This is a genomic window from Streptomyces sp. NPDC048111, assembly GCF_043202815.1.
GTDB lineage: Bacteria > Actinomycetota > Actinomycetes > Streptomycetales > Streptomycetaceae > Streptomyces.
In genome coordinates this window covers 56,818-231,254 of sequence record NZ_JBIDBD010000001.1, presented here as the reverse complement: position 1 = coordinate 231,254, position 174,437 = coordinate 56,818, and the positions used below count along the sequence as shown (strand labels likewise).

Below are 174,437 nucleotides of genomic sequence, written 5' to 3'. Positions count from 1 at the left end.
TTTGGCATGTGCCCCGGGCACCCCGCCCCCTGCCAAAACCACCGCGCCGCCGCCCGGGGGGGGGGCGCCCCGCCCCCCCCCCGGGGGGGGGGGGGGGGCCGGGCGGCCCCCGGCGGCCCACCACCTCGCGGGTCGAACGTCGCGGCGGACCGCGCTCACATACGGCGCCAGCGGGCCGAGGCGAAGGAGAACGCGCCGAACAGCGTCAGCCCGCAGGCGACCGCGACGAGCAGCCAGGGCCCGACGGGCGTGGCGGCGAAACTGCGCAACGTGGCGTCCACCCCCTTGGCCTGCTCCGGATCGAAGCGCAGGGCCGCGAACACGACGAAGACGCCGGCCGCCGCACCCACCGCGCCACGGGCCACCCCGCCGGCCACGCCGAGCGCGTTGACGACCTGACGGGTCCCGGTGGGAGTGGACGACAGATCGAGGCGGCGCAGGAAACGGCGCATCGCCGCACGGACGGCGAGCACCACTCCGACGACGGCCAGAACACACCCCGCGGCCCCCACCAGCTGCTGCCCGTAAGGGAGTTGGAGGGCGGAACGCGTCCAGTCGCGGGACTTGGCGTTGCTGCTGGACCCCCGGTCGGTGCCGGCCGCGAAGGTGGCCGTGCCCCAACAGACCGTGGCGTAGAAGACGGCCCGGCCGCCGTCGAGGATCCGCGAGCCGATCTTGCGGTCGCCGCCGCCGGGACGCGCCGCCCGCATCGCGCGCCACAGCGCCATGCACCCGAAGCCCACGGCCAGCGCCCACAGCACGGCCGCCCCGAATGGTTTGCCGGACACCTCGGCCAGCGCGCCCTCACGGTCCGCCTGGCCGCCGCCCGCTCCCAGCGCGATCCGGATCGCCAGGACACCGATCAGGACGTACACCACGCCCCGCGCCACGAAGCCCGCCCGGCCGGCGGCGCTCACCGTCTCCCGCTGCGTCGGACGGAGCCGCCCCGATCCACTGCGGCCCCGCTGTATGTGTGACGATGCCACGCCGCCCCCTCGCTCGTTCCGGGATCACGGACGCGAGAAGGCGTCCTGGTCGCCGGGTGCCCAGGACGGGCCGGGCCATGCGCCCGGCCCGTCCTGGCACACTCGACGCGACCGGAAGAGCGAGGGGGCTCGGCGGCGGCCGTGGATCAGGCCTTGTCCTGCATGTCCCGTCGCGCGGGGTTGCCCTGCTCGCCCGCCTTCGGGTCCTTCTCGTCCGCCTTGGCGCGCACACCGCGTTCGATGCGCTCGCCGATCGTCTTGTCGATGGCTGACCAGTACGCGAAGGCGCGTTGCAGCACCGGCTCGGTGACGCCGTTCAGGAGGTGCCCGACGACGTTGCCCACCAGCCGGTCGCGGGCCGCGTCGTCGAGTACCTCGCGCACCAGGGTGCCCGGCTGGCCCCAGTCGTCGTCCTCGGCGTGGGAGACGTACGCCGCCCGGGTGATCTCACCGTCGGCCGTCCAGCTGGGCGGGCTGCCGTAGCGCTCGGTGTCGGCGGCAGGGCCGCCCTTCGAGTTCGGGGCGTACACCGGGTCGCTGGTCTTGCGGTAGGCCATCGCCCCGTCCTTGGAGTACGTGTGCACCGGGACGACGGGGGCGTTGACGGGGAGCTGCTGGTAGTTCCCGCCGATGCGGTGGCGGTGGGCGTCCGCGTACGAGAACAGCCGGGCGAGCAGCATGCGGTCCGGGCTCGGGCCGATGCCGGGGACCAGGTTGTTGGGCTGGAAGGCGGCCTGCTCGATCTCGGCGTGGTGGTCGGTGGGGTTGCGGTCCAGCGTCATCCGGCCGACCTCGATCAGCGGGTAGTCGCCGTGCGGCCACACCTTGGTCAGGTCGAACGGGTTGAAGCGGTACTCCGCGGCGTCCTCGTACGGCATCACCTGCACGTGCAGCGTCCAGCTCGGGTAGTCGCCGTCCCGGATGTGCTCGAAGAGGTCGCGCGTGTGGTAGTCGGTGTCCGCCGAGGCCATCTGGTCGGCCTCGTCCTGGGTGAAGTACTCGATGCCCTGGTCGGTCTTGAAGTGGTACTTCACCCAGAAGCGCTGTCCCTGGGCGTTGATCCACATGTACGTGTGCGAGGTGTAGCCGTTCATGTGGCGCCAGGTGCGGGGGATGCCCCGGTCACCCATCAGCCACGCCACCTGGTGGGCGGACTCGGGCGAGAGCGTCCAGAAGTCCCACTGCATGTCGTGGTCGCGCAGGTTGTTGTCCGCGCGGCGCTTCTGGGAGCGGATGAAGTGCTGGAACTTCATCGGGTCCTTGACGAAGAACACGGGGGTGTTGTTGCCCACCATGTCGTAGTTGCCTTCGCTGGTGTAGAACTTCACCGCGAAGCCGCGCGGGTCGCGCCAGGTGTCCGGGCTGCCGCGCTCGCCCGCGACGGTGGAGAACCGGGCGACCAGATCGGTCCTGGTGCCGGGCTGGAACACCGCCGCCTTGGTGTAGCCGCTCACGTCGTTGGTCACCTCGAAGTGACCGAAGGCGCCGCTGCCCTTGGCGTGCGGCTGGCGCTCGGGGATCCGCTCCCGGTTGAACTGGGCCATCTGCTCGATCAGGTACGAGTCCTGGAGCAGGATCGGACCGCCGGGGCCGACGGTGAGGGAATGTTCGTCGCTTTCGACCGGGGCGCCGGAATCGGACGTGGTCGCCCTGCCTGGTGTGTCGGTCATCGCTCAGCCTCCGTCGTACGGTGCGCGTTGCAAACGCTGATCAGGCCGCGATCGCGAAGACGGAACGCGGCACTACGCGTGTAGCCGTCCGTGGGCATCGGCAAACCCGTGCATATCCGTCAGGACGAGCGCGAGCGCCCGGTCGGGCCGCCTTTGAGCGGCGCGACCGGGCGCACGGGGACCGTCCGGCCCCGGTGTTCTGCCGCGCTGCGGTACGGCCAGTGGGGCGGGAGGGGAGCGTCAGGAGGGGAGCGTCAGGAGGAGAGCGTCAGGAGGAGAGAGCGCCTTCCGGCGCCTCGACACCGCGGACGGTGATCAGCCGGGCCGTGCCGTCGACCAGGCGGTAGGAGAGGCCCACCACCGCGGTGGTGCCCGCGTCCACCGCGTCCGCCAGGACCCGGGAGCGGTCGAGCAGCAGGTCGACACTGAGCCTTATGTGCTCGGCGATGTACTCCTCGTCCTCCGTGTGGCCCGCGGCCTGCGAGGCCAGCACGCTCGGCGTGACCCGCTCGATGACGTCCCGCACATAACCGGCCGCGGTCGTGCCGTTCTCCACGGCGGACCGGGCGGCGGCGACCGCACCGCACGCGTCGTGGCCCAGCACCACGACCAGCGGGCAGCCGAGCACACTCACGCCGTACTCGACGCTGCCCAGCACCTCGGGGCCCATCACGTGCCCGGCGGTACGCACCACGAAGAGGTCACCGAGACCCCGGTCGAAGATGATCTCGGCGGCCAGCCGGGAATCGGAGCACCCGAAGAGCACGGCGAACGGATTCTGTCCCGGAGCGACCTCGGTACGGCGCGTGGCGTCCTGGTTCGGATGCTCGGGCGAACCCGTCACGAACCGCTGATTACCGGACAACAGCATCTCAAGGGCGGCGCGGGGTGTGGGCATCTGTGCATGGGTCATGGCCCGCAGATTACAACCCGCCCTGGTCATGGGGGTACGGGTGCTCACGCGGGCAGGGGCGCGACGGGGAATTTTCGTCCAAGACAACGGCGTCGAAGTCGGGGACCTTGGAGGCATGCGCAGTGAACGAAGCAAGGCGGCCTCCACCGGCCGGGGTGAGGACGGCGGCCGGGGTCAGGACGGCGGCCGGAGGGACGACAGCGGCTGGGAGGTCGCCCGGCCCGGGAACGGGGTTTCCGTTGCGGGAGTCCGGATGGCGGGGTTTCGCGACCGCGACGGCGCCGGGCTGGACAAGCGGGTGTACGCGCAGCCCTGTGTGGTCGTGGTCATCGGGCTCGGAGAGGACCCGTTCCTCGTGGAGGACGGTGCCGGACCGCACGCCCTGACCGGCTTCGCCGCGACCTTCTCGCCCGGACCGGCCCGCGTCCGGGGCCGGCACGTGGAGTGCGTCGAGATGCGCCTGTCGCCCTCCGCCGCGTACAGCCTGCTGGGCGTCTCGCCGGGCGAACTCGCCGCGCCCGTGGTGAGCCTCGAAGAACTCTGGGGGCGGTCCGCGCAACGCCTGCGCGGGCAGCTGTCCGAGAGCGCGAGCTGGCAGCAACGCCTCGCGCTGATGGACGAGTTCCTCGTCGCGCGGGCCGCTCGGGCCCCCTCCATGGCGCCCGAGGTCGCCGCCGCCTGGGACCACATCGTGGCCCGCCGAGGGCGCGTGCGGGTCGATGAACTCGCCGCGCCGTACGGATGGAGCCGAAAGCAGCTCTGGTCCCGGTTCAGCGCGCAGGTGGGCCTCACACCCAAGCGCGCCGCCATGCTGGTCCGCTTCGACCACGCCGCCCGGGCGCTCTGCGCCGGAGCGAGCGCCGTCGATGCGGCGACGGCCTGCGGATACGTGGACCAGCCGCACCTCCACCGGGACGTTCGGGCCTTCGCCGGGTGCACCCCCGGCGCCCTGGCGGCCCACGCGACGACACCCGATCCGCACGCCGAGCCTCCCGGGCGCTCACCGGCCCACGCCGACCTGCCCGGACGCTCCTCCGCGCGCGCCGATGCGCTCCCGCGCACCTCGCCCCGCACGCCCCGTAGCTCCAGCCCCACGAAAGGAAGATCCCTGTGACAAGCACCGCCACCCGTTCGAAGGACGACACCAACGACCGGGGCCTCATCGTCCGCACCGCCTTCGGCAGCATGGCCGCGCAGACCCTGCGCGCGGCGGTGCGGCTCAAGGTGGTCGAGCTGATCGGCGACACCTCGCGCCGGGCGGACGACATCGCCACGGCCGCCGGGACCGAACCCCGGGCCACGCTCCGGCTGTTACGCGCCCTGGCCGGCCTCGGCCTGCTGGAGGAGAGCGCCCCCGGATCGTTCGCCGTGACCTCGGCCGGCCGTCTCCTCGACGACTCCCGCCCCGGCTCGCTCGCCTCCTTCGTACGCGTCTTCACCGACCCGGTCGCCACGCGCGCCTGGGAACACCTGGACACGAGCGTGCGCACTGGTGACGTCGCCTTCGACCAGGTCTTCGCCACGGACTTCTTCAGCCACCTCGCCCAACACGCGGACCTGTCGGCCGAGTTCAACGCCGCCATGAGCCAGGCGACGAAAGAGGTCGCGGCCGTTCTGCCCCACGCCTTCGACTTCGGCCGGTTCACCTCGGTCACGGACGTCGGCGGGGGAGACGGCACCCTGCTGGCGGCCGTCCTCACCGCCCACCCGGCCCTCGCCGGCGTGGTCCTCGACTCGGCGCAGGGCCTGGCCCAGACGCCGGGCACACTGGAGCGGCACGGCCTGACGGACCGCTGCTCACCGGCGCCCGGGGACTTCTTCCGCTCCGTTCCCGGCGGCTCGGACCTCTACCTGATCAAGAGCGTCCTGCACGACTGGAACGACGACCAGGCGGTGACGATCCTCAGCCACTGCCGTGAGGTGCTGCCGCCCGCGGGCCGCGTCCTCGTCGTGGAACCGGTGCTTCCCGGCGCCGCCGTGACCGGCTCCACTGCTTCCGGGGACGTGACGTATCTGAGCGACCTCAACATGCTGGTGAACGTGGGCGGCCGGGAACGCACCCGCGAGGACTTCGCCGAGGTGTGCCACCGCGCGGGGCTGACCGTCCTGTCGGTCGCGCTCCTGGAGGGAGCCACCCCGTACTCCCTCATCGAGGCGGCGCGCGAGCGCTGACGCGCAGGGCTCCCGCGGCGCGGTGCGGGCCGCGCGACACGGAGCCCCGCCCGGCCCGCTGGCGCCGGGCGGAGCTCCGGACGGCCTCAGGCCTTGCGCAGGGTCTCGGCGAGGAGCGGCAGCAGGCGGTCCCAATGGCGTTGCAGCGCCGCGGAGTTGAACGCGCTGGTGTCGGGCATGGTGAAGCCGTGCACGGTGTCCGGGTAGACCTCACAGCTGTGCTCGACGCCCGCGGCGTCCAAGGCCTTCTCCAGATCGCCGATCGCCATGTGCGGGACGTCGCCCTCGGCGAAGCCCAGGTGCAGGCGGGCGGTGAGGTCACCGGCGAGCCGGTGCGGGCTGTCCGGAGCGTCCGTGACCAGGAGGCCCGGGTGGAATCCGGCCACGGCGGCGACCCGGTCCGGGTGGGCCGCGGCGGTGCGGAGGGCCAGACCCGCGCCCATGCAGTAGCCGATCGTGGCGACCGGCCCCGCGGCGACCTCGGGCTGGGCGGTGAGGAAGGCGACATAGGCCTCCGCGTCGCGCAGCGCCCGGTCGGGCGTGTGCTCGTCGACCAGCGGCATGAGCCGGCCGAAGAGCGCCTGCCGGGTCTCGGGCCCGATGTACTCGGGAAGCTCGACCACCGGGGCGGGGCCGTGCCGGTAGAAGACATTGGGGACCAGCACGTAGTACCCGTGGCCGGCCAGCTGGGCGGCCAGGTCCGTCAGCGCGGGCCGCAGGCCGATGGCGTCCATGTACAGCAGCACGCCGGGGTGGCGCTCGCCGTCGTCCGGGAACGCGGCGATCGCGTCGGCCCGGCCGTCCGCGGTGGTGATCTGGAACGTCTTGGTAGGTATGGCGGGTCTTCCTTCCTCGGACTGACGCCGATGCGCAGTCACTGTACGGAGCGGGGTCAGCCGGAGATCGACCCCGCGCGCACCCACGATTACGGCCCTGGCCTGCCGGGGTCAAGCGGGTGGCGAAATTTAGCTGCGCCGGGCATCCACTTCGCCCGTAGTGCCTCGCCTCCGGTCCGACGGTGGAGGCCCGTGCGCCGGCGCGCTGAGGTCGGCGGGCCGAACTCGCTTGATGTTGGGCGCAGTTGAGGTACCGAGCCCACCCGCCCCCGGCCGCGCCTGCCGCAGCCGTCCTCGACGCCCGATGGGGTGCTCGCTCCGATCCGTACGCACGGCCGAGGGGTCGTCGCCCCGGACGGATGGCATGGAAGCGCTCAGCGGGGTACTAGGGCGGTGGCCGGATGCCGCCGGTGCGGGCCCGCGTGGCTCGGGAGGGCCGCCGGGGCCGGGGAGGGCCAGGTGTCCGTGCCCGGCGTGCCACGGCCCGCTCGGGCGCTGCCGAGGTGCTGAACTCGACGGACGGCTCGCTCGGGCGGGCCGGAGACGGGCGGGGCCGGTAAGGGGTCGGCGCGCGGGGGCGGCCACAGGCCGTCCGCGCGGACGGCGGGTGTGAGAACAGGGATGGAACGTTGAGGGATCTGAGCCAGGCCGTCGTCCAGTGGAGGCAGTGGGCGACCTGGGAGTGCGCGGCGGTGGGCCGGTCGGCACGCCGTGCGCTGAGCGGGCCCGGGCCCGAGCGGGACACCGCCGTCCAGGCGCTGAAGGCAGCCGCGGCGGCACTGATCGCCTGGGCGCTCGCGGGCTGGTGGTGGAAGGCGCCGATGGCGCTGCTCGCCCCGTGGACCGCGATCTTCCTGGTGCAGAGCACCGTCTACAGATCGCTCAAGTCGGCGCTGCAGCAGTTCGTGCTCGTCGTCATGGGCACCCTGCTGGCCGCCGGGGCCGGTCTCGCGACCGGCAACGCCATGCTGGCGATGGTCATCGCGCTGCCGGTGGCCATGCTCTTCGGTTCGTACGCCCGCTTCGGGACCCAGGGTCTCAACGCACCGACCGCGGCCCTGTTCGTCCTGGTCTACGGCACCTACTCCGGCTTCGACATCCTGCACCGCTTCCTCGAGACGCTCCTGGGCGCGGCCATCGGGCTCGGGGTCAACGCCCTGGTGCTGCCTCCGGTGCACTCCCGCAGCGTGCGCCACCTGCGCAGCCATCTGCCCGAGGAGAGCGCCGCGCTGCTGCACGCCGTCGCCGACGGCATCGACGAGAACGGTCTCACCGCGGACGGGACGCAGGCCTGGCACGACAGGGCGGGACGGCTCACGGACCGGGTCACCGAGCTGCGGACCGCGCGCGGCTGGGCGGACGAGAGCTACCGCTTCAACCCCGGCCGCAAGCTCCGCCGCTCCGCCCCGCTGCCCCCGCCCGCCGACTGGGACTTCACCTGGGACCGGATCACCCATCACATCGAGGCGATCACCCGCAATCTGGCCGAGGCGGCCGCGTCGCAGCCGGAGGAGCCCGACAAGCCAGACAACCCGGACAAGGTCGCCGGGCCTTCCGATCGGGACGGCCACCCCTCGGCCCTGCCCGACTCCGCCCCGGCCGTCGTGGCCGAGCTGCTGCGTGCGGCCGGGGACGTATGTGAACGTGACGACACCCTGGAACACACCGGTGCCGTGGGCTCGCACCCGGACGGTTCACCCGAGGCGGACGAGGCGGACGAGGCGGACGACGCGGCCCTGGGGCGCAGCCGCGAGCGGCGGGCCGCACTGCGCAGGGCCTACACCGCGCAGAGCGAGCTGACCGCGCTGTTCCGGGAGCGCGGTGACGAGCGGCAGGGCGTCCTCGCCGCCGTCACCGCCGACACGATCCGCCTGCTGGGCGATCTGTCGTCGGTCGCGGGCAGCGTGCCGGACGACGGGGCGGACGACCAGGCGGACGACGGGGCGGACGGAGGAGGCCGGATGGCCTGAGCCGAGTGCGTGACCAGGAACGACACGGGTCTTGTGAAGACGGCGTGCGCTCTGTGAGGAGTCCGGGGCCGCTGTTCATGTGTGGGAACAACTTGAGACACTGAGGGATATGGATATCGTCCGCAGGAACAACGTCACCGTCACCGGTAACCCGCAGGGGCCGACGGTGGTGCTGGCGCACGGGTTCGGCTGCGACCAGAACATGTGGCGTCTGACCGTGCCCGCCCTCGCCGAGGACTACCGGGTGGTGCTGTTCGACTACGTGGGCTCCGGCCGCTCGGAGACCTCCGCCTTCTCCGCGGACCGCTACGCGTCGCTGCGCGGCTACGCCCAGGACGCGGTGGACGTGTGCGAAGCCCTCGACCTGCGCGACGCCGCGTTCGTGGGCCACTCGGTGAGCTCGATGGTGGGGGTGCTCGCGGCCGACATGGCTCCCGAGCGCGTGGGCTCGCTGGTGATGGTGGCCCCCTCGCCGCGCTACATCGACGAGGACGGGTACCGCGGAGGCTTCAGCGCCGCCGACATCGAGGAGCTCCTCGACTCGCTCGACTCCAATTACCTGGGCTGGTCGGCCGCGATGGCACCGGTGATCATGGGCAACGCGGACCGGCCGGAACTGGGTGACGAACTGAAGAACAGCTTCTGCGCCACCGACCCCGTGATGGCCCGCGTTTTCGCGCGCACCACGTTCCTCTCCGATTCGCGGGAGGACCTGAAGCGCGTCGAGGTGCCGACCCTGATCCTCGAATGCACCCAGGACGCCATCGCGCCCCGCGAGGTCGGCGCTTTCGTCCACGAGGCCATCGAGGGCTCGACCCTCGTCACCCTCGACGCGACCGGCCACTGCCCGCACCTGTCGGCACCCGAGGCCACCAACGAAGCGATCCTCACGTTCCTCGCGGGCCGCCGATGATGTGCCGGACCGACCAGCAGCCGGATCCTCGCGAGCCGGGCGAGCCGGGCAACGGGCAGACGCCGGACGCAGCGTTCGCCTCGCTCCTGGAGGACAGCGCCGAGGATCTGTACGAGAGCGCGCCGTGCGGCTACCTCTCCACGCTGATGGACGGCACCATCGCGAAGGTCAACGCGACACTGCTGGCCTGGCTCGGTCTGGAGCGCGAGGCGGTGGTGGGCCGCATGCGCTTCACCGACCTCCTGACCGTCGGCGGCAAGCTCTACCACGAGACGCACTTCGCGCCGCTGCTGCGCATGCAGGGCGAGATCAGCGGCATCGCCCTGGAGATCAAGCAGGCCGACGGCGGCCGGATGCCCGTCCTCGTCTCCTCCGTGGTCAAACACAGCGACGCCAAAGACCCGCTGCTCATCCGCACCACCCTCTTCGACGCGCGCGACCGGCGTGCCTATGAGGAGGAGTTGCTGCGCGGTCGCCGGGTCGCCGAAGAGGCCCGGCGCCAGGCAGAGGAGGCCCGCCGGCAGGCCGAGGAGGACCGGGCCCGACTGCAGGACGCGCTCGCCGTCCTCCAGCAGTCCCTGCTGCCGGACACCCTGCCGTCCGTACCCGGCGTGGAGACCTCCGCGTACTACCACACCGCCTCGCCCGACCGGCTCGGCGGCGACTTCTACGACGTCTTCCCGCTCGACGGCAAACGCTTCGCGTTCTTCCTCGGCGACGTCTGCGGCAAGGGCCCCCAGGCCGCCGCGCTCACCTCCCTGACCCGCTACACCCTGCGCGCCGCCGCCCTCCACGACCCCGATCCGGTCGCCACCCTGACCACCCTCAACCGCGTACTGCACGAGCGGTACGCGGCGAGCGGCGACCCGCGCTACTGCACCGCCGTCTTCGGCACCCTCGAAACCGACGCGGTGACGGGACAGGTCGCGGTCCACCTCGCCTCTGGCGGCCACCCGCCCGTCGTCGTCCTGCGCGCCGACGGCACCGCCGCCTATCTGCCCACCCCGGGCGGCCTCCTCGTCGGCATCCTGCCCTCCGCGCCGTTCGCCACCGCCTCCACGGTGCTGGCCCCGGGCGACACACTGCTCCTGTACACCGACGGCCTCACCGAGGCCCGCACCGGCAAGGACCGCACCAGCCTGTACGGGGACGAAGCGCTCCTGGCCTTCGCCGCCGAGCAGGCCGGCAAGGCGCCGCACGCCGTGATCCAGGCCCTCACCGGCCTCCTCGACAGCTTCGGGGACGGCCTCGACGACGACACCGCGCTGCTCGCCCTCGGTGTCCCCGCCACCGACTCCGGGATGAGAAGCACCGCATGAGCCCGCTGAAGATCACCGCCCGCGACGCCGAGACCGGTCCCGTCCTGGAGGTCTTCGGCGAGCTCGACTACGCGTACGCCGGCGAACTGCGCGAACGGATCGCCGCCACCCCCCTTGCGCCGGGCCAGTGCCTCGTCCTCGACCTGGGCGGCATGGACTTCTGCGACTCCAGCGGAATCACCGCCCTGATCGCCGCTCGCAACCATGCCCTCGCCGCCCAGGCCGACATCGCGCTCGTCGCCGTACCGGCCAACACCGTGCGCGTCCTGCGGATCGTCGGCCTCGACCAGATCTTCAACCTGCGCCCGGACGGCGAGGGCGGGAGCGTCCGCGACGCGAGCGCCTGAGGCGGTCAGGGCCGGGCGGCCCCGCGGACCCGCGGGCGGGCGCGCGGTACCGCGCGCATCAGGGTGTGCAGAACGGCGTCGATGGTGTCGCGGGGCGGCTCGTCGGCGACGTGGGTGAGCAGGCGGGCCAGCGTCCGCAGCAGGGGCGGCGAAGCCATCACCCGGGGGTGCAGCAGCGGCCGGTAGCCGTAGCGGCCGAGGACCAGGTCGCCCGCGAGGTTGCCGAGCCGGTAGTGGCGCCCCCAGCGCCGATGGATCTCCGACGGGTACTGGCGCAGCGCGTGCTCCCGGCCGGGCCCTGCCGGGCGGGCCAGCGCGAGGGCCACGGTCTCGGCCGCGACCTCGGCGGCCTCCATGGCCTGCGCGATGCCCTCGCCGCTCCAGGGACTGACCATGCCGGCGCTGTCCCCGACGAGCAGCAGCCCGCGATGGTACTGGGGATGACGGTTGAACCCCATCGGCAGGGCGGCGCTGTGCAGCGGGGACGCGGCACTGTCGTCCGTCACGCCCCATTCCCGTGGCAGCCGCGGCAGCCAGCGTTCCATGGTGGCCCGCAGGTCGACGTTGCCGCTGCCGCGGTGGGGCAGCGCGCCGAGGCCCACGTTGATCCGGCCGTCCCCGAGCGGAAAGACCCAACCGTACCCCGGCAGGTCCCGGCCCGTCCTGCTGCACAGCAGGTCGGCCCAGAGTTCCAGATACGGGTCGTGGGAGCGTTCCTCGCTGCGGTAGTAGCGGCGGGCGGCGGTGGCGACGGTGCGCCGCGGGTCGCGTTCGAGCCCCATCTGCACGGCGGTCCGGGCCGACGCGCCGTCCGCCGCGACCACCAGCGGGGCACGGAAGGTGACGGGCTCCTTGTCCGGCCCGGACAGCGCCGTCACCCCGGTGATGCGGCCGGCCCGGTCGGTCAGCGGAGCGGTGACCCTGACGCCGGTACGCAGCCGGGCTCCGGCCGCGACCGCGTGCGCGGCCAGGAGATCGTCGAAGTCACGCCGGCTGCGGGTCAGTCCGAAGTCGGGTCCGCTGCCGAGCCGGGGCCAGTCGATGTCGACCTGCCGCCCCTCGCACACCCACCGCATGCCCCGATTGCGCATCCAGCCGGGCGCGTTGACGTCGATGCCCATCCGCACCAGCTGATGCACGCCCCGCGGTGTCAGTCCGTCCCCGCACACCTTGTCGCGGGGGAAGCCGCTCTTCTCCAGCAGCAGCACCTCAACACCCGCCCGGGCCAGATGCAGCGCGGCCGCGGACCCCGCGGGTCCGGCCCCCACCACCAGGACCTGAGCCCCGTCGGCGCCCCGCCCGTCCTGCCCCGGGGCATCCTTCGATCCGTTGGACCCCGCACCATCGTTTCGTGTGATCACTCATCCACTATGGGGGATCTGTGGCGCCGGTACGGGTGAACTGCCGCACGCGGCACGGGTGTCGGTGGCTCGGGATGCGACGGGGCGCACGGCCACGCGCCCCGGCCCTCGGGGGGACGGCTATACGGACGGCACCCGGCCGGTGCCGGACAGGCGCTCGCCCCGCTGCTCCAGACGCTGGGCCTTGTCGTGCAGCCGCCGGCGCAGCACCGGGTCCACGGCGCGCTCGGCGGCGGCCCGGAGCGCGTGCACCTGGGCGCGCAGCTGCCGGGCGGCCCGCTCGCCCGCCTGGTCGGCCGTGGGAAGGGCGTTCATGGAGTTCATGGAGTTCGTGGCATTCAAGGGGGACCTCCAGGAGCGAGGGGGACAGGGGTGGGACGGGCTTGGTGTGGGGGAGGGGAGGGGCTTATGCGGCGGCGTATTCGGCGAGCGTCTGCTGGCGTACGCGCTTGCAGGCACGGGTGATCAAGCGCGAAATGTGCATCTGCGAAAGACCGAGCTCGTCGGCGATCTGATGCTGCGTCATCTCCTGGAAGAACCGCATGTACAGGATCTGCGACTCGCGTTCCGGGAGCGCCCGCAGCGCGGGCTTGACCGCTTCCCGGTCGATGACGTGGTCGAAGCCGGGTTCGGTGGCGCCGAGACTGTCGGCCAGCGACGCCCCTTCCCCTTCACCGTTCGCGCCGCCGCCGGACTCGGCCTCCAGGGACAGGCTCCGGAACGACTCGATGGCTTCGAGGCCGTCGCGCACCTGGTCCTCCTCAAGGCCGCACTGGGCGGCCAGTTCGGCGATGGTCGGTTCACCGGGCCGCCCCGTCTGGAGCTCACTGCGGGCGATGCGGACCCTGTTGCGCAGCTCCTGGACCCGGCGCGGCACGTGGACGGCCCACAGCGAATCCCGGAAGTGCCGCTTGATCTCGCCGTTGATGGTCGGGATCGCGTACGCCTCGAACGCGCCCCGCGCCGCCTCGTACCGGTCCACGGCCTTGATCAGACCCATCGCGGCGACCTGGTGGAGATCTTCGATCTCGGCACCGCGGTTGCGGTACTTGCCCGCCAGCCGGGCGGCCATCGGAAGCCACTGGGACACCAACGCGTCGCGCAGCGCGTCGTACTCGGGGCCGTGCTCAAGGGAGTTGAGGCGGACGAAGTCGGCTTCGGTGTCGGGGGCGTCGTCGTGGCTTCGCGGTCGCGAAACGGTGGTGGTCATGGGTGGGGGCTCCTGGACGTCTGGGCGCGGCAGTACAGAACGCCGCCGAACCCCACATGTCCAGGCCTCATCCGGAGATGACACGCCCAGGACACACGGGTCCCGCGGGCGTGCCTCCGGTCCGAAGCACAAGGTGCGCCTGCCCCCGCGTCCCCACCCCAAACGGTCGCGACCGCCCCGACTCTCGGATTGACCCGAACGGGTGAGGGCGGAGTCCGCGGGGCGGGGTCGCGGGGGCGTGCTCGGTGAGACGTGGCCGAGGAGCCCGCGTCACTCCTTCCCGTCGGCACGCGGCCGGGGAGCCCGCGCTACTCCTTCCAGTCGGCACGGACGAGCTCGTACTCGACCTCGCCGTGCTCGGAACCGGGGATCGCCTCCGGCCAGTCCCCGGTGAAGTGCCGGAGGAACGACAGGCCCGACTTCTCCATCACGCGCCGGGACCCGGTGTTCACCGCCATCGTGTTCGCGGTGACCCGCTCCACCCCGAGATCGGTGAACCCCTTGCGGATGAGGGCGCGCGACCCCTCGGTGGCGTACCCCTTGCCCCAGGCGGCCTTGTTGAGCCGGTAGCCGAGTTCGACGACGAGCGGGCTGACGTCGTCCAGGGGACGGAACTCGAACCATCCGAGGAAGGTCCCGGTCGCCTTTTCCTGGGCGGCCCAGAAGCCGCGCGTACCGAAACAGGGGTGGTCGTGGAGGAGGCGCGGCAGGGTGCGGGAGCGGATCGACTCGCGCTCGGCCGGGCGGCCACCGTTGATGAACCGCATGACGTCGGGGTCGTCGTCCAGCCTGAACAGGTGATCGGCGTCGGCATCGGTGTCGGCGAAGGGGCGCAGCACGAGGTGCTGGGTCTGAAGGAAGGCGTGCATGGCGTGATGGTGACGGACGGGTGATCGCCGTCGCCACCGGATATCGGGGCGCCACCGGATTTCGTGGCCGTCACCGGATATCGGGGCCGCCGCCGGGTGGCTCGTCCGCCCCGAACGGCGCGCCTGCCCCGAACGGCGCGTCCGCCCGGGACGGCGCGGAGGTGCCGGTCGCGCGGTGGGGTGACGACCGGCCCGGCCGCGCCGTGCGAGGCGGCCGGGCCGGCGCGGGACGAGTTCCGCGCCGGCCCGGGGTCATCCCTGCGTGCGCAGCAACTCCCCGGCGCGCCGCACCGCTTCCGCGTGCCCGAACAGGCCGGGGAGGCCGCCGGAGTGGAGCAGGACGGTCGGCTCGCCCGGGCGGATGTCGCCGTCGCGGACGGCGGCGACGAGACCGGCGGCCGTACGGCCGGTGTACACCGGGTCAAGGAGTACGCCCTCCGCGCGGGCGACGGTGGCGAGGGCGTCGAGAACGGGCTGGTGCAGCACCGCGTATGCCTCGCCGACCTGGTCCGAGCGCACCCGCAGCGCCGAGGCGGGCGTTGCGCGGCCGGTCAGTTCGCCGACGATCGAGGCGGCCGTGGCGGCGGGGTCGGGGAGGGCGCCGACGTCGACCCCCAGCACCCGCTCGGGGCCGAGCGCGGCGACCAGCCCCGCCATCGTGGCGCCGGATCCGAGCGCGGTGACGACGTGCCGCACGGCGGGCCGCTGCGTCAGGATCTCCGCCCCGGCCTCCACATAACCGCGGGCGCCGAGCGCGCTGGAGCCGCCGAAGGGGATCAGATAGGGGCGAGCGCCCCGCTCACGCAGCTGGACGCACTCCTCCTCCGCGGCCCGGGTCAACCCGGCGGGCCCGGACGCCCCCTCGGCCCACACGACGCGCGCGCCGAGCAGGGCGTCGAGCAGCAGGTTCCCCGCGATCGGCGGCGGCCCCTGCGGACCGGGCATCACCAGCACCGCCCCGAGACCGGCGCGGGCGGCCGCGGCGGCGGTGAGCCGCGCGTGGTTGCTCTGCGGTCCGCCGGTGGTGACCAGGGTGTCCGCGCCCTGCCGCAGCGCGTCGGCCACGAACCACTCCAGCTTGCGCACCTTGTTGCCCCCACCGCCGAGCCCCGTGAGATCGTCCCGCTTGATCCACAGATCACCGGCCCGCAGCCCGATGGCCTCGGCGAGCCGCGGCGCCGCCTCCATGGGCGTCGGCCACGCCCCCAACGCGAACTTCTCGACCACCGCGTCTCCCTCATCCACGCCACGTCACCCCCGCCCGCCAGGCCCGCACCGGGGCCCCCGGAACCGGGCCACCCTTTCACATCCGGCACTCGCACCTGGGCAAGCACCCCCAGCGGCTCTATTGAACGTGTTCAATAATCTGCATAGAGTCTCTTCCGAAGGCGCGAGGGGCGGACGGGACGGGGGAGAGGCATGGGGCTGCGCCCTGCGAACAATGGGGCCGACCCTCGCGGGGCGGCTCCGTCCTCGGTCTCCATGGCCGTGCTCACGGTCGTCCTGTCGGCCGTGCTGTTGATCTGCTCCTACCACGCGGACGGTCTTGCCACGGCAGTCATGCTGGTGCCGGTCGCGCTGGCCGTCGGTGTACCGCTGCTGATCGGCGTGAGCGCACTGCTGACCGCGGCCTACGTACTGCCCGCGGTGGCGCTGGGGCACTGGCTCGCAGGACGGCCGGGCCGGGCCGGCGGACGGCGGTGGGTCGTGGTCGGCTCGGTGCTGGGGTTGTTGCCCGTGGTGGGACTGCCGACCGCGGTGTGCATGCTGCGGAGCGGAACTCGGGCGTGGCCCCAACTTGCCCTGGACGGCGGCCTGCTCGCCGGATGTCTGTGGCTGCTCGGGGCGCCGGCCCTGTGTGCCGTCCATCTGACGGTGCGGCGCGAGGACGCCGGCCGGCCCGTCCGGCCGGTCGGACGCATCCTCGGGTGGGGGATCCTCGCGCTGACCCTCGGGCTCGTGGCGGGCCTGGTGTGCGGCTGAGGTGGAGGTGCCCCGGCAACAGCCGTAGGCGCGGGGGTTCGACGTAGGTGGGGTGGCTGCCGCGTGGACGCGGGAAGTGGGGGTACGTGGGCCGGGAGTGATCTTGGTCAGGTGTGCCGGTCCCGCAACGCCCGTGTCCCGCCCATGAGTTCTGAGGAGTGCTCCGATGACGGTACCCATCCGTAGTCATCCCGCCGTCCCGCGGCGTCGGCGCGAGGTGTTCAGTCTGCGGACCACCGCGCTCGGCTTCGGGCTCGTCGCGCTCATGGTCTGGGGGGTCGCCCTGACCTTCAAGGCGGCGGTCGGGTCCGGCGCGCATCCGTTCGGAGCCGTGCTCGTGCTGCTCGCCCTGCTCCTGCTGGGGACCGCCGCGATACGCAGCAACCGGCTCCGCCGCGCGGCGCGTACCGTCACGCTCGAAGCGACCGCCGCCCCGGCACCCGTCCTGCCGCCCACGATCGGCGTCCCGCAGGCCGAGGACTGCGCCGACCTCGACCCCCTCGCCTTCGAGGACGCCGTGTCCGACCTCTGCCGGCGTGACGGCTGCTCCGACGTCGCGGTCGTCGGCGGCGCGGGCGACCTCGGGGCGGACGTCATCGCCACGGCGCCCGACGGCCGGCGGCTCGTCATCCAGTGCAAGTGCTACGGGGCCGGGCACAAGGTGGGCTCCCAGGATCTGCAGCGCTTCGGCGGGACCTGCTTCGCCGTGCACGAGGCCGAGTTGGCCGTGGTGGTCACCACCAGCGAGTACACCGAACCCGCCCTGGACTACGCCGCCCAGTGCGCCATCCTGTGCTTCGACGGCGCGGCCCTGCGTGCGTGGGACGACGGGACCGGCCCCGCTCCCTGGGAACACTGGCCCGCCTGAGAGGGACGCCCACGCAACGCGCCCCTCTCGGACCGGATGTGACGGGCCGTTACAGGTCGAGCTGATAGGTGAGGACCGTGTGGGTGGGCGTGTAGCCGAGGTCGGTGTTGATGCTTCGCATGGGGGCGTTGCCGGCGGCGGTGTCGGTCAGCAGGCCCTTGAGGTCCGGATAGGTCTGCCGGGCCTGGCGGATGGACTCCGCCTTCATCCAGCGGCCGAGCCCGTGCCCGCGGTGCTCGGGCAGGACTCCGGTGCCGTAGTGCTGGGCATCGCCCTCTCCGTCACCCGGGACGACCAGTTCGGTGAAGCCCGCGACCGAGTCGTCCGCCGTGTCGATGGCCACGACGGTGTGCAGGACGTCGCCGCGGTCCGCCACGGCGCGGGCCGCGGCGACGACGCTCTCCACGTCCCAGGCCACCGTGCCGTAGTCGGCGTCGTCCATGGGCATGTCGTCCATGGCGCGGCGCGAGTCGGCGAAGGTCGTGGCCAGGTGTGCCGGGACGGTCCCACGCCAGGACTCCAGCCGGTAGCCGGGATGGGGCCGGGCGGCGGCCTCGTGCAGCGCCGCGGTGTCCGTGTCGGCCAGGGAGAGGCGGGTGTGGAGCATGGTCAGTACGGCGCGGAAGCCGCGGGCGGCCAGGAAGTGGTCGCCGGGGGAGTCTGCCTCGGCCTGAGCGAAGAGGCACCGCCGGCCGTCCTCGCGGGCGGCGGCCGTGGCCGAGTCGAGCAGCCGCGAGCCGACGCGGCCGCGCCGTTCGGACCGGTGGACACGGATGTCCACCTCGGCACGGTGCCGTTGCCCGGGTCGGCTCAGGAGGCGCAGGAACGCGGACCCGACCGGCAGTTCGTCGGCGTCGGCCGCGAGCCAGGCCAGCCTGCGGCCGGACGGTGCGAGGTGGGGGTCGGTCAGTGGGGTGATGCGGATCGACAAGGCTGCTCCGTCGTGGAGAAGGGGGAAAGGTCGGCACGTGCACGTGACATCGGGTGCGGGACACTGCTGCGCATGTGCTGCACACCTCCTCGAAGCCCAGGACGGATCCGCTGCGCGCAGCGGGACGGTCGGGGGAACGTAACCGTGGTGGCGGCCCCGCGGCAAACGATTTGCCGCGCGCCTTCCCGACCCGGACGGCCTTCCTCTCCGTGTCCGGCGGCGGACCGGATGCCGATGGGCAGCCCGTTGGCGGGTCACGTATAAAAGGAAGCCGTGCTCGGAGCCAGTCGGGCCTGCCGAACCACCTGCGAGGGGACGTTCTCCATGAAGCCACCTGTCACCGGCCGCCGCGTACTGGTCAGTGGGGCCTCACGGGGCCTCGGACGGGCCGTCTGCCGGGCGTTCGCGGCGAACGGGGACCGCGTCGCCGTGCACTACGGATCCCGCGAGGACGAGGCCCGGGTGACCCTGGAGTCCCTGGAGGGCGAGGGGCACGGGCTGGTCGGCGGTGATCTGGCCGACCCGGCCGGGGCCGCGGCCGTGGAGTCGGCGGCGGCCGAACTCCTGGGCGGGATCGACGTGTTGGTGAACAACGCGGCCGTGAACGTTGCGCACCCGCTCGCCGAGACCTCGTACGAGGAGTGGGTGGACGCGTGGCAGCGGCACGTCGCGGTCAATCTGCTCGGCACGTCGAACCTCAGCTATCTCGCCGCGCGCCGCATGATCGGGCAGGGCACGGGCGGGCGCATCGTCAACATCGGTTCGCGCGGCGCCTTCAAGGGGGAGCCGGACCATCCCGCGTACGGGGCGACCAAGGCGGCGGTGCACGCGCTCGGGCAGTCGCTCGCCGTCTCGCTCGCGCCGCACGGCATCGGGGTGGCCTCGGTCGCGCCCGGGTTCTTCGACACCGAGCGGGTGGCGCCCCGGCTCGGCGGGGCCGAGGGCGATGCGATCCGGGCGCAGAGCCCGTTCGGGCGGGTGGCCTCCGCGCAGGAGGTCGCCTCGGCGGTGCTGTGGCTCGCTTCGCCGGAGGCCGAGTGGGCGTCGGGCGCCGTACTCGACCTCAACGGTGCCTCCTACCTGCGTACCTGACGGCACACCAGGTAACGGTGGGTGCTCCGTCGGCTGTGAACGAGGACCGGGCGCCCCGTGTCGCCGGTGTTCGTGCGGCGGCACGGGGCGCCCGGCGTACGGGGCCCGGCTCAGGGGCCCGTCAAAGAGTGATCCACTCGGTGGAGGTCGTCACCTCCGCCAGCGCGTCGGGCAGGGGCTCGACGCCGAGGCCCGGGCCCGTCGGGACGTCCAGGTGACCGTCTTCGAGGACGAACGGAGGCGTGATGTCCGTGGCGAAGTAGCGGCTTGAGCCCGAGGTGTCACCGGGCAGGGTGAAGCCGGGGAGCGCCGCGAGGGCGACGTTCGCGGCGCGGCCGATGCCGGTCTCCAGCATCCCCCCGCACCAGACCGGGACGCCATGGGCGCGGGCGAGGTCGTGGATGCGGCGGGCTTCGAGATAGCCGCCCACCCGTGCCGGCTTGATGTTGATGACCGAGCACGCCCCCAGCGAGATGGCCGCCGCGGCATGGGCGGAGGACTCGATGGACTCGTCCAGGCAGATGGGTGTCCGCAGCAGCTTGGCGAGCTGCGCGTGCTGGACCATGTCGTCGTTGGCCAGGGGCTGTTCGATCAGCAGCAGGCCGAAGGCGTCCAGCTTGGCGAGGTGCTGCGCGTCGACCAGGGTGTAGGCCGCGTTCGCGTCCACCTGAAGCAGCAGGTCGTCCCCGAAGCGCTCCCGGACCGCACGGACCGGCTCGACGTCCCAGCCGGGCTCGATCTTCAGCTTGATGCGGACGTACCCCTCGGCCACGTATCCCTCGACGGCGCCGAGGAGTTCGGGGACGGAGTCCATGATGCCGACGGACACTCCGCACGGCACGCGGTCCCTCGCCGCGCCGAAGTACGAGGCGAAGGACTCGCCCGAGGCGCGCAACTGGGCGTCGAGGACGGCCGTCTCCAAGGCGGCCTTGGCCATGTGGTGACCGGTGTACGGCGCCAGGGCGCGGCCCACGCCGGCCGCGTCCACCCCGTCCGCGGGGAGCGCGGGGATCAGGAAGTCGCGCAGCACCTTCTGCGCTCCGTCCACGTACTCCGAGCAGTACCGGGGCTCCGACATCGCGGCGCACTCGGCCCAGCCCTCGCCCTCGGACGTGACGACGTGCACCAGCAGTACGTCGCGGCTCGTCTCCACGCCGAAAGAGGTACGGAACGGGGCGACGAGCGGCATCGCGATGCGGCGCAGTTCGATGCCGGAGATCTTCAACTTGTTCACAACTGGCTCCTGTTGGACGTACGGGGGGAAATCGACGGGGCGGACGGGGCCGGGGCGGGCCGGGGTGCGCGGCGTACGACGTAACCGGACCGGGCGTCGAAGCCGACGACGCGGGCGCCCTGGTCGAGCAGGTCGCCGAGGGTGTGGCGCACCGCGAGCCGCCAGGCGTGCGCGGCGGCGGAGTCCTTGCGGCGCAGGCCCTCGATGTCCTCGGGGAGACCGATGAGCACCACCGGGGCGTCCAGCGAGCCGAGTTCGGGACGGCCACGGCGGTCGCGGACACCGTGGACCGCGTCGGCCGGGACCGCCCGTGCGAAGCCCCCGCCGGGTGCGGCGGCGGGCGGTGGCACCGTCAGGTCCCAGGCGGCCAGGACCCGGTCCGACTCGTCGCCCCCGTTGATGGCGTCGTCCATCTCCCCGTAGAAGGACGGCAGGTACTCCTCGGGCAGCGCGCCGAGCTTCACCAGGTTGAAGTGGGCGTTGCGGCGGATCAGCGGGTCGTACGTCCAGGTGATCCGGGTCAGACCGCGGGCGAGGGCCCACCCCCGCTGATGGTGCTTGAGCGCCAGGCCGATGCCGCGCCCGGCGACGGCGCCGGTGATGTGCGAGTGCAGGGTGCTGCCGGCCGGGTCGGCGAAGAAGCCGACCGACGCACCGACCAGCCGACCGCCCTCGTACGCTCCGGCCACGTAGTTCCCCGCGTGCGAGAGGGCCCGCATGACCTCCGCCGAGATGGGTGCGTTGTCGGGCTCGGTGCCCCAAATGCCCGCGTACAGACGGCAGATGGCGTCGAGGTCCGCCATCGCGTGCAGTTCTCTGATGTCGAGCGGGCCGGCGTCGCTCATCGCACGGCCTCCACGAGGTGGGCCAGGAGCCGGGCGCGGACGGGCATCTCGGCGGTGATCACGTGCTCGTGGTCCGCGTGGGCGCCGTCCCCGACCGCGCCGAGGCCGTCGAGCGTCGGGCAGCCCGCTCCCGCGGTGTAGTTGCCGTCGGACGCGCCACCGACCGCCACCTGGCTCAGCGGTTCGAGTCCGAGCCGCGCGGCGATGTCGGCCGCCCGGGTGAACAGCTCGCGGGAGGCGGCGGCCTCCAGGGGCGGGCGGTTGGGGCCGCCGCTCACCTCGATGCGGGCGCCGGTGTGCTGCGGGAGCAGGGTCCTGATGTGGCGGTCGACCGCGTCCTGCGCCGCGGCGGTGGGGACCCGTACGTCGACGCTCAGGTCGGCCCGGGCCGGGACGGTGTTGCCGGCCGTGCCCGCCGAGAGCAGTGTGGGGGTGATGGTCGTACCCGGACCGGTCTCCGCCGCGACGGCCGCCGCGACGCGGTCCAACGCGCCTATCTGGTGGGCGAGTTCGACGGCGGCGTTGACGCCCTTCTCCGGTTCGAGCCCGGCGTGGGCGGCCCGGCCGTGGACGGTGATGTCGTAGTGGGAGACACCCTTGCGGGCCGTCTTGAGTGCGCCGCCACCGGCCGAGGCCTCCAGGACGAAGGTCGCCCGGCACTGTCGCGCGAGGTCCTCGATGAGGGGGCGTGAGGTGTCCGACCCCACCTCCTCGTCGCCGGTCACCAGGACGCAGAGGCCGTCCAGCGTGGGCAGCGAGGCCAGTGCGTGGAACATCTGCACCAGCCCGGCCTTCATGTCGAAGACGCCCGGGCCGCGGGCGACGCCCGCCTCCACCGACCAGGGACGGGTCCGCAGGCTCCCGATCGGCCACACCGTGTCGTGATGGCCGAGCAGCAGCACGCGCGGGGTGCCGAACGTCCACCGCACGTGGCTGACCCCGTCGATGACGAGCGTCGTGGCCCTGGCGCCGAGCAGCCGGTCGCCCTGCGCGGCGACGACCCGGGCGCTGCGGGCCACGGCCGCGTGGTCGGCGGAGTAGGACTCGCAGGTGACGAGTTCCTCCAGGTCGCCCAGCATGGCGTCGAGGTCCGCCGGCGGGCCCTCGGGCGCGCGGGTGATGTCGTGGTCTACGGGCACGGGTGAGTCCTCCTGGGTGGGGTGTCCGTCCGTCACGCTAGGCAGCGCCGGACGGGCCGGGTTGGTGGCGGCGGCAGAGCGTGGGCGCCGGATTCGTACCGGGATCCCAATCGCCTCAGTGCCGGACGCCCTCCTGCGGGGAGCTGTCGGTACCGGTCACCGGCTCACCCCATCCACTCGGCCATCAGGCGCCGGGTGTTGCCGCCGAGCACCTTCAGGACGTCCGCCTCGGTGAACCCGGCGTCCACGAGCGCCCGGGTCACCGACGGCATTCCGGCCGGCCCTTCAAGGCCCGGGAAGTCGAACATCGGGTCCTCGTCGTCCGGAGCCTCGCAGCACGGCGGCGTGACGTCGTTCATCACCTCGCGTACGAAGTCCGAACCGAGGCCCACGTGGTCGATCCCCGCGACGGACACGATGTGCTCGATGTGGTCGACGATCCGCTCGACACCCACCTTGTCCTGGGTGTCGGTGAGGAAGTCGGGCACGAAGTTGACGCAGACGACTCCGCCGGTGGCGGCCACGCCCCGGATCTGCTCGTCGGTGAGGTTGCGGTGGTGGTCGCGCAGGGCGCGGGCACAGGAGTGGGTGGCGATCAGCGGGCGGGTGGCCAGCTCCAGGACGTGGGCGACACCGGACGCGCTCAGGTGGGAGATGTCGAAGAGCATGCCCAGGCGTTCCATCTCCGCCAGCGCCTCGACACCGGGGGCGGTCAGGCGGCTGCCGGTGGCGTCCTCCCTGCTGCCGTCGGCCAGCGGGGTGCGCCCCCAGTGCGCGATCGACGCGATCCGTACGCCGAGGCGGAACAGGGTGGGAACGAGCTCGACGGACGCGTCGATGCCCGGCGCGCTCTCCAGGGCGAGCACCAGCGCGACCTTGCCCTCGGCGAGGGCCGCGTCGATGTCCGCGCCGTCGAGACAGAGCGCCACCTGATCGGCGTTGGCCTCGGCCAGGACATGGGCGCACTCGATCATCCGCAGGGTCTGGCGCAGTGCGCCCTCGGGGCGGTACTGGTCGTCGATGAAGACGGGCAGGACCTGGATGTCGATGCCGCCCGCGCGCAGCTGCGGCAGCCAGCGCTCGCGGAAGAAGGCGCCCCAGCGCCTGGGAGGACGGGCGGACACCGCCATGAGCAGATCGTTGTGGGCGTCCGCGACGACGGCGCGGCGGTGGAGTTCGGTGGACATGGGGGGCCTTTCACGGGACGGAACGGGGCGCGGCGCCCTTCGGGACGGCGCCGAACAGGGGTCAGGCGCGGGCGAGTTGCGGGACCGCGTTCAGGAGGGCGCGGGTGTAGGCGTGGCGCGGGTCGCCGAGCACGTCCTCGACCGGCCCGTGCTCCACGAGCCGGCCGTGCCGCATCACCGCGATGTCGTCGCAGACGTAGCGCACGACGGCCAGGTTGTGCGAGATGAACAGCATCGTCAGACCCAGCTCGGTGCGCAGCTCACGGATGAGGTTGAGCACCGCCCCCTGCACCGAGACGTCCAGCGCCGAGGTGATCTCGTCCGCGATGAGCACATCGGGCTCTGCGGCCAACGCCCGTGCCACGGCGACGCGTTGGCACTGGCCGCCGGACAGCTCGCGCGGATACTTGGCGGCGTACGAGGCGGGCAGGGCCACGAGTTCGAGGAGACGGGCCACCTCGGCGCGCCTCCCGGTGGCGGGCTTGCGCGAGCCCTCGGCGATGGCGTCGCCGACGCGCATGCGCGGGTCGAGCGAGGAGTACGGGTCCTGGAAGACCATCTGGATCCGGCCCGGCTGGACGTCGTGGACCGTGCCCTGACGGGCCGTCAGGCCGGCCACCGCACGCGCCAGAGTGGACTTGCCCGAACCGGACTCACCCACCAGACCGGTCACGGTGCCGTGCGGTACGTCCAGGCTGACCGCGTCGACGGCGGTGAACCGGCCGTAGTGGACGCTGAGTTCACGGATGCGCATCAGGCCTCCCAGCAGGCGACCGCGTGACCGGCGCCGCGTGCGGTGAGTTCGGGTCGTAGCGAGCACGAGCGCGTCGCCAGGGCACACCGGTCGGCGAAGGCGCAGCCGGACCCCACGTCGCCGGGGGAGGGCTGACGGCCGGGGATGGTCGCCAGGGGCAGAGCCCGGTCGGTGTCCATGTCGGGCAGGGACGCGATGAGCGCGCGGGTGTAGGGGTGGCGCGCGTGGCGCAGCGCGGCGGCGGGGAGTTCCTCGACCACCCGGCCCGCGTACATGACGGCGACGCGGTCGCACAGCTCACCGACGACGGCGATGTCGTGGGAGATGAACAGGGCGCCGGCCCGGGTGTCGTCCACCACCTCCCGCAACACCTTCAGGACTTCGCGCTGCACCGTCACGTCCAGGGCGGTGGTCGGCTCGTCCGCGATGATCAGACGCGGGGTGCCCATCAGCCCCATGGCGATGACGGCGCGCTGGCGCATGCCGCCGGACAGTTCGTGCGGGTACTGCCGGACGACCTGGGCGGGCCGCCGGATGTGGACGCGGTCGAGCCGCTCGACGGCACGGGCGCGCGCCTGCGCCGTGGTGGCGCCGTCGTGCAGGGTGGCCACCTCGGTGAGCTGGCCGCCCACGCGCAGCGCGGGGTTGAGCGAGGACGTGGGGTCCTGGAAGACCATGGCCAGCGACGAGCCCAGCAGCTTGTGCCGCTGCGCCGCCGTGAGGCCGTCCAGGTCGGTGCCGCACAGCAGCGTACGGGCGGCGGCGACCACCCCGGGGTGGGGCACGATGCGTCCGATGGCCGCCGCGGTCATGCTCTTGCCGCTGCCCGACTCCCCGACCAGGCCGAGGATCTCGCCCTCGCGGACGGTGAGGGACACCTGGCGCACCGGGGTGATGCCACCGGGGAACGCCACGGTGAGATCGCGCACTTCGAGGACCGCGCCCGTCTCCGGGGCGGCCTCCGACGCGGGCGGACGGGGCACGACGGCGGGGCCCGACGGCCCTTCGGGACCGGCCGCGGCCTTGGCGAACGTATCGCCGAGCAGCATGAAGCCGAGGCCGGCGAGGGCGACCGCGACCGCCGGGGCGATGACGACGGACGGCGTGACATAGACGTGCCCGAAGGCCTCGTTGAGGAGCCGGCCCCAGTCGTAGCCCGGCGCCTGCACGCCCATGCCGAGGAACGACATGGCGGACAGGCCGAGCAGCGCGGAGCCCATCGCCTGGGCGGTGTTGAGGATGAGGGGCTCGGCGATGTTGGGGAGGATGTGCCGGGTGAGGACGCGGCGCCTCGGTACGCGCAGCATGCGGGCCGCGGCGATGTAGTCGGCGCGGGCGATCGACGCGGTCAGGGTGTGGGTGAGCCGCGCGAAGGTGGGCGCGAGGGCCGCTCCGATGCCGAGCACCGCGCCCTTGGCCCCCAGCCCGGTGACCACGGCGGTGAACATCGCGAGGAGCAGTGCCGGGAAGGCGACGAGGATGTCGACGGCGGCCACCACCAGCCGTCCCGCCGCGCGCGGCAGGAGCGAGGGCAGCGTGCCGAGCAGGACACCGGCCAGGGTCCCGATCAGGGTGGCGAGGACCGAGAGGCCCAGCGTCAGGCGGGTGGCGACCAGTGTCCTGGCGAGCAGGTCGCGGCCCAGCGCGTCGGTGCCCAGCAGATGCGAGGCGCTCGCTCCCTGGCTGATCCGCTGTGCGTCGATCCGGCCGGCCGCGTCGCCCCACACCGGCGGCCCGACCAGGGCGAGCAGCACCAGGAGCGCGATCAGGACCGCACCGAACAGACCCGCGGGATGTCTCAACAGGCGGCGCATCAGGCCTCCTTGGAAGGGGAGCCGGAGAGGGAGGACTGGGGGTCGAGGACGCCCAGGAGCACGTCGACGAGGAAGTTGATGAGCAGGACCAGGGCGCCGTAGACGAGGATCATGGCCTGCGCGACGGGATAGTCCTTCTGCGTGATGGCCTCGACGGTGCGCTGTCCCAGCCCCGGCCACGCGAAGACGTTCTCCACGAGCACGCTCCCGGTGATCAGCCCGCCCAGGAGCAACCCGCCCATGGTCAGGGTCGCGGTGAGCGTGTTGGGCAGCAGGTGGACCGCGTACAGGCGCCAGGCGGGCAGCCGCTTGGCGTGCGCAAGCCGCATGTAGTCGGTGCCGAGCTCGCGCAGGGTCTCGACCCGGGCCAGCCGGGCGATCATCGCGGCGGGCGCTATGGCGAGCGCGGTGACGGGCAGCACGTAGGAGGCCGGGCCGGTGAGCCCGGCCGGTGGGAGCAGACCGAGCCCCAGGGCGAAGACGAGCAGCAGGGCCAGACCGTAGAGGTACTCGGGAATGGCGACCGCGGCGCCGGTCAGCGTGGTGAAGGCGGCCTCGGTCCGCCGGCCGCGGCCCTGGTGCGTGCGCACGGCGCCCCACATGCCGAGGGGGACCGCCACGGCGAGGGCCACGAAGGTGGCCGCGACGGCGAGCGCCACGGTGTTGGGCAGGCCCTGGCCGATGAGGGAGGCGACCGGCTGGGAGGAGAAGAACGAGGTGCCCAGGTCGCCGCTCGCCAGGTGCTGCACGTAGTGGAGGAACTGGGTGGGCAGCGGGTCGTCGAGGCCGAGGGCCGCGCGGCGCTGGTCGACCAGGGCCTTGGGGGCGGTCGGGCCGAGCATCTGGCGCAGCGGGTCGCCGGGGATCAGATGGATCATCGCGAACGAGGCGATGACGAGCACCGCGAGCGAGACGATCAGGCGCAGCAGATGGCGTGCCAGGGACGCGGGCGTCAACCGGCGTGCGCGGTGCGGTACTTGGGCGGCGTCGCTGGTGGGATCGGCGTCGGTCACGGGGGCGGTGTCGGTCACTTGGCGGCTCCCGTCATGCGGATCGACGTCGGGTCGAAGAGGCCCGCCGTGATGCGGTACGTGGCGTCGTGTGCGGCGCTGGTCAGGGTCTTGTCGACCACGGGGACCAGGTCGCCGTTGGTCAGCAGAGCGGCTTCCGACTCGTTCCACGCGGCGCACCCCGAGGTGCCCGGCTGCTTGCTCGCCGCCGCCGTGAGGGCCTCGTAGCGGTGGTTGGTGAGGTGGGCGAAGTTGCCGCCGTCCGGGGTGAAGGGACCGGAGAGCGAGCCGATCAGCTGGCTGGGCAGCGTGACACCGAGCGGCGCCCAGTCGACGTCCCAGTCCTGGGTGACCGCCTCGACCTCCCCGTAGGCGGCGTCGGACACGGCGCGCAGCCGCACGTCCGCGCCGGCCTTCTGCCACGCGTCGGCGAGGTACTCGGCGGCGGCGCTCATGGTCTCGCCGGCGGAGGTGCCGTAGATCATGCGGATGGTGAGCTTCTTCCCGTTCTTGCGGCGGACGCCGTCGGAGCCGCGCGACCAGCCCGCCGCGTCGAGATCCGCGTCCGCAGCCGACGCGTCGAACGCGGGGAGGTGCCCGGTGACGGTGTCGCCGGGACAGGGACGCGGCTGCATCACCAGGCCGGTGGGCCTGCGGCCGGTGCCGCCGGTGGCGATGGCGCCGAGATCCGTCAGGTCGACGGCCTTGAGCAGGGCTTTGCGCACGGCCGGGTCGCTCCCGGGGTGGCCGGCGCCCTCGTGGAAGAAGAACTCCTGGGTGCCGTTGGCCGCGGACGTGGTGGTGATGCCGGGGACGTGGGTGACGCGGGCCCGGTCGGGCCCGGCGAACTGGGCTCCGTTCAGGGCGTGGGAGAGCAGCAGGTTGGCCGCGGTGGACTCGCTGCCGACGACCTTGAGGACGACCGAGTCCGGCATGGCCGGATCCGACGCGGTCGCACCGCCGGGGCCCCAGCTGTATCCGGTGCGGCGGGTGAAGGTGTAGCTCTGGCCGGGGGAGGCGGAGGTGAGCTGGAAGGGACCGGAGCCGGAGGTGCCCTGCCGCAGCAGGGCGCGGTTCTTGAGACCGGCCCCGCAGACCACGAACAGGTACCGGGTGCTCTGCAGCAGGAACGCGAAGGGCTTGGGCGTCGACAGCGTCACGGTGCCGGCGCGCTCGTCCGCCCTGGCGGTCAGGCCCTCGGGCACGACCACGCCGTACGCGGGTGACTTGGTGGCCGGATCGGTCAGATGGGCCACGTTGTCGGCGACGGTCCGCGCGGTGACCGGGCTGCCGTCGGCGCAGGTGACGCCCCGGCGCAGCGAGAAGGTGACGGACGAGGGCCCGACCCGCCACGTGTCGGCGAGCCCGGAGACCACCGTCCCGTCGGGCGCGATGTTCACCAGAGTGTCGTAGGCCAGCGAGAGAGCTGTGTACGTGGTGGTGTTCTGCACCTGGGCGGGGTCGAGCAGACCGGGGTCGCTCTTGATGGCGAAGCTGAAGGCGTCACCGCCGGCCGACCCGGCTCGACCGGTGCCGCAGCCGGCCGCCAGCAGCGATGCCGCGAGACAGGCGGCGACCGCTTTGGCTCTCTTCATGGGGGGCTCCTTGGGGCGGAAGGTTGCCCTACATTCGCGAGTGCTGGCCTGAATTGATTCAGCCGGGACGACAAAGACGGCCGTCCCGGTTGGGGCCCGGGACCCAACCTCGGAGATCAGTGCCGGGTCGGGGCCGCGGGCGGACCGTCGGCGGCCGTACGCGAAAGCCCGCCCCGGGCCGGTTGAGCGGCGCGGGGCGGGCGGGGCGGAGGGCGCAGGGCGGTACGGGGTCAGAGGCCGGCCCGCAAGTGGTCGACGGCCGCTCGGGCGGCCTGCCCGATCGCGCGGTCGGCCGACGGCTGCCGGGTGGCCGCCGTGTGGGTGTGCAGGAACACGCCGATCGCGTACCGCTTGCCGTCGGGGTATTCGACGACCCCCGCCTCGTTGCGGACGGCGAACTCGGTGCCCGTCTTGCCGCTGATGCGGATGCCGGACTCGGGAAAGCCGGACACCAGCCGGTGCTGCCACACCTGTTGGCCCATGAGCGCGCGCACCTCCGCGCACGCGGGCGCGGGTCCGGCCTCGTCCCGCCACAGCGCGGTGAGCAGCGCGGTCACCTCGCGCGGGGTGCTCGACGGGCTGCGGGCGGGGTCGTTGGCCCCCAGCGCGAGCAGCCGCTCGGCGGGGACGCCGGCGAGCTGGTCGTCGATCGAGCGGTCCGCGTCGAGGCCGAGCTCGCGGCGGATGTCGTCGTCCAGGGAGGCGCACGACGCGAAACCGAACCCGTCTAGGCCGAGGGCGTCGAGGGTCGTGCGGACCCGGTCGGCGCCGACGATGTCGAGCAGCAGATCGGTGGCGGCGTTGTCGCTGATCGTCATCATCAGGAACGCCAGATCACGGACGCTGATGCCGACGTCGTGCAGGCAGCCGTCGGTGCCGCTGCCCCCGGCCCGGTAGCGGGCCGTCACGGTGTGCCGCTCCGCGCGGTCCAGCTCGCCCGCGGCGGCCCGGCGGGCGTAGGTGAGCGCGATGGGGATCTTGAAGACGGACGCCAGGACGACCCGCGCGTCGGCCCGGTACCCGAACTCCTCACCGGTGTCGATGTCGCGGACGTGGAGGAAGCCGTCGACGCCGGCCCGGGCGAACAGTTCTGAGAGCAGGGTGTCGAGCGGGCCGGTGGCGGTCTGGCGTGCGGACATGGTGTCTCCTACGGGGTGGGGGCGGGCAGCGCGCGCAGATGGTCGACCGCGGTGCGGGCGGCGCGGCCGATCGCCTCGTCGGCGGCGGGGTTGCGCCCGGACAGGGCGGGGGTGCGCAGGAACACGGCCACGGCGTAGCGCCCGCCGTCGGGGTATTCGAGGACGCCGGCCTCATTGAGGATCCCCCACAGGGCGCCGTTCTTGGCCGCGACCTTCACCCCGTCCTCGAAGCCGGCGACGAGCCGGTGCTGAGAGAGCTGACGGCCCATCAAGTCCCGTACCTCGGCGCAGGCTTCGGGGGGCCCGGCCCGGTCGCGCCAGATCGCGGTGAGCAGCGAGGTGATCTCGCGCGGGGTGGTGGCGGCGGAGCGGGCCGGGTCGAGCATCGCCAGGCCCCTGAGCCGCTCCTCGGACACCTCCGCCAGCTGTGCGTCGATGTCGCCGTCCGGGTCGATGCCGAGTTCCGCCCACACCGGGTCCCACAGGTCGCGGTAGCGGCCGACCGGGATGCGGGGGCAGCCGAGTTCCACCGCGAGCGCGCGCACCCGCGCCACCCCGAGCAGCTCCATGAGCTTGTCGGTGGCGGCGTTGTCGCTCATGGAGAGCATGAAGAACGCCAGGTCGCGGGCGCTGAGGGTGGCGTCGTGGAGGAAGCTGTCGCATCCCGCCCCGCCGCCCTCGCGGTTCTCGGCGCCGACGGTGTGCCGCCCGGCCGGGTCGAGTTCGCCGAGGGCCACCTGGCGGGCGTAGGCGAGGGCGATGGGGATCTTGCGGAGGGAGGCGACGATGACGGGAGCGTCGGGCCGCAGGCCGACCTCGCGGTCGCCGTCGATGTCGCGGGCGTGCAGGAACCCCTCGACTCCGGCCTCGTCGAAGATCGACCGCAGGGCGGCTTCGGCCCCGGCGCTGTGGGTGGCGGGCATCAACGGTTCCGATCGTGGCTGGTCCGGCGGACCTTGGGCGTGGCCCGGCCGCTGTGGTGGAGGTAGGCGGTGCCGTCGGGGCGGGTCTCGAACACCACCGCGTCCCCCGTCGGCCCGCTGTCGTCGACGCCGACGAACGTGGTGGCGTCCACGGCCGTGAGGTCGAGGGCGCGAGAGCGGGCGAGACCCGCCAGCAGGCCCGTGGGTTCGGTCCGCATGCGCAGCCGCCCCTCGTGCGCGGTCACTCGGATACGGCTTCCGGCGCGCTCGTAGAGACCGGTGAACGCCTCCAGGTCGGCGGCGTGGGCGACGGCGGGCGGCGCGAGGGGCGCCGGGACCCGGATGCCGTGCAGCTCGTCGAGGAGTCCGCCGATGAGGCGGTGCTGGAACTCGGCGCTGCGGCCCCCGTTGGTCAACACCGCGACCACGGTGGCGAGTTCGGGCAGTACCCACAGGGCGGCGTGCTGGCCGATGGTGTCGCCGGTGTGCGAGGCGACCTGGTGGCCGTCCCACTCGTCCAGGCACCAGCCGATGCCCCACTGCCGGCCGCCGTCATAGGGGTTCGGCAGATCGATGTGCGCCTGCCGCATCACGCCGGGGTCCTTCAGGAGCGCGCCGGGGGTGAGATGGGCGCGGCCGAAGGCGACGACATCGGCGGCGGACGCGCAGATGAGCCCCGCGGGGCCGATCGAGCGCGGCAGGCCCCAGGCGGCCGCGACCTCTCCCTCGTCGTCGTGGCCCATCGCGGCGCCGAAGCGCAGCACGTCCTCCGGGAGGGTGCAGGTGTCGGCCAGGCCGAGCGGCTCGCAGATCTGGCGGCGCAGCGCCCGGTCCCAGACCTCGCCGGTGAGCTGCTCGACCACCCGGCCGGCGATGACGAACCCGGAGTTGCAGTACGAGTGCGAGTCACCGACCGGGAAGGTCTGCTCCAGCTCCGCGCACGCGTGGACATAGCGCTCCAGGCAGTCGTCACCGCGGCCGGTGTCCAGGAACAGATCGCCGTCGATGCCCGAGGTGTGGGTGAGCAGATGGCGCAGGGTGATGGTGGACGTGGCCCGGGCGTCGGCGACCCGGAAGCCGGGGAGCACGTCCACGACGGGGGTGTCCAGAGCGACGCGGCCGCGCTCCACCAGGAGCATGATCTGGGTGGCCGTCCAGACCTTGGTGATCGATCCGATCTGGAAGAGGGATCCGGTGCGCACCGGCGCCCCGGTCCCGGCGTTCAGGACCCCGGCCGCGCAGGTGTGCACCTCGCCGCCGTGCCAGAACGCCAGGCTCGCGCCGGGCACACCGTGCGCCTCGGCGAGCGCCGCCAGACGCCCGGCCCACTGGTCGATGTCAGCCTTCACAAGGTTCCTCCCGGCAGCCGCGCTGAACTGGCCGAAAGGCTAGGGCCGGCGGTCGCCCGCCGGTTGGTGCCGGTGGACGAAGAGCGGCCCCGGGCCTTGGTCCGGCCGACGACTCCGTGTCCCCCCGCGGTTCCTAGGGTGGCCGCTACCCGGATCACCCGGCGCCCGGATCACCGAGGAGACGAAGAAATGCCGCTGATCGACCGAGACGACTGCGCCGTGGTCGTCATCGATGTGCAGAGCGACTTCTACCCGGCACGGCGGCTCGACGTGGACCGGCTGCGGTTCGACGAGATGGTGCGGCAGATCGCCTGGATCACCGCCGTGGCCGACCGCCTCGATGTGCCCGTCGTGGTCACCGAGGAGGATCCCGACCACAGCGGGCACACCGTGGTGCCGATCGCCGATGCGCTGCCGGCCAAGGCCGTGACCCTGCCGAAGAACGCCTTCGCGGTGTGGGACAACCCCGACATAGCCGCCGCGATCGAGGCGACGGGCCGCACCACCCTCGTCCTGGTCGGCATCGAGACGGACATCTGCGTCGCCCACTCCGCGATCCAGCTGCACCACGCGGGCAAGCGCGTCGTGGTGATCGACGACGCCACCTATTCACCCGGCCCGGCACACGAACGGGGGCTGCGACGCCTCGGGCAGCGGGGCATCGAGATGCTCTCCACCAAGGAGCTGTTCTACGACTGGATGCGCACCATCCAGGCGGCCGACACCTTCCACGACACCCACGCGGACCTGCCCCTGCCGCCCGGCGTACGCCTGTGACCCACCCCGGGTACGCCCGTGACCACCCGGCGGCCGAACGGCGTCAGCCGTTCGCCTCGGCGGTGGGGCCGCCCGCTCCGGAGGTCTCGCCGCCACGGCCCGTCAGGCTCATCAGGCGCAGTTGGAGCATGGCGGCGAACCGGGCCGACGGATCCTGGAGGTCCAGTTGGCCGACCTCGGCGACGCGCCGGATGCGGTAGCGGAAGGTGTTGGGGTGGACGAACACGCTCGCCGAGGCGGTGATCACATCCCCGAACGCGTCGAGCCACGCCCGCAGCGTCTCCACCAGATGGGCGTTGTGCTTGGCGTCGTAGGCCGTCAACCGGGCGAGCGGACCGGCGAGTTCGTCGCGGTGCGCGAGCGCCAGGTCGCCCAACTCGATCAGCAGCGCGTCCACGTACACGTCCGCGATGGAGGCGACCCGCCGCGCGGTGCCGCCGCTGAACAGGACCCGCAGCACCCGGTCCGCGTTCGCCCGTGACCGTACGAGCGCCGCGGGCTCCTGGGCGACGGAACCGATGCCGACGACCACGCCGGCCCGATCGCCCGTCCGGCGCAGGAAGTTGGCGGCCACGTCGAGGGCGCGCTCCCGGGCGTGCGCCGCGTCACCGGCCGCGGGGAACAGCGCGTACGCCACGTCCCCCAGCAGCGCCACCGCCGAACGCGGCTGCACGGCGGTGAGGTGCACCGCGAGCGCGCCCGCCAGGCGCTGGCGCTCGGCGGTCAGATGGGCGTGGTCCTCGTCAGGGCCGGGCTCGACGCCGAGGGCCATGACCAGGGTGGGCTCGTTGACCAGACCCAGGCGCGCCAGCGCGTCCACCGCGCCGGCGCCGCCCTCCAGGGCGGTCGTGACGAGGTCGGCGCGCAGCCGGTGCTCGGCGTCGGTGCCGGCCCGGAACCGGAGCATGTGCAGCGCAACCAGCTTGGCCGCCTCGCGGAACGCCTGTTCCCGCTCGGGAGTGAGGGGCTTGCGCAGCGCGGCCCACACCGAACCGAGGATCTCGTCCCCGGCGCGGACCGCGATCGCCATCCGGGGCAGCGCCACCTCGTCGTCGAGGGTGGGCGGCGGAATGTAGATGGGCCCCTCGCTGCGGTACAGCTCCTTGAACACGCCGTGTTCCTCGTGGATGCGCAGATAGCGTTCGGGCACCTGGCGGGCCAGGATGCTGGCGACGCGCGGCGGGTCGGCCTCGTCCTGGCGGCCGGAGAAGGCCAGGATGCGCGAACGGCGGTCCTCGATGGTGACCGGTGCGTCGAGCAGGGTGGCGATGGCGTTGGCCAGCGCGAACAGATCGCCCGAGGGCACTCCGCCGAGGGTGGGCCCGGCGGCCTCGCCGATGTCGCCCTCCGCCAGCAGGGTCCGCAGCATGGCCGCCAGCTGCGACCAGGAGGCACCGCGGGTCAGCGCGAGGAGGGCGATCCCCGTCTCCGCCACCACGGGTTCGAGCTCCTCGACACCGTCCACCGGCCCCCGCACCACGAGCGCCGCCACGCGGTACGGGGCGAGGCGGCGCAGCAGCGCGGCCGTGGGCTCCGCTCCCTGTACGCCCACGCCCAGCACGATGGCGTGCGGGGGATAGTGCTGCTCGTCGTGCGGATCGTGGATGCCGACGCCGCCGATCTCCCCGACGTCCGCGGCGCCGTGGACCAGGTCGAGGAGCGTGGAGCCGAAGTCCTCCAGGACCCGGCCCAGGCTTCTGGCGGGATGCGTCGACATGTGCCTGATCATCTCCGCAGATTAGGGCGGGCGCGGTCGTGCCCGTTGGTACCTCAGAACGAGCCTAGGCCACTCGTTTCGTTCCCGCCGACGACTGCGCCCGAGGCCTCCGCGCGCTGATCCGGCGCGGCGCGGCCGGGCCACGCCAGCCGTTCCAGTGCCGCGTCCACCAGGGCGTCGGTCGAGTCGATGAGCGGAAGGATCCTCGACGCGGCTCCGCTGACCAGCGGGATCTCCGTACAGGCGGCCACCACGACCTGGGCTCCCGCCTCGCGCAGCGCCTCGGTGGCCAGCGCGATCCATGCCTCCGGCGCCGCGCGGTCCGCGCCGCTCTTGACGGCGCCGATGGCGGCGTCCACGTACACCCGCTGCGCCTGCTCCGGCACCTGGACGACCTCCACGCCGAGAGCGGCGCCCGCGCGTTCGTAGAGCCGGGCCCGCCGGGTGCCCCGGGTCGCCAGCACCCCCACCCGCCCCCCGGGCAGCCTGCCCGACGCCGCCGTCAGAGCCGCCTCGATCATGTCGATGACCTCCACGCCGGTGGCCCGGGACAGCTGCTCGACATAGGCGTGCGCGGTGTTGCACGGCACGGCCATGCAGGTGACGCCCGCGCGTTGCAGCCAGCGCGCGCCCTCGACCAGCGCCGGCACCGGCGACGGGCCGCCGCCCAGAAGGGCCGCAGTTCGGTCCGGCACCGCCGGGTCGGCCCACATGACCACGGGGACGTGCCCCTGGTCGCAGGCGGCGGGCGTGCGTTCCACGAAGCGGCGGTAGAAGTCGGCGGTGGCCAGCGGGCCCATCCCGCCGAGGATGCCGAGCGCGGGTCTGCGGAGGCGCTCGGTCACGGGCGGGCTCCGCGCCCTCGAACGGGGTGTCCTTGGACGAGGTGCCCTTGGACGGGGCGTCCGGGAACGCGGTTGCCGGAATGGGGGTTGCCGGAATGGGGGTTGCCGGAATGGGGGTTGCCCGAATGGGGGCTGTCCGGAACGGTGCGGGGTCCCGGCGGGGGAGAGGCGGTAGGGCACACGGGGCTCGGCCTTCCGGGCTCGACGACGACGCCCCCGATCCTGCTGCGTCCCCCGGCGCGGCGGGTCGTCGCCGGGACCCGATCGTGCGGCGGGAAGTCGTACGGGAGCCCCGACGCGCCTGTGCCCGACGCGCCTGTGCCCGGCGCGCCTGTGCCCGGCAGCTCGGGCCGGACGTTCGGGCCTGGACGTTCGAGCCTGAACGCTCGGCCGCTCGGCCGCTCGGCCGGTCGGGCCTGCGGCCTTGCGCAGGCGGCGATCAGCGGCGGTGCACGCGCAGCGACGACACCTCGAAGGACAGCTCCGTCACGTTCGGCGGCGGCTGGGGATGGTAGCGACCCGCGCAGATGGACAGGTTCACGATGAGGTACGCCTGCCAGTCGCGACCCACCCCCCTGCGGTCCCGGAAGACGCGCTCGCCGTTCACCCACCAGGTGACCGACCGTGAACCGAAGCGGACGCGCAGATCGAGCTGCGCGCCGGGCGCGACCGCGTTGCCCCGGTAGTAGGACTGGCCGCCCCGGACGTGGTTGGTGAGTTCCAGGAGGTCCGGGTTGTCCGGGTGGTACTCGAAGACGTCGACCTCCTGGTTGCCGTCCCGCCAGGTCCAGATGGCGGGCCAGGCCCCCACCGCGGTGGGCAGCCGCACCCGTGCCTCCAGCACGTCGCCCGTGCGCACCAGGAACCCCTCGGCGCTGCCTTCCGTCGTCAGCAGACCGGTCTTCCACGTGCCGTCCGGGTTCGGCGTGGCCCGGAACACCCCGCCACGGCTGTACTGGGGGTCGTCGACCAGGTGGTCCAGCTTGTTGTCGCCCGGGTTGACCGGGCCGCCGTCCGGATACGCCGACGAACGTCCCGCCACCCACTGCGTGGGAGAGGCGAAGTCGGCGGTGAACACCACGGGGCCGTCGGCGGAGTCGGCGGAGGAGGACAGGACGCCGGAGCGCGGTCGACGCAGACGGTCGCGGCACCACGCGAGAACGTTGGAGAGCACGAGCGAACACTGCCCATGTATGGGCCCAATATCCCTCGGCGTCCCGCTGCGGTCCCTTTGTGGTGGGAATCGCCCTCGGCCGTCAGGTTCGGGCCGGGTGTCGCACGTCAACTACCCGCCCGGACAAGCGGGTTGACCACAGGCCTCTCGCCCTTGTTCTCCGTACGGCGCGGACGGCGCGCCCCCGCCCCGGTCGTGGAGGACCGGGGCAGGAGCACGCCGTCGTGTGACGCGGGTGGGGCAGGCGCGATCAGAATCCGCCGAAGCCGCGGTGACCGAACATGCTGTCCCACTCCGAGTGCAGGCAACCGCTGCCGTAGGAGGCGTGGCCCCCGCCGGCCGCCGCGAACGTGCCACAGGCGCCCAGCTTGCCGCCGGAGTGGTGGTCGTCGCCGTCGTGGGCCAGGGCCGTGCCGGCGCTGCCGAGGATCGCGGCGACGGCCAGCGCGCCGGCGGCAAGGGTCGTACGGATACGCATGATTGCTCCTGTCTGGGGGGTTGGAAACACCGTGATCAGTCCCCGGAGCCCGCCCGTGGCGAAACCTGTGTCACTCGACCGCCGACACGGCCCAGGGCGCTCCGGCGCGCGGAGCGGCGGGAAGGAGCCGCCCGCGTCCGGCGGGAGCGGCGATGAGTTTCGGGGGCGCGCCCGGTCTACGTGTGTGACGGTGGCCAGGACCCACCCGGGACAAGACCGCCCGCCCTCCCTACTCCGACCGACGCGTTCAAGGAGCACACCGTGACCGCCACCTATACCTTCGACGTGTTCTCCAGTCTCGACGGCTTCGGCAGCGCCAGCGCGAACTGGTCCGGCTACTGGGGCAAGCAGGGGCCCGAGCTGCTTGAGCGCCGCCTCGCCGTGTACGGCCCGGAGCAGCGCATGGTGTTCGGCGCCCGCACCTACCGGGACTTCGTCGAGATGCTGGCCTCCGACGCGCAGGACGTGCGCGACGCGTGGGTCACCCGCATGCGGCAGCTGCCGGCCACCGTGGTGTCGACCACCCTCGACGGCCCCCTCGACTGGCCGGACGCGACCCTGGTGAGCGCGGACGCCGTCGATGTCGTCGCCCGGCTCAAGAAGGAGTCCGACGTACCGCTGCGCTCGCACGGCAGCCTGTCCATGAACCGGGCGCTCCTGGCCGCGGGTCTCGTCGACTTCGTCCAGGTGACGCTCTTCCCCGTCATCACCGGCCGGACGGGGGTGCGCCCGATCTTCGAGGACTGCGCCGACTTCGATCTGGAGCTGGTCGAGACCCGGACGCTGGACGGCCGGACCCAGGAATTCATCTACCGCCCCACGCTGCACTGACCCGCCTGGCCGCACCGGCCGCCTCACCGCCCTGCCACGCGGTCGGGGGCCCGCCCCGTCGGAGTCGATATGCGCTTGCCCTGACCGGTTGAGCCGCGCTGCACTGGGGCGGGGCCGCACAACGGGTCGGTCCGGCATCCTCAGGAGGCGGCGCCAGTCATGCAGATACGCACCACGACCGACGAGGACCGGGACGTCTTCATCGACACGCTCCATGCCGCCTTCGGCCGCTTCCCCGAGACCCCGGCCGACGGCGGCGGGCTCTGGTGGTCGGCGACCGAGATGGACCGCAACGTGCTGGCCCTCACCGAGCAGGGCACGCCGATCGGCACCGCGGGTGCGTACTCCTTCGAGCTGACGCTGCCCGGCGGGGCCCTCGCCCCGGCCGCCGGGGTGACCTCCGTCGGGGTGCTGCCCTCGCACCGCCGGCAAGGCGTGCTGAGCGCGATGATGCGGCATCAGCTCGCCGAACTGCGGGCCCGCGGCGAGTTCCTGTCCGTGCTGCTCGCCTCCCAGGCGCCGATCTACGGCCGGTTCGGCTACGGCCCCGCGACCTACACGGCGCGCCTCACGGTCGCTCGGCACGCGGCCGGCCTCGCCGTGCCCAGGGCCGGGCACGCGGGCGGGACGCGTAGGGGCGACGACGAAGGCCACGGCTCGGTCGAGCTGCTGCGCAGCGCCGAGTGCGGCGACATCCTGGAGGCGGTCTACGACCGCTACCGCAGGGCCCAGCCCGGCGCCCTGTCCCGGCCGCACCGCTGGTGGGAACTGCGCGCGGGCCAGCCGCCGATCTCGCCCGCGCCGCGCTACATCGCACTGCACCGTGACGGCCACGGCGTCCCGGACGGATACGCGAGCTACTCGCTCGGGGACGACCGGACCCTCACGGTCGACGAGACGATCGCCGCCGACGACACCGCGTTCACGGCGCTCGCCCAGTACGTCCTCGGCCACGACCTGGTCTCCCAGGTGGTGTTCAAGCACCTGCCGGCCGACCACCCGCTGCGCTGGCGGCTCGCGGACTTCCGTGCCGGTGAGGTGAGCGGCGACACGGACTGGCTGTGGGTACGGCTTCTGGACGTGCCGAGGGCGCTGACCGCGCGCGGCTGGTTCGAGGACGGCGCGCTCGTCCTCGACGTCCACGATCCGTTCCTCGGGGAACACGGCCGCCACCTGCTGACCGTGCGCGACGGCAAGGCCGAGTGCGTCCCGACGGGCCGCGAGCCCGACCTGTCCCTCGACATACGCGACCTCGGCGCGCTCTACCTGGGTGGCACCACCCCGAGCACGCTCGTCCGCGCCGGACACGTCCGGGCCCACCACGCGGAGGCTTCCCGCCTCGCCGACGCCCTGTTCCGTCCGGAGCGCGCCCCGTACTGCCTGCACTGGTTCTGACGGCTCGTCACGACACAAGGGCAGCAGGCAAGTTGTGCCGGCCGGCGACCCGGATGCCCTAGGGTCACCGCATGCGACGCGGAACAGGCTTGGTGGTGGCGGCAGTTGGGGTGCTCGGCTGGGGAGAGTGGCTCAACTGGCGCTGGTCGCGCTCCCTGCTCGGGCGCGGCCAAGGGCCTTGCGAGGTGGTGGTCGTGCTCGGGTACCGCAACCCGCAGCCGACGGCGAACCTGATCAACCGGTGGCGGGTACGCGCGGGGATCCGTTCCGTCTCCGCCGGGCGCGCGGGGACCACACGTGTCGTTTTCAGCGGTGGCGCGGTCGGCGGCGGCGCCGCCGAGGCACGCCTGATGGCCGACCATGCGCGGACCGTGCTCCGCTTCGCGGGCCCGGTGGTCCTCGAGGACCGGTCCACGACGACTTGGGAGAACATCGCGAACATCGTGCCCCTGATCGAGGACGCCGACCGCATCAAGATCGTCTCCCAGCCGGCCCACGCGCTCAAGGCCCGGGCGTATCTCCGCCGTCGGCGCCCCGATCTCGCCCGGAGGCTGGTGCGTGCGGGGGACTACCGGCCCGGTGAGTGGATCCTCGCCAAACCCGTGCTCGCCCTTTACGGACTCTGGACGCTGCGCGGACTGGACCCCGCAGAACGCGGGGGGCCCGGATGGCCGGAGTTCTCGGGCGTCGAGGTCAGCGGTGCTCCGGCCGGGGCTCGCCCAGCCGGCGCCCGGCGCGGTCGCCCAGAGCGGTGACCCAGCCGGGCAGCCGGGAGTGCCGCGCCGCCTCGTCGCCCCGCACGTGGTGACGGGGGTGCGGGCCCGGACCCGGCAGCGCACGGGCCGTCGCGCCCAGCAGGCGCGCCGTGGTGGTGGGTGCGAGGCCCTGCATGCGTACGGCCACCTTGGCGGCCGGGGTGAGGACGAGTTCGGGACGGCGCCGCTCCGCCGCGCGGACGATGGCCCTCGACGCCCGCCGCGCGTCCATGGACAGCAGCGGCAGCGTGGCCGCCGTGGCGAACCAGCCGTACTCGGCGCCGGGACGGCCGTTGAACCGTGCCGCCGTGTGGGAGCCCGTCCGCATCAGGCCCGGGTAGACGGTCGTCACGCTCACGCCCGAACCGGAGAGTTCCGCCCGCAGGCCCTCCGAGAACCCGGCGTGGGCGAACTTCGCCGTGACGTACGGCAGTAGGTGCGGCGCGGCGATCCGGCCGCCGATCGAGGAGATGCTCACCAGCGTGCCCGCCTCACTGGCCCTGAGGTCCGCCAGCGCGGCGAAGGCCAGGCGCAGGGGAGAGAAGAACATGGTCTCCATCGCCTGACGGAAGTCCTCCTCCTCGAACGTGTCCACGGGGCCGACCTGGATGATGCCCGCGTTGTTGACCAGGATGTCCAGCCGGCCGAAACGGTCGTGCACCGCGTCGAGCAGCTGCCGGGGAGCCTCGGGATCGGAGATGTCACAGGCGTGCGCGGCGACGTCGGCGCCCTGCGCGCGCAGCTTGCCCTCCGCCGCGGCGAGCCCTTCGGCGCCGCGTGCGCAGAGCATGACCCGGCAGCCCCGCCCGGCGAGCTCGCGGGCGATGAGCAGACCGAGACCGCGGGACGACCCGGTGACCAGGGCGGTACGGCCTGCGAAGCGGTTCGGGCGTGAGGTCATCGCGCTGCTCCCGGTGAGGCAAGAGGTGGACCGGTTTCCGATGTTCCCTGTCCTGGTTTCCCCTGCTCCCATTCCTACACGGCCGGGGCCCGCCGACCACCGGGCGGCGTCCGGTGCTCGGGCAGGCGCGCTCGCGCGGGCCTCCCGCACGGTGATACACGAAACAAAATTCAGGTAATTCTTGACGCGAGTGAAAGCGGGCCGCATCCTGAGGTATCGAGGACCGGAAGCGCTGCAACCAGGGGAGTCATGTCGTGCCCGAGCAGAGATCCCTTGGCTGCCGGCCGCTGACGGAGCGGTCGCGGGCCGTCCAGCCGCCTGCGGGACCTGACCGTCTTGAGTGGCCCGAACTGCGGATCGCCTCGCACTCGTCGGGCGACCGGGTGACCGTGACGGTCCGCGGAGAGCTCGACGTCGACACCGCGCCCCAGCTGTACAACGCGGTCGGCGCGGCCCTGGCCCGCTCCCGGTGCGGGGTGGACCTCGATCTCGGCCGCGTCCCCTTCTGCGACTGCAGCGGGCTCGGCGCCCTGCTCAGGGCACGGCACGGCGCGCTCGTCCAGGGCAAGACCCTGACCCTGAGTGCGGCGGCCCCCTGCGTCGCCCAGCTCCTTGCCCTCACGCACACCCGCACCCTCTTCTCCGCCGCGTAGGCCAAGAGTCCGGCCGGCCGGGCGCCGCCCCCGTGCCGTAGCGGCCGTATGGTCGCCGGACGCCAGCCGCGGTCGCCGGACGCCGGGCCCCCGGCCGTCAACTGTTCGCCCGATTGGGTACGTTGACCGCAGAGCCACCGGGCACCGCGCCCGGCCACGGCGTCACGACCCAGCAGAGAGCGGTACCGCCGATGACGTACGAGCAGCCACTGTCCGAGCCGGACGCCGAGGCCGAGGGCCCCACCGCGGCGGAGCGTGCCGGGCGCGAGGCGGTCCGTCGTCAGGCCCAGGGCATGGGCCACCACGAGGCGGCCCGCGCCTTCCGCCGGCTCGCCGCCGCACCGGACAGTCCGTCGGAGGACGAGGTGGACGAGCTGGACGACCCGTCCGACACGCCGGACGGAGGGCGCCGCGTGGCCGAACTCGCGGAGTGGGAACGCATCGTGGAGCAACTGTCCCTCCACGCCGGTACGTACGACGTCGACTCGGATCCGTATGTGCAGGGGGAGCGCGCGGCCGGCTGACGCCGCCCCCTGCCTCCGGCCGCCCTGGCGACGGCGGCTGTCGTCGGCTACGGCGTGTTCGGCAGGCGGACCGTCACGACAAGGCCTCCCGCGGAGCGGGGCCGAAGGTCCAGGCGGCCGTCGTGGGCCCGTACGACACTGGCCACGATGGCGAGGCCGAGGCCCGCTCCGACGTGTTCGCCGGTGCGGACGCGTGCCGTTCCGCGCTGGAAGGGCTCGGCGAGCGTCGCCACCAGGTCGGGGGAGAGGCGTGGGCCGCTGTTCTCGACCCGCAGCACGCTGCTGTCGCCGTCCGCCGTGGTGTGCACCGTCACGGTGCCGCCGCTCGGGACGTTGTGCACCACCGCGTTCTGGACCAGGTTCGTGACCATCCGCAGCAGCAGCTCCGCCGATCCGTCGGTGTGGGCGGCACCGCCCGTGACGTCGAGGGCGGTCCCGCGCTGCTCGGCGAGGGCCAGCAGGGACTCGGCGGCCTCCTCGGCGAGGAGGGAGAGGTCGACCCGCTCGCGGGTGAAGCTTCCGCTGTCGCCCCGGCTGAGCAGCAGAAGGGCCTCGGTGAGATCGATGGCCCGCGCGTTGACCGCGTGGAGGCGGTCGATGATCTCCCGGTGGTCCCGTGCCGGATCCCGGCGGGCCACATCGAGCAGCGAGCGGGTGATGGCGAGCGGGGTGCGCAGCTCGTGGGAGGCGTTCGCGGCGAACCGGCGCTGCTCGTCCATGTGGGACTCCAGCTCCCCCAGCATGGCGTCGAACGTGTCGGACAGCTCCCGGAATTCGTCCTGACGCCCCGTCATGCGAATGCGGTGAGTCAGCGTGCCTCGGCCCACCCTGCGCGCCGCGTCCGTGATCTGCGTCAGCGGCGCGAGCATCCGCCCGGCCAGGAGCCAGCCCCCCACGAGGCCGAGCAGCAGCACGAACGCCATCACCGCCGCCGCCCTCGGGGCGAACACGCGCAACAGGTTGGACCGGACCGGAAAGACACCGTGCCCGGTGGTGTCGGCGGAGACGAGCAGGGCGCGCTCGGGGACGTACCGCAGCAGGAACACCCACACCGCCGCGAGCAGCAGGCCGCTCGCGAGCACGAGGAACCCGGCATAGCTGAGGGTGAGCTTGAGCCGGACGCTCGGACCCGGCGCCCTGCCCCCGGCCACCGGCCCGGGCGCCCTGTTCACCGCCACTGGCCCCGGCGCCCTATCCACGGCCATCGGCCCCAGAGCCGTTCTCGCCCCGGTCGCGCGGCGGGGCGTCGATCCGGTAGCCGACGCCGGGCACCGTGGCGATGACCCAGGGTTCACCGAGCCGTTTGCGCAGGGCGGAGACGGTGATGCGCACCGCGTTGGTGAGCGGATCGGCGTTCTCGTCCCACGCCCGCTCAAGGAGTTCCTCGGCGCTCACCACGCCGCCTTCCGCACCGACCAGGACCTCCAGGACGGCGAACTGCTTGCGGGTGAGCGGTACATGGCGCCCGTCCCGGAAGACCTCCCGGCGGAACGGGTCGAGCCGCAGGCCCGCGATCTCCCGGACCGGCGGCCGGGCATGGGCGCGCCTGCGGTCGAGCGCCCTCAGCCGCAGCACCAGCTCCCGCAGTTCGAACGGCTTGGTGAGGTAGTCGTCCGCGCCGAGCGCGAAGCCGGACGCCTTGTCGTCGATGCGGTCGGCGGCCGTCAGCATGAGGATCGGGATGCCGCTGCCGGACGCCACGATGCGCCGGGCCACGTCGTCCCCGGACGGGCCCGGGATGTCGCGGTCAAGGACCGCCAGGTCGTAGGTGTTGACGTCGAGCAGTTCCAGGGCGGTGTCGCCGTCGCCCGCGATGTCCGCGGCGATCGCTTCGAGCCGCAGACCGTCCCGTACGGCTTCGGCCAGATAGGGCTCGTCCTCCACGATCAGTACGCGCATGTCCGAAGCCTAAGCAGCACCGCGTATCGCCGACGTATCCACGGGGCGGGCGCGCCCGCGGCGCCGCTCAGGGCGCGGACGACAGGAGGGGGCGGGGCGCGTCCACGGCCGCGACCGCCGCGGGCCGACGCCACCAGCGGCGTGAGGCGAGCCCGGCAAGGACGGCGCCGACGGCGTTGACCAGCACATCGTCCACCGAGGTCACCCGGTCGAGCCTCAGCACGTACTGCGCGGTCTCGACCAGCGCGGAGCAGCCGGCCCCGAGGGCCAGGATCCGCGGCAGGGACGCGAGGGCCGCGAAGCGCACGGGGGCGAAGAAGCCGAGCGCCGCGAAGACCAGGAGGTTGCCGACGATGCCGAGCGTGCCCATGGTGACCAGGTCCCGCAGCGGCACCAGGCTCACCCGCTCCGGGACCACTCCGGCTCCGCCGCCCGGCATCAGGGTCAGCCACAGGAACGGCACCGTTCCGTGCACCATGCCCACCTCGGCGAGCGACGTCCGCCGGGCGAGCGGCACCCCGGCCGCGCGGCGGCGGACGGTCAGCGCCCACGCCACGAGGACGGCCAGGGGGATCGTGACCAGCGTCATGAGCACCACGCCGTTGAAGGTGTCGTAACAGCCGTGCCACTGCCCGGCCATGCACCGGGGAGCGGACATCATGAGCGGCCGGCGCAGGAAGTTCAGGACGCCGGCGAGAGCGAGCAGCGCCAGGACGACGAGTCCGGCCCGGCCCGCGCGGCGCAGCGGTGACGGCGAAGAGGTGGGGTGGGTCATGCTCCCAGTGCAGTCGGCGGGCCGTTGCGAGGGCGTATGCGGTTTTCGATACACCGGCGATAGGCCGGCGGCCGGCCTCAGCCACTGGGGCGCGCGGTGCGGACCGGGGCGTCACGGGGTGCGGACCCGGGCGTCAGCCGTGCGGGCCCGAGCGCTAGGAGACGGGGACGCGCAGCGCCGCGAGGACCGGCAGGTGGTCGGTGGCCGCGCGCAGGTCCGCCTCGGAGATGCCGGGCAGGCCCATCGGCACCCCGCATCCCAGGACCTCCACCCCGGGGGTCGCGAACACCACGTCGATCCGTTGCAGCGGATCACCGAGCCGTGTGGTGTGCTCCCGTCCCCAGGGCTTCGTCGCCCAGCCGTCCTGGAGGGACTGCGCGAGCAGGCCGAAGGTGCGGCCGTCGGGCCGGTCGTTGAGGTCACCGGCGGCGACCGCGTGGGGTGTGCCGAGGGCGGACAGCTGGTCGAGCAGCAGCCGGCCCTGCCCGAGACGCTCCGTGTCGCTGACGCTCAAGTGGCAGCTCAGCACGCCGAGTCGGGCCCGGCCGAACCGCAGCACCGCGGTGGCGAAGCCGCGCTGGTGCAGACCGGGGGTGCGGGGGAGCAGGACGTCCTCGGTGCGCTCCACATGGGCGCGCAGCGAGCAGAGGATCATGGGTCCGGACGCCGTCGCGCCGCCCGAGACGTACATGAGCCCGGAGGTGCGGGCGAGGCGGGCGGCGGCCTTGCGCCAGCGGAAGAACCGCGGCGCTTCCTGGACGCACACGATGTCGGGCCGGCAGGCGCTGATGACCCGGGCCAGGGCGGGCACGTCGTCCCGCATCGAGCGGATGTTGTAACTGAGTACGCGGACGATGACGGAGCCGTCGGGCTCGGTAGCCGAATCGGGCAGATCCTGCACGCTTTCCCTCTCCACGCTTTCCCTGTTCCCCGCGGCGGTCGGACATGGCGTCCCACCACCGGTACCCGCGAGGCTACCCCCGGCGCACCACCGCAGACGCGCCGACCAGCCGATTCCCGCCTTGCCGCCACAAGTTGGGAACACACCGCCACAACTTGAGGAACGCGCCGCCACGGCGTGAGGAACGCGCAGCGACGAACGGGCCACGACGCGGAGGCTACGACGGCCGCGCCGAGACGGCTTGCCACGACGAGAGGCCGTCGGCCGAAACCCGCGGCCGACGGCCTCTCACGCTCGCGCGACGGTCACCTGAAGAGGCGGTCGGAGCTGGTGGCCATGCGGTGGGTGGAGCCGTGACGGTTCACCCAGTCACGTACGAGGTTGATGGCGTTGGCGCACTGCCAGCTGTCGTCGTACTCGCGCACCCCGGTGAAGGCGCCGTATCCCGCGATGATGCCGTCCACGCCGGCGTCGCCCAGGAGCTTGTCGACGTACCAGGGGTCGTTGTAGGTGGTCGTCCAGGACATCGTCGCCGCGAGGCGTCCCGCGGACCGGTCGGCCGCGCCCTTCTTCAGTTCCGCGCAGGTGTTCCAGGTGGCCTCGGTGCAGTTGCCGAACCCGTTGGTGATGTCCGTGTCGCCGTAGTCCATCACCCTGCGGCCGTGCGGGAATCCGGAACCCGACCGGTCGAAGGCGGCCACGACCTTGTCACGGCTGCCCGTCGTGGTGATGCCCTCCAGCGGGCCGAGTCTGCCCTCCAGGCTCTGCCAGCCCCGGCCGCCGACGTCGGGGGTGCTGCCGCCGTGGTATTCGAAGAAGCCGTACATCACCTGGATCCCGGCGGCCGTCAGACGCTGCGCCTTGTCGCGCAGCCCGGCGACGCTGCACGTGCGGTTGGGCGCCTCTCCGCAGTAGTTGGGGTCCTTGATGTCCAGCCAGATCAGGGACAGACGGCGGCCCGCCCTGGCGTTGGACAGGATGCGGTCGATCAGGCTGTCGAAGCTCGGTCCGCGCCGGGTGTCGCCGGCCGAGGAACAGTCGTGCCAGGCGCGCCATTCGTCCGGGTTCCACCAGGCGCAGACGTCGATCTCGATGCCGTTGGCGCCGTGCTTGAGCGCGGCGTCCACTCCGTCCAGGGTGTCGACGCGGTGGGCGATGGCGTAGATCGCGTGCCGCTGATCGGCCGCCGCGGCCGGAGTCGCGGCCAGCGCGGTGGCGCCGACGAACGCGCACAGGGCGGCGATCAGGGCCGACAGCGCCCGGCGGCGGGTGCCACGGCGTAAGTGTGTGCTCAAGGAGGTCGCTCCTTCATGAGGTGTGTCCGGCGCCGGAGCCACGGCGGGCCCCCATAAGGGGTGTGATGACGTCCGGTCGCCGGGGTGCGGGGCGGGCCTCGCCGCGCCCCGTCAGATGGCCGGCCGGCGGCCCGCGTTGCGCCCGTGAAAGCGCCTTCACCAATTCATCACATTCGGGCTGCGGGCGGGCTATTGGGTGGGCGGTGTTGGACGAGGGATGGACATGAGCACCCCATCGTTTAGACTCATTGTCCAAACCTGCTCGGCTCGTCCAAAACTCGGGAGTGTGTGTGACGCGCGGTGCGAGGGGAGCTGATGCGGGCCCCGGTACCGGGGACGCGCCCGGCCCGGTCGACGGGGACGAGCACCTCATTCGCGAGGCCGAGAAGATCGCCCTCGCGCTCGGCCGCATGTTCCCCGGGCTGTGCGAGGTCGTGCTGCACGACCTGCGTGACCCGCGGCACGCGATCCGGGCCATCGAGAACAACCTGTCGGGACGTCAAGTGGGCGACTCCGCGACGGAGTTGGGGCTCGCACGCATCGAGGATCCGGACTACCCCGGTGTGATCCAGAATTACCCCAACCAGTTCCCCGACGGCCGCCCGGCCAAGAGCACGTCCATCGGGATCAAGAACGCCTCCGGCCAGTACGTCGCCGCCCTCTGCCTGAACCTCGACGTATCGGTGCTGTCCCCGGTGGCGCTCGCCCTGGCGAACCTGGTGGCCACGGACGCCGAGCACGGCGAGCGGCCCCTGGAAGCCCTGCGGGACCGCAACGCGCGCGAGCTGCGCCGGGCGGTGGAGGAGCTGGCCGCCGAGCGCGGGGCCACGCCGCGGTCACTGGGTCGCGAAGACAAGAAGGCGCTCGTACGACGGCTTCACCAGGAGGGGTACTTCGACTCGCGCGATGCTGCCCGGACCATCGCCGACCTGCTCGGCGTGTCCCGTGCGACCGTCTACAACTACGCGCGCCAAAAGCCCAGTTGACCGGGCCTCCTCACCCCTCCCCGCTAGCGCCCCGCCCTTCCAGGGCACCAACCGCTCCCGAAGAAGACGGACACCGCCTGTGACCACCCCCTCCCACCCGGCCGATCCCGACGCCCACGTCGGGCGCACCCTGGCAGATCCCCACGCCCACGTCGGGCGCACCCTGGCCGATCCCGACACCCCGTTCGCCGTCGTGGACGTCCACAAGGTGCGGCGCAACATCGAGCGCTTGTCAACGCGGGCCGCCCGCATGGGAGTTGACCTGCGCCCCCATGTGAAGACGGCCAAGAGCCTCGATGTCGCGGCACTCCTGCACGACGGCGCCCCCGGCCCCATCACCGTCTCCACCCTCGCCGAGGCCGAAGCGTTCGCGGACGGCGGCTACCGCGACATCACGTATGCCGTCGGCATCGATCCGCACAAACTCCCGCGCGTGCTCGCGCTGTTGGGGCGCGGCATTGCGCTGCGCGTCCTGCTGGACAGCCGCGAGCAGGCGGAGTTCGTCGCCCGGGCCTCGCGCGAGGCGCGGATCCCCGTCCCCGCCCAGATCGAGATCGACTGCGACGGACACCGCGGCGGCGTCAAACCCGAGGCGCCCGAGCTCATCGAGATCGGCCGCGTCCTGCACGACGCCGGCTGTCTGGACGGCGTGCTGGCGCACGCGGGGGAGTCCTATTTCGCCTTCACGGCCGAGGAGCAGCGCCGGGCGTCGGACAACGAGCGCGATACCGCCGTCACCGCGGCGGAACGGCTGCGCTCGGCGGGGCTGCCGGTCGCCACGGTCAGCGTCGGCTCGACACCGACCGCGCACTTCGCCGAGGACCTCACCGGGGTCACCGAACTGCGCGCCGGCAACTACGTGTTCTTCGACCTCGTCATGGCCGGCCTCGGCGTGTGCCGCGTCGAGGACCTCGCGCTGTCCGTCGTCGTCACCGTCATCGGCCACCGCCCCGAGTACGGCTGGATCGTCACCGACGGCGGCTGGATGGCCATGTCCCGCGACCGCGGGACCTCCGCGCAGGCGCAGGACCAGGGGTACGGTCTGGTCACCGACCTGGCGGGCAACGCGGTCCCGGGGCTGGTCATGACCGCCGCCAGTCAGGAACACGGCACCCTCACCGCCCGCGACGGCGCTCCGCTCCCCGACCTGCCGATCGGCACCCGACTGCGCGTCCTGCCGAACCACGCCTGCGCCACCGGCGCCCAGCACCGGGGCTACCACGTCGTCGACGGTTCCCGGCCGGCCGCCGGTCCCCCCGAGATCCAGGACTTCTGGACCCGCGTGAGCGGCTGGTGACCCGGGCCGGTGCCCTGTCGTCCGGTCGATCGTTATTGGCTGGCCGGGACGCGGCCGTTCTGCCAGCATCTGCGGATGCTCACGCTCACCGATGATCTCGGCCACCTCTCGTTCGTCGTCGCGGGCGACGGCTCACCCGTCGTTCTGCTCCATGCCGGGGTCGCGGACCACCGCATGTGGGACGAGGTCGTGCCCGGTCTGACAGAGGCACACACCGTCATCCGCTACGACCTGCGCGGCTTCGGCCAATCCGCCCTGCCCGAAGGCCCGTTCAGCGAGGCCGACGATCTGCGCCGCCTTCTGGACCACCTCGGGCACGACCGCGTACGGCTCGTCGGCGCGTCGTGGGGCGGACGGGTGGCCCTGGACTTCACCCTCGTCCACCCGGAGCGGGTGCACTCCCTCACGCTGCTCGCGCCGCCGTGGCCCGGATACGACTGGTCCGCGGACATGATCGCGTACGACGAGGAGGAGACGGCGGCGCTGACGGCGGGGGACCTCGACGCCGCGGTGCGCGTCAACCTGGACATGTGGCTGCGCGGCCCGTCCCGCGGCTGGGACGACGTCCCGGCCGGCCTCGCGGACCGGCTGTCGGGCCCGCTGCGGACCTCGCTGCAGAACCAGGACGCGGTCGGCGCGCTCTCCCAGGGCCCGGGCAAGGGTGCGGTGTCCGCCGTCCGGGTCCCCACCCTGGTGGGAGTCGGCGCGCTCGACACCCCCGACTTCCGGGCGATAGCCCGGCGCTACGCCACCGACATCCCCCGCGCCACCCTGACCGAATTCGCCTCCTCCGCCCACCTCATCGCACTGGACGCGCCCCGCGAACTGACCGGCGTGCTGAGCAAGTTCCTGGCCGATTGAGACAACGCTCACAGAGCAGGGCGACCGCGGAGCCGCGGAGAGGCGAAGCGGCGTGAACCGGGGGATACCCGCAGGCCAGGCGCGTCGCGGGCCCTGCGACAATCATCACGTGTCACAACATCCAGCAACCGCGGCGCCCGCCATCATCCTGGGCATCGACGACCTGCGCCCCCTGCCCCGCGCCACCCGCATCGCCCGTACCAGCCGGGAAGGCATCGCGCTCCTGGAGGAACACCGGGACCGGTTCGTCGACGAACTCTGGCTCGACCACGACCTGGGCGGCGACGACAGCATCCTGCCCGTGGTGACCCTCCTGGAGGAGGCCGCTTTCCACGGGCGCCCCTTCCGGATCGGCATGGTCTACGTGCACAGCGCCAACCCGATCGGGTCCGAGACCGTCGTGCGGTCACTCACACGTTGGAACTACCCCGTGCGGCGCGCCACGGCCTGAGGCGCCGGCCCGCGAGTGGACGCAGCGCCGCACGATGGTGGCGTATATGGCCATCTGCCCAGGTCCGGCAGGCGGTTGGGCGGCCGTTTCTGGTGGCGCCCATGGCTGGGCATTATGTCTACTTCGGCCCAGAATGGTGCACATTGTCGGCATCGGAGGATGGTTGCCAGAAGCTGGAGGGTGCGGGATGGTTGCCGAACGACAACATTCCCTACGAGCCTGTGAGGTGAGGGGTTCGCCCAGCGGATCCTCGAGATTTGGTGACTACCACCAACGCGGCAACCGACGGTCCCACTCAGGGGGCCTCCCTGTGGAGCAAAGCCCCCTATCCCGTCCTGATAGCTGATCGGCAGGGCGCGATCGTCCTGGCCAACGAGCCCGCCACGGTGCTGCTGCCGCGGGCGCGGCCCGGGACGCCGATGGCGGACGCCGTACCGGACTGGCTGGCGGCGGCCCATGCCGGGCTGAACGCCGCCGACGGGGACGAGGGCGACGGGGCCGCCATCGCATCGGGCCCCGTGGCCGAGCGGATCTTCGAGGCACATCCCACCACCGAGGACGGCGGCACCGTGCTGTGGTGGCTCGTCGACGCCACCGACCACCGGATCGCCCAGGAGGCTCTGCGCCGGGAGCGCAGCCGTACCGAGTTCCTCGGCAGGGCGTCCAATCTGCTGCTCTCCTCGCTGAACCTGGAGCGCTGCACCCACGTCACCGCACAGATGGCCGCCGGGCACCTCGCCGACGCCGCGGTGGTCGTCGCCCCCGTGCGCGGACACCGGATGCCGATCGTGACGTGCGAGCGCGGCGGCAGTCCGGTGCCCTCGGCCCCGAGCGTCGAGCCGGAATCCGTACCCGGCCTCGCCGAAGCGCTCCAGGGCTTTCCCCCCGTGCCCACCCGGTGGGTCGACCCGTCCGCGGTCCCCGACTGGGTACTGCCCGACGGCTTCGGGCCGGCCGGCTCGATAGTGGTCACCCCGCTGCCCGGGCACGGCGTACCGGCCGGAGCACTGATCCTGCTGCGGCGCGCGAGCAGTGCCGGGTTCACCGCCGAGGAAGAGGTCTTCGCCCGGCTGTTCGCGGCCCGCGCGGGAGCCGCGATGTCGGCGGCCCGCCTGTACGCGGACCAGTCGGCCATCACCGACGTCCTGATGCGCGAACTGCTGCCGCCCACCCTCCACCAGGTCTCCGGCGTGGACTTCGCGGGCGGCTACCGTCCCTCCGAGGACCACGAGCGGATCGGCGGCGACTTCTACGACGTGCACCACGCGGCAGAGGCGGGCGCGCCCTCCCTGGTCGTGCTCGGTGACGTGTGCGGCAAGGGCCTGGAGGCCGCCGTGCTCACGGGCAAGATCCGCAACACCCTGCACGCCCTGCTGCCGCTCGCCGACGACCACCAGCGCATGCTGAGCCTGCTGAACATGGCGCTCCTGAACTCCCACCACACCCGGTTCGCCACCCTCGTGCTCGCCTCGGCGGTACGCGAGGGCGGCTCGGTGCGGATGAGGGTGACCAGCGCGGGCCATCCCGCGCCGCTGATCGTGCGCGCCACCGGAAAGGTCGAGGAGGCCCGCACGCGGGGCACCCTGATCGGTGCGATCCCCGAGGTGCGCGCGGCCACCGACGAGGTGTTCCTGGCCCCCGGCGAGACCTGTGTCCTGTACACGGACGGTTTCACCGAGGCCAGGGGCGGCCCGATGGGCGACGTCATGTTCGGCGAGGAGCGGCTGCGACGCGTGCTGGCGGAATGCGCGGGCATGCCCGCCGAGAGCATCGTGGAACGCGTCCAGATGGTCGCCTCGCAGTGGGTCGGCAGGGGACGGCACGACGACATGGCCCTGGTGGTCGTCTCCGCGCCCCGCAACCACCACCTGAGCGCGGTGAACGGCCACACACGGGGCAGGTTCACCGCATGAGTACCGAACTTCGTACGGCGCCACCGGACACGGCGTCGTTGGTGACCGGGCTGTGGGAGGCCGTCCTCGCCGGCGACGAGTACGCGGCGACCGCCTTCGTGCACGGCGCCCTGGACGACGGCCACGATCCGGAGGGCGTGCTGCTCGACGTGATCGCGCCCGTCCAGTTCAAGGTCGGCGAAGAGTGGGCGGCCAACCGGATCAGCGTCGCGCACGAGCACGCGGCGACCGCCATCAACGAACGTGCCGTGGCGGCACTTTCCCTGCACCCGGCCGCCCGCACCACGCCCCACCGCGGGCGGATCACCGTGGCCTGCGTGGACGGGGAGTGGCACGCGCTGCCCGCCCGGCTCCTCGCCGAGGTGCTCAAACTGCGGGGCTGGCACGTGGACTACCTGGGCGCCCAGGTTCCCGTCCCGCACCTCATCGCCCACCTCCACCGCACCGGCCCCGGCCTGGTCGCGCTCTCCAGCTCCATCGCCACCCGGCTGCCCACCGCGCACGCCACCATCACGGCCTGCCAGGCCGTGGGCGTGCCGGTCGTGGTGGGCGGGGCCGCCTTCGGGCCGGGTGGACGCTATGCCCGCCTGCTCGGCGCGGACGCATGGGCGCCGGACGCCCGCTCGGCCGCCGACCGCATCGAGCAGAGCCCGCCGGCCCGGCCCGAGACCGGCCACCAGCCGATCGACGACCTGCCGCACCTGGACGACCAGGAGTACACGATGGTCACGCGCACGAGGACCGCCCTCGTGCGCACCGTGATGCGCGGCCTCGACGAGGCGTTCCCGGCCGTCCGGCGGTACAGCGAGGTCCAGCGCGAACGCACCGCCGAAGATCTGGCGCACATCGTGGACTTCCTCGGCACCGCCCTCTACCTGGACGACGCCGATCTGTTCACCGGATTCCTCGGCTGGACCGCGTCCGTCCTGGTCGCGCGCGGCGTTCCGGCGCAGAGCCTGCCGCCCGCCCTGCACCTGCTGGCGGGAGAGCTGAAGGACTTCCCCCGTGCCACCCGCTTTCTGCGACTCGGCGTCGACAGACTCGCCACCCCGCCCGCACCTCCCGCACCCGCCAGGAACCACCCGTGAGCAACCAGCCCTCAAGTCACCTGCGTCTGACGGCCGTCGACACGGCGACCGCGGTCCGCATAGAGCTGGACGGGGACCTCGACTACGACAACGGCGACGTCCTCCTGGACGCGGTCACCGACAAGCTGGCCGCCCAGCCCGGACTGCGCGACCTGACCCTGGGCTGCGCCGGACTCGGGGCGATCGACTCCACAGGACTTGCCACCCTGCTGATGATCCGCCGCCGCACGGACGCGGCCGGAGTGCTCCTGCACCTGGAGGACCGCACCGCACCGCTCGACCGGCTCCTGACGCTCACGGACACCCTGGACCACCTCACGGCGAGCCCCGCCGGCGCCGTGCGCGAGACCTCCGGCCCGGGCGAGCCCCGGGCGGACACGGAGGAAGCCATACCGGCCCGCCCCACCGGACCGGACGGCAGCGCCTGAGCCGCGCCACCGCCGACCCCGCGGGCGCCACGGCGACCGCAGTGCCCGACGACCGGTCGCCGCCCCGCCGCCCCGCCGAGCGCCGTCGCGGCTCCCGGCGAGGCGTGCGGACGCCGCGCGGGCCCGTCCCGGCCCTCAGACCGTACTGAGCGGATGCGCCGCCGTCGCCGAGCGCGGCGGCCAGGTGCCCGGGGCGAGGATGCCCAGCACATAGGCCCGCGCGACCAGCGCGGGACGGGTCTCGGCGTCCAGGAGTTCCCGCAGGCGACTCAGGTGGTAGTCGACCGTCTGCCGCGACAGGTTCAGGGACGTGGCGATGTCGCCGTTGCTGCTGCCGGCGGCCAGCAGGGACAGGATCCGGATCTGCGCGGGCGTCAACGAGGGGTGCGCGCCGTGCGCCAGACTCAGATGGGTGACGACCGCCCACACGTGCCGGGCCCGCGACACCGAGTGCCCGACCGTCGTCAGATGCAGCTGCGCGCGGCGCTGGCGCCCCTGGCTGTCCACCAGCACCGCTGATGTCTCCATCCGTCTGGTGCGCCGGGATATCAGACCCTGCCACCCGTGCCCCAGCCGGTCGAGGCCCGGATCCGCGGCCAGCAGGGTGTGGGCGCGCCGCCCCACGAGTTCCGGTACGCGCAGGCCGAACAGCTCGGCCGCCGCCGAACTCGCCGTCACCACACGCCCGTTGGGGGAGAGCAGCGCACAGGGCAGCCCGCTGTGGTCGCGCAGCGCGCTCAGGTCGTCCTCGGCCTCCTGGCGCCGCACCGTGGCCCGCAGGTGCTCGGTCACATCGACGTATATGCCCGCGACACACGTCCGCGCGCTCTCCCGCACGGGGAAGCGGTGCCCCACCGCGTGGCCCGCGCTGCCGTCGCGCCGCCGGTAGCGCAAGGTGTGGCGCACCGGGGTGCCCCGGGTGAGGATCTCCTGGTCGAGGGCGCGGAAGTGGGCGGCCTCGGCGGGCGGGTCGAAGTCCTCGATGTACTTGCCGACGAGGTCGGCCGGAACCGTGCCGTAGACGTGCGCGTAGGCATGGTTGGCCCACAGATAGCGGCCGTCGCTGTCGCGGATGAAGGCCGCGGCCGGAGCCAGGTTCACCAGGTCCGCGAACGCCGCGTACTGACGCGGCGCGTCGGGGCCCGCCCCGGCCCGCGCGGCCAGGTCGGGCGTCCGGCCGTGGACGTCGTTCTCGTCCGCGGGCCGGCCCGCGTCGAAGGAGCGGCCGTCGAAGCGGCCCTGCCGGGGCTCGTCGACCTCCCGCCAGAACACCGGATGGTGTTCGAGCAGCGCCTTGAGGCTTGAGTCGTCCACAGTGGTCTCTCCGTCCGTATGCGGCCTGTAGGCAACCGGCTGACGCACTGTCACATCGCGATGGGTATCCCGTCCCGATCCCGCGCATGCTCGGTTCTCGGCCGAATGACGGCCGGTCCATGAGCCCTGTGGCACCCCCCGATGCCCCAACACGGCCTGCTATTCAGGCATTTGCCTGAATGGAAGACGCCCCCCGCGGCGATGCGGACGCCGGTTGCCGTGGTCCCCTTGAGTGTGCGGGTGAATACGCTCCGACACGAACCCGGGGACATGTCCCCCGCGCTCGACGCGCATCACCGATCGGTACGACGACACGCATGACGTGGCCGGCGACCCCCACGGCCCCCACGCCGCGAGCGGCCCCGTACCGACAGTGACCCCGATCTGGACGAATGGAGACGAACTTCAGTGAGCAAGGTGCTGTTAGTGCATGCCAAGGGTGGTCCGCCGCTCGGTCACGTCCTGAACCGGACGGCGGCGAGGGCGGAAGTGCACCTGCTGGCGCTCAGCGCTCTTCCTCCCAGCGTGACGGACTGCGCCCGGACGCTGTGCGCCTCGGTCGAGACACCCGCCGACGCGGAACGCTCCGACCTGGTCTCCCTCATCGTTTCGCGGGCCGAGGCCGTGGGCGCGGACGCGGTGCTGACCTTCTCCGAATACGCGGTCGTGGCCGTCGCCGAGGCGTGCGAGGTGCTCGGGCTCAAGGGGGCGGGCAAGGCCTCCGAGCTCGCCCGGGACAAGCGCCTGATGCGCCGCACCTGGCACGAACACGGCCTCGCACAGCCGCAGTTCCGCGCCGTCGGTACGGAGGCCGACCTGCACGCGGCGGCCGACGTCCTGCCCTTCCCGCTGCTCCTCAAGGCGGCCTGGAGCGCGGGCTCCACGGCCCACCAGATCATCCGCTCCCCGCACGAGCTGTCCGACGCCTGGCACCGCTCCCGCGAAGTGATGGCCGAATCCGCTCAGTTGGGCTATGCGGAACTGCACGTCGCCGAGGCCCAGGGGCACTTCGTGGTCGAGCAGATCGTCACCGGCACCGCGTCCGACTGGTTCGAGGAGCCCGGCTGGGGCGACTACGTCAGCGTCGAGGGCGTCGTCGCGGACGGCACTTTCCACCCGGTGTGCCTCAGTGGCCGGATGCCGACGGTCGAACCGTTCACCGAGCGCGCCGGCATCACCCCCGCCCTGCTGTCCCCGGACGCCCAGGACCGTGTGGTGGCGCTCGCCCGCGAGGCCGTGGACGCGCTCGGTCTGCGCGACTGCGGCACCCACACCGAGATCAAGCTCGGCGCCGACGGCGGCATGTGGCTGATCGAGACCGCCGCCCGGTTCGGCGGCGCGATGACCGTGCCGCAGATCGAGGACGTCTTCGGGCTCGACCTCGTCGGCATGCTCGTGGACCACCTCGTGGGCCGGCCGGTCCAGTGGCCCGCACAGGCCCTCGGCCCGGCCGAGGCGCACGGCGCCGCCGGCTCCCTCGTCGTGCTCGCCGTCGACGGCCGGGGCGAGGCATGGCGGGAGCGCAAGATCTGGGACTTCCCGTCCGTCGCCAAGGAGGTGCCGCTGAGCCCGGGCAGCGAGCTGTCGGTGGTCGCCGAGAGTTCCCTGCCCGACGGCGACGTGGTGCCGGTCTACGACCCGGCGGGCGGTGCCAACACCATGGCGGCCCTGTGCCTGCTCTCCGCCGCCGACGCACGCACCGTGCTGCACGACTTCGAGACGCTGGTGGACGCCCTGCCCCAGGTCCTGCCCGCGACGCGCCCCGAGGAGGTCTCCGCATGACGGCCACCCTGTGCACCGGCGCCCCCGAGCCCGCCACCGACCGCACGGTGATCGGCGAGTACCTCTCCCTGCCGCTGTTCCGCACCCTCTCCGGCGTCCTGGCGGGACACCCGTACCTCAAGGTCGTCGTCGACCGCGCCGAGAACACCTGGCACCTGCTGGACACGCAGGCGCACCCCTTCCACGTGAACTACATAGCCACCCGCGTCCTCGGCATGGAACTCGCCGAACTCGACGCCGAGCTGGACGCCTTCAACGCCTCCGTCTACATGGACCCCGAGCGCCGGTTCCTGCTCGGTGTGCTGTCCCTGCACACCGACGAGGACGCCGAGGGGCGAGAGCGCACCTTCCTCGTCCTGGAGACGACCGAGGCCGACACCATGAACGGCGAACTCCTGGAGTACTTCTACGAGTTCGTCCGGGTGCGCGTCGACGGCAGGCTCCCCGTGCTGCTCAAGCCCGCCAACCACGGGCAGGAGGAGGAACTGGCGGCGATCAGCGAACTGCGCGTCCCGCGCATCCTGAGCCACGAACTCTTCGGCTCCCGCGTCCGCACGGCCCTCAACGTCGGCGAGGCCACCGGGCGGCTGCGGTACTTCCGCACGAGCGAGGAGTACACCGCCGCCGCGGCGCAGCTCGGCTGGGCCGACATCGTGGCCATGCCCTGCCTGCCCGACGACGTGCCCAGGGCGGCCGGCTTCGTCAACACCGCCCCGATCACGCCCCTTTCGCACACCAACGTCCTGGCTTCCGGCTGGGGCATACCCAACGCGATCGTGCGCGACCTGGACCAGCTCGTCGAGAAGGACGACCTGAACGGCGCGTGGGTGCGCTACCGGGTGAGCGAGGAGGAGATCACCCTCGACCGCCTGGAGCAGGAGCCGGAGCTGCGCGCCCCGGCCTGGCACCAGCAGCGCATCCGCCTGGAGCCGCCCAAGGTCGAGGACGCGCCCGTGCTCTCCCTGCACCGGCTGCGCGCCGCCGACCGCGACCGCTACGGCACCAAGGCGGCCAACCTCGGCGAGCTGCACCACGTACTCGACAGCCGCACCGCCGACCTGACCGCGTTCTACGGACGGCCCCGCCCCCCGCGCGAGGACCTCTACGGCCACCTCGCCACCCGGCTCGGCCTCACCGGGCCCTCCGCGGCCGAACTCCGTTCCCGCGCCGCCGACTTCGTGGCCGCCACCGTGGGCGCACCCGAAGGCGTCGCCCTGCCCTTCGTCCTGCAGCAGCACTTCCTCGCCTCGTCGCCCGCCATCCAGCAGGGCATCGGCAAGCTCAAGATGGCGCTCGAACTCGACGCCGTCGACGTCCTGGACTCGCTCTGCCTGCAACTGCAGCAGCTGATCCGCCAGACGCCGGTGCCCGAGGCGATCGTCCGCCAGATCGGGCAGGCCTTCCCCACGGCGCCGACCCCGGACCGGCGCCTGGTGGTGCGCTCCTCCTCCAACGCCGAGGACCTGCCCGGCTTCTCCGCCGCCGGCGTGTACGACTCGGTCACCACCGTCCACGGCACCGACCAACTCCTCGACGCCGTACGGCAGGTGTGGGCCTCGCTGGTGTCGCCGCGCAGCGTCCGGCTGCGCCACCAGGTCGGGATCTCCCTGGACGACACCTACATGGGCGTGATCATCCAGGAGTACGTGCCCGCCTCCTTCGGCGGTGTCCTGGTGACCTGCAACCCGACCCGGCGCGGCGACTTCCGCAACGTCTACCTCAACTGCACGCCCGGCTCCCCGGAACAGGTCGTCGACGGCTCGGTCCTGCCGCAGCAGTACCTGTACAACGTCGTCGAGGGCGGCGGGCGGACCGTCGCGCTCGGCTCCTGGGGCAAGGGGCTGCCCGCCGCCACCCGCGCCCGGCTCGCCGACCTGTCCCTGACCGGCCGGCTCCTGCAGTCCCACTTCAGCGAGCCCGATGTGGACGTGCCGCTCGACATCGAGTGGCTGATGACCGAGCAGGGCGACTTCCGGCTGGTCCAGATCCGCCCCTACGCCCTGTGAGCCCGCGCCTCGTGTCACGCCCCCGCAAGGGGGCCACGGGCACGCTCACGCACACCGCCCGCCGGATCATCCGGCTCAACTACGGCTTCCAGCTGCTGTTCAACCTGCTGTGGTGGATGCCGGTCTTCTACGCCTACCAGAAACAGGCCGGGCTCTCCGACGAGCAGATCTTCGGCATCCAGAGCATCTACTACGTGGCGTTCTGCCTGTTCGAGATCCCCACCGGGCTCATCGCCGACCGCATCGGCGCCCGCAACTGCCTGCGGGCCGGCGCGGTCGTGATGACGGCGGCCAACCTGGCCCCCGTGTTCAGCGCCTCGTACAGCGGCTTCCTGCTGCACTTCCTCGCCATCGCCGTGGGCCGCTCGCTCACCTCGGGGGCGGCGAGCGCCTACCTGTACGACGGGCTGCGGGCCGAGAAGTGCGACGACCGCTACCTGAGCGCGGAGGGGGCGGCGCGCGCCTGGGGGCTCGCGGCCAAGGTCGTGTGCTGGCCGCTGGTCGGCCCCCTGATGGCCGTCTTCCACTCGGCCCCGTACGTGCTCAGCGCCGCCAGCGCCGCCGGATCCCTCGCCTGCGCCGTGGCACTGCCACGTCTCGCGGGGACCGGGCCCGGGGCCGATGGCCGGGCGGGTGGGGCGGCCAAGGTGCAGGAGGGCGGCGGGCGCCGGGGCCGTGCGTTCCTGCGGGACGCGGGCACCGCGCTGCGCTGCGTCGCGGGATCGCGCTGGCTCGCCCTCGTCATGGTGCAGGGCGTGGCGGTCTTCACGCTCTCGCGCATCTGCCAGGTCAACCTCTTCCAGCCGATCCTGCTCGACCACGGCATCGCGGAGGCCTCGCACGGCGGTGTACTGGCCGCGATGACGGTGGCGGAGGCGGTGGCATCGGCCCGGCCCCAGTGGCTGAGCCGCCGCCTGCCGCCGGTCGCCTGGGTGTCCCTGCTCAGCCTCGTGCTCGCGGGCGCCCTCGCGGCCATGACGCTCGGCGGTCCGTGGGCCGTGGTCGCGCTGCTCTGTCTGTTCGCCGCCGCGACCGGCTTCGTCTATCCGGTCCAGCGCAAGCTGGTCAACGACGCGGTGCCCGCCGGAGCCCCGCGCGCCACGCTGCTCTCGGTCGAGAGCATCGTGGACCGCGCGGTGTGCGCCCTGGCCGCCATCGCGGTGGGCGCCTATGTGTCGGCAGGGCACCTCGACGCCCTGCTTTGGCACAGCGCGCTCCTGACCGCCGTCCTGCTCGGAGCGGTCCAACTGCTGCTCCGCAGCGGGGTGGTGAGCCAGGAACGCGCCGCCGCGGCCGCCGGTGGACCGGGCCGCGACGGCGTCCGCGCGACGGCGGAGACCGACGCGGAGGTGGGTCAGCGCGGCAGGTGACTTAGAAGGTCGACCAGCCACACCGGCAGGAAGGCCGGCCGGTGCGGCTGGTCGACCTGGTACGCCACGAAGCCGAGCGAACGCGCGACCTGGACCTCCTGCGTGGTCTCCGCCTGGTAGACGAGGGTGCACCGCCCCGACCGGGCCGCGGCGCGCTCCCACAGGGCGGGCGCCGGCTTGCGCTCCGCGTCGGTGCGCGGGGTGAGGACGCGGTCGCCGAAGTCCTGCCAGGCGAAGGGCACGGCGCCCTGCCAGGTGGCGTCGACCTCCTGCTTGAGGCGGGCCGCCCGTTCGGCGTCGGTGGTGCCCCAGGAGGGCGGCACATTGGTGATCAGGCCGACCTTGATGTGCCGTTCGCGCAGGGCCCGCAGATACGCGGCGGCGCCGGGCAGGTATCCGGTGCTGCCGTCCTCGGCCGTGTGCACCAGGGTCTCGCCGAGGTCGAAGTACACGACGGGGCAGGCCTGTTGGGCGGTGGTGCGCTCCAAGGGTGCGTGGGTGTCCGACGGGACGCCCGGGCTCATGGGCGCCGCCGCACTCGACGTGGCGCACAGCAGGGCCGACGCGAGGGCCGCGCCGAGGCCGAGGCCGGCCCGGCGCACACCCCGCAGTTCGGTTCGGTTCATGGCGTCGTCCCCCATCGTGGTGCGCATCCCGGGGATGCGGATATGGCCGGTACATGTCATACGGTTGAACGGATGACGCCGAGTGTCTCACGCGATGGCCGGAATCCGGGGTGAGTGCGGAAACCGTAGGTGGGGGAGGGTAGTTGGCCCCGCACGGGCGGGCTCGGCCCGGCCTCGCGGAGCAGGGGCGGCGCCGAGGTGCGTCCGTAGCGGGGGCGGTGCGTCCTTGCGCCCGGGGGCCGGCCCGGCCCTGCCTCAGCGGGCCGCGGCGTCGATCTGCACCGGATAGCCCGCCCGCAGCACCGCCACGGACGACGGCGGGGTGAGCACGGTGGCGGTTCCCGTCCGGGGGAGCGGCAGGCGCGCCGCGTAGCCCGAGGGCGACCAGCACGTCAGGTGCTCCTCGGTGACCAGAGCCGGCACCCCGTCCGCGCCGAGGACGAACGTGCCGACGGGCAACTCCCGCCAGGGCATGGCGTGATGGCGCCGCAGATGGGTGCCGCGGACGATCCGCTCGCCGTGCAGCTGCCGGTTCATCTCCCGCGCGAACGGCGGCGCGCATCCCAGGCCCTCGGCCCAGGCCTGCCGGTACGTCTGGTACGCGCCGTGGCGGCACTCCCCGCACGGCCGGTGGCCGGCCGCGAAGGAGACCGCCTCGTCGTGGAAGTACAGATGCGTCCAGCGCCGCGGCAGCCACTGCTCGCGCCACCGGCCGCGGAACTCCAGCGCGCAGGTGATCCACAGGTCACCGGCGTGGAACCGCACGATGTCGTGCCCCTCGTGCAGCACGCCGCGGTTGCCGGTCCAGGCACCGCGCAGCGCCGTGGTGATGATGTCTCCGGTGGGCGTCACCCTGTTGCGCTGCGGGCTCATCGCCGTCCCTTCCCCTGCCGTGCGTGATCCTCCGCCGTCCGCGATGTTGTCACAGGGCGGGGGCGGGGGCTCAAGTGGCAAGTCCTGGGCGCGGGTTGACGCCCCTGGACGCGGCACGGATCGGATCAGTGGCGCAGCAGGGCGCAGACGAAGTCCTCCTCGACGGCGCGCAGCTGGGCGAGCAGTTCCGGGTTGTTCCGGTTCACCTGGGTCGTGACGCTGACCGTGATGCTGCGGCGGCCGTCCGGCGTGCCCGCGCCGAACTGGGTGTAGCCCGCCGTGTTGCCGGTGTGCCCGAGGACGACGCCGCACCGGGTCGTGTACTTGAAGATCCCGAGCCCCGCCCGGTTGGCTCCCGGTCCGGCCGGCTCGGAGGCGCCTTCGACGAAGGTGCGCTGCTGTCGCCGCGTCGCCTCGCCGAACAGCGCACCGCCCGTATAGCCGGCCATGAAGGTGTTGAAGTCCGCCGGGGTGGAGACCACACCGCCCGACGCCCAGGAACCGGAGGCGCCGAACAGGGTGGACACGTCCTCGGGCGGGCCGTCGGGTGCGACGTCGTATCCGTGCAGATAGGGCCTGGGCAGCTGATAGCCGACGGGGAGACTGGTGCCGCGCAGGCCGAGCGGCCGGTAGGCCTTCGAGGCGAGCAGGTCCTCGTAGCGCTGCCCGGTGGCGGCCTCGGCCATCAGGGCGACGGCGATGTTGTCCGAGTTCGAGTACTGGTAGCGCGAGCCGGGGGCGAACTCCACGTCCTCGTCGGCGACGAAGTCGAGCAGGTGCCGTGAGTCGAAGACGTGGTGCGGATCGGCCCGGATCACGTCGACGAAGGCGGGGGACGCGCTGTAGTCCGGCAGTCCACTGGTGTGCTGGAGCAGCTGGCGCAGCGTCACCTCGGCCCAGGCGCGCGGCAGTTCGGGCAGCCGGCGGCCGATGGTGTCGTCCAGGCGGAGCTTCCCGCGGTCGACCAGGCTGAGGGCGACCGCGCCACTGAACGCCTTGGCGGCGCTGGCGATGCGCATGTGGTCGGTGGCGCTCGGAGCACGGTCCGTTCCGAGTTCGGCCACCCCGGCCCGCACCACCCGTACCCGGTCGCCGTCACGCAGCACCGCGATGGCACCGGGCGGCCCGTCCGGACGGTCGACCAGCCGCTGCAGACGGCCCCGCAGTGCCTGGTCCCCGTCGTGTCGGGACACCGCCCGGGCCGGCGCGACCGGCATCAGGGAGGCGACGAGCAGGACGGCGGCCGCGCGCCCGCGATGACGGAGCGGCGACGAACGACGGGAGCGCAGTGACACGGTGACCCTCCGGAAGGCGGCACGGGGACGGGACGGCCCTTCGCCCGGCCGCCCTGCGTCACCCGTCGGTAGGCCATGCATCACCTGCCGCCCTCCGACCGAAACGCCCCGCAACCCGAAGTGACCCACCCAGCCGCGCGACCGGGCGCCGCGCGCGACCCGCGGAGCGAGCGGGCAAGCGGCGCCGCCGTCTCCCACGCGCGCCCTCCCGCCCCCTCTTGAGCGGTCGCTCAAACTGGTGCTAGTTTGCGGTTTGAGCGACCGCTCAAATGGGGGAACTGGGGTGGGACATGGCCACGGGCCTGTACGTGGAATCGCTGATCGACGCCGATCTGGACGTTCTGTGGGAGCGCACCCAGAACCCCGCGCACCACCAGTCCTGGGATCTGCGGTTCACCTCGATCTCCTATCTGCCCCGCGCCGACGGGGAGCCCCAGCGCTTCCGGTACGCGACCCGGCTGCTGCCCTTCCTGTGGGTCGCGGGCACCGGAGTCAGCGCGGGGGAGCGGCAGCGGCCCGACGGCACACGTCTGTCGGCGCTGCGCTTCGCCTCCGGTCATCCGCTCTCCCTGCTCGCGGAGGGCAGCGGCTACTGGCGCTACGTCCCCGGCCCGGCAGGCGTCCGCTTCCTGACCGGGTACGACTACCGTCCGCGCTGGGGCCGCTTCGGCGCCCTGGCCGACCGGGCGGTGTTCCGCCCGCTGATGGGCTGGGCCACGGCCTGGTCCTTCGACCGGCTGCGCCTGTGGTGCGAACGCGGAACCTCACCGCGCGCGGCCCTGGCCCGGGCGCTGGGGGAGTGCGCGGTACGGACGGCCCTGGTGCTCGCCGTGCTGTTCGCCGCTCCCGTCGCCCCACTCGCCCTCGCCTGCGCGGCCGCGCTCCTCGCCGCCCTGCTGCCACCCCTGCCCGGCACGCCCGCCGCGCGCCGCTGTCGGCGCACCCCTTCCGGGCGCACCCGTACTCCCCGCCTGCTCGCCACCTTGGAGACGTCGTGACCTCGATCTTCCACCAGCACATGGGGGCCGACTTCGGTCGGCTGCACCCCGAGATCCGGCGCCGCTTCTCCGTCGGGCTCGACAGCGGCGAGGCATGTGTCGGGCGCGGCACGATGGAGTACATCCGCCACGGTGCCCCCTTCGTCAAGCCGTTCCTGCGGCTCGGCGGAACACGCAACATCCTCGTCCCGCGCGAGGGGCGCCAGGTCCCCTTCGCCATCGAGAACTTCCCCTACACGGACTCCTTCGGCCGGGAGACCGTCACCTTCGTGCGGACCTTCCACCTGCCCGGCGGCCCACACCGTTTCGACGCGACGATGGTGCTGAGCCCCGAGCGCGATTGCATACTCGACTATCTCGGCACCCATCAACACCTCGCCAGCGACCTGCACTTGAGCGCCGAGCCCGACGGCTCGCTCCTCATCCGTTCGGGCGCGCACCGCTTCCGCGAGGGCCCGGTGGACGTCCGCGTCCCGTCCCTGATCGCAGGCGACGCCGAGGTCCGGGAGTCGTTCGACGACAGCACCGGGCGCTTCCGGATCCGCGTCCGGGTCACCAACCGGCGCTTCGGTTTCCTCTTCGGCTACCAGGGCTCCTTCACCGCCACCTATCTGGACGCCGGCACCCACGGCACCCCCTCGCGTCTGCGGCCCGTGCGTGAAGAGGCCCGCGCGTGAGCGCGTCCAGCGGGGCCACGCGCCTCAAGCTGCTGGACGGGGCCCTGCGGACCGTGGTCGAACAGGGCATCGCCAAGACGTCGGCCCGCTCGATCGCGACGACCGCCGGGGTCAACCAGGCCCTGGTCTTCTACCACTTCGGCTCGGTCGACGAGCTCCTCGCCGCGGCCTGTGTGCACGGCGCCGAACAGCGCGTCTCCCGCTACCGCGAGAGGCTCGCCGCGCTCGGCTCCCTGACGGAGCTCCTGGCGTTCGCCCGGGTGATGCACGCCGAGGAGCGGGAGGCCGGTCAAGTGGCCGTCCTGGGGCAGCTGTTGGCCGCCGGACAGACCTCGCCCGCGCTGGCGGCGGCCACCTCCGCCGGGCTCGCGCTGTGGGTCGAGGAGCTGGAGACCGTCCTGACCCGGCTGCTCGCCGCCACCCCCGTGGCCGCCTTCGTCGACCCGGCCGGCCTCGCGCGCGCCACGGCCGCCTCCTTCGTCGGCATCGAGCTGTACGAGGGCATCGACCCGGAGGGGGCCACCCGCGCCCTGGACTCCCTCGAACAGCTCGCCGTCCTCGTCCAGGCCCTCGAAGGCCTCGGCCCGCTGTCGCAGCGCGCCGTCACCCACAAGCTGCGCCGCAGCACCCGCGCCTGACCGGCCGGGCCCGACCGGTTGCCGGGTGCTACGTCGCGTGCCGTGTCGACGCGGCGAATCGGCCCGCGGTGAGGAGGATGGTCGTGGAGCCGGAAGGAGCCCCCGGCGCGCACCGACCGTGACCGGTCCCGGCGCGGCACAGACGCCGGGGGCCGGACGCAGGTGGAAGGAGCGTCCCCGTGACGCACGACGAAGCGGCGCTTGCCCACGTACTGGACGGCGCCCACCGCGCCTCGGCCGCGGAGCTGCCCGGCCTGATCGAGGACGGGGCGCGTCGTCTCGGCCTGACGCGGGCCGTGATGTACCTCGCCGACCTCCAGCAGATCACCCTCGTCCCCCTGCTCGCGCCCGACGCGTCACCGGACGACCCCGTCGACATCGAGTCCTCGCTCGGCGGCCTCGCCTACCGGACCCAGCAGGTCCAGCGGGCGCGCGACGGCGCCGTCGCATGGGTGCCGATGATCGACGGGATCGAGCGGATCGGGGTCATGAAGGTCACGGCCCCCGTGTTGACCCCGCCGCTGCTGGAACGGGCCACGGCGCTGGCGTCGCTCGCCACCCTGATCGTCCTCACGAAGGCGGCCCACGACGACGTGATCGTCCGTCAGGAGCGCACCCGGCCCATGACCATCCAGGCCGAGCTGCTCTGGGCGTTCCTGCCGCCCCGCACCATCGGCACCCGGGACGTGACCTCCGCCGCCGTACTCGAACCCGCCTATGCCATCGGCGGCGACGCCTTCGACCACAACTTCGGCGACGGGGTGCTGCACCAGGCGCTCCTCGACGCCATGGGCCACGACCTGGCGTCGGGCGGCGCCAGCGCGGCGGCCCTCGCCGCCTACCGCGCCACCCGGCGCGCGGGCGGCAGCCTCGGCGACATCGCCGTCACCATCGACCGCACCCTCAGCCGCTGGATCCCGGGGCGGCTCATGACCGCCGTCCTGGTCCGCTTCGACCCCGCCCGCGGCGTGCTCAGCTGGGTCAACTGCGGCCATCCGCCACCGCTGCTCATCCGCGACAAGCACGTCCTGCCGAGCGCGCTGCAACGCCCCGCGGACCTTCCGCTCGGCTTCGGCTTCCACGCGGAGAGCCCGCCCGCCGAACACCACGCCCGGCTCCAGCCGCGCGACCGCGTCCTGTTCTACAGCGACGGCGTCACCGAGGCGCGTTCCACCGCGGGGGAGCAGTTCGGCGAACAGCGCCTGGCGGACACGATCATCCGCACCATGGCCGCCGGCGACACCGCCCCCGAAGCCCTGCGCCGCCTCATTCAGCGACTGCGCAGCCACAAGGACCACCGCCTCAACGACGACGCGACGATCCTCCTGACCGAGTGGCACCCGGCCTGACGACGGGCCATCGCGCCGGGGCCGGCCACGCCGGCACCGGCCGCACGCGGTCCCGGACAAGGCGGTTCCGACCGGCCCCGCGACTCCTCAAAGGGTGATGCGACCCGGGACACCTCCTGCTCCGGGTGCGGCACGAGTTCTGTCACAGCTCTGGGCAACGGTACTTACCTCTTGGTAACTTGCAGCGCCGTTACCTCCAGTAACTCCGCTACCCCCACCCCTGCCCTCCCTCCAGTGAGCCGAAGGAGCCAGCCATGCGTACAACCGCCGTACGGCACCTGGCCATCGCAGTCCTCACGGTCCTGACCGTGACCGCCGCCCCGGCGGCAACCGCTGCGGCCGCCCCGTCGTCCCCCACTCCGTCGGCCCCGTCCGCAGTGACGAAAGCCGCGGGCACCGACGCGTTCTACGCCTACGACGGGAGCGAGCCGCTGTCGTCGTTCGCACCCGGCGCCGTCCTCAAGACGCGCACCCTGCAATACCACCTGCTCGGCATCCCCACCCCGGTCAAGGCGATCCAGCTGCTCTTCCGCACCACCGACGCCCAGGGCCGCCCCTCCGTCGGCGTGACCTCGGTCGTGCGCAGCCCCGGCGGCGACGGCCGCAAGGCCGTGTCGTACCAGTCGGCGTACGACTCCCTGAACCCCGCCGACAGCCCCTCCCGGGCCATCGCCGGCGACGTCAGCCTCGGCGGTCTGCTCCCCACCGCCGAATCGCTCGTCCTGGTCCCGTTCCTGCTCCAGGGCTACGACGTCGTCGTGCCCGACACCGAAGGACAGACCGCCGACTTCGCGGCCGGCCCCGAATACGGCGCCACCACCCTCGACTCGCTCCGGGCCGTCTCCCGGGCCCCCGAGACCGGCATGAGCACCGACACCCGCTTCGGCCTGATCGGCTACTCGGGCGGGGCCATCGCCACCCAGTGGGCGGCCACGCTCGCCCCGAGTTACGCACCGGACATCAACCGCAACCTGGTGGGCTTCGCCGAGGGAGGGCTCCTCGTCGACCCCGCCCACAACCTCAGGTACGTGGACGGCAGCGTCGTGTGGGCGGGCGTCATCCCCATGGCGCTGATCGGCGCCTCGCGCTCCTTCGGCATCGACCTCAAGCCGTACATGAGCAGCTACGGCCTGGAGGTGTACAAGAAGCTGGAGAACGGCTCCATCGTCAACGCCCTCGGCCAGTACCCGGGCCTGACGTGGAAGAAGCTGGCGAAGCCGCAGTACGCGGACCCGAACTCGGTGCCCGAGTTCGTCGAGGCCGTCAACCGCCTCAACCTCGGCTCGGCCGCCACCCCGACCGTGCCCGGATTCATCGGGCAGGGCAACGGCGGCGTCCTGGAAGGCACCTTCAGCAACCTTCCGGGCATCGGCACCGGCGACGGGGTCATGGTCGCCGGTGACGTGCGGTCCCTGGCCCGCCAGTACTGCGCCACCGGCAACAAGTCGATCAAGTACCAGCAGTACGGCGTGCTCAGCCATGTCGGCGCGATCGTGCCCTGGGCACCCGTCGCGCTGGGCTGGCTCAACGACCGCTTCGCGGGCAAAACGGCGCCCTCCGACTGTGGCCGCATCCCGGCGGGCAACTCGCTCGCACCGGAGAAGGTCAAGCCGCTCTCCTGACCCCGCCCCGCCGCAGCACCGCTCGCCCGCCCGGACGTCACCACCGCCGGGCTGGCGTCGGCCACTCCACGCCCCGGCCGTACGGCCCGGACGCGCGCGCCCTCACAGTTGACGCAGCGTCAGGCCGCGCGCACTGTCAGGCCGGGCGGGCATCACATCGCGCCTGGCGTCACACCGCGCCCGGCGTCATACCGCGCCCGGAAGCCTGACCTCCAGCACGCCATGGTCCGTCAGCCGGGTCTCGAACACGGGCTGGGGCGCGGTGGCCGGGCCGCCCACGTTCTCGCCGTCCGCCAGACGGAACACGCTCCCGTGCCAGGGGCACTCGACACATCCGTCGGCCACCGTGCCCTCGGACAGCGGACCGGCCATGTGACTGCACCGGTCGACCAGTACGTGGAACCCGTCCGCCCCGCGCACCACGAGCAGCGCCACCTCGCCCAGCATCCGGCGCTCGGGGCTGCCCTCGGCGAACTCCGTGGCACTGCCCAGCGCATGCCATCCCGGCGCCACCAAGTGGTCCACCGGCTCGGTCTTGTTGGAGCCGACCGCCTGCCGGAAGGCGAGGTGGCCGCCGATCATCCCGCCGACGCTCGCCGCGGTGAGACCCGCGAACCCGAGCACCCTGCCGAGCACCGGCCTGCCCCGGCCGCGCACCACCCAGGAGCCCGTGTACAGACCGATGGCCACGCCGTTGGACAGCGCGTGCACCACCCCGGTCCGCAGCTGCCGCTCGGGCTGCTCCGCCCAGTCCACCCAGCCCGCCCACGCCGCCGGCACGGCCGAGACGACACCGAGGCCCACCAGGAGACGCGCCTGACGCCCGGCACCCGGCACCAGGTCGAGCACCGCGGCGGACGACCACGAACCGATCGGCACCTGCACCAGCACCGGATGCAGCGGATGCCCGATCGGCCGCCCCTGGAGGACGGCGCGCCAGGGCCCCAGGGGCACCGCACGAACCGCCTTCTGCAACGGACCGACGACCTTGTCCAGCTGCTTCGCCTCGCCGAGCGCGTCCAGGGCCTTCACCAGGGCCCGGGAAGGGGCACCACGTCCAGGCGCATCGTCTCGTCCCGGAGAGCCCACCCCGGACGGCGCCGTCTTCGCTGACAGGAATCGCATGGGATCCGGTTAACCCTTGCGGCCCTGTGTCAAACGGCCGGAGGGCGGGGTCCATCCGTACACCGGCCCCGTCGGCGCACCGGCCCCCGCCCGCTGGCGGGCTCGGCGGGGGCCTGATACGGACCGGTGGGGAGGGCGGGCCGAGGGTTTGGCAGGGGCCGTCGGGGGCGGGCAGGCCGCGGCTTACAGGGACCGGCCGGGACGGGCGGGCCGCGGGTTTGATTGACTCGGGCCATGAGCGATCTCTTCGTCAAGATCTGCGGGCTGCGGACCGCGCAGGACGTGGACACCTGTGTCGAGTCGGGCGCCGACGCGATCGGGTTCGTCTTCGCGGCCGGTGCCCGGACGGTCGACGCCGCCACGGCACGGCGGCTCGCCGCCAGGGTGCCGGAGCACGTCCTCACCGTGGGCGTCTTCCGAGGCCAGCCCCTGGACGAAGTGCGGCGGCTCACCCAGGACAGCGGCATCGGCGCCGTACAGCTGCACGGCGACGAGGGTCCCGAATACTACGAGGCACTCGCCGCCGCGGGCCGCACCTTGATCCGCGCCACGACCGCGACCGAAATCCCCCTCCGGCCGGGCGAGTTGGGCGAAGACCTGCTGCTGCTCGACGCCCCCGACCCCGGCTCGGGCAAGCCGTGGAACTGGGCGTCCCCCGACTTCGCCCGTCCCGACGGCCGCTGGATCCTCGCCGGTGGCCTGCACCCCGGCAACGTCCGCCGCGCCGCCGAGGCCACCGGCGCCTGGGGGGTGGACGTCTCCAGCGGCGTGGAGAGTCAACGGGGCGTGAAATCAGGCGAGTTGATCAGGGCATTCCTCGCGGCAGCCCGCGCTTAGGGCCAGCCGCACGGTCCGGCGCACCTACTGGGCGGCGCTCGACCGCGCAGCGCTCGGGCAGAGCGCTCGGGCAGAGCGGTCGGCCGCGCGAAAAATGCCGCTACGGCAGGGCGCGTACGAGGACGAGGGACCCCTCATAGGTCGGGCGGTGGCGCAGATGGCCGAAGGCCTCGTCCCAGGTGCCCGAACCCAGAGCCCGGCGCAGAGAAGCGTCGAACGCCTGGCGTGCGGTGTCGTCGATGAAGCTCCAGGCCGAGCACGCCTGGCGCGCGGCGGGATCGAGCAACATCTCGGGGCGGCCGTAGTACGCCTCGTTGAACCCGTCCGTGCAGTCCAGCGGGATGGGAACGGGCTCCACCGTGACGGTGCCGCCGAGCGCGGCGGTGACATGGTCGAGCGGGGGATGGCGCCGGGCCTCGGTCTCCAGGACGTCCGGCGCGTACTCGTACAGCCAGAAGTCGCAGACGCGCGCGGGGTCGCAGGTGAGGACGACGACGGGGCCGCGCGTGACCCGCCGCATCTCGCGCAGTCCGGCCGCGGCCTCGGACCACTGGTGGACGCTGAAGAGCGTCATCGCGGCGTCGAACTCCCCGTCGGCGAACGGGAGGTCCTCGGCGACGGCGTCGATGGCGGTGGCGAGCCGGGCGGGACGCCGGACCCGCATCGCCAGGGACGGCTCCACGGCGGTGGTCGCCCGGCCCTCGCTCTCGTACGAGCCGGTGCCCGCGCCGACGTTCAGCACGGTGCGGGCATCACCGAGCGCCTGGGCGATGACGCGCGCGATGCGCTCGTCGGGGCGCCGGTAGGAACGGCGGGCAGGTGCGCCGATGCCGACGTCCGCCGTCGCGCCGTGACCGACATCGCCGGCGCTTCCTTCGTGGGTGCACATGACCATAGGGACCTCGCCTCGTGGGCCTGGACCGGGAGGGTGGCCCCCGCGTCCCGGACGACATCCACCATCTTGCATGTGCGAGCGTGTCACGCATAGAAGATGCGCACATGCTTGGCTCATTCGCCAAAAACCCGAGCATGTGCTGCTGTGCGTTTGGAGGTTGCGCGGTGCCTGCGCCTGTCGCCGGGCGCGTCCCCGCCGGGCCGGTGCCCCCTCAGGCGGCCTGTTCCCCGCCGTGCCGATCGGCGTTCCCGGGAGCGGGGCGCTCGGTGAGCCGGCGCTCGACGCGCCGCATACGGCCGAGGTTGACGCGCCGCATCCACGCCAGGCCCCCCATGAAGACGAAGGCGAACGCCAACCAGCCGATCCCGGCCGCCAGATGTCCGCTCACGATCAGCCACACACCCAGGCCCGCGAACATCACCAGCAGCACGGGGAAGAACCACAACGCCTTGCCGTGCATCAACCTCAGGCGCCGCCGCACCAGTTCGAGCATCGCCTGCCGCAGCGCCGGGTCGTCGGGAATGTCCTCGCGGCGGACGCGTCGCTCCAGGACCGGAACGTCGTCGGTCGCGACACCGGACGCATGTGCGTCCGCCCGCTGCCGCTTGCGGCTCATCGCCGTGAACAGGGCCGCGTAGAACCCCGCACCGATCACGATGGACACCCAGTTGTCGAGACCGTTGAAGAGCAGCCGTATTCCGGCCCCGACGACGAGCGCCGCCAGACCCACGGCCCACCACTGGTCGATCCAGCGCCGCTGGTGCGTCAAGTCCGTTTCCCGAGCGGTCATTTCGTCCCCCTCCGACCACGGAGCGCACCCGCGGCGCCCCCTCGGGCGGCCGAGTACCCGCAGACCCCGATGTGACACGGGTCACCCCGCTCGTCACAGGTCAGGGCCGGGCGCGGCGGCCTCCGGGAGGGTTCCGCGCGGCGCTTGCCGGACGGCAGCTCCGGAGCGGCCGGGGCGCGCGTGGCGCCGGGCCAGGGCCGTAACGGCGAGTTACGTTGCGTCCCATGACGGCAGAGACAGAGCACGGACCGGACGAATCGGCCAACGTACGCGAGGCCCGCCGCGCGATCGAGGAGTACCTGAGCCGTACGTCGGGAGACCCGCGCCGGCGCGGTGCCGGCGCCGGGTCCGGAGCGGACGGGCAGCCCACGGCGGGGGACCGGATCGACGACCGCGTGGCGGAGTGTGTGGCCCGGGAGGCGTGGGACGCGGTCCAGGAAGCCACCCCGCCGCCGCCCGACCCCGAGGCGGGCCCGGCGGAGAAGACCGAACCGTCCCCGGAACGCGCGGAACTCCACCGCCGGGCGGTGGCCATCGCCCGAGGACTCCAGGAGCTCGGCCATCACCTGGACGAAACCCTGCGTCCCGGCCCCGACATGGCCGCCGGCTGAGCACCGCCACCGCGCCGCAAGGGCCGCACCACACGACGCCGCAGCAGCACAACGGCGCGTGAAGGAGCGCTCGTTGGCGTGTGAGGCGTCGTCCGATGCGTCGGGAGGGTCGCCGCGCCCCCTGGCCGGATCCGCCCCTTCGGGGGAGGGTGTGCAGGGGGAGTGGCACGTCTTGCGCGAGGACCCGTGCCGCAGGACATCGACGTCGACCTGCCCGCCGTGCCGGAGCCATCGAGCCCGGGCCGTCCGAACCAGCTCTGGTCCTGGGTCCCGGCTCGGGCCCAGACCCCGGGGCAAAACCCGGGCGCCCGGGTCCCAGCACGAGAACCTCGGACGACGACGGACGGAGGATCGATGACGACGCATCAGAACCCGGACCGCGAACAAGGACGCACCACCACCGCTGAGGGGCGAGCCGGACACGTCAGAGGCGGGTTCAAAGACGTGTGCGGAGGCGGGTGGGGAGCGGCAGCCGCCCTACGCCGATGGAGACGCCGCGCCGGAGTGGTGGTGGCGGCGCCGACGCTGGCGGCCCTCACGGTGATCGCGGCGCCGGCGGGGCCGGCCGGTGCGGTACCCCCGGGCAGCTACGTCTTCGTCAGCAACATCGGCGCCGGAAACGTGTCCGTGGTGGACACCACCACCAACACCGTGACGGCCACGATCGCCGCCGGCACCGGCCCCCGCGCGATAGCCGTGGCGCCGGACGGAACCCGCGCCTACGTGACCAACTACCAGAGCGGCAACGTGACGGTGATCGACACCGCCACCGACGCCGTGACCGCCACCATCGCCGTCGGGCACCTGCCGGAGATGGTGGTCGTGGCCCCGGACGGCACCCACGCCTACGTCGCCAACAGCAACGACAGCAGCGTCTCCGTGATCGACACGGCCACCAACGCGGTGACCGCCACGGTCCCCATCAGCGCGGGCCAGACTCGCGGAATGGCGATCACGCCCGACGGAAGCCGGGTCTACGTCACTTCCGGGGAATACCAGGTGTCGGTGATCGACACCGCTACCAACGCCGTGGTGGCCACGGTTCACGTGGGCAACAGCCCGATCGCGGTGGCGATGACGCCCGACGGCAGCCGTGCGTACGTCAGCAACGCGAGCAGCGACAGCATGTCGGTGATCGACACCGCCACCAACACCGTGACGGCGACGATCGCCGTCGGCTACGACCCGCACGGAGTGACGGTCGCCCCGGACGGCGCCCACGCGTACGTCGCCAACTACGCGGACCACACCATGTCGGTGATCGACACGGCCACTGGCACGGTGACCGCGACGATCCCCGTCGGCAGCTATCCCTGGGAGACGGCGGTGGCCGAGGACGGCGGGCACGTGTACGTCACCAGCAGCGGCGGGGGCGGCGTCGCCATCGTCGACACCGCCACCAACACGGTGGTCGGCAATGTCGGTATCGGCGGCTATCTGCTCGCCGCGACGGCGGCGAGGGTGCGCCCGGCGGCGGCCGACATCGACGTCGACCTGACCGCCCACGCGAACCTGCTGCTCCCCGCTTCGATCGGCTACACGCTGACGGCCGGCAACACCGGCCCCGGCGCGGTCGGCGCGGCAACCGTCACCGCCACGCTGCCCGCCGGCGCCACCGCCACCCACGTCTCACCCGGATGCGTGACCGCGGGGCGCACCGTGACCTGCACCTTCGGTCCCATCGCCAAGGGCGGTTCCGCGACGGCCACCTTCCGAACGCCGCTGTCGCTGCTGAGCCTGGGCCGAGTCACCACCACAGCGACGCGCACCATGTCCACCCCCACCGACCCGAACCCCGCCAACGACACGGCATCGGCGTCGTGCACGGTCATCTCGGTGCTGCTGGCCAGTTGTTGACGGTCTGTCAGTAGACCGGCCGAGGGGTGCCCCCCCGTCAGTGGCCACCCCTCGGCGGCTCGCAGCCGGTGCCGTCGGGGTAGCCGGCGAAAGCATCCGCCTTCGTGGTGTCCGAGCCCATCGTGCCCTCCACGCACCAGGGGGAGGCGCCGATGTCGATGAGGAAGCCGACCCCGCTGGTCCCGTTCCCGTACGTCTGCACCTTGCCGGGTGCGAAGCCGAGACGCGTAAGCGCGGTGCGGACATTCGCCGGGGCGAAGTCGCCGTGGCGGCGCAGGGGTTCGAGCGTGTTCTTGACGCGGCCGACAAGGGCGAGCCCGTCACAGCGGCTCTGTCCATGGAGCGCGATCGGAACCCTGAAACCGTGGTTCTCGGCGTAGTGGTCCGTCGGCGCCACGGTGGAACTCGGGCTGGTCACGGGCGCGGGCGGCGTCGGCCTGCGGCTCTCGCCGGGACACGGGATGTCGGCCGGCTCGCTCGGCGTGGCCGTGCCCGTGCGCGCCGTACGGGACGGTCCGACGAGCCTCGCAATGACGAGCAGTGGTGGGGCCGTTTCGATCATTCATCGAGCACATCCGGGGCAATGGGGAACAGTCCGGAGTGATTCAGAACAGTTCGCGGCAATTCGTTCAAAAGTGAAAGGGCCAGATGTGGCGCTTCGGGAATTTCCGCAGGTCAGCGCCGTTTGGAGGAGGCCGTCGTGCGTCGGTCCGAGCTGGGCGCCGCAGGTTCACCGGGTGAGGTCGGCGAATCCCGGGGAATAAGTGGCCTCAAGCAATGGGAGGGTGCCATGAGTGGGAGAGATCTGGAACTGGGCGAGCTTCTGGCAGCCGCGGAGTCCGCGCCGCCCGGAGAGTCCGTCGGCGTCATCGCTCACGATCTGCGCAAGCGTTTCGGAGCGGAGTCCGTGTCGTTCCTCTTCGCCGACCTCGTGGGACAGCGGCTGCTGCGCCTGAGCGCTCCTGCCGAGGACGGATGGTGGGCGGACGCAGCGGAACGGCTCGATCTGCAGGGCAGCATCTACGAGGAGGTCCTGCGCAGCCAACGCCAGCACGTACAGCCGGACGGCCAGGGCGGACAGCGGGTGATCTCGCCCGTCACCAACCGGGGCGACTGCATCGGCCTACTGGAGGTGACGCTGCAGTGCGCCGACCAGTCCGTGTTCCGGCAGATCAGCGAGGCCGCTCACGCCTTGGCGTACATCATCGTGACCGACCGCCGGTTCACCGACCTCTACCACGTCGGCCGACGCACGACCCGGACCAGTCTCGCCGCCGAGATCCAGCACCAACTGCTGCCCTCGGCCTCGTGCTGCGAGGCCCCGCAATTCACCCTCGCCGCCGGGCTGGTCCCGGCGGACGACATCGGCGGCGACACATACGACTACACCCTGGACCGGGACACCCTGCATCTGTCGATCACCGACGCCATGGGGCACGACACCGATTCGGCCCTGCTGGCCACCCTGGTAACGGCCGCGCTGCGCGGGTCACGCCGCACCGGGTGCGACGCCCTCCATCAGGCCCGCAGCGCACACGAGGCCCTGTTGGCCAACGGGCGCGGCCTCGCCACCGGGCAACTGCTCTGCGTCCGCCTGGAAACGGGCCTCTGTGAACTCGTCAACGCCGGCCACCCCTGGCCGCTGCGCCTACGGGCCGGAGCGACCGAGGCCGAAGAGGTCGCACTCGCTGTCAACCTGCCCTTCGGCGTCGCCGCGCCCACGTCCTACCAGCTGCAGAAGATCCAACTGCACGCGGGCGACCGGCTCGTCCTGCTCACCGACGGCATGCTGGAACGCGGCGCCTCGGCCGTCGACCTGGCCTCCCTCGTGCGCGACACCCGCCCCGACCACCCCCGGGAGGCCGTACGCATCCTGACGGCAGCGGTACTGGAGGCCTGCCGGGGCAACCTCAGGGACGACGCCACGGTCGTCATACTGGACTGGCACGGCCCGGACCCGACTCGTTGACCCGCCGGGCGCCGGGTGCCGGGTGCCGGGCGGTGATTGGTGGGTGCCGTGGGCCGGGTGCCGTGGGCAGAGCGTCAACTCCCTTCTCCACACGTGTAGTTGAGGTACTAGAACTGGGCTCGTTCTGAGCCCCTGCCGGGGGAAAGCGGGGAAAGGGGAGGGGGCCCTGGTCCTCGCCGCCCCGCCATGCTTGCCCGCCCCGCCGTGCTCGCCCGCTCCGGCCCTGTCCTACGGTTTGGGCATGACCGATCGAGCGCCGCTGCCCTCAGTCCTCCACCCCCTGTTCCCCGGCGGGGGTGTGGAGCAGGCATCCCTGTCCACCGCACTCCCGCCGGGCAGGCTGATCGTCCCGGCTGGAGCCGATCGCGGAGCCCCCGTCATGTGGCTCAGTGACGGCCCGGCGCCGGCCGCGCTCTGGGAGGAGCTGCAGCGCGAGCACTCCCGATCGGGGCTGTGGCCCCTGCTGCTGACGCACCCGGCCAACGACCCGCACTTCCGCCCCTGGGCGACCGGAGAACTCCGTCCGGACGCCGCGCACCCGGCCGGTTCCCCCGACCCCCGGGCCGTACTGCGCGGATGGTGGGAATCGTCCGCCGTTGCCCGTCCCGACGATCCGCAGGACGCGGCGGACCGGTTGCAGATGCTGGAGCCGTACGGTGCCGAGTGGCCCGGGCCGGCCCCCGCCCTGGAGGAGGCGGCCGGGGAGGACGACCCGGCTGCCGCCGCGGCCGATGTGGCCCGCTGGCTGGTGAAGAGCAACCCCGGGCTGCGGATCGGTCTCGTACGTGCGGCGAGCGGCGCCGAGGCCCTGGCCGCCTGCGGCTGGACGGGCGCGGCCAACCACGCGGACATCGGCGCCATCACCGCGGTGCTGCGCGACTGGGAGGACCGGTACGGCGCCCGCCTGGTCGAAGTCGGCCTGGACGGCGTGCGGTTGAGCTCGACCACGAAGCTCGACGACGTTGACTCGGCCCTGCCGGTAGCCGCCGAGCACGTCGCGTTCTGCCCCGGCAACGTCTTCCGGGGAACCGAGAGCCTGACCGACTATGCAGAGGAACTCGTCCTGGAGAAGTGCTGGTCGTTCTGGTGGGAGTGAACCCGGTCGGTCCGCCGAGGAACGGGTCCGGTGGGCGCGCTGTTACCGCCACCGAGGGGTACCGCTCTACCGGCGTACCGCCGAGATCAGTCCGCCGGGCCCTTCGTCGTGCTGCGGCGGTGTGCTGATCGGACGCCCGTAGGCGGCGGCGCGTTCGCGCAGGGTGTGACTCGCGGCATCCCAGCCGTGCCCGGCCAGCCAGGCCACCGGGTCCTCCGGCATTTCCGAGACCCACAGCGAAGCCGCCGACCCGGGTGCCGCGTCCGCGCCGAAGCGCTCGATGACGCCGCGCGCGCCCAGCGTCAGACCCATCCGGCTGCCCGGCGCCGACAGCGCGCCGATCCGCGCCAGCAACAGCTCCACCGCGTCCTCGGGCAAGTAGATCAGCAGGCCCTCGGCGATCCACGCGGTCGGCTCCGCGGGGTCGTGCCCGGCAGCGGCCAGCGCGGCCGGCCAGTCCTCCCGCAGATCCACGGTGACCGTGACCCGCTCGCAGCGGGCGGTGGCATCCTCCTGGCGCAGCACCGACGCCTTGAAGTCCAGCGGGGCGGCCGTGTCGACCTCGAAGAGCCGCGTGCCCTCGGGCCAGTCCATCCGAAAGGCCCGGCTGTCCATGCCGGCACCCAGCAGTACGACCTGGCGTACACCGGCCGTGGAGGCCTCCATCAGCAGGTCGTCCAGGAACTTCGTCCTGATGACGATGGAGAACGCCACGGCCAGACGCCGCCGCCGTGCGCCCTCGTCATCGGGCAGCGACGGCGACGATTCCCCCCACCGGCCCCCGGCGGCGGCGAAGGCCTGCGCCAAGGGGTCGCGGAACAGCGCGTTCTCCCGTTGACTCTCCAACGCCCGCACCTTGGCCACACCCACCGCCGTGGCCCACACTCCAGACGGCTGCACCCGGGCCTGCTCATCAGTCACCGCGCCAGCCTAGAGGGTCCACTCCATGAGGCCGGACGCGGGCGGCGCCAGGGGGCCGACACTCTCTCCGACGCGCACACGAGTCACCGCGAGCCGCTGCTCAGTCCCGTGACTCCGCGAGCAGAGCAGCGGCATTGAGATCGTTGGTGACCATCATCTGGGCGAGCCGGGCCGCGACGGAGACCACGTCGGCCCACGCCGGAGCTTCGAGATGGTCCTCGTCACGAGCGTCCCGGCCCACCACGGACTCCACGGCCGAGTAGGCCTCGCCCAACTGCCGCATGAGAGCGACTTCGCCCTCGGTGCGCAAGCTTTTGCCGAGCCACGGCAGGGGGTCGTCCGCGTCGCAGAAGTCGTCGAAGAGGACATGGACCACATGGTCGAGATCTTCGAACTCTCCCTGGTTCAGCCATACTTCGCGCTGCCACGACGGAGTGGCGAGGGCGAGGACGGCCGGCACTACGTGCAGTCGGTAGGCCGGACAGGCGATTCCGTGGTCGATCACGCCCCGATCCTAACCACCGCCGCCACGCACGGCCCTCGCTAGCGCACGTCGGCGACGGTGGCCGACGGGCGCTCCTCGTTCTGGGCCTGGCGGGCACGCTCGACCACCATGCGGGTAAGTCGCGGCAGGACCGCCGGATCGAGGGGGCGGATGCCCCCGCCGTAGACGATGGTGATCATGATCGTGCCTGCGCGGGCGACCGTCTGCAGGTGATACCTGGTCGCCGACTCCGTGGGTTCCTGTCCGGAGTAGAACACGCTCTGATCACCGATCGCACCGGCGGATCCGGGCGACACGGGCGAGTCCTTGCCTTCCTTCGCGATCCCGTCACTCCACCTCTGGTACCCGGCCGCCGCCGTCTCGGCGCTGTCGAACGCCTCGATCGCGAAGTACGCCTTGTTGGCCGAGCCCGGATCCGCGAAGGCGACCCCGGCGTTGCTCCCCAGCCCCGCGCAGCCACCCTGCCGACAGGTGCTGTCCGAGGTCGCGGCCTGAACGTCCGCCGGCTCGGCCAATGACCAGCCGGACGGCATGCTCTGTACGTCGGGCAGGACGCTCTTGAGGAGTTCAAGATCCTTGATGGCGGCTGCCTTCCGTCCCTTCGCGGCGCCGCCCCCGCCGCCCCCCTCATCGCCGCCGCCCGCCGCCGGCACCCCCGAGCCTTCGCGGTCCTCACCCGCGCCCAGCGAGGGCTTACCCGCGTCACCGTCGTCACCACCCACCACCCTGGTGACCCCATAGGCTCCCAACCCCATGACCAGCGCCACGATGAGCAGCAGCACCGCCACCGTCATCGGTGTGAGGTTCTCCTTGTGCAGGGTCAGGGGGCCGAACGAGATGGTGTTGTGCTTGGAGTTGTCGCCGATGCGGGCGTTGTAGATGTCCCGTCCGGCGTGCATCGCCGAGGAGCCGGGTCGCGTCGACTCGTACAACTCGCCTATGCGTCGGGCGAGTTCGGGGTCCGCGGCGAGTGTGGCGGCGACTTGGCGCTCCGTCTCGTCGGTGCTCGCACCGGCCGGATCGAGGGCCGGCCGTCCTTCCGGGGACGCCGCCAGACGCTCCCTCATCAGCCGCGCCGCCTCGGCCCCGGCAGCCCCGCCGATGGCACCCGCGGCCCCGTTCGATGCCTGGGTCAGCAGCGCCATGACCCAGGTCGTCACTTCGGATGCTTCCATGGAGCGAGTATCGGCAGGGTCATGGTCGTTCCGTGGATCGTTTCCAGCCCTTCGGCTCGAACGCCGTCTCAATCGGGTAACGGCCCAAGTTCCTTACACGGCGGCGTAGTTGACGCATCCGCTGGACATAGCCGCTATCTGCCGTCGGTCGACACCGGTTCGGTCCGGCCGGCCGGTGGGGCGGCCCGCGCGACATCCCCTCCCGGGTCGGCGCCCACGGGGGAGGGGCGAAGGGCGTCGGATTCCTGAAAAGTGCTTGTGCAACGTGGTTCTCTGTCAGTTGTCCGTGCTGGGCCGGCCTGCTGCCGACGTGGCCGGCGGGGCGGGATGCGGCGCCCGGGGTGTACCGGCGCGGGAGATGGGGGGCGCTGCCCTCCGCGCTGCGGACACGCAAGGGAAGCTCATTCTGGCGCCCTGTGCAGCGAGTTGAGGGAAGTCCACCCTTACGTGCTCACTGAGGCGTACGGGACCGCAAGCCAGAGCTGTGACGTCCGTCACTCCGTATCGCCGCGTCCTCGCGGGTGTTCCCGCGCTGCCGCAGGTCACCGCCCATTTCCCTGTCGCAAACGATCACTGCGAGCCATGCGGAGAAGTCGCACGGTGACATTCGTGCGGGTGCGCATGCGTGTTCGGCAACGTCAGCCGGTTGAGTGAACGCACACCGGCGCGTACGTCCGGTTCCCCGTAGCCCCCTCAACGAAGAGGACTCATGTACGAAGACGTCCGTAGGGACGAGGGCCACAGCCCTGTGGAGGCCCCGCTGCGGCTTCCGCTGGAGTTCGAAGCGCACTACCTCATGAACCAGCAGGCGTGGCATGAGTACGCGCTGTGGTTCCTGCGTACCAACGACCGTGCGGAGCAGGCGGTGCACCGTGTGTTCCTGGAGATCCTGCGGCACTGGGACGCTCTTTTGGGGGAGAGCGACCTGCAGCAGCAGACCTGGGCCATCCTGCGCCGCGTCGTCATCGACGAAGTCCTTGGCGACGCGCGGGAACAGCTCCTCGCCATGGACAGCGGCATCGGTCTGTACCCGGCACTGGGCAAGCTGCCGCAGCGCCAGTTCGACGTGATCACGCTGCGCTACATCCTCAAGTACGACACCAAGCGCATCAGTTGGTACCTGGGGATCACGCCCAGCACCGTCGACTACCACTGCCGCAAGGCCAGGGAGCGGCTCGCGCCGGTCTATCGCCGCACACACAGGACAGACAAGGAGGACACGAAGTGAGCAGCAGCCTTTGGGAGAAGCGGCTGGCCGACGCGGACATCTCCGTACGCGAGGCGCGCCGGCCGTTCGACGTGGCCGCCGGCCTGCGCCGCCTGGCGGAGGACGCCGGATACATACCGCCCGCCGTCGAGGAGCCGCGGGGATCGCTCGCGCGCCACCGCCTCGATGTCGTCGCCCGCCTGGTGGTGACACAGGCCGGTGCGGCCGCCCATGTGGAGGAGCTGACCGCCGTCATCGGCGACGACGCCGAGGGCGCCCCGGCGCCGGCCGGCTTCGACGGCTGGACCGATGACGTCGACATCCACGGCGTCCACGTCTTCGCCTGCACGCTCTACCTGGCGCGCCACCCGGAGAGCGCCGTGTTCTGGTGGCAGCTCGCCGCCGGCGCGGGGCACAGCGGCGCCGCGTACTGCCTCCACCTGCACCATCTCGGCAACGGCGAGATACGCGATGCCGCGTTCTGGAAGCGCCAGGCAGCCGCCCTCTTCAAGGGCACCGGCGAACTGTTCGACAACCTGGAGAACCTCACCGGGTACGCCATGCGCATCGGCGGCCGCCGGGCGATGGCGACCCGCCGCCTGGAGGAGGAGGTCGACCGGCTCGCCGGCCGGGACGACGACGAAGGCCTGGTGGGCCGCCCCGACAGCCGACTCGCCGACCACATCCACGACTTGGCGGCCCAGCACTGAACGGACGGACCCGGCCGGGTCCCGCTCCGCACGGCCCCGGCCGCCTCCCGCACGCGACACCCTGACGAACGGAGCATCCTCGTGACGAGCATCGACCGCCCCACCTCGGCAACGAGCGCGGGACCAACGCACCCCGTCCGCCACTGGATCCGCCGCCGACGCCTGATGGTGGCCAGCACGGTACGCGGCGCCTGTTATGGAATCGGCACGGGCGTGGCCGGGTTGTTCTTCTGGTGGGTTCAGCAGAACCTCTGAGGGGGGTGGGGGTATTGCTCCGAAGCGGAGGTTGGCTAGGTCGGCTGGGCAGTTGTCCGCGTTCAGCCCTTCCCCGGGGGCTATCGGTTCTGACGGTGCCACCTGCGGCAACACAAGCGCCGCAGGTGGCTCGGCCGGTCAGACCTCACATATGTGCAGGCGGCATTCCCGGTCGTCGAGTCACGACGTCCAACGGGCAATCGCCAGAACCTGGCGAAAGGACCGAAACGCAGTTCGTGCGACTCCCAGGCCCCCGCCGCACTTGGAGCCGGGGCCGTGCGATCGGCCGGGTCCGAAGGGCTTGGTTACTTGCTGGCCGCGAGTTCCACAAGCGTGTGATCGCGCTTCTGAGGGTCAGTGTTCTTGCCGACGCCGGTCCACTCGTTCTTGGGCGCGTCTGCGGACACTCGGGTGTTGTCGACGGTCAGCTCGAGGTGCAGCTTGTAGTCGTACGCTCGTACTCCGTAGACGCGCGGAAGCTCGAGGGTGAGCTTTCCGCTGGCGCCCGTGACGCTGAAGCAGAAGTCGTTGCGATTGTCGAGGTTGCTCGAGATCACAATGCGGCCGGGCTCGATCGGTGTACTGCAGTCGATGTACCTGATGTGTCCGTCGCCACCCAGCAGCTTGATGCCCCGCGCCTTGAAGACTGCGTCTGCCTCGGTCTTCGGGTAGTTGAAACTCTCTACCGTACTCGGAGGGGCGTCAGCAGAACCTTCCAGGGCGACGGGCCGCCCGTCCTTGGCGTCCATCGCAACGGCCACACCGGCTGCCATGGTGACGACTCCGACTAGAGAGGTTGCTATCAGCGCGGCAGGCAAAAACTTCATGAGGCTTCTCTTTCAGAGATGGTGACAGGGCGACAGGCTTGCTACCTGTCGGTGAACCGCCCGGCGATGAACCAGGACCCCCGTCGCTCCCCCCAGTCGCCTCTGCCAGCCAGACCTGTTGAGCAGTGGTCCAGGCGGCGATGGAATTACTATCACTTGAACCGGTCGATACATAGCCGATTGTCTGTGACGAAGCTAACAAGGCTCGTATCGGTCAGCGGTGACGTCGCGTCAGGGAGGGGTGCGCCCCTCGGTCGACGGGCGCTGGGGGGAGCGCAGTTGAGCTGCAAGACGCGCACGCGGGGCTGGCGTGCCCTGTTGGTCGGGGAGCGGATTTTTCGTGATCGACTTGTGGCGTTGGGATGTCATGATGGGCGCCGCCAGCTTTGTAAAGGCCGGTGCTGGTAAGGGGGATCCGGCCAGTCAAGACTTTTCACCATGTGGGGGAGGACGTGTTGGAAGCAGTGGGACGTCTGCGAATGAGACCGGAGCCGCGCCGGCGGCGAGCGGCTCTACAACTTGCGGTGGCAGGGATGCTGTGCTTCGCGATGGGGGCCGGTCTTCTTGGCGCCGAGCCAGCTGTGGCTGCTGAAGCGCCGCCGAACGAGCGTGCGCAGGTGTTTGCGCTCTGGCGGTCCGGCGGTGATGAGACCAAGAGTGCCGCTGAGAAGGTCCTGACAGGGTCCGATGAGGCAGTGCATGACTTCTTGGTGAACAAGGCCCCAGAAGTTGTCCACGTGGACGACAAGATGAAGGCTCTCCGTTTGATCAACGAGAGTGGCCCTGCAGTCCGGGAGGGTCTGGACAAAGCGATCAGCGGTACTCCTTCGGAGCTTGCCGCGTACCTCAAATCCGGTTGGCGGGACGCGCTGGTGGCTGACCAGCGCATGACTGTCATGCAAGTGATGGCCGGTGCAGGTGACCAAGTTCGCGAAGAGGGCACCAAGGCGATCGATAAGGGAACGTCCGAGGCGCTCATGGACTTCCTGTTGAAGGATCAGCCTGCAGCGCAGGCGGCCGACGATCGCATGGAAATTCTGCAGATGTTGGCATCGGCGGGGCCCGAGTTGAAGAAGGCCGCCCAAGCCGCTCTGGACGGTTCACCGGCCGAGATGCGCGACTTTCTTTTGAAGGGGCAATACATCGCGCGTAACCGGGACCAGGAGACCTTGACCGTCGCACAGCTCGCCACCCTGGCAAGCAAGGCGAGTGCGACCGCCGAGGCAGAGACCAAGGCCGCCACGGAGGCAGCGGCCAAGGCTGAAAAGGCTGCTGAGAAAGCCAAAGCAGCTGCAGCAACGGCAGCCAGGGAAACGACAGATGCAAAAGAGGCATCTGAAGAGGCAGGGGCATGGGCGCGCGAGGCGGCGGAAGCCGCGAGTGGCGCGGCCGAGGCGGCACGAACCGCCATCCGAGCGTCCAACACAGCCATCGCTGCAGCCCGGACGGCGGCAAGCGCGGCCTCCTCGGCTGCATCAGCCGCCGCAGGCGCGGGGGAGGCGGCGGCTCGGGCCTACGCTTCGGCAACGGCTGCATCCAAGGACGCCGGCCAAGCAAAGGCAGCACGACAGGCAGCGCAGCAGGCGCGCGATGCGGCCAACGGGGCGGACAACGCCGCCGCGTCTGCCCTTCGGGCCGTGGAGGCGGTGGAAGGTGCGCTCAGTGCCGCGCGGAGTGCCGCCAGAGCGGGCCAGAACGCCGCGGACGCTGCGACGTCGGCTGCGCAGGCAAGTGCTAAGAAGGGCCTGGCAGCTGAGGACGCACGCCGAGCCACAGAAGCTGCCGCCAAGGCCCGGAACGCAGCTGCAACGGCGAACAGCGCAGCGGACGCGGCGGAGCGCTTGGCGGCCACCGCGGCGGATGCAGCACGCGGAGCACGCAATGCGGCCAGTGAGGCGGCCACTCATGCAAGGGCAGCTGCGGCTGCGGCCGACGAGGCGGTGGCGCAAGCAGGCAAGGCGGTTGATTACGCCAACAAGTCCAAGCAGCACGCCGATGCCGCTGTCGCCGCGGCGAAGACCGCGTCCGATGCTGTAACTCAGGCGGAGAAGGTTTACGAGACCGCCCGCGCGGTCGAGGCGGCGCAGCTTGAGGCGCAGAAGGGTGAACGTGCCCGTGCTGCCGCAGAGGCCAAGCAGCAGGAGCAAGAACAGCAGGCAAAAGCTGCTGACAATCGGTCCGAGGCCACTCGTCGCGATGCGCAGACCAGCAAACTCCTGGCAGATGCAACCGCTGATGGGGTCACGCCATCGGACGCCGTCGCGATGGGCCGGACGGCAGCTTTGCGGCTGGTGAGCACTGGCGGCCCGTGGACGCAGCAGGCTGCCGAGGCTGCGCTGACGGGCCGCGATGCTGATGTCCAGGAATGGCTGCATGCCTCTCGCAAGCAGGCCGAGGAGCAGGACGACTGGGCTCGAGTTAGCGGCATGGCGGAAGACGGTTCCCCAGCACTGCGGTCTGCCGCGAGTGGCGCCCTGAAAGGCTCGTACTCGGATGTCACCGTTTTTCTGAAGACAGGTCAGTACGACGCGCAGTTCACGGAGTACCGGGAGAGGGCACTCCAGCTCTCGGCTACCGGGGGGCCTCAGGTAAAAGAGGCGGCCACGGCTGCCATTGATGCCCACACCACCGATGCGCTACGCACGTTCCTGGAGAGCGGATGGTACGACGCACAGACTGCCGATGACCGAGCCACGGCGCTTCAACTGAGCAGCAGTGGGGGTCCGCAGGTCAAGGCGGCAGCCTTCGTCGCCCTTGAGGGTCCTGCTCGGTCACTGCACGAGTTCGTGACCGTCGGCCGCTATCAGGCGTCCAGGCTTGACCAGGATGCCGCATCGCATGCTGCCAACATCAAGAGTCTGATAGCTAGCGCGGCACAGTCCGCGGCGACAGCCAACCAGAACGCCCAACTGGCTGTAGAGGCTTGGTGGAGGGCCAAGGGCGCTGCCGATGAGGCGATCAAGGCTCAGAACGCTGCGATCGCTTCGCAGAAGAAGGCGGACGGATACGCTCACGACGCTCAGGTATCGGCCAATGCTGCCGACAAATCGGCCCAGGAGGCTGCCGCGTCTGCCAAACTTGCCCGTGACGCAGCACATCAGGCGGATGGCGCGGCGCGTCAAGCTGACGCGTCGGCGTCTTCAGCTCGCTATTCAGCCTCCAAGGCGGCTTCCTATGCTGCTGACGCGTTCAACTCGGCGGATGCTGCCCGTACGTCGGCCTACGCGGCCGGGCAGGACGCAGTAGGAGCGGCCAAGGCCGCTGTAGAGGCACGTGACATTGCCGTGGCGCGTGCGCTGGCGGAGTACAAGGCTCAGACGCGAGGCTCGGTTGTCACTGGTACGGGCGCCGACGCTCCCTATTCGGACGAAGCCTCAGGCAATCACCCGGAATTCGGATCAGCCTCGTGGTGGGACGTTGCCACTGCTCCGGGCTACCTCGTTGCCTACTACTTCGGTGCGGGGCTCTATGCCTGCTATGAGGGAGATCTCGCCTGCGAGCTGTACGGCTATTGGTCCTCCAACCCCGATGCGCCGTACAACCTTGGTGCGGGGCAAATGGACAGGCTTCTTGCTGATGCTGGATGGGGAACAGCTCGAGACCGAGCGAAGAGTCAGTTGCTGACGGCGGCAGCTGGCAGTTGCCTCGGGAGTCCCGGTGCCACCTGTCCCGTGCGAATCGATTCCAAGTGGCTCACTGACAACTTCACGGACGACGGTGAACTGGCAAACGCCATTGGGCACTTTTCGTACCGGGAAAGTGGCAATCTGACGGTGCAGTTGCTGGACAACGGAAAAGTCAGAGTAGTCGGAGACATTCGAGTGGACTTCAATAAGGCCTACAACTTTGACTACGGGAAGAAGGTCTTGAAGGTCATCCCGTTGGATCCGCTGGCAGACTCTCCCAAGTACGGGCTGGGTCGAGACTACGAGGTCCACGGAAGCCGCACGGTCCACGTGGATGAAGTAGTGAACCACTGAGTGCAGTGAATATTCAGGTCTGATGCGATACGAAGGTGGTGTGCGATGGGTGGTGTGCGCTGGGTGACCAGGGGGCTGACCAGTCGAATGGGGCTCGTCTGGGCGTTCACCGCTCTCGCGGTTCTGTCTTCGGCGTCATGCGCTGCAAGCCGGGAAGATCTGCTCAAGATATTCGATCTCGATCTTCCCGGCTGTCGTACCACGGATATGTGGTACAAGGGCGACGCCGGTTGGCCGTCGCAGCACATGTCGCTCCGATTCACGGCACCGAAAGCCTGCGTGGACCAGTATCTGAGTGATCACGGTGTGAGCCGGGATCATCCACTGCACTGGCCGACTGGGGAATCCGGGACGTTCGAAGGCCGCCAGGTAACGCCGACGGATCCACCTTTCGCGCCCGGGCGTATGAAGGACTTCGGGCTGACGTTGAACCCCGAAAAGCGCTACGACCTCTACAACGATTTCACCACTCCGACCGGAGCCGTCTTTCTCGTCCTGGTCGACCCGCAGGGCGAGCAGTCGACCATCTACCTCGACTCCGTCTCGCTCGGCCACGACTGAGCTTCGGACACATGGACAGGGCCGTCGGTACGTCGCTGCGCGGGTGCGGTTTCTGACGGAGGTGGGCGCGGCCGGGCCCTGTGGCACGAGAAGTCGGACGTCAGGGGGATTGCCGTCAGGGCGAGGACGGACGGATCAGCGGGTTCTGCTGGTTCATGTCGCCGATCGTCTCCCACAGGCGAGAGGCCCGCGCCCGGTGGTGGTCGGCCTCGGTCTGGAGGCCGGCGGCCGCCGCCAGGTCGCCGATGAGCTGGCGGCACGCCGCTTCGTCCTGGCGGTCGCCGTGGCGGTGGAACAGGCCCGCCGCGCGTTCCAGTGCCGGGACGGCCCGGTCGCGGTCGTGGCGGCCGGCGTGGACGCGGCCGGTCTCCAGGAGGGTGTACGCCGCGCACCGCTCGTCGGCGAGCCTCTCGAAGGTGCTCAGCGCCTGTCGGAGGCAGCGCAGGGCCTCGGCCGGGTCGTTCCGCTGGTCGTGCAGTCGGCTGTAGCGGCGCAGGACGACCGCCTCGCGGTGGTCGTCACCCAGCGTCCGGGACAGGTGCAGGGCGTGCTCGAACCAGCCCTGTGCGTCGGCGAGTTGGTGGTGCATGAGTTTCATGACGCCCAGGGAGCAGGACAGTTGGGCTTCGATGTGCTGGTCGCCCTGACCCGTCGCGATGGCCAGGGCCTGGTCGATGCGGTCGAGGGCCTCGGCGTCACGACCCTGCACCCGGCTGACCGTGCCGAGCATCGCCACCGACAGTGCCTCGCCCCGCTTGTCGCCGTCCACCCGGCAGAGCTCGACGGCCGTCTCCAGCGTGCTGGTCGCCTCGTCGTACTGGTCGCCGTAGATGTGCAGTTGGCCCAGTCCGCGCAGCAGTACGGAGGTGCCGTGTGTGTTGCCCGCTGCCTCGGTGGCGCCGAGCGCGAGCCGGTGGCCGTGCTGCCAGTCCTGGTACAGGCAGCGGTGGTCGTAATAGGTCGCGGTGGCTGCCGCGAGTTCCCAGGCCGGCTCGTCCAGACCCCAGTCCACGGCCAGTTTGACCGCGCCCAGGAGGTTGTCGCGCTCGGTGTCGAACCAGCAGAACGGGTCGGCGAGCAGCCGGTCGGTGGTCGCCCGGGGCAGCGGCCGGCGCGGTGCGTGCCCCGGCGCCGGGCACAGGAGCCCGGGAGGCAGTCGCGACGCGGCGTCCGCGGTCAGTTCGAGCCAGGTGGCGAGGACCCGGGTGATCGCCTCCCGTCTCTCGCGCTCCGGCGAGGTGGCGGTGGTCTCGACCGCGCAGGTTCTGATCAGGTCGTGCAGACGGTAGCGGGGTTCGCCGAGTGCGTCGGTGGCGACGAGGCGTACGAGGCTCGCGTCGACCAGGACGTCCAGCACATCGTCGGCGTCCGCCCGGTCCAGCAGCGGGCCGAGGACCCAGCCGGGCAGGGTGTAGGCGCCGAGCAGGCCCAGCAGACCGAGCGCGCGCACGGCCTCCTCCGGCAGCAGCCGCAGGCTCAGCTCGACGCTGGCCCGCACGCTGAGGTCCCCGATCCGCAGCTCGGCCAGCCGCCGCGACTCGTCCTCGATCCGTTCCCGCAGGACCCGTAGCGGCCAGGCCGGGCGGCCCGCGAGCCTGCCGCTGGCGATGCGGATGGCCAGTGGCAGGTTGCCGCAGCAGTCGAGGATGGCGTCGGCCTCGGCCGGCTCCTGGGCGACCCGGCGCTCACCCACGATCGTGGTGAACAGTTCCCGTGCCTCCGCCGGGCTCAGCACGTCCAGGTCGATGTGGTGGGCGCCGGGCAGCTGTGTCAGCAGGGTGCGGCTGGTGATCAGCACGGCGCACCCGTCGGCCCCGGGCAGCAGGGGCAGCACCTGGTCGGCCCGGCCGGCATCGTCCAGGACCACCAGCATGCGGCGGTCCACGAGCAACGACCGGTACAGCGCGGCCCGTTCGGCCAGGCCCTCGGGGATCGCGCCGCCGGTGACCGACAGCGCGCGCAGCGCCTCGGCCAGCATCAGGCCGGCGTCGCGGGGCTCGTTCGACGTGGACGCGAGGTCGAGGTAGAGCTGTCCGTCGGGGAAGTGTGCGCTCGCCCGGCGTGCGGCATGCGTGACCAGGCAGGACTTGCCGACGCCCGGGCCGCCCACGACGACCGCGACCGGGGACCGGTGCGCGGACGGGGCGCCGAGCAGCGCCGAGATCTCGGCCAGCACCTCCGCCCGGCCCACGAAGTCCGGTACGTCGAGAGGGAGTTGGCGTACCGGTAGGTTCATGAACGGCCCCGCTCCGTCCCGCGTACCGGCGTCGGGCGCGGACGGCGGTGCGAGCGTCGGCGTGAGCGGAACCGGGGTGCCGGGCGCCGGTACGGGAAGCGGGGTCGTGACAGCCGGGGCCGCGAGAGCCGGGTCCGCGCGCAGGATGCGCCGGTGCAGCGTCTGGAGCGCCGGGGCGGGATCGACACCCAGTTCGCCGGCCAGCGTCCGGCGCACCCCCTCGTACACCCGCAGTGCCTCGCCCTGCCGGCGGCAACGGTAGAGGGCGACCATGAGGTGTTCCGCGACCTCCTCGTCGAAGGGGTGGGCGCGCAGCGCGGCGGAGAGCTCGTCGACGACGTCCCGATGACGCCCGAGGCCGAGTTCGGCGGCGAGGCACTGTTTGTGCGTGGCGGCGCGCTTCTCGTTCAGCCGCGCCGCGTCGATGTCCAGTACCTGGCTGGCTACGTCGGACAGGGCCCGCCCGCGCCAGTGGCCCAGCGCCACCCGCAATGCGGCGGCCTGTTCGCGGAGTTCGGTGTGCCGCGCGGCGAGGAGGCGTGCGTCCTCGAACTGCAGCAGGTCGAGCTGATCGCGCTCGACATGGATCTCGTAGCCGCCGCGGCGCGTACTGATCAGGGAACGGGGGCATCCGCCGACAGCCAGACCGCGGCGCAGCCCGGACACCGCGTCCTGCACTTGGCGGACCGCGGTGGCGGGTGGCGTCCCGTCCCACATCACGGCGACGAGCCGCTCCAGGGAGACCACGGCATTGGCGTCGAGCAGGAGCGCGGCCAGCATCTTGGTCTGCCGCGGCCCGCCGAACCGGATCTCACCTCCGGTGACCTGGACGTGCAGCGGCCCCAGTAAGCCGAATCTCATATTCCCCCCGGAACGTGACGATCGGTGTCCATCCGCAGGCAGGCCTCGCGGCGGAACGAACTCGGGACGGGGCCCGGAGCTCGTGCCCAGCGTCTCGTGCGGAGGGGGCGAGCGTCGTCAAGAGAACGGTTCGGCTTCGCAAAATGCACGGCAATGGGTGGGCCCCGATGCCGGTAATCGGCCACGCCGGATGGCATACGGAACGACCGGACCGGCGGGATGTCCGCACGCGTCGCCCCTGGTGGAGCGGCGCGGTCGGATTCAGTCGCGGCGCCCCGCTGCCGCCAATGCGGCCCTGACCTCACGCGCCACACGCGCCGCGTCCTGGGGATTGTTCACGACGTCCGTCTGGTCCATGTCGACCACGAGGACTTCGCTGGCCGAGTAGTGCTTGTGCACCCAGTCGTCATAGCCGGACCACAGCGTCCGGTAGTACTCGACAAGACTCTCGTCCTGCTCGAAGTCACGGCCGCGCAGTCCGATACGGTGCAGCACCGTCTCGAAGGACGCCTTGAGATAGACCATGAGATCGGGTGCCTTGCGGTACGGCAGGCCGTCGATCTCGCGCATCATTTCGTTGAGCAGCCCCTCGTACACCTGCATTTCGAGCGAGCTGATCCGGCCGAGGTCGTGATTGACCCTGGCGAAGTACCAGTCCTCATAGATGGACCGGTCCAGAACGTTGTCGCTCCGCTTGTACGCCTCCTTGATCGAGGCGAATCGCGTCTGCAGGAAATAGAGCTGGAGGAGGAAGGGATAGCGCTTCGCCTGGATCTCCTCGGGGTCGGCCGAGTAGAAGAGCGGCAGGATCGGATTGTCGTCCACGCTCTCGTAGAAGACGGTGCTGCCCAGCTCCTTGGCGAGAGCCTCGGCCACGCTCGTCTTGCCGACGCCGATCATGCCTCCGACGCAGATCACTGACATTCCTCACTTCTCCCCGGCAGACCTTCTGCTCGTGGGCGGCCTCGTGCGCGGCCTCGTGGCGCAGGAGCGCCGCATCCCCGAGACGCGTGTTCGCGCAGCGGTACCGGCTCCCTGGCGACGGCCGGGCCACCGGGTCGGCGTCCACGAGGCGACGCGAACCGGCCGGTCCGTCCCACCGGACGCCGAAGCCGCCACCCCGAGAGGCGGCCGCCGGGAGGCCGCCCCCTCAAGACCGTCCTGAAGCATAGATGACGACGTCGCCTGCCCCTGCCGTCCCCCGATCCGGACCGCTGCCCGGCGGCCGCCAACCGGACGGTCCGCAAGAGCAGTTCGCGACCGTTCGGGGCGGCGTCATCCCGGGCGAAAGGATCCTGGGGAAGAAGGGGGTGGCGCCCGGCGTGCGACGCTTACCGGGGGCGCGTGAAAGCGGCGCCCCGGCTCCGGCCCGGCCGCCGGAGCCGACGGTCACTCCCGGCGGACCGTTCCTGACGCCACAGCGACCTCACCGGCATCTTTGTGCGTCAGAGCCTACGCATTCCTCCGCAGAGAAATGGCCGGGGTGCCGAGGGGGTTGATGGTTCAATTTCTTGGCCGGTGGAACAATTCAGGCTACCGATCATGATTTCGGGCGTGGCCTGGATCGTGTCTCCCGAGACCGGTCGAAAGCGTGGCGGGAATGCGCCCTTTACTGGATACCGGCCGGGCGTGAGGCTGTGGGGCGTCGGTCCGAGGCGTGGCACCTGCCGGAGTCGCGGCTCCCGGCATTGATCGATTCGTGCTTCATTCGCGTCGGAAACCGGGCTTGAAGGGGGACATGTGCCACTCCTGCCGATGCACCCTGCGGCCCCGCGACCCCTGCGCAAAGATTCCGATGCGGGTAGGTGGAGAGGCGAATGGCTGCGAATACTTCATCGAACAGGTGGGTTATTCAGGCGCCTTGACATGAGTTCGCGCCCGCCTCGCGCCGGACTGCGCCAGCTGTAACTCCAGTACCCCTGTGCGCCAGTCGAACCCCGTACCCTGCGCCGGATCCGCGCTCTACCTTTCTCATTACCGAAGGCATATTCCACCAGCGGTTCTCGCCGTTGAGAGGGACACGCATGACGAGTCACGCAACCGAGGTCGACCTCGACGTTCTGCTGAACCGGATCCTGCGGGAGACCGGCACGAGCGGGCGCTGGACGGTCGACGTGGACGAGATGTGGTGCCGGCTCACCCGACCACCCGGTGTCCGCCTCCAGCAGGGCTGGAAGCTGCACGTGTCCGCCACCGCCGCGTCGGCGCCCGACGTCCTGACGAAGGCGCTCGGCGTACTGCTGCACGAGGACGTGACCTTCAAGTTCGCCCGGTCGCTCGAACAGGTCGGCGCGCTCAACTCCCGTGCCACGCCCCGGGGGAGCTCCGGCAAGTTCATCACCGTGTACCCCCCGTCGGACGAGGACGCCGCACGTCTGGCGTCGGCCCTGCACGAGGCCACCGCCGGGCTCGCCGGCCCCCGCATCCTCTCCGACCAGCCCTACGCCCCGCAGAGCCTGGTGCACTACCGCTACGGAGCCTTCGTCGCCCGCCGCAGACTGTCGGAGCACGGGCTGCTGGTGTGGTTCATCGAGGACCCCGACGGCAACCCCGTCGAGGACAAACGCACCGGCCAGTACGCGCCGCCGCCCTGGGCGGTCAGCCCCTTCCCCGCCTCGGTGCCGCTGCCCCCGCAGCAGGAGCAGGCGGCGAAGAGCCCCGTGCTGCTCGGCGGCCGGTTCTCCGTACGCGAAGCGATCCGGCACACCAACAAGGGCGGTGTGTACCGGGCCACCGACGTGACCACGGGCAGGCCGGCCGTGATCAAGGAAGCCCGGCCGCACGTCGAGGCCGACTCCTCGGGGTCCGACGTACGGGACTGGCTGCGCGCCGAGGCCAGGACGCTGGAGCAGCTCAGGGGCACCGGCCTCGCCCCCGAGCCGCTGGCCATGTTCGAGACGGGCGGGCACCTGTTCCTCGCCCAGGAGGAGGTCCCGGGCATCCCCCTGCACGCCTGGGTCGCCGAGCGCTTCCGCGACGGGGGGAGCGAGCGCTACCGGGCCGAAGCGCTCGCCCAGGCCGGACGCCTGATCGACCTGGTCGCCGCCGCCCACGAACACGGCTGGATCCTGCGGGACTTCACGCCCGGCAACGTCATGGTCCGCCCCGACGGTGAACTGCGCCTGATCGACCTGGAACTCGCCGTCCGCGAGGCCGACCGCATGCCCCCGACCACGGTGGGGACCCCTTGCTTCAGCGCCCCCGAACGCCTGGAGGGCGCCCCCGTGGCGCGGACGGCCGACTACTACAGCCTCGGCGCCACGGTGTGCTTCGTCCTCGCGGGAAAGGTGGCGAACCTGCTGGCCGAGGAACCGTCCACCAGGCCCGCCGAGGAGCGCTTCGCGCAATGGCTGGCGGCCTGCGACCGCCTGCTCCACCTACCGGCCGGCCTGACCGACATGCTCCGCGGGCTGATGCGTGACGACCCCGGCGCGCGGTGGGACCCGGCCGCGGCGCGCGAGGCCCTGCGCAGCGCGGACCCGTCCCGCAGTGGCCGCCAGGAAACCGGCGCGCCCCGCCACGAAGACGCGGGAGCGTTGACGGGGCGGCCTCAACCAGCCGTCCAGGAAACGCCGTTGGGGGATGTGACGCAGCTCGCGATCACCGGAATGGTGAACCACCTCCTCGATTCCATGACCCCGGCCGGCGAACCACGGCTGTGGCCTGTGTCCACCCAGGCGGGGGAGACCGACCCCTGCACCGTGCAGCAGGGCGCGGCCGGCGTACTGGCCGTCCTGACGCGGTATTTCGAGGCGACGGGGGACCCGCGCCTGCCGGAGGCCCTCTCCACCGCGGGGCACTGGATCGCCCGGCGCACCGACCTCCGCTCCATCCGTCCGGGCCTGCACTTCGGCGGGCGCGGGATCGCCTGGTCGCTGTACGACGCCGGGCGGGCGATCGGTGACCACGAGCTGACGGACCATGCCCTGGCTCTGGCCCTGGCCCCGCTGGAGTCGACGCCGAGCTACGACATCACCCACGGCTCCGCGGGCAGCGGACTGGCCGCCGTCCATCTGTGGCACCGAACCCGCGACCCCCGCCTGGCCGAAGCGGTCATGGCGGACGCCGACCGGCTGGCCGCGGCGGCGCGGACGGAGCCGCACGGAGTGAGCTGGCCCGTTCCCGCGGAGGCGGTGTCCCAGGAAGCCGGCAAGCGCTACCTCGGGTTCGCGCACGGAACCGCCGGCATCGGCAGCTTCCTCCTGGCCGCCGCGGCCGTCACCGACCGGCCCGAGCACCTGCAGTTGGCGCTGGCGGCCGGCGAGTCCCTGGCGGCCACCGCCGTGACGGTCGGACCGGCAGCGCAGTGGCCGGCGCAGGACGCGGACGTGCCGACGGCTCCGTACTGGTGCCACGGCTCGGCGGGCATCGGCGCGTTCCTGGGCCGCCTCTGGCAGGCGACCGGCGACAAGCGCTTCGCCGACCTCGCCCACCAGGCCGCACGGGCCGTCGTGGAGCGCGCCTCACGCGCCGCCCTCACCCAGTGCCACGGTCTCGCGGGCAACGGCGACTTCCTCCTCGACATGGCCGAACTCACCGGGGAACAGCGCTACTTGGCGATGTCCGAGGACCTCGTCCGCCTCATCGCCGCCGAACGCGCCCACCGCGGCCACCACATCGTCTTCCCCAACGAGCACGGGAACGTCTCCACGAGCTGGAGCGACGGATCCGCGGGAATCCTGGCCTTCCTGGTCCGGACCCGCCACACAGGCCCCCGGCACTGGATGATCCGGCAGCCGGGCTGAGCGACAGCGAATCCATCGTCACTGTCGCCACTGCACCGAACACCTCACAGAGAAGGAGAATGTCATGGAAAACCAAGACCTTGAGGTTCTGGCCCACCTGCACGCCCTTCCGGAGACCGACCCGGTCGGCGCCGACGAAGCCCAGTTCGGCGGGACCTGCGCGTGCACCGGTCTGCTGACCCTGCTCAACACCGTCTGCGTGGGCGTCAGTTGTTCCTAGTTCCCAGACCTCCGGCCGGTGGCTGCACCACGCAGCCACCGGCCGGAGCCGGGCGGCACGTGCTCACACCGACCCCCCCCTGCGGACGAGGAGCCGACCATGCGGCCAGACGCCGACGCGCAGGCCCCCGCCCCAGCGGCGCTCCCGCCCGATCCCGTCGCGGACCCGGACCGCGTCGCACCGGCCGGGCAGCCGCCGTACGCGATCAGCACACGCGGTCTGGTCAAGAGCTATCCGGGCCCGGGCGGCGCCACCGTCCACGCCGTCCACGGACTCGACCTGGACGTTCTGAAGGGTGAGACCTTCGCCTTCCTCGGTCCCAACGGAGCGGGCAAGTCGACCACCATCTCCCTGCTGTGCGCCCTGGCCCGCCCCACGGCCGGGCGGGCGACCGTGGCCGGCGTCGACGTGAGCGAGCGGCCGGACGAGGTGCGCAGGAGGGTCGGGATGCTCTTCCAGCACAGCGCCCTCGACCCGGACCTCACGGCCGAACAGAACCTGCACATCCATGCCCGGCTGTACGGACTGAGCCGCCGCCGCGCCCGCCTGCGCGCCCTCGAAACCCTGGACGGAGTCGGACTCGCCGACCGACGCCGGGCCCGGGTGCGCACCCTGTCCGGCGGCATGCGGCGCCGGCTCGAACTGGCCCGGGGTCTGCTGCACACCCCGCGGATCCTGTTCCTCGACGAGCCGACCACCGGGCTCGACCCGCACGCCCGCGCGCAGATCTGGCAGTACTTGCGGGTGCTGCGCGACCAGCACGGGAGCACCCTCTTCGTCACCACCCACTATCTGGAGGAGGCCGAGAACTGTGATCGCCTGGGGATCATCGACCAGGGCCGCCTCGTCGCCCAGGGCACGCCGTCGGCGCTGAGGGCCGCGATCGGAGACGACCGGGTGGCACTGCGCACCAGCGACGACGCCACAGCCCGGCAGGTCGTGCGCCGGCTCGTGACCCCGGACGCGGTCGTCACGCGGGACCCCGAGGGCGTGACGCTGCGGATCCCGGACGGCAGCACCTGGATCCCCCGCCTGTGCGCGGCACTCGCATCCCACGCCATCGCCGTCCACGCCGCGTCCGCGACACCGCCGACCCTCGACGACGTGTTCTTCCACCACACCGGCCGCAGCATCAACGCACCCGAACCGCACGGGACTTCGCCGGGCGCGCCGGCGGGTGCGGCCCCGGCGGAACCCGAGGAGACCCCATGACGGCACCCGCGCTTCCGGCCTCGGACGAGGGCGGTGACGGCGGCCGGGGCGGCGGGGCCGCCGCGACCCCGGCCGCGTCCTGCCGCGAGGCCGGGCTCGACGTCGCCGCCGGCGGTGAACGCGTGCCCCGGCTCCGCCACGAGCTGCGCGCCGTCCACGCCCTCGTCCACCGCGATCTGCTGCGCCTGGCGTCCCAGCCCGTCCACACCGCGCTGATGCTGGTCCAGCCGGTGCTCTACCTCTTCATCCTGGGCGGCGGTCTGGCCGCGCTCATCCCCAACTCCTCACTGGGGGGCGGCTATCAGACCTTCCTCTTCCCGGGCGTGCTGATGATGACGGTGCAGACGCCGGCCATCATGGTCGGCATCCGGCTGATCACCGACCGGCAGAGCGGCTACGTGCGCGAACTCCTGATGGCGCCGGTCAGCCGTCCCACCCTGCTCCTCGGCAGCTGCGCGGGCGGAACGATCGTCGCCACGGTGCAGGGCGCCGTGCTGCTCGTCCTGGTCGGAGCGATCGGCCTGCCCTACGACCCGCTGCTGCTCGCGCTGCTCCTCGCGGGCATGATCCTGACGTCGTTCACCCTCACCGCGCTCGCCCTGACGCTGGCCGTGGGCCTGGACCGGCCCGAGGTGTTCAACATGCTGCTCGGCCTGGTGATGATGCCGTTGCTGCTGCTCTCCGGCGGCTTCTTCCCGGTCCAGAACCTGCCGGGCTGGACCCACGCGCTGGTCGATGTCAACCCGCTGGCGTACGGGGTGGACCTGCTCCGCCGCTGCATCGCCCTGCGAGCGCCACGGGGCGGGGCCGCGAACGGCGTCGAGTGGGCCGGGTGGCAGCCGCCCCTGCTCCTGGAGGGCGCGATCCTGCTGGGCCTGGGCGCCGTGGCCCTGCTCTGGGCCGCCAGACGCTTCAGCCGCCCCGAATGACCTCCCCCCGACTTGCGGCGGAACCCCTCCGACCCCATGTGGGGCCGTCTCGCCGGGTGCCACCGAGACGGGCCGGACGATAGGGTCGGCCCTACGAACACCGGGGTCAGCCAGGGGGTTTCCGCCGTGTCGGAGTCAGAGCGCCAGGTGATGGACGCCGCGCGCCCCGGCCCCCGGTCCGGTGAGCTGCGCGTCGGGGTGCTGGCCTATCCCGGCTGTTTCGCCTCCGAGATCTTCGGTGTGCCCGACCTCCTGACGATGGCGGGACATGTCGCGGGGCCGGACGTGCCGGGCTACCAGGTGTCGGTCCTCTCGCCCCGCAGCCGGGTCCTCGCCTCGGGTGGCGTGCGCCTGGACGTGCGTCCGCTGCGCGAGGTCGACGTTCTGGTGGTGCCCGGCTTCGAAGTGCCCGGGGCGAACCTCACCGCCCGCCTGGCCGGCTTCGGGCCCGAGGTCGCGGCGATCCGGGCGCAGGCGGCGGCGGGCGGGGCCGTCGTATCGCTCTGCGTGGGCGCGTTCCTGCTGGCCGAGGCCGGGCTGCTCGACGGGCGCCGGGCCACCACCTCGTGGCTGTACGCCGACGAACTGGCCGCGCGCTGTCCGAGGGCCGAGGTGCGGCCCGAGCATCTCGTCGTCACCGACACCGGGGTGACGACCACCGCCGCGTTCAGCGCCATGTACGACTTCGCGCTGGACCTGATCCGGCGGCACAGCGGGACCGCGGTGGCGCGTTCCACCGCGCGGCTGGCCCTGGTCGACGACGCCCGGAGCTCTCAAACACCGTACGTGGATGCCCGGTTGCTGCCACAGGCCGGGCGGGAGTTCTCCCAGCGCGTCATGCGCCGGCTCGATCAGAACCTCACCGAACGGTACGACCTCGCGGCGCTCGCGGACGCGTTCCGGGTCAGCTCGCGCACGCTGCTGCGCCGCTTCGCGGAAGAGACCGGACACAGCCCGCTGGCCCACCTCCAGGCCTCACGCGTCCGCCGTGCCCGCCATCTCCTGGAGTCCACCGACCGCACGGTGGCCGCTGTCGCCGCCGCGGTCGGCTACCAGGACCCGGGCACGTTCGCCGCCCTCTTCGCCCGCCACACCGGCCACCGCCCGAACGCCTACCGGGCCGCTTTCCGCCGCACGGGCGCCGAGGACGGACGGGACGGCCGCGGCTAGCGGGGCCCGTGCCGCGGGCGGCGCGGCCGGTTTCGCCGTTCAGGCTCCCGCTTGGAGGCGCAGGCCCGCCAGGGTCAGGTCCAGGGCCGAGCGGAACTGCTCGATGTCGTCGTGGCCCTCGAACTCGTCGACGATCTCGTGCACGAACGGGAAGTCCGCGCGGTCGAGCTCGCGCCATTCCTGGGCGTAGCGGCCGAGGAAGGCGTCGCGGCCGAGAGCGCCGTCGAGAACCTCCTGGGGCGGCTCCTGCCCCAAGTCGATCGCCGAGCCGATGACGACCCCCACGACCGCGGACACGGCGTGGAAGCGCTGGCGCGCGGTGAGGTTCAGACGCAGGGTCGGCCGGCCGAGCGTCTCGTAGAGGCGCAGGGAATTGCCCTGGACGGTGGTGTTGCGCATGAAGTAGGCGCCGAGCCAGGGCCTCTCCATGATCGCGTCGAAGAGGCTGATCGCCATCGCGCGCAGGTGGTCGAGCGGGTCGTCGTGGGAGGGGAGCGCCTCGATGTCGGCCAGTGCCGCCCCGATCACATGGTCGGTGGCGCGGTCGAGGAGCTCCTCCTTGCTCGCCACGTACCAGTAGATGCTGGCGACGCCGCCGCCGAGGCGCTGGGCCAGCGCCCGGAACGTCAGCGCCGAGGGCCCCGCCGCGTCGAGCAGGGCGACCGCCTCGGCGAGGACGGCCTCCATCGAGTGCGAAGCCCGTCGCCGCCCGCCGCGCGCACGGTCCTGCTGGAGAGTCATGATCCACCCCTCGTTGCGTCGTACCGAACGATGTTCTATCGTACTTCATCGTACGCTGTTCGATACTGGAACGCTGTTCGATGAGAGGGTCCGCACATGACCACCGCCCCGCCCCCGACGCCGTCGCGCGCCTACCCTTCGCTGCGCGCTGCGTGGATGCCCCTGGCCGCGCTCTGCCTGGCCTTCTTCGTCGAAATGGTCGACAACACGCTGCTCTCGATCGCCCTGCCGACCATCGGCCGCGACCTCGGCAGCGGCACCACGGCGCTGCAGTGGGTCACCGGTGCGTACTCCCTCACCTTCGGCGGTCTGCTGCTCACCGCCGGTTCGATGGCCGACCGGCTCGGCCGGCGCAGAGTGCTCCTGATCGGGCTCGCCGTCTTCGGCTCGCTCAGTTTGTGCGTCGTGTTCGTCACCTCGGCCGGCGAGCTCATCACGTTGCGCGCCCTGCTCGGCATAGCCGCCGCCGCGATGGCCCCCATCACCAACTCCCTGGTCTTCCGTCTCTTCGACGACAAGGCGCTGCGGATGCGCGCCATGACCGTGATGATCATCGTCGGCATGTCCGGCTTCGTCCTCGGACCGCTGCTCGGCGGCACCGCGCTCGCCCATGTGCGCTGGGAGTGGCTGCTCGTGGTCAACGCCCCGATCGCCGTGATCGCCTGCATCGGCGTCCGCCTCGGTGTCCCGGCCGACCGGCCGCAGGACCTGACGAAGGACGCGCTCGACCTGCCCGGCGCCGTCCTGAGCGTCGCCACCATCGGCCTCGCCTGCTACTCGCTGACCAGCGGTGTCGACCACGGCTGGCTCTCCGCCGCCACCCTCGTCTCGGTCGTGGGCGCGCTCGTGGCCGGGATCGCGTTCGTGCTGCACGAGCGGCGCAGCGCCGCGCCCATGCTGGACCTGCGGCTCTTCTCCAACGGCACCGTCCGCGGCGCCGCCATCGCGCAGATCGGCACGTCCATCGCGATGGCCAGCGTGATGTTCGGGCTGATCCTGCACTTCCAGTACGCCTACGGCTGGAGCCCCGTGCGGGCCGGTCTTGCCAACCTGCCGATCATCGTGACGATGCTCGTGGCCACCCCGCTGTCCGAGTGGCTCGCGCGCCGCTTCGGTCACCGCATCGCCTGCGTCGTGGGCGCGGCCTGCCTGGCCGGCGCCCTGGCCGGGCTCTCCTGGGGCGTCTACCACGGCTACGCCGTCATCGCGGTGTGCATGGTGCTCATGACCGTGGGGCTGCGCACGGTGATGACGATCTGCGCGGTCGCCCTCGTCGACGCGATGCCGAGCAACCGCACGTCCATCGGCGCGGCCCTCAACGACACGGCGCAGGAAGTCGGTTCCAGCATCGGCACCGCGGTGGTCGGCACCCTGATCGCCGCGCTCGTCACCACCCAGCTGCCCGCGGGTACGTGGAGCAGCGGCCTGGTCGGCTCGTTCTTCCACGGGGAGCGCATCACCTACGCCCTCCTCGCCGTGGTGGTGGGCCTGATCGGCGTCGGCGGCGCGCTGAGCCTCACCAACTCCCACGCGGTGGAGGAGCAGCCCGCCGTCGAAGAACTCGTCTGACGCCGAGGGGCACCGGGGCGCGGGGCGTCGGTGCTCCGCGGCGCCGGGGCTCCTAGGCATCCGGGCGACAGGGCGCCGGTCTCCAGGCGTAGGTCGCGCGCCCGATCCGGCCCGTGCCGGGGGCGTGCGAGCATCACCTCATGTCGCACTCCTGGCCCAGCCATCTCGAGGTGGGCGCGGTCCGCTTCGTCCGCCCCACCGCCCGGTTCGACGACGTGATGGTCTTCTACCGTGACGTCCTCGGCCTGCCCGTCCTCGCCGCCTGGCGCGACCACGACGGCTACGACGGCATGGTGCTCGGCCTGCCGGGGACGCCGGTGCACATGGAACTCCTGCAGCACGGCGATCCGCCCCGCATCCCCGAGCCGCACCCGGAGAACCAGTTGGTGCTCTACCTGCGCGGCCCCGAGGCCGTCGCCGCTGCCGCGCGGCGGCTCACCGCCCACGGGCACAGCCCGGTCGCCTCCGCCAACCCGTACTGGCCGGCGCGCGGAGCGGTGCTCTTCGCGGACCCGGACGGCTGGCTGGTCGTGCTCGCGCCCTGGGTCTTCGGCGAGGAGTCCCCGCCGGAGCCGGTGGCGAACTGATCGCCCCCACGCACAACGCGGCCGCACCGAAACCGAGTTGAGAGGCACCGGGATTGGTCTGGACCTTGACAGGTTCAGACCATTCCGCTTGAGTCAGCCGGGATCCCCCTCGACTCCCAGAAGGAGTGGTCGCGTGTCGAGACAACGGCTCATCGCTCTTCTCACCGCGCTCGCGGTCGCGCTCGGACTCACCATCCTCGTGCCGCTGGCATCCACCGCCTCCGCCGCCGCCACCTGCGCCGGCGCCTGGAATGCCTCCTCGGTCTACACCGGCGGCACGTCCGCCTCGTACAACAGCCACAACTGGCAGGCCAAGTGGTGGACCCAGGGCGAGACGCCCGGCGCAGCCGCCGTCTGGGCCGACCAGGGCGCCTGCGGCGGAGGTTCGGGCGGCACCGGCGGGACCTGCAACTACCCTGCCTGGGCAGCCGGTCACGCCTATGTGGCCGGCGACATCGTCAAGTACACCGACGGCAACTACTACGTCGCCGAGCACGACAACCCGGGCTACGACCCGGTCATCAGCACCTGGTTCTGGGACCCGTACAGCTGCAACGGTGGCGGGGGGCCGACGGATCCGCCGTCCAGCGGGTCCTTCGTGGTCAGCGAGGCCCAGTTCAACCGGATGTTCCCGAACCGGAACGGGTTCTACACCTACAGCGGTCTGACCGCCGCGCTCAGCGCGTACCCGGGCTTCGCGAACACCGGCAGCGACACGGTCAAGAAGCAGGAGGCGGCGGCGTTCCTCGCCAACGTCAGCCACGAGACCGGCGGCCTCGTCTACATCGTCGAGCAGAACACTGCCAACTACTCGCACTACTGCGACGCGACCAAGCCCTACGGCTGCCCGGCCGGACAGTCCGCGTACTACGGCCGCGGCCCGATCCAGCTGAGCTGGAACTTCAACTACAAGACCGCCGGGGACGCCCTCGGCATCGACCTGCTGAACAACCCCAACCTCGTGCAGAGCGACTCGGCCGTCGCCTGGAAGACCGGTCTGTGGTACTGGAACACGCAGAACGGGCCCGGCACCATGACCCCGCACAACGCCATGGTCAACGGCGCCGGATTCGGTGAGACCATCCGCAGCATCAACGGCAGCATCGAGTGCAACGGCGGCAACCCCGCCCAGGTGCAGAGCCGGATCAACGCGTACCAGAGCTTCGTCTCGATCCTCGGGGTCCCGGCGGGCAACAACCTGAGCTGCTGACCGAGCCGAAAGCCGGTGTGCCCCCGCCCTGTGTTGCAGGGCGGGGGCACACCGGCGTACGCGCGCGGATCACAGCTTCATGCGGTGCACACCTCCCTGCACCGTGCCGACGTACAGCAGGCCGCCGGCGCTCGCCAGGCTCGTGGCGTTGAGGTTCTGCAGGCCGTTCGAGACGTTCTGCCAGCTGCGCCCGCCGTCCGTGGAGCGCAGCACCCCCCGCCCGCCCCGGGGCAGGGCCGTGTCCCAGGAACTGGTGGTGGCCGCGTACAGCGTGCCGCCCACCTGGAGCAAGTCGCTCACCCGCAACGGCAGTCGACCGGTGTCGGCGGTGGCGAAGGTGCGGCCCCCGTTCGTGGAGACCTTGATCGCGTCACCACCGGTCAGCATCTTCGAGCCGGTGAACTCGATGGTGTCGACGCGGCCGTCGGCGACCTTGGTGATGTCGTCACCGCCGTTGTCCGAGCGGTAGAGACCGTCGGGGGCGCCCAGCCACAGCCGGTCGGGGTTCTTCGGGTCGCCCGCGACGGCGGTGAAACGAGTCCGGTCGTCGAGCAGGTTCTTCCAGGTGGCGCCGCCGTCCTCGGTGGAGAACAGGCCCTTGCCGAGCAGGTTCGCGTACGAGACGTAGACGCGGTCGGGGTCGGCGGGGTGCACGGCCAGGGCGTACACCGTTCCGTTGCTCTCGCCCTTCTCCTGCCAGGTCGCGCCGGCGTCACCGCTGCGCTGGAGGTGGAAGTCGCCCCAGGCGCCGTAGCGCACCCGCCACACGATCCGCGAGTCCTTCGCGGATGTCTGGAGGAGCCGCGTCTCGGCGCCGATCATGCCTTCGCCGCCCGTGGTCCCCCACTCCGCGCCGTTGGCCGGAAGGGGGGTGCGGTGTGTTCCCTGCGGGCCGGCCGCGAGCAGCTGACCGCCGCTGACGGCAAGGGAGTTGACGGTACTGCCCTGGACGCCGAGACGGCGGTAGTCCTTGCCGTCCGGGGTGGCCCGGTAGACGCCCGCGGCGTCGGCCGACACGGTCAGCGAACCGTCCGGCCAGCGGTCGAAGTCGGAGGTGGTGGAGGCCTTGTTCGCGGACGGAATGGTGCTCCAGTGCCGGCCGTGGTCGCGGCCGACCCTGATGTCCTTGCCGTAGCCGACGTACAGGTCGCCGCCGGTCAGCGTCAGGCCGGTGGCGCCGTAGCCGTGGTTGTCCAGGGTGGCCCAGCTCCCGCCGCCGTCGAAGGAGCCGACGATGCCCGAGCCGATCTCGTAGATCGCCACGACCTGGCTGTCCGCGACGACGTTGACGGAGATCCCGCCGCTGGGCGCGTCGTACACCTTCGTCGCCTTGCCGAGGGAGCCCAATGACAGGCCGTCGCGCCGCCACACCGACTTGCCGGCCGAGAAGTAGAGGCTGTCACCGCCGATCGCGACGTCGTACACCGCGTCGACCGGGATGCCGAGCGGCTCGGTGGTCCAGGTGTCGCCGCCGTTCTTGCTGATCAGCAGGTCGGTGGCGGTGACCGCCACGAGGGTCTTGCCGGACTCGTCGGTGAGGAAGTCGGTGAGGCGGGCGTCGGGGGTGTCCAGGGTCCGCCAGGTGCGGCCGCCGTCATCGGTACGCAGGATCGAACCCTTGCGGGGGATGCCCGACCTGCTGTTGGCGGCGTACCACCAGCGCTTGGCGTTCTTCGGGTCGATGGCGGTGAAGGCCCGCCCGCCCACGTCGCCCATCGGCAGCCGGGTGTGCTGCTGCCAGGTGGCGCCGTTGTCCGCGGTCGACCACGGGCCGAGCTTGTCGTACTGGGTGAGGACGGCCGTGCCGGGAGCGCTCGGCGCCGTGGTGATGTCGCCGCTCTGCGAGTTGGGCCCGACGGGCTGCCAGCGCGAGCGCCGGCTGTCCTCGGGGGTGACCTCGAAGCCGTCCTGGTTGGCGGTCAGCGTCTTGCCGTCGGTGGTGCGGCCGGACGCGGAGACCAGATGCGCGCCGGTGCCGCGCCCGGTGATCTGCGCCTCGTAGACGTTGCCGGAGCGCAGCGTGGTGGCGACGGTGTACGGCCGGCCGTGCGGCGGGGTGACGGTCAGCACGGGCGGCTTGGCGAGCGGGGCCGGGGTGAGGACGACGGCGCTGGAGGTGCCGTCGCTCGGGTCGGGGCCCGCCTGCAGGAACAGCTGCCGTACGACCAGGAGGTACGGGACGCGCAGCGCGCTGCCGTGGTCGGGGCTGACGGTGACCGTGCCGGCGATCTCCGCCTCACCCGCCGGACGGTCGGCCCGCAGGGTCACGGTCGCCGTGGCGCTGCCGCCGGCCGGGACGCGCAGGGTGTCCGGACTGACCCGCGCCTGGCCGCTCACCTTCAGCCGGACGGTACGGGCCTTGCCGGCGGAGTTGGTGACGGTGAGCTTCCTGCTGCCGCCCACGGTGCGCGCGGCCAGATCGGCGAGGCCGTAGGAGAGGGTCGCCGGGGAGGTGGTGATGCCGGCGTCCGCCGCGTCGGCCGCGGAGGCGGCGTCCAGCCGCCCGGAGCCGACGGTGCTCACGCCGTTGTCCTTGAGCTGCTGGGCGGAGCCCACCAGCTCGGAGGTGACCTTCGCGGGGGCCTCGCCCGGGTGCAGCTGGCGCAGCAGGGCCGCCGCTCCCGCCACGTGCGGGGCCGCCATCGACGTGCCCGACATGCGGTAATAGCCGGGCGCGTAAAGGGACTTGGGGATGGTGGAGCGGATGTCGTACCCCGGCGCGACCAGGTCCGGCTTCAGGTTCCAGCGCTGATCGGGGCCGCGTGAGGAGAAGGAGGCGATCTTGTCGGTGACGTCCGTGCCGGTGATCGTCACCCGCACCGGGCCCGCGGCCAGACGGCGGCCGAGCTCGGCGTACTGCGTGGAGTCCATGCCGAACATGACGATGTGGTCCATGCGCAGCGAGTCGCCGGAGTCCTTGAGGGAGGTCTGCGGCGCCAGCGGGACGGAGCCCCCCTCGGGAGCGGGGGACAGGGACGGCTCCTGCTCCGCGGACCGCGGCGCGGCGAGCACGGGGCCGCTGCTGCCGGACGGCCCGCCGAACAGGGCGACGGCGCCGCGCCGTTCGGCCTCGCGGGCCATGTCGATCTCGTTCTGGTACAGGTCGAGCGAGGACTGGGCCACCAGCATGTCCACGCGGACGGCCTTGCCCTTGACGTCACCGGCCCCGGCCCAGTCCTCCGCGGTGCCCCGGCCCACGTCCACGAGGGCGGTGGTGAGGGGTTTGGCGGGCGGGTTGGCGGAGACGAGGCCGCGGTAGGTCTGGATCTTCCCGCCGCCCTGGTAGGCGGCGCCGGGTATGCGCAGACCGCTGATGGAGGCGCCGACCGCGATGACGCCGTCGGCGGCCGCCGGGGTGCTGATGGTGCCGCTGCCGGGCCCCTCGTTCCCGGCGGAGGCCACGACCACGACTCCCGCGCGCACGGCGGCCGTCGCGGCGGCGCCCAGCGGATCCGTGCCGTCGCCCTGGCCGCCGAGGCTCATGTTGATGACATCGGCGCGGTGGGGATTGGCCGGGTCGATCGCGGCCTCGATACCGGCCACGATGTCCGAGGTGTAGCCCGAGCCGGCGTCGTCCATCACCTTGTACGCGAGGATGCTCGCGCCCGGCGCCATGCCCGTGACGCCGCCCTTCTCGGCGGCCCGGCCCGCGATGATGCCGGCGACGTGGGTGCCGTGCCCGTTGTCGTCCATCGGGTCGCCGTCGCCGTTGGCGAAGTCGTAGCCGCCGACCACCTTGTGGCCCTCGCCGAAACCGCCGCCGAGGTCGGGGTGGGTGTAGTCGACCCCGCTGTCCAGGATGGCGACGGTGGTGCCCCTGCCGTCGGCGCCGTTGCCCGCCGCGTCCTTGCGCCGCCACACCTGCGGGGCGTTGACCAGCGGCACGCTGGTGTCGGTGAGGGCGTGCACCTTGGCGTCGGGAACCACGGAGGTGACACCTGGCAGCTGCTTGAGCGCGGCGACCTCGGACGTCTTCACGGTGAGCGCCACCGCGTTGAGCAGCAGGTTCAGCCGGCGCGGAGACACGGCGTGCAGCCCGGCGCCCTTGGCCCGGTCGAGGAACGTCTGCTGGCGGGCGGCGACGGCCGTGCGGTCCGCGGTGATGCGGTGGGCGTCCGCGGCGCTCAGGGTTCCCCTGTTCGCGGCGGCGGCCTCCCCGGTCAGCGTGACGATGACGCGCTGTTCCGGATCCGGTCGGGGGTCCGCGGTGGCGGACTGGGGCGCCGCGGACAGCAGGCCGCCGAGGACGACGGCCGACAGCGCGGCGGTAAGGGTTCTTCGAGGGGTCATGCTGGACCAAGTAATCGGAATCCAGTGGTCCAGACAACGTTTTCGCCTGGCCTATTGCTGCCCCTGGCACAGAGGGGCCAAGATCCATTCCATGCCCGAGCTGACCGCCGCCGGAATCGAACCGTTCGACGAGAGCGTCTACCGGGCGATCCTCGTCCGCCACACCGCCTCGCCCGCCGAACTGGCCGAGGACCTGTCCTGCTCTCCCGAGCGGGTCGCCCGCGCCCTCGACAGGTTGCGCGAGAACGGCCTGGTGGGCCGCCTCTCCGGAACGCGGCGCCGCTACGCGGCCATCGAGCCGGCCGCGGCCCTGGAATCCCTGGTGCGCTCGCGCGCCGCCGACCTCGACGCCGTCCGGGCGGCAGCGGGTGAACTCTCCCTGCTGTTCACCACGGCCCAGCGGGGCGGCGCCGACCAGATCGAAGTCATCACCGGGGGCGAGGCGTTGGGCCGCTGGTTCGTCCAGCTCCAGCAGGAGGCCCACGAGGAGGTCATCACGCTCGACCGGCCGCCCTACGCCCTCACCACCTCCAACCCGGTCGAGTCGACCGCCCTCACCAGAGGCGTCCGCTACCGCGCGGTGTACGCCCCGGAGGCCCTGGAGTGGCCCGGAGTCCTCGGTGACATCCGCGAGTTGGTGTCCCACGGCGAACAGGCCCGCGTCCTGCCGGGCCTGCGCGTCAAACTGGCCATCGCCGACCGGCGCCTGGCCCTGATGCCGCTCACCCTCGACTTCACCACGGAGGTACGGGCCGCCGTCATCCGCCCCTGCGCCCTCCTGGACGCCCTGATCGACTACTGGGAACTGTGCTGGCGCACGGCCACCCCGCTGGACGCCCCGGCCGACGACCCGCTCGGCGAGGAGGACCGCCAGATGCTCACCCTGCTGGTCGCCGGGCTCAAGGACGAGGCGATCGCACGCCAGTTGGGCTGGTCGGTACGGACGATGCGCCGCCGCATCAGCCGCCTCCACGAGGAGCTGAACGCCGCGAACCGCTTCCAGGCGGGAGTGATCGCCGCGAGACGGGGCTGGATATGAGCCGCCGCCCCCGCCCGTGCGTCCCCAGCGCCCCGCGCCCCGGGATGCGGACGTCCGGTACCCGCCACCACCGTCAATGGGCGTGGAGCGAGCCCCAGTCGAAGTTCTGCCCGAAGCCGCTCCCCGAGCCGCCGGTGCGCACCTGCCGGGTCGCGTAGTACGTGGCCTTCACGTCCGCGTTCGAGTTGACGGCGGTTCGGGTCGCCCCGTCGCCCCAGACGCTCCAGATGACCCAGGGGCTTGCGGTCAGCGCATTGCCGCCGTCCGCGGTGACGGGCATGTCGAAGGTCTCGGCCAGCATCCGGGGCTTGGCGTAGTCGGCGAGGCCCCGGTGGTAGATGTTGGTGAAGTCGCGGTTCTCGGGAGTGGCCGCGCCGGAGCCGTACCGGGGGTTGTAGTCGTCGACGGCGACGATGTCGACGCGGTCCGCGCCCGGGTAGTAGTCCCACGGAACGTCGCCGCCCTGCGGTTGCCACGCGTTGGGGCACCACACGAAGATCAGGTTGTGCAGGCCCCTGGTCTGCACGAGATGGTCGTAGGTGATCCGCCACAGCTTCTGATAACTTGCCGGGGTCTTGCCGCCCCACCAGAACCAGCCGCCGTTCATCTCGTGATAAGGGCGCAGCAGGACGGGGATGTCGTACAGCGCGAAGTAGGACAGGGTGGCGGCGAGCAGATCGAGATCCGCCAACAGGGCCTGGTACTCAGGGGTGTTGGACTCCCGGTCGACGAGGCGGTCGAACCACTGCTGGTCGGTGGTGAGGCCCGCGACGGGGTAGGAGGCCACGCCTGCGGGCCGCTTGCCCTGGACCTGGGTGAGGACCTGGCTGAAGTCCTTGAGCGCCGAACCCGGGTACGGCTGGTGGAAGCTGACGCCGACGATGCCGGACGCGGCCCCGCCGTTGACGACGGCCGTCCGGGTGCCGTCGAGCGCGACCATGACGCCGCCCGGGTTGTACGTGCCGTCCGCGGGGCGCGGAAGGCCCTTCCACACGCCGGTGGCGAGGTCGACGGCGTCGTCCACGTACTGCCACTGCGGCTGCTGGTCGGGCAGGCCGAGGCCCCGGTTGTAGGACCGGGACGCGAACGTGCCCCAGCCGTTGGTGCTGCCGTACCCGGGACCCAGGTCGATCTCGACGAAGCCGGGCAGCCTGCCCGTGATGGCCCGGATCTTGTCGTAGTAGTACCCGGTGTGGGTGCGGCCGCCGGCGTCGCCGTAGGCGGGGTTGTACAGCTCGTTCTGGGCTTCCGTGTGGCCGCCGATGACGGTCACGGGGTTGGTCCCGGCGCGTGCGTTGTTCTCCAGGGCCACCAAGTGGTCATACACGGCACGGGCGTTCAGTGACGCCTGCGGGTCGCGCGCGGTCAGTGACAGGGTGATGCGCGGGGCGGCCACGGCACGGGCGGGACGTACCAGCCCGGCCACGGCCGCGGCCCCCGAAGCGGCGAGGAGCGTACGGCGGTGCATGGCTGCCCGATCTGCGGGGGACGGTGATCACCTGATGGTACGGGCGAGGGTCACGGGGTGCGCCGGCCGGCCCGTCCTGTCCGATCCGGCGCTTAAGGCCGGATCGGACAGGACGGCGCGGGCGGGCCGCGGCGCCCTAGATGACGCCCTGGGCGAGCATCGCGTCGGCGACGCGCTCGAAGCCGGCGATGTTGGCGCCCGTCACATAGTCGCCCCGGGCGCCGTAGCGCTCGGCCGTCTCGTGGGCGACCGCGTGGATGGACCGCATGATGCCGGCGAGTTCGTCCTCCACCCGCTCGCGGCTCCAGGCGACGCGGCCCGCGTTCTGGGCCATCTCCAGCGCGCTGACGGCGACACCGCCCGCGTTGGCGGCCTTGCCGGGACCGAAGGCGACGCCCGCGTCCTGGAAGAGGTGCACCGCCTCGGGAGTGGTGGGCATGTTCGCGCCCTCGGAGACCGCCTTGACGCCGCTCGCGATGAGCGTGCGCGCGTCGTCGGCGCCCAGCTCGTTCTGCGTGGCCGACGGGAAGGCCACGTCCGCGGGCACCTCCCACACCCGCCCACCGGGCACGAAGCGGGCCGAGGGGCCGCGCCGGGTGGCGTACTCGCTGATGCGGGCGCGCTCGACCTCCTTGATCTGCTTGAGGAGCGCCAGGTCGATCCCCTTGTCGTCGACCACGTAGCCGGAGGAGTCCGAGGCCGTGAGCGGGTTGGCGCCCAACGCCTGCAGCTTCTCGATGGTGTACAGGGCCACGTTGCCGGAGCCGGAGACGACCGCGCTGAGCCCGTCGAGGGACTCGCCGCGCACCTTCAGCATCTCGGCGGCGAACAGCACGGAGCCGTAGCCGGTCGCCTCCGGGCGGATCGCCGAACCGCCCCAGCCCTGGCCCTTGCCGGTCAGGACACCAGCCTCCCAGCGGTTGGTGATGCGGCGGTACTGGCCGAACAGATAGCCGATCTCGCGCCCGCCGACGCCGATGTCACCGGCCGGGACGTCGGTGTGCTCACCGATGTGGCGGGACAGCTCGGTCATGAACGACTGGCAGAACCGCATGACCTCGGCGTCGGACCTGCCGCGCGGGTCGAAGTCGCTGCCGCCCTTGCCGCCGCCGATGCCGAGGCCGGTCAGGGCGTTCTTGAAGATCTGCTCGAAGCCGAGGAACTTCACGACGCCGACGTCCACCGAAGGGTGGAAGCGCAGCCCTCCCTTGTACGGGCCGAGCGCGCTGTTGAACTCCACCCGGTAGCCGCGGTTGACGTGGACGCGGCCGTGGTCGTCGGTCCACGGCACCCGGAAGATGATCTGCCGCTCGGGCTCGAGAAGCCGCTCGAGGAGCCCGTGTCCGGCGTACTCGGGGCGGGTCGCGAGGACGGGGCCCAGGGTGTCCAGGACCTCTCGCACGGCCTGGTGGAACTCGGGCTGTCCGGGGTTGCGGCGCTCGATGTCCGTCCGCAGAGCGTCCAGACGGTCCTTGGGGTCGGTCACGGTCATGTCCCTTCCGACGTGGGTTCCAGGGCGTGCGGGCCCGGTTCACAGTGCCACACCACGGCCCGGGACGGTCATACCGGTCCACCCCTCGGAAGACGGTCAAGTCTCGTTAAAGAGGTCCCTGTTGCCGGGCGATTCGTCCGCACGCCCTACCGTTTCGCCCCCGTGCACGCGCGGGAGGGAGCGCCACGCGAGGATGGCGGCGGCCCGTACGGGGCAGGCGGCCGAGTATGGGTGACGACGTCGCGATACCGGGGTCCCAGGGGCCCGGCCCGGCCTACCGCTGTGCTTTCGTTCTGGGCGGTGGCGGGGCCCTCGGTGCCTACGAGGTCGGCATGCTCAGGGCGTTGATCGAGGCCGGGATCCGGCCGGATCTGGTCGTCGGGACGTCGGTGGGCGCGATCAACGGCGCGGCGATCGCGGCCGAGCCGACCGAGCGGGCCGTGCGGGAACTGGCCGATCTGTGGGGGAGCCTCGGCCGCTCCGGTGTCTTCTCGGGCTCGGTGCTCCACCGCATCCGGCGCGCCGCCCGCAACCGGACCCACGTGTACTCCTCGCAACCGCTGTACGAACTGCTGTCGACCCGGCTGCCCGGCAAGCGGATCGAGGACCTCGCGGTGCCCTTCCAGTGCGTCGCGGCGAGCATCGAGCGGGCCGCCGAGCACTGGTTCACCGAGGGCCCCCTGGTCCCGGCCGTGATGGCGTCCTGCGCCGTGCCCGGACTCCTGCCCCCGGTCGAGGCGGGCGGTGAGCACTTCTTCGACGGCGGCCTGATCAACAGCATCCCCGTGGGCCGGGCCGTGGCGGCCGGGGCCCGTACGGTCTACGTCCTTCAAGTCGGCCGCGTGGAACGGCCGTTGCGCGCGCCCCGTGCACCCTGGGAGGTGGCGTCCGTGGCGTTCGAGATCGCGCGCCGCCACCGCTTCACCCGTGACATGGCGGACCTCCCGGCCGGGGTCGAGGTGCACCTGCTGCCCACGGGCGCGGGCTCGGGCGCGACCTCGGGCAAGGGCGAGGACATCGCCGCCCGCAAGCTGCGCCACCGCGACTTCGGCCTCTCCCGACAGCGCATCGAGCGGGCCTACGAGGCGTCGGCCGCCTACCTGGAGGCCGCACACAAGTCCCGTAGGGGCAGCGCCCCATGAGCGGCACGGCGCTCGCACGGGACGCGGCCAGACGGTGTGTGACGCTGCCCGCGCTGGTCGCCCTGATACCCCTGGCGCTGACCGTGTTCCTCACGACCCTGGTGCTGGCCCCGCTGTCGCTGCTCGCCGGACGCTCCGCACGCGGCTGGCAGCCGCAACGGCTGGCTCTCTACGCGCTGGTGTATCTGGTGGCCGACCTGGCGGGCGTGCTCGCCGCGTGTGTCGTACGGTTGCGGTGCCTGAGCGCGGGCAGGCGTCGCGAGGAGCTGCTCGTGGCGCTCAACTACCGGGTCCTGGACGGCCTGTTGAGGTTCCTGGTGAGGTGTTCCCGGCGGATCTTCGCCCTGCGTACGGAGGTCGATCCGCCGATCCCGCCGCGGGCGGCCCCGACGCCGGAGGGCATCGTCGTCTTCGCCCGCCACGCGGGCCCGGGGGACTCGATCCTGATGGTCCACGGTCTGCTCTGCGGCGCGGGCCTGCGTCCCCAGGTCGTGCTCAAGGAGTTCCTGCGCTGGGACCCCTGTCTCGACCTGGTGCTCAGCCGCCTGCCCCACTGCTTCGTGCCGCGCCGTACCGACGGCCGGACGGCCGACGCGATAGCGGCGCTGGCCGCGGGCCTGCACGCGGGGGAGGCGCTGCTGGTGTTCCCCGAGGGCGGCAATTTCACCGAGCGCCGCCGACGCCGGGCCATCGGCTGGCTCACGCGCACCGGCCGCCTGCGGCGGGCCGCCCGGGCACGCCGGCAGCACCACGTCCTGCCGCCCCGGATGGAGGGGTCCCTGGCGGCCCTCGACGGCGCGGGGGACGCCGGGGCGGAGGTCGTCTTCGTCGCGCACACCGGACTTGACCACATCGACTCGCCCGGCAGCCTGTGGCGGGGCCTCCCCCTGCGGGCGCCGGTGCGGGCCACCTGGTGGCGGGTGCCGCACCAGGCGATACCGCCCGGCCGGCCGGCGCGGGAGTCGTGGCTGACCGATCAGTGGGCGCGGGTGGACGGCTGGATCGACGAGCAGTGCGGTGAGCAGGCGGCGTCCGCCGGACCCAGCGCTGTGTGACGCTCGGCGGGCGTAACGGCGAGCACCACGTGGCGGCCGAGAGCCGTGTTACGACCGAACACGGCGTTCCGACCGAACACGGCGATACAGCCGAGCACCGCGTCGCTGTGCTGCGCGGCGCCCGCGCGGCGCGACGTCCGCGGTGACCCCCGGCGGGCGCGTACGACCGGGAGCGAACGGCACCGGGGCCCGGCAGCGCAGGACATGCGCGGGGGCGCGGACGGCGGGAAGCTGGAAGTGGGCCCGCGTCGGAAGGAGACGCCGTGGACGGAGCATCGGATCCGCGAGCCGCGGGCGAGCCGGACCCCGCGCCGGACGGCGGGCGCTACGGCACGGGCCTGTTCACACCCGATGCCACGGGCGAGGACGAGCGCATCGACTACGGCGCCCTCGCCTATGACGCGGTGACGCGGGCCCGTCTGGCCGCGCTCGGCGCCGGGCCCGGGTGGCGCTGTCTCGACGTGGGCGCCGGCACCGGAACGATCAGCCGCTGGCTGGCCGACGAGGCCGGGGTCGACGAGGTCCTGGCGCTGGACCGCGACCCCCGGTTCGTGCGCGCCGATCCCGGTGGACGCGTCCGTACGATGACCGCGGACATCACGGACGCGACCCTGGCACCGGGCCGGTTCGACCTCGTGCACTGCCGCTTCGTCCTCATGCATCTGCCGGAGCACGCGCAGGTGTTGCAGCGCCTGGCCGAGTGGGTGGTGCCCGGCGGCTGGCTCGTCGTCGGCGACGCCATCGATCTGACCACGGCCCAGTCGCCGAGCAGCGCCTACCAGCGGGTGATGACGGCCATGTGGCTGGCGCTGCGGGAGCGGATCGGTACGGACATCAGCTGGGTGCCGCGCTACCCGCAGCTGTTGCACGACCTGGGGTTGCTGCACGTCGGTGCGGAGATCGTGGTGCCGCCGCTGACCGTCGACGCCCCCATTACGGCCTTCTGGAAGCACACGTGGTCGGGCATGCGGGACGCTCTGGAGGCCGGCCCGTTCCTGAGACCGGGCGAACTCGACGACGCCTTGGCCGAGTTGGCCTCACCCTCGCTCGCCGCCCTCTCTCCCGGCATGATCACCTCGTGGGGGCGCCGGTCCTGACTGCCCGACCGCTGCGGTCTGACGCATCGTCAGGCCCAGACCGGCGCCGGCCGGGAGCGCTGCCGCGCGACGACGACATCGAACCGTCCGATTCCTCCCGTAAGGCCGTTGTTCGGTCCGGGGCGAACGAGTTCGAGACCCTGCCTGCCGGCAGCGGACGCTGGACCTCCTTGCGGAAAGGGGGATCCAGGGATGATCTGGTGTCGGTTGGTCGAGGTGGTCCTTGAGCAGTGCGTGCAGGGGGTCTGCGGCGTGCCGCTGGCGCTCGGACTGTCGCTCTTCGTGCGGGGCGTACGGTCGCGGTCGGACCATGCCCTGTGCACCGGGGGAGTGCTCGTGCTCCTCGTCGTTCTCGCCCGGTGACGTGTGAGCGGCGCCCGCGTGCGGTCACCGCGCCGATTGTCATTGCGTTCCGGGGCCGGTCGCGCCGGGCGGCGCGCCCGGGGCAGGGGGCGACGGGGTGTCGAGGAGGGAGACGCCCAGGCGGGTGGGGCTGTGGAGCGCGGTGTTGCGGTGCCTGACGGTCTGGATCAACCCGGCTTCACGCAGCACGGTCGCGTGCTCGCTGGCGTTGGCCGGTGAGATCCCCACGAGCGCGGCGAGATCCTTGGTGGTGGAGCCGGGCCGGGTGGCGATGGTGTTCAGTACGGCGGCCCGCGTGCGGCCCAGGAGTGCGGTCAGGGCGGCCGTCGTCGTGGCGGCGGGGGCCTTGGGCGCGAGAGCGGTCAGATGGCTCAGCGGCTGGTCGATGCCCGCGACGTAGGTGAGTACGGGCTGGGGTTCGCCCGTGTGGAAGGCGGGGCGCGCGTGGAACGTCGAGGGGACGAGGAGGAGCCCCGTGCCGCCGAGATGCACGTCGACGTCGGCACCCTGCCGAACCGTGCGCATCTCCAGAACCGGGGGCTTCCAGCACAGCCACAGCGGATTCGCCAGGGAGAGCAGCTGCTCGACGCCACCGTCGAGCAGCTGCCGCACGCGCACCGCACGGTCGGCCTCGAAGTGTGCGGCCAGCCGCTCCCAGTACGGACCCACCAAACGGTCGAAGAGGTGCCCCACGCGATGGTGGAACTCCCGGCGCAGATCGATGTCGTCCGCGAGGTCGCGGGCCCAGGACGGAACGTGCTGACCCGAATCGGCGATGCTCCGCAGGTCGGCGTCCAGGGCCTCGGGGGTGGCGGTGAGGAGGTGCTCCAGCAAGCGGCTGGGTGCCCCTGCCCGCAGCGGGGCGAGGAAGCTGGGCGACATGCCGAGGGGTGGAGCCAGGGCCAGGACGCGGCGCGCATCGGGTGGCAGCGCGGCCAGGGTGTTCTGTCGCCAGGCGCCGAGGCGCACCGGCTGGGCGTGCCGGTCCTGCAGGGCGCGCATGGCGGCGACCAGCTCCACCAGCGGCATGGGCGCCTCGGCGAGCCGGGTGCGGGCGAGATCCTGAACCGTGAAGTGAAAGCGCCAGACCATGCCGCCCCCTCTCGTGACACATCGCCCGGCGATGGTCCCGGAGCCGGGGCCGCCCGGTCCAGAGGCCTTCACGCCGAACCGCCGCCGGTCATCAGGGGCGGGTGGAGGCCGCCCCGCGTTCCGGCTCCCTCGGCAGCAGCAGGGCGGCGAGCCGGTGGGTGTCCGCGAGGTAGCGCTCGTAGGGGAAGCCGGCTTCCAGCAGGGCGGTGCGCAGTTCTTCCTCCAGGGGTTTGCCCTCGGCCAGGAAGGTGGCCTGTCCCGTCGGTGTGAGGGAGACGAGGCGCCGGCGCCGGTGCGCGGGGTCGACGGTGATCGTCACGTACCCGTCGGCCTCCAGTGGGCGCAGGGCGCGGCTGATGGCGGGGTCGGACAGGTTCAGGGCCTCGGCGAGCCGGTGCTGGGTGGCGGGCTGGATCTCCTCAAGCGTGCCCAACAGCCTCAACTGGCTTGGAGAGAGGCGCTGTTCGGGGCCGGAGCGGCGCCGGGCCGCCTCACCCATCAGCATGACCACGCGATACAGGAGCTCTGCCAGTCCTTCGTCCATGGGGCCACTCTACCTGACTGTTGCGCGGTTAATATTAACCATGCAACACTCGATGCATGGACACTCTCCCCTACGCGGTTCGGACCGCGTTCCCGCTGCTGTTCCTGCTGGTTCCCGCCCTGGGCGCGCTGCTGAGCTGTCGCCGCAACCCCGACAGGCCCGCCCTTGAGATCTGGGCTCGCTGGTGGTCGGTGGGCGCCCTCGGCTGCGGCAGCCTGTGGATCACGTTCTCCTTCCTGGCGTTTCCGGACGCCATGGCCGACGCCATCGGGTTCGCCCACTCGCCGTTCCAGTTCGAGATCGCCTTCGCCAATCTCGGGTTCGCGCTGATGGGCTTCCGCGGCGCGTCCGCCTCCCCGCGCGAACGTCTCACCATCGGGCTCGGCGCCGCCGCGTTCCTGTGGGGCGCCACGATCGGCCACGTCCACCAGTGGTTCGCGCACGGCGACCACGCCGCCGGAAACACGGGTGGCATCCTCGCCGACGACGTCCTCATCCCCGCCGTCATGATCGCCCTGGCCGTATGGAGCATCCGCCGCGCGCGTGCCGACCGCGACCGTGCCGTCCGCCCGGTGGCCGCGCGTCTGGGGTGAGCGCGATCCCGCTCGGCGGGACGCGGAGCCGCATCCGGCTCGCACAGGCGAAGGCATTCCCGCAGGACGCTTTCCCGCACCTGTAAGGTCGGCCGCGACCGAGATCGCGGCCGATCCGTGCATTTCGTCCCCCCGTACTTCTTCCGCAGGGAGGCGTGGTTCTCATGACCCTGTCCATCCGTAACCAGATCGCCGGCACCGTCACCTCGGTCACTGCCGGTGAGGCCATGACGTCGGTGCGGGTCCGCCTGGAGGGCGGCCAGGACATCGTCGCGGCGATCACCACGGACGCCGCCAAGGAGTTGGGCCTGACCGAGGGCTCCGCCGTCACGGCCCTCGTCAAGGCGACCGAGGTCTCCCTCGCCAACCGCGTCGTGGAGGGCGTGTCCATTCGCAACCAGATCCCCGGCACGGTGGTCGACGTCGTGGCGGGTCCCGCCATGGCGTCGGTGAAGGTCGATGTCAACGGCGGCGGTCTCACCGCCGCGATCACCGCCGACGCCGCGCGGGAACTCGGCCTCGCCGCCGGCTCCTCCGTCGTCGCACTGATCAAAGCGACCGAGGTCTCCCTCTCGGCCGCCTGACCCACACCCTCCTCATGGGCCACGCCAACGCCCGCTCCATGGCCGATCGCCGACCGCACCACCGCCCTGAACGGCGTGAGCGGCCGCCGGTCGTTCCGGGACGGGTCCAGCGGGAGCCTGCGAAGTGCTGGGTTCCCGGCGCGCCGTCCGCTCACACGATCCGAGTTGAGCATGTGCGACGGGTGTAACCCCTGATGTCCCTGGGGTATCTCGGACCGTAATTCGATCTTCCTACGGTCCTGTCCGTAGGAGTGGCCGCCCGCCCCGCGTGGGACCGGCCGGATCCGGACGCGATGACGAACCTAGGGGTGTATCGGTGGCATCGGGCTCGAAGGACGGCAGGGTCCGCACGGTCTGTTCGTACTGTGGCGTCGGCTGCGGGATCGTGCTTGACGTGGTCCGGGACGCCGACGGCCGGCGTCGTGCCGCGAAGGTCTCCGGGGACAAGGAGCATCCCGCCAACTCCGGTCGGCTGTGCACCAAAGGGGCCACGAGCGCGGACATGATGGCCGCGCCGGGACGACTGGACCGAGCGCTCATACGCGCCGACCGGGGCGCCGCACCGGACATGGCCGACGTGGACGAGGCGATCGCGAAGGTGGCCGCCCGGCTGCGCGCCCTGCTCGACGAGCACGGACCGGACGCGATCTCCCTCTACGTGTCCGGCCAAATGTCGCTGGAAGCACAGTACTTGGCGAACAAGCTCGCCAAGGGGTTCATCCGCACCCAGCACATCGAGTCCAACTCCCGTCTGTGCATGGCCTCGGCGGGCTCGGGCTACAAACTGTCACTCGGCGCCGACGGACCGCCCGGCTCCTACGAGGACTTCGACCACGCGGACGTGTTCTTCGTGATCGGCTCGAACATGGCCGACTGCCATCCGATCCTGTTCCTGCGGATGATGGACCGCGTCAAGGCCGGCGCCAAACTGATCGTGGTCGACCCGCGGCGCAGTGCCACCGCCGACAAGGCCGACCTGTTCCTCCAGGTCAGGCCCGGCACCGACCTGGCCCTCCTCAACGGACTGCTGCACCTCCTGCACGCCGCGGGCCACACCGACGAGAGGTTCATCGCCGAGTCCACCGAGGGCTGGGACGAGATGCCGGCCTTCCTCGCCGACTATCCGCCCGACCGCGTCGCCGCGATCACCGGCCTCGCCGAGGACGACATCCGGCGGGCCGCGCGCTGGATCGGCGAGGCCCGTGAGTGGATGAGCTGCTGGACCATGGGCCTCAACCAGTCGACGCACGGTACGTGGAACACCAACGCCCTGGTCAACCTGCACCTGGCCACCGGCGCACTGTGCCGTCCCGGCTCCGGACCGTTCTCCCTCACCGGTCAGCCCAACGCCATGGGCGGACGCGAGATGGGCTACATGGGGCCGGGCCTGCCCGGACAGCGCTCGGTCCTCGTGGACGCCGACCGCGCCTTCGTCGAAGACCTGTGGAACGTCCCCGAGGGTTCCCTGCGTACCGAGGCCGGGCGCGGCACGGTCGAGATGTTCGAGCGGATGGCCGCGGGGGACATCAAGGCCTGCTGGATCATCTGCACCAATCCGGTCGCCTCCGTCGCCAACCGCAAGACCGTCATCTCCGCGCTGGAGGCCGCCGAACTCGTCATCACCCAGGACGTGTTCGCCGAGACCGAGACCAACGCGTACGCCGATGTCGTCCTGCCTGCCACGCTGTGGGCCGAGTCCGACGGAACGATGATCAACTCGGAGCGCACCCTCACGCTCGTCCAAGGCGTCCTCGACCCACCCGAACAGGCCCTTCCCGACTGGCAGTTGATCGCCCGCGTCGGGTGTGCGATGGGCTTCGCCGACGCGTTCACCTACACCTGCGCCGAAGAGGTCTTCGAAGAGCTGAAGCGGGCCTGGAACCCGCAGACGGGATGGGACCTGCGCGGTGTGAGCTACGAGCGGATGCGCGCCACACCGGTGCAGTGGCCGGCGCCGGACGCCGAGGGTCCCCACCGCAATCCGATCCGCTACCTCAACGACGGCGTCAGCCAGACCCTGCTCACCCGTGAGGACGGCACCCGCCCCCGCCTCGCCTTCCCCACCGCCGGCGGCCGTGCCCGCTTCTTCGCCCGCCCTCACCTGCCGCCCGCTGAACTCCCCGACGACGACTACCCGTTCGTCCTCAACACCGGCCGCCTGCAGCACCAGTGGCACACCATGACGAAGACCGGCAAGGTCTCCAAACTGACCAAGCTCAACCCGGCCCCGTTCGTCGAGGTGCACCCGGAGGACGCCGCTGCCCTGGGTGTCCGCGAGGGGCAGTACCTCGACGTCGCGTCCCGCCGAGGCCGCGCGGTGCTGCCGGCGGTCGTCACCGACCGAGTGCGCCCCGGCACCTGCTTCGCGCCGTTCCACTGGAACGACCTGTTCGGCGAGTACGTCAGCGTCAATGCCGTCACCCACGACGCCGTCGACCCCCTCTCGTTCCAGCCCGGGTACAAGGCCTGCGCCGTCAGCCTCAGCAGGACGGTGGCTCCCACGGCGCCGCGGTCCACCACGACCCCGATCCGGGCGTCACCCCCGCCGGCCGCACAGCTGGAGCCGTCCACCGGCCCCGTACCCGCACTCGCCGCGGTGCTGGGGCTCGAAGCCTCCGTACCCGCCCCGCCCCGCGCACCGCTCGCCGAGACCGAGCGCCGATACCTCTGGGGCTTCCTCGCCGGTCTGGCCGCGGCCCCGCTCGACGGATGCGTTCCCGTACTGCCTCTGGACGCGCCCCTCACGCCCGACTCCACGCTGTGGGTGGACGGCGTACTCGCGGGCATGTTCTCGCGTCGGCCCGTGGCGGTGGCGGCAGTGACAGCGCCTGGCGCGGTACCCGCGCCGCGCGCCGCCGACCCCGCCGCAGGATCAACCGCCGTGCCCGTCAGCCGCGTTCGCCCCCTGGTGATCCTGTGGGCCTCGCAGACCGGCAACGCCGAGGAGTTCGCCCGCTCCGCGGTGGGCCGTCTGACAGGGCTGGGCCGCCCGGTGGACCTCTTGCCCATGATGGAGGTGGATCCCTCCCAACTCCGCCCCGACACCGACCTCTTGATGCTCACCAGCACGTTCGGCGACGGCGACGCACCCGACAACGGTACGGACTTCTGGCACGCCCTCAGCGCCCCCGACGCCACACTTGCGCAGGGACTCCGCTACGCGGTGCTCGCCTTCGGGGACTCCACCTACGACGACTTCTGTGGCCACGGCCGCCGGCTCGACGAACGCCTCGACGCCCTCGGCGCCGTCCGGCTCACGCGGCGCACCGACTGCGAACCCGACTTCGAGGAGGCAGCCGAGGAGTGGCTTGAGCGTGTCGCCGCCGCGCTCGGGACGGCGCAGGGCCAGGGCCCGGGGCGGCTCACCGATGAGACGGGGCCGCGCACGGAGGACCTACCGAACGCGTCAACCAGCCGCCCCGGCACGGCAGTTGGCGAGACCGAGTCCAGCACCGCCGTACCTTTACCCGGCCCTCTGCCGCCCGGCGCCGCTCCCGCACCCGCCCCCAAGGCGCCGGCGGGTTACGGCAAGGCGTCGCCGTTCCCGACCCTCCTGGTCGGCAACCGGCTGCTCAGTCTTCCCGGTTCCGGCAAGGAAGTCCGCCAGTTCGCCTTCGACACCCGGTCCGGTGAACTCGCCTACGAGGCGGGCGACGCCCTGGGCGTGTGGCCGGCCAACGGCGCCCCCCTGGTCGCGGAGTGGCTCGCCCTCACCGGCCTGGACCCCGACGAGCCCGTCGACCTGGGCGACGGCACGCCCCTGCCGCTCCGCGAGGCGCTCCGCAGCCGGCTGGACATCTCCCGCGTCACCACCGACCTGCTCCGGTTCCTGCGGGACCGCACGGGCAGCCAGGAGCTCAAGAGGCTGCTGCGCCCCGACAACAAGGACGCCCTGGCCAGGTGGAGCTGGGGCCGCCAGGCCGCCGACGCCTTGGCGGCGTACCCCGTACGGGCCTCGGCCGCCGAATGGACCGCCGTCCTCAAGCGCCTCCAGCCCCGCCTGTACTCCATATCCTCCAGCCCGCTGGCGCACCCCGACGAGGTGCGGCTCACCGTGTCCGTCGTGCGGTACACCAACGAGCTCGGCCGCACGCGCAACGGGGTCTGCTCCAGCTACCTCGCCGACTGCGCCGACGACGGTCCCGTCCAGGTCTTCGTCCAGCGCTCTCCGCACTTCCGGCCGCCGGCGGATCCGGGCACCCCCATGATCATGGTGGGGCCGGGGACCGGGGTGGCCCCCTTCGTCGGCTTCCTCGAGGAGCGCGAGGCTCGCGGCCACGGCGGCCCCAACTGGCTCTTCTTCGGCGAACAGCGCGCGGCCACCGACTTCTACTACCGCCAGGACCTGGAGGCCCACCGTGCCTCCGGCCACCTCGACCGTCTCGACCTCGCGTTCTCCCGCGACCAGCGCAACAAGGTCTACGTCCAGGACCGCATGCGGGAGAACGGGGCCCGCCTGTGGGGCTGGCTCCGCGACGGCGCCCACTTCTACGTCTGCGGGGACCGGGGACGCATGGCGAAGGACGTCGACCAGGCGCTCAGGGAGGTGGTGGCCACCCACGGCAAGATGGATGAGGACGAGGCCGCGGCACATGTGCGGCGGTTGTCGGCGGAGAAGCGGTATGTGCGGGATGTGTACTGAGGTGCCCGTGCCTGGCGAGGAGGCCGCGGCCAGTCCGTGCACCGCCGGGACCGGCGGAGGGGGTCACTGGGCACGCTGGTCGAGCATCATGGACAACAGCAGCCGATGGGTCTCGCCGTCGGCGGCAACCAGCAGCCCGCGCCCCGACTCGCCAAGTGGAGCGCCGTCGATGCCGGTGACGACGCAGCCGGCGGCTCGGCACAGGGCGATGCCCGCTGCGAAGTGCACGCTCTGGCGCAGATCGCCTCCGTCGGTGACGTACGCGGCACGCTTCCCTGCGGCCACCCATGCCAGCGCCAACGTCGTGGAGACGACACGAGGCCGGAAGAGCTCGATGAAGCGCGGGTGGGACAGGAGGCCAACTGCGCGCAGCTCCGGCGCACTTGGGAAGGGCGGGTCGAGGTTGACGTCCACCAGCCGACTGTCGGGGGTAGGGCTGAGGGGTGTAGCGGGGGAGCCGTCCTGATGCACCCAGGCGCTCTCTCCGTCGGTGACGAAGACCTCGCCGCTGAAAGGGTCGGCTATCGCCGCCGCTCCGTCGGACAGGGCCACATTGACGGCCACCAGCATGCTGCCCACCGCATGGTTCAGGGTGCCGCAGAGGGGATCCACCAGCCATTGCCGCCGAGCGGTGGCCGCCCCCTGCCGGCCGCCCTCCTCGCCGAGCACCGCGTCGTCGGCCCGTGCGGCCCGGATGACGCCGAGGATCGCGCTCTCCGCCTCCACGTCGGCGGTGGTGGCGAAGTCCCCGGCGCCTTTGTCGATCCGGTCGAGCCGTTGGCCGTACGTGCCGCGGACCACGTCGGCGCCCGCTCGTGCGGCTGCCGTCGCGACCGCGGCATCGTCGTCGTTCTCGGGTGAGTCGATCATGCCGCGCAGCGTATCGGGGCGGGCGCGGTCGGGCCGTCCGGTCCGTGCCCCGGGGCCGGGGCACGGACCGGAGCGGCTCGGGTCAGTGCAGTTGGAACTGTTGGGCGGGGCTGCCGTTGCAGTCCCAGATCTGGAGGCGGGTTCCGTTGGCGGTGGCGCCACTGGGGGAGTCGAGGCACCTGCCGGACTGGGGGTTGAGCAGCGAACCGTTCGGCTGCGCCACCCACTTCTGGCCGCCCACACCGTTGCAGTCCCAGAGCTCGACCTTGGTACCGTCCGCCGTGCCGTTGCCGTTGATGTCCAGGCAGCGCCCGAGCGTGCGGAGCGTCCCGTCGGCCAGGCGGGCCCAGTGCTGGTCCTCGGCGTACTTCTGGCAGCCCCACAGTTGCACGGCCGCTCCGTTCACCCCTGTGTCGTCGGCCGCCACGTCGACGCACGTGCCGCCGGGCCCGGTGAACTTCCGCTGGTCGCCGTTGGGTTCGTCGGTCTGGCCGGTGTAGCCGACGGAGGTGATGTCGGCCTGCACCGCGTTCTCGGCGGCGTCCGTCGGGTATCCGGCGACCATCACGCCCTCGAAGAACGTGCCGCGGTTCCAATTGCTGTTGTCGCCGCCGGTCCCCAGGATGATGCCGCCCTCCTGCTGCATCGGCCGGTAGCCGCCGCGGTTGGGCAGCGCCCCGTCCCACCAGGTCGACAGGCCGCCCGACTGCGCGTCCCCGCCCTTGAGGGCGTACCTGGTCTGCCCGTTGTTCTTGAGCATGGCGGTGACGTACGGGGTGGCGTTGCCGCGATTGGCGGTGTTGGAGCCGTCGGCGCCCTGGAACATGCCGTTCTCCAGGTCGGCCTCCACCCAGGGTCCCGCGCCCGTGCAGGGAGCGAAGTAGCAGGTGGTGGCGATGGAGACGGCGTCCATGTGGCCGTTGCCGGTGTCGGCGGGCGTCCGCTCGGCGTTGCCGTAGTCGAAGCAGCAGGCGGACCCCACATGGGTGCCGCTCGCGACCATGTAGGCCCCCTCTGCCTGGCCGTCGACCTCCGTGCCCGAGGCTTGGCCCACGGAGCGGTAGCCGACGCCGGGCGAGATCCAGATGCCGTACACCTTGTGGCCGCCCGCCGTCACCGCGATCTCGGCGGCGTCCGCGCCCCGGTCGGCGCCCATGCCGGCGGTGCCGGCCGGGCCGGGCAGGAGGTCGTTGTGCCGAGCCGTCTGGTCGTAGACCTTGCTGATCGAGCACGTGGTGTTCTGGCAGAACACGTCCTGTGCGGCGGCGTTGGCGTACCCGCCGGGCGCCAGCGGTCCGATGTCCTTGGCCCCGCCGTCGGAGACCCGCCGCACCTGGTACAGCGGACCGTTGTAGCCGGAGAGCAGGGCGCGGGTCGTGCTGTGCGCGGCGACGCATGGAGTGCCCGCGCTGCCGTAGATGTCACAGGGCAGCGACGTGGCGGCCTGGGACGGGCCCGGCAGCGCCAGCAGGGTGCCGAGCACGGCGGCCAGGACGGCCAGGACGGAGAGCGCGGCCCGGCGCGCACGGGCGCCCGGGCCATGGCGTAACGCGCGGGCACGAGCCGACGGACGGGGGTGTGATGCGCTGCGCATGCTGTGCTCCTGGGGTCGGGTGCGGCCTCAACAGGTGTGCGTGGGACGCGAGTTGCAAGCAGTGCGATTGAGGCGCAACGTAGACCCGCTGTTTGGTTTCGTCAATGTTTGTTGCTTCGCGGGTTGGTGCTTTTGCGGGATGTTTGGGTTCTGTCCGGTTGTGAATCTGGTCGCGGACCGGACGCGGACGCGGTGGCGGGGCCTGGTGCCCGCCCGGTACCGGCCGGTACCGGGCGGGCTCGACCGCTTACGAGGCGAGGAAGGACTCCACCATGGGGAGGACGAGTTCCGTGCGGCGCAGGACGTCCATGTGCAGGCAGTCGGGAAGGATCGCGAGCCGCGCGTCCGGAACGAGGCGGTGCATCGTCGCCATGTGCTCGACGCTCACGAAGTCCGTGTCGCCCGCGATCAGCAGCGCCGGCGCGGAGAGCCCGCGCAGCTCGTCCTCCGACCAGCCCTCGTAGCCGGCCGCGGCCGTGCACTTCGCCAGGAAGGCCCGGAAGTGCCCGGGGTCGGGGGCGACGGCCGTGTACGCGTCCGCCATCGCCTGGAAGTCGGCCTGCGACGGGAGGCGCCGTGACCCGGCATGCAGTGCCGGATCACGGATCTCCGCCAGATAGCCGTCCTGACGGAACGGGACGGATGCCAGGACCACCCGGCCCACGCGCTCCGGGTGCCGCACGGCCATCTCCAGCGCGGTCATGCCGCCGAGGCTGAACCCGAAGAGGTCGGCGCGTTCGATACCGAGCGTGTCGAGCAGCGCCACGACGTCCTCGGCGAGGTTCGGCACCGTCATCTCGCGGTCGGTGTCCGCGGTGTGCCCGTGGCCCTGCAACTCGACGGCGATCACGCGGTGCGTCGCCGCCAGCGCGGGCAGGAGGGCGCCGAAGGACAGCTCGATGGTGAGTACGCCGCCGTGCAGCAGCACCAGCGGACGGCCTTCGCCGTGGCTCTCGTAGTACATGGTGAGGCCGTTGACCTGCGCGTACCGGCCTTCAGGCGAAGCGGGTACGGGCGAAGCGGATGCGGATGCGGATGCGGGTGCGGAGTTGTGTTGGTTGGTCGTCATCGGGTCCGTCCGTCCGGGGGCGCTGAGATTGGAGGGTGCCTGTGTGGGGCGGCCCCCATGGTGCAACGTGCTTGCTGTGGAAGCGAGTTGTGGCCTGCCTGGGTCACCGTCGCCAGAACAGGTGGTGCGTCACCCCGCTCGGGCTGGGCACGGCCTCATGGTGGAACCGGTCGGTGAGCTCGTCGGGGGAGTCCCACAGGCGCAGGCCCGAGCCGAGCTCCACGGGCGCGACGGCCACGTGCAGGGTGTCGACGAGGTCGGCGTCGAGGAACTGGCGGACGGTGGAGACCCCGCCGCCGAGCCGCACGTCCTTGCCCTGGGCCGCCTCGCGGGCCTGCTCCAGGACCGAGGCCGGGTCCCCGTCGACGAAGTGGAACGTCGTGTCGGAGAGGGTGAACGACGGCCGCTTGTGGTGGGTCAGTACGAAGACCGGCGTGCGGAACGGCGGCTCCTCGCCCCACCAGCCCTGCCACGTCTCGTCGTCCCAGGGGCCGCGCTGGGGGCCGAACTTGTTGCGGCCCATGATCTCGGCGCCGATGTTGCGTGCGAAGTCCCGGGTGAAGTAGTCGTCGAGACCCCGGGTTCCGCCGGGAGCCGTGCGGTTGGGCCAGCTGGCCGTGGCGCCGGCCCACGAGAAGAGCCGCTCGGGATGTTCGACGCCGAACGGCATCTGGAGCGTCTGGTGCTCACCGGCGGCGATGCCGTCACTGGAGACGTTGAAGTTCATGACTCTCAGCAGTTGTTCCATGGGGTCCTCATCGGGTTGCGTCGGCTCACGTCGTGGTGCCGGGTCCTCGTGCGGCGGGATGCCTCACACCAGGACGTCGAACGGGGCACCGCCGTATCGACAACGACCCTCGATCTTTTTCGTTCGCCGAAGACGATCACCACGTACGGACGGCAGCCCCGACTGCGTACGGACGCGGCTGCCCTCACCGCGTACGGACGCGTACGGAGACGGCAGCCGGCCCGGCCGCGGACCCTGCCTCGTCCTGTACGGGCTCGACGCGGTGCCCTGCGGGCCCGTCAGGAGGGCCACGCTCGTCGGGATATGCCGGCCTATCGCGGGGCCGGCCCCCGGGCTGGTACCTGGGGTATTGGCTGCATCCCGCCGCCACCGGTCAGGGAATAGCCACGCGAGCGACGGCGGCCATGGTGTCCGAGGCATTCACCCTGCCGGACGTGGCATACCTGGAGATCGCGCACGATGCGGCGAATGCCTCCAGCGGCGCCGTACCGCGCCGCCTCGGCTTCGCCGAAGTACGTCGTGAGCAGGTGACGCCGCCCGCTGCCCCCTCGGACTCCGGCATCGACGTGGTGTGGCGATTGAATCGGCCCTGCACCGAGCGTTAGGCGGCCGTATTCCGAGCCGCCCATCCGCCCTCCGCGCCCACTCTCGTCGCCACGGTCGGGGCGCCCGTGCCGTGGGGCGCTTCGTCCGGGTTCCGCGAGGGACTCGATCAGGGGACTGAGGGGGCGCCCCCCTCCGCCCGCGCCCTGCTTGCCGCTTCAGCCCGCCAGGCCCTGGAGGACTTCCGCTCCCGGGAGTTGGGCCAGTGCCCGGCCCGGCACGATCAGCTTGCCGCGTCGCCTGCCGCTGCCGATGAGGACGTACGGGGTGTCGACCACCGCCGCGTCGATGAGCAGCGGCCACGACGTGGGCAGACCCACGGGGGTGATCCCGCCGTACTCCATGCCGCTCTCGGTGACGGCGACGTCCATCGGCGCGAACGAGGCCTTGCGTGCGCCGAGATGCTTGCGGACGGTGCTATTCACGTCGACCCGGCCGCCGGCGAGGACCAGGCACGCGGCGAGCGTGGTCTCGCCACCTCGCTTGGCGGCGACCACGACACAGTTCGCGGAGGCGTCGAGCGGCACGTCGTACGCCTCCGCGAAGACGGCCGTGTCGGCCTTTTCGGGATCGGTGTCGACGTAGAGGACGGCTTCGGCCGCATCCCGGGCGTCCCAGTTCTTGAGAGCGTCGGCCACCGGGGCGGCCAGGTCGTCGCGTACGTCGAGCGCGGCTTGAACGGTGTCGAAGTTGCCGAAGGGGGCGGGGGTCGAGGTGGCCATGAATGGACTCTAATGCAGGGCGAAATCCCCTCGGTTTGGGCCCGGGGTCGGCTGCCCTGCCGATCTCTCGGCGCCCGGTTCCGGAGACAGGGTCCACCACCCCGGATCCGTTACCAGGTGCCGACCGGCGACGGCTTCTCACTGCCCTGCGGCGATCGGACGCGCTAGGGGCGACCCCCGACGAACCAGCGGGCCGGGAGTTCCACCGGGGTGCCGTCGGCGTGGGTCTCGCTCATCGTGAGCGCGGTCGCGCCTTCGGCGAGGACGGTGAGGCCGGCCGCGCTCAACAGGGCGGCGACCTCCCCCTCGGCCACCTCGCCGGGACGCAGGTCGTGCTCCTTGACGCGGCGCAGCTTCAGCGAGGGGCCGCCGGGCTGTGCCGCGAGGGCGGCGATGACGTCCTTGGCCTCGCCGGTGGGTTCCAGGACGAGGGCGCGTCCGTGGGTGCCGACCAGCCGGGCAACGGTGGCGGCCACCGCGGGGCGGTCCTCGGGGTCGCTCTGGTGCAGGACGGCCCGCATGTAGACGTTCGTGTCGCCGATCCGTTCGTGCAGGGCGCCGGCCTGCACCGGGTCGGCGAGGTTGAGCTGTTCGTAGGTGGCGGCGCCGTCCGGGTCGGCACGGCGGGCGTGGGCGACGGCGGCGGCGGAGAGGTCGACCCCGACGGCGCGGGCGAACCGAGTGGCGAGGAAACGCGTCTGGGTACCGTTGCCGCATCCGAGGTCGGCCACCGGGAGCGCGGGGTCGGCGTACGGGGTGAGGTGGTCCAGATCGCGCTGAGCGGTCAGCGCCGGATCCGCGTCCCAGAAGGGCTCACCCGACTCACCGGAACTCTGCTCCCAGAATCCGTCCCAGGAAGTGCGGTAGCGGTCGGACACGGTCATGGGGGGTCTCCTTGCGGTGTGCGACGGGTGAGGGGTGGGGGCCCCGGCCTCGCCGGGGTGGCAGCCGGGAGCCCGGGGCCCGGGGCTCTCGGCAGCCGTCTCCTACCCAAGTGAACAGCGACCGAAGGGTCCTGATGCGGGGTGGCGGGCGAGGTAGACCCGATTGGGTGGACTGCCGTGGCCTTCGGGGCGGGCCGGGGTGCCGGGGACGTACGGGCTGAGCCCCTGGGGCTGCGCAACCCCGGATCCGCTCAGAGGTTCCGCCCCTCGGCGCGCTGGGTCCAACCGGCGCGCTCGCCTCCGGGGCGGCCGAGGTGCCGGTCTGCTCGACAACGCTGGGTCCGGAGCGGGTCAGGGGTCCCGGGCCCCGGCGTCGCGTTCGGGGGGCTCCGCATGCAGGCGCCCTCAACTGCTAGAGCAAATGCGGCAGTTGGAGGTGCGAGCAGAGGCAGGGCTCATGGGGCGACGACGGGCCCCCCGAGCCCCGCCCCGGCTCGTCCGTCAGTTCGCGAACGTGCCGACCAGGCGCTGCGGGGTGATGCGGACGACCACCCGGACCACCTCCGGCGGCAGTTGCAGATACTCGTCGCCCGCGGCGGGCCCCTCGTACTTCTCGGCCAGTGCGACGGCGACCTTCCGGCCCTGGTCCTCGGCCACGACCGCTGTGCCGCGCACCTCCAGGTAGCGCTGCGGGTCGACCCGGTCGTAGACCGTCAGGCTGACCCGGGGGTCGCGCTCCATGTTGGTTATCTTGCGGCGCCCGGCCGCCGAGGAGAGCAACAGGTCGTCGCCGTCCCGGCCGACCCAGACCACCGAGGTCTGGGGGCTGCCGTCGGGGTTCAGGGTGGCGAGGACCGCGGGGTTCACATCGTCGAGGAGTCTGCGGGCGGCGTCGTTCAAGCTGATCATCACGCGCGTGACCCTAGCCAGGCGGGGTGGCGGTGTCGAGGCGGTTTCGCTGTGGGCCGGGTGGTTCGCTGCGGCGTCGGCGGTACGTTGCACGGGCGATTGAGATGGTCGGCCGCGCTTGTTCCGGTGTCGCTGTCGGTCGACCTTCTGTGAGGTGGTGCGGCGGATCCCGCGCCGCGCAGGTAAGCACGGAATCCGCGAGACCTGTATGACGTGTACGCGATCACACACGGGTGTAGCAGGCAAGTCCGCTTCCTGATCGATGGGTTCATGCCTCTGCCCAGGACCGGCCCACCGCGCATGCCCCGCACCGGGCGGCCCCGCCCAGAGTGGCCCCGCCCCCGGGCGGCCCGCCGCCGACGGGCGAACGGGGCCCGGATACAGTGCGCGCGAAGGCAGCCGCGGCTGATGACGGAGGGGCAGCATGGCCGACACCAGTGAGACCCGGGCCAGTGACAGCGCGGCGCGGTCGACGCGGCCGGGCGGGCTGCGCCGCCTGATGCGCCACCTCCCCGTGATCGCCCCCGTCCTGCTGTGGACCGTGCCGTGCTGGCTGCTGCTGTACGCCGGCCAGCACTGGCCGCTCCCGGTCACGCTCGCGGCGACCCTCCTGTTCCTGCTCGGCCTGATCGGCATGCCGCTCGCGATGATGCGGGGCCATGGCCGCAGACAGCAGGACGGTGCGGCCATCCTCGGGGACACCCTGCTGGGCGCCGCCTGGGTCCTGTTCACGTGGTCCGTCCTGCTCGGCGCGCTGCTGCGCCTCGCGCTGACGGTGGCCGGTGTCGGCGACGGCCAGGACCGGGCCCGGATCGTCACCTGGGCGACCCTCGGCACCGCCGCCGCGCTGCTCGCCTGGGGGTACGCCGAGGCCCGCCGCGTACCGCGGGTGCGCCGCCTGGACGTCCAACTGCCGCGCCTGGGGCCCGGGTTGGACGGGACGCGGGTCGTCCTCATCACCGACACCCACTACGGCCCGCTCGACCGCGCCCGCTGGTCGGAGCGGGTCTGCGCGACGGTGAACGATCTGCGGGCCGACCTGGTCTGCCACACCGGCGACATCGCGGACGGGACGGCCGAACGCCGCCGGGCCCAGGCCGCCCCGCTCGGTACCGTGCGGGCCACCAGGGCCCTGGTCTACGTCACCGGCAACCATGAGTATTACACCGAGGCCCAGGGCTGGGTCGACCTGATGGACGAGCTGGGCTGGGAGCCGCTGCGCAACCGCCATCTGCTGCTCGAACGCGGTGGCGACACCCTGGTGGTCGCCGGCGTGGACGACGTGACCGCCGGTTCCTCCGGCCTCCCCGGCCACCGCGCCGACCTCGCCGGAGCCCTGGACGGAGCGGACCCCGACCACCCCGTCCTCCTCCTGGCCCACCAGCCCAAGTTCATCGACCGCGCGGCGGGCCACGGCGTCGACCTTCAGCTGTCCGGCCACACCCACGGCGGCCAGATCTGGCCCTTCCACCATCTCGTCCGGCTCGACCAACCCGCCCTCGCCGGCCTGAGTCGCCACGGCGACCGCACTCTCCTCTACACGAGCCGCGGCACCGGCTTCTGGGGCCCGCCGTTCCGCGTCTTCGCCCCGAGCGAGATCACCCTCCTCGTGCTCCGCTCCCCGGAACGGCCGTCCGCCTCGTAGCGAAGGTCCGTCGCTCTTCAAGGGCCGTCGGCACCCCGGTGCCTCAAGACCCGGCAGCAACCTGGTGTGGTACCTGCCGACGTCCCCAACTGGCGTTCCCAGAGAGCGAGTTGACGCCTGAAGGCGAGGTCGCCCCGGCGGCCGTACGGTCGAAGCCGGTCAGTCGTCACTCTCGGTCCGCCGCACTCGCGCGTTCTCCGGGAGCGCACCTGCGGCCCGCCGCACCAGCCCGTCCACCAGGAGCGCGAGGCCCGCCTCGAACGCCGCGTCATGATCGATCGGCGGCAGGTCGGCGGGCAGTGCCGCGCCGTCCTCGGAGGCCGCTTCCGCCTGTTCCTCCAGGACGCTGCCGACCGTGAAGCGGCCCGCGGCCAACATCGCCATCTGGGCGTCCCGTTCGGGCAGACCGGCGCCGACGAGGAAGTCCATCTTGCGGCGGATCCGGTCGAGGTCGTTCGTCGGGGTGCTGCCGGCATGCAGTCGGGCGCCGTCCCGCCGCATCAGCAGCGTGCGCCGGAAGCTGCGCGTGTTCTCCACGAACCAGTCGCGCCAATCATCACCGGGCGCCGGCAGGGCCGCCGTCGCATGAGGTTCCATCGCCGCCGCCGCCATCGCGGCGAGCAGGTCCTTCTTGGTGCGGAAGTGCCAGTAGAGCGACGGCTGCTCCACGTTCAGGCGTTTCGCGAGCCGCCTCGTGCTGACGGCGTCGAGGCCGACCTCGTCCAGCAGGGCGAGCGCCTCGGCGACCACGGCCTCACGGTTCATCTTCGTCACGTTGACAATCTATCAGTGATAGACGACGGTGAAGAGGAACCTTTCAGCGATAGATTTTGGAGGACGGGCATGCCGAAGAACCCGGTCGAGCAGTCCCTGCGGATCCTCATCGCCGGCGGTGGCGTCGCGGGGCAGGCCCTGGCCTTCTGGCTCACCCGTGGCGGCCACCGCGTGACCGTCGCCGAGCGCTTCCCCGCGCTGCGGGCCGCCGGCGCCCAGGTCGATCTGCGGGGGCAGGGCATCGAGGCCGTCCGGCGCATGGGGCTGCTCGACGCCGTGCGGGCCGCGCGCGTGGACGAGGCCGGCGTGGCGTTCATCGACTCCCGCGGCAGGGCCAGGGCGACGATCATGGCCAACACCTCGGGACGGGGTCGCCAGACCCTCACGTCCGAGTACGAGATCATGCGCGGGGACCTGGTCCGCATCCTGCACGACGCGACGCGGGACGACGCCGAGTACGTGTTCGGCACGAGCGTGGACGGCTTCGAGCAGGACGCGCGCCAGGTCGTCGCGCGCTTCTCCGACGGTTCGTCCGGCACGTTCGACCTGTTGATCGGCGCCGACGGCCAGGGGTCGCGCATCCGGCGCGCGCTCCTGCCGAAGGGTGTCGATCCCTACTGGCGCCTCGGCATGCACATGGCCTACTGGTTGGTTCCGCGCATCGCCTCCGACAGCAACGTCCGGGACACCTACATGGCCCCGGGCGGTCGTCAGATCATGCGCCGCAGCCACAACGCCACCGAGACGCAGGCGTACTTCGTCCTGCGGGACGCGTCCGAGGAGGCCTCGGCCGTCCACCGCGCGCCCGTCGAGCGCCAGCAGGAGTTCTGGGCGGACAGGTTCCGCGACGCGGGGTGGCAGAGCGGGCGCTTCATCGAGGGAATGGGGGCCAGCCCGTTCTTCTACTCCCAGGAGGTCGTCCAGGTCCGCACCGACACCTGGTCCGAGGGGCGTGTGGTGCTGGCCGGTGACGCCGCGCACTGCGCCTCCCCCTACAGCGGCATGGGCATATCGGGCGGCCTGGTCGGTGCCCACGTCCTGGCCCGGGAGATCAACCGGAACCCGGGCGACCTGCCCACCGCACTCGCGCGCTACGACCGTGTGCTGAGGCCCTTCGTGGAGGAGATCCAGAGCGGGGTCAACCCCCGTCTGCTGCGTCTGGGCATGCCCACGACCCGGCGCGCCATCGACGCCTTCCAGACCGCCACCGCACTGGCCAGCTTCCTGCGCGTGCCAGAGATCGCCGCACGCCTGTCGAAGGAGGACCGCGGCGGCGAATGGCAACTCCCTGACGATCCGGCCCCGTTGACGCCCCGGTGACACCGAATCGTCGGCGAACGCGACCTGAACGCGGGGGAGGAGAGGCAACAGGGCGTAGGTCAGGGCGGGTTGGGTCGGCGCTTCGTCGCGGCGTCGGCTGATGTGGCGAAGTGCCCCGCGCGGAATGGCCGTTGCGTGTGCGGAGTCGGCCGGGTCGGTCTGTAATGGGCGCGAGGGGCGGAGTCGGTCGGCGAGGGGCGTGTGGGCCATGCGCGATGGGGCCGTCGAGGAGGGTCTCGACGATCGTTACGAGGTCAAGGGGATCGCGGGTGAGGGCGGGATGGGGCGGGTGCTTCGGGTCCTGCACCGGCAGTGGGGCCTCGACCTCGCGGTCAAGACGCCGAAGCTCGAGGCGTTCGGCAGCGTGGAGCAGCGCGAGCGGTTCGTGGCCGAGGCCGAGGCGTGGGTCGCGCTGGGACTGCACCCGAACATCTGCGGGTGCCACTACGTCCGTGTGCTGGGCGGGGTGCCGTACGTCTTCGCCGAGTACGTCGGCGGGGGCAGCCTGCACGACTGGATCTCCGACCGGCGACTGTACGAGGGCGGCCCGGAGGCGGCCGTGGCGCGCATCGTCGACCTCGCGGTTCAGATGGCCTGGGGCGTGGGCCATGCGCATGCCGCGGGCCTCGTGCACCGGGACGTCAAACCCGCCAATGTGCTGCTCGATGTGCAGGCGGGCGACCTCGTCGCCAAGGTCACCGACTTCGGCCTGGCCCGCGGCCGCCCGCTCGTCACCGAGGACGACGGGGGCCGGGAACTGGGCGTCAGCGTCCCGGTCTCGGCCGGCGGCCGGACCCCCGCGTACGCTTCGCCGGAGCAGCTGTCCCGTCGGCCGGTCGGACGGCGGACGGACGTCTTCAGCCTCGGCGTGACGATCCTGGAGATGTTCACCGGCGGACCCCGCTGGGGCCGCGGGCCCTTCGCGAACGACACCGTCCGGGAGCGGCACGACATCGCGTCGTACGGACCTGGCCTGCCCCCGCTGCCGCCGGAACTCGGGGACCTCCTGGAGCGCTGCCTCGCCCCGGATCCCGCCGCGCGCCCGGGCTCCATGAGAGCGGTGGCCGAGCAACTGGCTTCGATGTACGGCCAGTTGACGGGGCGACGGTACAGGCGTCTTGAGCCGAAGGCCGCCGGCCTGCGCGCCGACGAACTCAACAACCGGGCCCTTTCCCTGCTCGACCTCGACCGCCGCAAGGAGGGTGCGGGTGCGTTCACCGCGGCCCTGGCGGCCGATCCGCAGCACGCCGGAGCGACGCTGAACGCGGGGCTGTGGCGCTGGCGCGCGGGCGAGATCACCGATGAAACGCTGATCGCCGACCTCGAATCGGTCCGCACCGACACCGACGACGGCCGGCCCGCACGGCACGCGCTCGGCCTCGTCCACCTCGAACGCGGCGACCTCGCCGCGGCCCGACCGCTCCTGGAGCGCGTGGACCGCGAACGGCCCGGGCAGCGCGACGTGCGCGAGGCGCTCGACGCCCTCGGCTCGGCGGCTGTGCCGGACGCCGGGTGTACCGGGATCAGCGAGATCCGATGGAACACGCCGGCCGCCGACGCATCGCCGTCGAGCTTCCACCTCGATGTGTCCGCGGACGGCCGGACCGCGGTGACGGGAGGCGACGACGGCGACGTCCGCGCGTGGGACGTGCGCACGGGCCGGTGCCTGCGCACCCTGACGGGCCACACGGCCGCGATCCGGTCGGTGCGGATCACCGCCGACGGCAGGTACTGCGCCTCCGTCGAGTACGACCACGTCCTGCGCGTCTGGGACCTGTCCGACGGACGCTGCCTGCGGACCATCAGGACGACGGGCTCCCTCGACTGGGCGGCGGTGAGTGCCGCGGAAGGCATCGCCGTCGGCACGGAATCCGCCCCGAGGGACGGTGTGCCCGGCGTCGATGTCGTCGTGTGGGACCTGCGGCGGCACGAGGCCCGCCTGCGACTGCACGGCGCGCTGGGGCAGTTCCCGAGGGCCGAACTCAGCCCGGACGGACGGTGGGTGCTGGTGGCCGGGTACCGGGACTGTGGCGCCCGGCTGTGGGACACGCGTACGGGGGAGTGTGCCCAGACTCTGGCCGGCGCGTACGTGAACCCGTGGGCCCTGTGCTTCGACCCCGGCCTGGGCCTCGCGGCGATCACCGACCACCGCGGAACCGTCGACATCTGGGACCTGCGGACCGCGCGACGCATCCGCACGCTGTGCAGCCCCGTCCGGTCGCTCGCACTCGCTTCCGACGGCGCCCGCCTCCTGACCGGCGGCCACGACGGCGCGGTCCGGCTGTGGGACCTGGGGACCGGCAAGTGCCTGCGCACCTTCGGCGGACACGGCAGCGGGGTGGAGCGCGTCCGCTGGGGAACGGACAGCCGGTTCGCGCTGTCGGCGTCGAGCGACAACACCGTCCGGCTGTGGCGGATGCCTGCCTCGCCCTCCGTTCCGTACCAGGTGAGCCGGCCGCGCAGGCACGGCGTGCTGAGCGTTCTGGAGGAGCGCGTCGGGACGCTGCTCGACACCGCGGCGGCGAAGTCCTCGGCGGGCGACCGCGTCGGCGCGCTCGCCGCGCTCCGTGAGGCCCGCGCCGTCCCCGGGCACGAACGGGCCCCCGAGGTGATGGCGGCCTGGCGCGCCCTCGGCCGGTCCTTGACGCGCACCGGCCTGCGTGCGGTCTGGCTCGACCACGGTTACGCGGCGCACGGGCGCGGCGTCGGCTCGCTCGACATCAGCGCGGACGGACGCCTCATGGCCACCACCGACGGCAGTGAGATCAGGCTCTGGGACTCCGGCACCCGGGCGCTCCTGCGGACCATCAGCGGTGAGGGGCGCGCGCCGGCGTCCCTGGGCATCGCCGGCGTGCAGCTCAGTGCCGACGGCGCCGCCGTCATGGCCTGGGATCGCACCGGGTGGGCCAAGGCCTGGTGGACCGCGACGGGTGCGGAACGCTTCCTTCTGTCCGGCGCGCGGCTCACCGGAGCGGACGCCCTGCCCGAGCCGTTCGGCCAGATGCTCTCCATAGCCCTGAGCCCCGGCGGCGCCCGATTCACCGGCGATGGACGCCGCGTGCTCGTCGGGGGTGACGGAAAGGACCGGCGGTTGCGGCTCTGGGACCTGGAAACCGGCGCGCTGTTGCGTACGTTCGAGGGTCATGAGGGCATGCCACGAGCTGTGTGGATCGGCCCGGGGGACCGAATCGCCGCAACGGGGGCAACGGATGGGACGGTCCGGCTGTGGGAGGTGGACACCGGCCGTTGCTATGCCGTGCTGCGCGGTCACACGCATCAGGTGATGGCCGTGACGATGAGCGCGGACGGCGGACTCGTCGCCTCCGCGGGCGGTTACGAGGACGTGTCGGTGCGCGTGTGGGACACGACCACCGGCACCTGCGTCGCCGTGCTCGACGGCCGGAGCAACGCGAGGGACATCCGGTTCACCCCGGACGGCCGCTTCCTGGTGTCGAGCGACGGCGACGGGGAGATGCGGCTCTGGGACCTGGGGGCCGGCACCTGCGCACGCACGGTGCAGGCCCGGCCCGGGCAGCTCCACCAACTCGCCCTGACGCCCGACGGCGCGTATGCCGTCTCGGGCGGCGGCGACGGATCGGTGCGCGTATGGACGCTGGACTGGGAGCTGGCCGCGCCCCGGCCCTGACCGGCTCCCGGCTTCGACCGATCCCGGCCCCCAGCGCTCACAGCCCCCAGCGGTCGCGGTAGCGGCGCGCGAACTGTTCGGCGTACCGGCTCGGGTTCGCGCTCTGGGTGTCCGTGAGCTCCAGGACCTCGTCGTCGGCGACGAAGAAGAGTCCGCGCCCGATCCTGATCTCACCGTCGGGGACCGGCACGAAGACCATCCATCCGCAGTCCACCCGGTCGGCCACGAGGTCCGCGGCACGGTAGTCGGGGCTGTCCAGACCATGCGCGAGCATGTAGCGGCTCACGCTCGCGATCGCCTGGTGGCGGGGCAACCGCGGCAGGTCGGTGCGGCGCGTGACGCCCGCCATCACCAGTTGGTGGTAGGCGCCGTCGAGGTCGGTGTCCGGGCCGTCGCCGAACACCTCGGCCAGCAGGGCGCGTTCGGCGAAGCCCTCCTCGGCGGCCGTCACCAGGCGCAGCACGGCGGCCTCGGTGTCCGGGGAGCCGTCCTGGGTCAGATCCGCCAGGATGCCGGCGACCGTATCAGTCGTCCACACCCCGGGGATCGCCGTGGCGATCTCATCCGTCTTCGGTGACTCGCCGCGCAGCCAACGGCCGCTCTCCCACCAGTAGCAGAAGGAGAGCAGCCCGTCGTTGTTGCGTGCGTCGAGCAGGGGATCGGCGACCCAGGCCGGCGCCCCCGCGAACAGTTCCGGATGCGGTGCGTCGCCCCGGTAGGCCTCGGCGAGCCCGGGCGCGTTCCACACGCCGCCGGACAGGACGGCCCGGTCGCCCGCGAGCAGCCACAGCGTCGAGCCGCCGCGTTTGGCGCCCTCGAACCGTGCCCGTGAAGGCTGCATCCGCGGCCCCCACGACGAGCCGATCGCCACGAACCCCGCCGCGACGACCGCCCAGCGCGCCCAGGTCCTGGTGAGGTCGGGCAGATCCTTCGGCGAGAGGCTCCGTGCGGCGTCCCTGCTGTCCGGCCCGGCCGGGGCGGCGGCCCGCCGGGGGCTTCGCAGCTGCCGACCGTCGTGACTCACATGGGCGGACAACCAGGTCGGGAGCCGCTCCGCCGACCGGCCGAACGCTTCGAGGTCGGCGCGGTAGTCCCCGGGTGCGAACGTGTGCTCCTCGGGGAACGGCTCGTCGCCGTAGTCGAAGGTCACGTCGATGTCGTCGCCGGTGTGCAGGTCGACGGCGGGATCGACGGGCAGGTCGAGCGTGAGGCGCCACCACGGCCCGCGCGGCAGCCGGGCGGTGGTCCGGCGCAGCTCGCGGGCGAGTCTCATCGCGTCGGCGCTCGCCGTCGCCTCGGTGGAGCCGTCCCGGTTCGTGTGCTGCACGCGTGAGGTCCCCGACCGCAGCGTCAACGCGAAGACCGCGGTGATCTGCCGGCAGTCGGACGGAGCCTCGCCGATGAGGCATTCGACGAGGCGCAGGAGTTGCCGGTCGGCGAGGGCCTTGGCCGACGGAGTGGCGGCGGGCCGCTGGGGGACGAGCGAGGGGCCGCCGACGACGTCCGATCCGCGTAACGCTTCGTTGACGTCCGATCCGCGGAACGCCTCGTCGAAGGCCTCCGGGAAGGAGGCGCCGTTGTCTGTCACCGGGGCCACGCCCTTCGCAGTCTGTCGATCAACGTGTCCGGACCGAGGGCCCGTTGGAGCTGGAACAGGTACCCCACCGGTGACTCCTGCGCGATCTCACGACGCCTGCGCCGCCATTGGAGAGGGGCGCCGACGACGCAACCGGCGATCACGGCGGGGACGGTCAGCGTCGGATCGATGCCGACGGCGTCCGCCGCGACGGCCGCGAGCGGCGGAAGGGCCACCGACTTCACATTGGCCAGGGCCCGAGCGGTTTCGAGGCCCGCGCCACGCATCCGGTCGTCCAGCTCGCCGAGCCGCGCGCGTACCTCGCGGTCGACTTCGGTGCGCAGGTACTCCTGGTAGAGCCCCGCGTCCCGGACGTCCTCGATGGCGCCGAGCCGCTGGACCTGGTCGGCCGTGAACTGCCGGAACGCGTCCAGCTCCGGCCCGAACTCGGCGCGGACCTCCAGGATCTTCTCGATCGGTACGTTCCGCAGGTCCGCCGGGACCACCGTGGCGAACGCCAGGAGGGCGAAGGCCTCTTCGGGCCCCGGCCGCGCCACGGAGTCCGCCGGCGCGAGGCCGTCGAGGAGTACCGAGGCGAGCCGTTCGAAGGTCCAGCCGGACTGGGCGGCATGCGGCAGCATCTGGTCCGTGACCGGATGCAGGTGGTTCTCGGCGGCGATCTGCTCGGCCAGCGCGAGCATGTACACGGTGGCGAGCCGGGGGTGCATCGCCACCCACATCCCGCCCCGGCCCGGGCCGGTGAGCGCCAGGCCCTGGTCGACGGCCGATGCGAGGAGGTGCTCACCGATGCGGCTGGTGTGGACGTATCCGAAGCGCGGGTTGAGCCAGGTCGGGCCGTCCTCCGCGGGCTGCTCACCCCAACCCGCCGAAGAACCGCCCGCGTTGCCGAATCCGGCCTCGGCGAGCGGCAGCCCCCAGGTCTCGATCCGGTCGAGCCCGAAGCGGTCCCGCAGGGCCGGGCCGTGTTCGTGGAGGAGTTGCAGGAATGGCCCGGTGACTTCGGCGGCGGCCGAGGCAGGGGGTTCGAGGTCCAACAGCCAGCGTGCGGCGTGCAGTTCCCGCGCGACGGGGGAATCCTTGAGCGGGTAGCCCGGTGGCCGGATCCGGGCCATCTTGGGCCAGTACAGGGCGGCGTACTTGAGCCAGTCGTCGTCGCGGACGTGGATGTGCGGGTAGTAGAGGGCGAAGCGGTCCATCAGGCGCGCCCGCCCCGCCGCGCCTCATCGAGGTGGCGCAGGGCGTGGGCCTCCTGCTCCTGGTGGGCCGTCGCCCGGAACAGCCTCGCCGCCTCGCTCGCGTACCAAATCGCCCGCTGGTACTGCCGTAGGTGGTCGACCAGGATGCAGGAGATGCTCAGCATCGCCTGCGCCTGCAACGCGGTCTCGCCGTCCATGCGCCGTGCGTTCACGGCGTTGGACTCGAAGACCTGGATCGCGCTCTCGTAAGCTTTGAGCTGCCACTCGCTGACGCCGATGAAGGCGCCACACTGCAACTCGTGGGTGGCGTCGCCGAGTTCGGCGAAGATTCTCGCCGCCGGAAGGTGGACGCGCAGCGCGCCGGCGAAGTCGTGCCGCTCGCAGAGCCCGATCCCGAGGCGCAGCAGGGCCATTGCCGTCGCCCGGCGCTTAGCCGGGGGGCCGTCCAGCGCGGCGGCTCGGAGCAATGGCTCGATCGCGTCGTGGAAGCGGCCCTTGTCGGTCATGGTGGTTCCCAGGTCGAGGGGCGTCTGGCCCTCACCTCGGTTCTGCGGCACCACGGTCCTCCCCACCGTTCGCTGTCCCTGCGATGACCTTGCCACATGCCGCAGGTGCATGGGTGCCGAGGGGGGTGGTGTGACGCGTTGTGGGGTGTGGGACGCGGCAGTTGACCGCATCCTCCCGTCGACACCGTACTCGTGCCGACGTCAATCACCTTATGAGCGGCGGGAGTTGTGCGTGTCACATGTCGCTGCTGTCCAGGTGGCGGGCGGGCGCCTCCAAGGATCCCGGGGGAGTCAGGGCGGTGCCCTTGCGTACGGCGACCACCGCGGCATCGTGCAGGTCGCGGCTCGCGGTCGCGCTGGGGCAGGGGGCGGGGCTTCCCTCCAGGGGGAGCCACTCGGAGGCGCCGCTGTACTGCACGGTGACATAGGCGAGTTTCTCGGCCTCGGTCCACGTGGTATGGACGTCAAGCTGCCCGGTCAGGACCGGACCTCCCTCCCCGGTCGGCACGCCGCCCGGCCCGGCGAAAATGCCGGTGGTCGTCCACGATTCCCAGCTCATACGGCCTCCTCCTGACCTGCCGCTGTGCGCGCCGGCCCACCGCGAGCGCGCCGCTGCATCTATCTTTCCCCAGTTTGCCCGCTTATAGGCCAAACGGGTGGGTATGTGTAGAGAGACTCGTACGACGCTGCGGTGCAGCGCGGAGGTGGTGAGGATGGCGGCGGGCAAGAAGGTCAAGAACGCGGCCCAGAAGACCAAGGGCAAGATGAAGGAGACCACCGGCCGGGCCGTGGGCAACGAGAGCCTGGAGGCGAAGGGTGCTCGCGAGCAGATGGCGGGAGACGCCAAGCAGGCCGTGCAGAAGGGCAAGGACACGTTGAAGCACTGAGCGTGGCCGCGGGCGTGCGCGCGGGGGCGGGCGGATGCGCTGCGGAGCCAGGGCCGGCACACTGTGCCGGCCCTGGAGCGCTGAGCGGGGCCGTGGGCCCGGCCCCGGCGGTCAGCGCCTGTGCCGTCGGCCCCCGCGCCGCGGAGGCGCGGCCTCCTCCTCGGTCTCGTCGTCGTCCTCCTCGGGAACCTCGGCCTCCTCGTCCTCCGGAAGCTCCTCCTCGTCCTCCTCGTCATACTCCTCGTCGGCGTACGGCTCCGCGGTCTCGTCCTGGTCCTCGTCCTCGCTCTCGCTTCCCTCCTCGTCCTCGTCCTGGTCGGGGCGCTCCTCTTCGTACTCGTCGTCGTAGTCGTCCTCCCCCTGGGCGTCCTCGTCGTCCTGGTCCTCCTCTTCCAGGGCCTCCTCGTGGGTGCGCACGACTTCCCCGTCCCGGATCTCGCCGCGCCAGCCCTCCGCCTCGTCCGTGGTGAGCGAGACGTGCCGCAGGAAGTGCTTGAGGTCCAGACGCAGACGCCGGCCCTGGGCCCGCCAGATGTTGCCCGTCTTCTCGAAGAGCCCCGAGGGGTAGTACTCGACGACGACGATGATGCGGGTCAGCGAAGGGGCCAGCTCGTGGAAGCTCACGCATCCGCGGATGCTGCCCTTGGCCCCTTCGGAGGTCCACACGATCCGCTCGTCGGGCAGCTGTTCCTGGACGGTGGCCTTGAACCCGCGCGTCGAGGGGCCGACCTTGACCTTCCAGTCGCTGGTGGTGTCGTCGTTGCGCGAGACGCTGCGCACTCCCTTGGCGAAGCCGCTGAAGTCCTCGTACTGCGTCCAGTGGTCGTACACCGTGCGCAGGGGCAGGCCGACGTCGATGAACTCGATGATGTTGGTGACCTTGCCTCCGCTCTTGCGGCCCTTCTTGCCCTTGCCGAACAGGTTGGAGGCGGCGTCGGTCACCGTGTCCTTCACATTGCCGAGCTTCTGCCCGACCAGGGCTTTGACGGGGGAGTCGCCCTCAAGGAGCCGGCCACCGATGCCGGCGACGTCGGAGAGCTTGCCCTTGCCATCGGCGACGTCCTGGAGCTGGTCGGTGACGTCCCAGAGCTTGTCCGTCGCCTTGTCCGCGAGCTGCCCGGCCTGGGCGCCGAGGAACGAGGTCACCTCCTCGACCAGCTGGTCGAGCCCGGACTTGTCGTTGCGTCGTTCCGAACGCTGTGACTGTGCCATGACCTACCTCCGCGCGGACGGCTTGCGAGCGGCCGTCTTCTTGGCCGCCGTCTTCTTCGCGGCCGGCTTCTCGGCGGTCGTCTTCTTGGCGGTCGTCTTCTTCGCCGCCGTCTTGCGCGCGGGTGTGCGCGCCGGGGCCTTCTTCGCGGCGGTCTTGCGGGCGGGCCCGCTCGAGGCCGCCTTCGAGGCGCTCGCCTTCTTCGCGGGGGGCTTCGAGGCCTTCTTCGCGGCGGCCTTCTTGGCCGGCGCGGTTCTCTTGGCAGGCGCGCTCCTCTTGGACGTGGAGGAGCCGCCGGCGGTCCGGGACGGTGCGCCCTTGCCGGCGGCGGACGAGCGGGCGGAGGCGCGCGGAGAAGCGCTCTTCTTGGCGGGCGACTTCGCCGCGCTCTTCTTCGCGGGAGCCGAGGGCGCGGAGGGGCCCCGGCGCCGCGTGGACCCGCGCTGCGGGGCCTCTGAGGCAGCGCTGCCGCGCGGGGACGGGGAGGGCCGGCGCTGTCTGCGCGCCGGGGGAGAGTCCGGGGGGCGGCGGCGTCTGCGCGGCGGGGGAGATTCCGGAGGCGCCTCGTCCTCCTCGCCCTCGCCCTCGTCATCCGCTTCCTCGCCGTCGTGCTCGCTCTCGTACTCCTCGTCCTCGGCACGCCCGGGTTCGTCCTCGCCCTCGGGCTGTTCCTCGTCCTCGTAGGAGTCCTCGTACCCGTCGTCGCCCTCGTCCTCGTCCTCGTACGGCTCCTCCTCGTCCTCCTCCGCCTCGTCCTCGTCGCCGCCCGCCCGTGCGTCGTCGAGTGCGAGGGTGCGCTGGTGGAGCGAGTCGGCGAGTTCGGAGAGCTTGCGGTTGGCGGCTGCGCTCAGCGCCTTCTTGCCCACGCCGAGGGCTTCGCCGCGCAGTTGGTCGCCGAGTTCGGCGAATTGCGGGGTCTCCTTGAGCTTGGTCAGACCCTGTGTCATGAGCTGGGTGGGATCGAGGCCGAAGCGCCGGCCCGCGAGGTAGGTCGCCACGGAGAAGGCGAGGCGGCCCTTCTTGGTGCGTCCCAGTACGTAGCCCCCGGCCACGGCGGCCGCGAGGGCGATTTTGGTCGTGTCCTGCATGAGCTGCAATCCCTTCACCCGGGCTGCTGCTGTGGGCCGCCCGGGAACGTCCGGGGTCCGCGGCTACGCCGGAGCCGCCTTGGTGCCGGGCTGCCGACGCAGGGAGACCGCCCGCTCAGGAGCCTCGGGAAAGCTGCTGCCCGAAACGGGAGATATGTACGTATATGAAGGCATTCTAATCGGCAAGTGGTGTACCCCCAGTGGAGTGACCGATGGCCGCAGCGGAACCGGCACGACAGCGCCGTCCCCGTCCGCACCGGGACGAGGACGCCGACGACGCGGGCAGGGCCGCGCCGCGCCGCGCGCCTGCGAAGAAGTCCCGGTCCGGAGTCCCCGACGCCGCCGCCGCGATGCGTTCCGCCGCCGGCCAGCTCGCCCAACTCCTCGGCCGCGTACCCGACTCCGTCACCTCGCTCAAACCGACCGATGACGGATGGGAGGCGCAGGTGGAGGTGGTGGAACTGGAACGCATCCCCGACACGACCAGCGTGATGGCCAGCTACAAGGTCGTCCTGGACCCCCAGGGAGCCCTGGTCTCCTACGAGCGGACCCGCCGCTACAGCCGAGGCATGATCGACCGGCCGACCTAGCAGGGCCGCCCGGGGAGAGGAGGCGCCATGACCATGGTGCCGCAGAGCGGCAGCAGCACGACCAGGGGCGGAGGCGGCAGCGGCAACCTCTACGACGTACTGGAACTCATCCTCGACCGCGGCCTGGTCATCGACGTCTTCGCCCGCATCTCGCTGGTGGGCATCGAACTCATCAAGATCGACGTGCGGATCGTCGTGGCCAGTGTCGACACCTATCTGCGCTTCGCCGAAGCCTGCAACCGTCTCGACCTCGAAGCCGGCCGCAAGGCGCCCGCCCAACTGCCGGAAGTCGTCGGCGGTTTGATGGAGGGCGGCGCGCGCGGCAAGTCCAAGGGCGCGCTGAGCGGTGCCGTCGAAGCCGTCACCGACTCCTTGTCGGGCCGCTCCGACGAGGCGGACGAGCGGGACGACGAGCCCGAGGAGGAGCCCGCGCCGCGGCGCCGGCGTCCCGCCCGCAGGCCGGTACGCCGGGAGAAGGAGTGAGCGATGGCCCTGTACGTCTACGCGATCACGGGCAGGGACCACCCGCGCCGTCCCGACGGCCTCACCGGGGTCGGCGCCGACCCGGCCCCCGTCCGCACCGTCACGGCGGGCCCCCTGTCCGCGGTGGTCAGCGACATCTCGGAGGAGATCCGGCCCAAGCGGCGCGACCTCCGGATCCACCAGGAGGTACAGGAACACTTCATGGCGGGCGCCGTCGTCCTGCCGATGCAGTTCGGCTACGTGGCGGCCGACGACCAGGACGTGGTCCGGGCCCTCGAAGCGAACACCGCCGCCTACCTCGCCGCCCTGGAACGGCTCGACGGCTGTGCCGAGTACCACGTGCGGGCATCCCAGCAGGACGAGGACCAGCTGTTGCGGGACGTCCTCGAGGAGTCCGCCGAGGCGCGGGACCTCAACGACCGCATCCGCGCCGGTGACCCGGATCCGCAGTTGCCCCTCGCGCTGGGCGAAGTCGTCGCTCGCGACGTCCAGGAACGCCAGGAGGCGCTCGGCGCGGGGCTCGTCGAGGCGCTGACCGGTTATGCGCGCGAGCACGTCGTCCGGCCGCCCGCCTACCCCGACTTCGTCAACCTGTCCCTGCTGGTGCCGCACGAGAGGAAGGACGACTTCCTGACCGCTCACCAGGGGCTCGCCGAGCAGCTCACGGACGGCGTCGACCTGCGCGTCACCGGCCCGCTGCCGCCCTACAGCTTCGTGCAGTGACGCCGGTTCGGTGCGGTGACTGGGTCCCGTCAGCTGGGTCCAGTGGCCGTCCCGCCAACCGCCCCACCCACCGAGAGGAGGACGACGACCATGGGCCTCCTGACGTACTTGGTCACCCTGCCCGTCGCACCGGTCCGTGCCGTGGTCTGGGCCGCCCAGCGCGTCACGGAGGAAGCCGAGAACCAGTACTACGACCCGGCGCCCATATGGCGCGAACTCGCCGATCTGGAGCGGCGCCTGCTCAACGGCGACATCGACGAGGAGACCTTCGACCAGTGCGAGGACCAGCTCCTGGACCGGCTGGCGGAGATCGACGCGTTCCGCCGGCGAAACGTGTGACACGGAGGCCGTCATCGTGAACGAACCGCTCCCCGGCCGGCTCGGATCCTTCCCCTCCCGTGCCGCGCCCCCGGCCTACGGCCAGAGTTCGTCGAGCCTCGCCGACATCCTGGAACGCGTCCTGGACAAGGGCATCGTCATCGCCGGCGACATCCGTATCGATCTCCTCGACATCGAGCTGCTGACCATCAAGCTGCGGATCCTCATCGCCTCCGTCGACAAGGCGAAGGAGATGGGCATCGACTGGTGGGAGCACGACCCGTCCCTCTCCTCCCGGCACGCCGGCAGCCCCCTCGAACGCGAGAACCGCCGCCTGCGCGCCGAATTGGAGCAGCTGCGCCGTACGACCCCGGACGCCCCCGACGAGGCGGCGGCGGGCACGGCCGTGGACCCGGAGCCCGGGGACGGTGACGACGGACGCGACGGCGGATCCGGGCGGAGGCGACGCTGATGCCCCCGGACGCGAGCACCCTCACCTACGTCTACGCGGCGGCCTTCCTCACCCAGCCGCTGCGCGAAGCCCTCACCGAACTCCACGGCGTCTACGGTGCGCCGCTGCACACGCTGACCGCCGCCCCCGGGACCGCACCCGGGGCCACCGGCCCTCCGCTGGCCTTCGTGGCCGGCCGCGTGCCGGCCGCTGACTTCAACGAGCGTGCTCTGAAAGCCCACTTCGAGGACCTCCAGTGGCTGGAGGCCGTCGCGCGGGCCCACCACGACGTCGTGCAGGCACTCGCCACCCGCGCCACGGTCCTGCCGCTGCGTATGGCCACCCTCTACCAGGACGACGACCGGGCCCGCCAGGCCCTGCTCCAGCAGCACGCCTCCTTCACCGCGCGGCTCGCCCAGCTCGACGCGCACAAGGAATTCGGCGTCAAGCTCTACCTCGCGCCCCTCGCTGGGCCGTCCGCGCCCGGACAGGACACCGGCGGACAGGACACCGGCGGCCAGGGCGCGGCCTCCGCCACGCCAGGCAAGACGTACCTGCGCCGTCGCAGGGCCGAGCACCAGGCCGTCGAGGCCCGCTACGGCCAGGCCCGGCGCGCGGCCGGCGAACTGGAGGCCATCGCCGCCCGCTATGCGACCCATCGCGTGCGGCACGCCGTGCAGAGCGGCGCCCTGACCGGCCCGGCGGAGAACGTGCTCAACGACGCCTACCTCGTACCGGACGAGGACGCGGAGCGCTTCAGGGCCGCCGTCGAGCAGGCCGCGGAGGCCTTCGACGGCCTGCGGGTCGAAGTCACCGGCCCGTGGGCCCCGTACTCCTTCGCCGCTCCGCCCCCTGAACAGGAGCCTTACGACGCCTTCGGCCCGGAAGGGCGGCGCCCGTGAGTATCACGCAGCACGACGAGCCGCTGCCCGGCCGGCAGGTCGCATTGGTGGACCTGCTCGACCGGCTCCTCAGCGGCGGCGTCGTCATCACCGGCGACATCGTCCTGTCCATCGCCGACATCGACCTCGTCCGCATATCGCTGCGCGCGCTCATCGTGTCCGTCACCTCCGGTACGTCCGCCCTCGAACCGGAGGAGGGCCCCGACCATGGGTGAGGAACGATCCGTCTTGCCGGGCGGCGCGGACACGCCCGCGGGCCGGGGCGAGCCGGGCCTGCGCGAGGTCGGTGACGCGATGTCCGACGCGTTCCGCCTCCTCCAGGCATCCCAGGACCCTCAGGCATCCCAGGCGTCCCAGGCATCGCAGGCACGGCAGGCACCTCATGCCTCTCAGAGCTTGCGGGCATCTCCAGCGCCCGATTCCCCCACGCCCGCCCACCGCCTGCGCACCGACCACGAGACCGTGGGGGAAGACCTCCTCAAACTCGTCCTGACCCTCGTGGAACTCCTGCGCCAACTCATTGAGCGCCAGGCGCTGCGCCGTGTGGAGGAAGGCGGTCTCTCGGACGAACAGGAGGAGGAGCTCGGCGCCACCCTGATGGCCCTCCACGACCGGCTGGCCGACCTGTGCGCGGAGCACGGCTACGCGCTGGAGGACCTCAACCTGGATCTCGGCCCGCTCGGGCCCCTGCTGCCGCCCCGCTCCCGATGAGGTCGCACACCGCCCACGCCGCAGGGGCTTCCCGCGCCGGGCCGGCTCCGGCTGGGCTAAGCTCAGCGGCCTGCGGAAACTCCGCCACGGCGCGGGGCGCGGGCTGGGAAGGAGCCAGGTGAGGGCGGCACGGGTGAGGGCGACCTTGGACGAGGTCGAGCTCGGTGATCACGTCTGCTGGCGCATGGGCCACGGCTCGTCGCTCCTGACCGACGTGCGGGCGGTCGTCGCCGACGGCGCCCTCTACGGCGACAAGGTCGTGGTCGTCGGCGGCAGCAGGGACGCGTTCGGTGTCCTGCGCGACGCCGTGTCCTCGTCGGTCGTCCTGGAGCGGTCGGAGACCGCGGACACCGATGCGATCCTGGCCGCGGTGCGCCGAGAGGCCCGCACCGCGGAACGCGAAGGCTTCCGGTCCGTGCGCGTGCTCACCGAGCGCAGGCCCACGACGGCGCACGACGGCGTCGAGGAGCTGCTCGACCAGGAATTGAGGCTCGACCAGTTCGCGTCCGAGAGCGGAGCGATCGTCATCTGCGCTCTCCGGCCGTCCCAGTGGGACAGGACTACGCTGGAACATGTGACATGCGTGCACCCGCACGAGGTGGGCACACGCGCTGAGCACCCTGACTTCCGGATGTTCAGCACGGGTGCCGACCGATGGAGTGTGGCCGGAGTGATCGACTCGGAGGGCGCGCGAGCGTTCAGCGCGGCGCTGCACGCGGCGATGCTGCGTACACCCGCCGTAAAGCTGCGGTTCGACGCCCTGGAGATGATCGACGCTGCCGGGATGCACGCCCTCATCGACACGGCTCGGCGCCTGCCGCAGCGCAGCGTCGTGGTGGAGGGGGCCAACGAAACCGTGCGCCTGTGCTGGGAACTGGCCGGCTACGAGGCGGCTGACCTCCCGGTGGTGATGAGCGCATGAACCTCTCCCCGTCCTCGACGGCACCTGACGGGCCCGCCGCGTCCTTCCGCCACGAGCTGTACCCCTACCGGGGCGATGCCCAGTACCTGGAGGGCACGCTGGGCTTCATTCGTGAGGCACTGGACGCGGACGAGGCGATCATCGTCGCCGTTCCCCCGGACCGGGCCTCGCTCCTACGCGACGAACTGCCCGACGAACCGCAGGTCACGTTCGTCGAGGCGGCCACGGCGGGCGTCAACCCGGGACGCCACGTCGCCGCGTGGACGGCGTGGATGAGCGAGCGCGGTGAGGGCGGCAGGCCGGTCCGCGGTATCGGCGAGACCCCCTGGCGCCAGGCGCGCAGCGCCGCGCACCTCTCCGAGCTGCGCTATCACGAGTGGCTCCTGAACCGGGCGTTCGCGAACAGCTCGGCCTGGTCGATGCTGTGCCCCTACGACATCGCGGGCAGTGACGAGGACGCCCTGCGGTCCGTCTCTCGCTGTCACCCGGAGATCCGCAAGGACGGGCGGTCCCTGCGCAACGACGGATTCCTCGGCGTGGAGGAGTACGCCTTCGATCCCCTGGCCGACGCGTGCGATCCGTTCCAGGAGCTGGTCTATACGCGCGGCGATCTGTCGGCGGTCCGGTCCAAGGTGGCGCAGTGCGCCGCGGATGCCGGGGTGCCCGCCGAGGGACGTTCCAAACTGGCCGTGGCCGTCACCGAGATCGCCACGAACAGCGTCCGCCACGGCGGGGGCCAGGGCACCTTGCGGACCTGGACGCAGGACACGACGTTCCTGTGCGAGTTCCGGGACGCGGGCCACATCCCCGACGTGCTGGCCGGCCGCACCCGCCCCACGGCGGACCAGCTGGGCGGCCGGGGCCTCTGGCTGGCCCACCAGCTGTGCGACCTGGTCGAGATCCGCTCCACGCCGGAGCGGGGCACGACCATCCGGCTCCATATGGACGTCCCGCAGTAGGGAGCGTGGCGCCCGATCCGGGGCACTGTGCTCGGTGCGCCCGCATCCCGCGGCGCCGCGACCGGTGCCGCGAACGCCGCCGACCCCCATATCGCGACCGGCGCCGTCACCAGTGCCGCCCCAACAGGAGTGTCATGACCGCCGACGCACCGCGTCATCGCGTCCGTGTGCCCGACGCGCTGCTCGCCTCCTTCGACGACGAGGCCGGCCGCGCATGGCTGGCCGCCCTGCCCGCCCTCGCGGAGAGCTACCTGGATTGGTGGGACCTGCGACTGGACGGCCCGCCAGCCCATGGGACCGTCGCCCTGGTCCTGCCCGTCGCCCGGCCCGACGGCTCCCGGGCCGTGCTCAAGCTCCAGCCGGTGGACGAGGAGACCCGCGGCGAGCCGCTCGCCCTGCGCGCATGGGCCGGGCGCGACGCGGTCCGCCTGCTGGACAGCGACCCGGCGACAGGGACGATGCTGCTCGAACGGCTCGACGCGAGCCGCTCGCTGGCGGGCGTGGCGGACGGCACGGTCGCTCTGCGCATCCTCAGTGAACTCCTGGCCCGCCTGGTCGCCCTCCCCGCGCCCGCGGGGCTGCCCACCCTGGCCGACACGGCCGCCGCGATGCTGGACCGCCTGCCCCACCTGCTGTCGCGGCTGGAGGTTCCGGCCGACCGCCCCCTTCTGACCACGTGCGCGGACGCGATGCGGGAGGTGCTCCCGGAACCCGGCGACCGGCTCCTGCACTGGGACCTGCACTACGAGAACGTCCTCGCGCGGGGCTCCTGCGCCGGATCCGCGGGGCCGACCCAGTGGCTCGCCATCGACCCGAAACCGCTGGCCGGACACCCCGGGTTCGAGCTGCTGCCCGCGCTGCGCAACCGGTGGGACGACATCGTGGCCACGGGCAACGCCGCCCGCGCCGTCGGCCACCGGTTCCGGCTGATGACCGAGGTCGTCGGCCTGGACCGACAGCAGGCCACCGGCTGGACCCTGGGACGCGTACTGCAGAACGCCCTGTGGGACATCGAGGACGGTGCCGCCACCCTCGATCCGCAACAGGCGACCATCGCCCGCGCGTTGCTAGGCATCGGCTGAGGAAGGGCCGCCGCGCGCGGGCTCAGTGCTGCGCGAGCCAGTCCCGGTACGAGGTGGGGGCCAGGCGGACGTCGGGGCCGCCGGTCAGGACGCTGCCTTCGACGGCCGCGAACATGCCCGCCTGCTCATCGGTGACGACCGTACGACCGTCCTGGCGGGCCGCGAGCGTGAGACGGCCGAGCTCGTCCAGGGCGAAGACGTCGGGGCCCGCGAGGTCGAGCGTGCCGTTGAGCGGCTCGCCCGTGGTGACCTCCGCGAGGGTGGTGACAATGTCGGCCGTGGCCACCGGCCGCACGGGCGTGGAGGGCAGCCGCACGGTCCGGTCGTCGCTGGTCCAGGACAGCACCGCGTCCATGAACTCGAAGAACTGCGTGGCGCGGACGATCGAGTACGGCGTGGGCCCCTGCTTGAGCAGGTCCTCCTGGAGGGTCTTCGCGCGGTAGTAGTCCAGCTGCGGCACCTGGTCGACGCCGACGATGGACAGGATGACCTGGTGGCCGACGCCGGCCCGCTCACCCGCCGCGAGCAGGTTGTCCATCGTGGTGCGGAAGAAGTCGGGCGAGGCGGCGTCGAACGTGGGGGAGTTCGTCACGTTGACGACCGTGTCCGCGCCGGTGAGCGCCTCGTCCAGGCCCGCGCCGGTGAGCAGATCGACGCCGCTCGACAGGGACGCGGGGGTGGCTTCGTGGCCCTGGGCGCGGAGCGCGGCGACGAGCTGGGAACCGATGAGTCCGGTACCGCCGATGACCGTGATCTTCATGACTGTGCCCTTTCTCCGAGGAGGCCGAACGGAGCGGCCGGTTGCCGCACCTCAAACTCGGACAACTCTTGTCTGAGATATTACTCGGATACGATGTGTCCGAGTCAAATGGAACACGCCGGAGCAAGTGGAGGGCCTATGAAACTGTCCGGGGGAGTCGAGTGGGCGCTGCACTGCTGTGTCGTGCTGACGGCGGCGAGCCGTCCCGTGCCCGCCGCCCGTCTGGCGCTGCTGCACGACGTCTCGCCGAGCTATCTGGCCAAGCAGATGCAGGCCCTGTCGCGGGCGGGCCTCGTCGCCTCGGTCCAGGGCAAGACGGGCGGGTACGCGCTGACCAGGCCGGCTTCCGAGATCACTGTTCTCGATGTGGTGCAGGCCGTCGATGGCGCGGATCCCGCGTTCCTCTGCACCGAGATCCGCCAGCGCGGACCGTTCGGGGCTCCGCCCGAGGCGTGTACGAAGGCGTGCGGGATCGCGCGAGTAATGGGTGCCGCCGAGGCGGCGTGGCGGGCCTCGCTGCGCGGGGTCACGATCGCCGATCTGGCCGCCTCGGTGGAGCGGGACAACGGCCCCGAGGCGCTGCCGAGCATCGGGGCGTGGCTGGATCCGTCGGTGGAGAGCGGACCGTGACACCGTCGGGGCGCGTTCACGGCCCGAGCCGCCTTCATCGCGTGCGGTGCCACGACGGCGGGCGCGGGCCGGCGGGCGATGACGCGGCCGGTGTCGCGCCTTAGATGACGGATCGTCAGGAACGGATCCGTCGGTGTCCGCGGAAGGGACCACTCCGGCAGGCCCCGGTCCCGTACGGCCGACCCACCGAAATCGCGAAAGCCGCACGCTGTGGCAGGGACGGTGTTCTACTCACCGCCATGACAACCCATACGACGTTTGTGCCGGCCAGTGTCATCAAGGAGACGGCCGGGCTCCTTACCGACCACTACGCGTTTCCGGACACGGCCGTGCAGTTGGCGGACCTGCTGCACCGGCGACTCGCCGAGGGCGCCTACGACACCGACGACGCAGCGGAGTTCGCCCGCCGGGTCACCGACGATCTGCAATCGGCCAACGGCGACCAGCACTTGAGCCTCAAGTACCACGCCGAACCCGTGCCCCCCAAGCAGGGCGAGGCCGCCTTGGAGTCCATACGCCGGGACTTCGAGACCTCGCTCGGCGGGGCACCCCGCGTCGAACTGCTCGGCGGAGGGGTCGCCGTACTGGAACTGGCGCCGATGCTGTTTCCCCTGGATTGGACGGCCGACGCGTTGAGCGCCGCCCTCGGTCTGGTCTCCCGCGCGCAGGCGCTGATCATCGACCTGCGCGCCAACCGGGGCGGCGACCCGGACACGGTCGCCTTCGTCTGCAGCCACCTCCTGGACGAGCGCACCCACCTCAACACCATGTACTGGCGCGACGGTGAGCGCAGCGAACAGTCCTGGAGCCAACCGCACGTACCCGGCGCGCGATTCGGCGGCAGCAAGCCGCTGTACCTGCTGACCAGCGGCCAAACCTTCTCCGCCGCCGAGGAGTTGGCGTACGACCTGCAGCAGCTCGGCCGCGCCGACATCGTCGGCGAGTCGACCCGCGGCGGCGCGCACCCGCGGCAGGGGTGGACGGTGCACCCGCATCTGGAGGCCAGCATTCCGACGGGCCGGGCCATCAACCCCGTGTCCGGGACGAACTGGGAAGGTGTCGGCGTACAGCCGGATGTTCCGTGCACCGCCGCCGACGCCCTCGACCGCGCGCACGTACTCGCCCTCGCTCGGCTGGAGGCCTGAACCGCCCCGCGGTCCGGCCCGGCGATCACGCCGTGCACGTCAGGCCGGGCACGGGCGGGCACAGCGTGATGGGGTAGCTTTCTGCCCCTGGGGACGGGGAATCGCGGGCTGTTGGGGGGATCGGGTGTTCAAGCGTCTTCTGCCTGTCTTACCGGTGCTTGATCTGGAGGCGGAGGTGGCGTTCTACGCCGCGCTGGGCTTCACGGCCGAGGTCACCTACTCCGGCTTCACGTCCTTGCGCTGCGGGCCGGTGCTGTTCGGCGTACAGCAGCCGCAGGGCCTGGAGCACCGCGTCCCGCCGTGGGACCTCGCCTGGCAGATCGAGGTCTCCGACGTACGCGCGGTGCACGATCTCGCGGTGCGGCGCGACCTGCCGGTCCTGAAGGGCCCGCAGCCGCATCCGGCGGGGTTCTGGACGGTGCAGCTCAGGACGCCCAACGGCTACCACCTCACGCTCGAAGGTCCGCCGCCCGCCCCCGCCCGTTGAGCGGCGGCGGCGCGGGTCGGCCCTTTGTGGCGGCGCGGGTCGGCCCTTTGCGTGCGGGGGTCGCGGCGCCGGTCGGTTCGACCCCCGAGGCCGAGCAGGGCCGCCGCCCCTGGCGATACCCCGCCTGATACGGTCCCGGTATGCCCCCGCCTCTGCCCACCGACGTCTCCCATGTGCTGGAGATGATTCTGAGTGTGGCGGAGGCCTCTCTCGCCTTGCCGCTGGGTCTGCAACTCCCGTACCTCAGCGCGCATTCACCCTGCCCGTGCGGCTGCGGCTCGGTCGACCTCAGTCTTGCGACGCACGCCGTCGCTCCCGCGCCCGGTCCCGGCGGGACGCGTGTGGCAGCAGACGTAGAACTGCTCGGCACCGGCGGCGAGTCGATCGGCGAGGTACTCGTGTTCGTCACCGACGGCTACCTGTCACGGCTCGAAGTCTGCACATGGGACGAGCCTCCACTGACGCTGACCCACGCGCACCGCTCGCTCTGTCCGTGCGATCGCTGAGGCGCGGGCGCCCGTAGGAGAGCCCCGCCCCGCTTCCCCGTGACGTGGTCAGCGGGCGATCGAGACGGCGAAGGGGGCGAACCCGCTGGAGCGGATCACGTGCGGCACGAACAGGACCGCCGCCTCCGTGGCCCGCGCGGTCTCGATGCCGCCGAGGTCCGTGACCCAGTCCCGCGGCCAGCCCAGGTCTTCGAGCAGCGCGCGGACCGTCCGCTTCGCCTCCACGTCCTGGCCCGAAAGGAAGGCGGTGGGCGGTTGGGCCAGCGCCGTGGGTGCGGTCATCACCGTGTACAGCATGGTGTTGAGCGTCTTGACCACCCGCGTTGCGGGGAGGGCCAGTTGGAGGAGTTCCGCGAGGCTGGAGCCGGGGTGGAGCAGGCCGGCGGGCAGACCGTCCGGGCCGTCCTCGGTGGCGTTGGAGACGTCCACGAGGATCTTGCCTGCGAGTTCCTCGCGCAGGGCGCCGAGGCGTTCGAGCGAGCCCGCGCCCGGCGTGGCGTTGATGACGACCTGCGCTGCCCGGGCGGCGTCGGCGGCCGCTCCCGGGGTGCGGTCGGCGACGGTCACCTGGTGGCCGGCGCGCGTGAGGGCGGCGGCCAGGCCACCGCCGACGCGGCCGCTTCCGAGTACGGCGATCGTGGTCATGTTGATGTGGTCCTTCCGGTACTGCTGGACGGGGGGGGGGGGGGGGGGGGGGGGGGTGGGGGGGGGGGCGCGGGGGGGGGGGGGGGGGGGGGCCGGCGGGCCCGGCGGCGGGGCGGGCCCGCCTGGGCGGGGGTCCCGGGCGCCCCCCCCGCCCCCCCCGCCCCCCCCCCCCCCCCCCCCCCCCCCCCCCCCCCCCCCCGCCCCCCCCGCGGCGGCCGCGCCCCCCCCCGCCGGGGGGGTGGTCAGCGCGAGAGCGTGGCGACTGCGGCTGCGTGCACGCCGGGCGCGGCGGCCAGCATGCTCTCGCTGTCGGGCGTCCAGGGGCGGCCCGCGGCGTCGGAAACGCGCCCGCCGGCTTCCTGGACGAGAAGTGCGCCGGGCAGCAAGTCGGCCCGGGCGCCCGCGAATTGCCAGAACGCGTCGATCCTGCCGGCGGCCACGTTCAGCAGGTGCAGGGTGGCGGGCACCGATGTCCGCACCACGAGCGCGTCGAGGAGCATGGCCGTGATGGAGGAGCCGATGCGCCGCGTGACGGCTTCGGCCTCGTCGGGCCGGGCCTGGCTCGTGGCCACCAGGCCCAGACCGAGGTCCGAGGTCTCGGAGACGTGCAGCGGCCGGCCGTCGAGGTGGGCGCCGCCACCCGCGAGGGCGGTGTAGGTCTCACCGGTCAGCGGCAGGTGCACGGCGGTGAGTACCGGCTGGTTCTCCTGTACGAGGGTGGCGGTGACCGCCCACTCCGGCAGACCGTGCAGATGGTTGACGTTGCCCTCGGCCGGGTCGACGACCCACCACTCGCCGGGCGGCAGCGCCCCGCCCGCGAGTTCCTCCTCCACCCAACGGGCGCCGGGACGGAGCGAGGTGAGGCGCGGGCGCAGAACGTCGAGGGCTGCATCGTCATTGGCGGCGAGCGCGGCCATCAACTCCTCGCGCGTCCGGTGCCGGACGACCCCGCCGAACCGTTCGCGGAGCACTGAGCCCGCCGCCTCGACGGCCAGTGCGGTCTGAGCCAACAGGGCGGCGTCGGAGCCCACTTCGACGGAGGACGGCGCCCCGGCGATGGGCGACGTCGCGGCATTTCCTGCGTTCGGCAGCAAGGTGGACATGGCGGAACTCCCGTCGTGGCAATGGGTGTTGGGGGCGGGCCCGGAACCGCTGTTCCGCGTGCCCACATCTCGAAGGTATGGGGGCGCGTCATTAACCTCAAGTGCATGTCAGGCACGCATAGAGTGACTCCCATGCAACTGGATTTGAACCTCCTCGCGGCCCTCGACGCATTGCTCGACGAAGGGAGCGTGGCCGGCGCGGCCGACCGCCTGCATGTGACGGCCCCCGCGATGAGCCGGAGCCTCGGCCGGATCCGCAGGACGACGGGGGACCAGATCCTGGTGCGCACCGGACGCACCATGACGCCGACCCCGTACGCCATCGCCATCCGCGAACAGGTCCACCAGCTCCTCCAGCAGGTCCAGGGCGTACTGGCCCCGAGCCGTGAACTCGACCTCGCCACGCTGGAGCGGACGTTCACCCTGCGCTGGCACGATTCGCTCGTCGCCCTCGGCGGGCCCTCGCTCCTCGCGGAAGTGCGCAGGCAGGCGCCGGGCGTTCGGCTGCGCTTCCTCGCCGAATCGAGCGGCGACACACCTGGGTTGCGCCGCGGCGAAGTCGACCTGGAGGCGAACGCGAGCCCGCCCGACCGGTCCGACGTGCACGGCGAGCGGGTGGCCGAGACCGGACACGTCGTCGTCGTACGGCACGATCACCCGCTGGCCCGCGCGCAAACCCTCACGCTCGCCCAGTACGCCGAGGCCGAGCACCTCACCATCTCCAGGCGCGGACGGTTCGAGAACGCTCTGGACGGTGTGCTGGCGCAGCTCGGGCTCACGCGCCGTGTGGTGGCGACCGCGCCGACCGAAGCGGCGGGGCTGGCCTTCGTGCGCGAGTCCGACCTCCTGGCCACCGCCCCCGAGTCGACCACCCGATCCACCGCCGCGGACCTGGGTTTGGCCCTCCTGCCCGTGCCGTTCCAATTCCCCTCGGCGCCCGTGTACTTGTCGTGGCACCAGCGCTACGACACCGACCCCGCACACAGCTGGCTGCGCGGGCTGGCGCGGACCGCGCTGGCCGAGGCCGCACGCTGAGCGCCCGCTTCGGGCGTGCCTCGGGGCGGACGCGGCGCGGTGGCGAGCGTGGGCGGAAGGGGGCGCATCCGGCGGCGCGTGCAGGGGCTGGCCAGAGCCGAGCGGGTGTCGTGTGGTGAGGTGCGGACGTGTCGCTCCGGCACGGGCCGGTGGGAGCCGCACCGTTGGCGGATGAAACGCGCCCGACTCGCTGCCGCCGTCCTCCTGCTCGCCCTGCTCCTGTGCGCCGCCGGCCGGCCCGCACGGGCCGGTGAACCCGTACCGGGGACGGTTACCGAGTCGATCGCCCCCGGGGTCGCGTACCGGACGTTCCCCCTCGCCACCGCCCACGGCAGTGTCCGGGTGCATCAGCTGACGGCGGACCTCTCGCACCCCGGGGTCCGCGCCGGACTCCTGTACCCCGGGGCGGTCGCCGAACGGTCGCCGGTGTCCGCGATGGCCGCGCGGCAGGGGGCGGTGGCGGCGGTCAACGGGGACTTCTTCAACATCACCGAGGAGCAGCACCCCGGGGTGCAGGCCACCGGCGCCGCGTCGGGCGCCTCCGTACTCGACGGGCAGGCCCTGAAGGGCGCGGTGCCGGTCGGCCAGCGGTACGGCTGGGCGCTGCCGCCGGGGGCGGACGGCACCGAGGTGCTGGGCGTCGGAGTGGACGGCCGGGCCCGCACCGGGCGTCTGACCCTGCGCGGCAGTCTCGTCACGCCGCACGCGACCCTGCCGTTGGGCGGGCTCAACCAGTACGCCCTGCCCGTCGGGTCGGTCGGGCTCTTCACGGAGCGGTGGGGCAGCGTGTCCCGGGCCCGCGCGGCATGCGGCACCGACTCCCGGCGCGGGGCGCCCTGCACCACCGACGTCTACGAGGTCACCGTCCGGAACGGGCGCGTCGAGCACACCGCGAACACCCCGGGCAGCGGTCCGGTCCCGGCGGGCTCGCTCGTCCTGCTCGGGCGCGAGGCCGGGGCCCGGGCGCTGCGGGCCCTGACCTCCCGCACCGCGGCCGAGGTGAGCTACGCCCTGGCCTCCGACAAGGGCGCCGCATTCGCATTCGCCCTCGGCGCCTACCCGTTGCTCAGGTCCGGCCTGCCGGTGCCGGGCTTGGACGCGACGGCCAAGGAGCCGAGGACCGGCGCGGGGATCGCCCAGGACGGCCGGCTCCTGCACCTGGTGGCCACGGACGGCCGCGAGGGAACGTCCACGGGCCTCACCGTGACCGAACTCGCCGCGCTACTAAGGTCGTTGGGCTGCGAGGAGGCCGCATACCTCGACGGCGGAGCCTCCACCACCCTGGTCACCCGCGACCCCACCACGGGAGCCACCACGGTACGCAACACCCTGGACCAGGGCCTGGAACGCCGAGTCCCCAACGGCATCGCCCTGTACGCGAATTGATCCGAGCCCTGCCGACCTACCGCCCCGCCCCACGCAACCACGCCGCCACCACCGCGAAGTCCATCTCGACGAGGCCTTCGCGGGGGTTCACTTGGTGCAGCAGGGCGGGTGCCGGGGAGTGGTCGGCGACCCAGTGCCGGTCGACGGCACGGATCTCGTCGTCCAGCCAGGCGAAGGGACGGCCCGCCGCGTAGGCGAGGAGGACGCGGGTTTTCCAGTGCAGCCCGCGCCGTGCGTCGGCGCGGGCGAGGTCCGATTCCGAGCCCGGCTCGGACGACTCGTCCGGCCAGTGCACGACCGGTAGTTGAGGCAGGCCGAGCCGCGGTGCGACACACTCGTTCGCCTCCTCCATCCACGTTGTCGCCCACACCAGATCGCAGTCGCGGGCGAGCGCGGTGAACCTGGGCCCGTACGCCGGGTTCAATCTGGCGAGGAGCGGGTTGGTGGACGGAGCTCGTAGGCCGCGGTCGTCCTCGTAGGTCGGATATCCCTCAGGGCGGCCGAAGGGGATGAGTGGCCCGTCCACGTCGAGGAAGAGGAGTGGACGGGCGGCCGGGGCCGGGGCGGGGGAGGAAGCGGTCATCGCTGCAACATAGCCGCCGCGACGGGGTGCCGATCAACCTCGGCCGTCCGAACCCTCACCCGTCAGCCCTGCCAAGTCCCCCGGCAGGCCACCCCGAAGAACCCCGGGCCGAACGCCAGCATCAGGGCTCCCTCCCCGGCGGACGGTGGGTCGGCGTGGGTGCGGCGGAGGATGTCGAGGACGGCTGCGCCGCCCAGGTTTCCGTTCTCCGCCAGGCTGTTGCGGGAGTGCCGTGCGGCCTCGGGGGCCAGGTCGAGGCCCTCGGACACGACGTTGATGATGCCGGGGCCGCCCGGGTGGATGACGGGGACGGTGGGGCGCCACGGGCCGAGCCAGTCCCGGAGCGGGCCCATGATCTCCGTCGCCGCCTGGGGGGCCTGCTTGCTGCTGTCGAAGTGCAGCCCGGAGGCGTCCATCCGGCCGCTGTAGCGGTCGGTGCTGTTGGGCAGCAGGTATTGCCAGCACTCCTCGACGCGCAGGCCCGGGCCCAGGGGAGCGTCCGAGACGATACAGGCCGCGGCGGAATCGCCGAACAGCGCCTTGTAGACCATGGATTCGATGCTGTCGTCCGTGTGGTTGTAGATGCTGCTGATCACCTCCGACACCACGACGAGGACCTTGGCGCCCGGAGGCAGCGTCGCCGTCGCCTCGACCGCGCGGATCAAGGACTGGGTGCCCCCGGCGCAGGCGAGCGTGGTGTACGACTGGTGGCGTGTGGTGGGCTTCATGCCGAGCGCGCCGATGAGCTGGATGTCGAGCTGCGGGACACCCCACGAGGTGGAGTGGCTGGTGACCACGGCGTCGATGTCGGCGGGGGTGAGCCCGTGGTCGTCCAGCGTCTGCCGTGCTGCCTGTTCGGCCATCCGCAGGGCGTCCGTGAAGGCCGCGGCGGCCCTTGTCTCCAGGGGTGCGTTGCCCGAGATGACGTCCGAGTCCAACGGGCGGGTGAAATGCCTGCTTTTTACGCTCGTGTTCTCGATCGTGCGGCGAATCGCCCGCAGCCGGGGATGCTCGGGATGATGCGCGGCTATATCGCTGATGATTTCGTCGGTGCTGATCCTGTGCTCGGGGAAGAATACGGCAGGGCGTGATACGTAACTGGGCTTCATGTCATTCCTGAACGTCGGTTCGCCTTGCGCGGGGTGCCGCACGGAAATCGCTGCATGTCAGGGCCGGGACTCTCTGGGCGGCGGGAGGGAATGGCCCAGTCGTGACTCGGACGACAGACGCAGGATGATCAGCCGCGCCCCCGGACTGCCCACGGGTTCGGCGGCGCACACGGTCACCCAGGAAGGTCCGTGCGCGGGGTGCAGCAGGGGGCGCTCGTCGCCGTCGAGGGTCACGAACCGGTCGGGCACCGACTTGTAGAGCGGACCGCAGACGGCGTCGGCCAGCACGTCCCGCTCGATCGCCTGAAGGATCGGGTCGGCGGGACGCGAGGCCAGGGCCGCTCGCAACTGGGGAATGACCAGCGGGGCCCAGGCCGTCTCCCAGTCCGTGAGGATGCGCCGGGCGTCCGCGTCGAGGAGCATCCACCGCATGGTGTTCTGCGGGGGCACCCGGTGGGGGAAGAGGTCCTTCCAGACGTCGTTGCCGGCGAGGACTTCCCAGCTCTCGTTGTTGATGTACGCCATGTCGCTGAAGTGGGGCAGGACGTTGTGCCACACGTCGGACACCGTCTGCCCCGAGGTGGGGTGGAGGGAGTACGGGGCTTCCTTGCCCGTGGCGTAGCGGCACAGGGCGTCCCACTCGTGCTCGTTCATGCCGAGCAGCCGGGCCACTTCGTGGAGCAGGTCCGCGGGCGGGTTGGAATAGCGGCCGGATTCCAGCCGCTGATAGACCCCGTTGGCCCGGTTGAGGATCCGTTCTATCTGACTCTGCGTCAAGCCGGGAGCCCGGCGCCCCTGCCGGGCCGGCGAGCGGTGGAGGCCCAGATCCTCGGGGCGGATTTCGGCCCGTTTCCTCTCCAACAGGATCTTGAGTGCAGCCTTGTCCACGGGTGCCTTGCCCCTTAGCACGTCGACGTCAAGTGATCAATGTTTGCCGGGCGGTGGATATTTCAGCGGAAAGGACTCCACCGTTGCCGGGCCATTATTCACTGTTCACGCAGAGGGGGCTGGCTGGGGCGCCGGCCCAGGCCGGATCACGCAGGTCACCGGCCGACCTGAACCGGCCCCTTGACGCGCCCCGGGCGACCGCGGACGACTGCCCCTGAAGTCGCCCCTCGCCGCTGGGGGCGCCGGATCAACCCTCTAGAGGCGACAGCTGATCTCCATCCCGTCCTCCACCGGAAATGTCACGCTCTGATAGCCGTTGCGGGGGTCCCGGACGTAGTCGAGGTAGGGCGCCAGGTCGTCCAAAACGACGTCGTCGGCGATGACGAGGGTGCCGGGCGCGAGGCGTGGTTCCAGGAGTTGCAGGACGGGCAGGCACAGGTCCTTCCAGCCGTCGAGGAGGACGAAGTCCGCGGAGCCGGTGACCGTGGCGAGGGTGTCGCGCGCGTCTCCCTCCAGGACGGTGATCAGGTCGTCGAGGCCCGTCTCGGCGAACGTCCGGCGGGCGGTCGCGGCCTTGGCCGCGCTGAGTTCCGTGCTGATCACCCGGCCCTTGCCGTTGTCCCGCACCGCGGCGGCGAGATGGAGGGTCGAGATGCCGAAGGACGTGCCGAACTCCACGACGGTGGCGGGGCGGGTGGCCCGGACCAGGTTGTAGAGGAGGCGGCCCCCCTGCGCCGAAATCGGCATGTAGACCTCCGCCTTGGCGTCGGCCTCCTCCTGCGGGCTGAGGGGCGCGGATCCCCGGGGCAGTGCGTCCCGGACCCGCCGGCTGGTCGCCTCGTCCTGCTCGGCGTGCCGGAACATCCGGTCGAGGGCGGAGGCGACGCGGGGGTCTTCGAGGGTGTTGGTCGTTGTCATGACGCCAGGCTAGACGCACCGTTGCGTAGCGTCTAGAGGTTCTCGCCTAGTCTGACCCCAGGAGGCAGACATGGGACGAGGAAGTACGGCCGCCGCGGCGGCCGGGCCGGAGGCGGCGGCGCGCCACCACGGCAACCGGCACGGCCGCAGCGAGCGGGCCCGGCAGGCGGTGCTGGAGGCGGCCGACGACCTCCTGGTCGAGAAGGGCTTCGCCGGCGTCACCATCGAGGGCATCGCCGCCCGGGCGGGCGTGGCCAAGCAGACGGTCTACCGCTGGTGGAAGACCAAGACGGACGTCCTTCTGGACGCCTTCCTCCAGGACGCGGCCGAAGCGCTCACCCCGCCGGACCTCGGTGACCTGGCCTCGGACCTGCGCGCCCACCTGCGCCAACTGGCGCTGTTCCTCACCGAGTCCGACGCCGGCGCCGTCTTCAGGGCGCTCATCGGCCACGCCCAGCACGACCCCGCGTTCGCGGCCGCCCTGCGGTCCGGGTATCTCGACGAACAGCGTCGGCGCGACCGGCTCCCGCTGGAACGGGCGGTGGAACGCGGCCGGCTCGCCGCCGGACTCGACATGGCGGCGGAGATCGACCAACTCGTGGGGCCCGTCTACCATCGCGTGCTCATGACGGCCGAGCCCGTGGACGAGGCCTTCACCGACCGCCTCGTCGCGTCCTTCCTGCGCCGCGTGGACGCGGTGGGACCGGCCGACACGGAAAGGACGGGGGGCGCATGACGCTCGAGGTGGGCCAGCGGGTGCTGCTGGCGGCGGACACCAGGCTGACCGATGCGGCCGAGGTGTCGGGGGTCGTCGTCGGCTTCCTGTCCTTGGCGGCGGGCACCGAGGGAATCGTCGAGGAGGTGGTCGCCCACCAGGAGGAGAGCGACGACGTGCGGGAGTACGAGCGGCTCACGTCGCTGCTCGACGCCTTCGGGGGCGATATGCCGACGGAGAGCAAGCGGCAGCTCGAAGACAAGGTCCGCTCTCTGAAACCTGCCTGGACCGCCTTCCAGGAACGCGAGCCCGGCGTGAGCGTGCGGGTCCGCTTCGACAACGGCTTCATCCTCGACGGGGCCGACGGGGACGTCTTCGTCCCTGCCTGAGGGGCCCCGCCCGAGGACGTTCCGGGCCGATGGTCGATGGCCGACGGCCGGGAGGCCGGCGGTCAGGGCCGCAGGTGCTCCAAGTCGTCGAGCAGGCCGGGGTGGACGGGGTGCCAGCCCAGAGCGGTGCGGGTGTGGGCGCTGGAGGCGGGCTGGTCGGCGGCGAAGATCGGGCCGATCGGACCGAAGGTCTCCTCGGGCACCCGGGCGACCGGCAGTCCCAGGCGTCGGCCGATGACCGCCGCGATGTCCCGTACCGCGTCGCCCTCGTCGGCCACGGCGTGCCAGGCGCTGTTCGCGGGCGCCTTCTCCAGGGCGAGGCGGAACAGGACCGCGGCGTCGAGGGCATGGACGGCGGGCCAGCGCTGTGTGCCGTCGCCCGGGTAACCGACGGTGCCGGTGCGGCGGGCGATGTCGGTGAGCAGGCCCGCGAAGCCGCCCTGGCCGTCCCGGTGGACGGTCCGCGGCAGGCGAACGGCCGTGCTGCGCACGCCCCGTGAGGCGAGGGCGAGCACCCGCTCCACCGCGATGCCGCGACCGCCGACGGGCCCTTCGGTGGGCAGCGGGTCGTCCTCGGTGGCGGCGCGGTCCGCTACCAGCGGGGTGCCCGAAGCGGTGACCAGGGGCCGTCCGGTACCGACGAGGGCTTCGCCCAGCGCACCGAGCGCGGCACTCTCCTCCGCGACCGCGCGGGCCAGCGCTTCGGGCGAGCTGAAGTCGTTGGCGAAGGCGAGGTGGATCACGCCGTCCGCCTGCCCCGCGCCCTCGCGCAGGACGTCGAGGTCGGTGAGGGATCCGCGCAGGGCATCGGCTCCGGCCCGGGCGACCCGCTGCGCGGAGGCGTCGGAGCGGACCAGGGCGGTGACCTCGTGGCCCGCGGAGAGCAGTTCGGGAACGACGGCCGAGCCGATCAGGCCCGTACCGCCAGTGATGAAGACGCGCATGGCTGACTCCTGAGAAGTGATGCGACACCTGTCGCATCACTGTACACCGGACGATGCGACAGGTGTCGCATGACTTAGGATGGCCCCATGCCGAGATGGAAGCCTGACGCCTCACAACGCCTGGTCGTGGCGGCCCTGCAGCTCTTCGTAGAGCAGGGCTTCGACGCCACCACGGTCACGCAGATCGCGGAGCGGGCGGGGCTCACCCGGAGCACCTTCCACCGCCACTTCACGGACAAGGGCGCGATCCTCACCGCCGGGCAGGCCACGCTCGGCCGGCTGATCGCCGAGGGCGTCGCCGACGCCCCCGCCGGAGCCACGCCGCTGACCGCGATCGCCTCCGGTCTCGAGCGCGCCTGCGGTGAGATGACCGCGTTCAACCGGAAACTCGGGCCGCTGCTGCACGCGGCGATCGAGGCGAACGAGGAACTGCGCGAGCGCAACGCGCTCAAGAGCGTCTGTCTGGCCGTCGCGATGGCGGGCGCACTGCGCGAACGCGGCGTCGCCGAGATCCCGGCACAGATCGCCGCCGAACTCGGCGTCCTCGCCTTCAGGATCGGTTACGCCCGCTGGACCGACCCGGGCCACGCCGAAGAACCCGGCGAACTGGCCGCCCTCTGCCGAGCGGCACTCGACGAACTGCGCGCGGCGGTGGCGGAGTTGAGCTGACCGGCCGCGCGTGGCACCGGGCAGGGCCGCCGGGCCCGGCCCCGGGCAACGCGAACCCCTCGCAGTCGGCGTCGTGAACACGGTCACGACGCCGACGGCGAGGGGCTGACGGAACGAGCTGTTCCGAGGCGCGGACGGTCCTCCTACCAGGGGTACCAAGCGCCGTTGTACCACTGCTCGTTGGCGTTGTCGTTGTGGTGGTCCATGTCGAAGTCCGGCCAGTAGTTGTCGTTGTGGTTCTTCGGGTACGTCCAGATGCCGGCGGACTCGTCGCAGATGTAGTCCCAGTAGCAGATCGACTTCACCGGCACATTGCCGAAGTCCCGGTCGGCGCCCGAGAGCGGGGGACCGATGACGCCGCCGAACGGCGCCGCACTGCCATTGGTGCCGGGGCCGCCCTGCCGCTTGGGGTCGGCCAGCAGAATGGCGTTGACGTTGTCGAACGTCCGCCAGTTCTCACTGATCCACACGTGCACCACGGCGGCACCCAGCGAGTACCCGCCCATCTTCACGTGCTGCCACGGACACGCGGCACGCTGCTCGCGGACGAGCCGGTTCAGCTCGCCCACGCCCTGCCGGACGCTCGGGCCGCTCGGGACCTGGCTGGCATAACCGACGTGCTGCTGGATGTTGCCGACGAAGCGGTCGTTGTCCCACGTGCTCCACGTGCCGCCGACCACGATCGTGTAGGTGCCGTCACACGGAGCCGTCGCGGCCTTGGCCTGCGCTGTGGGTCCCTGGGCCAGTGAAAGCCCGGACGTCAGCAGGAGGGCGGCCAGAGCGGCGGCGATCCTTCCTTTTCGCATGTGGTTCTCCCCGGGTAGTGGGCTTGCGCGTGTGCCGCCCGGTGCGGTGCACGGTCGGCCGAGTTCACTTCACGACCGTGGCAGCGGCCAATGAAATCCTGCTGAAGCCCGCGGGCCGGACCGGCGTGATCGTGCCCGGTGGGAGGCCCCCTGCCTGCGCGGACGCGGCGGAAGGCAAGCGGATGCGGTTGCCCGGGGTTCCGTCCGGCGGCCGCGGGGTGCGGGTCAGTCGGACGCCCCCCGAACGCGGCCCCGGCGCGGTGCACCCGGTCCCAGAATGTGCTCGCGGGAGGCGTGGACCTCGGCGCGCAGGGCGGGGAGGTCGACGTCCAGGACCTGCCGGTTCCACTTGCGGGGCCGCCCGTCGACCAGCACGGCACTGATGTTGCGGGCGTCGCAGCCGAGCACCACCGTGCCGATCGCGTCGTTGAGGGGCATGTTGTTCAGGTCGTCGGCCTGGATCACCAGGAGATCGGCCCGCTTGCCCGGCGTGAGAGAGCCGGTCACGTCTCCGAGCCCGTTGGTGCGCGCACCCTGGAGGGTGGCGAAGTCCAGGACGTCGTGCGTGGTGATCCGGGACGGCCGGCGGCCCGTGCCGTAGGCGGAGTTGACCGCACGCATCCGCTGGATGGCGTGCAGGGCGCGCATCTGCGTGAACATGTCGCCGGCCAGCGCCACCTCGACGTCGATGCTCAGGCCGGGGCGCACCCCCGCCGCCAGGGCCTCGTCGATCGCGGGGACCGCTGTCTCCAGCCCGATCTGCGCCTCCGACGTCGGGGCCAGGGCGACCGTCGTGCCGCTGTGCCCGATCGCCGCCCATGCCTCGGGCGTCAGGCCGGTGGCGTGGATGAGCGTCAGGTCCGGGCCCAGGAGTCCGGCTTCGGCCCACCGCAGAACGGCGGCCGAGGACGAGCCGCCGAAGACGGCGTCCACGCTCACGCCGATGTCCAACTCTCGCGCTGCCGATGCCAGTTCGGGCCCGTACGCAAGGCGGGGGCCGGCTATCTCCTCGGTGGCCAGGGCGGCCAGGCGCAGGGTCAGCAGGTGGTCGGTGCCGGCGAAGTACGTGTCTTTGAGCCGTGCCAGGTCGCCGGGCCACTGGTTGTCCCAGGCGCCGAAATGCGGAGCCATGGAGGCGTGTACGCCCCTGATACCGGTGTCCAGGAGTGCCTGGATCGCGGCGTCGGAATGAGCGGGGGTGCGGGCGTTGTGGGAGAAGTCGAGCATGCACGTGATGCCGCTGTCGAGGGCGGTCAGGGCGGCCAGCTTGGTGCCGGCGTACATGTCCTCGGGCCGGTAGGCGGTGGCGTGTCCGGCCAGCGTGGACGTCACGTAACTGCCCAGGTCGTCCACGTCCGGCATGATCCGGCGCAGCTGGGTCTGCCAGGCGTGCCGGTGCGTGTCGACGAAGCCGGGCGTCAGGATCGTGCCGGTGGCGTCGATGACGACCGCGCCGTGCCGGGGCAGGCGGTGCCCGATCGCGGTGATGGTCCGACCCTGGACCAGCAGGTCCGCGCCGTCCAGGACACCGAGGGCCGGGTCCATGGTGACGATGGTGGCCCCGGTGAACACGATGCGCCGTTGTGGGTCGTCGCCCGTGCGCAGAAGCCGTTCGAGCACGGGGGGGCTGGTGGTGTCCGAGAGGGGCACGAGGTGGTGTCCTGTTCTGGGTGTCAGGCGGAAACCCTTGCGCGAGGATGCCTTTGCGTGAGGGTGCCGTTGCGGGAGGGTGCCCCCAGCCTCGATGCCCGCGACGGTGACAGCCAGGGCGCCGTACAGCTGGGCATGACGCACCCAGGCAAGCCCCTCGCTGCCCGCGGCTCAAGCCGAACGGTGATGAGGGCGGGCTCCGGAGAGGCCGCTGACCAGCGCTGACGCAAGACGGCGTCTGCGTATCCGTCCAGCATCGCCGAGGGGGCGTACGGTGGAGGAACAGCCGTTGGCGACCGCCGTACTGCCGCGTCCTCCTCTGCGTGAGGGCGCCTCGGGTCCGGATCTCCTCAACAGCGCGGCCCCGAACGACCGCGCGTTTCCCTCCGGAACGACCGTGGAGGGACTGGGCTCTGGACGACCCGAGGTGGTAGCCGTGCATGAGCGTCCCGCTTCTTCCTGTGCCTCACGCCCCACCCCGCCCGCAACGGACAGGTGCGTGCCCAGTGCGGAAGCCGCCGTGCTGCCGCCCGGGTCTCTGCACCGCCGGCGGACGCCCTCGGCGCCCGCCCTCGGTGCCGACCGCTCACGAAGCGGCGCCACCAGCCGGCTGTGACCGCCCCCCCCCCGACGGGCAGGAGCCCGGCCCATGCACAGCAGCACCTCCCCCATGACACGCACCCACGACGATGCCCCCGACACCAGGGCCGCCTTCATCCGCCTCCACGCGCTCGCCCCGGGCCCGGAGCGGGACGCCGTGCGGGACGATCTGGTGGCCCTGTGGCTCCCCATGTCCCGACGCCTGGCCGGCCGCTACCGCAACCGCGGCGCCGACATCGAGGACCTCTGCCAGGTCGCGGCGATGGGCCTCGTCAAGGCGGTCGACCGCTACGAGGTGGCCCGCGGGGAGTTCGAGGCGTACGCCATCCCGACCATCAACGGGGAGATCAAGCGACTCTTCCGCGACACCCTGTGGTCGGTGCACGTCCCTCGTCGTGTGCAGGAACTGCGCAACGCGGTGCGCATCGCCCGCAACGATCTCCAAGCGGGCCAGGCGGGGGAGCCGTCCATCGGGCAACTGGCCACGCGGAGCGGGCTGGCCGAGGACGACGTCCGCACCGGCCTCGAAGCCATCGAGTCCTTCCGGAGCCTTTCCCTGGACGCCGAGACCGGCGGCGCCGGTCACGACTCCGAGCGGGGGACGTCACTGGCGGACCGGCTGGGCAGGACGGAACGCGCCTACGACACCGCGGTCGAGCGGCAGTCGGTCAGGCCGGCGCTCGCGGCGCTGCCCGAACGCGAGTCGAAGATCCTCTACATGCGCTTCTTCGGCGACATGACGCAAATGCAGATCGCTGACGAACTGGGCATCTCCCAGATGCAGGTGTGCAGGCTCATCGCCGGGACGTGCCGGCGCATCCGAGAGCAGACGCTGACCGAACCGGACCCGTCGACCGCATCGGCCGGAGCGGGCGGGGCGGCCGCACCGGCCCGGGTGGCCTGACGCGTCGGCACACCAAAAGCGGAATCCAGCGATCCGAGGACCCCGGGAACTTCGGGTGTCCCGGGCCGGGCGCGGGCGGTGTGCGCCAACCGGGGCAACAGCCGGTATGTGCCTCGTCTTCGGCGACGGTGCGTAGTACATCTGTATCCAGGCGTGAGGCCCCCTTCGCCGGGTACCGGCACGCCCGTCCCAATGTCTCGGTGTGAAGGGCTCATTCATGGTGCTGGCAACCGAACCCGTTGCGTCCGCCCCCGCGCCGAAACCGTCCCGGGGCAAAGTGGTGGTGTCATGGCTGACCACCACGGATCACAAGACGATCGGCAACCTGTACCTGATCGCATCGTTCGGGTTCTTCATCATCGGCGGGGTGCTGGCACTCCTCCTGCGGGCGGAACTGGCGCGCCCCGGCCTGCAGATCCTGTCCAACGAGCAGTACAACCAGGTGTTCACACTGCACGGCACGGTCATGCTGCTGTTCTTCGCGACCCCGACGTTCGCGGGCTTCGCCAACGCGATCATGCCGCTGCAGATCGGCGCGCCCGATGTGGCGTTCCCGCGGCTGAACATGCTCGCGTTCTGGCTGTTCCTGTTCGGCGGGCTGATCGTGGTGGGCGGTCTGCTGACGACCCAGGGCACGGCGGACTTCGGCTGGACCGCCTATACGCCGCTCAGTGGCGGGGCCCACACGCCGTTCGTGGGCGGTGACATGTGGATCATGGGCCTGGCGCTGTCGGGCTTCGGCACGATCCTCGGCTCGGTCAACTTCGTGACCACCATCATCTGCATGCGCATGCCCGGCATGACCATGTTCCGGATGCCGATCTTCACCTGGAACATCCTGCTGACGTCCGTCCTGGTGCTCTTCGCCTTCCCCGTCCTGGCGGCGGCGCTGCTGGTTCTGGAGGCGGACCGGCGCTTCGGCGCCCGGGTGTTCGCCCCGGAGAACGGGGGAGCGCTGCTCTGGCAGCACCTGTTCTGGTTCTTCGGGCACCCCGAGGTCTACATCATCGCGCTGCCGTTCTTCGGCATCATCACCGAAATCATCCCGGTGTTCGCCCGCAAGCCGATCTTCGGATACGTGGGTCTGATCGGCGCCACGATCTCGATCGCGGGTCTGTCGGTGACTGTGTGGGCGCACCACATGTTCGCCACAGGAGCGGTGTTGCTGCCGTTCTTCTCCTTCATGACGTTCCTGATCGCGGTGCCCACCGGGGTGAAGTTCTTCAACTGGATCGGCACGATGTGGAGCGGGTCCCTGTCCTTCGAGACACCGATGCTCTGGTCGGTCGGCTTCCTCGTCACGTTCCTGTTCGGCGGCCTGACCGGAATCATCCTGGCCTCGCCACCGATGGACTTCCACGTCACCGACTCGTACTTCGTCGTCGCGCACTTCCACTACGTGGTCTTCGGGACGGTCGTGTTCGCCACCTTCGCCGGGTTCTACTTCTGGTGGCCCAAGTTCACCGGCAAGATGCTCGACGAACGCCTCGGAAAGATCCACTTCTGGACGCTGTTCGTCGGCTTCCACGTCACCTTCCTCGTCCAGCACTGGCTGGGAGCTGAGGGGATGCCGCGGCGCTACGCCGACTACCTCGCCGTGGACGGGTTCACGGCACTCAACACGATCTCGTCCATCGGAGCCTTCCTCCTCGGCGCCTCGACCCTGCCGTTCTTCTACAACGTGTGGCGGACCGCCAAGTACGCGCCCCGCGTCACGGACGACGACCCCTGGGGCTTCGGACGCTCCCTGGAATGGGCCACCTCCTGCCCGCCGCCCCGGCACAACTTCGTCACGCTGCCGCGCGTACGCTCCGAATCACCGGCCTTCGACCTGCACTACCCGGAGATCGCGGCGCTCGACGAAGCCCGCAACCACCAGCGCGACATCTTCGACGACGAGCACGCCGTCTCGCACGAGGGGCCGGGCCCGGAGCGGGACCGCCGCGCGTGAGCGACCGGCTCCCCGACCGAACTGACGTAAGGGGAACGCTGCTTGACGAAGCGTCAGTCGACGAGGGCCTGTTCGAGCGTCGTGCGGCAGTCGATGACGGTGTCCACGCCGACGATCGACAGGGTGCGCATCACGGTCGTGGTCGGCGCTGCCAACCGCAGCCATCCGCCTGCCGCGCTGAGCTCGGTGTGGGCGTGGATGAGGATGTTGATGCCGCTGGAGTCCATGAAGGTCACCTGGTGCAGGTCCACCACTGTGCGAAGACTGCTGGCGTCGGTGACCGTCAGGGTACGGCGAAGCGGCCCGCCGCTGTCGTGGTCTATCTCGCCGGCCACCGTGACCACGCGCACGCCGTCGGCGTCGGTGGTCGTGACTGACAACTGTTCGGGCTGTCTGCTGTGTTCCGTGCCCGTCGTCTCTGTCTCAGCCATACGAGGATCCTGGCACATCCCGGCCCGTGCTCACAGCCCCGTCAGGCATGACGAAGATTGCCCGGCCGCGGAACCGGTTCCGGCGAACCACGTGGTGTGATCCGCCGATGTGGGGGTACCGGCACGGATGGAAGGGGGGTGATCGGGGTGATTGTGCGGGAAGCGAATGCGGTGGCACAGGACGATGAGCAAGCAGATGTGTCCATGGCGGCCTCGATGGTCTTGGACGGGGAGGGCCCCTGCATTGCCGAGGCCCGCCATCATGCCGCGGGCTTTTTGACCCGGGCGCAGGCCGACATCGGTGTGGTGATGTCCCAGCGCGCCGTCGACCTCACCGCTCTGGTCGTGAGTGAACTCGTCACCAACGCCATCAAATACGCGCCCGGTCCGATCGTGATGGATCTGCGCATCAGGGGTGGGTCGGTGGAAATCGGCGTATGGGACTCGGACCCGGGGCGACCGGTGGCACGGGCCGGCGACGCGAGTCGCGTGGGGCAGCACGGACTGGAGATCGTGATGTCCGTCGCCCAGGAGTTCCGGGTGTGCGAGGAGCCGGTGGGCAAGCGCGTGATCGCCCGCATCGCACTGAATGGCGCGAGCTGCTAGGGATATCCGTCGCTGCCGTCCGGCGGCGTACGTCACCGCTCTGCGGCAGGTCGGCGGATCCCCCTGGTTTCCCTGGTGCCCCTGGTCTTTCCGGCCGCTGTCTCGCCCTGCGGGGTCGGCCGGGGACGGCTCCCCGCCGGGCCTGAACGCAAGCCGGGCAGTGTCTGCGCCGGACCCGGGCCGGTGCGCAGGCCCGGTCAGTGTCTGCGACGTCAGGCGTCGAGATGTGCGCAGAGGGAACGGCCGGGGGCCGAAGGGACACGCATGCGGCGCAGCAGGCCGCGCGGAGCGCTGGTCTGCTGGTCGCTGGTCCAGGCGATGCCGGGGTGCCGTGAGCGCAGGTGGGACAGGGCCCGGGTGCCGAGGCCGGTGTGGTGGAACCGGGTGTCGATGACGACGGTCGTGATGACTCCCTGGGCACAGGAGTCGCAGAAGCGATAGTGGATCCGGCCGACGACCTGGCGTATGTGGACGAGGAGCAGGCACTCCTCGTCGGGGCCGGAAATGCCGGGAACATGGGTGGAGAGGAAGTCGACCGCCCGGTACGCGAGGACCCTGCGTCGCAGTCGACCGGTGAACCGGCCCAGGCGGGCGTGCCTGACGTAGTGCTGTCCGGCCGGCGGCGTGCTCACCGCGGGCGCCGGGCCGAACAGAGTGCTCGTGGGACGCGCATGTTGTCCGTGCATGAGGAGCGTGTGCCCGGAGCGCGCGGTCCTACCCGTACCGCACGCTCTGCGACCACCGGGGCGACGTCCGTCAACCTGTGGGCATGCCGATCTGCCGCTCTTCGAGCACAGTGCGGAGCCGGCCGATCGCCTCGATCGCGGCCGAACCCGAGGACCCGGTCAGTGTGTCCCCGATCAGTGCGGCAAGCCCCTCGGCGAAGGTCGTCGCCGCCGCGTCGACGAGTCGTGAACCGTCATCGGTGAGGGCCAGCAGTGAGGACCGGCGGTCGGACGGGTTCGGCCGCCGGACGACCCACCCCTGCTTCTCCAGCCGGTCGACGCTGTAGGGCCGCCCGCTTCCCGCCGGGCGAGGGGGTGAGCGCCCATGATCGCGTCCTTGGCGGGTACGGGACCAAGGACCCGCCCGGTCGGGACCGTGTCCGACCGATGGCCGATACCCGCCGGGCGGCGGCCGGGCTCCAATGGAGAGTGTCCAGTCCGTCAGGGGCCTCCGCCGTGCGGTTGCACGCCCAGCGAGACCAGCGAGATGAGAAGGGCCGAAATATCCCGTGCTAGTCATCGACTCCCGTGTTGCGAACGTCGCTCACGCCCGCCTCGCCACCTCACGCTATGTGCAGCAGGCGTGCCCGTGGGCGGATCCCGACGAGGTCGTCCTCGTCATCAGCGAACTCGTGGGCAACGCCGTACGCCACACGGCACGCGGCGCGTGGCAGCTGTGTCTGCGCGGCGACGCGGCGCGGCTCACCGCCGACATCCGGGACAGCAGCCCGACCTCTCCCGCCCCCCGCACCCCCGACCTCGCCGAGGGCGGCGGCATGGGATGGCACATCGCCGAACGGCTGACATCCAGGCTCACGGTCCTTGAGCACCCCGACGGGAAGGTCGTTCGCGCCGAATGGCATGCGTCGGCCACGAAAGACCGGCAGGCGCCGATGAGGGCACCGCGCGGGCTGGTCGGCCAGGCCGCGGCGTAGGCGCCCAGGACGCGTACATCGGCCCGGCCCTGTCGCGCCGCGAGCGCAGTTTCCCGGGCCCCGCCGTCGGTGCTCACGGCGACGCGGTCGTCGATCGACGCACTCGCCGAGAGGGTGCGCGGGGGACTCACTCTTCGATCGGGGGCGGTGCGTGGGCGTTCTGGTCGCCACAGCTGGGTACGCTGTCGCAGTCGGCCCGTGTCGCGGTCGACAGGCGGGCCAGGCCCGCGATGAATCAGGGGGATCCATGACCACCACGAACATCTCACGCGCCGCCGCGCCCGCACCCGTGTCCGCGCCCGCTCCGGCCCCGGACAAGCCCGTACTTTTCAGCGACGAGGCCTCCGCCTCCGCGGTCACCAAGCCCGTACCCGGCCGCGGCC

At 72.0% G+C, this 174,437-nt stretch carries 164 protein-coding genes (1 of these 164 running past the window's edge); 86 read left to right on the top strand and 78 right to left on the bottom strand.

Annotated elements, in window-relative coordinates:
- Window positions 1-155: 155 nt before the first annotated feature.
- The 3 genes from ACGF3I_RS01055 to ACGF3I_RS01045 all read right to left on the bottom strand — a co-directional run bounded on the left by ACGF3I_RS01055 (window position 156) and on the right by ACGF3I_RS01045 (window position 3,569).
- Window positions 156-986 carry a DUF1206 domain-containing protein gene (locus tag ACGF3I_RS01055; protein WP_393128379.1) on the bottom strand — a complete coding sequence of 277 codons (831 nt, stop codon included), beginning with the start codon at window positions 984-986 and terminating at the stop codon, window positions 156-158.
- A 146-nt stretch (window positions 987-1,132) separates the two neighbouring features.
- On the bottom strand, window positions 1,133-2,656 hold the full coding sequence (locus ACGF3I_RS01050; protein WP_393128378.1) for a catalase: 1,524 nt from the start codon (window positions 2,654-2,656) through the stop codon (window positions 1,133-1,135).
- Window positions 2,657-2,924: 268 nt separating this feature from the next.
- Entirely contained in the window at window positions 2,925-3,569 is a 645-nt protein-coding gene (locus ACGF3I_RS01045) for a carbonic anhydrase (protein ID WP_393128377.1), read from the bottom strand.
- A gap of 115 nt (window positions 3,570-3,684) precedes the next feature.
- Between ACGF3I_RS01045 and ACGF3I_RS01040 the strand changes: the two genes are divergently transcribed.
- Window positions 3,685-4,683, top strand: a complete 999-nt coding sequence (locus ACGF3I_RS01040; protein ID WP_393128376.1) for a helix-turn-helix domain-containing protein — start codon at window positions 3,685-3,687, stop codon at window positions 4,681-4,683.
- Window positions 4,680-5,741 (top strand): methyltransferase, encoded by a 1,062-nt coding sequence (locus ACGF3I_RS01035; protein ID WP_393128375.1) that lies wholly within the window; start codon window positions 4,680-4,682, stop codon window positions 5,739-5,741. Before ACGF3I_RS01040 ends, ACGF3I_RS01035 begins: the two co-directional genes overlap by 4 nt.
- A gap of 86 nt (window positions 5,742-5,827) precedes the next feature.
- On the opposite strand, the gene ACGF3I_RS01030 is transcribed toward ACGF3I_RS01035, so the two are convergent.
- Entirely contained in the window at window positions 5,828-6,577 is a 750-nt protein-coding gene (locus ACGF3I_RS01030) for a dienelactone hydrolase family protein (RefSeq protein WP_393129082.1), read from the bottom strand.
- 629 nt (window positions 6,578-7,206) lie between these two features.
- Between ACGF3I_RS01030 and ACGF3I_RS01025 the strand changes: the two genes are divergently transcribed.
- From ACGF3I_RS01025 to ACGF3I_RS01010, 4 genes are all read left to right on the top strand, one after another.
- Window positions 7,207-8,547 carry an aromatic acid exporter family protein gene (locus ACGF3I_RS01025; protein ID WP_393128374.1) on the top strand — a complete coding sequence of 447 codons (1,341 nt, stop codon included), beginning with the start codon at window positions 7,207-7,209 and terminating at the stop codon, window positions 8,545-8,547.
- 109 nt (window positions 8,548-8,656) lie between these two features.
- On the top strand, window positions 8,657-9,460 hold the full coding sequence (locus ACGF3I_RS01020; RefSeq protein WP_393128373.1) for an alpha/beta fold hydrolase: 804 nt from the start codon (window positions 8,657-8,659) through the stop codon (window positions 9,458-9,460).
- Window positions 9,460-10,779, top strand: a complete 1,320-nt coding sequence (locus ACGF3I_RS01015; RefSeq protein WP_393129081.1) for a PP2C family protein-serine/threonine phosphatase — start codon at window positions 9,460-9,462, stop codon at window positions 10,777-10,779. The genes ACGF3I_RS01020 and ACGF3I_RS01015 overlap by 1 nt, the downstream gene beginning before the upstream one ends.
- Window positions 10,776-11,126 carry an STAS domain-containing protein gene (locus tag ACGF3I_RS01010; protein WP_393128372.1) on the top strand — a complete coding sequence of 117 codons (351 nt, stop codon included), beginning with the start codon at window positions 10,776-10,778 and terminating at the stop codon, window positions 11,124-11,126. Before ACGF3I_RS01015 ends, ACGF3I_RS01010 begins: the two co-directional genes overlap by 4 nt.
- A 5-nt stretch (window positions 11,127-11,131) precedes the next feature.
- On the opposite strand, the gene ACGF3I_RS01005 is transcribed toward ACGF3I_RS01010, so the two are convergent.
- The 5 genes from ACGF3I_RS01005 to ACGF3I_RS00985 all read right to left on the bottom strand — a co-directional run bounded on the left by ACGF3I_RS01005 (window position 11,132) and on the right by ACGF3I_RS00985 (window position 15,811).
- Window positions 11,132-12,487, bottom strand: a complete 1,356-nt coding sequence (locus ACGF3I_RS01005) for a geranylgeranyl reductase family protein (protein ID WP_393128371.1) — start codon at window positions 12,485-12,487, stop codon at window positions 11,132-11,134.
- Window positions 12,488-12,607: 120 nt separating this feature from the next.
- Window positions 12,608-12,802 (bottom strand): DUF6381 family protein, encoded by a 195-nt coding sequence (locus tag ACGF3I_RS01000; RefSeq protein ID WP_393128370.1) that lies wholly within the window; start codon window positions 12,800-12,802, stop codon window positions 12,608-12,610.
- A 91-nt stretch (window positions 12,803-12,893) separates the two neighbouring features.
- On the bottom strand, window positions 12,894-13,697 hold the full coding sequence (locus ACGF3I_RS00995) for a SigB/SigF/SigG family RNA polymerase sigma factor (RefSeq protein ID WP_393128369.1): 804 nt from the start codon (window positions 13,695-13,697) through the stop codon (window positions 12,894-12,896).
- Window positions 13,698-14,005: 308 nt separating this feature from the next.
- Window positions 14,006-14,566 (bottom strand): GNAT family N-acetyltransferase, encoded by a 561-nt coding sequence (locus tag ACGF3I_RS00990; protein ID WP_393128368.1) that lies wholly within the window; start codon window positions 14,564-14,566, stop codon window positions 14,006-14,008.
- 252 nt (window positions 14,567-14,818) lie between these two features.
- Complete coding sequence (locus ACGF3I_RS00985; protein WP_393128367.1) at window positions 14,819-15,811, bottom strand: pyridoxal-phosphate dependent enzyme; 993 nt, start codon at window positions 15,809-15,811, stop codon at window positions 14,819-14,821.
- Between the two features lie 237 nt (window positions 15,812-16,048).
- Between ACGF3I_RS00985 and ACGF3I_RS00980 the strand changes: the two genes are divergently transcribed.
- Window positions 16,049-16,549, top strand: a complete 501-nt coding sequence (locus ACGF3I_RS00980; protein ID WP_393128366.1) for a hypothetical protein — start codon at window positions 16,049-16,051, stop codon at window positions 16,547-16,549.
- A gap of 166 nt (window positions 16,550-16,715) precedes the next feature.
- Window positions 16,716-17,417 carry a restriction endonuclease gene (locus tag ACGF3I_RS00975; RefSeq protein ID WP_393128365.1) on the top strand — a complete coding sequence of 234 codons (702 nt, stop codon included), beginning with the start codon at window positions 16,716-16,718 and terminating at the stop codon, window positions 17,415-17,417.
- Window positions 17,418-17,466: 49 nt separating this feature from the next.
- On the opposite strand, the gene ACGF3I_RS00970 is transcribed toward ACGF3I_RS00975, so the two are convergent.
- On the bottom strand, window positions 17,467-18,348 hold the full coding sequence (locus ACGF3I_RS00970) for a GNAT family N-acetyltransferase (RefSeq protein WP_393128364.1): 882 nt from the start codon (window positions 18,346-18,348) through the stop codon (window positions 17,467-17,469).
- 324 nt (window positions 18,349-18,672) lie between these two features.
- On the opposite strand from ACGF3I_RS00970, the gene ACGF3I_RS00965 reads away from it, so the two are divergent.
- Window positions 18,673-19,440, top strand: coding sequence for an SDR family NAD(P)-dependent oxidoreductase (locus tag ACGF3I_RS00965; protein ID WP_393128363.1), 768 nt, complete (start codon window positions 18,673-18,675; stop codon window positions 19,438-19,440).
- A gap of 121 nt (window positions 19,441-19,561) precedes the next feature.
- Here the strand turns inward: ACGF3I_RS00965 and menC are convergent, their stop codons facing one another.
- The 11 genes from menC to ACGF3I_RS00910 form a co-directional block, all read right to left on the bottom strand.
- A complete protein-coding gene (gene menC / locus ACGF3I_RS00960) occupies window positions 19,562-20,665 on the bottom strand; it encodes an o-succinylbenzoate synthase (protein ID WP_393129080.1) in 1,104 nt (367 codons plus the stop codon).
- 5 nt (window positions 20,666-20,670) lie between these two features.
- The gene (locus ACGF3I_RS00955) at window positions 20,671-21,519 is read right to left on the bottom strand and encodes a GNAT family N-acetyltransferase (protein WP_393128362.1); all 849 of its coding nucleotides are present in this window, start codon (window positions 21,517-21,519) and stop codon (window positions 20,671-20,673) included.
- Complete coding sequence (locus tag ACGF3I_RS00950) at window positions 21,516-22,598, bottom strand: M20 family metallopeptidase (protein ID WP_393129079.1); 1,083 nt, start codon at window positions 22,596-22,598, stop codon at window positions 21,516-21,518. Before ACGF3I_RS00950 ends, ACGF3I_RS00955 begins: the two co-directional genes overlap by 4 nt.
- Before the next feature lie 224 nt (window positions 22,599-22,822).
- Window positions 22,823-23,845 (bottom strand): dipeptidase, encoded by a 1,023-nt coding sequence (locus ACGF3I_RS00945; protein ID WP_393128361.1) that lies wholly within the window; start codon window positions 23,843-23,845, stop codon window positions 22,823-22,825.
- Between the two features lie 61 nt (window positions 23,846-23,906).
- Window positions 23,907-24,599: an ABC transporter ATP-binding protein gene (locus ACGF3I_RS00940; RefSeq protein WP_393128360.1), complete on the bottom strand. Its 693-nt coding sequence runs from the start codon at window positions 24,597-24,599 to the stop codon at window positions 23,907-23,909.
- On the bottom strand, window positions 24,599-26,413 hold the full coding sequence (locus ACGF3I_RS00935; RefSeq protein ID WP_393128359.1) for a dipeptide/oligopeptide/nickel ABC transporter permease/ATP-binding protein: 1,815 nt from the start codon (window positions 26,411-26,413) through the stop codon (window positions 24,599-24,601). Before ACGF3I_RS00935 ends, ACGF3I_RS00940 begins: the two co-directional genes overlap by 1 nt.
- On the bottom strand, window positions 26,413-27,444 hold the full coding sequence (locus ACGF3I_RS00930) for an ABC transporter permease (protein ID WP_393128358.1): 1,032 nt from the start codon (window positions 27,442-27,444) through the stop codon (window positions 26,413-26,415). The genes ACGF3I_RS00935 and ACGF3I_RS00930 overlap by 1 nt, the downstream gene beginning before the upstream one ends.
- The gene (locus ACGF3I_RS00925; protein WP_393128357.1) at window positions 27,441-29,018 is read right to left on the bottom strand and encodes an ABC transporter substrate-binding protein; all 1,578 of its coding nucleotides are present in this window, start codon (window positions 29,016-29,018) and stop codon (window positions 27,441-27,443) included. The genes ACGF3I_RS00930 and ACGF3I_RS00925 overlap by 4 nt, the downstream gene beginning before the upstream one ends.
- 230 nt (window positions 29,019-29,248) lie before the next feature.
- Complete coding sequence (locus tag ACGF3I_RS00920) at window positions 29,249-30,157, bottom strand: serine hydrolase (protein ID WP_393128356.1); 909 nt, start codon at window positions 30,155-30,157, stop codon at window positions 29,249-29,251.
- A gap of 8 nt (window positions 30,158-30,165) precedes the next feature.
- Window positions 30,166-31,080 carry a serine hydrolase gene (locus tag ACGF3I_RS00915; protein ID WP_393128355.1) on the bottom strand — a complete coding sequence of 305 codons (915 nt, stop codon included), beginning with the start codon at window positions 31,078-31,080 and terminating at the stop codon, window positions 30,166-30,168.
- The gene (locus ACGF3I_RS00910; RefSeq protein ID WP_393128354.1) at window positions 31,080-32,429 is read right to left on the bottom strand and encodes a serine hydrolase; all 1,350 of its coding nucleotides are present in this window, start codon (window positions 32,427-32,429) and stop codon (window positions 31,080-31,082) included. Before ACGF3I_RS00910 ends, ACGF3I_RS00915 begins: the two co-directional genes overlap by 1 nt.
- Before the next feature lie 189 nt (window positions 32,430-32,618).
- Here ACGF3I_RS00910 and ACGF3I_RS00905 point away from each other — a divergent pair, with 189 nt between their 5' ends.
- Window positions 32,619-33,206: an isochorismatase family protein gene (locus ACGF3I_RS00905; protein WP_393128353.1), complete on the top strand. Its 588-nt coding sequence runs from the start codon at window positions 32,619-32,621 to the stop codon at window positions 33,204-33,206.
- Window positions 33,207-33,249: 43 nt separating this feature from the next.
- Here ACGF3I_RS00905 and ACGF3I_RS00900 read toward each other — a convergent pair whose 3' ends face one another.
- The 4 genes from ACGF3I_RS00900 to ACGF3I_RS00885 all read right to left on the bottom strand — a co-directional run bounded on the left by ACGF3I_RS00900 (window position 33,250) and on the right by ACGF3I_RS00885 (window position 37,420).
- Window positions 33,250-34,923, bottom strand: coding sequence for a PucR family transcriptional regulator (locus ACGF3I_RS00900; RefSeq protein WP_393128352.1), 1,674 nt, complete (start codon window positions 34,921-34,923; stop codon window positions 33,250-33,252).
- A 53-nt stretch (window positions 34,924-34,976) separates the two neighbouring features.
- Window positions 34,977-35,768 (bottom strand): aspartate/glutamate racemase family protein, encoded by a 792-nt coding sequence (locus ACGF3I_RS00895; protein WP_393128351.1) that lies wholly within the window; start codon window positions 35,766-35,768, stop codon window positions 34,977-34,979.
- Between the two features lie 439 nt (window positions 35,769-36,207).
- A complete protein-coding gene (locus ACGF3I_RS00890; RefSeq protein ID WP_393129078.1) occupies window positions 36,208-36,849 on the bottom strand; it encodes a beta-glucanase in 642 nt (213 codons plus the stop codon).
- Between the two features lie 343 nt (window positions 36,850-37,192).
- On the bottom strand, window positions 37,193-37,420 hold the full coding sequence (locus ACGF3I_RS00885) for a hypothetical protein (protein WP_393128350.1): 228 nt from the start codon (window positions 37,418-37,420) through the stop codon (window positions 37,193-37,195).
- Between the two features lie 261 nt (window positions 37,421-37,681).
- Here ACGF3I_RS00885 and ACGF3I_RS00880 point away from each other — a divergent pair, with 261 nt between their 5' ends.
- The 3 genes from ACGF3I_RS00880 (at window position 37,682) to ACGF3I_RS00870 (ending at window position 40,401) form a co-directional block, all read left to right on the top strand.
- A complete protein-coding gene (locus ACGF3I_RS00880) occupies window positions 37,682-38,251 on the top strand; it encodes a dihydrofolate reductase family protein (protein WP_393128349.1) in 570 nt (189 codons plus the stop codon).
- 159 nt (window positions 38,252-38,410) lie between these two features.
- Window positions 38,411-39,646 carry a GNAT family N-acetyltransferase gene (locus ACGF3I_RS00875; protein ID WP_393128348.1) on the top strand — a complete coding sequence of 412 codons (1,236 nt, stop codon included), beginning with the start codon at window positions 38,411-38,413 and terminating at the stop codon, window positions 39,644-39,646.
- A 71-nt stretch (window positions 39,647-39,717) separates the two neighbouring features.
- Window positions 39,718-40,401, top strand: a complete 684-nt coding sequence (locus ACGF3I_RS00870; RefSeq protein ID WP_393128347.1) for a YdcF family protein — start codon at window positions 39,718-39,720, stop codon at window positions 40,399-40,401.
- Here ACGF3I_RS00870 and ACGF3I_RS00865 read toward each other — a convergent pair.
- Window positions 40,340-41,302 (bottom strand): SDR family NAD(P)-dependent oxidoreductase, encoded by a 963-nt coding sequence (locus ACGF3I_RS00865; protein ID WP_393128346.1) that lies wholly within the window; start codon window positions 41,300-41,302, stop codon window positions 40,340-40,342. The genes ACGF3I_RS00870 and ACGF3I_RS00865 overlap by 62 nt on opposite strands.
- Before the next feature lie 254 nt (window positions 41,303-41,556).
- Between ACGF3I_RS00865 and ACGF3I_RS00860 the strand changes: the two genes are divergently transcribed.
- Together ACGF3I_RS00860 and ACGF3I_RS00855 are read left to right on the top strand one after the other, a co-directional pair.
- The gene (locus tag ACGF3I_RS00860) at window positions 41,557-41,955 is read left to right on the top strand and encodes an STAS domain-containing protein (protein ID WP_393128345.1); all 399 of its coding nucleotides are present in this window, start codon (window positions 41,557-41,559) and stop codon (window positions 41,953-41,955) included.
- A 122-nt stretch (window positions 41,956-42,077) separates the two neighbouring features.
- Complete coding sequence (locus tag ACGF3I_RS00855) at window positions 42,078-42,479, top strand: hypothetical protein (RefSeq protein ID WP_393128344.1); 402 nt, start codon at window positions 42,078-42,080, stop codon at window positions 42,477-42,479.
- A gap of 47 nt (window positions 42,480-42,526) precedes the next feature.
- Here ACGF3I_RS00855 and ACGF3I_RS00850 read toward each other — a convergent pair whose 3' ends face one another.
- From ACGF3I_RS00850 to ACGF3I_RS00830, 5 genes are all read right to left on the bottom strand, one after another.
- On the bottom strand, window positions 42,527-43,657 hold the full coding sequence (locus ACGF3I_RS00850; protein WP_393128343.1) for a sensor histidine kinase: 1,131 nt from the start codon (window positions 43,655-43,657) through the stop codon (window positions 42,527-42,529).
- Between the two features lie 13 nt (window positions 43,658-43,670).
- Window positions 43,671-44,378 carry a response regulator transcription factor gene (locus tag ACGF3I_RS00845; protein WP_393128342.1) on the bottom strand — a complete coding sequence of 236 codons (708 nt, stop codon included), beginning with the start codon at window positions 44,376-44,378 and terminating at the stop codon, window positions 43,671-43,673.
- Between the two features lie 67 nt (window positions 44,379-44,445).
- Window positions 44,446-45,153 carry a VanZ family protein gene (locus ACGF3I_RS00840; RefSeq protein ID WP_393128341.1) on the bottom strand — a complete coding sequence of 236 codons (708 nt, stop codon included), beginning with the start codon at window positions 45,151-45,153 and terminating at the stop codon, window positions 44,446-44,448.
- A 154-nt stretch (window positions 45,154-45,307) separates the two neighbouring features.
- Window positions 45,308-46,069 carry an endonuclease/exonuclease/phosphatase family protein gene (locus ACGF3I_RS00835; RefSeq protein ID WP_393128340.1) on the bottom strand — a complete coding sequence of 254 codons (762 nt, stop codon included), beginning with the start codon at window positions 46,067-46,069 and terminating at the stop codon, window positions 45,308-45,310.
- Window positions 46,070-46,359: 290 nt separating this feature from the next.
- Window positions 46,360-47,349: a phospholipase gene (locus ACGF3I_RS00830; RefSeq protein ID WP_393128339.1), complete on the bottom strand. Its 990-nt coding sequence runs from the start codon at window positions 47,347-47,349 to the stop codon at window positions 46,360-46,362.
- A gap of 371 nt (window positions 47,350-47,720) precedes the next feature.
- On the opposite strand from ACGF3I_RS00830, the gene ACGF3I_RS00825 reads away from it, so the two are divergent.
- The 7 genes from ACGF3I_RS00825 (at window position 47,721) to ACGF3I_RS00795 (ending at window position 54,373) form a co-directional block, all read left to right on the top strand.
- Window positions 47,721-48,335, top strand: a complete 615-nt coding sequence (locus tag ACGF3I_RS00825; RefSeq protein WP_393129077.1) for a transcriptional regulator — start codon at window positions 47,721-47,723, stop codon at window positions 48,333-48,335.
- A 130-nt stretch (window positions 48,336-48,465) separates the two neighbouring features.
- On the top strand, window positions 48,466-49,632 hold the full coding sequence (locus ACGF3I_RS00820) for a DSD1 family PLP-dependent enzyme (protein WP_393129076.1): 1,167 nt from the start codon (window positions 48,466-48,468) through the stop codon (window positions 49,630-49,632).
- Window positions 49,633-49,707: 75 nt separating this feature from the next.
- Window positions 49,708-50,493 (top strand): alpha/beta fold hydrolase, encoded by a 786-nt coding sequence (locus ACGF3I_RS00815; RefSeq protein WP_393128338.1) that lies wholly within the window; start codon window positions 49,708-49,710, stop codon window positions 50,491-50,493.
- Between the two features lie 109 nt (window positions 50,494-50,602).
- Entirely contained in the window at window positions 50,603-50,944 is a 342-nt protein-coding gene (locus tag ACGF3I_RS00810; protein ID WP_393128337.1) for a cyclic-phosphate processing receiver domain-containing protein, read from the top strand.
- Between the two features lie 260 nt (window positions 50,945-51,204).
- On the top strand, window positions 51,205-52,857 hold the full coding sequence (locus ACGF3I_RS00805) for a PP2C family protein-serine/threonine phosphatase (protein WP_393128336.1): 1,653 nt from the start codon (window positions 51,205-51,207) through the stop codon (window positions 52,855-52,857).
- Complete coding sequence (locus ACGF3I_RS00800; RefSeq protein ID WP_393128335.1) at window positions 52,854-53,945, top strand: B12-binding domain-containing protein; 1,092 nt, start codon at window positions 52,854-52,856, stop codon at window positions 53,943-53,945. The genes ACGF3I_RS00805 and ACGF3I_RS00800 overlap by 4 nt, the downstream gene beginning before the upstream one ends.
- Window positions 53,942-54,373: an STAS domain-containing protein gene (locus ACGF3I_RS00795; protein ID WP_393128334.1), complete on the top strand. Its 432-nt coding sequence runs from the start codon at window positions 53,942-53,944 to the stop codon at window positions 54,371-54,373. The genes ACGF3I_RS00800 and ACGF3I_RS00795 overlap by 4 nt, the downstream gene beginning before the upstream one ends.
- A gap of 135 nt (window positions 54,374-54,508) precedes the next feature.
- Here ACGF3I_RS00795 and ACGF3I_RS00790 read toward each other — a convergent pair whose 3' ends face one another.
- The gene (locus ACGF3I_RS00790) at window positions 54,509-55,687 is read right to left on the bottom strand and encodes a PAS domain S-box protein (protein WP_393128333.1); all 1,179 of its coding nucleotides are present in this window, start codon (window positions 55,685-55,687) and stop codon (window positions 54,509-54,511) included.
- Between the two features lie 408 nt (window positions 55,688-56,095).
- Here ACGF3I_RS00790 and ACGF3I_RS00785 point away from each other — a divergent pair, with 408 nt between their 5' ends.
- From ACGF3I_RS00785 to ACGF3I_RS00775, 3 genes are read left to right on the top strand one after another with little or no spacing between them, the layout of a single operon-like run.
- Window positions 56,096-57,469 carry an acetyl-CoA carboxylase biotin carboxylase subunit family protein gene (locus ACGF3I_RS00785; protein ID WP_393128332.1) on the top strand — a complete coding sequence of 458 codons (1,374 nt, stop codon included), beginning with the start codon at window positions 56,096-56,098 and terminating at the stop codon, window positions 57,467-57,469.
- Window positions 57,466-59,475, top strand: coding sequence for a PEP/pyruvate-binding domain-containing protein (locus tag ACGF3I_RS00780; protein ID WP_393128331.1), 2,010 nt, complete (start codon window positions 57,466-57,468; stop codon window positions 59,473-59,475). The genes ACGF3I_RS00785 and ACGF3I_RS00780 overlap by 4 nt, the downstream gene beginning before the upstream one ends.
- Window positions 59,476-59,486: 11 nt before the next feature.
- A complete protein-coding gene (locus ACGF3I_RS00775; RefSeq protein ID WP_393128330.1) occupies window positions 59,487-60,845 on the top strand; it encodes an MFS transporter in 1,359 nt (452 codons plus the stop codon).
- On the opposite strand, the gene ACGF3I_RS00770 is transcribed toward ACGF3I_RS00775, so the two are convergent.
- From ACGF3I_RS00770 to ACGF3I_RS00760, 3 genes are all read right to left on the bottom strand, one after another.
- Window positions 60,830-61,471 carry a hypothetical protein gene (locus ACGF3I_RS00770; RefSeq protein WP_393128329.1) on the bottom strand — a complete coding sequence of 214 codons (642 nt, stop codon included), beginning with the start codon at window positions 61,469-61,471 and terminating at the stop codon, window positions 60,830-60,832. The genes ACGF3I_RS00775 and ACGF3I_RS00770 overlap by 16 nt on opposite strands.
- Before the next feature lie 255 nt (window positions 61,472-61,726).
- Window positions 61,727-62,344 carry a hypothetical protein gene (locus ACGF3I_RS00765; RefSeq protein ID WP_393128328.1) on the bottom strand — a complete coding sequence of 206 codons (618 nt, stop codon included), beginning with the start codon at window positions 62,342-62,344 and terminating at the stop codon, window positions 61,727-61,729.
- Window positions 62,345-62,469: 125 nt separating this feature from the next.
- Window positions 62,470-63,561: a serine hydrolase domain-containing protein gene (locus ACGF3I_RS00760; RefSeq protein WP_393129075.1), complete on the bottom strand. Its 1,092-nt coding sequence runs from the start codon at window positions 63,559-63,561 to the stop codon at window positions 62,470-62,472.
- A gap of 368 nt (window positions 63,562-63,929) precedes the next feature.
- Here ACGF3I_RS00760 and ACGF3I_RS00755 point away from each other — a divergent pair, with 368 nt between their 5' ends.
- From ACGF3I_RS00755 to ACGF3I_RS00735, 5 genes are all read left to right on the top strand, one after another.
- Window positions 63,930-64,637, top strand: a complete 708-nt coding sequence (locus ACGF3I_RS00755) for a hypothetical protein (protein WP_393128327.1) — start codon at window positions 63,930-63,932, stop codon at window positions 64,635-64,637.
- Window positions 64,634-65,314 carry a DUF4166 domain-containing protein gene (locus ACGF3I_RS00750; RefSeq protein WP_393128326.1) on the top strand — a complete coding sequence of 227 codons (681 nt, stop codon included), beginning with the start codon at window positions 64,634-64,636 and terminating at the stop codon, window positions 65,312-65,314. The genes ACGF3I_RS00755 and ACGF3I_RS00750 overlap by 4 nt, the downstream gene beginning before the upstream one ends.
- On the top strand, window positions 65,311-65,952 hold the full coding sequence (locus ACGF3I_RS00745) for a TetR/AcrR family transcriptional regulator (protein WP_393128325.1): 642 nt from the start codon (window positions 65,311-65,313) through the stop codon (window positions 65,950-65,952). The genes ACGF3I_RS00750 and ACGF3I_RS00745 overlap by 4 nt, the downstream gene beginning before the upstream one ends.
- A 179-nt stretch (window positions 65,953-66,131) precedes the next feature.
- Window positions 66,132-67,301: a PP2C family protein-serine/threonine phosphatase gene (locus tag ACGF3I_RS00740; RefSeq protein WP_393128324.1), complete on the top strand. Its 1,170-nt coding sequence runs from the start codon at window positions 66,132-66,134 to the stop codon at window positions 67,299-67,301.
- A 254-nt stretch (window positions 67,302-67,555) separates the two neighbouring features.
- The gene (locus ACGF3I_RS00735; protein ID WP_393128323.1) at window positions 67,556-68,923 is read left to right on the top strand and encodes a lipase family protein; all 1,368 of its coding nucleotides are present in this window, start codon (window positions 67,556-67,558) and stop codon (window positions 68,921-68,923) included.
- Between the two features lie 186 nt (window positions 68,924-69,109).
- Here the strand turns inward: ACGF3I_RS00735 and ACGF3I_RS00730 are convergent, their stop codons facing one another.
- The gene (locus ACGF3I_RS00730; protein ID WP_393128322.1) at window positions 69,110-69,955 is read right to left on the bottom strand and encodes a Rieske 2Fe-2S domain-containing protein; all 846 of its coding nucleotides are present in this window, start codon (window positions 69,953-69,955) and stop codon (window positions 69,110-69,112) included.
- 327 nt (window positions 69,956-70,282) lie between these two features.
- On the opposite strand from ACGF3I_RS00730, the gene ACGF3I_RS00725 reads away from it, so the two are divergent.
- A complete protein-coding gene (locus ACGF3I_RS00725) occupies window positions 70,283-70,885 on the top strand; it encodes a phosphoribosylanthranilate isomerase (protein ID WP_393128321.1) in 603 nt (200 codons plus the stop codon).
- Window positions 70,886-70,985: 100 nt separating this feature from the next.
- Here ACGF3I_RS00725 and ACGF3I_RS00720 read toward each other — a convergent pair whose 3' ends face one another.
- Together ACGF3I_RS00720 and ACGF3I_RS00715 are read right to left on the bottom strand one after the other, a co-directional pair.
- A complete protein-coding gene (locus tag ACGF3I_RS00720) occupies window positions 70,986-71,774 on the bottom strand; it encodes a class I SAM-dependent methyltransferase (protein WP_393128320.1) in 789 nt (262 codons plus the stop codon).
- A 217-nt stretch (window positions 71,775-71,991) separates the two neighbouring features.
- The gene (locus tag ACGF3I_RS00715) at window positions 71,992-72,570 is read right to left on the bottom strand and encodes a hypothetical protein (RefSeq protein WP_393128319.1); all 579 of its coding nucleotides are present in this window, start codon (window positions 72,568-72,570) and stop codon (window positions 71,992-71,994) included.
- Window positions 72,571-72,794: 224 nt separating this feature from the next.
- Here ACGF3I_RS00715 and ACGF3I_RS00710 point away from each other — a divergent pair, with 224 nt between their 5' ends.
- Both ACGF3I_RS00710 and ACGF3I_RS00705 read left to right on the top strand, forming a co-directional pair.
- Window positions 72,795-73,181 carry a hypothetical protein gene (locus tag ACGF3I_RS00710; RefSeq protein ID WP_393128318.1) on the top strand — a complete coding sequence of 129 codons (387 nt, stop codon included), beginning with the start codon at window positions 72,795-72,797 and terminating at the stop codon, window positions 73,179-73,181.
- A 510-nt stretch (window positions 73,182-73,691) separates the two neighbouring features.
- A complete protein-coding gene (locus ACGF3I_RS00705; protein WP_393128317.1) occupies window positions 73,692-75,038 on the top strand; it encodes a beta-propeller fold lactonase family protein in 1,347 nt (448 codons plus the stop codon).
- Between the two features lie 37 nt (window positions 75,039-75,075).
- On the opposite strand, the gene ACGF3I_RS00700 is transcribed toward ACGF3I_RS00705, so the two are convergent.
- A complete protein-coding gene (locus ACGF3I_RS00700) occupies window positions 75,076-75,600 on the bottom strand; it encodes a hypothetical protein (protein ID WP_393128316.1) in 525 nt (174 codons plus the stop codon).
- Between the two features lie 228 nt (window positions 75,601-75,828).
- Between ACGF3I_RS00700 and ACGF3I_RS00695 the strand changes: the two genes are divergently transcribed.
- A complete protein-coding gene (locus ACGF3I_RS00695) occupies window positions 75,829-77,007 on the top strand; it encodes a PP2C family protein-serine/threonine phosphatase (RefSeq protein ID WP_393128315.1) in 1,179 nt (392 codons plus the stop codon).
- A 241-nt stretch (window positions 77,008-77,248) separates the two neighbouring features.
- Window positions 77,249-78,103: a DUF4253 domain-containing protein gene (locus ACGF3I_RS00690; RefSeq protein ID WP_393128314.1), complete on the top strand. Its 855-nt coding sequence runs from the start codon at window positions 77,249-77,251 to the stop codon at window positions 78,101-78,103.
- A gap of 66 nt (window positions 78,104-78,169) precedes the next feature.
- Here the strand turns inward: ACGF3I_RS00690 and ACGF3I_RS00685 are convergent, their stop codons facing one another.
- The 3 genes from ACGF3I_RS00685 to ACGF3I_RS00675 all read right to left on the bottom strand — a co-directional run bounded on the left by ACGF3I_RS00685 (window position 78,170) and on the right by ACGF3I_RS00675 (window position 80,704).
- Entirely contained in the window at window positions 78,170-79,024 is an 855-nt protein-coding gene (locus tag ACGF3I_RS00685; protein WP_393128313.1) for a class I SAM-dependent methyltransferase, read from the bottom strand.
- 100 nt (window positions 79,025-79,124) lie between these two features.
- Window positions 79,125-79,529, bottom strand: coding sequence for a hypothetical protein (locus ACGF3I_RS00680; protein WP_393128312.1), 405 nt, complete (start codon window positions 79,527-79,529; stop codon window positions 79,125-79,127).
- Window positions 79,530-79,567: 38 nt separating this feature from the next.
- Entirely contained in the window at window positions 79,568-80,704 is a 1,137-nt protein-coding gene (locus ACGF3I_RS00675) for a hypothetical protein (protein ID WP_393128311.1), read from the bottom strand.
- A gap of 709 nt (window positions 80,705-81,413) precedes the next feature.
- On the opposite strand from ACGF3I_RS00675, the gene ACGF3I_RS00670 reads away from it, so the two are divergent.
- From ACGF3I_RS00670 to ACGF3I_RS00660, 3 genes are all read left to right on the top strand, one after another.
- Window positions 81,414-81,932 carry an RNA polymerase sigma factor gene (locus tag ACGF3I_RS00670; protein WP_393128310.1) on the top strand — a complete coding sequence of 173 codons (519 nt, stop codon included), beginning with the start codon at window positions 81,414-81,416 and terminating at the stop codon, window positions 81,930-81,932.
- Window positions 81,929-82,621 (top strand): hypothetical protein, encoded by a 693-nt coding sequence (locus tag ACGF3I_RS00665; protein ID WP_393128309.1) that lies wholly within the window; start codon window positions 81,929-81,931, stop codon window positions 82,619-82,621. The genes ACGF3I_RS00670 and ACGF3I_RS00665 overlap by 4 nt, the downstream gene beginning before the upstream one ends.
- An 81-nt stretch (window positions 82,622-82,702) precedes the next feature.
- Window positions 82,703-82,876 carry a hypothetical protein gene (locus tag ACGF3I_RS00660; protein ID WP_393128308.1) on the top strand — a complete coding sequence of 58 codons (174 nt, stop codon included), beginning with the start codon at window positions 82,703-82,705 and terminating at the stop codon, window positions 82,874-82,876.
- Window positions 82,877-83,181: 305 nt separating this feature from the next.
- On the opposite strand, the gene ACGF3I_RS00655 is transcribed toward ACGF3I_RS00660, so the two are convergent.
- Window positions 83,182-83,703 (bottom strand): hypothetical protein, encoded by a 522-nt coding sequence (locus tag ACGF3I_RS00655; protein ID WP_393128307.1) that lies wholly within the window; start codon window positions 83,701-83,703, stop codon window positions 83,182-83,184.
- Window positions 83,704-84,236: 533 nt separating this feature from the next.
- On the opposite strand from ACGF3I_RS00655, the gene ACGF3I_RS00650 reads away from it, so the two are divergent.
- Both ACGF3I_RS00650 and ACGF3I_RS00645 read left to right on the top strand, forming a co-directional pair.
- Window positions 84,237-87,683, top strand: a complete 3,447-nt coding sequence (locus tag ACGF3I_RS00650; protein WP_393129074.1) for a chemotaxis protein — start codon at window positions 84,237-84,239, stop codon at window positions 87,681-87,683.
- A 45-nt stretch (window positions 87,684-87,728) separates the two neighbouring features.
- Window positions 87,729-88,244: a hypothetical protein gene (locus ACGF3I_RS00645; protein ID WP_393128306.1), complete on the top strand. Its 516-nt coding sequence runs from the start codon at window positions 87,729-87,731 to the stop codon at window positions 88,242-88,244.
- 115 nt (window positions 88,245-88,359) lie between these two features.
- Here the strand turns inward: ACGF3I_RS00645 and ACGF3I_RS00640 are convergent, their stop codons facing one another.
- Complete coding sequence (locus tag ACGF3I_RS00640; protein ID WP_393128305.1) at window positions 88,360-91,341, bottom strand: BTAD domain-containing putative transcriptional regulator; 2,982 nt, start codon at window positions 91,339-91,341, stop codon at window positions 88,360-88,362.
- A 261-nt stretch (window positions 91,342-91,602) separates the two neighbouring features.
- On the bottom strand, window positions 91,603-92,265 hold the full coding sequence (locus ACGF3I_RS00635) for a deoxynucleoside kinase (RefSeq protein ID WP_393128304.1): 663 nt from the start codon (window positions 92,263-92,265) through the stop codon (window positions 91,603-91,605).
- A 1,100-nt stretch (window positions 92,266-93,365) separates the two neighbouring features.
- On the opposite strand from ACGF3I_RS00635, the gene lanL reads away from it, so the two are divergent.
- The 5 genes from lanL (at window position 93,366) to ACGF3I_RS00610 (ending at window position 99,617) form a co-directional block, all read left to right on the top strand.
- Window positions 93,366-96,086 (top strand): class IV lanthionine synthetase LanL, encoded by a 2,721-nt coding sequence (gene lanL, locus ACGF3I_RS00630; RefSeq protein ID WP_393128303.1) that lies wholly within the window; start codon window positions 93,366-93,368, stop codon window positions 96,084-96,086.
- Window positions 96,087-96,150: 64 nt separating this feature from the next.
- Window positions 96,151-96,306: a VenA family class IV lanthipeptide gene (locus ACGF3I_RS00625; RefSeq protein WP_393128302.1), complete on the top strand. Its 156-nt coding sequence runs from the start codon at window positions 96,151-96,153 to the stop codon at window positions 96,304-96,306.
- A 99-nt stretch (window positions 96,307-96,405) separates the two neighbouring features.
- Window positions 96,406-97,518: an ATP-binding cassette domain-containing protein gene (locus ACGF3I_RS00620; protein WP_393128301.1), complete on the top strand. Its 1,113-nt coding sequence runs from the start codon at window positions 96,406-96,408 to the stop codon at window positions 97,516-97,518.
- Window positions 97,515-98,447 carry an ABC transporter permease gene (locus ACGF3I_RS00615; protein WP_393128300.1) on the top strand — a complete coding sequence of 311 codons (933 nt, stop codon included), beginning with the start codon at window positions 97,515-97,517 and terminating at the stop codon, window positions 98,445-98,447. The genes ACGF3I_RS00620 and ACGF3I_RS00615 overlap by 4 nt, the downstream gene beginning before the upstream one ends.
- 126 nt (window positions 98,448-98,573) lie before the next feature.
- Entirely contained in the window at window positions 98,574-99,617 is a 1,044-nt protein-coding gene (locus ACGF3I_RS00610) for a GlxA family transcriptional regulator (RefSeq protein WP_393128299.1), read from the top strand.
- Between the two features lie 39 nt (window positions 99,618-99,656).
- Here the strand turns inward: ACGF3I_RS00610 and ACGF3I_RS00605 are convergent, their stop codons facing one another.
- The gene (locus ACGF3I_RS00605) at window positions 99,657-100,304 is read right to left on the bottom strand and encodes a TetR/AcrR family transcriptional regulator (protein WP_393129073.1); all 648 of its coding nucleotides are present in this window, start codon (window positions 100,302-100,304) and stop codon (window positions 99,657-99,659) included.
- A 150-nt stretch (window positions 100,305-100,454) separates the two neighbouring features.
- Here ACGF3I_RS00605 and ACGF3I_RS00600 point away from each other — a divergent pair, with 150 nt between their 5' ends.
- The 3 genes from ACGF3I_RS00600 to ACGF3I_RS00590 all read left to right on the top strand — a co-directional run bounded on the left by ACGF3I_RS00600 (window position 100,455) and on the right by ACGF3I_RS00590 (window position 103,724).
- A complete protein-coding gene (locus ACGF3I_RS00600) occupies window positions 100,455-101,927 on the top strand; it encodes an MFS transporter (RefSeq protein WP_393128298.1) in 1,473 nt (490 codons plus the stop codon).
- 140 nt (window positions 101,928-102,067) lie between these two features.
- Window positions 102,068-102,514, top strand: coding sequence for a VOC family protein (locus ACGF3I_RS00595; RefSeq protein ID WP_393128297.1), 447 nt, complete (start codon window positions 102,068-102,070; stop codon window positions 102,512-102,514).
- A 133-nt stretch (window positions 102,515-102,647) separates the two neighbouring features.
- Entirely contained in the window at window positions 102,648-103,724 is a 1,077-nt protein-coding gene (locus tag ACGF3I_RS00590; RefSeq protein ID WP_393128296.1) for a glycoside hydrolase family 19 protein, read from the top strand.
- Between the two features lie 69 nt (window positions 103,725-103,793).
- Here the strand turns inward: ACGF3I_RS00590 and ACGF3I_RS00585 are convergent, their stop codons facing one another.
- Window positions 103,794-108,014, bottom strand: a complete 4,221-nt coding sequence (locus ACGF3I_RS00585) for a S8 family serine peptidase (RefSeq protein ID WP_393128295.1) — start codon at window positions 108,012-108,014, stop codon at window positions 103,794-103,796.
- 91 nt (window positions 108,015-108,105) lie between these two features.
- Here ACGF3I_RS00585 and ACGF3I_RS00580 point away from each other — a divergent pair, with 91 nt between their 5' ends.
- Window positions 108,106-109,053 (top strand): helix-turn-helix domain-containing protein, encoded by a 948-nt coding sequence (locus ACGF3I_RS00580; protein ID WP_393128294.1) that lies wholly within the window; start codon window positions 108,106-108,108, stop codon window positions 109,051-109,053.
- 73 nt (window positions 109,054-109,126) lie between these two features.
- Here the strand turns inward: ACGF3I_RS00580 and ACGF3I_RS00575 are convergent, their stop codons facing one another.
- A complete protein-coding gene (locus ACGF3I_RS00575) occupies window positions 109,127-110,521 on the bottom strand; it encodes a glycoside hydrolase family 26 protein (RefSeq protein ID WP_393128293.1) in 1,395 nt (464 codons plus the stop codon).
- A 136-nt stretch (window positions 110,522-110,657) separates the two neighbouring features.
- The gene (gene gdhA / locus ACGF3I_RS00570; RefSeq protein WP_393128292.1) at window positions 110,658-112,013 is read right to left on the bottom strand and encodes an NADP-specific glutamate dehydrogenase; all 1,356 of its coding nucleotides are present in this window, start codon (window positions 112,011-112,013) and stop codon (window positions 110,658-110,660) included.
- 227 nt (window positions 112,014-112,240) lie between these two features.
- On the opposite strand from gdhA, the gene ACGF3I_RS00565 reads away from it, so the two are divergent.
- The 4 genes from ACGF3I_RS00565 (at window position 112,241) to ACGF3I_RS00550 (ending at window position 115,670) form a co-directional block, all read left to right on the top strand.
- On the top strand, window positions 112,241-113,155 hold the full coding sequence (locus ACGF3I_RS00565) for a patatin-like phospholipase family protein (RefSeq protein ID WP_393128291.1): 915 nt from the start codon (window positions 112,241-112,243) through the stop codon (window positions 113,153-113,155).
- Entirely contained in the window at window positions 113,152-114,210 is a 1,059-nt protein-coding gene (locus ACGF3I_RS00560; RefSeq protein WP_393128290.1) for a 1-acyl-sn-glycerol-3-phosphate acyltransferase, read from the top strand. Before ACGF3I_RS00565 ends, ACGF3I_RS00560 begins: the two co-directional genes overlap by 4 nt.
- A gap of 263 nt (window positions 114,211-114,473) precedes the next feature.
- Window positions 114,474-115,307, top strand: a complete 834-nt coding sequence (locus ACGF3I_RS00555) for a class I SAM-dependent methyltransferase (protein ID WP_393128289.1) — start codon at window positions 114,474-114,476, stop codon at window positions 115,305-115,307.
- A gap of 192 nt (window positions 115,308-115,499) precedes the next feature.
- Window positions 115,500-115,670 (top strand): hypothetical protein, encoded by a 171-nt coding sequence (locus tag ACGF3I_RS00550; RefSeq protein ID WP_393128288.1) that lies wholly within the window; start codon window positions 115,500-115,502, stop codon window positions 115,668-115,670.
- 39 nt (window positions 115,671-115,709) lie between these two features.
- Here the strand turns inward: ACGF3I_RS00550 and ACGF3I_RS00545 are convergent, their stop codons facing one another.
- Together ACGF3I_RS00545 and ACGF3I_RS00540 are read right to left on the bottom strand one after the other, a co-directional pair.
- Window positions 115,710-116,762 carry a MarR family transcriptional regulator gene (locus ACGF3I_RS00545; protein WP_393128287.1) on the bottom strand — a complete coding sequence of 351 codons (1,053 nt, stop codon included), beginning with the start codon at window positions 116,760-116,762 and terminating at the stop codon, window positions 115,710-115,712.
- A 91-nt stretch (window positions 116,763-116,853) separates the two neighbouring features.
- Window positions 116,854-117,306, bottom strand: a complete 453-nt coding sequence (locus ACGF3I_RS00540; protein ID WP_393128286.1) for a MarR family winged helix-turn-helix transcriptional regulator — start codon at window positions 117,304-117,306, stop codon at window positions 116,854-116,856.
- Window positions 117,307-117,362: 56 nt separating this feature from the next.
- On the opposite strand from ACGF3I_RS00540, the gene ACGF3I_RS00535 reads away from it, so the two are divergent.
- The 3 genes from ACGF3I_RS00535 to ACGF3I_RS00525 all read left to right on the top strand — a co-directional run bounded on the left by ACGF3I_RS00535 (window position 117,363) and on the right by ACGF3I_RS00525 (window position 123,125).
- Window positions 117,363-117,899: a DUF6790 family protein gene (locus ACGF3I_RS00535; RefSeq protein ID WP_393128285.1), complete on the top strand. Its 537-nt coding sequence runs from the start codon at window positions 117,363-117,365 to the stop codon at window positions 117,897-117,899.
- Window positions 117,900-118,063: 164 nt separating this feature from the next.
- Complete coding sequence (locus ACGF3I_RS00530; protein ID WP_393128284.1) at window positions 118,064-118,483, top strand: molybdopterin-binding protein; 420 nt, start codon at window positions 118,064-118,066, stop codon at window positions 118,481-118,483.
- Between the two features lie 316 nt (window positions 118,484-118,799).
- Window positions 118,800-123,125, top strand: coding sequence for a molybdopterin-dependent oxidoreductase (locus ACGF3I_RS00525; RefSeq protein ID WP_393128283.1), 4,326 nt, complete (start codon window positions 118,800-118,802; stop codon window positions 123,123-123,125).
- Between the two features lie 63 nt (window positions 123,126-123,188).
- Here the strand turns inward: ACGF3I_RS00525 and ACGF3I_RS00520 are convergent, their stop codons facing one another.
- The 4 genes from ACGF3I_RS00520 to ACGF3I_RS00505 all read right to left on the bottom strand — a co-directional run bounded on the left by ACGF3I_RS00520 (window position 123,189) and on the right by ACGF3I_RS00505 (window position 127,406).
- Window positions 123,189-123,995: an inositol monophosphatase family protein gene (locus ACGF3I_RS00520; RefSeq protein WP_393128282.1), complete on the bottom strand. Its 807-nt coding sequence runs from the start codon at window positions 123,993-123,995 to the stop codon at window positions 123,189-123,191.
- An 82-nt stretch (window positions 123,996-124,077) separates the two neighbouring features.
- Window positions 124,078-125,589 carry an arabinofuranosidase catalytic domain-containing protein gene (locus ACGF3I_RS00515; protein WP_393128281.1) on the bottom strand — a complete coding sequence of 504 codons (1,512 nt, stop codon included), beginning with the start codon at window positions 125,587-125,589 and terminating at the stop codon, window positions 124,078-124,080.
- A gap of 247 nt (window positions 125,590-125,836) precedes the next feature.
- Complete coding sequence (locus tag ACGF3I_RS00510) at window positions 125,837-126,658, bottom strand: alpha/beta fold hydrolase (protein ID WP_393128280.1); 822 nt, start codon at window positions 126,656-126,658, stop codon at window positions 125,837-125,839.
- A 103-nt stretch (window positions 126,659-126,761) separates the two neighbouring features.
- Window positions 126,762-127,406: a dihydrofolate reductase family protein gene (locus tag ACGF3I_RS00505; protein WP_393128279.1), complete on the bottom strand. Its 645-nt coding sequence runs from the start codon at window positions 127,404-127,406 to the stop codon at window positions 126,762-126,764.
- 32 nt (window positions 127,407-127,438) lie between these two features.
- Between ACGF3I_RS00505 and ACGF3I_RS00500 the strand changes: the two genes are divergently transcribed.
- Window positions 127,439-128,011 carry a GNAT family N-acetyltransferase gene (locus ACGF3I_RS00500; protein WP_393128278.1) on the top strand — a complete coding sequence of 191 codons (573 nt, stop codon included), beginning with the start codon at window positions 127,439-127,441 and terminating at the stop codon, window positions 128,009-128,011.
- Window positions 128,012-128,167: 156 nt separating this feature from the next.
- Here ACGF3I_RS00500 and ACGF3I_RS00495 read toward each other — a convergent pair whose 3' ends face one another.
- The 3 genes from ACGF3I_RS00495 to ACGF3I_RS00485 all read right to left on the bottom strand — a co-directional run bounded on the left by ACGF3I_RS00495 (window position 128,168) and on the right by ACGF3I_RS00485 (window position 130,524).
- Window positions 128,168-128,731 (bottom strand): YbaK/EbsC family protein, encoded by a 564-nt coding sequence (locus ACGF3I_RS00495; RefSeq protein ID WP_393128277.1) that lies wholly within the window; start codon window positions 128,729-128,731, stop codon window positions 128,168-128,170.
- A gap of 164 nt (window positions 128,732-128,895) precedes the next feature.
- Entirely contained in the window at window positions 128,896-129,615 is a 720-nt protein-coding gene (locus tag ACGF3I_RS00490; protein WP_393128276.1) for a methyltransferase domain-containing protein, read from the bottom strand.
- Between the two features lie 501 nt (window positions 129,616-130,116).
- Entirely contained in the window at window positions 130,117-130,524 is a 408-nt protein-coding gene (locus ACGF3I_RS00485; protein WP_393129072.1) for a PPOX class F420-dependent oxidoreductase, read from the bottom strand.
- Window positions 130,525-130,948: 424 nt separating this feature from the next.
- Here ACGF3I_RS00485 and ACGF3I_RS00480 point away from each other — a divergent pair, with 424 nt between their 5' ends.
- On the top strand, window positions 130,949-132,169 hold the full coding sequence (locus tag ACGF3I_RS00480; protein ID WP_393128275.1) for a metallophosphoesterase: 1,221 nt from the start codon (window positions 130,949-130,951) through the stop codon (window positions 132,167-132,169).
- Window positions 132,170-132,328: 159 nt separating this feature from the next.
- Here the strand turns inward: ACGF3I_RS00480 and ACGF3I_RS00475 are convergent, their stop codons facing one another.
- The gene (locus ACGF3I_RS00475; RefSeq protein ID WP_393129071.1) at window positions 132,329-132,934 is read right to left on the bottom strand and encodes a TetR/AcrR family transcriptional regulator C-terminal domain-containing protein; all 606 of its coding nucleotides are present in this window, start codon (window positions 132,932-132,934) and stop codon (window positions 132,329-132,331) included.
- Between the two features lie 78 nt (window positions 132,935-133,012).
- Here ACGF3I_RS00475 and ACGF3I_RS00470 point away from each other — a divergent pair, with 78 nt between their 5' ends.
- Window positions 133,013-134,263, top strand: coding sequence for an FAD-dependent monooxygenase (locus ACGF3I_RS00470; protein WP_393128274.1), 1,251 nt, complete (start codon window positions 133,013-133,015; stop codon window positions 134,261-134,263).
- A 208-nt stretch (window positions 134,264-134,471) separates the two neighbouring features.
- Complete coding sequence (locus ACGF3I_RS00465; protein ID WP_393128273.1) at window positions 134,472-137,909, top strand: WD40 repeat domain-containing serine/threonine protein kinase; 3,438 nt, start codon at window positions 134,472-134,474, stop codon at window positions 137,907-137,909.
- Window positions 137,910-137,946: 37 nt separating this feature from the next.
- Here the strand turns inward: ACGF3I_RS00465 and ACGF3I_RS00460 are convergent, their stop codons facing one another.
- From ACGF3I_RS00460 to ACGF3I_RS00445, 4 genes are all read right to left on the bottom strand, one after another.
- A complete protein-coding gene (locus ACGF3I_RS00460) occupies window positions 137,947-139,506 on the bottom strand; it encodes a hypothetical protein (protein ID WP_393128272.1) in 1,560 nt (519 codons plus the stop codon).
- Window positions 139,494-140,702: a DUF6236 family protein gene (locus ACGF3I_RS00455; RefSeq protein WP_393128271.1), complete on the bottom strand. Its 1,209-nt coding sequence runs from the start codon at window positions 140,700-140,702 to the stop codon at window positions 139,494-139,496. Before ACGF3I_RS00455 ends, ACGF3I_RS00460 begins: the two co-directional genes overlap by 13 nt.
- Window positions 140,702-141,259 carry a hypothetical protein gene (locus ACGF3I_RS00450; protein ID WP_393128270.1) on the bottom strand — a complete coding sequence of 186 codons (558 nt, stop codon included), beginning with the start codon at window positions 141,257-141,259 and terminating at the stop codon, window positions 140,702-140,704. Before ACGF3I_RS00450 ends, ACGF3I_RS00455 begins: the two co-directional genes overlap by 1 nt.
- A gap of 184 nt (window positions 141,260-141,443) precedes the next feature.
- Window positions 141,444-141,767: a hypothetical protein gene (locus tag ACGF3I_RS00445; protein WP_393128269.1), complete on the bottom strand. Its 324-nt coding sequence runs from the start codon at window positions 141,765-141,767 to the stop codon at window positions 141,444-141,446.
- Window positions 141,768-141,921: 154 nt separating this feature from the next.
- Here ACGF3I_RS00445 and ACGF3I_RS00440 point away from each other — a divergent pair, with 154 nt between their 5' ends.
- Window positions 141,922-142,095, top strand: coding sequence for a CsbD family protein (locus ACGF3I_RS00440; protein WP_393128268.1), 174 nt, complete (start codon window positions 141,922-141,924; stop codon window positions 142,093-142,095).
- Window positions 142,096-142,206: 111 nt separating this feature from the next.
- Here the strand turns inward: ACGF3I_RS00440 and ACGF3I_RS00435 are convergent, their stop codons facing one another.
- A complete protein-coding gene (locus tag ACGF3I_RS00435) occupies window positions 142,207-143,307 on the bottom strand; it encodes an SRPBCC family protein (RefSeq protein ID WP_393128267.1) in 1,101 nt (366 codons plus the stop codon).
- 3 nt (window positions 143,308-143,310) lie between these two features.
- Window positions 143,311-144,393, bottom strand: a complete 1,083-nt coding sequence (locus ACGF3I_RS00430; RefSeq protein ID WP_393128266.1) for a histone H1-like repetitive region-containing protein — start codon at window positions 144,391-144,393, stop codon at window positions 143,311-143,313.
- A 212-nt stretch (window positions 144,394-144,605) separates the two neighbouring features.
- Here ACGF3I_RS00430 and ACGF3I_RS00425 point away from each other — a divergent pair, with 212 nt between their 5' ends.
- The 11 genes from ACGF3I_RS00425 (at window position 144,606) to ACGF3I_RS00375 (ending at window position 151,534) form a co-directional block, all read left to right on the top strand.
- On the top strand, window positions 144,606-144,983 hold the full coding sequence (locus ACGF3I_RS00425; protein ID WP_393128265.1) for a gas vesicle protein: 378 nt from the start codon (window positions 144,606-144,608) through the stop codon (window positions 144,981-144,983).
- 27 nt (window positions 144,984-145,010) lie between these two features.
- Entirely contained in the window at window positions 145,011-145,466 is a 456-nt protein-coding gene (gene gvpJ / locus ACGF3I_RS00420; protein ID WP_393128264.1) for a gas vesicle protein GvpJ, read from the top strand.
- Window positions 145,467-145,469: 3 nt separating this feature from the next.
- The gene (locus tag ACGF3I_RS00415; RefSeq protein WP_393128263.1) at window positions 145,470-146,189 is read left to right on the top strand and encodes a GvpL/GvpF family gas vesicle protein; all 720 of its coding nucleotides are present in this window, start codon (window positions 145,470-145,472) and stop codon (window positions 146,187-146,189) included.
- A 90-nt stretch (window positions 146,190-146,279) separates the two neighbouring features.
- Complete coding sequence (locus tag ACGF3I_RS00410) at window positions 146,280-146,528, top strand: gas vesicle protein GvpG (RefSeq protein WP_393128262.1); 249 nt, start codon at window positions 146,280-146,282, stop codon at window positions 146,526-146,528.
- 16 nt (window positions 146,529-146,544) lie between these two features.
- Window positions 146,545-146,979: a gas vesicle protein gene (locus ACGF3I_RS00405; protein WP_393128261.1), complete on the top strand. Its 435-nt coding sequence runs from the start codon at window positions 146,545-146,547 to the stop codon at window positions 146,977-146,979.
- Window positions 146,979-147,860 (top strand): GvpL/GvpF family gas vesicle protein, encoded by an 882-nt coding sequence (locus tag ACGF3I_RS00400; protein WP_393128260.1) that lies wholly within the window; start codon window positions 146,979-146,981, stop codon window positions 147,858-147,860. The genes ACGF3I_RS00405 and ACGF3I_RS00400 overlap by 1 nt, the downstream gene beginning before the upstream one ends.
- Window positions 147,857-148,075 (top strand): gas vesicle protein, encoded by a 219-nt coding sequence (locus tag ACGF3I_RS00395; RefSeq protein ID WP_393128259.1) that lies wholly within the window; start codon window positions 147,857-147,859, stop codon window positions 148,073-148,075. Before ACGF3I_RS00400 ends, ACGF3I_RS00395 begins: the two co-directional genes overlap by 4 nt.
- Window positions 148,068-148,571 carry a gas vesicle protein K gene (locus tag ACGF3I_RS00390; RefSeq protein ID WP_393128258.1) on the top strand — a complete coding sequence of 168 codons (504 nt, stop codon included), beginning with the start codon at window positions 148,068-148,070 and terminating at the stop codon, window positions 148,569-148,571. Before ACGF3I_RS00395 ends, ACGF3I_RS00390 begins: the two co-directional genes overlap by 8 nt.
- Window positions 148,572-148,704: 133 nt before the next feature.
- Complete coding sequence (locus tag ACGF3I_RS00385; RefSeq protein WP_393128257.1) at window positions 148,705-149,493, top strand: MEDS domain-containing protein; 789 nt, start codon at window positions 148,705-148,707, stop codon at window positions 149,491-149,493.
- Window positions 149,490-150,452 carry an anti-sigma factor RsbA family regulatory protein gene (locus ACGF3I_RS00380; RefSeq protein ID WP_393128256.1) on the top strand — a complete coding sequence of 321 codons (963 nt, stop codon included), beginning with the start codon at window positions 149,490-149,492 and terminating at the stop codon, window positions 150,450-150,452. The genes ACGF3I_RS00385 and ACGF3I_RS00380 overlap by 4 nt, the downstream gene beginning before the upstream one ends.
- Window positions 150,453-150,586: 134 nt before the next feature.
- Window positions 150,587-151,534 (top strand): aminoglycoside phosphotransferase family protein, encoded by a 948-nt coding sequence (locus ACGF3I_RS00375; protein WP_393128255.1) that lies wholly within the window; start codon window positions 150,587-150,589, stop codon window positions 151,532-151,534.
- Window positions 151,535-151,556: 22 nt separating this feature from the next.
- Here the strand turns inward: ACGF3I_RS00375 and ACGF3I_RS00370 are convergent, their stop codons facing one another.
- Window positions 151,557-152,294 carry an SDR family oxidoreductase gene (locus ACGF3I_RS00370; RefSeq protein WP_393128254.1) on the bottom strand — a complete coding sequence of 246 codons (738 nt, stop codon included), beginning with the start codon at window positions 152,292-152,294 and terminating at the stop codon, window positions 151,557-151,559.
- Between the two features lie 138 nt (window positions 152,295-152,432).
- On the opposite strand from ACGF3I_RS00370, the gene ACGF3I_RS00365 reads away from it, so the two are divergent.
- The 4 genes from ACGF3I_RS00365 to ACGF3I_RS00350 all read left to right on the top strand — a co-directional run bounded on the left by ACGF3I_RS00365 (window position 152,433) and on the right by ACGF3I_RS00350 (window position 155,062).
- Window positions 152,433-152,924, top strand: a complete 492-nt coding sequence (locus tag ACGF3I_RS00365) for an RrF2 family transcriptional regulator (RefSeq protein ID WP_393128253.1) — start codon at window positions 152,433-152,435, stop codon at window positions 152,922-152,924.
- A gap of 239 nt (window positions 152,925-153,163) precedes the next feature.
- Window positions 153,164-154,069: a S41 family peptidase gene (locus ACGF3I_RS00360; protein WP_393128252.1), complete on the top strand. Its 906-nt coding sequence runs from the start codon at window positions 153,164-153,166 to the stop codon at window positions 154,067-154,069.
- Between the two features lie 154 nt (window positions 154,070-154,223).
- The gene (locus tag ACGF3I_RS00355) at window positions 154,224-154,556 is read left to right on the top strand and encodes a VOC family protein (RefSeq protein WP_393128251.1); all 333 of its coding nucleotides are present in this window, start codon (window positions 154,224-154,226) and stop codon (window positions 154,554-154,556) included.
- Window positions 154,557-154,897: 341 nt separating this feature from the next.
- Window positions 154,898-155,062 carry a hypothetical protein gene (locus ACGF3I_RS00350; protein ID WP_393128250.1) on the top strand — a complete coding sequence of 55 codons (165 nt, stop codon included), beginning with the start codon at window positions 154,898-154,900 and terminating at the stop codon, window positions 155,060-155,062.
- Between the two features lie 48 nt (window positions 155,063-155,110).
- On the opposite strand, the gene ACGF3I_RS00345 is transcribed toward ACGF3I_RS00350, so the two are convergent.
- Together ACGF3I_RS00345 and ACGF3I_RS00340 are read right to left on the bottom strand one after the other, a co-directional pair.
- The gene (locus tag ACGF3I_RS00345; RefSeq protein ID WP_393128249.1) at window positions 155,111-155,707 is read right to left on the bottom strand and encodes an NADPH-dependent F420 reductase; all 597 of its coding nucleotides are present in this window, start codon (window positions 155,705-155,707) and stop codon (window positions 155,111-155,113) included.
- Between the two features lie 242 nt (window positions 155,708-155,949).
- Entirely contained in the window at window positions 155,950-156,810 is an 861-nt protein-coding gene (locus ACGF3I_RS00340) for an inositol monophosphatase family protein (protein WP_393128248.1), read from the bottom strand.
- A gap of 132 nt (window positions 156,811-156,942) precedes the next feature.
- Here ACGF3I_RS00340 and ACGF3I_RS00335 point away from each other — a divergent pair, with 132 nt between their 5' ends.
- The gene (locus tag ACGF3I_RS00335; protein WP_393128247.1) at window positions 156,943-157,845 is read left to right on the top strand and encodes a LysR family transcriptional regulator; all 903 of its coding nucleotides are present in this window, start codon (window positions 156,943-156,945) and stop codon (window positions 157,843-157,845) included.
- Between the two features lie 171 nt (window positions 157,846-158,016).
- A complete protein-coding gene (locus tag ACGF3I_RS00330; RefSeq protein WP_393128246.1) occupies window positions 158,017-159,231 on the top strand; it encodes a phosphodiester glycosidase family protein in 1,215 nt (404 codons plus the stop codon).
- A gap of 16 nt (window positions 159,232-159,247) precedes the next feature.
- Here the strand turns inward: ACGF3I_RS00330 and ACGF3I_RS00325 are convergent, their stop codons facing one another.
- The 4 genes from ACGF3I_RS00325 to ACGF3I_RS00310 all read right to left on the bottom strand — a co-directional run bounded on the left by ACGF3I_RS00325 (window position 159,248) and on the right by ACGF3I_RS00310 (window position 162,729).
- Window positions 159,248-159,814, bottom strand: a complete 567-nt coding sequence (locus ACGF3I_RS00325; RefSeq protein ID WP_393128245.1) for an HAD domain-containing protein — start codon at window positions 159,812-159,814, stop codon at window positions 159,248-159,250.
- A 62-nt stretch (window positions 159,815-159,876) separates the two neighbouring features.
- Entirely contained in the window at window positions 159,877-160,752 is an 876-nt protein-coding gene (locus ACGF3I_RS00320) for a PhlD (protein ID WP_393128244.1), read from the bottom strand.
- A gap of 228 nt (window positions 160,753-160,980) precedes the next feature.
- Window positions 160,981-161,811: a helix-turn-helix domain-containing protein gene (locus tag ACGF3I_RS00315; RefSeq protein ID WP_393128243.1), complete on the bottom strand. Its 831-nt coding sequence runs from the start codon at window positions 161,809-161,811 to the stop codon at window positions 160,981-160,983.
- 255 nt (window positions 161,812-162,066) lie between these two features.
- A complete protein-coding gene (locus tag ACGF3I_RS00310) occupies window positions 162,067-162,729 on the bottom strand; it encodes an O-methyltransferase (RefSeq protein WP_393128242.1) in 663 nt (220 codons plus the stop codon).
- Window positions 162,730-162,799: 70 nt separating this feature from the next.
- Here ACGF3I_RS00310 and ACGF3I_RS00305 point away from each other — a divergent pair, with 70 nt between their 5' ends.
- Together ACGF3I_RS00305 and ACGF3I_RS00300 are read left to right on the top strand one after the other, a co-directional pair.
- Window positions 162,800-163,465, top strand: a complete 666-nt coding sequence (locus ACGF3I_RS00305) for a TetR/AcrR family transcriptional regulator (protein ID WP_393128241.1) — start codon at window positions 162,800-162,802, stop codon at window positions 163,463-163,465.
- Entirely contained in the window at window positions 163,462-163,833 is a 372-nt protein-coding gene (locus ACGF3I_RS00300; RefSeq protein WP_393128240.1) for a hypothetical protein, read from the top strand. The genes ACGF3I_RS00305 and ACGF3I_RS00300 overlap by 4 nt, the downstream gene beginning before the upstream one ends.
- 62 nt (window positions 163,834-163,895) lie before the next feature.
- Here the strand turns inward: ACGF3I_RS00300 and ACGF3I_RS00295 are convergent, their stop codons facing one another.
- Window positions 163,896-164,777, bottom strand: coding sequence for an SDR family oxidoreductase (locus ACGF3I_RS00295; protein ID WP_393128239.1), 882 nt, complete (start codon window positions 164,775-164,777; stop codon window positions 163,896-163,898).
- A gap of 87 nt (window positions 164,778-164,864) precedes the next feature.
- Here ACGF3I_RS00295 and ACGF3I_RS00290 point away from each other — a divergent pair, with 87 nt between their 5' ends.
- Window positions 164,865-165,446 carry a TetR/AcrR family transcriptional regulator gene (locus ACGF3I_RS00290; RefSeq protein ID WP_393128238.1) on the top strand — a complete coding sequence of 194 codons (582 nt, stop codon included), beginning with the start codon at window positions 164,865-164,867 and terminating at the stop codon, window positions 165,444-165,446.
- A gap of 143 nt (window positions 165,447-165,589) precedes the next feature.
- Here the strand turns inward: ACGF3I_RS00290 and ACGF3I_RS00285 are convergent, their stop codons facing one another.
- Together ACGF3I_RS00285 and ACGF3I_RS00280 are read right to left on the bottom strand one after the other, a co-directional pair.
- Window positions 165,590-166,252 (bottom strand): cutinase family protein, encoded by a 663-nt coding sequence (locus ACGF3I_RS00285; RefSeq protein WP_393128237.1) that lies wholly within the window; start codon window positions 166,250-166,252, stop codon window positions 165,590-165,592.
- A gap of 225 nt (window positions 166,253-166,477) precedes the next feature.
- Window positions 166,478-167,902, bottom strand: coding sequence for an amidohydrolase family protein (locus ACGF3I_RS00280; protein ID WP_393128236.1), 1,425 nt, complete (start codon window positions 167,900-167,902; stop codon window positions 166,478-166,480).
- A gap of 649 nt (window positions 167,903-168,551) precedes the next feature.
- Between ACGF3I_RS00280 and ACGF3I_RS00275 the strand changes: the two genes are divergently transcribed.
- Window positions 168,552-169,406 carry a SigB/SigF/SigG family RNA polymerase sigma factor gene (locus tag ACGF3I_RS00275; RefSeq protein ID WP_393128235.1) on the top strand — a complete coding sequence of 285 codons (855 nt, stop codon included), beginning with the start codon at window positions 168,552-168,554 and terminating at the stop codon, window positions 169,404-169,406.
- A gap of 217 nt (window positions 169,407-169,623) precedes the next feature.
- A complete protein-coding gene (gene ctaD / locus ACGF3I_RS00270) occupies window positions 169,624-171,357 on the top strand; it encodes a cytochrome c oxidase subunit I (protein ID WP_393128234.1) in 1,734 nt (577 codons plus the stop codon).
- Between the two features lie 53 nt (window positions 171,358-171,410).
- Here the strand turns inward: ctaD and ACGF3I_RS00265 are convergent, their stop codons facing one another.
- Window positions 171,411-171,788 (bottom strand): STAS domain-containing protein, encoded by a 378-nt coding sequence (locus ACGF3I_RS00265; protein WP_393128233.1) that lies wholly within the window; start codon window positions 171,786-171,788, stop codon window positions 171,411-171,413.
- 204 nt (window positions 171,789-171,992) lie between these two features.
- Here ACGF3I_RS00265 and ACGF3I_RS00260 point away from each other — a divergent pair, with 204 nt between their 5' ends.
- On the top strand, window positions 171,993-172,394 hold the full coding sequence (locus tag ACGF3I_RS00260; RefSeq protein ID WP_393129070.1) for an ATP-binding protein: 402 nt from the start codon (window positions 171,993-171,995) through the stop codon (window positions 172,392-172,394).
- A gap of 212 nt (window positions 172,395-172,606) precedes the next feature.
- On the opposite strand, the gene ACGF3I_RS00255 is transcribed toward ACGF3I_RS00260, so the two are convergent.
- Both ACGF3I_RS00255 and ACGF3I_RS00250 read right to left on the bottom strand, forming a co-directional pair.
- Window positions 172,607-173,026, bottom strand: coding sequence for a hypothetical protein (locus tag ACGF3I_RS00255; protein ID WP_393128232.1), 420 nt, complete (start codon window positions 173,024-173,026; stop codon window positions 172,607-172,609).
- A 124-nt stretch (window positions 173,027-173,150) separates the two neighbouring features.
- Window positions 173,151-173,639, bottom strand: coding sequence for a MarR family winged helix-turn-helix transcriptional regulator (locus tag ACGF3I_RS00250; RefSeq protein ID WP_393128231.1), 489 nt, complete (start codon window positions 173,637-173,639; stop codon window positions 173,151-173,153).
- Between ACGF3I_RS00250 and ACGF3I_RS00245 the strand changes: the two genes are divergently transcribed.
- On the top strand, window positions 173,629-174,054 hold the full coding sequence (locus tag ACGF3I_RS00245; RefSeq protein WP_393128230.1) for an ATP-binding protein: 426 nt from the start codon (window positions 173,629-173,631) through the stop codon (window positions 174,052-174,054). The two genes, ACGF3I_RS00250 and ACGF3I_RS00245, sit on opposite strands and share 11 nt — an antisense overlap.
- Window positions 174,055-174,301: 247 nt before the next feature.
- A protein-coding gene (locus tag ACGF3I_RS00240) for a hypothetical protein (protein ID WP_393128229.1) crosses the window boundary here: on the top strand, window positions 174,302-174,437 show its 5' portion. Its footprint extends 77 nt past the window's final position; the window shows 136 of its 213 coding nt (coding positions 1-136); it begins with the start codon at window positions 174,302-174,304; its stop codon lies off the right edge, out of view.

Coding starts and splice junctions, on each gene's coding strand:
- ACGF3I_RS01050 (WP_393128378.1), bottom strand. CDS start 2,656: ATGACCGACACACCAGGCAGGGCGACCACGTCCGATTCCGGCGCCCCG.
- ACGF3I_RS01045 (WP_393128377.1), bottom strand. CDS start 3,569: ATGACCCATGCACAGATGCCCACACCCCGCGCCGCCCTTGAGATGCTG.
- ACGF3I_RS01040 (WP_393128376.1), top strand. CDS start 3,685: ATGCGCAGTGAACGAAGCAAGGCGGCCTCCACCGGCCGGGGTGAGGAC.
- ACGF3I_RS01020 (WP_393128373.1), top strand. CDS start 8,657: ATGGATATCGTCCGCAGGAACAACGTCACCGTCACCGGTAACCCGCAG.
- ACGF3I_RS01015 (WP_393129081.1), top strand. CDS start 9,460: ATGTGCCGGACCGACCAGCAGCCGGATCCTCGCGAGCCGGGCGAGCCG.
- ACGF3I_RS01010 (WP_393128372.1), top strand. CDS start 10,776: ATGAGCCCGCTGAAGATCACCGCCCGCGACGCCGAGACCGGTCCCGTC.
- ACGF3I_RS01000 (WP_393128370.1), bottom strand. CDS start 12,802: ATGAACGCCCTTCCCACGGCCGACCAGGCGGGCGAGCGGGCCGCCCGG.
- ACGF3I_RS00995 (WP_393128369.1), bottom strand. CDS start 13,697: ATGACCACCACCGTTTCGCGACCGCGAAGCCACGACGACGCCCCCGAC.
- ACGF3I_RS00990 (WP_393128368.1), bottom strand. CDS start 14,566: ATGCACGCCTTCCTTCAGACCCAGCACCTCGTGCTGCGCCCCTTCGCC.
- ACGF3I_RS00980 (WP_393128366.1), top strand. CDS start 16,049: ATGGCCGTGCTCACGGTCGTCCTGTCGGCCGTGCTGTTGATCTGCTCC.
- ACGF3I_RS00975 (WP_393128365.1), top strand. CDS start 16,716: ATGACGGTACCCATCCGTAGTCATCCCGCCGTCCCGCGGCGTCGGCGC.
- ACGF3I_RS00965 (WP_393128363.1), top strand. CDS start 18,673: ATGAAGCCACCTGTCACCGGCCGCCGCGTACTGGTCAGTGGGGCCTCA.
- ACGF3I_RS00955 (WP_393128362.1), bottom strand. CDS start 21,519: ATGAGCGACGCCGGCCCGCTCGACATCAGAGAACTGCACGCGATGGCG.
- ACGF3I_RS00950 (WP_393129079.1), bottom strand. CDS start 22,598: ATGCTGGGCGACCTGGAGGAACTCGTCACCTGCGAGTCCTACTCCGCC.
- ACGF3I_RS00945 (WP_393128361.1), bottom strand. CDS start 23,845: ATGTCCACCGAACTCCACCGCCGCGCCGTCGTCGCGGACGCCCACAAC.
- ACGF3I_RS00940 (WP_393128360.1), bottom strand. CDS start 24,599: ATGCGCATCCGTGAACTCAGCGTCCACTACGGCCGGTTCACCGCCGTC.
- ACGF3I_RS00935 (WP_393128359.1), bottom strand. CDS start 26,413: ATGCGCCGCCTGTTGAGACATCCCGCGGGTCTGTTCGGTGCGGTCCTG.
- ACGF3I_RS00925 (WP_393128357.1), bottom strand. CDS start 29,018: ATGAAGAGAGCCAAAGCGGTCGCCGCCTGTCTCGCGGCATCGCTGCTG.
- ACGF3I_RS00920 (WP_393128356.1), bottom strand. CDS start 30,157: ATGTCCGCACGCCAGACCGCCACCGGCCCGCTCGACACCCTGCTCTCA.
- ACGF3I_RS00915 (WP_393128355.1), bottom strand. CDS start 31,080: ATGCCCGCCACCCACAGCGCCGGGGCCGAAGCCGCCCTGCGGTCGATC.
- ACGF3I_RS00905 (WP_393128353.1), top strand. CDS start 32,619: ATGCCGCTGATCGACCGAGACGACTGCGCCGTGGTCGTCATCGATGTG.
- ACGF3I_RS00900 (WP_393128352.1), bottom strand. CDS start 34,923: ATGTCGACGCATCCCGCCAGAAGCCTGGGCCGGGTCCTGGAGGACTTC.
- ACGF3I_RS00885 (WP_393128350.1), bottom strand. CDS start 37,420: ATGCGTATCCGTACGACCCTTGCCGCCGGCGCGCTGGCCGTCGCCGCG.
- ACGF3I_RS00875 (WP_393128348.1), top strand. CDS start 38,411: ATGCAGATACGCACCACGACCGACGAGGACCGGGACGTCTTCATCGAC.
- ACGF3I_RS00870 (WP_393128347.1), top strand. CDS start 39,718: ATGCGACGCGGAACAGGCTTGGTGGTGGCGGCAGTTGGGGTGCTCGGC.
- ACGF3I_RS00865 (WP_393128346.1), bottom strand. CDS start 41,302: ATGACCTCACGCCCGAACCGCTTCGCAGGCCGTACCGCCCTGGTCACC.
- ACGF3I_RS00845 (WP_393128342.1), bottom strand. CDS start 44,378: ATGCGCGTACTGATCGTGGAGGACGAGCCCTATCTGGCCGAAGCCGTA.
- ACGF3I_RS00840 (WP_393128341.1), bottom strand. CDS start 45,153: ATGACCCACCCCACCTCTTCGCCGTCACCGCTGCGCCGCGCGGGCCGG.
- ACGF3I_RS00815 (WP_393128338.1), top strand. CDS start 49,708: ATGCTCACGCTCACCGATGATCTCGGCCACCTCTCGTTCGTCGTCGCG.
- ACGF3I_RS00800 (WP_393128335.1), top strand. CDS start 52,854: ATGAGTACCGAACTTCGTACGGCGCCACCGGACACGGCGTCGTTGGTG.
- ACGF3I_RS00780 (WP_393128331.1), top strand. CDS start 57,466: ATGACGGCCACCCTGTGCACCGGCGCCCCCGAGCCCGCCACCGACCGC.
- ACGF3I_RS00770 (WP_393128329.1), bottom strand. CDS start 61,471: ATGAACCGAACCGAACTGCGGGGTGTGCGCCGGGCCGGCCTCGGCCTC.
- ACGF3I_RS00765 (WP_393128328.1), bottom strand. CDS start 62,344: ATGAGCCCGCAGCGCAACAGGGTGACGCCCACCGGAGACATCATCACC.
- ACGF3I_RS00760 (WP_393129075.1), bottom strand. CDS start 63,561: ATGCCGGTCGCGCCGGCCCGGGCGGTGTCCCGACACGACGGGGACCAG.
- ACGF3I_RS00755 (WP_393128327.1), top strand. CDS start 63,930: ATGGCCACGGGCCTGTACGTGGAATCGCTGATCGACGCCGATCTGGAC.
- ACGF3I_RS00735 (WP_393128323.1), top strand. CDS start 67,556: ATGCGTACAACCGCCGTACGGCACCTGGCCATCGCAGTCCTCACGGTC.
- ACGF3I_RS00725 (WP_393128321.1), top strand. CDS start 70,283: ATGAGCGATCTCTTCGTCAAGATCTGCGGGCTGCGGACCGCGCAGGAC.
- ACGF3I_RS00720 (WP_393128320.1), bottom strand. CDS start 71,774: ATGTGCACCCACGAAGGAAGCGCCGGCGATGTCGGTCACGGCGCGACG.
- ACGF3I_RS00715 (WP_393128319.1), bottom strand. CDS start 72,570: ATGACCGCTCGGGAAACGGACTTGACGCACCAGCGGCGCTGGATCGAC.
- ACGF3I_RS00710 (WP_393128318.1), top strand. CDS start 72,795: ATGACGGCAGAGACAGAGCACGGACCGGACGAATCGGCCAACGTACGC.
- ACGF3I_RS00700 (WP_393128316.1), bottom strand. CDS start 75,600: ATGATCGAAACGGCCCCACCACTGCTCGTCATTGCGAGGCTCGTCGGA.
- ACGF3I_RS00695 (WP_393128315.1), top strand. CDS start 75,829: ATGAGTGGGAGAGATCTGGAACTGGGCGAGCTTCTGGCAGCCGCGGAG.
- ACGF3I_RS00690 (WP_393128314.1), top strand. CDS start 77,249: ATGACCGATCGAGCGCCGCTGCCCTCAGTCCTCCACCCCCTGTTCCCC.
- ACGF3I_RS00675 (WP_393128311.1), bottom strand. CDS start 80,704: ATGGAAGCATCCGAAGTGACGACCTGGGTCATGGCGCTGCTGACCCAG.
- ACGF3I_RS00670 (WP_393128310.1), top strand. CDS start 81,414: ATGTACGAAGACGTCCGTAGGGACGAGGGCCACAGCCCTGTGGAGGCC.
- ACGF3I_RS00655 (WP_393128307.1), bottom strand. CDS start 83,703: ATGAAGTTTTTGCCTGCCGCGCTGATAGCAACCTCTCTAGTCGGAGTC.
- ACGF3I_RS00650 (WP_393129074.1), top strand. CDS start 84,237: ATGCTGTGCTTCGCGATGGGGGCCGGTCTTCTTGGCGCCGAGCCAGCT.
- ACGF3I_RS00645 (WP_393128306.1), top strand. CDS start 87,729: ATGGGTGGTGTGCGCTGGGTGACCAGGGGGCTGACCAGTCGAATGGGG.
- ACGF3I_RS00640 (WP_393128305.1), bottom strand. CDS start 91,341: ATGAGATTCGGCTTACTGGGGCCGCTGCACGTCCAGGTCACCGGAGGT.
- ACGF3I_RS00635 (WP_393128304.1), bottom strand. CDS start 92,265: ATGTCAGTGATCTGCGTCGGAGGCATGATCGGCGTCGGCAAGACGAGC.
- lanL (WP_393128303.1), top strand. CDS start 93,366: ATGACGAGTCACGCAACCGAGGTCGACCTCGACGTTCTGCTGAACCGG.
- ACGF3I_RS00625 (WP_393128302.1), top strand. CDS start 96,151: ATGGAAAACCAAGACCTTGAGGTTCTGGCCCACCTGCACGCCCTTCCG.
- ACGF3I_RS00620 (WP_393128301.1), top strand. CDS start 96,406: ATGCGGCCAGACGCCGACGCGCAGGCCCCCGCCCCAGCGGCGCTCCCG.
- ACGF3I_RS00615 (WP_393128300.1), top strand. CDS start 97,515: ATGACGGCACCCGCGCTTCCGGCCTCGGACGAGGGCGGTGACGGCGGC.
- ACGF3I_RS00605 (WP_393129073.1), bottom strand. CDS start 100,304: ATGGAGGCCGTCCTCGCCGAGGCGGTCGCCCTGCTCGACGCGGCGGGG.
- ACGF3I_RS00600 (WP_393128298.1), top strand. CDS start 100,455: ATGACCACCGCCCCGCCCCCGACGCCGTCGCGCGCCTACCCTTCGCTG.
- ACGF3I_RS00595 (WP_393128297.1), top strand. CDS start 102,068: ATGTCGCACTCCTGGCCCAGCCATCTCGAGGTGGGCGCGGTCCGCTTC.
- ACGF3I_RS00585 (WP_393128295.1), bottom strand. CDS start 108,014: ATGACCCCTCGAAGAACCCTTACCGCCGCGCTGTCGGCCGTCGTCCTC.
- ACGF3I_RS00580 (WP_393128294.1), top strand. CDS start 108,106: ATGCCCGAGCTGACCGCCGCCGGAATCGAACCGTTCGACGAGAGCGTC.
- ACGF3I_RS00575 (WP_393128293.1), bottom strand. CDS start 110,521: ATGCACCGCCGTACGCTCCTCGCCGCTTCGGGGGCCGCGGCCGTGGCC.
- gdhA (WP_393128292.1), bottom strand. CDS start 112,013: ATGACCGTGACCGACCCCAAGGACCGTCTGGACGCTCTGCGGACGGAC.
- ACGF3I_RS00565 (WP_393128291.1), top strand. CDS start 112,241: ATGGGTGACGACGTCGCGATACCGGGGTCCCAGGGGCCCGGCCCGGCC.
- ACGF3I_RS00560 (WP_393128290.1), top strand. CDS start 113,152: ATGAGCGGCACGGCGCTCGCACGGGACGCGGCCAGACGGTGTGTGACG.
- ACGF3I_RS00550 (WP_393128288.1), top strand. CDS start 115,500: ATGATCTGGTGTCGGTTGGTCGAGGTGGTCCTTGAGCAGTGCGTGCAG.
- ACGF3I_RS00545 (WP_393128287.1), bottom strand. CDS start 116,762: ATGGTCTGGCGCTTTCACTTCACGGTTCAGGATCTCGCCCGCACCCGG.
- ACGF3I_RS00540 (WP_393128286.1), bottom strand. CDS start 117,306: ATGGACGAAGGACTGGCAGAGCTCCTGTATCGCGTGGTCATGCTGATG.
- ACGF3I_RS00535 (WP_393128285.1), top strand. CDS start 117,363: ATGGACACTCTCCCCTACGCGGTTCGGACCGCGTTCCCGCTGCTGTTC.
- ACGF3I_RS00530 (WP_393128284.1), top strand. CDS start 118,064: ATGACCCTGTCCATCCGTAACCAGATCGCCGGCACCGTCACCTCGGTC.
- ACGF3I_RS00520 (WP_393128282.1), bottom strand. CDS start 123,995: ATGATCGACTCACCCGAGAACGACGACGATGCCGCGGTCGCGACGGCA.
- ACGF3I_RS00515 (WP_393128281.1), bottom strand. CDS start 125,589: ATGCGCAGCGCATCACACCCCCGTCCGTCGGCTCGTGCCCGCGCGTTA.
- ACGF3I_RS00510 (WP_393128280.1), bottom strand. CDS start 126,658: ATGACGACCAACCAACACAACTCCGCACCCGCATCCGCATCCGCATCC.
- ACGF3I_RS00505 (WP_393128279.1), bottom strand. CDS start 127,406: ATGGAACAACTGCTGAGAGTCATGAACTTCAACGTCTCCAGTGACGGC.
- ACGF3I_RS00495 (WP_393128277.1), bottom strand. CDS start 128,731: ATGGCCACCTCGACCCCCGCCCCCTTCGGCAACTTCGACACCGTTCAA.
- ACGF3I_RS00490 (WP_393128276.1), bottom strand. CDS start 129,615: ATGACCGTGTCCGACCGCTACCGCACTTCCTGGGACGGATTCTGGGAG.
- ACGF3I_RS00485 (WP_393129072.1), bottom strand. CDS start 130,524: ATGATCAGCTTGAACGACGCCGCCCGCAGACTCCTCGACGATGTGAAC.
- ACGF3I_RS00480 (WP_393128275.1), top strand. CDS start 130,949: ATGGCCGACACCAGTGAGACCCGGGCCAGTGACAGCGCGGCGCGGTCG.
- ACGF3I_RS00475 (WP_393129071.1), bottom strand. CDS start 132,934: ATGAACCGTGAGGCCGTGGTCGCCGAGGCGCTCGCCCTGCTGGACGAG.
- ACGF3I_RS00470 (WP_393128274.1), top strand. CDS start 133,013: ATGCCGAAGAACCCGGTCGAGCAGTCCCTGCGGATCCTCATCGCCGGC.
- ACGF3I_RS00465 (WP_393128273.1), top strand. CDS start 134,472: ATGCGCGATGGGGCCGTCGAGGAGGGTCTCGACGATCGTTACGAGGTC.
- ACGF3I_RS00455 (WP_393128271.1), bottom strand. CDS start 140,702: ATGGACCGCTTCGCCCTCTACTACCCGCACATCCACGTCCGCGACGAC.
- ACGF3I_RS00445 (WP_393128269.1), bottom strand. CDS start 141,767: ATGAGCTGGGAATCGTGGACGACCACCGGCATTTTCGCCGGGCCGGGC.
- ACGF3I_RS00440 (WP_393128268.1), top strand. CDS start 141,922: ATGGCGGCGGGCAAGAAGGTCAAGAACGCGGCCCAGAAGACCAAGGGC.
- ACGF3I_RS00435 (WP_393128267.1), bottom strand. CDS start 143,307: ATGGCACAGTCACAGCGTTCGGAACGACGCAACGACAAGTCCGGGCTC.
- ACGF3I_RS00430 (WP_393128266.1), bottom strand. CDS start 144,393: ATGCAGGACACGACCAAAATCGCCCTCGCGGCCGCCGTGGCCGGGGGC.
- ACGF3I_RS00425 (WP_393128265.1), top strand. CDS start 144,606: ATGGCCGCAGCGGAACCGGCACGACAGCGCCGTCCCCGTCCGCACCGG.
- gvpJ (WP_393128264.1), top strand. CDS start 145,011: ATGACCATGGTGCCGCAGAGCGGCAGCAGCACGACCAGGGGCGGAGGC.
- ACGF3I_RS00415 (WP_393128263.1), top strand. CDS start 145,470: ATGGCCCTGTACGTCTACGCGATCACGGGCAGGGACCACCCGCGCCGT.
- ACGF3I_RS00410 (WP_393128262.1), top strand. CDS start 146,280: ATGGGCCTCCTGACGTACTTGGTCACCCTGCCCGTCGCACCGGTCCGT.
- ACGF3I_RS00400 (WP_393128260.1), top strand. CDS start 146,979: ATGCCCCCGGACGCGAGCACCCTCACCTACGTCTACGCGGCGGCCTTC.
- ACGF3I_RS00390 (WP_393128258.1), top strand. CDS start 148,068: ATGGGTGAGGAACGATCCGTCTTGCCGGGCGGCGCGGACACGCCCGCG.
- ACGF3I_RS00380 (WP_393128256.1), top strand. CDS start 149,490: ATGAACCTCTCCCCGTCCTCGACGGCACCTGACGGGCCCGCCGCGTCC.
- ACGF3I_RS00375 (WP_393128255.1), top strand. CDS start 150,587: ATGACCGCCGACGCACCGCGTCATCGCGTCCGTGTGCCCGACGCGCTG.
- ACGF3I_RS00370 (WP_393128254.1), bottom strand. CDS start 152,294: ATGAAGATCACGGTCATCGGCGGTACCGGACTCATCGGTTCCCAGCTC.
- ACGF3I_RS00365 (WP_393128253.1), top strand. CDS start 152,433: ATGAAACTGTCCGGGGGAGTCGAGTGGGCGCTGCACTGCTGTGTCGTG.
- ACGF3I_RS00360 (WP_393128252.1), top strand. CDS start 153,164: ATGACAACCCATACGACGTTTGTGCCGGCCAGTGTCATCAAGGAGACG.
- ACGF3I_RS00345 (WP_393128249.1), bottom strand. CDS start 155,707: ATGACCACGATCGCCGTACTCGGAAGCGGCCGCGTCGGCGGTGGCCTG.
- ACGF3I_RS00340 (WP_393128248.1), bottom strand. CDS start 156,810: ATGTCCACCTTGCTGCCGAACGCAGGAAATGCCGCGACGTCGCCCATC.
- ACGF3I_RS00335 (WP_393128247.1), top strand. CDS start 156,943: ATGCAACTGGATTTGAACCTCCTCGCGGCCCTCGACGCATTGCTCGAC.
- ACGF3I_RS00330 (WP_393128246.1), top strand. CDS start 158,017: ATGAAACGCGCCCGACTCGCTGCCGCCGTCCTCCTGCTCGCCCTGCTC.
- ACGF3I_RS00325 (WP_393128245.1), bottom strand. CDS start 159,814: ATGACCGCTTCCTCCCCCGCCCCGGCCCCGGCCGCCCGTCCACTCCTC.
- ACGF3I_RS00310 (WP_393128242.1), bottom strand. CDS start 162,729: ATGACAACGACCAACACCCTCGAAGACCCCCGCGTCGCCTCCGCCCTC.
- ACGF3I_RS00305 (WP_393128241.1), top strand. CDS start 162,800: ATGGGACGAGGAAGTACGGCCGCCGCGGCGGCCGGGCCGGAGGCGGCG.
- ACGF3I_RS00300 (WP_393128240.1), top strand. CDS start 163,462: ATGACGCTCGAGGTGGGCCAGCGGGTGCTGCTGGCGGCGGACACCAGG.
- ACGF3I_RS00295 (WP_393128239.1), bottom strand. CDS start 164,777: ATGCGCGTCTTCATCACTGGCGGTACGGGCCTGATCGGCTCGGCCGTC.
- ACGF3I_RS00290 (WP_393128238.1), top strand. CDS start 164,865: ATGCCGAGATGGAAGCCTGACGCCTCACAACGCCTGGTCGTGGCGGCC.
- ACGF3I_RS00285 (WP_393128237.1), bottom strand. CDS start 166,252: ATGCGAAAAGGAAGGATCGCCGCCGCTCTGGCCGCCCTCCTGCTGACG.
- ACGF3I_RS00275 (WP_393128235.1), top strand. CDS start 168,552: ATGCACAGCAGCACCTCCCCCATGACACGCACCCACGACGATGCCCCC.
- ctaD (WP_393128234.1), top strand. CDS start 169,624: ATGGTGCTGGCAACCGAACCCGTTGCGTCCGCCCCCGCGCCGAAACCG.
- ACGF3I_RS00265 (WP_393128233.1), bottom strand. CDS start 171,788: ATGGCTGAGACAGAGACGACGGGCACGGAACACAGCAGACAGCCCGAA.
- ACGF3I_RS00260 (WP_393129070.1), top strand. CDS start 171,993: ATGGCGGCCTCGATGGTCTTGGACGGGGAGGGCCCCTGCATTGCCGAG.
- ACGF3I_RS00250 (WP_393128231.1), bottom strand. CDS start 173,639: ATGACTAGCACGGGATATTTCGGCCCTTCTCATCTCGCTGGTCTCGCT.